Below are 229,253 nucleotides of genomic sequence, written 5' to 3' on the forward strand. Positions count from 1 at the left end.
GCTGAGCGCCTGCATCATGCCGAACGCGGCCAGCGGCAGCGCCATGATCGCGCCCTCGGTCCCGCCGGCCAGGACGACGTCCGCGCGGCCGAGCCGGATCTGGTCCAGGCCGAGCGCGATCGCCTCGTTGCCGGAGGCGCACGCCGAGACCGGGGTGTGCACGCCGGCCTTGGCGCCGAACTCGAGGCTCACGTACGCCGCCGAGGAGTTCGGCATCAGCATCGGGATCGCCAGCGGCGACACCCGGCGCGGGTTGTTCTTCAGCGCGTCGTAGTTGGCGAGCGTCGTGTGCAGGCCGCCGATCCCGGACGCACAGGCGACCCCGAGCCGCTCCTTGTCCAGCCCGGAGTCCTCCAGGCCGGCGTCGGCCCAGGCCTCACGGGCCGCGACGACGGCGAGCTGGGCGTTGCGGTCGAGGCGGCGGGCCTTCACCCGCTCGAGCACCTCGGTGGGCTCGACCGCGGCCGGGGCCGCGATCTGGACCGCCAGGTTCTGCACCCACTCGTCGGTCAGCCGACGCGCGCCCGAGCGACCGGCCAGCAACCCTTCCCAGGTGCCGGCCACGTCGCCACCCAGCGGGGTCGTGGCTCCGAGCCCGGTGATGACGACTCGGGTCTTCGACATGGTTACCTCATCCTTTGCGAAATCGGGGGAGACGAGTGAGGGGTCTTTTCAGTGCTCGCCGGACCGGGGTCCGGCGAGCACCGGCAAGCACAGAGCAGGGCCTGGTCAGCCGTTCTGGGCGCGCTCGATGAACGCGACCGCGTCGCCGACGGTCTTCAGGTTCTTCACCTCGTCGTCGGGGATCTTCACGTCGAACTTCTCCTCGGCGGCCACCACGACCTCCACCATGGAGAGCGAGTCGACGTCGAGGTCGTCGGTGAAGGACTTGTCCAACTGGACGTCCTCGACCGGGATGCCGGCGATCTCGTTCACGATCTCGGCGAGGTTGGAACGGATCTCTTCGGTGCTGGCCATCTGTGGTTTCCCTTTCGGATTCTCTTGCTTGCAACAGCCGGGGCCGGCCACCTGAGCCGCCCCGGACAACTATGGAGGACGGCTACGGCAGCCGGATGACCTGGGCGGCGTACACCAGGCCGGCGCCGAAGCCGATGATGAGCGCGAGGTCGCCGCTCTTGGCCTCGCCCGCCTCGCGCATCGCGGTGATGGCGAGCGGGATCGAGGCGGCCGACGTGTTGCCCTGCCGCTCGATGTCGCGGGCCACCTTGACGTGGTCGGGCAGCTTCAGCGTCCGCCGCATGGCGTCGGTGATCCGCATGTTCGCCTGGTGCGGCACGAACAGGTCGAGCTCCTCGGCCTTCACCCCGGCCACGTCGAGCGCCTGCTGCGCGGTTTTCGCCATCTCGAACGACGCCCACCGGAAGACCGGGTTGCCGTCCATCCGCAGGTGCGGCCAGTTGTAGCTGCCGGCCGCCTCCTGCCAGGACTCCTTCTGGCTGATCACCTCGTGCTGCGTCCCGTCGGAGCCCCACACGACCGGGCCGATACCGGGCTCGTCCGCCGGACCGATCACCGCGGCGCCGGCGCCGTCGGCGAAGATGAACGCCGTACTGCGGTCGGAGCGGTCGGTCAGGTCGCTGAGCCGCTCGACGCCGATCGCGAGCACGTACTTCGCGCTGCCGCCGCGGACCATGTCGTTGCCCAGCGCGATGCCGTAGCAGAAGCCCGCGCAGGCGGCGGAGACGTCGAACGCGGCCGCGGTCGGGGCGCCCACCTCGACCGCGATCCGGGTCGCGATCGCCGGGGTCTGGTACAGGTGCGTGACGGTGGAGACGATGACGCAGCCGATCTGCGCCGGGTCGACACCGGAGTCCGCGAGCGCGTCCTTGGCGGCGTTCACCGACATCATCAGGACGGTCTCGTCCTCGCTCGCCCAGCGCCGTTCCTTGATCCCGGACCGGGTCTGGATCCACTCGTCACTGGAGTCGATGTGCTCCAGGATCTCCGCGTTCGGTACGACGCGGCGCGGCCGGTACGACCCGATGCCGAGCACGGCGGCGTACTGCGAACCTGTCTGCGCGGTGATCGCGGTCATGACTGGGCTCCGTTCGGGTGGAGGCGGACCAGGGGCTGACCGGGGGCGACCGGGTCGCCCTCCTCGACCAGCCACTCGACCACGATGCCGCCGTGCGGGGCCTGGACGTCGAGCTCGTCGCGCAGGCTCTGCACCTTCGCCACCACCTCGCCGGCCTCGACGGCGTCACCGGCCTCGCGGCGGGTCAGGTCGGCGCGGGTGAACGTGCCCTTCATCGGCGCCACCAGCAGCCGCCAGGTCGGCGACGCGTCGATCTCGGACGGGCTGCCGTGCTTGTCCACGAACGCGCGGGCGTCGTCGAGCTGGTCCGGTGTCTTCAGCGCGAACGTCTCGACGCCCTTGAGTGCGCGCTTGGCGATCCCGGTCAGGGTGCCGGCCGGCGGCAGCTCGAGGATGCCGGTCACCTGCAGGTCGGCCATCGTCTGCATGCACAGGTCCCAGCGGACCGGCGAGTTGACCTGCGAGACCAGCCGGTCCAGCACGTCGCGGCCGTCGTGCACGACCTGGCCGTCCCGGTTCGAGATCAGGCGGGTGCGCGGGTCGTGCGTACTGATCGCGGTCGCGTACTTCGCCAGCGTCTGCACGGCCGGCTCCATGTGCTTGGTGTGGAACGCGCCGGCCACGGACAGCGGGATCAGCCGGGTCTTCGCGGGCGGGTCCGCGGCCAGCGCGGCCAGCTCCTCGACCGTGCCGGCAGCGACGATCTGGCCGGGGCCGTTGTCGTTCGCGGCGGTGACGCCATGCTCGGCGAGCTTGGCGAGCACCTCGTCCCGGTCGCCGCCCAGGACGGCGGTCATCGAGGTCGGGGTCAGCGCCGAGGCGGCCGCCATCGCCTTGCCGCGCTCACGGACCAGCACCATGGCCTGCTCGGCGGACAGCACGCCGGTGCCGGCCGCGGCCGCGATCTCACCGACACTGTGCCCGGAGACCGCGCCGACCTTGGTGAACGCGTCCGACGGGTGCGGGAACACCGCCAGCGCGGCCAGCATGCTGGACGCGACCAGCAGCGGCTGCGCGATCGCGGTGTCCCGGATCGTGTCCGCGTCCGCCTGCGTGCCGTAGTGGGCGAGATCGAGACCGGCCACCGCGGAGAGCCAGTGCAGCCGGCTCTCGAACGCGGGATCCGCCAGCCACGGCTCGAGGAATCCTGGGGTCTGGGCACCCTGACCGGGCGCGACGATGACGAGCACGTGACAACTCTCCCTGAGCCGGGCCGTCCGTGGGCCGGAAGGCAGCACGAATTCTACCGGGCCGACTTTGTGGGAAACCTACAAAACGGTGCTGCCCGGCTCGGGGTTGAGCAGGCGGCCCAACGCCAGTGCGACACGCAATGTGAAAGCGTCGCGCGGGTTGAGCGGCGAGTAGCCCGTGATCTCGCCCACACGCTTCAACCGGTACCGGACGGTATTGGCGTGGATGAACATCGACCGCGCCGTCGCCTCGATCGAACCACCCGAGTCGAGGTACGCCGACACCGTGTCGAGCAGCACGCCATCGCCTATGGTGAGCGGGCCGTAGACGTCGGAGGCGAGTTGCCGGCGGGCGTGGCCGTCTCCGGAGAGTGACCGCTCGGGGAGGAGTTCGTCGGCGTGCACCGGCCTCGGTGCCTCCGGCCAGGCGGGGGCCGCGCGCAGCCCCGCGACGGCCGCCCGGGCCGACGTCACGGCGGCCATCAGGTCCTTGACGACCGGTCCGACGACGATCGGACCCGGTCCAAACCACTGGGCGAGATTTTGTACGATCTCGACAGGTTTACTCGTACCACCGAGTACCACCACGAGGCGATCGCCCTGCATCGCGCACAGAGCGTCAGCACCGGCCTGCTGGGCGGCGTGCCTGACCACGTCGGCGACGTTCGCGCTGCCGGGCTCGGACTCCGGCGCTCGCCCGACGACCACGGCCACCTCCGCGGATCCCGACGTACCGGCGCCGGTCCAGCCGAGGGCGGAGGCGCGGGAGCGGACGGACTCGTCGGTCTCGCCGCGGATCACCGAGTCGACGACGAGCGCCTCGAGCCGCGCGTCCCAGGCGCCGCGCATCTCGGCGGCCTTCGCGTACACGGTGGCCGCGGCGAACGCGACCTCGCGGGCATAGCGCTGCATCGCCTCGCGGACCACCGGCACGTCCTCGGGCGGCAGCAGGTCGCCGATGGTGGTCTCGATCATCTCGATCGTGGTCCGGAGCAGGTCGACGGTCTGGTGCAGCGAGATCACGCGGGTGAACTCGCGCGGCGCCGAGCCGAACATCCGGGTCGGCATCGCCTGGTGGGCCTCGGGGTCGCGGAACCAGTCGACGAACGCGGTGATCCCCGACTGCGCGACCAGCCCGATCCAGGACCGGTCCTGCGCGGACAGCTTGCCGAACCAGGGCAGCTTCTCGTCCATCGCGGCCATCGCGGCGGTCGCCAGCGCACCGGTCGCGCCCTGCAGCCGCTCGGCCCGCGCCAGATGCCCCTTGGTCACCACGCCTCGACCATATCCGGCGGACCGCCACGCCATCACAATCGCAGCCACTACGCGTGGCCCCGCCTGAGCGGCCCGCGCGCGGTGGATTGTGATGGGCTGGGCGTCCGCCATCATGGGGTGATGACGGACAAGCAGGGTGTGGCGGACGCGGTCGCGGCGCTGCGGGCGATCGGGTACTACCTGGAGCGCGACCGGCAGCCGACGCACCGGGTGAAGGCGTACCGCCGGGCCGCGGACACGATCGCGGCGCTGCCGGCGGCCGAGGTACGCGCCCGCCGCCGGGCCGGCACGCTGACCGAGCTGCCCGGGATCGGGCCGAAGACCGAGGCCGTGATCGTCGAGGCGATGGACGGTACGACGCCGGCGTACCTGGTCAGGCTGGAGGAGTCGGCCGGTGCCCTGACCACGGCCGGTACGGCGATGCGCGCGGAGCTGAAGGCGGACCTGCACCTGCACTCGGAGTGGTCCGACGGCGGCAGCCCGATCGAGGAGATGGCGCGGACGGCGCACAGCCTGGGACACAAGTACATGGCGTTGACCGACCACTCGGGTCGGCTGACGGTCGCGAACGGACTGTCCCGCGAACGCCGGCTGCAACAGCTCGAGGTGGTCGCCGAGCTGAACAAGAAGCTCGCCGACGAGCTGGACGGGTTCACCATCCTCAACGGCATCGAGGTCGACATCCTCGAGGACGGCTCGCTCGACTGCGACTCCGAGATCCTGGCCCGGCTCGACCTGGTCGTCGCCAGCGTGCACTCGAAGCTGCGGATGGCCGCCGAGCCGATGACCGAGCGGATGGTCCGGGCGATCGCCAACCCGCACGTCGACATCCTCGGCCACTGCACCGGCCGCCTGATCACCGGCGGCCGCGGGACCCGGCCGGAGTCCGAGTTCGACGCCGAGGTGGTGTTCGAGGCCTGCCGCCAGTTCGGTACGGCGGTCGAGATCAACTCCCGCCCCGAGCGCCTGGACCCGCCCAAGCGGCTGCTGTCGCTCGCGGTCGAAACGGGCTGCCACTTCTCCATCGACACCGACGCGCACGCGCCCGGCCAGCTCGACTGGCAGGTCTACGGCTGCGAGCGGGCCGAGGACTGCGGGGTCACGCCGGACCGGGTGATCAACACCTGGGACCAGGACGAGCTGCGCGACTGGGTCAGCTGACCCGGCACCGCTCCCGCGGCGTATCGTCGAAGGGTGAGCGACCTGGAGAAGGACCCGGCGGAGATCGTGTCCGTCGGCAGCGGTGGCGGCCCGGTGCTGGAGTTCCTGGAGCCGCGTGAGGTGATTCTCGGCCGGACGACCAAGGTCCGCCGGCTCCTGCCGAACAAGAACCGCCGGATGGTCGGTGCCTGGTGCTTCGTCGACCACTACGGTCCGGACGACCTCACCAGCCGGGTGGACTCGTACGACGTACCGGGGGATCGCGGGATGCAGGTCCCGCCGCATCCGCACACGAGCCTGCAGACCGTGAGTTGGCTGTTCGAAGGCGAGATCGAGCACCGTGACAGCGTCGGCTCGCACGCGATGGTCCGGCCGGGTGAGCTCAACATCATGACCGCCGGCAACGGGATCGCGCACTCCGAGGTGTCCACGCCGACCGCGCCGCCGACCCTGCACGGCGCGCAACTGTGGGTCGCCCTGCCGGACTCCGTGCGGACGACCACCCCGCCCGCTTTCAACGCGTACGCCGACCTGCCGACGATCGACTTCGACGGCGCCCGGGCGACGGTCATGATCGGCACCGTCGCCGGCGTCACGTCACCCGCCCCGGCGTACACCCCGCTCGTCGGCGCCGACGTCACCATCGAGCCCGGCCGCACGGTGACCGTCCCGCTGACCCCGTCCAACGAGTACGCCGTCCTGGTCGTGGACGGCTCGGTGACGGTCGGCGACCTGAGCCCGTCGTTCGGCGAGATGGTCTACGTCGGCGACGGCCGGGAGTCGGTCGACCTGGTTGCTTCCGGCAACGGCGCGCGGCTGCTGCTGCTCGGCGGCGAGCCGTTCGAGGAGCAGTTGGTGATGTGGTGGAACTTCATCGGCCGCAGCCACGAGGAGGTCGTCGCCGCCCGGGACGCCTGGCAGGAGGCGATCGCGGCCGGCGGCACCGGCCGGTTCCCGATGGTGCCGGGCTACGACGGCGACCCGCTGCCGGCGCCCGCGCTGCCCGCTACCGCACTGAAAGCAAGGCCGCGGGCGCGCTGACGCGGCGGCGGTAGTACGCCCAGGTGAGCACCAGCAGGGCCGGGCCCCAGAGCTGGAGCGGGGCGTAGCAGGCGATCATCAGGGCGGCCCAGCCAGTGCTCTCGAAGGGCAGGAAGTCGGCGGTGAACACGTCGCGGAAGCCGTAGGTCCAGATCGCGATCAGCGCGAGCGCCCCCAGGATCGCGGGCACGATCGCGGCCCACGGGTTCACCGGGCGGCCGCCGATGATCGGGATCCAGCGAGGGGCGACCTCGCCCCAGCGTTTGACCAGGCCGAACGCGATCAACGCGACCGCCTCGGCGAACACCGTCAGGAAGACGATGTAGACCTTCTCGCCGGTGCTCGTGACGTACATCGGACGGCCGGCGTCGTCGAGCATGCCCATCGAGGAGCCCGCGATCAGGCCGAGCCGCCACAGACCGGACGGCAGGGTCATCAACGGAATGGCGTGGGCCAGCCAGTGGGCCCACCTGGGGACGGGGAGCTCGGTCGTCTGCACACTGACGAGCATTCATCAGAGCACCCGCCCGGACCTCACCCGTGAGAGTGAGCCGGCTCCCTCCCGAGAGCGTTTCAGAGCAGGTCGTGGTCGCGGGCGAAGGCGGCGGCCGCGGTCCGGGAGGGGACCTCGAGCTTGGTGAAGATGTTCGTCAGGTGCCGGGCGACCGTCTTGTCGCTGAGCACGAGCCGGTGCGCGATCTCGGTGTTGCTGTTGCCGGACGCAACCAGCCGGAGCACTTCGAGCTCGCGCGCCGTGAGCCCGCCGGCGGTGTCGCGGTGCAGCAGTTTCTCGGTCTCCTGCCGGGCCGGCCCGGCGCCGAGGTCCGCGAAGGTCTTCGCGGCCGCCGTCAACTCCGACTCCGCCGAGTCCTCGTCACCGAGCAGCCGGAAGGCCCGTCCGACCAGCACCTTCGACCGCGCGACCTCGTACGGCGCCTCCAGCCCACTCCACACCTGCGTGGCCGCACGAGCGTGGGGCAACGCCTGTCCGGGATCGCCTCGCTCCAGCGCGACCAGGGCCGAGCAGTACGCCGCGGTCGCCCGGAGACCGGCACAGCCGAACCCGGTCGCGATCTCGGTCAGTTCGACCGCGGCCGCTTCCGCGTCGTCGACGTACCCACCGGCGAGCAGGACCTCCACCGTCCCGCCGAGCAGCCGGGACCGATGCACCGGATCGCCGGTCTCCGCGAGCAGCCGGCGTACGGCGGCGACGGCGGCCGACGTGCGGCCACGCGCCAGCTGCAGTAGCGCGCGACCCGGCTGAGCCTCGTAGCCGTAACCCGCCGCCTCGCCGTACGACGCCTCGGCGGCCGTGTAGTCACCACGGACCCGCAGGACGTCGCCGCACTCGCTCAACGCGAGTCCGGCGGCCGCCGGCGCACCGGACTCCGCGTACCGGCGGCACGCGTCGGTGAACTCCGCCAAGGCTTCCCCGTAGGCACCGTGCAACCGCAGGATCTGACCCCGGTGTACGGCGCACTGCCCGGTGTACGGCACCAGGTCCGGCTGACTGTCGCACCATCGGGTCAGTGCGGTCGTCCACGCGGACGCGCGGGCGAAGTCCAGCACCTCCTGGCAGCCCTCGATCATCGCGCAGTACGTGTTGCCCGCGAAGATCGGTGACACCTCACCCGCCGCGACTCCGACCATCGCCTCGTCCAGCAGGGCCAGGCCTTCCGGGACGTGGCCGGAGTACATCAGCAGCCGGCCCTGGCAGACCAGGCCCTGGGCCAGCAGGTCGGGGTCGTGGAAGGTGCGGGCGACGTCGGCGATCTCGGCGCCGATGCGCAGCGCCCCGGGGAAGTCGCCCTGCCCCAGGGACCGGTAGAACTCGTGGATGCGCAGGTAGGTGCGCTCGACGACCGCGTCCGGCCGGTCCGCCAGCAACCGCTCGCCCCGGGCGGCCCAGCCGCCGGCCACCGCCGCCTCGCCGCGGACGTTGTGCACGAGGCCGAGCCAGAAGGCGAACCGGACGGCGCCCAGGACTTCGCCGTCGTCGACCTGTAACCGGTAGCCGCGCTGCAGGGCGCGGATGCAGGCGTCGTTGTCACCGAGCAGGTAGGCCGCGGTGGCGAGCGAGAGCAGGTCGCCGGCCCGCAGGTCGCCGCCGGCCGACAGCCGTTCGTACGCCGTCGCCCAGTCCCGCCGTTCGTAGGCCGCCCGAGCTCGCTCGAGATCGTCGACAATCCCCATCACACGCCCCTCACTCGCGAGCATGCGCGCTCGATCAGGCGGCGGCAAGACTCCGGACGGGCCGGGCCGCGATCCGCTTGGCGACGTACGCCGCGTCCCGGCCGACTCCCGGCAGCACCATCGAGCTGAAGGCGAACTGGAACGACAGCCCGCAGAAGAACAGGCCCGGCGCCGCGGTGACCACGCCCCGCTCCTCGAGCGGCCAGCCGTCCGCACCGAACACCGGCAACCGGATCCAGTCGAAGACCTGCCGGAACCCGGTCGCCCAGACGACGTTCGCCACGTCCAGGACCCGGTCCTCGCCCAGCACCGGCCGCCCGTCGCGGACCCCGGTGACCCGGTCGTGGACCCGCTCGACCCCTCGCGCGAGCAGGTCCGACCGCTTCACCCGGAGCATCGGTCCGCCGTGGAACCGGATCTCCTCCTTGGCCTTCCGGCCGATCGGGGTCCGCCGGGTGACCACGTGCTTGCCGACGAAGAGGAACACCGGGAAGAACAGGTGCGCGCCGAAACTGTCCAGCCGGACCGGGATCTGGCCCGGGTCCCGGCCGGACAGCACGGTCGGGTGCGTGCCGGCGGCCTCGTAGGCGATGTCGGTGCCCGAGTGCGAGCCGCCGACCACGAGCACGGGCCCGTCCTTCAGCTGCTCCGGCCGGCGGTACTCGCTCGAGTGCAGCTGGCGGATCGCCGGGTCCAGGTCGACGGCGAACTCCGGCAGGTACGGCGTCCTGCCGAAGGTGCCGGTGGCAACCACCACGTTGTCCGCGTGGATCGTCCCGGTGCCCGTCGTCACGACGTACCGTCCGTCCTGCGCCTCGAGCCGCTCGACCCGGGTCGCGCTCCGCACCGGCAGGTCGAAGCGTTCCGCGTACGCCGCCATGTAGTCGGCGACCTCGTCCTTCGTCGGGTACGACCAGGGGTCACCGGGGAACGGCATCCCGGTCAGGCCGTCGTACTTCTTCGGCGTGTACAGCCGCAGCGTGTCCCACTGCGCCCGCCACTGGTCGCCGATCCGGGCGTTGCCGTCCAGGATCACGAACGGCCGGCCGCGCCGGCGCAGGTGGTAGCCGGTCGACAGCCCGGCCTGGCCGGCACCGATGATGACGGTCTCGATACTTTCGGTGGTCATGCGAGTCTCCGCTCCTCACGGACGACGCCGCGCGGACCGGAGTGGTACCGCCCCCCGGTGTGGTACCGCAGCCACCACAGCAGCATCAGCGCGGACGTCACGACGTAGAAGCCGTGCAGGGCCCAGATCGGTCCTGGCGGCAGGTGCACCACGTAGATGCAGTGGATGGCGTTGCCGACGTTCGCGAGCACCAGGTTCGCCGGGCTGTACGACCTCAGGTCGCGGGTCCGGATCGCCTTGACCACCATCGGCAGCGCGCTCGACGCGAAGAGGATCGTGGACATCGTCCCCGCGAGAAGAGCAACGCTTGCGCCAGTCATGCCACCGACGGTAGGGAGCGGGGGACACCCGGCGCGTCGGACGGAATGCGCAACCTGCGCACGCGGCCGGCTACGAGGTTTGTCGTAGGTCCGTGTGCCGGCGGATCCAGGGCGACAACGTGTAGAGGATCAGCGCGAACACGATCGTGACCACGGCCAGGCCGCCGAAGTACGCGGTGTCCGAGGCGTCCTCGGTCGCCTGCACGAGTTGCGCGGTGATCGCCTGGCCGGCGGCCGGGGCGAGGAACCACAGCGCCATCATCTGGCTGAGGAACGCCCGCGGCGCGAGCACCGTGGTCGCGGCCAGGCCGACGGGGGAGAGGAACAACTCGCCCAGGGTCTGGATCACGTAGACCGCGACCAGCCACAGCGGCGACGCCAGGTTGTCCCCGGCGACCTGGGACGCCAGCGCCATCACCGCGAACGAGATCCCGGCCAGCAGCAACCCGGTGGCGAACTTCTGCCCGATCCCCGGACCGCGATCGCCCAGCCGGATCCAGACCAGCGCGAACACCGGGGCCAGCACGATGATCGAGAACGGGTTCACTGACTGGAAGAACTCCGGCGAGATCTCCGCCCCGAACAGGTTCAGGTCGGTCCGGTCGGCGGCGAACGTGGTCAGCGTGGTCGCGGCCTGCTCGAACAGCATGAAGAACAACATCGCCGCGACGAACAGCGGGATGTACGCGCGCACCCGCTGCTTCTCCGGCGGGGTCACCAGCGGACTGCGCAGCAGCATGGTGAAGTAGGCGATCGGGGCCAGGAAGCACAGGTACGAGATCGCGTCGACGACCGGCTTCGGCCCGATCCCGCCGGACAGCCACGCGGACACCGCGAACACGACCGCGAGCAGGGCCAGGACGGCGACGGAGATCTTCACCATCGTCGGCCGGTCCTCGGCGGTCAGCGGGTTCGGCGGGGTGTCACCGCGGCCGTGCAGCGTCCGCCGGCCGAGCAGGTACGCGATCAGCGCCAGGGTCATCCCGACCGCGGCGGCCGCGAACGCGACGTGGAAGCCGAACTCCCGGCGCAGGAACCCGACCACGAACGGCGCCGTGAACGAGCCGATGTTGATGCCCATGTAGAAGATCGGGAACGCCGAGTCCCGGCGGGTGTCGCCCTCGTCGTACAGCGTGCCCACCATCGTCGACACGTTCGGCTTGAGCAGGCCGGTGCCCAGGGCAACCAGCGCGATCCCGAGGTACGCCGTCGCGTTCGTCGGCAGCGCGAGCGCCAGGTGCCCGGAGACGATCACGACCCCGCCGTACAGGACCGTGCGGCGGGCGCCGAAGACCCGGTCGGCGAACCAGCCGCCGAGGACGCTCAGCAGGTAGACCGACGCGCCGTAGATCGACACCACGGCCTGCCCGAGCGACTCGCCGAGGCCCAGACCGTGCGCCTGGTCGGTCAGGTACAGCAGCAGGATCGCGCGCATCCCGTAGTAGCTGAACCGCTCCCACAACTCGGTGGTGAACAGCGTCATCAGCCCACGCGGATGCCCGAAGAAGGTCTTCTCCTGGACTGTCTTCGGCTGCGGTGCGGACACCCTCGGCTACTCCCCGTCAACTTGGTTGCACAACTCATCGACCGTAACAGGGCCTGGACGCGGGGAAGCCGCCCACCCTCACGGTGAGCGGCTTCCCGATGCTCCGGCAGTCAGCGTCCTTCGACGCCGGTGGTCAGGCGCCGGCACCCTCCTGCTTCACGCCGGCGACCGCGGTCGGGTCGTCGATCCGGTACTTGCGGGCCGCCTCGGCGGCGACCTCCGGCTTGACGTCGCCGCGCTTGGCCAGGATCTCCAGCGTGGCCACCACGATCGACTCGGCGTCCACGTGGAAGTGCCGCCGGGCCGCGGCCCGGGTGTCGGCCAGACCCCAGCCGTCGGTCCCGAGCGAGGTGTAGTCGTTCGGCACCCAGCGGGAGATCTGGTCCTGGACCTGGCGCATGAAGTCGCTGACCGCGACCACCGGGCCCTTGGTGTCCTTCAGTTGCTCGGTCACGAACGGCACCTGCTCCGGCTCGTCCGGGTGCAGCAGGTTGTGCTCCTCGGCCGCGATCGCGTCCCGGCGCAGCTCGTTCCACGAGGTCACCGACCAGATGTCGGCGGCCACGGAGTACTCCTCGGCGAGGATCTGCTGGGCCTTGCGGACCCACGGCAGCGCGACCCCGGAGCCGAGCAGCTGCACCCGCGGTACGTCGTCGCCCTCGGCCGTCTCGTACTCGCTGAAGCGGTACATGCCCTTCAGCAGGCCGTCGACGTCGAGGTTCTCCGGCTCGGCCGGCTGCGGGACGGGCTCGTTGTACACGGTCAGGTAGTAGAAGACGTCCTCGCCGTACGGCGCGTCCTGCTCCTGACCGTAGCCGTACATCCGGCGCAGGCCCTCCTTCACGATGTACGCCACCTCGTAGGCGAAGCCCGGGTCGTAGTGCACCGCGGCCGGGTTGCTCGACGCGAGCAGCGGCGAGTGCCCGTCGGCGTGCTGCAGGCCCTCACCGGTCAGTGTCGTCCGGCCGGCGGTGGCGCCGATCAGGAAGCCGCGGCCGAGCTGGTCGCCGAACGCCCAGAGCGAGTCACCGGTCCGCTGGAACCCGAACATCGAGTAGAAGATGTAGAACGGGATCATCGGCTCGCCGTGGGTCGCGTAGGCCGTCCCGGCGGCGATCATCGAGCCCATCGCGCCGGCCTCGCTGATGCCCTCGTGCAGCAGCTGACCCTGCTCGGACTCCTTGTACGACAGCAGCAGGTTGCGGTCGACCGCTTCGTACTGCTGGCCGTGCGGCGAGTAGATCTTCGCCGTCGGGAACATCGAGTCCATGCCGAACGTGCGGTACTCGTCCGGGGCGATCGGGACGATGCGCGGACCGATCTCCGGGTCCTTCATCAGGTCGCGGAACAGCCGGACCAGCGCCATCGTGGTCGCCACCGGCGCGTTGCTGCCCTTGCCGAGCGGCTTGTAGACGTCGTCACCGGGCAGCTTCAGCGAGGTCTTCGGCTTCACCCGGCGCTCCGGCAGCGAACCGCCGAGCTGCTGGCGCCGCTCCATCATGTACTGGTACTCCGGCGAGTCGGTGCCGGGGTGGAAGTACGGCGGGTTGTAGGCGTCCTCGAGGTCCTTGTCCTCGATCGGCAGGTAGAGCCGGTCGCGGAAGGCCTTCAGGTCGTCCGAGGTCAGCTTCTTCATCTGGTGGGTCGCGTTCCGGCCCTCCAGCGCCTCGATCGTCCAGCCCTTGATGGTCTGGGCCAGGATCACCGTCGGCTGGCCGACGTGCTCGGTCGCGCTCTTGAACGCGGCGTACACCTTGCGGTAGTCGTGACCGCCGCGCGGCAGCTTGCGCAGGTCCTCGTCGGACAGGTTGCGGACCATCGCCTGGAGGCGCTGGTCACCGCCGAAGAAGTTGTTCCGGATGTACTCGCCGGTCTCGACCGAGTACGTCTGGAACTGGCCGTCCGGGGTGGTGTTCATCTTGTTCACCAGCACGCCGTCGTGGTCCTGCGCCAGCAGGCTGTCCCACTCCCGGCCCCAGATCACCTTGATCACGTTCCAGCCGGCGCCGCGGAAGTACGCCTCCAGCTCCTGGATCACCTTGCCGTTGCCGCGGACCGGGCCGTCCAGCTGCTGCAGGTTGCAGTTGATCACGAAGGTGAGGTTGTCCAGCTCCTCGCGGGCAGCCAGGCCGATCGCGCCGAGCGACTCCGGCTCGCCCATCTCACCGTCGCCGAGGAACGCCCAGACGTGCTGCTGGCTGGTGTCCTTGATGCCGCGGTGGTGCAGGTACCGGTTGAAGCGGGCCTGGTAGATCGAGTTCAGCGCGGCCAGCCCCATCGAGACGGTCGGGAACTCCCAGAAGTCCGGCATCAGCCGGGGATGCGGGTACGACGAGAGGCCGTTGTGCGGACCGCGGGAGACCTCCTGGCGGAAGCCGTCCAGCTGGTCGGCGGACAGCCGGCCCTCGAGGAAGGCACGCGCGTACATACCGGGGGAGGCATGGCCCTGGATGAAGACCTGGTCACCGCCGCCCGGGTGGTCCTTGCCGCGGAAGAAGTGGTTGAAACCGACCTCGTACAGGCTGGCCGCGGACTGGTAGGTGGCGATGTGGCCGCCGACCTCGAGCCCCTTGCGGTTGGCCTTGCTGACCATCACCGCGGCGTTCCACCGGATGAAGGCGCGGATCCGCCGCTCGATGTGCTCGTCGCCGGGGAACCACGGCTCGCGCTCGGGCGGGATCGAGTTGATGTAGTCGGTGCTCCGCAGCGCGGGCACCCCCACCTGTCGCTCCCGGGCCCGCTCGATCAGCTTGAGCATCAGGTAGCGCGCTCGCGCCTTGCCCCGTTCGTCCAGGACCGCGTCGAGCGACTCGACCCACTCCCGTGTCTCGTCGGGGTCGATGTCGGGGAGCTGGGTGGGCATCCCCTCGGTGATGATGGCTGGTGGTTCGTGTCCGGAAGCCACGGTGTCCTGCCGTTCTCTCTGGTTGCTCTTCACCGCAATCCTGTCACCTGTTCGGAATGCGTTCTACTTCGCCTTCCACAGGGGCCCGAATCCGGTCGCCTGAGCGTGCTCCCACCGGACACGCACCGGACCCGGCACGCGGATACCGGACACGTCACGGAACCCTCGTGCATACTTGCGCGACGCGATAGGCCACGATGGACTATCGCTACTGACGCCTACCCCCGGGCTAGCGGGGACCACGGAGGAGGACACGTGAGCGCGACCGCGGACCACGCGGACGGTAAGGGAGGCAGTGTGCCGAGCGGTGCTCCGGGCGCTGCGACCCGGCTCGGCCTGGAGGCCGGCTGGATCGTGCAGGAGATCGGGTACGACGACGACTGCGACGACGATCTCCGCGACGCGATCCGGGAGGTCACCGGCGAGGAGTTCGTCGACGAGGACACCGACGAGGTCGTGGACGTCGTCCTGCTCTGGTTCCGGGAGGACGACGGCGACCTGGTCGACGCCTTCTTCGACATCCTGACCGACCTGAAGGCCGGCGGCGTGGTGTGGCTGCTGACCCCGAAGGTCGGCCGCGACGGGTACGTCGACGCCAGCGACATCGCCGAGGCCGCGCCGACGGCCGGACTCGCGACGACGAGCAGCCTGACCGTGTCCGAGGACTGGTCGGCCACCAAGCTGGTGGTGCCCAAGTCGGCGGGTGGTCGGCGCTGACCGCCCCGTGATCCCCGCCGTCGGCAGCCGGGCACCGGACTTCACCGCCCGGAACCAGCACGGCGAACCGGTCCGGCCGGCTGACTTCCGCGGCCGCCGGGACGTCGTCCTGGTGTTCTACCCGTACGCCTTCAGCGGGGTCTGCACGAGTGAGCTGACCGCGCTGCGGGACCGGCCCGACCTGCTCGCGGCGGCCGAGTTCCTGGCGATCTCGTGCGACCCGATGTTCACCCTGCGCGCGTACGCCGACGCGCAGAAACTGGAGTTCGGCCTGCTCAGCGACTTCTGGCCGCACGGGGCGATCGCCTCGTCGTACGGCGTGTTCGACGCCGAGCGCGGCTGCGCGCTCCGGGGGACCTTCGTGATCGACCGGGACAGCCTGATCCGGTGGTCGGTCGTGAACCCGGTCCCGGAGGCCCGTGACCCGGACGAGTACGCCGCCGCCCTGGCCGGCCTCGGCCACGATCTCGGGTAGACTGCGCCGGTCGCTGGATCCGGGCGAATAGCTCAGCGGTAGAGCGCTTCCCTTACAAGGAAGATGTCGGGGGTTCGATCCCCTCTTCGCCCACCTTCTCCGCGTCTGTCCGTGGGCCGTGTTGCGGTCGGGTCACAGCCGCGTACCGGAATCTCTTCCCGCTCGTTGTGCTGGGTGCGGGCGGGCGTGGAATTCTTAACCGTCGGCTGCCGGGATCGGACTCCTCCAGGGTGGGTCCCGGCTGGTAGGGTTCACGGCTGTCGGTCGGCACGATGACGCACCGGGAACACCTGGTCACGGCATCGTTCCGGCAGGCGGAAAACGGGGCTTCTGTCGGTGAGAGCGAGACGGGTCTGCCCTGAGCCCGGCTCCGTCCAGTTGGGGAGGCGCGTGTCCGTGGGTCGCCAGCTCGCCGGCGCCACCGTCGTTCCGGTGACGTCCAGGCCCGCTTCCCCGCGTGACGCCGTACCCGCGCTCCCGGACGACGCCGTACCGGCCCTGCCGTGCGACGCCGCATCCGCCTTCCCGCGTGACGCCGTGCCCGGTCTTCCGCCGGTGGTGGCATCGGCGTGGTGAGGAGCAGCGTGGACCGGCCGGCGATCAGCACCGGACCGGCCCTGATGATCCCGGCCGGGTACCCCCGCGACCTGCCGAGCGCGTTGCTGCGGGCCGCCCGCGACTTCGTCGGCGCCGGCGTGGTCGAGATCGGGCCCGACGGCCGCGAGACCAAGCTCGACTTCCCGACCCTGCTCGAGCTGGCCGCCCGGATCCTGGCCGGCCTGCGGGCGAACGGCGTACGCCCGGGAGACCCCGCGGTCGTCCACGTCACCGAGCCGGTCGGGTTCTTCGCCTCGTTCTGGGCCTGCACGCTCGGCGGCATCCGCCCGCTGCTGATGGCGCCGAGCCCCGGCGGCGACCGGACCGAGGAGGGCCGCGAGCGGCTCCGCAAGGTCACCGACCTGCTCGGCTGGACCGTGCTCATCGGCCGCCCGTCCGACCTCCCGAACGACCTCGGCCTGCCGGTCCTCGACCCGGACGCGCTCGCCGGACACGAGCCGGCCGCGGAGTTCCACCGCCCGGCCGCGGACGACGTCGCCGTCCTGATGATGTCGTCGGGGACCAGCACCGGTACGCCGAAGATCGTCCAGCTGACCCACCGCGGCCTGGTCGAGTTCGCCGCCGGTACGCCGGCCATGCTGCCGGTCCGGCCGGGACAGACCACGCTGAACTGGCTGCCGCTGGACCAGAGCGGCGCGTTCCTGCTGTACCACCTGCTGCCCGTGTTCACCGGCTGCACGAACATCCACGTGAACACCCGCTGGGTGCTGGAGAACCCGCTGCGCTGGCTCGACCTGATGGACCAGCACCGGGTCAACCACTCCTGGTCGCCGAACTTCGGCTACCGGCTCGCCACCCAGGCCATCGCGGGCGAGCCGGACCGCCACTGGGACCTGTCCGCTCTGCGCAGCCTGGTCAGCGGTGGCGAGCAGATCACCGTGCCGGTGATGTCGGAGTTCCTCCGGCTGACGAACCGCTTCGGCGTCGTACCCGAGACCTTCGTCGCGGCCTGGGGGATGACCGAGACCGTCACCGGGATCACGTTCGCGCGGCCCGGCCTGACGCCGAACGTGCACCGCGTCCGCATCCCACCGACCGGGACCGTCGAGTGGGTCGACCAACGACCGTCGACCGGCAAGGTCGCGGTCGCGCGCCCGGGCAAGCCGCGGGCCGAGGCGCCCGGCGTGCTCAGCCTGGTGTCCGTCGGCGCGCCGGCGCCGGGGACGACCGTACGGATCGTCGCGCCCAACGGCGCGGTCCTGCCGGAGGGCCGGGTCGGGCAACTGCAGGTCGCGTCCGCCCGGGTGACGCCGGGCTACCTGGGCAACCTCGAGGCCGACCGGGACGCCTTCCCGATCGGCAACTGGCCCGCCCGTAAGTGGCTCGCGACCGGCGACCAGGGCTTCATCACCGGCGGGCAGGTCGTCGTCACCGGCCGGGACAGCGAACGCATCATCATGTCCGGCAACCTGTACTACGCCCACGACATCGAGACCGTCGCCTCGTCGGTCGTCGGCCTGGAGCACGGCCTGATCGCGGCCTGCGGCGTGGCGGACCCCGAGACCGGGACCGACCGACTCGTCGTCTTCTACGCGCTCACGCCCGAGTCGATCCCAGGCACGGACCAGGCGATCCGCAGCCTCATCCAGGGCCGCCTCGGGCTCGCGGCCGAGGTGGTCGGCGTACCGCGGCGCGACTTCCCGACCACCCCCGGCGGCAAGATCCTCCGCCCACTGCTGCGGCAACGCTGGCTCGACGGCACCCTCGAAACCCCGCCCCACCCGTACGTCGAACCCGCCGGCGCCAACGCCCACTCCGGCCCCGCCGGCGAAGGCCCGCACGCCACCACGTCCGACACCCTCGTCACCCTCGACGAGGACCCGGCCGAACGCACCACCGAACTCCCGGTCGTCCGCCTGGCCTGGAAACGAACCCTGCAGAACTCCATCCCCAGCCCACCCGAACGCCCCACCCTGGGCACCCCCGAGCCCGACGAGTCCCCCGGGTCTCCCGAGGCTCCCGAGGCTCCCGAGGCTCCCGAGGCGGAGGACGAGTCCGACGCGTACTTCGACAGCACAGCCTTCACCGGCAAACCCACCGAAGACCCGGACGCCACCACCCAACTCCCAAGAATCAAGCCCCCCAACCACCCCGGCCCCACACCCGAACCCGAGCTGACCCCCGCGACGGCATATCAACCCGCCGACCCGCCCCCCTCCGACCAGCTCGACGCAGCCCCCGAGGCGCACACCGCAGCAGCACCGAACCAAACCAAAGCCGCCGAGCCGGCCCCCGCCGACCAGTTCGACGCAGCCCCGGAGGCGCACACCGCACCAGCGCCGAACCCAACCGGAACCGCCGACCCGCGCACGGCAGAAGCAGCGCCGAAGCCAGCTGAAGCCGCCGAGCCACGCACGACAGAAGCAGCGCCCGAGCCAACCGATTCAGGCGAAGCCCCCGAGCCTCCCACGCAAACTGCTGACGCGCCGATCCACGCAGACGACTCGCCTTCCGAGACGACGCACGAAACTGTCGCAGCAACCGAGCCCGAGGCCACCGAGCACACGGACGACGCGGCGCCCGAGCAGACTGCCGCCGAGCCGACGGAGAGCGCGGCCGCCGCCACCGAGTCCACGGACGACGCGGCGCCCGAGCCGACTGCTGCCGAGCCGACGGAGAGCGCGGCCGCCGCCACCGAGCTCGACGCCACCAAGTCCACGGACGACGCGGCGCCCGAGCCCACTGCTGCCGAGCCGACGGAGAGCGCGACCGCCGCCACCGAGCCGGACGCCGCGGCGGGCGTCCCCTCCGCGCCTGAGATCGACGCTCAGTCTGCCGCGGCTGTAGACGCCCAGCCCGCCGAGGCAGGAGCCGGCGCGGAGGCGGCTGGCCCGGCGGTTAGCGCTGAAGGTGCCGGCGCGGATCCGGGGACCAGCGCGCAGGTGGCTGCCACGGAGACGGCGAGCGCGGATCCGGAGACCAGCGCGCAGGTGGCTGGCACGGCGACGGCCAGCGCAGTGGCGGCTGGTCCGGAGGTGGCTGGCGCGCAGGAGGCTGGTCCGGATGCGGCGGCTGACGCAGGGGCGGCTAGCGCAGAGGTGGCCGCCGCCGAGCCAGAGGCCGGCGCCGGGGCGGCTAGCCCGTCGGCAGGCCGGGAGGATGCTGGCGCGGAGACGGCTGGCCCGGAGCCGGAGACCAGCGCGGTGGTGGCTGGCCCGGAGACGGCAAGCGTGGCCGGTCCGGAGGCGGCGGCTGACGCAGGGACGGCTGGCACGGAGTCGGAGACCAGCGCGGTGGCTGGCACGAGGACGGCTAGTGCAGGGGCGGCTGGTGCGGAGGTGGCTGGCACGGAGACGGCTGGTCCGGATGCGGCCGCTGACGCAGCGGCGGCTAGCGCAGAGGTTGCCACCGCGGAGCCAGAGGCCGGCGCTGGCGCGGCTGGACCGGAGGCCGGCGGGGAGGATGCTGGCGCGGAGGCGGCTGGTCGGGAGGCGGCGGCTGACGCGGGGGCGGCTAGCGCAGAGGTGGTCGGTCCGGAGCCGGGGGCCGGTGCTGGCGCGGCTGGCATGGCGGCGGCTGGCGCGGACGTGGAAGGTGCGGCGGAGCTGCAGTCGGCTGAGTCCGAGGTCAGCGCTGAGGCTCAAACCACTGCTGGGCAGGTGAGAGAGCCTGTCGCGAAGGCTGCTCAGGCGAGCCGGCGTGAGGGTGATGGTGGCGCCGAGGCGGCGGGCGTGCCCGCGTCTGAGCATGCGGAGGACGGTGGCGCTGCTGGGGGTCTGAGCGGTGAGGTTGTCGAGGCTGGTGCGGCGGACGCGGTCGCGCGTGCTGGTCAAGTGGACGAGTCTCGTTTGCCCGACTCTGCCGAGTCCGACGGTGGCGTTGAGGCTGCACACGCCGGTGAGCAGGTGGCTGCGGCGGACGCGGGCGCGCGGGCTGGAGAGGTGGACGAGTCTCGTTTGCCGGAGTCCGCCGAGTCCGACGGTGACGTTGAGGCTGCACCCGCTGGTGAGCAGGTGGCTGCGGCGGACGGTGCGGAACCGGAGGAAGACGGAGCCGCCGGGGAGGGTGCAGCCACGGCTGGCGAGGTGGATGGTGCGGGGGGTGCGCCGGCTGGTGGGAGTGGATCCGCTGACGGCGGCGGGATTGCCGCCGAGGACGCGGAGGCTGGGGCTGTCGGCGCGATTGGGGTTGCTGCCGAGGAGGTGAGCGGTGCGGCTGCTGAGGGTGTGACCCGTGCCGCTGCCGAGGGTGTGAGGGGTGAGGTCGTCGAAGCTGCTGCGGCGGCTGGTGCGGCGGCTGCCGTCGAGGGGGACGAGTCTCAGGCGCCGGACTCCGCCGAGCCCGAAGCTGACTTTGGCGAGCCCGAGGCTGGCTCTGGGGTGGACGGCTCCGAGGGTGGTGGGCGTCGCGAGGATGTTGGTGGTGACGCCGAGGTCGTGGGCGAGGAGAACGCCGCGTGGCGGGCGGGTGGTGGGCAGGCTGTTGTTGAGGGTGTGGGGTCTGAGGTCGGTCCGGAGGTTGACGAAGCGCCCGCGGTGAGTGCGGCGCAGACGGAGAAGGGTCCGGGTCGAGCTGGGGTTGTCGAGCCGGTGGCTGTGGTGGGGGTGGCTGGGCGGTTCCCTGGGGCTGAGACGTTGGAGCAGTTCTGGGACAACCTGGTGGGTGGGGTGGAGAGCATCCGCCGGTTCACGCCCGATGAAGTGAGTCAGGCGGGTGGGCGGCCGGACGACGAGCTCGTGGCGGTGAGTGGCGCGCTCGAGCATGTGGAGTCGTTCGACGCGCGGTTCTTCGGGCTCGGGGACCGCGAGGCCGAGCTGATGGATCCGGCGCAGCGGTTGTTCCTCGAGGTTTGCTACCAGGCACTCGAGCACGGCGGGTACGCCGGCACGACCGCCCGCGTCGGCGTCTTCGCCGGCTCCGGCATGAACCTGTACACGCAGCACAACCAGCCCCGCGACTCCCTCGCCACCCGGGTCGCGTACCGGCTCGGCCTGACCGGCCCGGCGATCGGCGTACAGTCCGCGTGGTCGTCGTCGCTGGTCGCCGTACATCTGGCCTGTCAGGCGCTCAGGTCCGGTGACGCGGACCTCGCGCTCGCCGGCGCCGCCGCCGTACAGGTGCCGCAGGCAACGGGTTACCACCCGTCGCCGGAGTCGATCCTGTCGCCGTCCGGTCAGGTACGGGCGTTCGACGCCGAGGCCGACGGGACGGTCGGCGGCAACGGCGTCGCCGCCGTACTGCTCAAGCGGCTCGACCAGGCGGTGGCCGACGGCGACACCGTGTACGCCGTCATCCGCGGCACCGCGGTCAGCAACGAGGACGCGCCCGCGGGCAACCAGGTCGAGCTGATCGAGCGGGCGCTCGAGCGTGCCGGGTTCGCGGCCGACTCGCTCAGCTACATCGAGGCGAACGCGATCGGCAGCGCGACCGCCGACGCGGCCGAGGTGAAGTCGCTAACCACCGCGCTGCGCCGGCACACGGACAAGGTCGGCTTCTGCACGATCGGCTCGGTGAAGCCGAACATCGGCCATCTCGACAGCGCCGCCGGGATGGCCGGCCTGATCAAGACGATCCTGATGCTGCAGCACCGGACGCTTGTCCCGACGATCAACTACTCCGCGCCGAACCTTGAGCTCGCGCTCGACGACAGCCCGTTCGTGATCGGCACCGAGGTCCGCGACTGGACGGCGGACGGTACGACGTTGCGCGCCGGCGTCAGCGCACTCGATGCCGGCGGCACCAACGCGCACGTGATCCTGGAAGAGGCGCCGCGCCAGATCCGCCGTGGCGACGACGGTCCGGTGGTGCTGCCGCTGTCCGCACCCGACCTGGACGCACTGGCCGACCTGGTCGAGCTCTACCGCACCGACCTCGGCCATGGCACCGGTCACCGCCTCATCGACCTCGCTGGTACGGCGGCACTCGGCCGACCGGCGTACCGCCACCGCATCGCCGTCACCGGGTCGTCAGAGGCCGAGCTGGTCGATGCACTCGCTTCAGCCCAGGCAGCTGAGGTGCCACGCGGCGGGCCGGGCCCACTGGGCTATGCGTTCACCGGACAAGGTGCTGCCCGTCGTGGGATGGCTGCGGGGCTGGCTGCTCGTTTCCCCGTGTTCCGCTCGGTGCTGGACGAGTGCGACCGGGTGTACGCCGAGGAGACCGGTGGCAGCCTGCTGGAGCTGTTGCTGACCCCGGCTGGTTCGTCCGAGGGCGTGTGGCCGACCGAGACCGCGCAGCCCGCGCTGTTCGCGTTCGAGTTGGCGTTGGCGCGGTTGTGGCAGTCGTTCGGCGTACAGCCCGCGTTGGTGGTCGGCCACAGCGTCGGTGAGTACGCCGCCTTGTGCGTGGCCGGTGCGTTGTCGCTCGCGGACGGCGTACGGCTGACGGCCAAGCGGGGCGAGCTCATGCAGCGGGGCACGGTCCCCGGCGCGATGGTCGCCGTACGCGCGGATGCCGACCGGGTGCGTGAGCTGGCGCAGACGCCAGGCGTGGAGATTGCCGCGGGCAACGGTCCGCAGTCGTTCGTGCTGACCGGGTCCGAGGTGATCGTCGGGCAGTTGGCCGCGCAGCTGGACCGGTTGGAGGTCGCCTGGCAGCGGCTGGACGTGGACCGGGCGTTCCACAGCTCGCTGGTGGATCCGATCCTTGCGGACTTCGCGGCGATCGTTCACGAGATCACGCTGACGCCCTTGCGGACGCCGATGGTGTCGAGCTGGTCCGGTGAGCTGCTCGAGTCAGGGACGGTGCTGGACGCCGACTACCTGGTCGGGCAGTTGCGGCAGCCGGTGCTGTTCGGGGACGCGGTCGAGGCGGTGACCGCCGCCGGGTGCCGGCGGTTCCTGGAGCTCGGGCCGGACGCCGTACTGAGCCCCGCGGGTCGCCGGATCGCGCCGAACAGCACCTGGATCCCGGCGCAGCGGCTCGGGCAGGACCCGGTGCTCGCGACGATGAACGGGCTGGCCGAGCTGTACGAGCAGGGGACCGAGATCGCCTGGTCGAAGGTGTACGCCGACGGCGGGCGCGTACCGCTGCCGACGTACCCGTTCCGGCGGGTGCATCACCCGATCGACCCGTCCGCCGCGGGAGTCGTCCGAGGTGATGAGGACGCGCGGGCGCGCGGGCAGGTGAACGCGTTCGAGCGGGCTGCCCGGGCGCAGGCGGCGGCGTTCGAGCCGGTGAGTGGGACCGGGCCCGCGGTGAAGCGGATCCCGCTGGATCCGCCGACCGAGCCGGAGACGGCCGAGGTTGTCGAGGACAACGAGGCGGGGGAGCGGTCGCCGTTCGCGCTGCCGGCGGAGACGCATGCGGTGGACGCGGACTACCTCGCGCAGGCCGGGTCGTTGCCGGGCGACGAGGTGTCGGCCGAGCGGTACCGCGAGTCGCTGGATGCGGTGCTGGATCTGACGTGCGAGACGTTGGCGCTCGATCCGTACGATCTGACGGTCGATCACACGTTTGCGGAGCTCGGGGCGAAGGCCGAGTCGATGGGGCCGGTGGTCGAGCAGATCAACTCGCGGTTTGCGGTGGAGCTGACTGCGGAGGACTTGTTCACCGCCTACACGACGCCGCACAAGCTGGCGACCGCGGTGGCGGTGCAGACGGTGTCAGAGGATGTTGCTGAGGGCGACCAGGCTGACGAGGAAGTTGCCGACAGCACTGAGTCTATGTCCACGGCTGCTGTAGTTGAGGATGCCGCGGTTGCCGACGAGGTCTCGGCTGCGGACGTCGCCGAGCAGGCTGCTCCGGCCGACGTCGCCGAAGCCCGGGAAGCTGCCGCGGACGCTGCCGAACGTGTGCCGGCGGACAGTTCTGGGGATGCTGCCGAGACGCTTCAGGCGGACGGTGCTGAGGAGGCTGCCGAGGCTGATCCGGCGATTGGCGGTGCTCGGGACTCTGCCGGGGGGCAGGATCCGCGGGCTGCGTTGGCGGTGCTGGGGTCGGGGTTGGCTGAGCTTGCGGCGAAGGTCGACGAGGCGGCCGCGGCGACGAGTGAGGCTGAGCTGCCGGGGTCCGGGATGGCCGCACTCATGTCCCAGCAACTCCGGGTCGCCGGTCAACTGGTGGACGGCGTCACCAAGCTCATGCGCGAACAACTCGCCCTCCTAGAACCCACCACCCCGGCCGAACCTGTGGATCAGGTGCCGCCTGGTGGTCGGGCTGATGCACAGGCGTCCGTGGGTACGCCGTCAGCCGAGCAGGCTCCCGCCCGGGACGGGGATCGTGTCGACGTGGAGGCGCGCGCGGCGGGGGCTGTGGATCGTGCCGACGTGGACGCCGCCGCGGTGGGAGTTGCGGAAGGTGCTGAGCCTCAGGAAGGTGCGGCTTGGTCGGACGGCGCGCAGGGCAGCTCCGGTTCGGGTGAGGACGTGGCTGCGGTGCACGCGTCTGTGGAGGCGGAGGGCGCGGCCGGGCTGGACGGAGCGCACGGCGGGGAGCAGGGCAGCTCCGGTTCGGGTTTGGGCGTCGCTGCGGTGGGTGCGGACGACGTTGAGGCTCGGCGGCGGGGGTTTGTTTTCTGGCAGGGGGTTTTGGCGGGGAGTGAGCCTTTGGTGTTGGTGGGGGATCGGGCGGGGGGTGAGGTGCGGGTCGGGTCGGTGAAGGAGGAGCTGGACGCCGAGCTGGGGGACGCGGTGTTCGCGTTCAGCCGGGAGCTCAAGGTGGGGCCGTTGATGGTGATGCTCGCCGCGGTCGGCACCGTGCTCGGGCGGTTCGCGGCGCAGGACGACGTGACCATCGGGACCGCGCTGATGCGGCCGAAGGGCGACACCTCGACGACGGCTCAGCGAGCCCTGCCGATCCGGATCGACCTGTCCGGCGAGCCTGACCTCGGTGAGCTTGCGCACCGGGTGCGCGACGTGACGGCCGGCGCGTTCGATCACGCCGACACCGATCCCGCCGTATTCGAGCGCGACCCGCTCTTCCAGGTGCTCGTGGAGTTCGAGGACGGCGACGCGGATCTGCCGAAGCACCTTGACCTGCGGCTGCGGCTGACGCATCACGGCGCCGGCATCACGTGTACGGCGGACTATCGCGCCGACCTGTTCGAGCAGAGCACCATCGACCGCCTGCTCGCCTATCTCGAGGCAGTACTGCGCCGCGCGACCAACCAACCGCGCCTGCGCCTCCCCGACCTCATGCTGCCGATCGAGGCGGACGTCGAGAAGCTGCGCGAGCTGGAGGGTGACGTCGACCCTGCCGGTCTGATCGGCCGGGTACGGCGGGACGCGGTCGTGGCCGGTGAGCTCAGCGGACTGCACACCCTGTTCGAGCAGCAGGTCGCACGGACCCCGGACGCGACCACCCTCATCCAAGGCGAGCGCGAGCTGACGTACGCCGAGCTGGACCGCCGGTCCAACGCGGTCGCCTGGCAACTGGTCGACCTCGGCGTGAAGCCCGGGCAGCTCGTCGCCGTACGCGTTGCCCGCGGCACCGAACTCGTGGTCGCGGTGCTCGCGGTGCTGAAGTCCGGCGCGGCGTACCTCCCGCTCGACCCCGGCGTCCCCGAGTCGCGCTGGGCGTTCATGGTCCAGGACGCGTCCGCGGTCGCGCTGGTCGGCGACGACGCGGCGTTGGCCGATCGCCTTGGGCTGCGACTCGTGCCGGTCGCCGCGGTGGACGGCGACCCGCGGTCGCAGCAGGGGCCGCCGGTCCGGTCGGCCGCCGATGATGTTGCCTACTGCATCTACACCTCAGGCTCCACCGGCAACCCGAAGGGTGTCCTGGTCCCGCACCGTGGGCCGGTGAACCTGGTCCGGCACTACCTGCGCACCCGGCGCTCGCTGCGGACGCTGCAATGGACGTCGTTCGGCTTCGACGTCCATGTGCAGGAGATGTTCACCGCGCTCGCGTCCGGTGCGCCGCTGGTGCTGATCGGCGAGGACGACCGGTACGACCCGGACGCGGTGGTCGCGGCGCTGCGGGACCACCGGGTCGAGCGGCTGTTCATGGCCTTCAGCCCGTTGACCGCGCTGCTGGCGACGATGCGCCGGCTGCCGGAGCTGCCCGCGTTGCGGGAGATCGTCGCCGGCGGCGAGGCGATGGTGCTGACCCACAAGGTCCGCGACTTCCTCGAGGCGCACCCGGACTGCCGGCTGTTCAACGAGTACGGGCCGGCCGAGGCGTCGATCGTGACCACGATCCACGAGGTCGACCCGGCCGAGGAGAGGCCGTCGATCGGGCGGCCGGTCGACGGCGTCGTCGTACGGCTGCTGGACGAGGCGCTCCGGCCGGTGCCGGTCGGCGCGGTCGGGGAGATCCACCTCGGCGGCGCGGCCGTTGCCCAGGGCTACATCGGGCGGCCGGAGGAGACCGAGCGGGCGTTCGTGGCGGACCCGGGTCACCCGGGCGGCCGGCTGTACCGCAGCCGTGACCTCGGGCGCTGGCGGGTGGACGGGACGCTGGAGTACCTCGGGCGTGCGGACGACCAGGTGAAGATCCGCGGGCACCGGGTCGAGCCGGGGGAGACCGAGCACGTGCTGGCGGATCAGCCCGGCGTGATCGACGCGGTGGTGGTCGCGTGCCAGGACCCGGGTGGTGACACCTGCCTGCTCGGGTACGTCGTCCTGGAGGACAGCGATCCCGCGGTGCTGGCCCGGTTGATGCTCGACCTGGGCAAGGAGCTGCCGATCTACCTGGTGCCGGCCGACCTGATCCCGATCGAGGAGCTCCCGCTCGACGACAACGGCCGCCTGGACCGCACCCGTCTCCCCGAACCCGAGTGGCTCAGGCCCTGAGTTCGATGGTTCTGCACCGGGGGCGGGGGTTGTGTCGGCGACCGCCCTCCCGCAGTCCCCGGCCCACCGTCCACGGTGCAGAACCCGCGTCGATCCTCATCCCTCCCGAGGATCGATCGCACTCCCGGCTACCTCGGCACGTGCCGGCCGGCCACGGAACAGCGATGAGGCGCTGATCAGGCAGACGAGCAGGGAGTAGATCGCGAACGCGGGCCCGGCCGTCGCTTCGACGGCAGCCGGCCCTGTCCCGTTGCCACCGGAGACGGACCCCAGCGCGACGACGGCGGTGACCACGACCAGCGCGATCAACGGCCCGACCCAGCCGAGCACGCCCATCCGGAGCGCGTGCCCGTCGTCGGTCTGCCCACCGGAACCCGAGCCGGAGCCCGGCACTGCGTCCGGGCGGGAACCGTTGCCGGGTCCCGGTGAGCAGGCCGCGGCCGCGCCGGCGACGGTCGCGGCGGTCGCCGAGCCGGCGAGGGCTCGTCCGCGCAGGCAACCGTGCAGGGCGGCGACGCCGCACGCGGCGGCGATGTTCAGCAGCAGGAGGCGGTCGGCGACGTCGACGAGACGTCCCGGGCCGGCCGTGCCGTACACGACGGCGTACAGGTCGACCGGGACGGTGGCCGCGGCGACGCCCAGGACCGTGAGTTGGAAGAGTCGCGGCCGCCGGAGCGACGCCCGCAGCACGTCGGTCCGCGTCCCGGCCACGGCCAGCGCGGTGAAGAAGACGGCGAAGAGCAGGAACACCGCGACGTCCATCTCAACCGATCTCTCTGGTCGAGCGTTGCCGCGGGCAACGCTGGCGGACGGTGCAACCTCACCTGACGGTCCTGCGACGCGATAGCGGCGGAGAGTCCCCTCCCCGCCGCGCTCGCGTTCTGGTCGGTCCGAGCCCCCCTCGACCGGCCGTTCGGTCGGTCCGAGCCCCCCTCGACCGACCTTGGATGACGTGCCCCCACCCCATCCATCCGTTGCATCGGGGACGGCAGGCCGGTCGTTACACAGTTCTGGGCAATTCGGTAAAAACTGCGCAAAGGTGTTCAGGAGTACCTGTTCCGCACGCGACTACTGTGCGTGCGGGCAGGAACGATCACCCGACGGCGGTCCAGGCCTGGTGGGCGGCGCCGAGCAGGCCGGCGTTGTCGAGTTGGGCCGGCTCGACCGTGAGGTCGGTGACGAAGGGGAGTTGGGCCAGGCGCTTCACCCAGGCCTGGACGGGGTCGAACAGCACCGAGCCGGCCTTCGACACGCCGCCGCCGATGACGACCGTGGTGAGGTCGACGGTGACCGCGGTCGCGACGATCCCAGCAGCGAGCGCCTGCGCCCCGTCGTCGAAGGTGGCCAGCGCGAGCTCGTCGCCGGCGGCCGCGTCGGCGGCCAGTACGGCGGCGTCCACGTCCTCACCTGATCGCCAGCCGCGCCGCTGCGCCCGGGCGACCATCCGCGGGCCGCTGGCGTACGCCTCGACGCAGCCGAACGACCCGCACGCGCACGCCTCGCCGTCCAGGTCGACCACCACGTGACCGATGTGCGCCGCGTTCCCCGACTGGCCGATGACCGGCTTGCCGTCGACGACCAGGCCGCCGCCGACGCCGGTCGACACCACGATCCCGAGCAGCGTGTCGGCCGCCCGGCCGGCCCCGGTCCAGAACTCGCCGAGCGCGAAGCAGTGGCCGTCCACTCCCAGCGTCACCGGTACGTCGCCGACGAGCGCCCGTACCCGGTCGACCAGGGGGAAGTTCCGCCAGCCGGGGATGTTCACCGGTGACACCAACCCGTGCTCCTGGTCCAGCGGGCCGGCCGAACCGATCCCGACCGCGAGCGGCGTGGCGTCGCCGCGGACCTGCGAGATGAGCTCGCCCAGCGCGGCGAACACCTGGTCGGCGTCACCGGGCGGAGTGAGGATCCGGTCGCCGGACAGCGTCCGGCCGTCCGCGGACACGAGAGCGGCGGCCATTTTCGTGCCGCCGATGTCGATTCCGAGAACCGTGTCCTGTTCGCTCAGCGCAACGTCACTCATCGTCCCCCCGTCAGTGGCCGGATCAGGTTGGTCGCTGTCAGCAGGGGATCGGAGCCTCCGGACCGGCCGGCCGAGGTCGTCCCGGCCGGCACCTGTCGACGCGCGCGCAGCGGCCGGCGGCGAAGGTCGCCGCCGAACTGCTCGGGCGAGCAGGCGTGCGTCGGCTGTGCGGTCACGGTGTGGACTCCGTCGAGAGCGGTCTGGGGTCGAGAGACAACGTTATCCGTAGTCGGGCCGGACAGCGAGGGGTCAATTTCAGGAATCCGTCCGATACCTGCGGGAGTACGCTCAGAATTCCCACTGCCGACACCTGACAACGATCGCCCTGAGTGGTCCTGGCGACGCGAATCATGAGCTGTCGGTGACGACTCGACTGCGGCTTTCCGGCGGCGGCACGGAGCCGGGTGGCGGCCGGACCCGCGGCGCGAGAGGGTGTGGGGATGAGTGATCACCTGGATCGTGATGCCGCCGGCGCGCTGATCGTCGGCTTCGACGGGACCACCGCCCCGGACGACCTGCGCCGCGCGGTCGCGGCCGGTCTCGGTGCGGTCATCCTGTTCACCCGGAACGTCGCCGACGCCGAACAGGTCGCGGCCCTGACCGCCGCGTTGCGGGCCGAGCGGTCCGACCTGGTGATCGCGATCGATCACGAGGGCGGCGAGTTCAGTCACCTCGCGCCGGCCAACCCGTGGCCGCTGGCGTCACCGCGGATCCTCGGCGACCTCGACGACGTCGAGCTGACCCGCGCGTCCGCCCGGGACGCGGCCGCCACCCTGGCGAGCCTCGGGATCGACCTGATGCTCGCGCCGTCGGTCGACGTGAACAGCAACCCGGCGAACCCGATCATCTCGACCCGTTCGTTCGGCACCACCGCGGACGTCGTCTCACGCCACGGTGTCGCCTTCGTCGAGGGCGTCCACGAGGCCGGGATCGCGGCCTGCCCGAAGCACTTCCCCGGGCACGGCGACGTCAGCGTCGACTCCCACCTCGACCTGCCACGGGTCGACCGCTCGATCGAGGAGGTGGCCGACGTCGAGCTCGCGCCGTTCAAGGCGACGATCGCGGCCGGCGCCGACGTGGTGATGAGCGCCCACGTCGTCTTCTCGGCGTACGACGACCAACCTGCCACCCTCTCGCAGCGCCTGCTGACCGGACTGCTCCGCGAGGAGCTCGGCTTCCAGGGCGTGATCACCACCGACGCGCTCGAGATGCAGGCGATCACCAAGACGCGGTCGATCGAGGACGCCGCGGTCGCCTCGATCCGTGCCGGGGCCGACCTGGCCATGATCGCGATCGGTGCCGCGGACCCGCGGGCGCTGACCGCCCACGTGGTCGAGGCCGTCACCAACGGGACGCTCGACGCCGAGCGGGTCGGCGACGCCGCCGGCCGGGTCCGTGCGCTGGCCGCGAGCCTGCGGCAGCGCACCCGTCAGCCGGGCCTCGACGGAGCCCCGATCCGCGAGGTCGCCACCCGCGTGGTCGCGAGCCAGACGCTCCCGGCCCTCGGCGGTACGCCGTACGTCGTCGACCTCACGCAGGGACTCCACCCGGCCTGGAACCCGTACTTCAGCGGATTGCCAGAGATCTTCAGCCGGATCGCGCCCGGCTCGGACGGGGTGGTCCTGCGCGGCGAGCACCGGATGCTCGACGGCGCCGGCACGCAGTCCGAAGGCGCGATCGCCCGGGCGGCATCGGCAGCCGCCGGTCGTCCGTTGGTGATCGCCGTGCAGGACGCCGTACGCACGCCGTGGATGCGGGAGGCGCTGACGACGCTCCTGCAGGACCGCGGCGAGGACACGGTGGTCCTGTGCACCGGCATCCCCGAGGACCGCGAGCTGGTGCCCGAGGGAGTGGCGGCAGGTACGACGTCCGGCCGCAACCTGATCGTGCTCGAAGCAGTCGCCCGGGCCCTTACCCGGGACGGCAGCTGAGAGTCAGGTCGAGAGCGTTCTGCTCGACGTAGTTGAGGGCGTGCCGGACCGCGCCGACGGACACGATCGCATCGCCGAGAGACGAGACGGCGACGCGTGGAGGCGTACTGGTGAAGCCGGCCAGCTGCTCCTCGATCTCGGGGAGCAGCGACTTGGCCGCCTCGGCGACCGCTCCGCCGAGCACGACCAGCTCGGGGTTGAACAGGATGCCGAGAGTGGCGACCACCCGGGCGGTCCGGCCGGCGACGTGCTGAAGGATGCCTAGGGCAACCTCATCGCCGGCGTCCGCGGCGGTGAACACCAGCTCCGCGGTCACCGGCCGGTCGGCGGACAACGCCCGCAGCGTCGTGTCGACGGCCGGATCGGCGACGGCCGCGGCGCCCTGATCACGGGCGATCCGGGCGATGCCGTGAGTGTCGCCGACCCCTTCGACGAGCTTGAGGTAGACCATCTCGCCGGCGCCGCCGCGACTGCCGTGCAGCAGCCGGCCGGAGTCCATCAGCCCGGAGCCGAACCGCTCGCTGGCCAGGAGTACGGCGAGGTCGTCGACGTTCCGGCCTTCGCCGCGCCAGTGCTCACCGAGGGCGGCGAGGTTCGCGTCGTTCTCCAGCAGGACCGGCCAGCCGTGCAGCTCGGTCAGCCGCCGGGACAGGCCGGCGTCGAACCGCCGCCAGAACTCGTCGTCGACCAGGATGTTGCCGTCCCGGTCGACCGGCGCGGCCACGCCGGCGCCGGCCGCGAGCACCTGGGCGTCCGTCACCTGGGCGGTCTCGAGGGCCTCGACGACGGTCTCGTGGACGATCTCGGTCCGCTCGGCGGCGGTCGGGTCGCCGGACACCGAGCGCACCACCTTGGCGATCGTCTCGCCGCGCAGGTCGGCGACCAGCACGGTGGTCTTGCCGGCGCCGATGTCGATGCCCAGCACGCTGCCGGCGGCGCTGTTGTACTCGAACCGGCGCGACGGCCGGCCGACCGAGGTGTCGTCGCGGCCCGGGTCGTGCTCGACGACCCACCCCATCGAGATCAGGTCGTTGCAGACCGCGTGCACGGTGGCCCGGGTCAGTCCGGTCGCCTCGATCAGGCCGGTTCCGGTCATCACCCCGGTCTTGGCCAGGACGCCGAGTAGCTTGCCCGCGTTGACCCGGCGCAGCATCGGCGGCGTCGCCGTGGGCGGAGTGGCCGCTGGTCTCGCCATGGAAGCCCCTTGACCTGTTGTTGAACGGAAGCGCAGAATACTGCAGAATCTAAATTTAGAGTCTATATAAACAAGCGGGCACCGTCGCCGCAACCGCCTGGAATCCCCTGGACCCGCGCCTTCCGACCCAAGTGAGGCTTTCTTGACCAGCACGCAGCCGACGACAGACCGAGACTGGTGGCGTCAGGCCGTCGTCTACCAGATCTACCCGCGCAGCTTCGCCGACTCCAACGGCGACGGCGTGGGTGACCTGCCGGGCATCATCAGCCGTGTTCCGTACCTCGCGTCCCTAGGTATCGACGCGGTCTGGTTGAGCCCGTTCTACCCCTCCGCCCTGGCCGACGGCGGGTACGACGTCGACGACTACCGCAACGTGGACCCGCGGCTCGGCACCCTGGACGACTTCGACCGGCTGGTGGCCGCGCTGCACGACGCGGGCATCAAGCTGATCGTCGACATCGTCCCGAACCACACCTCCGACCGGCACGAGTGGTTCGTCGAGGCGGTGGACGCCGGGAAGGGCTCGCCGGCCCGGGAGCGGTACGTCTTCCGCGAGGGCCAGGGCGACCAGCCGCCGTCGGACTGGGACTCGGTCTTCGGCGGCTCCGCCTGGGCGCAGGTCGAGGACGGGGAGTGGTACCTGCACATGTTCGCGGCCGAGCAGCCGGACCTGAACTGGGAGCACCCGGAGGTCCGGGCCGACTTCCTGCAGACGCTGAGGTTCTGGTCGGACCGCGGTGTCGACGGTTTCCGCGTCGACGTCGCGCACGCCCTGGTGAAGAACCTGAGCGAGCCGTTCCCGTCGAAGACCACGCTGCCCCGGCAGTCGGAGTCGAACGGCGCACACCCGCTCTGGGACCAGGACGGCGTCCACGAGATCTACCGCGAGTGGCGGCAGGTCCTGAACGAGTACGACCCGCCCCGGTCGGCGGTGGCCGAGGCCTTCGTGCCGGCCGCCCGCCGGGCCCGGTACGCGAGTGCCGACGGTCTCGGGCAGGCGTTCAACTTCGACCTGCTGCAGGCGGACTGGGAGTACGCGAGGTTCCGGCAGGTGATCGAGGACAACCTCGCGCTGGCCGAGCTGAACGGATCGTCCTCGACCTGGGTGTTCTCGAACCACGACGTCGTCCGGCACGCGACCCGGTACGGGTTGCCGAAGGACCCGTCCGGTCTCTGGCAGGACGGCAAGGCCTGGCTGCTGAGCAACGGCACCGAGCCGACGGTCGACGTCGAGCTGGGGCTACGGCGGGCCCGGGCGGCGGTGCTGCTGATGCTGGCGCTGCCGGGATCGGCGTACCTGTACCAGGGTGAGGAGCTCGGGCTGCAGGAGGTCGGTGAGCTGCCGGCGGCGAACCTGCAGGACCCGGCGTACTTCCGGTCGAAGGGTGCGGAGAAGGGCCGGGACGGCTGCCGGGTGCCGATCCCGTGGACGGTCGGCGGCCTGTCGTTCGGCTTCGGCTCGGGCGGTTCGCACCTGGTCCAGCCGAAGTGGTTCGGCGGGTACTCGGTCGAGGCCCAGGAGGGAGATCCGGAGTCGACCCTCAGCCTGTACCGCAAGGCGCTCGCCGTCCGGCGGGGGCTGCAGACCGGCAACTCGCTGACCTGGGTCGAGGGCGGTGACGAGGCCCTGCACTTCGTGCGGCCCGGCGGCTGGCAGTCGATCACCAACTTCGGTGCCGCGCCGATCGAGCTCCCCGAGGCCGCGGTCGTGCTGTCCAGCGGACCGCTCGAGGGCGACAAGCTCCCCGGCGACACCACCGCCTGGCTGATCTGAGCCCACACGCTCCGTGGATCCTGCCTACCCAGGATCCACGGACCCCCGTGCGGCAGGATGGGGCTGTGAATCCGACGGTGGGTGATGTGGTTGCCGTGCTCGACCGGCTGTACGACCCGGCCTGGGCGGAGAGCTGGGACGCGGTCGGGCTGGTGACCGGGGACCCGGAGCAACCGGTCCGGCGGATCCTGTTCGCGGTCGACCCGATGCGGGCGGTCGTGGACGAAGCCGTCGCCGGTGACTTCGACCTCTTGATCACCCACCATCCCCTCCTGCTGCGCGGGGTCAACAGTGTCGCGGCGACGACGCCCAAGGGCCGCGTGATCCACGACCTGATCCGGAGCAACACCGCCCTGCACGTGTGCCACACCAACGCGGACAACGCGAACCCCGGCGTCAGCGACGCGCTCGCGGCGGCGCTCGGGCTGCAGGACACCCGCCCGCTCAAGGCGATGCCCGCGGACCCGATGGACAAGCTCGTGGTCTTCGTCCCGGTCGAGGAGGCGCAGGCGATGCTCGACGCGCTGTCGAAGGCCGGCGCGGGCCGCATCGGCGACTACGAGCGGGCCGCTTGGAGCGGGACCGGCGAAGGAACGTTCCGGCCGCTCGAAGGCGCCAACCCGACGATCGGTCAGGTCGGCGACATCGAGGTGGTCGCCGAGAACCGGCTCGAAATGCTCGTGCCGCGCCGCAACCGCCGGGCCGTCGTCGAGGCGTTGAAGGCGGCCCACTCCTACGAGGAGCCGGCGTACGACGTCTACGAGTTGGCCGCGTTGCCGAGTGAGCGAGGTGGTGGGCGGGTCGGCGTACTCCCCGAGCCGATGCCGTTGGCGGAGTTCGCCCGGCTCGTCGGCGACAACCTGCCGCGGACGGAGCACGGCGTACGGGTGTCGGGGGACCCTGAGCGGACCGTCTCGACGGTCGCTGTGGTCGGGGGAGCGGGTGACTCGGAGTTCGACCGGGTTCGTGCGGCCGGCGTGGACGCGTACGTCACCGCGGACCTGCGGCACCATCCCGCCACCGAGGCCCGCGCGTACGACGACGGGCCCGCGCTCGTGGACGTCGCGCACTGGGCCAGCGAGTGGCCGTGGTTGCGGGACGCGCAGCGGCTCCTGCTCGAGGGGTTGGCAGCCCAAGGCAGTACCGTGGACACTCACATCTCGACGCTCCGCACGGACGCGTGGAACCTGCGGCTCTGAACGCCCGCGGTACGGAAAACTGAACGATCGAAGGAGCCGACCCTGAACGCCGAGCCCGCCGTCCAACGCCGGTTGCTGGACCTGCAGGATCTCGACCTGCAGCTGGATCAGGTCGCCCACAGACGCCGGTCGCTGCCGGAGCACCAGGCGCTGACCGAGCTGACCGCCGAGAAGTCGGTCGTCGACCGCGACCTGGTGACCGCCGACACCGAAGTCAGCGACCTGCAGCGCGAGCAGAAGAAGGCTGACACCGACGTCGAGCAGGTGCGCCAGCGCAAGGCACGCAACCAGCAGCGGCTCGACTCCGGTCAGGTCACCTCGCCGCGCGACCTGGAGAACCTGCAGCACGAGATCGGCTCGCTGGACCGGCGGATCTCCGACCTGGAGGACGCCGAGCTCGAGGTGATGGAGAAGCTGGAGGCGGCCGAGGCGGTGCAGGCCGACCTGCGGACTCGCGCCGAGTCGTTCGCGGGCCGGCAGGCTGAGCTGGAGAGCTCCCGGGACGCCGCGCTCAAGGAGCTCGACGAGCAGCGCGCGCAGGTCGGTGACCAGCGGGCCACGATCGCCGCCGAGCTGCCGGACGACCTGGTCGCGCAGTACGAGAAGCTCCGTGAGCGCAACGGCGGGATCGGCGCCGCGCCGCTGGTCGGCAAGCGTTGCATGGGTTGCCGGATGGAGCTCACGCCGTCCGACCTCAACCGGATCAAGGCCGCCGCGCCGGACGCCGTACTGCGCTGTGAGGAGTGCGGCCGCATCCTGGTCCGCACTTCGGAGAGCGCCGCATGACCTACGACCACGTGATCGTGGAGGCGGACGGTGGTTCGCGCGGCAATCCCGGACCGGCGGCGTACGGCGCGCTCGTGCGCGACCCGGCGACCGGCGAGGTGATCGCGCAGGCCGGGAAGACGCTCGGGATCGCCACCAACAACGTCGCCGAGTACTCCGGCCTGGTCGCCGGGCTGGAGCTGGCCGCGGAGTACGCGCCGAACGCCTCGATCGAGGTGCGGATGGACTCCAAGCTGGTGATCGAGCAGATGGCCGGCCGGTGGAAGATCAAGCACCCCGACCTGCAGCCGCTCGCGGTCAAGGCACAGGGGCTCGCGCCGTTCGGGACCGAGTGGACGTGGGTGCCGCGCGCGCAGAACGCCGCCGCGGACGCGCTCGCGAACATGGCGCTCGACGGCGTACCGATCCCGCTCACGCCCGAGGCCGTCGCGCCTGGTCCGGCGGTGGCGAAGGAGCCGTCGGACCTGCAGAAGGCCTTGCAGGGCTGGGGACCGCAGGCCGAGCCGCCGACCCAGCTGATCTTCCTGCGGCACGGCGAGACCCCGCACACCGTGGAGAAGCGGTTCTCCGGATCGGGTGGCGACAACCCGGGGCTGAGCGACACCGGCCGCGCGCAGGCGCACGCGGCCGCGGAGTACCTGGCCCGCATCGGCGGTGTGGACGCGCTCGTGGTGTCGCCGATGCGGCGGACCCGGGAGACCGCCGAGATCGTCGGCGCCGGACTCGGGCTGGAACCGATCGTCGACGAGGGCTGGGTCGAGGTCGCGTTCGGCGACTGGGACGGGCACACGTTCGCGGAGGTCCAGCAGAAGTGGCCGGACGCGCTGAACGCGTGGCTCGAGTCGACCGCGGTCGCACCGCCCGGCGGTGAGTCGTTCGACGCGAGCGCCCGGCGGGCCCGGTCGGCGCGGGACAAGCTGCTGGCGAAATATCCGGGGAAGACCGTCGTCGTGGTCACCCACGTGACGCCGATCAAGCTGATGGTCCGGTCGGTGCTGCAGGCCCCGATGGCGTCGCTGTTCCGGATGGAGTTGCGCCCGGCAACCGTGACCGAGATCCACTGGTACGCCGACGGCCTCGCGTCACTCCGCTCGTTCAACGTCCAACCCTCGCTAGGCTGAGGCCCGGACGGACGACCGACCAGGACGGAGCGCACCGGTGCCGCTGCAGAGGGTTCATTTCGCCGACGAGGTTCCCGAGGTCTTCCGCGCGTCCTTGCAGGACATCCGGCGCGAGCTCGAGGTGCCGGCCGAGTTCCCGCCCGACGTGGTCGCGGCGGCGATCCAGGCGGCGAAGAACCCGCGGCTGCCCGAGCTCGACCGGACGAGCATCGAGTTCGTCACCATCGACCCGCCGGACTCGATGGACCTGGACCAGGCGCTGCACATCGAGCGCGCGGGCGATGGTTACACGGTCCACTACGCGATCGCGGACGTCGCCGCCTTCGTCCAGGCCGGAGACCCGGTCGACGTCGAGGCGCGCCGCCGCGGCGTGACCCTGTACGCGCCGGACAAGCGCACACCGCTGCATCCGCCGGAGCTGTCCGAGGGGGCGGCCTCGCTGCTGCCCGACCAGGTTCGTCCGGCCGTGCTGTGGACGATCTCGCTCGACGCCGACGGCGAGACGACCGAGGTCACCTGCGAGCGCGCGCTGGTGAAGTCCCGCGCGAAGCTCAACTACGCCGGCGTCCAGCACGACCTCGACGCCGGCGGCGCCTCGGAGTCGCTGCAGTTGCTGCGCGAGGTCGGCCGGCTCCGCGAGCAGCGCGAACTCGACCGCGGCGGCGTGAACCTGCCGATCCCGGACCAGGAGGTCGTCACCTCCGACCACGGCTGGGGCCTGGAGTTCCGGGCGCCGCTCCCGGTCGAGGGCTGGAACGCGCAGATCTCGCTGCTGACCGGGATGGCCGCGGCGGACCTGATGACCGGCGGCGGGATCGGCATCCTGCGGACGCTGCCGGAGTCGCACGAAGACCTCCGGCGCAAGCTGGGCAGCACGGCGAAGGCGCTCGGGATCGCCTGGCCGGAAGGGATGTCGTACGCCGCGTTCATCCACGGCCTCGACCCGAAGGTGCCGGCGCACGCGGCGATGCTGGCGGCGTGCACGGTGCTGTTCCGCGGGGCTGGGTACGTCGCGTTCGCGGGGGCCGTGCCGGAGCAACCGCAGCACGCCGCGATGAAGGCGGAGTACGCGCACGTCACCGCGCCGTTGCGGCGGCTGGTCGACCGCTGGACCAGCGAGATCTGCGTGGCGCTGTCCGCGGGCACCGAGGTTCCCGGGTGGGTGCGCGAGTCGATGGACGAGATCCCGAAGATCATGGACGACGCCGACCGCCGGGCGAACGCGTACGAGCGGTCGATCGTCGGCATGGTCGAGGCCGGCCTGGTCGCCGAGCAGGTCGGGTCCGAGTTCGACGGCGTCATCACCGAGGTCGACCAGCGCGAGAACACCCGCGGAACCGTCGTGCTGTCGACGCTGGCGATCGAGGGCCGGGTCTCCGGTGCGACGCCGCTGCCGCTGGGCCAGTCGGTCCGCGTGAAGCTGGTCGAGGCCGACATCGCCAAGCGCGTGGTGGCGTTCGAGCTAGTCAGCTAGGTAGTCCTCGACGGCCCTGGTCGTCCGGTCGAGGTCGCCGGTCGCCAGCAGGTCGAGCAGCGCGCCGCGCAGCATCGCCAGTACGGCGGTACGTCGTGCCTCGGCCCCGGAGGTCCCGGGGTCCGGCTGACTCGCCTTGAGCAGCTCAAGCCAGTCGTGCACGGTCGAGCGGCCGTAGTCCGCCCACGGGCCGTCCGGTGCGACCAGCGAACGCCCGTACGCCTCCACCCAGAACTTCATCAACGGCCGCCGTTCGGGGGCGGCCAGCCAGGTCCACAGCTCCCGGGCGACCACGGTCAGTCCGGGCGGTTCGTCGTACCGGCCGTCGAGCTGTCGCAGCAGCTCGAGCTCGTCGGCGCGGGCGCGGGCGAGCAGGGCGCGGATCAGGCCGTCCTTGCTGTCGAACAGGAACAGCAGCACCCGCGGGCTGGAGCCGATCGCGGTGGCGAGTGGACGCAGCGAGAGGTCGGCCAGACCGTGCGTGAGCGAGTACGCGTACGCGCGCTCGAGCAGCTCCTGCTGGCGCGCGGAAGGGGCTGGCTTCGTGGACGGCATGGGGCTAGTATCTCGTACTGAAACAGTCGTGTCAGTAGATTGGGGCCGATGGATGACGTCGATCAGGAAACTGGGGGAGCCGGGGGACCTCGGGTGGGTGGTGCAGGCGCATGCGGAGATCTACGCGGCGGAGTACGGCTGGGGGGCGTCGTACGAGACGCTGATCGCCCAGATCGTGACCGCGTACGCGACCGAGCACGATGACAGTCGCGAGGCCGCGTGGATCGCCGAGGTCGACGGGAAGCGGGCCGGCAGCATCTTCTGCGTCCGCGGCCCGGACGAGGCGACCGCTCAGCTGCGGCTCCTCCTGGTCACGCCGGACGCGCGTGGACTGGGCCTGGGCGCTGAGCTGGTCGACACCTGCCTCGCCTTCGCGAGGTCAGCCGGCTACAAGCGGATGGTGCTGTGGACCAACGATCCGCTTGTCGCCGCCCGGCACATCTACCTCGCCCGCGGCTTCCGGCTGACCGCGTCCGAGCCGCATGAGTCGTGGGGGACCGAATTGGTCGGGCAGACGTACGAACTCGACCTCGGTTAGCTGCTGCACGCCGGCGCGCCCGGGGCTGGGGCGCGGTGGATCGCGTGCGCGAGGAACGTGCTGACGTAGCCGTTCTGGACGCGGAGCGCATGCCGCGGACCGGCGCTGCCGAGCGGAAGATACTGCCGTAGCGGGGCGGCCAGGTAGTACGCGCCGTAGTCGGTGAAGTTGTAGTGGCTCGTCCCCGGGATCGTCGCGCACCACGACGTACCCTTGCTTGCTTCGAGCAACGACAGCGTGCGGTCGCGGTCGTCGTCGCCACGGGCGTCCGGGCCGCACACGCCGGTGATGCAGGAGTCGTCGGCGCCGAGCAGCAGGATCGGCGCCTGGACGCCCTTGCGCACGACCTCGCCGTACGGAACCCCGTCCAGGTCGACCGCCGCCGCACAGCGCGTGTCGGTCCGGCACGCCTCCAGGGCAGCGGCTCCGCCGAACGAGTGGCCGACGTACGACGTACCGACGCCCAGCACGCTGTTCGGCAGCTGCTTGGCGACCATCGAACCGGCGAACCGCGCGTCCGCGGCCCAGATCCCGGCCAGGTGGTCGCCCTGCTGCTCGAGATCGTCCGGCTTGGCCGCCTCCTTGCTCTCCACCTTCTGTCCACCGAGCACGGTGAGATCCGCGCTGTACGTCGGTGTGACGCCGGCGACCAGGTAGCCGTGACTCGCGAGATCCTCGGCGAGACTGGCGTACATCGGCGCCGAGAGCCCGAGCCCCGGCATCAGCACGACGACCGGGAACCGGCCCGGCGCGACCGCGACGCGATCGAACGCGGGATCTCTGACCGTGTCGAAGGATCCTTGGAAGACCGAGGCCGGCGGCTTCAGTTGGAGGTCCGTCCACAGGCCCGGTGCGTACTGCACCTTGCGGCCGGTCGTCTCCTTCGCCACCGGATACCAGAGCCAGACGGAAAGCTTCCGCTGACCATCGCCGAACGGGTCCTTGCGAGCGGCGTCGGTCCACTCGAACGTCCTGCGCCCGACCTGATGGTTGCCCGTCGGATCAGGCAAAGCCACCGGCTCCGACCGCTGCACCGCCACCCAGCCGACATACCCACTACCCGCGAGCAGCACCAGCAGCACAAGGATCACCGTCCCCGTCCGCAACCGCCGCGCCCTTCGCCACACCACCCCCTAAGCCTGCCACCTGGTCGGCCCACGCGTGCTGCGGAAGCAGCCCACGCGTGCTGCGCGCGCTCCCACCCGGCCCCCGGCAGCGCCGGTGCAGGATTTGCCGGCTACCGCCGGCGGTTTTGCGGTGCTGCCGCCCCGGCTTGGCGACGGGCTTATCGCCCGTTGTGCGCGGGTGCCGCCGCGGGTGGGTGCTGGTCGGCGTCCGTCAGGCAGACGACTGTGGTGACAAAGCACGTGGAGGAACTGAGGGGCGATGTGCGGACTGACTGTGGCGACCACAACCGCAATCAGCTCGACCCACCGCACGCGTCTCACACCACAGTCACCGCGATCCGGGTCCGCTCGTGTGCTGGCGTGCACCTAGCCGTCACTCGTGCGCGACAGCGCACTCGATGGGCGATAAGCCCGTGCACGCGGGCGATAGCCCCGCCGTCCGCCGGCGGTACCGGCAGCAGGATGCACGGCGACGAAGCCGGGGGAGGGCGGGAGCGCGCGGAGTTGCCGTGCCGAGGAGCGACGCGACGAGGACCGGCTGCGCAGCACGCGTGGGTCGGCTGTTGAAGGAACGGGTCGGTCTGTAAGCCGGATTCTGTGGTGGCGATCATCCATCTACGGTGACCGTTGCCGGGCACCTCCAGCGGCCTACCCGCGAGCTCGGGCGGGCAGCCCTCGGACGCTCGCGCGGACGGTGGTTGCCCATCGTCCTTCTTGGCCTTGCTCCACGTGGGGTTTACCGAGCCTCCGCAGTCACCTGCGGAGCTGGTGGTCTCTTACACCACCCTTTCACCCTCACCCGCACTCCGATGAACCACGGGGTTCACCGGAGCCGCTGGCGGTCTGCTCTCTGTGGCACTGTCCCGCGGGTTGCCCCGGGTGGGTGTTACCCACCACGCTGCCCTGTGGAGTCCGGACTTTCCTCGGCGCCCACCGGTGGGTGGACGACGCGATCGCCCGACCGACCCGTTCCACTGTCAGGATACGGCCTCGGCGGTGACTTCCGGCCAACGGCCGTCGGCGCCGCGTTCGTACGGGCGTACGTCGACCACGGCGTCCAGGTTGAGCGGCCCGTAGATGTGCGGGAAGTTGATGCCGATCCCGTCGAGGTCCTCGTCGCAGAGCGCGGACACGAGCCGCTCGGTGTCGATCACCAGCAGGCACAGCGGTTGTACGACGTCGGCGTACACGAAGTTCGCGACCATGGCCACCTGCTCGGGGCGCGAGGCGTGGATGAACGTCGCGCCGTCGTCGAGGCTCTTGCCGCGCGTCGACCACCGGTAGCAGCCGGCCTGCTTGGCGGCTTCCCACTGGTCCGGGAACGCGATGTGCAGAATCGTCGCCATGGGCCGAGGCTATCCAGGTCGCCGGTCCGGGCCGCTGTTGCGACACTCGCTGGTTGTTTCGATGTCACCGACCGCCGCTAACGTGCCGGGCATGACACCGCCCAGAGCAGAGCTCGATCGTCGCAGGTTCCTCGGTGCCGTCGGAGGTGTCGCCGGGCTGGCGGCGCTGTCGCAGTTGCCGGTGGGTCCGGCGAACGCGACCCCGCGGCCGGCCGGCGGAAACTACCCGTTCGCACTCGGTGTGGCCAGTGGCGACCCGACCCCGACCGGCGTCGTGTTGTGGACCCGGCTCGTGCCGGACAAGTTCGTGCCGGGCGGTGGGATGCCGGCTACCAAGGTGCCGGTGCAGTGGCAGATCGCGCTCGACCCGCACTTCCGCCGAGTCGTGCGGACCGGTACGACGTGGGCGCTGCCCGAGCTCGCCCACTCGGTGCACGTCGAGGTGGAGGGCCTGGCGCCCGACCGCGAGTGGTTCTACCGGTTCCGGTACCGCGCCGACGTGTCGCCCACCGGCCGTACGCGGACCGCGCCGGTGCGCACCGGACGGCACGCCGAGGTGAAGTTCGCGTTCGCGTCCTGCCAGGAGTGGTCGAGCGGCTACTACTCAGCCCTGCGGCACATGGCCGACGAGGACCTCGACCTGGTCCTGCACCTCGGCGACTACGTCTACGAAGGTGGTATTCCGGCGGACGGCGGCTACCGGAAGACCCCGGTGCCGGCGGTGCTCGGGACCGCTCCGCGCGACGTGGAGCGCTGGCGCATGCAGTACGCGCTGTACAAGAGCGACCCGGATCTCCAGGCGGCGCACGCCCGCTTCCCGTGGATGGTGACCTGGGACGACCACGAGGTCCAGAACGACTACGCCAACTCGCAGTCGCAGTACGAGGGCGACATCTCGGCGTTGCGCGCGGCGGCGTACCAGGCCTGGTACGAGCACCAGCCGGTACGGCGTCCTGCCCGGCCGGCCGGTGAGGGTCCGCGGATCTACCGGCGGCTGCAGTGGGGCGATCTCGCGCAGTTCGACGTGATCGACGGTCGGCAGTACCGCAGCGTCCCGCCGTGCGGGTGGGGCGAGGCCGACGCCTGCGATGGCGGCTACGACCCGTCGATCACGATGCTCGGCCGGACGCAGGAGAAGTGGCTGTACGACGGCCTGAAGCGGTCGCGGGCGCGATGGGACGTGCTGGCGAGCAACGTGATGCTCGGCCGGCTCGACCACGACGGCGCGGCCGGCGACCTGCTCTGGCACGACGCGTGGGACGGGTTCCCGGGCGCACGGCAACGGCTGATCGAAGCGTGGGACCGAGCGGACACCCGCAACCCGGTGGTCGTCACCGGCGACTGGCACTCCACCTTCGTCAACGACATCCACGCGAACTTCGACCGCGAGGGCACACCGGTGGTGGCGACCGAGTTCGTCGGTACGTCGCTGACCAGTAACGGCGACGGTGAGGTGTACGGGCCGTACTACGGGCCGATGATCAAGTACAACCCGCACATCAAGTTCTTCGACGGTGACCGGCGAGGATACGTCCGCTGCACGATCGACCGCGAGCAGTTCCGCACGGACCTGCGGATGGTCACCACGGTGAGCCGGTCCGACGCGCCGAAGTACACGTACGCGTCGTTCGTCGTGGAGGACGGGCGTCCGGGAGCCGTGAAACTCTGATCGGTGCCTGCGCGGGTCGATTAGGGTGCTCGGCATGGCGAAGGATGAGAACACCGAGGCGACCTCCGAGGTGGCGGCCGAGCAGACGAAGCCGGCCACACCCACCGACGACCTGGTGTCGACGCAGCACGTGTTGCCGGTCGGCCGGCGGAAGCTGAAGTACACCGCGACCACCGGCCGGATCGTGCTGCGGCAGGAGGTACTGACCGAGGGTAAGTTCGACGGGTTGCGCCCGAAGGCGGAGGTGTTCCTGACCGCCTACACGCTGGACGACGCGGATCCGGCCGACCGGCCGGTCACGTTCGCGTTCAACGGCGGTCCCGGCTCGTCGAGCATCTGGTTGCACCTCGGGCTGCTCGGTCCGCGCCGGGTCGTGTCCGGTGACGCGGGTGAGCTCGCGCCCCCGCCGTACGGACTCGTGGACAACGAGGAGTCGTTGCTGCAGCACAGCGACGTCGTCTTCATCGACCCGGTGTCGACGGGCTACTCGCGGACCGTCGAGGGCGAGAAGCCGGGCGACTACCACGGCTTCACCCGCGACCTGGAGTCAGTCGGTGAGGTGATCCGGCTGTGGACGTCGCGCAACGGGCGGTGGATGTCGCCCAAGTTCCTCGCCGGTGAGTCGTACGGTACGACGCGCGCCGCGGGACTGGCCGCGCACCTGCAGGAGCGGTACGGCATGTACCTGAACGGCGTGATGCTGATCTCCGCCGTGCTCGAGTTCGGCACGCTCGACTTCACCCCGGGCAACGACCTGCCGTACACACTGTTCCTGCCGTCGTACGCCGCGATCGCGCACTACCACGGTCTCGTGCCGGACCGGACGCTCGACGAGGTGCTCGCGGACGCCGAGCGGTTCGCGGCCGGGCGGTACCCGAACGCGCTTGCTCAGGGCAACCGGATCCCGGACGACTACCGGGCCGAGGTGGTCAGCCGGCTGGCGGCGCTGACCGGGCTGTCCGAGGACTACCTCGACCGGGTGAACCTGCGGATCGAACACATGCGGTTCTTCGCCGAGCTGCTGCGCTCGCGCCGTCAGGTGATCGGCCGGCTGGACGGCCGGTTCACCGGCTGGGACGCGGACTACGCCGGCGAGACACCGGGCAAGGACCCGTCGTTCAGCGCGATCATCGGTCCGTACACGGCCGCGCTGAACCACTACGTCCGGGTGGAGCTCGAGTACCAGAACGACCTGCCGTACGAGATTCTCAACATGGACGCGGCGAAGAACTGGTCGTTCAAGGAGTTCGAGGGCCAGCAGATCACGGTCGCGGAGAAGCTCGCCGAGGCGATGCGCGTCAACCCGCACCTCAAGGTCCACGTCGCCTCCGGTCACTACGACGGCGCGACGCCGTACTTCGCCACCGAGCACACCCTCGCCCGCCTGCAGATCCCCGCCGAACTCACCACCAACATCGAGACGAAGTACTACCCCGCGGGCCACATGATGTACATCCACGAAGAGTCCCGGCTCCAGCAATCCGAGGACCTGGCGGCGTTCATCCGCTCAGCGTCGAACCGATGACCGAGGCGGCGGACGCGCAGGCCATAACAATCGTGGCCGCGCGCGATCCGCACGCCTGAGCTCGTCGCCTCACCGTCATTGTGATGGCGTGGAGGTCCGCAGTCTCAGGGGAGGGTGAGGACCTCGGCGCCGGTGTCGGTCACGACGAGGGTGTGCTCGAACTGGGCGGTGATCGACTTGTCCTTGGTGGTCGCCGTCCAGCCGTCGTCCCACAGGTCGTACTCGTACGTGCCGAGCGTGAGCATCGGCTCGATCGTGAACGTCATCCCGGGCTCGATCACGTCGTCGAACCGCTCGTCGTCGTAGTGCGGGATGATCAGGCCGGAGTGGAACGACGTCGCGATGCCGTGACCGGTGAAGTCGCGGACGACGCCGTACCCGAACCGCTTCGCGTAGGACTCGATCACCCGGCCGATGATGCTGACCTGACGCCCCGGCCGGACGGCCTTGATGCCACGGTTGAGCGCCTCGTGCGTCCGCTCGACCAGCAGCCGGACCTCGTCGTCCACGTCGCCGACCAGGAAGGTCGCGTTGGTGTCGCCGTGCACCCCGTCGAGGAACGCGGTGATGTCGACGTTCACGATGTCGCCGTCCTCGAGCGGACGGTCGTCCGGGATGCCGTGGCAGATCACCTCGTTGACCGACGTGCACAGCGACTTGGGGTAGCCGCGGTAGCCCAGCGTCGACGGGTACGCCCCGCGTTCGACCAGGTACTCGTGGCCGATCGCGTCGAGCTCGTCGGTGGTCACCCCGGGCTTCGCGGCCGCACCGACGGCCTGCAGCGCCTGCGCCGCCAGCTTGCTCGCCACCCGCATCCGGTCGACGACCTCCGGCGCCGTGACGTAGGAACCGTCGTACGGCGTCGGGCCCGGCTTCCCGACGTATTCGGGGCGCGGGATGGACGCGGGGACTTCGCGGCGCGGCGAGATGATGCCGGGAGTGAGAGGCGACATGGTGGGAACATTGTAGTGAGCTGCGACAAGACTCCCGGGAGGCGGTCATCCAGATGAGCGACGATCACAGCAACGAGTGGTACTACAACGTCAAGACCGGCAAGGTCGAGCCGTACCAGGGAGAGAAGTCCGCCGACCGGCTCGGACCGTACAACTCGCCGGAAGAGGCGGCCCGCGCACTCGAGAAGGTCCAGGAGCGCAACGAGGCCTGGGACAACGACCCCAAGTGGAACGACGACTGATCACACCCCGCGGTTCGACCGCGGCCCGAACGCACCTGAGGGGCACCACCGTCGTCGGTGGTGCCCCTCGGTTTTTGTCGGTCGGCGTCCCGTGCGAACGGACGCCCGGCTCAGCGCGCGACCCGTCGGGCCGCGGTCTTGCGGGCCGGAGCCTTGCGAGCCGGAGCCTTCTTCGCCGCGACCTTGCGCGCGGGCGCCTTCTTCGCGGCCGTCCGCTTCGCCGGGGCCTTCTTGGCAGCCGTCCTCTTGGCGGCGGTCTTGGCCGGGGCCTTCTTCGCCGCGGTCTTCTTGGCGGTCGTCTTCTTCGCGACCGTCTTCTTCGCCGGGGCCTTCTTGGCCACCGACTTCGTGGCCGTCGCCCGCTTCGCCGGCGCCTTCTTCGCGACGGTCTTCCGCGCGGTCGTCTTCTTGGCCGGGGCCTTCTTCGCGGTCGTCTTCTTCGCCGTCGTCTTCTTGGCGGCGGTCTTCTTCGCAGCAGTTGTCTTCTTGGCGGCGGTCTTCTTGGCAGGCGCCTTGGAGACTGCCTTCTTTGCCGCACTCACCTTCTTCGTCACTGTCTTCTTCGCTGCGCTGACCTTGCGCGCGGACGTCGTCCTCGTCGCGCTGGCCTTCTTGGCGACAGTCTTCTTGGCGGGAGAAGCCTTTTTGGCTGTCGCCTTCCCTGCGGCTGCCTTCTTGGCTGGCACTCTGCCTCCTTGGTGCGGCTGAGGAAAACCACGGTGGATTCCTCGTCGTCATGATGATGACAACACTTGGTGGCTACGTAAAGCACCCGAAACGTCTTCAGGTTAAGGCGTCCTGGCGGCCAACCTGCGCGCAAATGCCGAAAATCCTTGTGCAGAAGGGATTCCGTCGCGCTAAGAGCATGCCCGAAGGGTGTAAGAATTTCTTGACGACACGCGCACGAAGTTCGTGTCGAACGGCCCGATCGGCGAGTGTTGTCGTCGGCAACGGCCTGTGCGAAGTGAGGTGACGGACATGTCGGAGAGCGGGTACGACGACCGTGGAGGCACGCGATGAGAGAGTTCACCGACGACCTCGGCAACGTCGTCGTACTGCCGTCGGAGGTACGTCGCGTGGTCAGCATCGTGCCGTCGTTGACCGAGTCGATCGCGGCGACGCACGAGCACTTGCTGGTCGGTGCGACGGACTGGTGCACACATCCCACGCACCTCGACGTAACGCGTGTCCGCGGCACCAAGAATCCCGATCTCGACGTCATCGAAACGCTCGCGCCGGACGTCGTGATCGCCAACGCCGAAGAGAATCGCGTCGTCGATCTCGACGCGTTGCGTGCGAGTGGATTCGCGGTCTGGACCACCTCACCCACCACTCTCGACGAATCACTCGACTCACTCGAACGCATGCTGTCCGCGATCACCGGCGCGTTGCCGGAGTGGTTGCGACAAGCACGCGACGTGTGGAGTACGCCGTACGCCGGGAAGCGTCGGCGGGCCGTCGTACCGATCTGGCGTCGACCGTGGATGGCATTGGGACGGGACACATTCGCCGGTGATCTGTTGTCGCGGATCGGCGTCGACAACGTGTTCGCCGAATCCGGTGAACGTTATCCGCGGATCGATCCGGACGCGTTGCCTGCTTACGACCTCGTGGTGTTGCCGGACGAGCCTTATGCGTTTTCTCCGGACGACGGTCCGGAGGCATTCACGCAGCCGGCGAAGTGTGTGTCGGGCCGGCATCTGACCTGGTACGGACCGTCACTTGTCGAAGCGCGGGACCTGCTCACCCGGCAGCTCGCCTGATGGTTGCTGCGCTCACCGGACGGCGGTCGTGACGTGCGACACGGTAGCTGCGGAGTCAGCTAGCGCGTTAGGTATGCCACACCTACACTCGCTGCGTGCGACCGATGACCGCGAAGAAGAAGTGCTGCAAGGACAAGCCGAGGTGCAAGAAGTGCCCGGTCGTCCTCAAGCGGCTGGCCGACGCCGGCTGTGCCGAGCGGCTCGATCGCGTCCACTACCTGGTCGACAAGAAGGTCAAGAAGAAGGTCCTCAAAGAGGCCCGCAGCCGCTGACCGCCTTCCTCTCCACTAGCTCCCGAGTCGGTTCAGGAGGCGCGGCGGAGGGTGATGGCGTCGGCTGCCTGCCGCAGCAGACCGGGGATGGTGACGTGGGCGGCCTGACCGGTCGCTTCGAGGTCGTCGCCGTACCACCAGCCGTGCGCGCTGATCGTCTCCAGTTCGAGCTGCTCCTGGTTGGCGAACGTCACGTCCACCCCGTCCACCGCGACCGCGAAGACCGTCTGGTGCTGGATGATCGGGCAGCCGCCCCACTCGTACTCGACCGTGTTCGTCGCCAGCGGCGTACCGAGTGACTCCATCGGCAGGTGGATGCCGACCTCCTCACGCAACTCCCGGCTCGCCGCCTCCGCGACCGTCTCGCCCGCCTCGACACCTCCGCCGATCGTGAACCAGTACGGCGTCTGCGGTTTCAGCGGATCCCAGCCGTGCAACAGCAACACCCGGCCGTCCGGGCGGACCGGCAGCACGCGCGCCGTCGTACGTCGCACGACGGTGCCAGGAGGTGGCAGACGAGATTCGCTCACACAACAAAACGCTAGACGACGCAGGCCGTCCGGCGTCGAGTGATGCGGCGCGTCTCACAATCGTTGCCACGGACACCGGGTGGGACGATCGACGCATGACGGCAACGATCGGGTTGGGACTGGCAGCACTCGGGCGACCCGGGTACATCAACCTCGGACACGACGAGGACCTGCCGCCGGGCCGCGCGGTGGACGACCTGCGGACGCGAACCCATGAGCTGCTCGAGCAGGCGTGGCAAGCCGGCGTTCGCTACTTCGACGCCGCGCGTTCGTACGGTCTTGCCGAAATCTTCCTCGGCGAGTGGCTCACCTCCGAACGCCGCGACCACCTCACCATCGGGTCGAAATGGGGCTACACGTACGTCGCCGACTGGCGGCCGGACGCGGACACGCACGAGGTGAAGGACCACTCGCTGGCAACGTTCGAACGGCAATGGCCCGAGACGCTTCAAGCGCTTGGTGGACCACCCGATTTCTACCTGGTCCACAGCCTCACCTCCGACAGCCCGGCCCTCGACGACTCCGCGCTGCTCGACCGACTCGGTCAGCTCGCGGCCGACGGCGTACGCGTAGGATTGTCGACAAGCGGACCACGCCAGGCCGAGACGTTGCGCAAGGCACTTGCGCTCAACGGCCCGTTCACCGCCGTGCAGTCGACTTGGAACGTCCTCGAGCCCTCGGCCGGACCGGCGCTCGCGGAAGCGCACGACGCAGGCTGGTTCGTCGTCGTCAAGGAAGCCGTCGCCAACGGTCGCCTGACCGCCAAGGCCGGCGACACCTCCTTCAACGAGTTCGCCCGCCGGCGCGGCATCAGACCCGACGCTCTCGCGATCGGCGCCGCAGTCGCCCAACCGTGGGCCGACGTCGTACTCAGCGGCGCCGGCACGACAGACCAACTCGCAAGCAACCTCGAGTACGCCGCGCCCGACGTACTCCCCGACGTCGCCCAACCCCCCGACGACTACTGGACCCAACGCGCCGCCCTACCGTGGATCTGATCGCCAGCGGCTGACCACGCATGCACGAGCTGCCGGACGCGTGCACGAGCTGCGCCACGCGCTCCGCCGGTGCTCATACCTCGCCAGGCTCCGCGCGCTTCCGCGCGCCCTCTCGTTCTGCGGGCTTTCACCTGCGGGCGCGTGGGATGAGGCTGTTGGTGTCAGAAGGTGTGGTCGTCGGTGGGGAAGGTTCCGGAGGCTACTTCGGCGGCGTAGGTGGTGGCGGCCGCGGTGAGGATGCCTCTCAGGTCGGCGTACTGCTTCACGAAGCGGGGCATGGTGCCGGAGCGCATGCCCGCCATGTCTTGCCAGACGAGGACCTGGGCGTCGGTGTCGCGGCCGGCGCCGATGCCGATGGTCGGGATGCTGACCCGCTTGGTGATCTCGGCGGCGACGTCACCCGGGACCATCTCGAGCACGACGGAGAACGCGCCGGCCTCAGCGAGCGCGATCGCGTCGTCGATCAGGCCGGCCGCCTGATCACCACGACCCTGGACGCGGTAGCCGCCGATGCTGTGTTCGCTCTGCGGCGTGAAACCGATGTGCGCCATCACCGGGATCCCGGACTGGGTCAGCTTCTCGACCATCGGTACGACGGTGCGGCCGCCCTCGAGCTTGACCGCGTGGACACCGGCTTCCTTCATGAAGCGGACGGCGGTGTGGAACGCCTGCTCGGGGGACGCCTGGTACGAGCCGAACGGCAGGTCGGCGACGACGAGCGCACGATCGACCGCACCGGCGACTGCACGGGCCAGCGGGATCAGTTCGTCCACGGTGACGCGGAGGGTCGTCTCGTAGCCGAACACGTTGTTCGCGGCGGAGTCACCGACCAGGAGCACGGGGATGCCCGCCTGGTCGAAGATCTCGGCGGTGTACTGGTCGTACGCCGTCAGCATCGCCCACTTCTCGCCACGGTTCTTCATGTCGCGGAGGTGATGGACGCGGTACCTGCGCGGTCGCTTGCTGCCGTCGCCCGGTGCTGTGGTGGACGAGGCGTCACCCGGCGAGGCGGCGCTGTTCTGAGGAGACGTCTGTGCGGGCGTCTCGCCGACGGACGCGGTCGGCTGAGCAACCGTTCGACCCGACTGAGCGTGAGCTCCACTCGCTCCAGCTGAAGCTCCACTCGCCCCGGCGAGAGCACCACTCGGCTGAGCGGAGGCTCCCGCTGGCTGAGCGGACGATCCGATCGCCTGTGTCGAGGATCCGGTCGGCTGCGCGGAGGATCCGGCCGACCGACTGGAGGATTCGGTCGGCTGAGTGGAGGATCCGGTTGGCTGAGTGGAGGATCCGGTCGGCTGCTCAGGAGAGCCGGTCGGCTGCGGGGAGCCGGTTTGCTCACCGAGCGGACCGGGTTGCTGGGCGAGCGGTCCAGTTTGCTGGGCGAGATGGCCGGTTGGCTGGGCAGTTCCGGTCGGTTGGGAGGCCGCGAGGGACTGCTGGGCGCGGCGGGCGCGGTGGGAGCCGGTGTGCTCCGCGACCTGGCTCGGCGCGTCCTGCTGGACGTCCGCACGTCGCCGGGCGCCGACTGGCTTGGGTTGCTCGCTCACCGGTGTATTGCTCTCGTACTCCGCACTCGGGTCCGACAGGTAGCCGTTGTCCGACCGCCCTCCGGAATCCTGACCGTACTTTCCTCCCAGCATCTCCGGCAGGTACGCCGTGATGGTCGGAGCGTCCAGGTTGCTGCCACGCCCAGAGTCCCCAGACTCCAGCCCAGGCCGAGGACTCGCCTGCCCGTGCCCCTGCTGCTGACCCAGCGACCCCCGCTCGTGCCCCTGCTGATGACCCAGCGACCCTCGCTCGTGCCCCTCCTGCTGACCCAGCGACCTCTGCTCGTGCAGCTGCTGCTCACGCAGCGGCCCGTCCTCGTGCCCTTGCTGCCTACCGAGGGGCCCGTGCTCGTGCCGCTGCTGTTGGCCATGCGACGGTCCCTGCTGCTCACCAAGCGGCCCCTGCTCCTGACCGTGCGACTGCCCGGGCTGACCGTGCGACTGGCCGGCTTGGGCATGCGGCTGGCCTGCCTGGCCGTGCTGCTGAGGCTGCGCTTGGCCGTGCTGTGGGTGCTCTGGCAGGTGCTGCCCGTTCTCTGGGCCGTTCGGCTGGGCCTGCGGTTGGCCGGGCTCCTGACCCTGTCGTTGGCCCTGTTCGGGTCGAGGCTGCGGGGTCGGAGCCGCGGAAGGTGATTGGGGTGGAGTGTTCGACGACGCCTGAGGCTGAGCGTGCGGTGGTTGGTGCAGCGAGGGCGGAGGCGGCGGTGAGGTCACGCCGTTGTTGTGAGCTCCGGGCGCTGGGGTCGGAGCAGGACCGCTCCAGTTGCTGGTGCCGTTGGAGCCGTTGGAGCCGTGTGGTGCCGGCGGGTGCGGCGTTACACCGTTGCTGCCGAAGTGTGGGGGAGCGGGCGGGCGCTGGGGCTGCTGCAGTGCTCCCGGGGGTGGCGTCTGCCTGGTCGGCGGCACTCCGTTGCTGCCCGGACCGAACGGGCTCGGCCGGCCCTGCTGCGGCGGCGGACCAGCCGGCGCCTGCTGGGGCTGCTGCGGCCGGAACGGATTCTGTTCCTGGTACTGCCCGAACGGCGACTCGTCCCGGCCCGGCCCAGCCTCACGACCAGCCTCACCCCGACCGAACTCACCCCGCCCAGCCTCGCCACGACCAACCTCACGACCAGGCTCACCGCGGCCGAACTCACCTCGCCCGGCCTCACCGCGCGCGGCCTCACGACCAGGCTCACCGCGACCGAACTCACTCCGCCCGAGCTCGCCACGACCGAACTCACCACGGCCAGCTTCGCGACCGGGCTCGTGGCCGAACTCGCCACGTGCAGGCTCACCACGGCCGGGTTCGCGACCGGGTTCGCGGCCGGGTTCGCGGCCGAACTCACCACGCGCAGGCTCACCACGGCCGGGCTCGCGACCGGGTTCGCGGCCGAACTCGCCACGTGCAGGCTCACCACGGCCAGCTTCGCGACCGGGCTCGCGGCCGAACTCACCACGTGCAGGCTCACCACGGCCGAGCTCGCGACCAGGTTCGCGGCCGAACTCACCGCGCGCAGGCTCGCCGCGGCCGGGCTCGCGGCCGAACTCACCACGGGCGGGCTCGCGGCCGAGTTCACCTCGGGGCGTGTCGCGGGGTGGGTCTGGGCGGGTGGGGTCGCTGCTGTAGTAGTCGGGGCGCTGTGGTGGTTGGTCGCCGTACGGGCGCTGTTGCGGCTGGTCGGCGTACCGCTGCTGGGGTTGCTGCGTGGGGGGTGGTGGAGGCCCTGGGAGGTAGGGCGGCTTGGGGACGTACGGCTGCTGGGGCACCGGGCCTCGTTCGTACGACCTGGGGGCGCTCGGCAACGACGGGGAGGGGTCGAGGCCGAGGGCGTTGCCGCGGTCCCGCCAGGTGTCGTCGCCGTAGTCCGAGCGGCGGTGCTCCTCGGTTGTCCGGTTCTTCGGTCCGGTCCCGTACGGCGAGGGCAGTTCGTCGTCGTCCTGGGTACCGGCCGACAGGAAGTTGTCAACCATGCCTTCATCGTCCCACCGTTGCGGAGGGTGAGCGCTACCGGCTGCGCGTGAGCGGTCGCTCACATCGTCCGCGGGCAGGCCGGAGGAGTCCGCGGGGTCCTCGAGGGAACCCCACGGGGTGTCGGAGGTCCGGCGGTACCGCCAGGAATCACTCAGTGCTCTCCGCCACCTTCCGTGCCTCCTCACCACTGGCCTCACCAACAGCCTGCCCACCGGCCGCCGACGAACCAGCCGTTGACGAACCAGGCGCGGCCTTCGACGAACCAACCGCGGCCTCCGACGAACCGGCTGCGGCTGGACCGGCTGCGGCTGAATCAGCGACGGGCGGGTCGGCCGGCGCGGCGGTGGGCGGTGTGCCTGGGTCGGTGTCGTCGGTCGTGTGTGCTGCCTTGCGGGCGTCCTCGCGCCAGGCGTTCGTGATGGGCAGGCGGCGGTCGCGGCCGAAGGCCTTGTGGGTGATCTTCGGACCGGGAGGGAACTGGCGCCGCTTGTACTCCGCCTTGTCGACGAGCTGGATCACCTGGCTCACCAGCTCCGCCTCGAACCCGGCCGCGACCAGCTCCGCACTGCCGCGGTCCTGCTCGACGTAGTCGTCCAGCATGTCGTCGAGCAGGTCGTACGGCGGCAGCGAGTCGGTGTCCTGCTGACCCGGCCGGAGCTCCGCCGACGGCGGTTTGGCGATCGAGTTCTCCGGGATCGGCGGCTGCTGGCCGCGCGCCTTCGCGTCGGCGTTGCGCCACTTCGCCAGCCGCCAGACCACCGTCTTCGGGACATCCTTGAGCGGCGCGTACCCGCCGACGGCGTCACCGTAGATGGTCGAGTAGCCGACGGACAGCTCGGACTTGTTGCCGCAGGCAAGGACCAGATGGCCGTCGGCGTTCGACAGGCCCATCCAGATGACCGCGCGGACGCGGGCCTGCAGGTTCTCCTCGGCCAGCCCGGTGAGCCCGAGGGTGTCGATGAACGGTTGCACCATCGGCTGGATCGGGATGACCCGGTAGTTCAGGCCGGTGCGCGCGGCCAGCTCGGCGGCGTCGTCGCGCGAGTGGTCGCTGGAGTACACGCTCGGGTTCGAGATCCCGACCACGTGCTCGGGCCCGACCGCGTCACACGCGATCGCGGCGACTAGCGACGAGTCGATGCCGCCGGACAGCCCGAGCAGCACCGACTTGAACCCGTTCTTCTGCACGTAGTCGCGCAGTCCGGTGACGATCGCGCCGTACATCTCGGCCTCGTCCGTCAGCCGCGGCGCGACCGCGGCGCCGACCGCTTCGTACGCCGGGAGCGGGTCGTCGTGGATCACCGTGTGCACGATTTCGATGCCCTCGTGGGTGCCTTCGGGCGTCCCGGTTGGGGCGGGCAGGTCGAGGTCGACCACCATGCTGCCCTGCTCGAACTGGGGAGCCCGGGCGAAGACCTTGCCCTCGGCATCGGCGATCAGCGAGTCGCCGTCGAAGACCAGCTCGTCCTGGCCGCCGACCAGGTTGACGTACGCCAGCGGGCAGCCGGCCTCACGGGCCCGGCGGCTGACCAGCTCGCCGCGGACGTCGTCCTTGTTGGCCTCGTACGGCGAACTGTTGACCACGAGCAGGAGGCCGGCGCCGGCGGCTCTGGTCACCGCCACCGGCCCACCGTCCTGCCAGAGGTCCTCGCAGATGACCAGGGCGACGTCGATGCCGTGGATCCGGACGACCTGCAGGGTGCTGCCGGGAACGAAGTGCCGGAACTCGTCGAAGACGCCATAGTTCGGCAGGTGGTGCTTGACCGCGCTCGTGACCACGCGGCCCTGGTGGATGACCGCGGCGGAGTTGGTCGGGGAGCCTTTCGGACGACCGAGCCGGTCGACGCCCATCGCCGTACCGGTGGCGCGGTCGAGGTAGCCGCAGACCACAACGATGTCGCCGAGACCTTCGTCCGCCAGCCGGGTCGCCAGGTCCTGGATCCGGGCCTGGGAGGCGTCCACGAACGAGGCCCGCAGGGCCAGGTCTTCCACCGGGTAGCCGGTCAGCGCGAGCTCCGGGAAGGCGACTACGTGGGCGCCGCGCTCGACGGCGTTGCGGGTCCACGCGACGATCTTCTCCGCGTTCCCGTCGATGTCACCGACGGTCACGTTGAGCTGAGCGAGAGCAACCCGAAGCTGAGGCACGGGAGCACATTACTGGTTCCCTGGCTCGAACCCACCCCCGATGTAGGAGTTGATCAAACGCAGGTTCCGGTCCATCGAATCCATCGCGTCGACGGTGAGGTGCTCGCGGGTCAGCGGCGGGTACTCCGTCCGCATCCGCTCGACGTGGTCCCACCCCACCTCGTGCCATCCGGGAATGGCTCGGTCCCGGCGTCCCAGCCTTCTCCGATGTTCGGTCTCGTCGCTACAGACACACTCAACGACGAACAGTCGGGATCCGAAGCGCGCCGCCATCCTGCCCCACCGATCGGCAACCTCGTCGTCGAGCAAGCAGTCGACGATCGCGGATTGACCGAACATGAGTTGCCGCCGGATCAGCGTCCCGAGCAGGTCGTAGTACAGCGCCAGGAACGCCGGTCTGCTGAGTCCGTCGAGTACTCCGTGCGGCTTCAGCGCTCCGAGCAGCCAGTCGCCGGCGAAGACCGGGACGCCGGTGCGTTTGCCTACGCCCTCGGCGACGCTGGACTTGCCGGTGCCCGGTAGGCCGGTGATGGCGAGGACGGTCACGGGGTGGTGGTGATGAGGTCGAAGTGGTTGTTTTCGGGGTCGGTGAGGGTGGTGCGGTTCGGGGTGGGCTGGTCGATGATTCGGCCGCCGGCGGTGAGAGTGGCGTCGATGCGGGACTGGGCGTGGTCGGGGGCGACGTACAGCTCGAGGCGGAGGCGGTTGCGCTGCCGGCGCCGGTCCTCGTCGGTCGCCTCCATCTGCTGGAAGAACAGCACCGGGTTGAGCCGGCGCGGGTCGGTGATGTCGGTGACGTGCGGACGCCCATCGGGCTCGTACCCGAGAAGGTTCTGCCAAAAGCTCCGGATCGCCGGTACGTCGACCGCGTCCAGACCGAACTGCACGAACCGCAACCGCGCCGGATCCGCGGTCAGTCCCAGTCCGTGCGCGGCGGCCTGGACGCGGACGGCCAGGTCCGCGAACCGCTCGTCCTCCTCCCACAGGTCCTTGCCGGTGTCGATGATGACGCCGTCCGGTCGCAGGTCGACCAGCAACGGCATCCCCGACTCGTCCACCAGACCGGCCACGGCCGTGGCGAGCTCGACCGCCTGCGCGGGCGACGTGGTCGGGTAGAACGTCATCCCGCCGAAGAGCAGCTGCCAGTCGGACGCGGTCTCGGCGACGTCGCCGCCGACCACGTCGACCTCGTTGCCCTCCACATCGGCGATCCTGCAGTGGTAGTCGCTGGCGAGCTCTTCCCGCCCACCCGCCGCCGCGGCGGTCTCGCGAGCGGCCGCCAGCGTCGATGGACGGACGACGTCGACGTGGATCCGGTTGCGCAGCGGTCGTGGCTCGTCCAGCGGACCGAAGGAGAACGTCGGATCCCGGCGCAGCGGATCCACCAAGGAGTCAGCGTTCCGGTCGTAGCCGAGTACGCCGTGCCAGAGCTTGGACACCGCCGTCCGGTCGACCGCCTCGATCCCGAGGTGCAGCTCCTGCAGCGCGGACGGGTCGGCCGTCAGACCAAGCTCCCGGGCCGCCGTCGAGATCCCCTCCGCCCGCTCCGGGTCGGCGACGCGTACACGGACCCCGCGATCGCGCAGCTCGATCAACGGCAGGCCGTCACGAGACAGCTCGGCGATCCGGCCGACCAGCGCCGCACCGGCCGTCTGCGACGAGGCGTCGTACCAAGCACTCAGCTGAGAACCGAGAACCCGCCAGTCTTCGCTCATGCGCCACAGACTAGCGACGAAGGTTCCCCCGGCTGCTGACTTTCGATGGATGGCGAGCGATCAAGCGGCCGATTCACTGGAGGTATGACAGCACAGGGTGGACCGACCGGACTGACCGAGCGCGCGCTGGGCCCGGACCTGGCACGCGGGTTCATGCTGCTGTTCATCGCGCTGGCGAACTCGCACTACTTCGTTTACGGCGCGACGATCTTCGGCGGCTTCCCGACGGACGGCTCGGCCGTGGACCGGGTGGTCGCCTTCCTGCTCTCGACCTTCGTCGACGGCCGCGCGTTCCCGATGTTCGGCCTGCTCTTCGGGTACGGCGTCGCGCAGATCGTCCGCCGGCAGCGTGCGGCCGGGCAGGAGTGGCGGCCGATCCGGAAGCTGTTGAGGCGGCGCAGCCTGGTGCTGATCGTGCTCGGCTTCCTGCACGCGATGTTGCTCTACATCGGCGACATCCTCGCGGCGTACGGCGTACTGCTCTTCCTCGGCCTCTGGGCGATCCGCTGGAAGGACGTCTGGCTGTTCGTGGTGGCCGCGTTCGTGCTGGTGCTCACCGCGCTTCCGAGCGACGACTCGCTCTCGATCGCGACCGATACCGCGGATCCGTCGATGCTGCCGTCTACCCTGCTCGACCAGTTCGCCGAGCGGATCGTCGTTCAGCCGCTCATCGCGCTGCTCGGCCCGATCGGTTTCGTCACGCCGTTCCTGATCGGGCTGTGGGCCGGCCGCCGGCGCATCCTCGAACGACCGGCCGAGCACCTCACCCTGCTCCGCACGACCGCGGTCGCCGGGATCACCGTCGCGATCGTCGGCGCGCTGCCGGTGTCGCTCGTCGTCGGCGGGGTGATCGACCGGCCGAGCCACGACACGCTGTCGATCATCGGCCCGTTGCACGACACGGTCGGGGTCTTCGGCGGATTCGGGTACGCCGCTCTGATCGTGCTGATCGCGCTGCGTCTCGGCGACCGCCGGGGCCGGTTCACGCAGGCGATCGTCGCGGTCGGGCAGCGGTCGCTGACGTGTTACCTCGCCCAGTCGGTCGTGTGGGCGGTCGTGTTCACGCCGTTCCTGCTCGACCTCTCGCGGACTCTCAGTACGACCACGACAGCGCTCCTCGCCGTCGCGACCTGGCTGGCGACCGTCGTGCTGGCCGACCGGATGCGGCGGCGGAACTACCGCGGTCCGTTCGAGATCCTGATCCGCCGGTTCACCTACCGGTCGTCGAAACCGGCGGCCGCCCCAGCCAGGGGTGGTGTGTAATAACGGCGTGACGAGTGGGCAGGAGCCGGCGGGGGACGTCCGGCTGGGACGGATCGGCAAGGGGCTGCGGATCCTCGTGGCCGTGGCCGGTGTCGGGCTGCTGATCAACGGGTCGGTCCGGGCCACCGACGACGCGTGGCCGTTCGGTCCGATGTCGCAGTACGCCATGTCGGTCCCGGACGACGCCTCGATCACCTACACCCGGATCAGTGCGCAGACCGACGCCGGGACGACGGTCGACGTACCGCTGAACATCGAGGGCGCCGGGGTCGCCCGGGCCGAGATCGAGGCCCGGACCGGGGAGATCGTCAAGGATCCGTCGCTGCTCCAGCAGGTCGCGGACGGGTGGGCGAAGAAGCACCCGGACGAGCCGGAGTACGTCAAGCTCGAGCTGATCCGCGACACCACCCAACTCGTGAACGGCCGGGTCGAGGGACCGCCGACGCCTGAGGTGCTGGCCACCTGGGAGGTCCGCCGATGACCGCGGTCGACGCGCCCGCCGGGCTGCCAACGAGGATCGCGGGCTGGTTCACGCCGTACGTCGCCCTCGGCCGGATCGCCTGGTTGCGGACCGTTCTCTACCTCTTCGTCATCCTCGACATGCACGCGTTCGTCCGCGACACCCGGCTCAAGGGCGAGCACCCTGGCCTCTACCAGCCGTTGCTGCTGGCCCGGATCTTCGACCTGCCCAGGCCGTCGGTCGTGATCACGACCACTCTGTACGTCGTCCTGATCGTGGCCTGCCTGGTCGGTGCGACGAACTACTTCCCGCGGCTCGCCGGCTGGATCGTGGCTCCGGCGTTCACCTGGTGGGTGCTGATCGGGATGAGCGACGGCAAGGTCGACCACGACCACCTCGCCCTGGTAATCGCGCTCTGGGTGCTGCCGACGGTCAGGTCCGGCCGGCGCGGCCTGGCGGCGTACGGCGACCAGACCAGGTCGGAGGCGGCCGGGTGGGCGGTCCGGTGCGTGCAGATCTGCGTGGTCGCGACGTACTTCCTGTCCGCGGTCGCCAAGTTGCGGAGTGCCGGCTGGGCGCTGACGTGGCCGGGCAGCGCGATCCTGACCTGGGCGATCGTACGGCGGCCGCACCCGGTCGGGGAGTGGTTGCTGCACCACCCGTGGCTGCTGCACGTGATGCAGTGGGTCGGCATCGTCGCGGAGTTCCTGTCGCCGGTGATCCTCTGGCTCAAGGGCCGGTGGCAGTTGCTCGGGGCGTTGTTCTTCCTCGGGTTCCACCTGGCGAACACGGCGATCCTGCTGATCCACTTCCTGCCGACGGTGGTCTGCTGGCTGGCGTTCGCGCCGCTGGAGCGGATCGTGCCGTGGTTCAGGGGGCGCCGGTCAGACCGCGACGCCGGAGAGGCCGAAGACGAGGCCGAAAAGGGCCGGGAGGCCAAGGAGCAGACCGGCGCGTAGCCGGAAGCGGCGGCCGCCCGGGCCGGGGGTCCGGACCACGCGGGACAGCACGGCACCGGCGTACCCGAAGACCAGGGCGGCGAGCAGGATCTGCTTCGTCGGCAGGTCGTCGGCCTGGTGATGGGTCAGGCCGAGCGTGACCAGCCCGGTGCAGCAGAACGCGCACATGCCGAAGCCGAGCTCCGGCACCGGCAACCAGCGGCGGCCCAGCACGTCCCGCTCGGCCGGGCGCTTGCCGCGGATCGACTGGACGAACCGGGTGGTGCTGAGCAGCAGGTCGCTGGCGCAGAGGATCGCGGCCACGATCAGCGCGGCGCGAAAGACTGTCTGCACGCAGGACACGGTAGGCCCTGATCGGCGCGATGTCCGCACCAGCACGTAACGTCTGCTTAACAGAGCAGAGGCAGACTGTGTGAGGGCCCCGGGACGCTGACGGGCCGTTGACGAGCGAGAGGTGGACTGGCCGATGGACAAGCAGCAGGAGTTCGTACTGCGCGCGCTCGAGGAGCGCGACGTACGGTTCGTGCGGCTCTGGTTCACCGACGTGCTCGGGTTCCTGAAGTCGGTCGCGGTCGCGCCGGCGGAGCTGGAGGGCGCCTTCGCCGAGGGGATCGGGTTCGACGGCTCCGCGATCGAGGGGTTCGCCCGGGTGACCGAGGCCGACATGCTGGCCAAGCCGGACCCGTCGACCTTCCAGATCCTGCCCTGGCGGGGCGAGACGATGGGCACCGCGCGGATGTTCTGCGACATCAACATGCCGGACGGGTCCGCGTCGTTCGCCGACCCGCGGTACGTGCTGAAGCGGACGCTGTCGCGCGCGGCCGACCTGGGGTTCACCTTCTACACTCACCCCGAGATCGAGTTCTACCTGTTCAAGTCGCTCACCGGCGAGCCGGGATCCAAGCTCGAGCCGGTCGACCAGTCCGGGTACTTCGACCACACCCCGCAGGGCATCGGGAACGACTTCCGCCGTGAGGCGATCACGATGCTGGAGTCGATGGGCATCTCGGTCGAGTTCAGCCACCACGAGGGCGGCCCGGGTCAGCAGGAGATCGACCTGCGGTACGCCGACGCGCTCACCACCGCGGACAACATCATGACCTTCCGGGTGGTGGTGAAGGAGGTCGCGCTCAGCCAGGGCATCTACGCGTCGTTCATGCCGAAGCCGCTGAGCGACCAGCCCGGGTCCGGGATGCACACCCACATGTCGTTGTTCGAGGGTGACCGGAACGCGTTCTTCGAGGGCGGCGCTCAGTACCAGCTGTCGAAGACCGGGCGGGCGTTCATCGCCGGCCTGCTGCACCACGCCGCCGAGATCACCGCGGTGACGAACCAGTGGGTGAACTCCTACAAGCGGCTCGCGGTCGGTGACGAGGCGCCGTCGTTCATCTCCTGGGGTCACAACAACCGATCCGCGCTGGTCCGGGTGCCGATGTACAAGCCGCACAAGGGGCAGTCCTCGCGGGTCGAGTTCCGCTCGCTGGACTCGGCGGCGAACCCGTACCTCGCGTTCGCGCTGATGCTCGCGGCCGGGCTGAAGGGGATCGAGGACGGCTACGAACTGCCGCGCGAGGTCGAGGACGACATCTGGTCGCTGACGTCCCGCGAACGCAAGGCGCTCGGCATCAAGCCGCTGCCGAACAGCCTCGCCGAGGCGATCAGCGCGATGGAGGACAGCGAACTCGTCGCCGAGACGCTCGGCGAGCACGTCTTCGACTTCTTCCTCCGCAACAAGCGCGCCGAGTGGCAGGACTACCGCCGCCAGGTAACCCCCTTCGAACTCAACAAACTCCTCCCGGTCCTGTAACTGAAAACGCGAGTGTGTTCAGAGGTTGGCGAGCTGATCGTCCGAGGCGTGCTTGGACGCCCACCGCGAGGCCGCGGTCGAGTGCCGGTAGGGCGGGTCGGTCGTAGTCGCAACCTCGGCCGGCGGTACGTCGACCGCTGCGGGCACGACCCGCGATCCGTCCGGGGCGAGGGCGTGCACCTCTTCGACGGTGAGGAGGCCGACCGGTCGCGTGCCTTCGGTGATCACCACGATGCACCCGGGGATCACCTGCTGAGCCCGGTGTCCCTTGGCCGGCACGAGGATCCCCTCGGCCGGGGTGCGCCAGGCGCCGGGCGCGAACTCGCGTAACGCGATCCCGGCCTGGCCGTCGTCGGCCGTCCGCGGTGGGAGGTACGCCGTGGCTGTGTAGTCGTAGTCGTAGTCCGGCTCAGGCGGACCCGACACTCGCCCGCCCTGCTGGGGCGTCAACCAGACCACCGTGCCCCGAACAGCGAGCGACCCCGTCATCATGACCATGAACAGCCATCATGCCGATTACTGAGCGAATCCGCTACACGACACCGTGTATTCGCCGCAACGGGTTCGCGATCCAGTCGAGACACTGTGTGCACGGCCTGAGCATAGAGCGCGCCTTGGCCTCAACCGGTTGTTGCACATGATTTGTGTGATGACTGGAGGTTGTGGTGCCGGGTAGGCGGTTGGATGAGCGGGAGCGTCAGGTGATTGAGAGGTCGCTGGCGGCTGGGTTGTCGGTGGAGCAGATCGGGGCGGTGCTGGGGCGTCATCGCACGACGATTGCGCGGGAGATCGAGCGCAACGGTGTTGGTCGGTTTGGGTCGCTGCCGCCGCGGCGGGCGGCCGGTGGTGGGATGTGGGGCCGGCCGCGGGTGTATCGGGCGGTGCGGGCGCAACGTCATGCGGTCCGGCGGGCGCGTCGTCCGAAGCCGTTCAAGCTGACCGGGCCGTTGGCGCTGGCGGTTGGGGAGTTGTTGTTGCAGGACTGGTCCCCGCAGCAGATCGCGGCGAGCTTGCCAGGGTTGTTCCCCGGCGACGACGGTATGCGGGTGAGCCACGAGACGATCTACCAGTCGTTGTTCGTGCAGACCCGCGGCGAGTTGCGGCGGGAACTGACCGAGCACCTGCGCACCAAACGGATGAGCCGCAGGCCCCGCAGCGGCGTTGTGCGGCGGGGCCTGATCGGGATCGTGCCGATCAGCCAGCGGCCGGCCGAGGTCTGCGATCGGGCCGTGCCCGGGCACTGGGAAGGCGACCTGCTGCTGGGCGGGGTCGGCAAGGGCGCGGTGATCACCCTGGTCGAACGCAAGAGCCGGTTCGTGCTGCTGGCCCCGCTGCCGGACCGGCATACCGGGCTGGATCTGAAGGCCGCGCTGACGCCGCTGATCGGCTCGCTGCCCCAAGCGCTGCGCGGCTCGCTGACCTGGGACCGCGGCAGCGAGATGAGCGAGCACGCCGCCATCGCTGTCGACGCCGGGATCGACATCTACTTCGCCGACCCCCACTCACCTTGGCAGCGGGGCAGCAACGAGAACACCAACGGACTGCTGCGCCAGTACTGGCCCAAAGGCGCCGACCTCCGAACCCTCACCCAGGCCCGCACCGACGAAGTCGCCCACCTGCTGAACACCCGCCCCCGACAGACCCTGGGATGGAAGACTCCGGCCCAAGCCCTCAACGAGGCCCTCAGTGCAACAACCAGTTGAAACCGCCCGCGACGGCGTACTCACAGGGTGCACAAAGTCGGCCCGACAACGGGTGCGCGCGGTGTGGGCGGGCGGGGGCCGGTAGCCTGCGGGGGTGGCTGAGGTGCGGCGCGGGTCTTGGGAAGGACGGCTGGTCCGGCTGGGGTTCGCGGATCCGCGGCGGGCCGTGGCAGCTCTGGAGCAGTTGGACCGGCTGGACTCGCACAGTCCGATCGCGACCGAGCAGCTGATCACCGCGCTGTCCGAGGCGGCGGATCCCGACCTCGCGCTGCAGGGCCTGTGCGGCCTGGCCGAGGGCTTGCACCGCAACGAGTACGACGTCGCCGCGTTCGCGCGCACGCTCGAGGTGGACGAGGACTTCCGCCGCCGGCTGGTGGCGGTCCTCGGTGCGAGCGAGGCGCTCGGCCGGCACCTCGGCGTCCACCCGCGGCATTGGTACGACCTGGCCGACCCGGCGCTGACCGGCGTACACCCGTCCGTCGACGACGTCCGGGCCCGACTCGCCACGGCCGTGGATGCTCCGAACCCGGTGGACGCCCTGCGGGTCGAGTACCGGCGGCTCCTGCTCAGACTTGCGGCGCGTGACCTGGCCGAGGGGCTGCTCGTCGACGAGGTGGCCGCTGTCCTGGCGGACCTGGCCGGGGGAGCGCTCGAGACCGCCCTGCACATCGCCCGGAACGAGTACTTCGCCGCGCACCCGTCGGCCGCCGACTGCCGGCTCGCGATCATTGCCATGGGCAAGTGTGGTGGCCGGGAGCTCAACTATGTCAGCGATGTCGACGTCCTGTTCGTCGCCGAGCCGCTCGACGGCGACCCGGAGGCGCCCGCGCTGAAGACCGCGACCCAGCTCGCGGCCGCCGCGATGCGGATCTGCTCGGCGCACACCGCCGAAGGCACGCTCTGGCCGGTCGACGCGGCGCTCCGTCCCGAGGGCAGGTCGGGCCCGCTCGTCCGCACGCTCGAGAGCCACCTCGCGTACTACCAGCGCTGGGCCAAGACCTGGGAGTTCCAGGCCCTGCTGAAGGCCCGCCCGGTCGCCGGCGACGCGGAGCTCGGGCAGCGGTACGCCGAGAAGACGTCCGAGCTGGTGTGGTCGGCGGCGGACCGGCCGGGGTTCGTCGACGACGTCCAGGCGATGCGCCGGCGGGTGATCGATCACATCCCGGCGGCCGACGTGGATCGCCAGCTCAAGCTCGGTCCGGGCGGGCTGCGGGACGTCGAGTTCGCCGTACAACTCCTGCAGCTCGTGCACGGTCGCAATGACGAGGCGGTCCACAGCGGGACGACGCTGGTCGCGCTCGAGTCGCTGACCGCCAACGGGTACGTCGGTCGCAGCGACGGCGCCGTCCTGGCTGACGCGTACCGGTTCCTGCGGTCGATGGAGCACCGCATCCAGCTGTACCGGTTGCGGCGTACTCATCAGGTCCCGGAGGACGACGCCGACCTCCGCCGGCTCGGCCGGTCGCTCGGGTTCACGAAGAACCCGGTCGCCGACCTGACCGCGGCCTGGAAGAAGCACGCGCTCGAGGTACGGCGCCTGCACGAGAAGCTGTTCTACCGGCCGCTGCTCGCGGCCGTCGCGCGAATCCCCGGCGGCGAGGTGCGGCTGACCCCCGAGGCGGCCAAGCAACGGCTCACCGCCCTCGGGTACGCCGATCCGTCGTCGGCGCTCCGGCACATCGAGGCCCTGTCGGAAGGGGTGTCACGCCGGTCGTCGATCCAGAAGGCATTGTTGCCGGCGATGCTCGGCTGGTTCGCCGAGTCACCTGATCCCGACGCCGGACTGCTCGCGTTCCGGACGATCTCGGACACGCTCGGGTCCACCCCGTGGTACCTGCGCCAACTCCGCGACGAAGGCGCCTCCGCCGAGCGCCTCGCGCACCTGCTCGCCAGCGGCCGGTACGCCGTCGACCTGCTGCAGCGGGCACCCGAAGCGACCGCGATGCTGGCCGACGAACGCGAGCTCGTGCCGCGGTCGCAGGAGAGCCTGCTGTCGGAGATGTCCGCGGCGGCGAGCCGGCAGGACGAGCCCGAGGCCGCCGTGGCCGCGATCCGGGCGGTCCGGCGGCGCGAGCTCTTCCGGGTGGCCGCGGCCGATCTGTCCCGGCTGCTCGACGTCGAGACCGTGGGCGAGGCGCTGACCGCGATCTCGGTCGGCACGCTGACGACCGCGCTCGAGGTCGCCCGGCGCGCGGTCGCGAAGGGGGAGCCCGAGCCGACCCGGATGTCGATCGTCGCGATGGGTCGGTTCGGCGGGCACGAGCTCGGGTACGGCAGCGACGCGGACGTGATGTTCGTGCACGATCCGGTGCCGGGCGCGGACGAGAAGGCGGCGACCGACTTCGCCACCCAGACGGCGACCGAGTTGCGCCGGCTGCTCGCGCTGCCGGGCGCCGATCCGGCGGTCCAGGTGGACGCGGACCTGCGTCCCGAGGGTCGCCAGGGGCCGTTGGTCCGGACGTTGGCGTCGTACGCGTCCTACTACGCCCGCTGGTCCGCGGTGTGGGAGGCGCAGGCGCTGCTGCGGGCGGACCCGCTGTGCGGCGACGCCGAGCTGTGCAACGCCTTCCGCGCGCTGATCGACCCGCTGCGCTACCCGGAGAACGGCGTCAGCGACCGGGACGTGATGGAGATCCGGCGGATCAAGGCGCGCGTGGACGCCGAACGCCTGCCGCGCGGCGCCAACCGCAGCACGCACACCAAGCTCGGCCGGGGCGGCCTGGCCGACATCGAGTGGACCGTGCAACTCCTGCAGTTGCGCGAGGCCCGCCGAGTACATGGTCTGCGGACGACCCGGACCCTCGCGGCGCTCGAGGCCGCGGTCGAGGCCGGGCTGGTCGAGGCGACGGATGCGGACACGTTGCGGGTCGCATGGGAGCTGGCCACCCGCGTCCGGAACGCGATCATGCTGGTCCGCGCCCGCCCGGGCGACTCGCTGCCGAACGATCCCCGCGACCTCGCCGCAGTCGCCCACATCTGTGGCTACCCACCGGGTGAGTCGGGCCGCTTCTCCGACGACTACCTGCGCATCACCCGCCGGGCGCACAACACCGTCGCGCACCTCTTCTGGGACGACTAATAGGATCGTAGTGGTGGAGACGGTGGATCAGGTCAGGCAGGCGGGGGTTTTCAGCACCGTCCGGCGCAGCGTCCGGATGACGGTCGGGCAGAAGCGCGTGTGGGCGACCGACTGGCCGGCCCTCGGGCGGACGCAGGAGGACCTGCCGCCGGGCGAGGTGGACCTGGCCGAGTGGTTCGGCCGGGAAGCGCCGACCGTGCTGGAGATCGGGTCGGGGATGGGCGAGGCGACCGCGCAGCTCGCGGTGGCCGCGCCGGAGGTGAACCATCTGGCCGCCGAGGTGTACCCGGCGGGTCTGGGCCAGCTGATGCTCTGGGTGGAGAAGTACGACCTGGACAACGTCCGCCTGCTGCAGGGCGACGCGCTCGACTTCCTCCGCGACCGCGTCGCGCCCGGCACACTGGCCGGCGTACGGATCTACTTCCCGGATCCGTGGCCGAAGAAGCGACACCACAAGCGGCGGCTCGTCACGCCGCCGTTCGTCGCGCTGGTCGCGTCCCGGCTGCAGCCCGGCGGCACGTTGCACCTGGCAACCGATTGGGCCGACTACGCGGACCGGATGCTGGAAATCTGCGAGGCCGAGCCGCTCCTGCGCAACCAGTACGACGGCTGGGCCCCACGGCCCGAGTGGCGGCCGGTGACCAAGTTCGAGGCGCGCGCCCAGGCCGAGGGCCGGGTCTGCCGCGACCTGATCTACACCAAGGTCACGCCGACCGGCTCGTGAAGCTCCACAGCCCGGCCGGCACCGTGTAGACGGTGTACCCGTCCTGGTACGACGCCTCACCCGCGTACGGACCCGGTACGGCGCTGACGTCCGAAGCCGCCGCGGACGGGACGTGGACCTCGGCCGTCGTACCCACCGGGACCTCGACGTCGAGCGACAGCACCCGGCTGACCTGCTTCCAGCTCACCGTGACCCGGCCGCGAATCGTCTCGGTCCGGATCGACGCCGAGCTGACGTCGGTGCGCGCCTCCGGGCGGACCAGGATCCGTTGCCAGCCCGCATCGAGGTTCCGCAGTCCGGCGACGTTCTCGTACACCCATTGCACGACGGTGCCCTGGAAGTAGTGGTCGCGCGAGCGGGAGTCCTCCTCCCACATCTCCCACATCGTGTCCGCGCCGAGGTCGAACCAGTACAGCCAGCTCGGGTACGAGCGCTGCAACGCGACCTTCGTGGCCGCGTCGCCGTACCCGTGAGCGGTCAGCACCGGCAGCAGGACGCCGACGCCGAGGCACCCGGTGTTGAGGTGGAAACCACGAGCCTCCACGTCCGCGGCCAGGTTGGCGGCGACCCGCGGGACCAGCTCCTCCGGCACCATCCCGAACGCGAGCGGTACGGCGTTCGACGTCTGCCGGTAGTCCGGGTCGTCACCGGACCGGTACACGCCGGCCTCGCGATCCAGGAACGCGCGGTTGAGGCCGTCGGACAGCTCGGCCGCCGCCTTCCGGTACTCGTGCGGCCGGCCGATCAGGTCGCCGATCTCGGCTGCCGCGACGAGCGCGCGATAGAGGTACGCCGTACCCGTGAGCCGTCGGTCTTCGGGCGCCGGGCCGTTGCCGTAACCGGGTGGAAGCCAGTCGCCGAGCACGCTGACGGACAGACCGTCCTCGACCCGGTCGAGCTCCCAGGCGAGGTAGCGGGTCAGCGAGTCCCAGTGCTCGTGCAGCAGCCGCTCGTCGCCGTACGCGCGATGCATCTCCCGCAGCAGGAACGGGTAGACCGTCGGCCACTCGGTCGCGGGGGAGAGGTCGGTGAAACCCCAACCGCTCGACGGGACGATCACCGGCAACTGCCCAGATTCAGCCTGGCTGTCGCGGATGTCGCCGAGCCACTTGGTGAAGAACCGGGCCAGGTCGAGGGTCGCCAGCATCGTCGGCCCGCCGACCTGCGCGTCCCCGGTCCACCCGTTCTTCTCCATGAAGGGCGTGTCCGTCGGGATGCCGTGCAGGTTGTTCAGGATCGTCCGGCGCATCGCCTGGTCGAACTGCTCGTACGCCGGCTGCGTCGAGGCGAACCGCGTCACCGTCCGCACGTCCGAATGAACCACGCGCAACTGCACCTGCGGCCGCTCGGTGACGCCGTCGACCTGGACGTACCGGAAACCCTTGTAGGAGAAGCGTGGCTCCCACTCCTCGGCACCGTTGCCGGCGGCAATGTACTCGTCGCGCTGGATCCGGTCGCCCTCGACGTGCGCGTTCACCGCCACCACGTTGCCGTCAGCAACTGTCTCGCCGTGGGTCAGACTGATCACGGTGCCGGCGTCGGCGGTCACGGTCAGCTTGGTCCAGCCGGCCGTGGTCCGGCCGAAGTCGACGATCCACACCCCGGGCCGGACCTCCGTGACCTCTGTGGGCTCGACGGCCTCGACCACCCGGATCGGCTCGTGCGCCTGGGCCTGCAGCGGACCCTTCGGGCCGTCCACGATCGACGCGGTCGCCCAGCCGGAGTCGTCGAACGCGGCTGTGTCCCACCCGGGGAGGGCACGGCGGGCGTCGTACGTCTCGCCGGTGTACAGGTCGTCCGACACGGTCGGGCCGCCGGTGATCTGCCAACTGTCGTCGGTGACCACCTCCACCGTGCGGCCGTCGTCGTACTCGATCACGAGGCGGGCGATCAGGCGTGGCTCGGCGGTCCAGGGGGTCTGGTGCCAGCGCCAGACGTTGGGGGTGGAGAGCCCGAAGAAGCCGCGGCCGAGCTCGGCGCCGACCACGTTGTTGCCCGACCGCAGCAGGTCGGTCACGTCGTGCGTGACGTAGAGAACCGTGTGGTCGTAGTCGGTGAAGCCGGGATCGAGGACGGCGTCGCCGACCCGCTGACCGTTGAGCCGCACGTCGGCGTACCCGAGACCGCAGGCGTACAGCCGTGCCCGCTGCACCGTCCCGCCGACCGCGAACACCCGGCGGAGCAGGGGAGCGCTGTCCGTCTCGCCGCCGATCCACTGGGCGCCCGCGAACCCTTCGTCGAGAAGCGCGGTCTCGAACCACTCCGGCTCCGCCCAGCCGCCGTCACGGTCCAGTCCGTCCCACAGTCGGACGGTCCAGTGGTACCGGGTGCGAGCCGTCAACGGCCTGCCGTCGTACTCGATACCGAAGGTCCGCGGCGAGGTCACCTTGCCCGAGTCCCAGAGGTCCGCGTCCTCCGGCGTCAGCAGCTCCGGCGACGAGGCGACGAGCACCTGGTACGCCGCCTGGGTCGCGCCGTGTCCTGGAGCGGAGGCGACCCACCCGAACCGCGGTCGGCGGACGTCGGTGCCCAGCGGGCGCTCGGCGTACTCGGTCTTCAGCGTTCCTGCGGTCAGCGGACCACCAGGTGACCAACCGTCCGGCAGTACGTGCATCAGGCGGCTCCTCAGGCTCGTCGGCACCCCGAGGACCGTAGGCAGGCGGCCGCCGGGCTTTCAACCGTCTGACCAGATCCGGCCGGGCGTCTCACCCACCAATTAGTTGTCTCGGATCGTGAAACCTGAGCAAATCGCTCGACTTTGTCCGGTTTCATGGAGGCATGCAGGTCACGACGAACGCACCCGGCGACGCGCTCACGCGTCGTCGGCATGTCGACCTGCTGCGGGTGAATTCCGCCTGCTGTTGACCTTCGGCGCAGTACTTCGGTCCGTCCACCCCAGTCCTCGCCCGAAGGATCACTCCTGTGCGTCGTCTCATCCTCATCGCCCTGCTCGGAGCCGTGGCCCAACTCGTCGACGGCACGCTCGGCATGGCCTACGGCGTCACCGCCACCACGGCCCTGCTGATCACCGGCATCACCCCGGCCGTCGCCTCCGCCTCCGTCCACCTCGCCGAAGTGGGCACCACGCTCGCCTCCGGCCTCTCGCACTGGCGCTTCGGCAACGTCGACTGGCGCGTGGTCGCGCTGATCGGCGTCCCGGGCGGCGTCGGCGCGTTCGCCGGCGCGACCTTCCTGTCCGGTCTGTCGACCGAGGCGGCCTCGCTCTGGGTCGCCGGACTGCTGCTGCTGATCGGCGTGTACATCCTGGTGCGGTTCGCCACCGGCAAGGTGCGGGCCGTGCTGGAGGGACGCCCGGCCGGCAAGTTCCTCGGCCCGCTCGGCCTGGTGGCCGGCTTCGTCGACGCGACCGGCGGTGGCGGCTGGGGGCCGGTCGCGACCTCGACGCTACTCAGCAGCGGCAAGCTCGAGCCGCGCCGGACGGTCGGTTCGGTGAGCGCGGCCGAGTTCATCGTCTCGGTCGCCGCCAGCATCGGGTTCCTGCTCGGGCTCGGCAAGGAGAACCTGCCGTTCGGGATCGTCGCCGCCCTGCTCGTCGGCGGCGTGCTGGCGGCGCCGCTGGCCGCCTGGCTGGTGTCGCGGCTGGCGACCCGCTGGCTCGGTGTCGGCGTCGGCCTGGTCCTGATCCTGACCAACGCCCGCACGCTGCTGAAGGGTCTCGGGGTCGCCGAAGGCCCACGCTTCCTGGTGTACGGCGTCCTGGTCGCCGCATGGGCCGCGGTCGTCGCCTACAGCGTGCGCACGACCGGACGCCGCGCGGACGCCGATGCCCGCCGCGAGCTCGAGACCGTCTGACCCCGGTCCTGCAGTTCCTGGCAGTGGCCGGCCCGGATTACGGGTTGGCCACTGGCGCGCCCGGACGTTCGGTCCGTTCGGAAGCGCGCCGTACTGTGGGAACGTGGTTCGATTCCTGCCGTTCCTGATCAGCCTGGCGCTCAGCGTGTACGCGCTGTTCTCCTGCATCCAGACGCCCGAGGAGGACGTGCCGCACCTGCCGAAGCTGGTGTGGATCGTCCTGATCGTGTTCGTCCCGTTCGTCGGGCCGATCGTCTGGCTGCTCATGCTGCGCCTGCAGCACGGCCGCCGCGAGCGCGCGGTCCGGCCGCCGGCGCCGGGCGGCCGGCCGGCCGCGCCGGACGACGATCCGGACTTCCTCAAGTCGCTGGACCGCTACCGCGATCCGCGCACGACGGTGAAGCCACCCGAACCGCCCAAGGAACCCGAGGCAGAGCAGGACGACCAGCCCAAGCCGAAGCCCCAGGACGAGAACACCTCGTCGGAGCCCGACGACGGCAAGACCTGAGCCTCCGCGCAGGTCCCTGCCGTTCCGTCAGGTAGTCAGTGGTGCGGTGGCAGCTCCGTCACGCCGACTTGCGGTGCTCAGGGAGGAGAGTCGTGTCGCGCTCGGACTCCGTGGTGCCGCCCCAGACGCCGTACGGCTCTCCGACCGAGAGCGCGTGCTGACGGCACTCGGGCTGGACCGGGCAGGTCCCGCAGAGCGACTTCGCCACCATCTCGCGGGCCCTTTTGCGGACGCCACGCTCCGACTCGGGCGAGAAGAACAACTCCGGGTTGACGTCGCGGCACGCGGCTTGCGACTGCCAGTCCCACAGATCCATGAGCGGGCGGGGCAGGCGAGGCATCCCTCTCGACATGGCAACCTCCTTGACTCACCGTGAGCGCGGACGGGCGCTCGGTGAAAACTATGCTCAACTCCCAGCGAGTTCAACCCTTGTTGTCTCGAAGTTCGGTCCTTTCGTTATCGGCACGTGGCGTCGCAGGCCGTGATCGGGCCCGGTTCACGCGGTGACGGTGTTCACGTCATCACTGCATGTGACATGAGTCACTCGGTTGCTTCAGACGAGCAGAGCACCCAGAACGGCGGCGACCAGGCCGGCGCCGAGGTTGAGGACGACGTTCAGCACCGCCTTCCCGCGGCGGCCCGCGGCAGCCAGTGCGGTCGTCTCGGCGGCGAACGTGCTGTACGTCGTGAACGCGCCGCAGAACCCGACGCCGACGAGCACGGTCGTGGTCCGATCGGTCACTCCGGTGAGCAGTCCGAGGACGAAACTGCCCAGGATGTTGACAGTGAAGGTTCCCCAGGGCAACGGAGTACTTGCGTTGCTGGTCGGCAACCATCGGCCGACCAGGTGCTTGTCCACCAGGAAGCGCAGGGGAGCGCCGACCGCCGCGCCGAGGGCGACGAGCAGGACGTTCATCGCGGCCGCCCGGCCCACTCGCCGAGGGTTGCCGCCAGCAACGCCGCGACCACCGTGCCGAAGAAGTAGACCAGGGCAACGACCACGTGGTCCGGCAGCAGCTTCTCGGTGTCCACGGCGAACGTCGAGAAGGTCGTGAACCCGCCGAGGATGCCGGTGCCGAGGAACGGCCGGAGCAGTGGGTGCGACCGGGGCGTCATCCGCGCGAGCAGGACGCCGATGGCGAAACAGCCGAGCACGTTCGTCGCGAACGTCGCCCAGGGGAAGTCGCCCGGTCCGTGCGGGAAGACCTCAGCGAGCCCGTACCGGGCCAACGAGCCGACGACCCCGCCGAGCGCCACGACGCCGAGGACACGCGGCAGTCCGGGCTGTGCCATGGCCGACTCCGCTCGCTCAGGTGCCGCTCTCCGCCGGGTCGTAACGGTAGTACTCGTGCGCGCCGTGCGCCGTTCCGGTCTCGCCGGTCAGCGCCCGGATCACCATCCGGTGGGTGACGGCCAGCACCGGACCGTCCGTGTTTGCGGTGTGCCGGGCCAGTGCGGCCCGAGCGCGCTCGCGGACCTGGGACAGCGGCTCCCACGGGCGTTGGATGCCCTGCGGCCACTCCCCGTCGTACGCCTCGAGCTCAGCCTGAGCAGCCTGTACCTCGGCCAGACCGCGCCAGGAGCCGGTGTGATCCGGCAGCCAGTCCCGCAGGTCGTAGTCGACCCGTACGCCGAGGGCCAGCCGGTGACCGATGATCGCGGCGCTGTGGAGCGCCCGGGTGAACGGTGAGCTCACCAGGTAAGTCGCCCCGATGCCGCTGAGCAGGTCCGCGACCTCCTGGGCCTGCTTCGCGCCGACCGGCGTCAGCGGGGCGCTGTCGGCCGCCAGGCCCGGCAGGCCGCGGGCGTCGACCGGTCCGTAGTCCGGCTCGCCGTGCCGGACCAGGTAGATCTGCGTCACGGCCATGTTCTACCTGAGATGGCGGGCGCCCGCCCAGCCCCGGGAGTGACTGTTCGGAAGGGGATCGGCGATGCTGGTCGGCGGGCGCACCTGGTGGAGCTCGTCGAAGAGACTCGACCGGGCCGGTGGCTCGATCCAGCGCACCTCGGTCGCTCCCTGGTGGCCGTGGACGGCGAGCACGGAGTCGATGTCCGGCCAGACCGCCGTGGCCGGGTTGCTTCCGCGCCACCGCAACGCGACCGACCCGTCGCTGAACTCGCACCCCTCAGCCACCACACCGGTCCCGGACACACCACTGGGATCCCGGTAGCGCACCAACTCGAAGGTCCGCGGCCTCACCCTGTGCACCCCTCACCATCGAACGTCGTTGCAGCCCTCAACGACGCCGACCCGTCCGCGGTTACTGGTACAGGGCCGGCAAGAGGCTGGCAAGCGGATGGTAGGGTCGATCTCGTGAAGCGCAGCTATTGGCGATTTTTTGAGTGGCCGGCCTTGGTGCCGGGCGACTCAGCCGCCTGCTGACGCCCAACCGAAGACACCAGAGCCGGCCCGAAGGCAAGGACATGCGTCCTTGCCTTTTCTCGTTCCCGCCGGCGCTGCTCAGGGTCCTCCTGGCCGGGCCGGCCAGACCCCGAAGGATCCCAGCAGATGAACACCCTCCCGCAGCGAACCAGCCAGGCGGCCGTCGTCGACCGGCGGATCGAGAAGACCGTCCCGCTGATCACGCCGCTCGCCCTGCACGACGAACTGCCGCTGAGTGACGCACTCGCCGAGCGCGTCGTCACCGGCCGGCAGGCGGTCGCCGACGTACTGAACGGCGTGGACGACCGCCTCCTGGTCGTCGTCGGCCCGTGCTCGGTGCACGACGCCCAGGCCGCCCTCGAGTACGCCGAGCGCCTCCGGCCGGTGGCCGAGCGACTCTCCGACGGCCTGCTCGTGGTCATGCGGGTGTACTTCGAGAAGCCGCGGTCGACCCTGGGCTGGAAGGGCCTGATCAACGACCCGGGCCTCGACGGCTCCGGCGACGTGAACCGCGGTCTGCGGACGGCCCGGCAGCTGCTCCTGCAGGTCCTCGAGCTCGGCCTCCCGGTCGGCTGCGAGTTCCTCGACCCGATCACGCCGCAGTACATCGCCGACACCGTCGGTTGGGGCGCCATCGGCGCGCGGACGGTCGAGAGCCAGGTCCACCGGCAGTTGTCGTCCGGTCTGTCGATGCCGATCGGCATGAAGAACCGTCCCGACGGCAGCATCGGTACGGCGGTCGACGCGATCAAGGCCGCCTCCGTGCCGCACGTCTTCACCGGTATCGACCACGACGGCGCCCCGGCGATCCTGCACACCCGCGGCAACCCGGACTGCCACCTCGTCCTGCGCGGCTCCGACAGCGGACCGAACTACGACGCGGACTCGGTCGCCGGCGCGATGGAACTGCTCCGCAAGGCCGGTCTGCAGGAGCGTGCGGTCGTGGACGCGAGCCATGGCAACAGCCGCAAGGACCACCGCCGTCAGCCCGTGGTCGCGGCGGAGATCGGCCGTCAGGTGGCGGCCGGCGACCGCGCGATCGTCGGGGTGATGCTGGAGTCCTTCCTGGCCGAGGGACGCCAGGAGCTCGACCCGACCCGCGAGCTCACCTACGGCCAGTCGATCACCGACGCCTGCATGGGCTGGGAGACGACCGAGTCGGTGCTCGAGAACCTGCGGGACGCGGCGGTCGCCCGGCGCGGATAGCTGTTCACCCCGTGGCCAAATGGCGGCTACAGGGCGGGCCTACTGTCCCGGGCATGACTGAGATTTCTCGGCGTCTGGTGCTGGGGTCGGCGGCGGGGGGAGTGGCGGCATCGCTGCTTCCCCCGTCGCTGCACACGGCGATGGCGCAACCGGTGAGGCGCGGTGGTCTGCGCGCGGTCGAGCACGTGATCGTGCTGATGCAGGAGAACCGTTCGTTCGACCACTACTACGGGACGCTGCGCGGGGTCCGCGGCTTCGGCGACCGGCAGCCGCTGCGGCTGCGGAACGGCCGGAGCGTGTTCCACCAGCCGAAGGCAGGCGGTGGCGAGGTGCTGCCGTTCTCGATCCGCAAGGCGGCCGCGGACGCCGGCCGGGACGCGGACGACATCCAGTACCTCGGTGACCTGCCGCACGGGTTCAAGGACGCCACCCAGGCCTGGGGCAACGGCTGGAACGACGACTGGGTCCAGGCCAAGACGGCCGCCACCATGACCCACTACGACCGCCGCGACATCCCGCTGCAGTACGAGCTCGCCGAGACCTTCACGATCTGCGACGCCTACCACTGCTCCGTCAACGGTTCCACCAACCCGAACCGCAACTACCTGTGGTCCGGGACGACGGGGTACGAGCCCGGGACGACGCAGCGTGCGGTGACGAACGCGGCGTACTCCTACGACCACCAGGGCTACGACTGGACGTCGTACCCGGAACGGCTCGAGCGGGCCGGGGTGTCGTGGCAGATCTACCAGGAGTGGGACAACTTCACCGACAACGCGGTCGAGTACTTCAAGACCTTCAAGGATCTCGGCCGCCGGATCCTGGCGTCGGTCCCGGGCGGCTACCGAACCACCGAGGAGTTCTACGACAAGCTGTTCGCGAAGACGCCGGCCGAGCGGGCCGAGGCGCTGAAGCAACTGGCGGCGGCGGTCGCCAAGCAGCCGGCCAAGGACCGGAAGCTGTTCCACCAGGCGATGTACCGGTCGGAGCCGGAGTCGCTGATCCCGCGGCTACGGGCCGACATCAAGGCCGGGAAGCTGCCGCAGGTCAGCTGGCTGGTGCCGTCCGCGGTCGACTCCGAGCACCCCGGCGCGTCCACGCCGGTCGGCAGCGCGAACCTCGTCTACGACCTGCTCGACGCGATCGCGTCCGACCCGGAGACCTGGTCGAAGACCGTGCTGTTCATCAACTTCGACGAGAACGACGGGTACTTCGACCACGTCCCGCCGCCGGTCGCGCCCCGGCCCGCCACGGGCGAGAGCGACGACTGGTACGCCGGTCAGCCGATCGGCCTGGGTCCGCGGGTGCCGATGACGGTCGTCTCGCCGTGGTCGATCGGCGGCCACGTGAACTCGCAGGTGTTCGACCACACCTCGGTGGTCCGGTTCCTCGAACGCTGGACCGGTGTCCGCGAGCCGAACATCAGCAACTGGCGGCGGACCGCCTGCGGTGACCTGACCTCGGCGTTCGACTTCGACCGCGGGTACCGGCAGCCGTCGGTGGACGCGCCCGGCCCGGTGCCGGCGCCGATCGCCCGCTGGAAGCCGGAGCCGCCGGCCGACCAGGCCGTGCCGCGGCAGGAGCCCGGCTACCGCCCAGCCCGTCCATTGCCCTACCAGCCGTCGGCTTCCGGCTTCGTTGCCAATGGCAAGCTGACGTTGACCCTGGGCAACAAGGGCGAAGAGGCGGCGCACTTCGCGATCTACTCGTACGGCGGTGAGCTGCCGGTGCCCGAGCACCTCGACGTACGCCGGGAAGCGGTGAAGGAGATCCCGGTCGCCGGGCCGTACGAGGTCGCCGTCCAGGGACCGAACCGGTTCTGGGTCGAGCTGGCCGGTACGGCGGACGGCGAGGCGGCCGGCCTGGACGTCCGCGCCCGCCGGGACGGGCACTCGCTCGAGCTCGCCCTGGTCAACACGTCACGCAAGCCGCTGACGCTGAAGGTCAAGTCGCGCGGCTACGCCGGCCGGACGCTGACGGTCGAGCTCCGCGGCCGGCAGACCCGCGAGCTGGACTGGCCGACCGCCCATGGCTGGTACGACGTCGAGGTGACGACCGCCGAGGACTCGTCGTACCGTCGCCGGCTGACCGGCCACCTGGAGACCGGCAAGCCGAGCATCACCGGCTGAGGCCTTCTGTCCCCGGCCGAGTGTCGGCCGGGGCAGGGGTCAGCGGGCGAGGCGGGTCAGCGGGCGATGGGGGCGGTCCGCGCTTTGGTGATGGTGATCAGGTCGGCCGGCGCGAGCCCGAGGTCGAGGCCGCGCCGGCCGCCGGACACGTAGACGGTGTCGTGGCCGGTGGCGGTGGCGTCCACGACGGTCGGGAGCGCGCGCTTCTGGCCGATCGGGCTGATGCCGCCGACCACGTACCCGGTCGTCCGTTCGGCGGCCGCCGGGTCGGCCATCACCGCCTTCTTCCCGCCGGCCGCGGCCGCGATCGCCTTCAGGTCGAGCTGCTTGTCCACCGGTACGACGCCGACGGTGAGCTTTCCGTCGACCTCCACGAGCAGGGTTTTGAACACCTGCTCCGGTGCGAGTCCGAGCGCCTCAGCGGCCTCCAGCCCGTACGATTTCGCCCCTGGGTCGTGGTCGTAGGTGTGCGCGGTGAACTCGACCTTCGCCTTCGTCAGCGCGACCGTCGCCGGCGTGCCCTGACTCTGTTTGTTCTTGGGCTTGCTCTCAGGCTTGCTCTTGGCCACCCGCCGAGCTTAGACCGGCGGGGACCAGGCGGACGCAGCAGTTCCCGGGGGTCGGCTCGAGCCGGGCCTCGTACGGCAGCTCGAGGGTGCTGATCAGCCCGGCGAGCAGGTGCAGGTTCATCCCGCAGACCAGCTGCGGCTGGTCCTTGGCGATCCGCTGGAACGGGCAGTTCGCGAGCGCGATGCCGTCCTTGTCGGGGCGCGGCTCGAAGCCGTGGGCGGCCAGGATCCGGGTCAGCGAGCTGCCGCTCGCCGTCCGTCCGAGCGACTCGCCGTAGTCCCGGGCCCGGCGGTTCACCGCCTCGCGCGGGGAACCGCCGCTCGCCTCGGCGTCCGTGACCGCGGCGGCCAGCAGACGGCCGGCGACGGCGTACTGACGCTCGGGCAGGGTGAGGTCGATCTCACGGTCCGACCGGTGGTAGAGCTTGGCCGGCCGGCCCGCGCCCGGGCCGGAGCGGCCGGTGCGGCGCTCGAAGCACGTCGCCAGCAGGCCTTCCTCGGTCAGCCTCTCCAGGTGGAACGCGGCGGTGTTCCGCGGGATGCCGAGGGCGGTCGCGGCCTCGTCGCGGCCCACGGGCGCGGGCTGGGCGACGACGTACTCGTAGAGGCGGCGCCGGGTCGGTTCCTCGAGGACGGCGACCGCCTGGACCTGCGCGTCCCAGGAGGTGTCCACGGAATGATTCTATCGCCAACATCAGTTGATGAAACAGTTATGATGAGACCTCGTTGAGGAATCAGGGAGTGTAGATGGCGATTTCGGCTGACCTCGAGTCCGTGCTGCATGGGCCCCTTCGCATCGTCGCCGGCCGGTCGGAGATCGACCTGCCCGCCGCCCAGCGGGCCGTCGCCGACCTGCTGACCGCGCTCGGCCGGGACCCGCACACCCCGCATCTGGCCGAGACCCCGCGCCGGGTCGCGAACGCGTACGCCGAGATGCTGACGCCGCGCGAGTTCGAGCTGACCACGTTCCCGAACGACGAGGGGTACGACGAGCTCGTCCTGGCCAAGGACATCCCGGTGCAGTCGCTGTGCGAGCACCACCTGCTCCCGTTCCACGGCGTCGCGCACGTCGGCTACCTGCCGGGTGAGCGGATCCTCGGGCTGTCGAAGCTGGCCCGCGTGGTCGAGCTGTTCGCCCGCGACCTCCAGGTGCAGGAGCGGCTGACCAAGCAGGTCGCCGACTGGCTCCAGGACCACCTCGCGCCGAAGGGCGTCGGCGTGGTGATCGAGGCCGAGCACCAGTGCATGTCGCTGCGCGGCGTCCGCGCCACCGGCTCCCGCACGGTGACCTCGTCCCTGCACGGGATCCTCCGCGAGAACCCAGGCTCCCGGCAGGAGTTCTTCGCCCTGACCGGCCTGACGCCGTAGCTCAGGCCTGGGATCAGGCCGTCGCCACCGCCGACGGGTGGTGATGGGTATTCCGTCCGGTGGCGAGGATGTGCGCGACCTCGCCGGGCAGCAGGTCCGTACCGGGGACCGGCTCCATCTCGGAGACGTCCAGCCAGCGGACGACGGTCGCGCCGCAGTGGCCGTGGACGGCGAGGATGGAGTCGAGGTCCGGCCAGACGGCCGTCGACGGGTTCGCTCCGTGCCAGCGCAGCGCGACCGAGCCGTCGGTGAAGACGCACCCCTCCGCGACGACGCCCGTCCCGGAGACTCCGCTGATGTCGGTGTAGCGCACGAGTTCGAAGGTCTGCGGTTTCACCGGCGGACCTCGCCGGGACGGCCTTCGGTGCTCGAGGGGCTTGCGGAGGGACTGGTCGAGGGACTGGTGGAACTGGGTTGGCCTGAGGGTGCCATGGTCCTTTCCCCGTGGTTCGGCGTGGGTGGGCGCTCGCCACAAACCGGGGACAAATACCGACTGTCAGCGGGGAAGGACGGTCTGTAGCGACACATCTTCTCGGAAACAAGCTAGGACCATTCCGGGCAACACGCCAGACCCTTGTCAGCGTGTCTCGTTCCTCGGCCGTCCGGCCGCCGGCAACTCCTGACAAAGCGGGTGCTTTATTCGATGTCCGGTGGCCGCCGGTCGTGATCGAATACGGAAGTGTTCCTGACGCTTGCCACCGACCTTGCCGGAATCGACGGACCCGCCAGCGACTTCGGGTTCCTGTTGCACAAGAATCCGGCGCGACCGCAGGGCATCGAGATCACCGGTGGCAGTGCGTACGTCTTCTACCCGGAGGCGACCGACGAGCGGTGTACGGCGGCCGTGCTGCTCGAGATCGACCCGATCGCCCTCGTCCGGTCCGGCCGGGGAAAGGCCACGGAAGGGTTCACGCTCGGGCAGTACGTCAACGACCGCCCGTACGCCGCGTCCAGCCTGCTCGCGGTCGCTCTGGGCAAGCTGTTCCGGACGGCGATGAACGGCCGCTGCGACGCCCGCCCCGACCTGGCCGCGCGTCCGATCCCGCTCGAGATCCACGTCCCGGCGCTGCCGTGCCACGGCGGTGCGGAGCTGGCCGAGCGGATGTTCGGTCCGCTCGGGTGGACCGTCGACGCGCGTCCGGTGCCGCTCGATCCGGAGATCCCGGCATGGGGTGACTCGCGGTACGTCGACCTGCGGCTGAGCGGCGTACTCCGGCTCGCGGAGGCGCTCAACCACCTCTACGTGATGCTGCCGGTGCTGGACGACGCGAAGCACTACTGGGTCGGGTCCGACGAGGTCGACAAGCTCGTGCGCGCCGGCTCGGGGTGGCTCGGTGCGCACCCGGAGAAGGAGCTGATCTCCCGGCGGTACCTGGCGCACCGGCGCTACCTGGCCGACACCGCGCTCGAACGGCTCGCCGAAGCCGACGGCCTGACGGAGCCGGAGGCCGTCCCGGACGACGCCGAGGGACCGGTGTCGCTGGCGGTCGAGCGTCGTACGACGGTCGCCGCCGTACTGAAGGAGCTCGGGGCGCGGCGGATCGCGGACCTCGGGTGCGGTGAGGGCGCGCTGGTCGGGGAGCTGCTGAAGGACCCGATGATCGCGGAGCTGTTCGCGACGGACGTGTCCGCGCGGGCGCTGGTCGGCGCGAAACGACGGCTGCGGTACGACGACCTGCCGGACCGTCAGCGTGAGCGGCTGCGGTTCCTGCAGTCGTCCGTGACGTACGCCGACCACCGCCTGGCCGGCCTGGACGCCGCCGTCCTGATGGAGGTGATCGAGCACGTCGACCCGCCCCGCCTGCCCGCCTTGGCGAAGGCCGTGTTCCAGGCCGCCCGCCCGGCTGCCGTCGTCGTGACCACCCCCAACAGCGAGTACAACGTGCGTTTCGACTCGCTACCCGCCGGGGCGTTCCGCCACCCTGACCACCGCTTCGAGTGGACCCGCCAGGAGTTCACCACCTGGGCGACGGAGGTAGCTGATCTCTACGAGTACTCGGTGGAGCTCCGTCCCGTCGGGCCAGTGGATCGGGATGTCGGCCCGCCCACTCAGCTCGCGCTCTTCAAGCTCCGGGAGAAGGTGACCGGCTGATGACCGAGCTGCAGATTCCGGCACTGTGCCTGGTGGTCCTCGTGGGCGTCAGCGGGTCCGGGAAGTCGACGTTCGCGCTGAAGCACTTCAAGAGGACCGAGGTGATCTCCAGCGACTTCTGCCGGGGGTTGGTCTCGGACGACGAGAACGATCAGGCGGCGTCGAAGGACGCGTTCGAGCTGTTGCACTTCATCGCGGGCAAGCGGCTCGCGGCCGGACGGCTGACGGTGGTCGACGCGACCAACGTGCAGCCGGAGGCCCGCAAGGAGCTGGTCGCACTCGCCCGCGAGTGCGACGTCCTGCCGGTCGCGATCGTCCTGGATCCGCCGGAGCGCGTGTGTGTCGAGCGGAACGAGCAGCGGCCGGACCGGCAGTTCGGCGCGAAGGTGATCACCCGCCAGCGGTCGCAGCTGAAGCGTGGTCTCCGCAGTCTCAAACGCGAAGGTTTCCGCACCGTCCACGTGTTGGAGAGCGTCGAGGAGATCGATGCCATCAGCATCGAGCGGACCAGGCTGTTCAACGACCTGACCGACCAGACCGGTCCGTTCGATATCGTCGGCGACGTCCACGGTTGCCGGGCCGAGCTGGAGCAGCTGCTCACCGAGCTCGGCTATGCGATCACCCGCGACCCGGCCGGCCGTGCGATCGACGCCGTACACCCGGACCGGCGGGCCGTGTTCGTCGGTGACCTGGTCGACCGCGGTCCGGACACTCCCGGCGTACTGCGGCTCGTCATGGGAATGGTTGCCAACGGCTACGCGTACTGCGTTCCCGGCAACCACGAGGACAAGTTGCTCAGGGCCCTCAGAGGTCGCAACGTCAAGATCAGCCACGGCCTCGAGACCACCCTCGAGCAGCTGGCCGACGAGCCGCCGGAGTTCCGCGAGGCGGTGGAGTCGTTCGTCGACGGCCTGATCTCGCACTACGTCTTCGACCGCGGCCGGCTGGTGGTCTCGCACGCCGGCCTGGTCGAGCGGATGCACGGCCGCACCTCCGGCCGGGTCCGTTCGTTCTGCCTGTACGGCGAGACGACCGGGGAGACCGACGAGTTCGGCCTCCCGGTCCGCTACCCGTGGGCGAACGAGTATCGCGGTCGCGCGATGGTCGTCTACGGCCACACCCCGACGCCCGAGCCGGAGTGGATCAACAACACGATCTGCCTCGACACCGGCTGCGTCTTCGGCGGATCGCTGACCGCCCTGCGCTACCCGGAACGCGAGCTGGTGTCAGTGCAGGCGGCCGAGGAGTACTACGCCCCGGCGAAACCGTTGCACGTGGCAACCGCTCCGACCCGCGAGCCCGACGTACTCGAGCTGACCGACGTCACCGGCCGCCGGGTGATCGAGACCACCACGCACGGACGGCTGAGCATCCGCGCCGAGCAGGCCGGTGCCGCGCTCGAGGTGATGAGCCGGTTCGCGATCGACCCACGCTTCCTGCTGTACCTTCCGCCGACGATGAGCCCGGTAGCGACCTCCTCGGAGCCGGGCCTGCTGGAGCATCCGCGCCAGGCCTTCGAGACGTACCACGGGCAGGGTGTGACCGAGCTCGTGTGCGAGGAGAAGCACATGGGTTCGCGCGCCGTCGTCTTGCTGACGCGCGACGACGACGTCGCGGAGAAACGCTTCGGCCTCGCCGGGCGCGGCGCGATCCACACCCGCACCGGGCGGTCGTTCTTCGATGGACCGCTGACCGACGAGCTCCTGGTCCGGCTGCGGGCCGTTGTGACGGAGGCGGGGATCTTTGAGGAGCTCGACACCTCGTGGCTCGTGCTCGACGCCGAGTTGCTGCCGTGGAGCGCGAAGGCCGAGGACCTGCTCCGGAACCAGTACGCCGCCGTCGGCGCGGCCGCCCGTACGTCGTTGCCCGCGGCCACCACCGCCCTGGAGTCGGCGCTCGCGGCCGGCCTGGACGTCGGCGATCAGCTGGCCCGGATCCAGCGCCGTACGACGAACGCGGAGCGCTTCACCGCGGCGTACCGGCGGTATTGCTGGCCGACCGCTGGGCTCGACGGAGTCCGGCTGGCTCCGTTCCAGGTGCTCGCATCCGAAGGGGCGACGTACCAGGATCGACCCCACGCCTGGCACCTGGGGATCGCGGACCGACTCGTTGCCGCCGGCCCGGAGCTGATTACGCCGACGCGGCGCCTGTTCGTTGACTCCGGCAACTGGGACGCGGGGATCGCCTGGTGGGAGGAGCTCACCGGCGCCGGCGGGGAGGGGATGGTCGTGAAGCCGGCCGCCAACCTGACCCGGACCGGGAAGGGACTGGCTCAGCCGGGGCTGAAGGTGCGCGGGCAGGAGTACCTGCGGCTCATCTACGGTCCTGACTACACCGAGCCGGCCAACTTCGAGCGGCTGCGTGACCGCAACCTCGGACACAAGCGCTCGCTCGCTCTGCGCGAGTACGCCCTCGGTCTCGAAGCCCTCGACCGGGCCGCCCGCGGCGAACCCCTCTGGCGCATCCACGAATGCGTCTTCGCCGTCCTCGCCCTCGAGTCCGAACCCGTCGACCCGCGGCTCTAGGAGACGTGATGATCAGTTACACCATTCCGGGGATGTTTGTTCGGGAGCACGAGGTCGAGGTGCCGCTGGATTGGGCGGATCCCGGTGCGACGATCACTGTTTTCGCGCGTGAGCTCGTCGACCCCGTGCGGCGGGACGAGGACTTGCCGTTGCTGTTGTACCTGCAGGGTGGGCCGGGTGGGAAAGGGCCGCGGCCGACCGAGCGGTCCGGGTGGATCGGGGAGGCGTTGAAGACCTACCGGGTGATCCTGCTCGACCAGCGCGGCACCGGGCGCAGTACGCCGATCACCGGCCGGCGGATGGCGTCGTTCGCGACCGCCGAGGAGGGTGCCGACTACCTGGCCAGCTTCCGGGCGGACTCGATCGTGCGGGATGCGGAGCACCTGCGGACGAGGGTGTTCGGCGGTGCGAAGTGGTCGACGCTGGGCCAGAGCTACGGCGGCTTCCTCACGCTGACCTATCTCTCGCAGGCTCCCGAAGGCCTGACCGCGTGCTACGTGACCGGTGGGCTGGCGTCGATCGACCCGTCGGCGGCCGAGGTGTACCGCCGGACGTATCCCCGGGTCGCCGCGAAGACCCGGGAGTTCTACCGGCGCTACCCGCACGACGTCGAGCGGGTCGGCGCGATCGCGGACCGGCTCGCGGCGGACGACGTACGGCTGCCGGACGGCGACCGGCTGACTGTGCGGCGGTTTCAGACACTCGGGATCGACTTCGGGATGAAGCCGGGGTACGAGCGCATGCACTGGCTGGTGGACGAGGCGTTCGACGGGGACGAGTTGTCGGACACGTTCCTGGGTCAGGTGCTCGATCGGTCATCGTACGCCGGTGGTCCGTTGTTCGCGGCGTTGCAGGAGAGCATCTACGGATCCGGCGCCGGGGCGACCGGCTGGGCGGCCGAGGCCGAGCGAGCGCTGCACCCGGAGTTCGCCGAGGACGCCCGCCCGCTGCTGTTCACCGGCGAGATGATGTACCCCTGGATGTTCTCCGAGATCCGCATCCTGCGTCCGTTCCAGGGCGCGGTCGAGGTGCTCGCGTCCCGGCCGCAGTGGTCGTCGCTGTACGACCTGGACCGGCTGGCCGCGAACGACGTACCAGTGGCCGCGGCGGTCTATTACGACGACATGTTCGTCGACTCCGGCCTGCAACTGGACACCGCCGCCCGCGTCGGGAACCTGCAGGCCTGGGTGACGAACGAGTACGAACACGACGGTCTGTCGGCGGAACGCGTCTTCAACCGGCTGACCGAACTCGTCCGATCCGTGGGCGGCGGCGTCCGGGCAGGATGACGTCAGCTCAGCTTGAGAGCGGTCGCCGCGGCGGCCGCGGCCGGGGTGCCGTAGGCGGCGGCGAGGCGCTCGAGGAAGGACGGGCGGTCGAGGGTGTACTCCTGGGTGCCGACGGTCTCGAGGACCGTGGTGGCCAGGGTGCAGCCGACCTGAGCGGCGGCCTCGTGGTCGAGCCCCGCGGCGCGGCCGGTCAGGTAGCCGGCCCGGAAGGCGTCACCGCCACCGGTGGGGTCGACCAGGTTGGGCGCCGGCACGGCCGGGACCTTGGCCAGGATGCCGCCGGTGTTCTCGATCACCACGCCGTCGCCGCCGTGGGTGGTCACGCGGACGCCGACGCGCTGCAGGATCTCGTCGTGGCTCCAGCCGGTCTTCTGCACCATCAGGCCGGCCTCGTACTCGTTGCTGAACAGGTACTCCGCGCCGTCGACGAGCCGCTTGATGTCCTCGCCCTCCATCCGGGCCAGCTGCTGCGACGGGTCCGCCGCCACCGCGATGCCGTGCGCCTTCGCCAGCTCGGTGTGCTTCAGCATGCCCTCGGGGTCGTCCGCGCCGATCAGCACGAGGTCGATCCCGCCGGACGCGGCGTGGATCGCGCCGAGGTCGAGCTCCCGCGCCTCGGCCATCGCCCCGGTGTAGAACGAGGCGATCTGGTTCGCGTCCAGGTCCGTCGTACAGGTGAACCGGGCGGTGTGGACGTTCTCGCAGACGCGGACGTGGGAGACGTCCACGCCGGCCTCGGTGAGCGCGGCGCCGTACTCGGCGAAGTCCGCCCCTACCGACCCGACCAGCAGCGACGGCCGGCCGAGCTGGGCCATCCCGTAGCAGATGTTCGCGCCGACGCCGCCGCGGTGCACGACCAGCTCGTCGACCAGGAACGACAGCGAGACCTTGTGCATCTGTTCCTCGAGGAACTGGTCCTTGAACCGGCCCGGGAACGTCATCAGGATGTCGGTCGCGATCGAACCGGCGACGGCGATGCGCATACGGGTGCTCCTCGGTGGGGTGGGTGCGCGGCTTCTCGGCAACCCATAGAGACTACAGGCGACCGATCTAATACACAGAAGGCGGGAATTCGATGGGGAATCAGGTACTCGTCACCGACGAGCTGCACGACTACATGGTCGGGCACGGGATGCCGCTGGACGAGATCGCCACCGACCTGGTGGCCGAGACCTGGCAGCTCGGCGACGTCTCCCGGATGCTGACCACGGCCGACCAGGCGGCGCTGCTGACCACGCTGACCCGGCTGATCTCGGCCCGCCGGGCGGTCGAGATCGGCACCTTCACCGGGTTCTCCGCGCTCGCGATCGCCCGCGGGCTGCCGGACGACGGCCGGCTGATCTGCCTGGACGCGAGCGAGGAGTGGACCGCGATCGGCCGCCGGTACTGGGACCGGGCCGGGGTCGCGGCGAAGATCGAGCTGCGGATCGGCGACGGGCACGAGCTGGCGGCCGCGCTGGACGGCTCGTTCGACCTCGCCTTCGTGGACGCCGACAAGCCGGGGTACGTCGACTACTTCGAGCGGCTGGTGGAGGTGATCCGGCCGAACGGACTGATGCTGTTCGACAACACCCTGGCCGGCGGACGCGTCGCGGACGCGGACGGTCCGGCGGACCGCAAGGAGTTCAACGCGCACATCGCCAAGGACGACCGCGTCGACGTCGTCATGCTCGGGATCGGCGACGGGCTCACCCTGGTCCGCAAGAAGTGAGCGCGCCGCGGCTTGCGGTGGAGGAGCTGCAGCACAAGTACGGCGACCGACCGGTGATCGAAGGCCTGACCTTCACGCTGGCCGCCGGTGAGGCGATCGCGCTGGTCGGGCCGAACGGCGCCGGCAAGACGACCGTGCTCAAGTGCATCGTCGGCTCGGCCGATCCCGCGGCCGGCACGATCCTGCTCGACGGCGTCCCGATCGACGAGCGCGCGGACGCAGTACGGCGGGACGTCGCCACGCTGCTCGACGACCTCGACTTCTTCCCCGACCTGACCGCGGCCGAACACCTCGACCTGCTCGCCCGGGCCCACGGCAACGCCTCGCCGGAGGACCTGGTCGACACCACGCTGGACGACATCGGGCTGCTGCCGGCCGCCGACCAGTTGCCGGGATCGCTGTCCTCGGGTCAGCGCCGTCGCCTCTCGCTGGCGACGGCGCTGGTCCGGCCGCGAACGCTGATGGTCCTCGACGAGCCCGAGGCCAGACTGGACACCGATGGCGTGCAGTGGCTGTCGGACCGCCTGATCGCGGAGAAGGAATCCGGCACGTCGATCCTCTTCGCCAGCCACGACCCCGCCCTGGTCGAAGCCGTCGCCGACTCCGTCGTGCGGTTGACCCCAGCCCCATGACCGCTGATGGAGGGCCGGTCGTCTTCGATCCGGCCGACTTCGGCGCGATCCCGTCGTCCCGCGCCCTGCGCCGCTGGATGCGCACCACCCGCCGCCGGCACGCGGACCGCTCGTTCTGGCAGATCTTCGAGGACGTCTACCTGATCCTCTTCACGCTCGCCATGGCCGCGGCGTCCGGTGGCAACGTCATTCGCCATCTGAACACGACCGCCGCCCACTGCACGTCACCGGCCTGCGCCGAGCTGACGCAATGGATGCCGTGGATCTTGCTGCCATTGCTGGTGGCAACAACCCTGCGGCTGCTGCTGGCCATCGGGCCGGTGTCCGCGTCCCGGGCTGCCGGATTCTGGCTGCTCGCCACTCCGGTGAGCCGGTCCGGTTTGCTACGTCCGTCGTACTGGACCCTGATGGCCGTGGTCAGTGTGGTCGGCTTCCTGACGTCGGCGATCGTCTGGGCGTTGCTGGGGTCGATGTGGTCCGAGGTGGCCTTGGCGGCGGGCATCGTCGGCGCCCTCCTGGTCTGCACGGCCTGCGTGACGGTGTGGGCTCAGCAGTCGGCCGGGCGTACGCGGTGGGCGCTGCGGATCGCGGACCTGCTGTTGGTCGCGGCTGCGATCCCCGCGTTGGTGCTTGCATTCCAACAACCTGAGCGCCTGACCCTGACTCCCGCCTACGCGACGGTTGAGTCGGGCTTCGTGGGCGACGTTGAGAGCTCGATAGCGCTGTACAACCTCGCGGTGTTGCTCGTGCTCGCAGGCGCCGTGGTGCTTGCTGTGGTGCTGGTAGTGATGACCGCCCGCACGCTCGACCGGCTCACCCGGACCACAGTGATTGCCGGCGGTGATCTGCTGGCTGGCCTTGCGGGTGCGGCGAGCAGTCTGGATGTCAGCATGCTCGCCGACGTCGTTGCCAGCAGACACTGGCGGCTGCAGGGGCGAGTCCGGTCGCGGCGTGGGCGAGGGTCTCGAGGTGCGGCGCTGGTACACCGGGAGTTCCGGCGGATCCTGCGGTGGCCTCGGCGGCTCGTGATCGGATTCGGGTTGCTGATCGTTCCGTACGCCGTCGCGGGCACCGGGCTTCAGGTGCTCGTGCCGGTCGCGGCCGGCGTTGCCGGGTTCATCGCCGTACGGCCGTTGCTGGACGGGCTGCGGTCGGTGTGCCGGTCGACCGGGCTCGTGCGCGCCCTCGGGATGGAGCTGCGCGAGCTCCGGATCGTCATGGCGGTCGTGCCGGCCGGATTCACCACGGTCTGGTGTTTGCTGGCTCTGCCCGCGTTGGCCGACGGGGCGAGCACCTTCGCCGTTGCCGCCGGCATCCTCTCCGGCACCGTCCGCCAGGCCTCCGCACGACCCCCGTCGTACGCGGGCCCCCTGATCGCCTCCCCGATGGGCGCCATCCCGCCGGGCCTCTTCTCCCAACCCCTCCGAGGCTTCGACCTCCTGCTCCTCTGCCTGGCCCCCGTCCTCCTCGGCCTCCCCCCACTCTGGGCGGTAGCGATCCCCACCACAGTCCTCACCCTCATGTTCTCGATCCGCCCCAAGACGGACTAGACCTCGCGGGCGAGCCACTTGCGGTCGATTTCGCGCGGCAGGTCGACGTCGTGCTGCCGGGCGAGGAGTAGGAGCTGGCAGAAGACGTCGGCGAACTCCTGGTGGAACGTGTCGCGGATCTGCTCCGCGCTGAGTCCCTTGGTCCGCGCGCGGCCGGTGTGCTGGAGGTAGGCCTGGGTCAGCTCGCCCATCTCCTCCTGCAACTTCAGCAGGAACCAGTCCGCATCCCGCTCGAACCCCAGCACCTCGCCGTACCGCACCGACAACTTCTCCAACCGCTCGGACAGCTCCGCAATCTCCACGCGCCTACCCAACCACCCAGCGCCGACACAGAATGGGCGGATGGATGTGGTGGGGTGGTTGCTGGAGTCCGAGGAGCCGGCCGTGCGGGGGATGGCTCGGCGGGATCTGCTGGGGGAGGAGCATCGCGAGGATGTGTTGAGTGGGCCGTGGATGCAGTCGTTGCTGACGGGGGCGTGCGCGGACAAGCGGGCCTACCGGAAGTGGACCGGGGCGCACTGGCGGATCGTGGCGTTGGTGGAGCTGGAGGTGCCGACGGGGGAGCCGCGGGCGGTTGAGGCGGCGGAGTACGACCTCGACGAGGTGATGCGGTCGCTCAAGTACGGCGTGAGCGTGGTCGACGGCCTGGTACGGCGGTGCGCGTCGATCGAGGGGAACACGCTCGCTGCGTGCAGTCGACTGGGGATGGCCGACGACGCCCGGGTGCAGCAGTTGGCCGAAGGGCTGGTGGAGTGGCAGTGGCCCGATGGTGGCTGGAACTGCGACCGCACTGCGTCCGGTCGGCGTTCGTCGTTCCACGAGACGCATCCGGCTGCGTGGGGGCTGCACGAGTATTACCTGGCGACTGGTGACACGGCCGCGCGTGATGCCGCCGTACGGGCTGGGGAGTTGTTTCTGGAGCACCGGGTGTTCCGGAGCCTCTCGACGGGTGAGCCGATCAACAAGAGGTGGTTGCGGCCGAGCTATCCGCCGTACTGGCACTACGACATCCTGCAGGGGCTGCTCGTGCTGGCGCGGCTCGGCCTCGCGCGGGACGAACGGGCCGGGGACGCGCTGGACGAGTTGGAGCGCCGGCGCCGGCCGGACGGTCGCTGGTACGCCGGGCAGCAGTGGTGGAACCTGCCGGGCAGCAACCGTACGCCGGAAGTCGTGGACTGGGGGCGGAGCGGGCCGAACGAGATGATCACCCTCAACGCCCTGCGGGTGCTCGAGGCCGCAGGGCGTTGACGGGCGACGACGACTACTGCTGCGGGTACGGCGTCGGATTCGGCTCTGGGTCTGCGCCGGACTCGGTGGGTGCGCCGGTTTCGCCTGAGGCTGTGGGAGCGGTGCCGTCGCCGTCGGCCGCGACCGGCGGAGCGCTGCCGTCGCCGTTGACAGGAGTTGGGTCCGGAGCGGGATCCGGGGTGGTGTCCACGGTCGGCATCGGGTCGGGGTCGGGCAGGAGGAGGTAGGGCTCGGCCGCCGGGTCGGGCTCGCCCTCGGGGTCCGGGGTGGGCTTCGGCTCGAAGTTGTCGGGCGCCGACGCCCACACGGCCGCGGCCGCCCGCTGGGCGTCGGCGGCGTCGGTCTGGCGTTCGTAGTTCTTGATGTCGAGCGCGTACGCCTTCACCACCGCCGACAGGTCCTTGCGCAGCTGCCGGTGCACCCAGAGCGCGTAGGCCTGGCTGCGGGCCTCGATGAAGTTCTTCAGTTCCTGCATCTGCGCGGGCGTCATGTCGTCCTCCGACGAAGTGGGGGTGAAGTCGCCGCGAGCGATCGCGGCCCGGGCGGCGGGGCCGGGACAGTCGGTGCCGTCCGGCCGGACCGCGGAGTGCGGCCGGATCGCCGTACCCCGGGGGAAGATCCTGCGGAAGTCGGCGATCACCCCGCGGGTGGTCGCCTTCATGGCGGCGGTCGGCTGCTCGCCGGTGACGAGCACCAGCAGGATCGCGCCGTACCGCTCGTTCAGATCGGCGTTGCCGTTGGCGCCGGACTGGACCCGTAGACCGCGCAGCGTCCAGGCGCGGCCGGCCTGGTCGACGGCGATCTGGTACGCGATGTCCGACCAGCCGCGGTCGTCCATGTGGAAGTTCTGCCAGCCGCGCAGCGCGGACGCCACCGCCGCCTGGCTGTGGATACCGGTCGTCGTCCCGGTCCCGGGCCAGTGGATGACCGCGCCCTGCACCCGGGAGGTGGTCAGGTTGCCCGGACCGCCGTTCGGCGGCCGCGCCCTCCAGGCGGATCGCGGCAGATAAGTGACCATTACGTGCTCCTCACGTGCCTCACGAGCACCGCATACCCATCGTTGGCACTCGGTAATCAACCGATCACACTCGGCACGCGGCCGTCAAGCAGTGGGAGCCCATTCGGCGAGCAAGTTCATCCCCAGGACAGGCACCCTATCGACGGCGGACACCGGCCCGCATCACGTAGGTCGGCCACGCGCCCGAGCTCCTCCGGATGGCAGGCCATTGACATCGTTGTCGGAGGCGGCAACGATACTCCAGCGAGTCAATGAAACGTTTCCAACCTCGGGGACCATCCCGCCCGAAGCACTCGAGGAGATCCGATCATGGTGATGAGTCGTCCGCGCGTCCTGACCGCGCTGCTGGCCGGCGTGGCCACGCTGGCCGCCGGTCTGGTGTCGCTGCCGTCCGCCACAGCCCAGCCGGGAGGAGGCGACGACGGCCCGACCGCGACGGCGCGGGCCCGGGTCGCTGCCGACGTACTGATGAGCTCGTACGACCCGGTGAAGGCCTGGTTCCCGTCCAGCTGGTGGAACTCCGCCGTCGCCCTGCAGACGATCGGCGACTACATGGAGCGCACCGGCGACCGTCGCTACCTGCCGCAGCTGGACAAGACGTTCGAGCAGAACAAGGGCGAGTTCCCGGCCGGCTACCTGTCCGGCGACCCGCTGCTCGGCAACTTCACCAGCCGCGCCATCGACGACTCCGAGTGGTGGGCGCTGAACTGGATCCAGGCCTACGACCTGACCAGGAACCGCAAGTACCTCGACATGGCGGTCACGATCGCGGAGTACGTCGAGGACTACTGGGACGACACGTGCGGTGGCGGGGTCTGGTGGGACGCCGAGCGTACGTACAAGAACGCAGTGACCAACGGTCTCTGGATCCGGCTCACCGCCGAACTGCACAACCGGATCCCGGGGGACCGGCACTGGCTCGGCCGGGCGAAGGAGGGCTGGAGCTGGTTCACCGGCAGCGGGATGATCAACGCCGACGGTCTGGTGAACGACGGCCTGAACACCGGCACGTGCCAGAGCAACAACGACACGGTGTGGACCTACAACCAGGGGCTCGCGATCGGAGCCGGTCTCGAGCTGTGGCGGGCGACCCGCGATCCGCGTCTGCTGACCACCGTACGGCGGTTGGCCGACTCGGCGATCGCAACCGGTGGACTGGTGTCGAACGGCGTACTGACCGAGTGGTGTGAGGCGCCGGGCCGGTCGTGCGACGACAACCAGAAGCAGTTCAAGGGCATCTTCATGCGCTACTGGATGGACCTCACCGACACCACGCACAACGCCCGCTACCGCGCGTTCCAAGCGCAGCAGGCCGCAACCATCTGGGAGCACGATCGCGACGCGGCCGGACGCCTCGGCCTGCGGTGGGCCGGATCCCCGAGTCCCGATCGTCCGAACGTCTTCGATTGGCGGACCCAGGCGAGTGCGCTCAGCGCGCTGATCGCCGTCGTACCAGCGCGACCGCCGGTGCGGTCGTTGTCGGCGACAATCACTCCGGCCCAGCCGGTCGTGATGCCCGCGAGCGGTGCCGCGACCACCGTCACGATGGTGGCCGGGCTACAGGCCACCGCGCCGAGGGGTCAGCGGATCAAGGCCGACGTACGCGCGACCGCCCCGGCAGGCTGGAGCGTGACCCCGAGCCGGGCCACCGCGACGCTCCGCCCGACCGGGAACGCCGTACCCGCGAAGGCGAGCGTGGAACTCGACGTCGCGATCCCCGCCGGTACGCCGGACGGCCGCTACCTGGTGACCGTGACCGCGACGTCCGGCCCGCAACTGTCCTTCACCACACAGGCCGAGATCCTGGTCGCGCACGAGGCCGACTTCGACACCGGTACGCCGGCCGAGAGTCCGTGGCTGTGGGACGCAGGCGGCTCGGCGAGCAACGGCGTCCAGAACCGCTTCGCCGACGGCAACGCGTACTTCGTCTACCGCTTCCCGTTCCCGACCACCACGACCGCGGCCTCGGTGTCGCTGACGATCGACAACGAGTACGTCGTCCAGGTGAGCGGCGACGGCGAGCAGTGGACCACCGTGGCCGAGGAGACCGACCACATCCACAACGGCGAGAACAAGGCCACGCTCACGTTCGACCTCACCCCTCACCTGGGTCCGGACAAGACCGCCTTCGTCCGCATCGCCGACTCCCACCCCGAAGAAGGCTGGGGCGGCCGCCTCTACCACGCCACCGCGACGTACACCGGCTGAGCACCAGACAGCGGTCGGCCCGGACTTCACATGCCGGGCCGGTCGCTGGACGGGTTCAGGCGCGGGTGCTCGGGGCCACCTCGCGCACCATCACACAGTTGCCGAGGCCCTTGGGCCGGTCGTAGGTGAAGCCCTCGCGCTCGTACATCGTGCGGGTGCCGTTGTAGAGGAACGACGAGTTCTTCTTCCGGACCCCGCCGGTGTCGTGCGGGTAGCCCTCGACCACGCCGCCGCCGGCCCGCGCGATCAGCTCGACGGCTCCGCGCAGGGCGATCGCCGCCAGGCCCTGACCGCGATGGTCGCGCTCGACGAGGATGCAGGTGACCCGGTAGTCGGGCAGTCGCTCGGCGGTGGCGACGTACTCCTTGCGGTGCTGGATGTTGGGCAGCTCCTCGGGCGTTCCGTACTCCGCCCACGCGACGGCCCGGTCGCCGTCGTACACCAGCGCCGCGTGCGCGATCCCCTCGACCACCAGTCGTTGTTTGAGCACCCGGTTCCCCTCGGCGGTCTGCCCCTTCTCCGCGCACTCGGGATGGAAATGCGTGCACCAGCAGCTGGCGAACATCCCCTTGTTCCGCTCGACCAGAGCGGCAAAGTCATCGAACGTCTCCGGCGTAAGCGCCCCGATCCTGAACTCGGCCATGCCGGCAACGTACCCCCCATTCCGGACGATCTACGTCCGGTAGCCCCACCGCCGGCAACGTGAAACGGCGGCAGACCGTGGGAGGAGGGGTCTCCCAGGTCTGCCGCCGTTTGCGCTGTTGCCCGCGGGTGCGGGATCAGACGTCGTAGTAGAGCTCGAACTCGTGGGGGTGGGGGCGGAGCTGGATGGGGGCGATCTCGTTCTCGCGCTTGAGGTCGATCCAGGTTTCGATCAGGTCGGCGGTGAAGACGTCGCCCTCGAGCAGGAAGTCGTGGTCGGCCTCGAGGGAGTCGATCACGGCCGGCAGCGAGGTCGGGACCTGCGGGATGCCCGCGTGCTCCTCCGGCGGCAGCTCGTAGAGGTCCTTGTCGACCGGGTCGACCGGCTCGATCTTGTTGCGGATGCCGTCCAGGCCGGCCAGCAGTTGGGCCGCGAAGGCCAGGTATGGGTTCGCCGACGGGTCGGGGCAGCGGAACTCGATCCGCTTGGCCTTCGGGTTCGACCCGGTGATCGGGATCCGGATGCAGGCCGAGCGGTTGCGCTGCGAGTACACCAGGTTGACCGGCGCCTCGAAGCCCGGCACCAGGCGGTGGTACGAGTTCACCGTCGGGTTGGTGAAGGCGAGCAGCGACGGCGCGTGCTTGAGCAGGCCGCCGATGTACCAGCGGGCGGTGTCGGACAGGCCGCCGTACCCGGACTCGTCGTAGAACAGCGGGTCGCCGCCGGACCACAGCGACTGGTGGCAGTGCATGCCCGAGCCGTTGTCACCGAAGATCGGCTTCGGCATGAAGGTCGCGGTCTTGCCGGCCGCCCATGCGGTGTTCTTGACGATGTACTTGAACTTCATCACGTTGTCGGCCGACTTCAGCAGCTCGTCGAAGCGGAAGTTGATCTCCGCCTGACCCGCCGTACCGACCTCGTGGTGGGCGCGCTCGACGACCAGCCCGGAGCGCTCCAGCGCCAGCGTGATGTTGTCGCGCAGGTCGCCGAAGTGGTCGGTCGGCGCGACCGGGAAGTAGCCACCCTTGTAGCGGACCTTGTAGCCGCGGTTGCCGCCGTCCTCGACCCGGCCGGTGTTCCAGGCGCCGGCGATCGAGTCGATCGAGTAGTAGCCGGTGTTCTGCTTGGTCTCGAACCGGACGTCGTCGAACATGTAGAACTCGGCCTCGGGCGCGAAGAACGCGGTGTCCGCGATGCCGGTCGACTTCAGGTACTCCTGGGCCTTGCGGGCGATGTTGCGCGGGTCCCGCGAGTACGCCTCACCGGTCAGCGGGTCGTGCACGAAGAAGTTGATCGCCAGCGTCTTGGTCCCGCGGAACTCGTCGATGAACGCGCTGGTCGGGTCGGGCAGCAGCATCATGTCGGACTCGTGGATCTGCTGGAAACCGCGGACCGACGACCCGTCGAACGCCAGGCCCTCTTCGAAGACCTCCGGTCCGAACGACGACACCGGGACGGTGAAGTGCTGCATGATGCCCGGCAGGTCGCAGAACCGGACGTCGACGATCTCGACGCCCTCGTCCTTGACGTAGGCGAGCAGCTCCTCAGCGCTGGAAAACATTCGTACTCCTCGGGGTGGCTCAGAGATTACGTCCGAACGTAGGGCCCGACGATTACTCCGTCGTGACCCTGATGTTTCGCGGATGTTACGCCCAGCGTGTCCGCGCTGACCCACTGGTGTACGACGGTGACGCCCTGAGATCTCGCCGGTCCGCTGTGACCGGCCCACGGGCGTGTCCGTAGGCTAGCCATCATGGCATCAACCCCGCAGCCGGGCACAGGACCCACCGAAGAATTCCGGTTTCCGGGCAACCGGCTCGGCCTGCCGGAGGACGGCCCGGGGTCGGTGGCGGGCTGGGTCCGCCGGGTGCTCGCACTGTTCCTCGACTGGTTGATCGCCGGCCTGGTCGCGTCCGCGATCACGTCCAAGCCGATGTGGGCGGGCGGCAACGACTACAACACCGCGCAGCTGGTCACGTTCTTCGTGATGACCGCGATCCTGGCCGGCCTGGCCGGGTCGACGATCGGCCACCGGGTCTGCGGCCTGCGCGTCATCCCGGTCCGTGGCGGCGTCGGCTACACCACCCAGCCCGGCCTGCTCGCCGGCGTGATCCGGACCTTCCTGATCTGCCTGGTCATCCCCGCCGTCGTCTTCGACCGCGACTACCGCGGCCTGCACGACCGCGCCGCCGGCACAGTCGTCGTCCGCCGCTAGCAGTTCGTACGCCGCACGCGCCTGGTCGGCCGCGATCCGCCAGCACCCGCGGTACGCCGTCAGCGTCTCGTGAGCCGCAGTTGGACGTCGTCCAGGTAGCGCGTGCGGAAGCCGGCCTCGGAGTACGCGAGGTAGAACTCCCACATCCGCCGGAAGGTGGCGTCGAAGCCGAGCGCCTCGATCGCCGGCCACTGCTCGATGAAGCGGTTCCGCCAGATCCGCAGCGTGCGGGCGTAGTCGGCGCCGAGGTGCCGGACGACCTCGGTCCGCAGGCCGGTGTGCTGGGCGGTGACGTCCTCGATCACCTTGATCGACGGGATCAGGCCGCCGGGGAAGATGTACTTCTGCACCCAGGTGAAGGTGTTCCGGGTGGCCAGCATCCGCTCGTGCGGCATCACGATCGCCTGGACGACGCCGACCCCGCCGGGCGCCAGCCGCCGCTCGATCGCGTCGAAGTACACCGGCCAGTACTTCTCGCCGACCGCCTCGATCATCTCCACGCTGAGGACCGCGTCGAACTCGCCGATCTGGTCGCGGTAGTCACGCAGCGCGACCTGCACCCGGTCGCTCACCCCGGCCTCGGCGATCTTGCGCTGCGCCAGCAACGCCTGCTGGGAAGCGATCGTGATCGCGGTCACCCAGGCGCCCCGCTGAGCGGCCCGGATCGCCAGACTGGCCCACCCGCACCCGATGTCGAGCACGCGCGACCCGGACACCACGCCGGCCGCGTCGAGGATCGAGTCCAGCTTGTTCAGCTGCGCCTGGGTCAGCTCGTCGTACGACGCCGTCGCGAGATCGGCCGTGGCCGTGCCCGGTCCCGGGTCCCCGAAGTACGCCGCCGAGTAGGTCAGCGTCGGGTCGAGGAACGTCGAGAACATCGCGTTGCTCAGGTCGTAGTGCCGGCTGACGTTCTCCCGGGCACCGGCGCGATCGTTCTCCTGGTCACCCGGCTGCGACCGGGTCACCAGCCAGCGCAGCGACTGGGCCCACTTCGGCAGCAGGTGCCGGGTCTCCTCGTTGCTGAACCGCTCGGCGAACGGGACGAGCAGGTCGGCCAGGTCGGTGCCCGGCTCGGGATCCCAGTCACCGGCCAGGTAGGCCTCGCCGAACCCCGAGCCGGCGTCGTGGCCGAGCCGGTCCAGGAAGTCGGACGTGCGGTGCACCCGCATGGCCGGGCCGCCGAGCCCGTACGAGCGGTTGCTGTCCAGATGGATCGTCGCCGGGAGGTCCTTGGCGATCATCCGGATCGCGGCCGCGGCGCCGGCCCGGCGGACCGGGTTCGACCGCGGCCGGGCCAGCGTCGGCCAGGTCTCGGCCATCGGCCGATGCACCGCCGGCATGAGATCCGTCATCACCCTCTACCTCGTGTCTCGATCGTCCTGGTCGCACCCTAAGGCCCAACCCCCGCCCCACAGCGCGACACGAAGGCACTCTCGTGCCACGTCACGACAGATCAACTACTCAGCGGTCGCCGAGTTACCCCACCCGCTGATCATTCGTCGCCTTTTCACCCTCGGTGACGGCCGCATTCGACCTGCCACCCGCAGGTGGGTGAAGAGGCGACGAATGATCAGTCGGGTGGGGTGGTCCGCTGGCCGAGGATCAGCTGGTTGCCGTCCGGGTCCTCGGCCCGGGCGATCCGTTCGCCCCACGGCTGGTCGGCCGGCTCCTCGACGATCCGGCCGCCGGCCGCCCGGATCCGCTCCACGCTCGCGTCGCAGTCGTCGACGTACAGCCAGAGCGCGATCGGCGGCGTACCCCCGTCGGGTCGCTTGTGGCCGGGATCGTGCCCGAGCCCGAAGGACGCGCTCCCGAACCGCAGGCCGACGTACGCCGGTGGGCCCTCGGGCGGGAACTGGTAGTGCACCTCACCACCGAGCACGTCCCGGTAGAACGGCAGCATCCGGTCCAGGTCGGCACTGGTCACGATCGGAAAGACGTCGTCGACGGTCATGCGTGGCCTCCTCGTTCGCCAGGGATGATCTCACTCCTGGATGACGAACGGGGAGACCCCGGATCGACCGGTCTCAGCGGCCCTTCATCGCCTGGCGGGCGCCCTTGAGGCTGGTCGGGACCGGCCCCTTCGGCATCGGCACCTGCGGGCGGACGGCGTCCAGCGCCTTCAGCCGCTGCAGCAGGTCGGTGATCTCGGACGGCTGGAGCGCGGCCGGCAGCTTCATCACGTGCTTGGTCAGCTTGCGGATGTCGACCTCGTCCTCGCCCTGACCGGCGACGATCTGGATCACCGGCGCGCCGCCGGCCACCCGGGAGTGCTTCTTGCCCTCGGCCTGCAGCAGGTTCTTCACCCGGCTCGGCTGGCCCTCGCCGACCAGGACGATGCCCGGCCGGCCGACGACGCGGTGCACGATGTCGGCGTTCTTGGTGACCGCGACCGCGGGCGTCACGTTCCAGCCGCGGCGGAGCGTCTGCAGCGCGGACGCGGCCGCGCCGGCCTGGCCCTCGATCTGGCTGTACGCCGCCTTCTCCACCCGCCGGCCGAAGACGATCGTGGTGAGGAGGAACGCGATCGCCACGCCCAGCGGCAGCCACACCAGCAGCGGCCCCACCAGGAACGCGAGCGCCACGAACACGGCGACGATGCCGAGGAAGATCCCGGCGAGCACCAGACCGATCCTGGGGTCGGACTTCTTGGTCAGCTGGTACGCCGACCGGATCTGCTTGAGCCGGCTGGTCTTCTCGGCGGGCGCGTCGTTCTTGGCCATCTCTCCCGGATCCCTGTTATGCGTTCTGCGCCGCGGCGTTCATCCGCGACTCCACAGCCTGACGGTACAGCCGACCGGCCCGGTACGACGAACGCACGAGCGGCCCCGACATCACGCCGGCGAACCCGATGGCCTCTGCCTCGGCCTGCAGCTCGACGAACTCCTCCGGCTTCACCCACCGCTCGACCGGGTGGTGCCGCACCGAGGGTCGCAGGTACTGCGTGATCGTGATGATCTCGCAGCCCGCGTCGTGCAGGTCGTGCAGCGCCTGGCTGACCTCGTCGCGGTGCTCGCCCATGCCGAGGATGAGGTTCGACTTGGTGACCAGGCCGTAGTCGCGGGCCTGGGTGATCACGTCCAGGGAGCGCTCGTACCGGAAGCCGGGGCGGATCCGGCGGAAGATCCGCGGCACCGTCTCCACGTTGTGCGCGAACACCTCCGGCCGGGACGAGAACACCTCGGCCAGCTGCTCGGGGACCGCGTTGAAGTCGGGCGCGAGCATCTCCACGCCGGTGCCGGGGTTGAGCTCGTGGATCTGCCGGATCGTCTCGGCGTACAGCCAGGCGCCGCCGTCCTCGAGGTCGTCGCGGGCCACGCCGGTCACGGTGGCGTAGCGCAGGCCCATCGTCCGGACCGACTCCGCCACCCGGCGCGGCTCGTCGCGGTCCAGCGCCTCCGGCTTGCCGGTGTCGATCTGGCAGAAGTCACAGCGCCGGGTGCATTGGTCGCCGCCGATGAGGAAGGTGGCCTCGCGGTCCTCCCAGCACTCGAAGATGTTCGGGCAGCCCGCCTCCTGGCAGACCGTGTGCAGCTGTTCGGACTTCACCAGCTTCTGCAACGCCTGGTATTCCGGGCCCATCTTCGCCCGGGTCTTGATCCACTCGGGTTTGCGCTCGATCGGGGTCTCCGCGTTGCGCACCTCGAGCCTGAGCAGTTTCCGTCCTTCTGGGGCGATCGTCACGTCCTCCAGAGTACGCGTCCCACTGACAGCACCGACCACGCCGTAGGCTGATGGACTATGGCAACCACGGCTGAGTCGCCGGCCGAGCGCCGTACCGGGGGAGAGGTGCGGTCCGAGCCGGGCACACCGCCCGCGACCGGTACGACGGTGCGCGGCTGGCTCCGGCCTGGGCCGACGGACAAGCAGCAGCGGTACGACCTCCTGCTCGGGCTCGGCATGGCGGTGGCGGGGGTGATCGGGACCGAGCTGGCCCGCGGCGTGGCGTCGGACCGGGTGGACCTCGGCATCGGCGGCATCGAGGCGTACGTGCTGAGCGCCGCGGTCGCGCTCCCGCTGTGCTTCCGGCGCCGCTGGCCGGTCCCGGTGCTGCTCCTGGTGTCGGTGCTGTTCGTCGTCAACGGCGAGCGGGCGACGTTCGCCTTCGCCCAGAACCTGGTCACCCAGGCGACCCAGTTCATGGCGATCTACGCGGCGGTCGCGTGGGCGCGGGACCGGCGGTTGATGAAGGCGGCGGTGGGCGTCGTCTTCGTCGGGATGTTCGGCTGGCTGGTGATCAACTTCGTCCGGGCGCTGCGGAACGACGACATCGAAGGCCCGAACGACGGCGTGCTCTCGCCGTATCTGTCCGGCGTCGTGCTCACCCTCGCGCTCAACGTGCTCTACTTCTTCGGCGCCTACTTCTGGGGACGTACGGCGTGGGGCACGGCCCGTCAGCGCTACGAGCTGGAGCAGCAGGCGGCCGAGCTGGCCGCGCAGCAGCAGGCCAACGCCCGGCGCGCAGTGATCGACGAGCGGCTGCGGATCTCCCGCGAGCTGCACGACGTGGTCGCCCACCACATCAGCAGCATCGGTGTCCAGGCCGGTGGTGCCCGCCGGGTGATGGAGCGCGACCCGGACGCCGCGAAGAACGCACTCAGCGTGATCGAGAACTCCAGCCGGACCGCGGTCAACGAGATGCGCCAGCTCCTCGGCATGCTCCGCGCGGCCGACCCGGATCTCGACGTCGCCTCCCCGGCCGCGAAGGAACCGCAGGCCGGCGCCGACCGCCTGCCCGCACTGATCGCCGAGGTCAACGGCGAGGGCCTGTCGGTCGGCTTCCACCAGATCGGCCGGCCGGTCAAGCTGCCCGAGACGGTGTCGGTCTCGGTCTACCGGATCGCCCAGGAGGCGCTGACCAACGTCCGCCGCCATTCGACCGCCCGGAGCGCGCACATCACCCTGCGTTACCTGGGCGACTCGGTCGAGCTCGAGGTGATCGACGACGGCCGGCCGAAGCACGCGCCGGTCGGCAGCCGGCTCGGCCATGTCGGGATCCGTGAGAGGGTCGGGCTGCTCGGCGGCGAGACCGAGATCGGCCCCCGGCCGGTCGGCGGTTTCCGCGTCCGGGTCCGGATCCCGCTCGACCCGCAGAACCGCCCGCTGACCGGAGGCATCGATGAGTGAGACCGAGCAGGCACCGATGCGGGTGCTGCTGGTCGACGACCAGGACCTGGTCCGCGCCGGGTTCCGGATGATCCTGTCGGTCGAGCCGGACATCGAGGTGGTCGGCGAGGCGTCCGACGGCGAGAAGGCGATCGAGCTCGCCGTCGCGCTCCGGCCGGACGTCGTCCTGATGGACGTGCAGATGCCCGGCATGGACGGCATCACCGCGACCCAGCGGATCGTCGCCGCGGACGCGGGCAAGGTCGTCATCCTGACCACGTTCGACCGGGACGACTACCTGTTCGAGTCGCTCGGCGCCGGGGCCAGCGGGTTCCTGCTGAAGAACACCGCGCCGGAGGACCTGGTCGACGCCATCCAGGTGGTCCACTCCGGCCACGCCCTGCTCGCACCGGAGGTGACCCGCCGGGTCATCAAGCGGTTCACCGGCGGCGGCGAACGGGTCTACCGCCCGGACCTGCTCGAGGAGCTGACCGACCGCGAGCGTGAGGTCCTCGGCCTGATCGCCCGCGGCCTCACCAACACCGAGATCGCCAGTCAGCTGTACGTCGGCGAGGCCACCGTCAAGACGCACGTCTCCCGGGTCCTGCTCAAGCTCGGCCTCCGCGACCGCGTCCAGGCCGTCGTCTTCGCCTACGAGTGCGGCCTGGTGACCCCGGGCGACGATCCGGCCGGCTGACTCGTCCGGATGATCACCAGGGCCGCGAGCAGTACGGCGACCCCCGCGACCGCGACCACCACGGCCACTGCCGGGAGGACGAGCGGTAGCAGCAGGACGAGGGCGACGCTGCCGAGGATCAGGGCGGGTGTGGTCACCGGCGGGCTGATCACCGGCGCATGCACCAGCCAGAGCGTGAGCAGGTACACCGCGACCGGGACGGCGACGGCGTACCCGGCGGTCGTGGACGAGGAGTGGTTTGCGGCCTCCTCGACGGCGACCTCGAGTCCGGCGCCGACGGCGGCCAGTGCGGCGAACACGAAGAAGTGGCCGTACCCCCAGCGGTAGGAGGCGGTCCGTCGCTCGCTCAGCCCGTGGCCGGCCGGGTGCAGGAAGTACAGCCACCACAGCGCGAACAGCAGGACCAGGCCGGCGCCCGCGACCAGCAGGAACGAACTGTTGAGGTCACCGGCCCCGAGCGCCTTCTGGACGCCGCGACTGGCCGCGAGCACGCTCTCGCCGAGCAGGATGATCACGAACAGCCCGTAGCGCTCGGCGATGTGGTGCGGGTGCCAGTTGGTCGCCCGCGGCCGCTCGGCCCACAGCGGTACGGCGAGCTCCAGCACGACCAGTACGACGAACAGCCACAACGCCATGTGGGTGAGCACCAGCGCGCCGATCCAGCACACGTTGAGTGTCAGGATCCCACCGGCGTACCGGAACGCCGTACGCCGGCGCTCGGGGTCCTCGTAGCCCGCCCGCAGCCAGAGAGCGGCCAGGCCGATCCGCATGATCAGGTACCCGAACGGTACGGCGCTGTAGTCCGACTCGGCGGTCGCGGCCGGTACACCCGCGGCCAGCACGAGCACACCGGCCATCTGCAGCATCGTCAGCAGCCGGTACACGACGTCGTCGGTGTCGTAGGAAGAGGCGAACCAGGTGAAGTTCATCCAGGCCCACCAGATGCAGAAGAACACCATCAGGAACTCGACCACCGCGGCGTGGCCGTCGGCGATGCTGTGCGCGAACTCGGCGGTCACCGCGGCGACCGCGACCACGAAGGTGAGGTCGAACAGCAGTTCCAGCGGGGTGGCGCCCCGGTGCGGTTCGTCGATCGGCCGGGCGATCATCCGGGTCCGGAAGGGCTTGGATGCAGCGGGCAACGTTGTCGTCCTCTCCGTCTGCAGCCAAGACAGGGCAGTCCGGGTGTTTGTGACGGTCACAGGTGGGCGGGCTGCGCTGTCTTAGCTGTCGACGGGAAACCACTGGGGTGCCCGGGGACAGGAGAGCGGCTGTGAAGATCGTGGTGATCGGTGGCACGGGGCTGATCGGTTCGAAGCTGGTACGGCGATTCGAGGCGCACGGACACGAGGCGGTCGCGGCGTCCCCGAACACCGGGGTCAACACCCTCACCGGCGAGGGTCTGAGCGAGGCGTTCGCGGGTGCCTCGGTGGTGGTCGACGTGTCCAACTCGCCGTCGTTCGAGGCGCAGGCGGTGATGGACTTCTTCACCACCTCGACCGCGAACCAGCTCGCCGCGGAGAAGGAGGCCGGGGTCGGCCACCACGTGGCGGTGTCGATCGTCGGCACCGAGCGGATGCCGGAGAACGACTACTTCGCCGCCAAGCTGGCGCAGGAGAAGTTGATCAAGGAGTCCGGGATTCCCTACTCGCTGGTCCATGCGACCCAGTTCTTCGAGTTCGTCAAGGGGATCGCGGACACCTCGGCGCAGGAGGACGGCGTACACATCGCACCGGTGGGCTGGCAGCCCATCGCCGGTGACGACGTCGCCGACCAGGTCGCCAAGACCGCCGTCGGCGAGCCGCTGAACGGCCGCCGGGACATCGCCGGTCCGGACCGGTACCGGATGGACGAGTTCTTCCAGAAGGCGCTCGCCGAGCTCGGCGACCCGCGCGAGGTGATCACCGACCCGAAGGCGACCTACTTCGGTTCGCAGGTGGTCGAGGACTCCCTCGTCCCGATCGGCGAGGTCACGCTGGGCCGGATCCACTACGGCGAGTGGGCCAAGTCATGAGTGGTGACTTCCTGCACGAGCTGGAGACCGAGGTGGAGGCCGACCTGACCATGGTCGAGGCCAGCCACCCGGTGGAGGCGGCGGCACTGCCGGTCACCGAGTGGACCGAGGATCCGGCCGACGTCGAGCGCGAGGAGATCGGTCTGCGCAGCCTGCTCGGCGCCGTCGAGGCGATGGAGGACCACTCCGACAGCTGAGTCACTGACCCGGGACTCAGCTGCCCGGCCGGCCCCCAGATGACACCAGGTCCGCCGTACGGATGACCTGCGTGATCACCCTGGGGGCCGACGTCTGTGGGGGCACCCGTTCACTAACTTGGAGTTACTTCCGAGTGGAAGCGGTCGGGCCTGGGCCCGGCCGGACGGCCGAGGTGAATGGGAACGGTGACGGATGCTGAGCGTGGCTGGGCTGACCCGGCGATTCGGGGAGCAGCTGGCGCTGGACGACGTGACGTTCGACGTCGTACCGGGACGGATGACAGGGTTCGTCGGGGCCAACGGTGCCGGGAAGACGACCGCGATGCGGATCATTCTCGGCGTCCTCGGCGCGACCGCGGGCGAGGTGCACTGGAAGGGTGGTCCGCTGACGGCGGAGATCCGGCGTGACTTCGGGTACATGCCGGAGGAGCGCGGGCTGTACCCGAAGATGAAGATCCGCGACCAGTTGGTGTTCTTCGGCCGGCTGCACGGGCTGGACCCGGTCCGCGCGGCCGAGCGGACCGACAAGCTGCTCGAGCGGCTCGGGCTCGCCGAGCGCGCGACCGACGTCCTGGAGACGCTGTCGCTGGGCAACCAGCAGCGCGTGCAGATCGCTGCCGCGCTGGTGCACGAGCCGATCGCGCTGGTGCTGGACGAGCCGTTCAGCGGTCTCGACCCGCTCGCGGTCGACGCGATGGTGGACCTTCTCCGCGAGGAGGTGACACCGGAGGTCCCGGTGCTGTTCTCCAGCCACCAGCTCGACCTGGTCGAGCGGCTGTGCGACGACCTCATCGTGCTCGCCCGTGGCAAGGTCGTTGCCGCCGGCCCCGTTGCCGAGCTGGCCGCCGGCCCCTCGCTGACCTACAAGCTGGTGGTCGACGGCGATGCCGGCTGGCTGCGCGACGTCGAGGGCGTCCGCGTCCGTGACGTCGCCGGCGGTACGGCGCTCTTCGACGTCGAGCACGACGGCGTGGCGCAGCAACTCCTTCAGCAGGCGATCACCCGCGGACCGGTGCTCCAGTTCGGGCCCGAGCGGGTGGCCCTGAGCGACGTCTTCCGGGAGGCGACCCGATGAACGACCGAACCCTGGACCGCCCGTGGGTGCTGATCGCCGAGCGCGAGATCGTCACCAAGCTGCGGGACAAGACCTTCATCGGCTCGACGCTGGTGATGCTGGTCCTCGTCATCGCGGCGGTGATCGTCCCGGCCCTGCTCGCCGGCAGCGGCGGGCCCGACAAGATCGCCGTCGTCGACGACGCCGGCACGAAGGTCGTCCAGCAGGCGTCCGTCCTGGCGGGCGAGGACGGCTACGAGATCACCCGGGCGGCGGACCGGCCGGCCGCCGAGCAGCTGGTGACCGACGGTGAGGTCGAAGCCGCGCTGCTGCCCGGCACCGACGGGTACGTCGTCGTCGGCAAGGACCGGGTGTCCTCCGAGCTGGAGAACCGGCTTCGGGAAGCCGCCGTCAACGTCGGCATGGAGCAGAACGCGGCCGAGGCCGGCCTGACACCCACCGAGCTGCGCGCCGGCACGCAGGTCGAGCTCGAGCTGCTGAAACCGGCACCGCTGCCCGACGTGGTGGCGACGTTCGTCAACATCGGCCTCGCGCTGGTGTTCTACATGACCGCGCTCGGCTTCGGCATGATGATCGCGCAGAGCGTCGTCCAGGAGAAGGAGAGCCGGGTCGTCGAGATCCTGGCGGCCGCCGTACCGATCCGGTCGCTGCTGTGGGGGAAGGTGCTCGGCAACACCGCGCTCGCACTCTCGCAGATTGTGGTGATCGCGGGCGCGTCGGTGGTCGGCCTGGTCGCCACCGACCAGCTCGACATCCTCAAGGTCGTCGCCCCGGTGGCCGGCTGGTTCGTGGTGTTCTTCGTGCTCGGCTTCGTGGCCCTGGCCGGGCTCTGGGCGGTCGCCGGATCGCTGGCCACCCGGCAGGAGGACCTCGGCTCGACCACGCTGCCGGGACAGATGATCCTGATGATCCCGTTCTTCTTCGCGGTGTTCGCCGGGTCGTCGGCCAAGACGATCGCCTCGTTCGTGCCGATCGCGTCGTCGATGGCGATGCCCGGCCGGATGCTGACCGAGGAGGTGCCGCTCTGGCAGCCGCTGCTGGCGATCGTGTTCCTGCTCGTCGCCACCGTGCTGATCGTCCGGCTCGGCGCCCGCCTCTACGAGCGCACGCTGCTCCAGACCGGCCGTCGACTCGGCTACCGAGAGGCACTGTCGCTCGAAGCGTCATGACCTATCGTCACAGCCGGGCCCGGCGTTACACGGTCGGGCTCGGCTGTGACAAAACCGCAACACTCGGAAACTGTGTGCTGTGCGCCGACCTGGACTACGGTCTCAACGCATGAACGTCGAGCTGCGCCACCTGCGGGTGGTGGTCCTGGTGGCAGAAGCGGGGTCCGTCGGACGGGCCGCCCGCTGGCTCAAGGTCAGCCAGCCGAGCCTGACCGCGCAGCTCAAACGCATCGAGGCCGCGTTCGGCGGCGAACTCTTCGAGCGCTCGCGCACCGGCGTCACCCCGACCGCACTGGGCCGGTACGCCGTGGACCGCGCCCGCGCCATCCTGGTCGACGTCGACCACCTCTCCGCGACCGTGTCCGCGATGACGGCGGTCGACTCCAGCGCCGTACGGCTCGGCGGCTTCCCGACCGCACCGATGTCCGGGATCGCGTCCCGGCTCCGGGACCACGGCGAGATCGAGCAGGTCAGCATCGAGGTCGAGTGGTCGTCCAGCGTGCTCCTGCAGCAGCTGGAGAGCGGCCGGCTCGACTTCGCGCTGCTGCGGGAGTTCCCCGGGTTCGAGCTGCGGCTGCCGAGTGGCGTCGAGGCGTGCACGGTCGTCGACTCCGAGTCGGCGTACGTCGTGATGGCCGCCGACCACCCGCTCGCGGTGGCGTCGCGGCACCGCGGTGAGATCGACCTCGCGGCGCTGTCCGCCGAGGAGTGGATCGGGGAGCCGCCGGACGACAGCGGATTCCACGTGCTCTTCCGGGCGGCGTGCGAGCAGGCCGGGTTCCAGCCGAAGGTGGAGCACCACTCGGTGGACACGTCGGTGCTGATGGGCTTCGTGACGAGCGGTCAGGGCGTCGCGCTGATCTCGCCGACGTCGTACCGGATGCTCTCCAGCGACGTCACCACGCGGACCCTGGTGGGCGACCCGATCCACCGGCGGCTGCTGCTGGCGTGGAGCACGGAGTCACCCCGGGCGCAGATGGCGCCGGACGTGCTGCAGATGGCGACGGCCGCGTACGACGAAGCCTTCGCAGAACACGCCCGCCGCGACCAGGTCCAAAGAATGCACGTGGCCTGACCCCGGCGTTTTCGCGGCGCGGACCCTCAGGCCATCACAAATCACAGTTCGTGTGGCCGGCTGAGCCTACGTCTGCGCGAACCCGGCGAATGTGATGGCCTGGCGATCCGCGCCCCGGTCTGACGGCCCGGTGATCCGCGCCCCCGGTGTGATGGCGTGGCGAGCCGCGCCTCACGTGTGATGGGCGCGGGGATCCCCGCCTCAGGTGTGATGGGCCCGGCGATCCGCGTTTCAGGCGCCGGCTGGGCGGATGCTCACCTGCGCCGGGCTCTCGAACGCGTTGAAGTGGAACTCCCCGGTGTCCTCCGGGTCCTCCATCCGCTCCCGATACTGCTGCCCCACCTGCTCGTCACCGACCGGCACAGCCCGAGCCTCAACCTTCTTCCCACCGTGCACAGGCTCCTCACCACCGCCCTTCGGCCCCGGCGAGTCCTCCACCGCCGGCGTCCTCGGCTCCACCGGCTTCTCCGCCGAGCCCTGAGCCGCCTTCGGCTGCTCGGTCTGCGGGCTCTCCGCCGACGGCGCCCCGGGCTCCACCGGATTTGCCTCAGGAGCGTCCGCGTTCGTCCCGCGCCCTGCAACCGGCGCCGTGACCGTCGGCTCATCTGCCACAGCAGGTGCTACCGCAGTCGGCCGCTCGGGCTCCCGCCTCGGCGCCTCAGCCACCGGCTTCTGCTTGGGTGCGTCCGCGACCGGCTCCTGGTGCGGCGCGTCAGTCACGGGCTCCTGCTTGGGTGCTTCAGCGACCGGCTCTTGCTGCGGCGCCTCAGCCACCCGCTCCTGTTTTGGGGCTTCGGCGACCGGCTCCTGCCTCGGCGCCTCGGCGACCGGTTCCTGCTGCGGCGCCTCGGCGACAGGCTCTTGGGTCGGCGCCTTGGCGACGGGCTCTTGGGTTGGCGCCTCGGCGACGGGCTCCTGTCCTGGCGCCTCGGCGACGGGCTGTTGGGTCGGTGGCTCGGTGACAGGGACCTGGGTGGTTTCGTCGCGGTCGGTCGGGACGAGGACCGTGTCGTCGCCGGACTCGTTGCTTCGGGCATCCGTAGTCGGGTACTGCGCGGTCTGGTCCGGCGCGGAGACCGGGTACTGCGCGGTCTGCTCGTCCGCCTGACTCCGCGGCCGCACCGGCTCCGGGTCCTCGTCGAACAGGTCGTCGTACCGCGTGCCGCTCCCGTACGCACCGGCGTACCCGCCACCCTCGGCCGGATAGGTGCTCCCGGCAACCGGATGGAGCGCCGCCGCGTCCGCCTCCTGCTGCGCCTGCGCGACTTCCTGCTCGCGCTGCAACCGCTCCGCCTCGGCCCGCTCCCGCCGCCGGCGCTGCACGCTGCGGACGATCAGCTGGATCGCGTACACCAGCGATATCACCGTCAGGATCGGTACGACGCCGTTCAGGGTGTACTGCCTCGACCCCTCGATCATCCCCGTGGTCACGCCCGGCACGTCGTTGAGGAAGTTGGTGGTCCGGTTCGGGATCCACAGCCAGCAGTACACCAGCGTGCCGAACGCGGTTAACGCACCGAGCGCCGCGGCGCCGGAGAAGTACGACACCACCGCCCAGAAGATCAGCGCGCCGATGCCGTAGGCAAGCGCCATCTCCTTCGTGTTCAGCTCGATCCCGCCGGGCGCCGCGAGGACCCCGAACACCGCCGGCCCGGCCAGCGCGACCGCCACCCCGAGCAAGAACCCAAGAAATTTGGTCACACCACCAAGGTAGCGACGTTTTGCCGTCACACCCCGCAGACACTTCGCAACCGCGCGAGCGGGCAATCGCTTGCCTAGGGTAGACCCCGTGAACCGTCCGAACATCCTGGTCATCCTGTCCGACGAGCACACCGGTTCCGCTGCGGGCTGGGCCGGTCACCCGCAGGTACGAACGCCGAACCTCGACCGCCTCGCCGCGCACGGCGTGTCCTTCGACCGCGCGTACACCAACAGCCCGATGTGCGTGCCGTCGCGACTGTCGCTGATGACGGGGCAGTACGTGCACCAGATCGGGGCTTGGGACAACGGAGTGGTCCCCGGCCCGGACTTCCGCTCCTGGGGACATCATCTGACCGACTATCAGACGGTGATCGCCGGGCGGACCCACTTCAACGGCCCGGACCGGACGCTCGGCTTCGACCGCCGGCTCACCGACGACCTGGACTTCTGGATCGACCACAGCGGCCGCCCGCCCCGTCGTACGCCGGACTGGCAGCGCCCCACCAACTCCCACGTCACCGAGCACGGCACCGGCGACCATGTGCACACGCAGCACGACGTGGACGCCACCGACGCCGCGCTGCAGTTCCTGAACGATCCCGGCGACGAGCCGTTCCTGCTGTACGTCGGCTACATGCATCCGCACTTCCCGCTGGTGGCACCGCCGGAGTTCCGGGCCCTCTACGATCCGGCCGAGGTGGAACTGCCGCCGACGTGGAACGAGCCGGTGTCGTCACAGCATCCGGTGATTTCGCTGCTGCGGCACGGATTCCGCAACGACGAGCCGATTACCGAGGAGCAGATGCGGGAGGCAACGGTCTGCTACTGGGCGCTGATCAGTCACCTCGACCACCAGATCGGCCGGCTGCTGTCGGCGGTCCCGGACGACACCGTCGTCATCTACACCAGCGACCACGGCGAGCTCGCCGGGCACCACGGCATCTGGCAGAAGCAGTGCTTCTACGAACCGGCCGTCCACATCCCGCTGCTCCTCCGCCATCCCGCCCTGGCTCCGGCGCGAGTGACGTCCCACGTCAGTCTGGTCGACGTACTCCCGACACTGCGGGACATCGCCGGCCTGCCCGCTGATCCGGCACTGCCCGGTCACACACTGCTCGACCCCGTCGACCGGCCGGTGCTGTCGGAGTACCACGCCCAAGGGATGGTGGACGGCGGGTACATGCTGAAGTCGGGGCCGTGGAAGTACTGCTACTACGGCGCTGCTCATCAACCGCAGGTCTTCAACCTGGAGGCGGATCCGCTCGAGGTCCACGACCTGTCGTCCGATCGTTGGATTGTCGACAAACTCGACGCCGAACTCAGAGCCATCCTCGACCCAGACGCGACCGACCACCGGGCGAAGTCGGACCAGGCGACCCGCCGCGCGAGCGCGGCTGATTGAGAAGAGGAATCCACCGTGACCGCGCCGAACATCCTGCTGATCGTGTCCGACGACCACGGCTACGCCGACCGCAGCGCTCTCGGGGTGCATCCGGACGTGCGCACGCCTGCGTTGGATCAGCTCGCCGCCGAGGGAGTGACCTGCATGGACGCGTACGTGACCGCGCCGATCTGCAGTCCTTCACGCGCGGCGATCATCTCCGGGCGGTATCAGCAGCGGTGGGGCGGACAGTGGTTCGACTCGGCCGCTTTCCCGCCGGACGACGTACCGACACTGGCGGAGCTGCTGCGCGACCAGGGCTATCGGACCGGATACTTCGGGAAGGTGCACTACGGCCCTGAGTCGGTCGGCGATCGGGCCTGCCCGCCGCACCACGGGTTCGACGAGACCTTGTACGGGCTGGCGGGTCAGTCCTACGGGCGGCTCAACTACCTGCACCACTCGGAGGCGGCGATGTCGTCGTACGGTCCGGAGGCGGCGCACCGGATGGCGGTCCAGCCGCTGCTGAGCGGCGACGAGCCGGTCGAGCACGAAGGGTTCCTCACCGCCGAGCTGGGCCGGCGGGCGGGGGAGTTCATCACGTCCGCGGACGACCGGCCGTACTTCTGCATGCTGGCGTTCAATGCGGTGCACAACTTCTGCTGGCAACTGCCCGAGGACGAGCTCGCCGCCCGCGGCCTGCCGGCGTTCGGCGACTGGACGCCGGAGGCCGGCGAATTCACCGAGTGGTACGACGACGCGATCGTGCCGAACCTGCCCCACGGCCGGGAGTACTACCTCGCACAACTCGAACTGATGGACGCCGAGATCGGGCGGTTGCTGCAGCTCGTCGACGACAACACGATCGTCGTGTATCTCACCGACAACGGCGGCTCCACCTGCAACTTCGGCGACAACACTCCGCTGCGCGGGACGAAGTACACGCTGTGGGACGGCGGCATCCGGGTCCCGATGATCTGGCGCTGGCCGGGGGACTTGCCGGCCGGCCGTCGTACGGACGCAGTGGTGAGCTCGCTCGATCTCGTGCCGACGTTGCTGTCCGCGGCCGGTGCCGCGGTCCCGGACGCGGACGGCATCAACCTCCTGCCGGTGTTGTCAGGGGCGGAGGGCGCCGCCGCGCACGAGGCCTTGCACTGGGACTGCGAGTTCCAGTGGGCCGTGAGGGCAGGCGACTGGAAGCTGTCGTGGGTCGGTGAGACTCCTCAAGTCCAGCATCTGCGGGAGTACGAACACGCGCCGATGGGCGACGGCTGGTTCCTTGCGAACCTCGCCGACGACCTGGGCGAGCAGCGTAATCGCCTCGCCGAGGAACCGTCAGTCGTTGGGCGGCTGCACGAGCTCCACACCAACTGGCGCGCGACGGTCGGTCTGCCGCCGCTGCCTCAGACGGTCAGCCCGTAGGTGATCGCCGTCGGCTCTTCCTGGTGACCGATGTCGGGTGTCCGCTCGTACTCGTCCCAGGCGAGCATCCGGTTGAGCTGACGCCGGACCGGCTCGAGCACTTCGGTCACAGTCACGTCCCGGCCGAGCTCCTTGGACAGCGTGGTCACGTCGGCGTCGGAGATCCCGCACGGCACGATCCGGTCGAACCAGCCCAGGTCGTTGTCGCAGTTCAGCGCGAACCCGTGCATCGTCACGCCCTGCGAGACCCGGATCCCGATCGCCGCGATCTTCCGCTCCCGGCCGCGCTCGTCCGCCGCGACCCACACGCCACTGCGGCCCTTGACCCGACCGGTGGTCACGCCGAGCTCGGCGCAGACCGCGATCAGCGCTTCCTCCAGCCGCCGGACGTAGTCGACGACGTACACGTGTGAGGCCAGCTTCACGATCGGGTAGCCCACCAGCTGCCCCGGACCGTGCCAGGTGATCTTCCCGCCCCGGTCGACGTCCACCACCGGCGTCCCGTCCAGCGGACGCTCGTGCGGCTCGGTCCGCTTGCCCGCCGTGTACACCGGTGGGTGCTCCAGCAGGATGACCGTGTCCGCACCGGTGCCCTCGGCAACTTCCGCGTGCAGGCGCCGCTGCTCGGCCCACGCGGTCTCGTAGTCCACCGCGTCGGCACCGAACCCGGCCTCGACGTACCTGATCTTCCTCACGCCCTTGAGTGTATGCCGCCCCGCCAGCGGCCGTTCGCCGCCGTCCACAGGGCCGAGCCTGTGGATAACTTCCGGGGTGGTGGTCGCGATTCGTGCACTCTCTAGGGCATGGCACTCGAAGACATCGCCGGCTACAGCCTGCGCCGGAAGCTCGGGTCCGGATCGGCCGGCACTGTCTGGCTGGTTCGCGACCGGGCTTCTGGCCGCAACGCCGTGCTCAAACGCATCCCGACCACCGCGATCGCCCACCCGGAGGAACTCCGTGAAGACCTCGCCGTCCTGCAGCGCATCACCCACCCGCACCTCGCGCGCCTCCAGGAGGTCCGCGAGACCGGCACCGAGTGGCTCCTCTTCAGTCAGTACGTCGTCGCCGGCTCGCTGAGCGCCCTGCTCGGCCGCCGCGGACCGCTGACCGACGGCGAGCTCGTCACCCTGCTCAGCCCGCTCACCGAAGCCCTCGACCACCTCCACCGATCAGGCCTCACCCACGGCCGCGTCACCCCCGCCAACATCATGTTCGACGCCGACGGCCGCCCCCTCCTAACAGACCCCGCCCTCCACCCCCACCTCTCCACCCCACGCACCCCAACCAACCCCTCCACACCACCCGCCGAGCCAACCACCCTGCCCCCGCCCTCCGCACCGACCACCCCGCCCTCGCCCTCCACGTCAACCGCCCCGCCCCCGCGCTCCGCACCAACTGCCCAGCCCCCGCACCCCACGCCGCCTGACGACTGGCCCACCCGGGCGCAGCGCTACACACTGGCCGACGATTTCGCCGCCTTGGCCGCCGTGGCCCACCACTCCGGCGGCGATCCCACCACCTTTACTCCCAACCTCTTAACCCCCGCCGCCCGCCAGAGTCTCCTGTCCCTCGCCACCCCCGTCCCCATCAACCTCGCCTTCACCGACGACAAGGAGCCCACCACACCACCGCGCCCGCGCCCCACCACCAAGCCCCCAACCCCGCCCGACCCACCCCATCGCGCCCGCACGCCGCTAGCCCCACTTCCACCCGTCACGCCGCCACCCACTACACCCCAACCCGTCCTCCACCAACCGCCCCCACCCAAACCCCTCCGCCCAACCGTCAAGCCGACCCGCGTCCAATCCCGCACAAAGCTCGGCCGAGCCCGAACCCCACCCCCCAACCCCCTATCCCGCCTCACCCCTCCACCAGCAGCCCACGCTGACCCGACCGCCACCACCCCAAGCGAGGTCGACCGTCATGACGCAGACCACGCAGAGCTTGCGGAAATGACCTCCGGCCTGAGCTCATCTGGCAACTGGTCCGCAAGCGTGGCGCATGCCCCAGATGCCCCGACCGCCGTCCGTTCACAGCGCGGTGTCCGACGCCCGAGCCGCCGACGCACCTGGCGCCGCAGACGCATCACCCGTATCGCACCAGTCGCAGCCCTCAGCCGCGTCAGCTTCCGCCACCCGGCGTACGGCGTACTCGCGGCCGTCGGCCTGGGAGCAGCCGTCGTCCTGATCCTCGGCCTGATCACCGTCGGCGTGCTCGACAACCCAACCCACACAGCAGCAACCACCAACCAACCGACGTCACCCACGAACAGCAGCGCGTCGTCCACCACGCCGTCCACAAACCCGTCCACCTCGACGTCGCCCGCCGCCGCGGCCTCGCCGTCCAGCAAGCAGTTGCCGTCCACCACGACCTCGCCAACCCAACCACCCAAGGCGTCCCGCGCTGACGCCGCCAAGTGGACCCAGACCCTCCAAGCGCTCGACACCCAACGCGCCCAAGCCTTCTGGACCCTCGACCCGCGCCTCCTGGACCGCGTCTACGTCCCCGGCAGCGCACCCTGGTCAGCCGACCGAGCCCTCCTCGCCACCTACCGGAAACACGAGCTCCGAATCCGCGACCTCCAGATCCGCATCACCAGCACAACCGTCGAAAGCCGAACCCCCACAACCGTCGTCCTCCGCACCACCGACCACCTCACCGCCGGCCAAGCCGTCACCCGAACCGGCACCGCCACCCAACTCCCACCCGCGCCGCCCACGACCCGACTGATCACCCTGACCACACACCCAACCACCACCGCGCCCACGCGCCCACCCACCGGCCCGTCCACGCCAACCACCAGCAGGGCCGACGCGGCCACGACCTGGCGGATCTCAGCCATCACCGCCGCTTGAGCAACCTCGGTCGCACTCGAACTCGCGTGCTCAGTCAAGAGCTCCGGGGTCAGCGGTTGAGGGCGGAGGTCAGGGCTGATTGGGCGGTGGGGTGGTGGAAGGTGAAGCCTTCGGACTGGAGGCGGGTGGGGATGGCTCGGTTGCTGCCGATGAGCTCCCAGGCGAACTCGCCGAGGACGGCCTTGAGGACGAAGGCCGGGACCGGCACCAGGGCCGGGCGGTGGAGGGCGGTGGCCAGCGCTTCGGTGAACTCGCGGTTGGTCGCCGGGTGCGGGAGGACGACGTTGACCGGGCCGGAGAGGGTCTCGTGGTCGGCGACGAAGCGGATCGCGCGGAGCCAGTCGGTGAGGGAGACGATCGGAAAGTACTGGTCGCCTGACCCCAGGCGACCGCCGAGACCGACGCGGAACGGGAGGCTGATCAACTGGAACGCTGGAGCTTTGCGATCAAGGACCACGCCGGTGCGGACAGCGGCGACTCGGCAGCCGGCCGCACGGGCCGGCTCGAGGGCGCCTTCCCACATGCGGACCACGTCCGCGAGGAAGCCGTCACCGAGCTCGGACTCCTCGGTGAGTACGCGGTCGCCGCAGTCGAGGCCGTAACCGCCGATGCCGCTCTGCGTGATCACGGCCGGCCGCCGGTCGAGTTGCGCGGCCGCGTTCGCCAGCGTGCTCGTCGTACTCACGCGGCTCTCCCGGAGCACGGCGCGGTACGTCGGCGTCCACGGGCGACCGATGTTCGCGCCGGCCAGGTTCACGAGTACGTCGGGTTCGTCGAGGCTGGCCGGGTCCAGGTCACCACGGGCCGGGTCCCAGCGGATCTCGTCCGGTTCGGTGGGCGGACGACGTACCAGCCGGGTCACCTGGTGGCCGTCGGCAACCAGGTCGCGGGTGAGCGCCGTACCGAGGAAGCCGGAGGCGCCGGCCAGCACGTACTTCATCCTGCTCGCTCCTTGGGTCGTCCTGCTCCGGCAGTACCCGGTCGGAAACCGCCACCGGCCTCAGACAGTAACCAGCCGGACATCCACCAACCCAACCGGCTCTCCGGAGGGGTTCACCGTCGCCTGCTCCCGGAGCCCGCGGAGCCGGCCTGAGATGGGGCTGGGCCTGTCTCGGGGAGACAGGCCCAGCGGTGGTGTTCGGAGGTGGTGCCGGGGGCACGCAGCTCGGGGTGGATCAGACGTCGAACTGGGCCTCTTCGAGGCGCTGCTTGACGGCGGTGAGGTAGCGGGCGGCGTCGGCGCCGTCGACCAGGCGGTGGTCGTAGGTGAGCGCCAGGTAGACCATCTGCCGGATCGCGATCGTCTCGCCGAGTTCCGGGTGGGTGATGACCACCGGGCGCTTGACGACGGCGCCGGTCCCGAGCATGCCGACCTGCGGCTGGTTCAGGATCGGGGTGTCGAACAGCGCGCCGCGGCTGCCGGTGTTGGTGATGGTGAAGGTCCCGCCGGCCATCTCGTCCGGCAGCACCTTGTTGTTGCGGGTGCGGTCGGCCAGGTCGGCGATCTTCTTCGCCAGGCCGGCGATGTTCAGGTCGCCGGCGTTGTGGACGACCGGGACCATCAGGCCCTTCTCCACGTCCACCGCGATGCCGAGGTGCTCGGCGGCGTGGTACGTGATCTCGCCCTTTTCGTCGTCGATCGAGGCGTTGAGCTTCGGGTACTGCTTCAGCGCGTCGACCGCGGCCAGTGCGAAGAACGGCAGGAAGGACAGCTTGACGCCCTCGCGGGCCTCGAACTCGGCCTTCTTCGCGTTCCGCAGCCGGGCGATCTCGGTGACGTCGACCTCGACCACCGTGGTCAGCTGGGCCGAGACCTTCAGCGAGTTGACCATGTGGCTGGCGATCGCCTTGCGGATCCGGCTCATCTTCTCGGTCGTACCGCGCAGCGGGCTGACCGTGGCCGGCTTCGCCGCCGGTGCGGAGGCAGCAGCCGGAGCGGCGGCCGGGGCCGACGCGGCAGCCTTCTTCGCCTCGGCGGCGGCGATGACGTCCTGCTTGCGGATGCGGCCGCCGACGCCGGTGCCCTGTACGGCGTTGAGGTCGACCTCGTGCTCGGCGGCGAGCTTGCGGACGAGCGGGGTCACGTAGTTCGGGCCGTCGGAGGAGGAGCCGTTCGGCGAGGCCTGAGCCGCGCCGGCCGGAGCCTGTGCCGGGGCCTGAGCCGGTGCGGCCTGCGGAGCCGGGGCAGCGGCCGGAGCCTGCGCGGACTGCGGAGCCGGCGCCTGCGCGGACGGAGCCTGTGCGGCGGCCGGCGCGGGTGCCTGAGCCGGGGCCTGGGCAGCGGGTGCCTGCGCCGGAGCCTGGCTCGGCGCCTCGGCCTGAGCAGGTGCCTCCGCCTGAGCCGGTGCCTCGTCCTGGGCAGGCGCCTGGTCCTGGGCGGGGGCCTCGGTCTGCTGGGGCTGCTCGGTCTGGGCCGGGGCCTCGGAGGCGGCAGCGGAGGAGGACGGCGCGGCGTCGCCGGAGCCGACGACGGCCAGCTCGGCGCCGACCTCGACGGTCTCGTCCTCGGCGACCTTGATCTCGAGGAGCTTGCCGGCGACCGGTGACGGGATCTCGGTGTCGACCTTGTCGGTGGAGACCTCGAGGAGCGGCTCGTCGACCGCGACGTCGTCGCCGACCTGCTTGAGCCAGCGGGTGACCGTGCCCTCGGTGACGCTCTCGCCCAGCGCGGGCAGCGTCACCGGCGTACCGCCGGCAGCACCGCCCGAGTCACCGGACGACTGGGCCGCCGGAGCCTCCTGGGCCTGCGCGGGCTGCTCGGCCGGAGCCTGCTGAGCCGGCGCCTCCTGGGCCGGGGCCTGAGCCTGAGCCGGGGCCTGAGCCTGAGCCTGAGCCGGAGCCTCCTGGGCCGGAGCCGCAGCTTCCTGAGCCGGAGCCTCCTGAGCGGGTGCATCCTGAGCAGGCGCCTCCTGAGCCGGGGCGTCCTGCGCCGGGGCCTGGTCGGAGGTGCCGGACGACTCGCCGGCGTCGCCGATGACGGCCAGTTCCGCGCCGACCTCGACGGTCTCGTCCTCGGCGGCCTTGATCTCGAGCAGGGTGCCCGCCACCGGCGAGGGGATCTCGGTGTCGACCTTGTCGGTCGAGACCTCCAGCAGGGGTTCGTCGACGGCCACCGTGTCGCCGACCTGCTTGAGCCAGCGGGTGACGGTTCCTTCGGTGACGCTCTCCCCGAGGGCCGGCAGGGATACAGAGGTCGGCATGACGGTCGTTGCTCCTTCGTCTGTTCGGTCGAGGTCAGCCTACGGTGCCGCCGGCGCGGGCGGGATCCGGGTCAGCGGACACGCACGCCCCGACAGCCTCAAACCTACTCGGGCGGGCCAGTGGCCCGCCCGAGTGCGTCAGTCGTGGAAGTGCAGGGGCTTCCCGGCAAGCGCGAGGTGGGCTTCGCCGAGGGCCTCGTTCTGGGTCGGGTGGGCGTGCACGAGCGGTGCGACGTCGGCCGGGTACGCCTCCCAGTTGTAGATCAGCTGGGCCTCGCCGATGAGTTCGCCGACGCGGGAGCCGACCATGTGCAGCCCGACCACGGCGCCGTCTTTGGCCCGGACCAGCTTCACGAACCCGGCGGTTTTGAGGATCTGGCTCTTGCCGTTGCCGCCGAGGTTGTAGTTGAGGATGTCGACGTCGCCATACTTCGCCCGCGCCTGCTCCTCGGTCAGGCCGACGGAGGCGACCTCGGGCTCGGAGTAGGTGACGCGCGGGATGCCGGCCTCGTCGATCGGGGTCGGCTTGAGCCCGGCGAGATGCTCGGCGACGAAGATGCCCTGCTGGAACCCTCGGTGTGCGAGCTGCAACCCGGGCACGATGTCGCCGACCGCGTATACTCCGGGCACGCTGGTCTGCAGCGTCGCGTCGACGGTGACGAAACCGCGGTCGAGCGCGACGCCGACTTCCTCGTAGCCGAGTCCACTCGTGTTGGGTCCACGACCGACCGCGACCAGCAGCACCTCGGCCTCGATCACCTCGCCGCCGGCGACAGTCACGCGGACGCCGTTGTCGACGACCTCGACCGACTCGAACGGCGTACCGGTCTTGAACGCGATCTTCCGCTTCCGGAACGCCCGCTCCAGCGTCTTCGAGCAGTCGGCGTCCTCGGCCGGGACGAGCCGCGGCAGCGCCTCGACGATCGTCACCTTGGTGCCGAACGAGGTCCACGCGGAGGCGAACTCGACGCCGATCACGCCGCCGCCGAGTACGACCGCGGACTCCGGCACCCGGTCCATCGTCAGCGCGTGCTCGGAGGCGATCACCCGGTGACCGTCCAGCTCGAGCCCCGGCAGCGAGCGCGAGTACGAGCCGGAGGCAAGGATCACGTGACGGCCGGTGTACGTCGTCCCGCCGACCTCGACCGTGGTCGCCGACGTGAGCCGGCCCTCGCCCTCGATCACCGTGATGCCGCGGGCCTTCAGCTGGCCCTGCAGGCCCTTGAAGAGCCGGTCGACGACGCCGTCCTTGTACTTGTTGACCCCGCCCATGTCCACGCCCTCGAGCGTGGTCCGGACGCCGAACTGCTCACCCTCGCGGGCCGAGTCGGCGACCTCGGCGGCGTGCAGCAGCGCCTTGGTCGGGATGCAGCCGCGGTGCAGACAGGTCCCGCCGACCTTGTCCTTCTCCACCAACGCCACGGACATCCCGAGCGTCGCGGCCCGCAGCGCGGCGGCGTAGCCACCGCTGCCACCGCCAAGAATCACCAGGTCGTACGTCGTACCACTGTCGGTCACAGGTTCCTCCGTGGGTCTGGAGCGTCGGCAGGCGGCCCCGGATCGCGGTGCCGGCCCGGCGTCATCCTTTCACCGATACCGCCGGGCGCCACCCCCGGGCCGCCCGCGAACCGTTACCGGAGATTTCGTGCGGGGAGTTGGTGAGATAGGGGACACTTGCCCCATGAAGTGGTTCGGTCGCCGGCAGAAGCCGGGCACGATGCGCCGGTCGGACAACCCCGACCAGGCGCACCTGCGGGAGTTCGCCCAAACCCGCCAGGGCGTCGAGGGCTTCGTCGAGCCCCGGACGGCGGTGACGGAGTACACGCTGCTACTGGTCGCCATCGACGGCGAGTGGACCCGTCGCCGGGTCCCGTCGGTCGAGTGGGCGCACAACTTCGCCAACAAGCTGGGCATCCCGTCGTACGACGCCGCCGTCGTCGGGTATCCGCCCCGCATGCGCGAGTACAACGCCCGCATGAAGAAGAACGGCTTGTCCTAGAGGATCGGCACGCGTTGCCGCACCGCCGCGACCACCTCCGTGTCGACCACGCCGTGCAGTACGCCGGCCGCCGCGCCCAGTCGCGCGGACGTCTGACCCAGGGGAGTGGTCAGGCTGCTCCGCCCGACACCGAGCGGATCGGTGCCCACCGGCGGCACGTAGGCCTGGTCACACGCCAGCAACCACGCCTGCGCGTCCGCGGCCCGCGCCCGCGTCAGCAGGTGCCACTGCTCCTCCTTGCCCGGCCCCGCACCCCACGACGCGGGTACGACGACCAGCTCCGCGCCGGCCCGCCCGAGCGCGGTGAACTGGTCCGCGAACCGCAGGTCGTAGCAGGTGGCCAGCCCGATCGTCACGTCCCGGTAGGAGAACGTCACCAGCTCATTGCCGGGAGCAACGGTGTCCGACTCGCGCGACCCGAAGGCGTCGTACAGGTGGATCTTCCGGTACGCCGTCTCGACGCCCGGACCCGTGACCAGCAAGGTGTTGTGGACCCGTCCGTCCGTGGCCGGCTCGAACAGGCCGGCCACGACGACCACCTCGAGCTCGGCCGCGACCTTGCGCAGACCGGTCGCGAACGGGCCGTCGAGCGGCTCGGCGACCGCGCGCAGGTCGGTGCCGAACCTGGCCAGCACCGCCTCAGGCAGAACGATCAACGAGGCTCCGTCGGCGGCGGCCGCGCGGACCGCGTCGGTGGCGGTGCTCAGGTTGGCGGCCGGATCGGGACCGGCCGTGACCTGGGCGGCGGCGACTCGCAGAAGTGTCATCGAACCCTCCAAGGCTGTATACATTGAGTATGCGATTGAGTGGGGACTCCGGCCGGGATCGTGCGTACCAGTACCTGCGAGGGACCGTGCTGAGCGACCCCGCGGTGTCGGGGACGTTCATCAACGAGCAGGCGGTGGCGACCGAGGTCGGCATCTCGCGCACCCCCGTGCGCGAGGCACTGCTGATGCTCGCAGCCGAGGACCTCGTCCAGTTGGTGCCGCACCGCGGCGCGTTCGTGGCGCCCGTGCCGGGCCGCGAGATCGCCGAGATGATGCAGGCCCGCGGTGTGATCGAGACCTGGGCCGCGACCACCTCGCTGGCCGCCGGCGACGCCCCGGTCGCGGCGATGTCCGCCGTCCTCGAGCAGCAGCGGGCGATCGTCGGCGACGGCGACGCGAAGGAGTTCATCGAGCTGGACAGCCAGTTCCACGCGCTCCTGGTCGCGGCCGCCGGCAACTCGGTCCTCGGCCGGCTGTACGACAACCTCCGGGCCAAGCACGTGCTGCTCGGCGTCGTCGCCCTGCAGCGCAGCGCGACCCGCCGGCAGGAGGTGCTCGCGGAGCACCAGGCGATCGTCGACGGCCTCGCGGCGGGCAAGCCGGAGGCTGCCGAGACGGCGATCCTCAGCCACCTCGACAGCACCGGCTCGCTGCTCATGCAGGGCTGACCACCGCGACCTCGTCCCGGACGGCGCGGCCCAGCCGCAGCCCGACCAGGGTGACCGCGCACGCGACCACGATGTACGCCGCGATGACGTACCCGGTCCCGGCCTTCGCCAGGAAGTACGTGAACGCCAACGGCGCCAGCGCTCCGCCGATCACACCGGCGAAGGTGTACGCCAGCGACGACCCGGTGTACCGCAGCCGCGCGGTGAACTGCTCCGACACGAAGGCGGCCTGCGGTCCGTACATCAGCGAGTGGAACACCAGCCCGATCACGACCCCCGGCAGCACGGTCGCGAACGACGACGCCATGGCGAAGAACACCACCGACCACAACGCTCCGCCGACGGCTCCGATCGCATAGACGGTCCGACGCCCGTACCGGTCGGAAAGCCAACCGGACAAGGGGATCGGCGGTTTCAACTGGTTGTTGCACTGAGGGCCTCGTTGAGGGCTTGGGCCGGAGTCTTCCATCCCAGGGTCTGTCGGGGGCGGGTGTTCAGCAGGTGGGCGACTTCGTCGGTGCGGGCCTGGGTGAGGGTTCGGAGGTCGGCGCCTTTGGGCCAGTACTGGCGCAGCAGTCCGTTGGTGTTCTCGTTGCTGCCCCGCTGCCAAGGTGAGTGGGGGTCGGCGAAGTAGATGTCGATCCCGGCGTCGACAGCGATGGCGGCGTGCTCGCTCATCTCGCTGCCGCGGTCCCAGGTCAGCGAGCCGCGCAGCGCTTGGGGCAGCGAGCCGATCAGCGGCGTCAGCGCGGCCTTCAGATCCAGCCCGGTATGCCGGTCCGGCAGCGGGGCCAGCAGCACGAACCGGCTCTTGCGTTCGACCAGGGTGATCACCGCGCCCTTGCCGACCCCGCCCAGCAGCAGGTCGCCTTCCCAGTGCCCGGGCACGGCCCGATCGCAGACCTCGGCCGGCCGCTGGCTGATCGGCACGATCCCGATCAGGCCCCGCCGCACAACGCCGCTGCGGGGCCTGCGGCTCATCCGTTTGGTGCGCAGGTGCTCGGTCAGTTCCCGCCGCAACTCGCCGCGGGTCTGCACGAACAACGACTGGTAGATCGTCTCGTGGCTCACCCGCATACCGTCGTCGCCGGGGAACAACCCTGGCAAGCTCGCCGCGATCTGCTGCGGGGACCAGTCCTGCAACAACAACTCCCCGACCGCCAGCGCCAACGGCCCGGTCAGCTTGAACGGCTTCGGACGACGCGCCCGCCGGACCGCATGACGTTGCGCCCGCACCGCCCGATACACCCGCGGCCGGCCCCACATCCCACCACCGGCCGCCCGCCGCGGCGGCAGCGACCCAAACCGACCAACACCGTTGCGCTCGATCTCCCGCGCAATCGTCGTGCGATGACGCCCCAGCACCGCCCCGATCTGCTCCACCGACAACCCAGCCGCCAGCGACCTCTCAATCACCTGACGCTCCCGCTCATCCAACCGCCTACCCGGCACCACAACCTCCAGTCATCACACAAATCATGTGCAACAACCGGTTGAGGCCAAGATCAGCCCGACCTGGAACGCGGAGCCGATCAGCACGGCGGTCACCGCCGCGCCACGACTCATGCCCAGTTCCTTGGTCGCGTACGTGAGCACGAACACCGCGAACATCGCGTACAGCACGTCCGGCCCGACCCGCGCCAGGATGGCCGCGACCAGGGGCCGCGCCTGCGTCCGCAGTACCTCGGACACCGGTGCCGTCGGCCGGTCGCCGCGGGCCTCCAACTCGCGGAAGACCGGAGTCTCCTCGAGCTTCGTCCGGATCAGCAGGCCGAAGGCAACCAGTACGGCGGACAGCAGGAACGCGACCCGCCATCCCCAGCTCAGGAACGCCTCTTCGGACAACGCGCCCGCGAGCACAGCCAGCACGCCGTTCGCCATCAGTGTGCCGAGCGGCGGCCCGACCTGCGCCGCGGACGCCCAGAACCCGCGCTCGCCTTCCTTGCTGAACTCGCTGCTCAGCAGGACCGCGCCACCCCACTCACCGCCGACGCCGACGCCCTGGGCGAACCGGAGCGCGACCAGGAGGGTCGGTGCGATAGCCCCGGCCTGCGCGTGCGTCGGCAGCAGGCCGATGAAGAATGTGGCCACACCGATCAGCAGCAGCGTGGCGACCAGGACGCGCTTGCGGCCGATCACGTCACCGAGCCGGCCGAAGAAGATACCGCCGAGCGGGCGGGCGACGTACCCGACCGCGTACGTCGCGAAGGCCTGCAACGTGCCGGTGAGCGGATCACTGCCCGGGAAGAACAGGTCGCCGAAGACGAGGGCCGCCGCGGAGCTGTAGACGGCGAAGTCGTACCACTCCAGCGACGTGCCGGACAGGCTCGCGGCGAACGCCTTGTAGAGCCCGCGGCGTTCTGGGGGAGAGCTGGACATCGGGTGGACCTCCTTGGGGGGATGCTCCATACTCGTTGTATACGACGTGTTCACGCAAGCGTTGAGACGAGAAGATCGGAGGAATCGCCCAGATGGGCCAGACCCTGCGCTTCACCCTGCCCGACGGCAGTGAGCGGGAGATCACCGTCCGCTACGCCCTGAACGCCGGATATGCCGGCCGCGACACCGATCAGGTCCAGCACCACGTGGACGAGTTGGCCGAGCTCGGCGTACCCGCTCCTGGCCGGATCCCGACGCTGTACCCGCTGTCCGCGTCGCTGGTCGGGCGCCCGGACGTCGTCCAGGTCGCGCACGCCAAGACGTCAGGCGAGGCGGAGTGGGCCCTCGTCGTCGGCGAGAACGACGTCCTGGTGACCGTCGCGTGCGATCACACCGACCGGGCGCTCGAGGTCCACGGCGTTGCCTGGAGCAAGCAGTCCGCGCCGGACGTCCTCGGTGACGTCGCCTGGCCGCTTGGTGAGATCGAGCACGAGCTGGACCGGTTCACCTTGAAGGCGTGGGTCCGGCACGGCGACACCGAGCAGCTGATCCAGGACGGCACGCTCGCGCAGTTGCTGCCGCCGTCGTACTGGCTGAAGGAGCTGGGTGACCGGATCGTGCCGGGCACCGTCCTGCTGAGCGGGACGATCCCGATGATCGCCGGCGTCGACCAGTTCGCCGACGCCTGGCGGGTCGAGCTGACCGACCCCCGCGGCCTCACCAGCCGCATCACCTACACCGTCGAGCAACTTGCCCCGGCCTGGGACTGAGATGAAGACCGAGCGCGAGTTCTTCGCCACCGGCGACCTGCCCTGGACGGAAGCGGGTGACGGCATCACCCAACGGATCCTGAGCAAGGACGCCGCCGACGGCACACTGACGCGGATCGCTCGCTGGGCGCCCGGGACCAGGTCCGGGGACGAGGTCATTCGGCACGAGTACGTCGAGGAGGTCTACCTGCTCGAGGGTGAGCTCACCGATCTCACCCTCGAGCGGACGTTCGGCCCCGGCGACTACGCGTGCCGGCCACCGGGGATGCCGCACGGTCCGTACGTCACCACCGGCGGCTGCACGATGCTGGAGATCCGCTGCTCAGCTCGCTGACGCGGCGAGCTCGACCAGCGTGCGTACGGCGTAACCGGTGCCGCCGGTCGGGGTGTAGCCGGAGGCTCCGCCGTCGTTGAAGGCCGGGCCGGCCACGTCGAGGTGGACCCAGTCGATGCCGTCAGCAACGAAGTCGCCGAGGAACGCGGCGGCGGCCAGCGCGCCGCCCCAGGGCTCGCCGGTGATGTTCGCCAGGTCGGCGACCTTCGAGTGCGAGCGCAGCTTGTCCAGCATCTCGGCCGGGACCGGCAGCGGCCACATCGACTCGCCGGCCGCGACCGCGGCGTCCACCACCCGGTCCCGGGCGGTATCGGTGTTCGCGAACGCACCGGCCACCTTGGTGCCCAGGGCAACGACACAGGCACCGGTCAGGGTGGCCACGTCGACGATCAGGTCCGGCTGGTCCTCGGACGCCCGGACCAGGGCGTCGCCGAGGACGAGCCGCCCCTCGGCGTCGGTGTTCAGCACCTCGACGGTCTTGCCGCCGTACATGGTGAGGACGTCGGACGGGCGGGCCGCCGAGCCGGACGGCATGTTCTCGGCCATCGCGGCGTACGTGGTCACCTGGACCGGCAGGCCGAGCCGGGCGATCGCGAGCGTGGCACCGATCACCGCGGCCGCGCCGGCCATGTCGGCCTTCATGCTGACCATCCCGTTGGCCGTCTTCAGCGACAGGCCGCCGGAGTCGAAGGTGATGCCCTTGCCGACGAACGCGAGGTGGGTGACCGGCTTCTTCGGCGCGTAGCTGATCCGGATCAGCCGCGGCGGGTTCGCCGACCCCTGGCCGACGCCGAGGATGCCGCCGTACCCGCCCTTGGCCAGGGCCTTCTCGTCCATCACCTCGACCTTGACGCCGTACTCCTTGCCGAGCTTGAGCGCCTGCGCGGCGAAGTCGGCCGGGTTCAGGTCCGACGGCGGCGTGTTCACCCAGTCGCGCACCTGGCGGACCGCGCCGGCGGTCACCTGGGCGCGCTCGAGCGCGGCCTTGGCCTCCTTGGTCCGGGCCAGGTCGGTCAGCACGGTCAGGTCGCCCGGCTCGTCGGCGGTGTCCGCGGACTTGTACGCCGTGAACGAGTAGCGACCGAGCAGCGCGCCCTCGGCGACCGCGCGGACGCAGTCGGCGTCCGGCGTCGGCAGCGCGAACGCGACCGACTGCGAGGTCTTGGCGGCGCGCACCCCGGTCCCGGCCGCGGTCCGCAGGTCCTCGGTCTTCAGCGCACCGTCGGGCGCCTCGCCGAGACCGACCGCGATCAGGGTGGCGGACCTGCCCGGCTTCGGCCCGGGGACCAAGGTGGCCTCACCGGTCTTGCCGGTGGCGCCGAGACCCGACAGCACCTCCACCAGCTTCCCGCCGTGCGCGGCGTTCAGCGACTCGGTGCCGGCCGGCAGGGCGACACCGCCGCCGACCTTGACCACGCCGATGACCACGGCGTCGGTCTTGACACCGGCCGCATCGGACTTGCTCAGGGTGATGGTGCTCACGAAAATCTCAGTCCTCCTTGACCGGCGGGCAGACGGCCGGTCGTGACGGTACGTGCATGCTGCCTCCGCATGCTACGCGTCGGGTAAGTTCCGCTCCATGACCCCGTCTCTGTCGCCCGACCTGAAGAAGTCCCCGCTGCACGAGCGCCACGTCGCCCTCGGCGCGAAGTTCGCCGAGTTCGGCGGCTGGGAGATGCCGCTGGAGTACTCCGGTGTCGTCGCCGAGCACACCGCGGTCCGCACGTCCGTCGGTGTCTTCGACGTCAGCCACCTGGGCAAGGCCACCGTGAAGGGCCCGGGCGCGGCCGCCTATGTGAACTCCTGTCTGACCAACGACCTCGGCAAGATCGCGCCGGGCCAGGCGCAGTACACGCTGTGCTGCAACGAGCGCGGGGGAGTGGTCGACGACCTGATCGCCTACCTGCACGCCGACGACGACGTATTCCTGATCCCGAACGCGGCCAACACCGCCGAGGTTGTCCGGCTGCTGCAGGCGGACGCGCCGGACGGCGTGGTGGTGACGAACACCCATGACGACTACGCGATCCTCGCGGTCCAGGGCACCAGGAGCGACGACGTACTGACCGCGATCGGGCTGCCGACGGGGCACGACTACATGTCGTTCACCACCGCCGAGTTCGCCGGTACGCCGGTCGTCGTCTGCCGGACCGGGTACACGGGCGAGCGCGGGTACGAGCTCGTCGTACCGAACGCGGCCGCGGTCGGCGTGTTCGACGCGTTGCTCGACGCCGGCGCGCAGCACGCGATCGTGCCCGCCGGTCTGGGCGCGCGGGACACGCTGCGGACCGAGATGGGCTATCCGCTGCACGGCCAGGACATCTCCCCGGACATCACGCCGGTGCAGGCGCGGTCCGGGTGGGCGGTCGGGTGGAAGAAGGAACGCTTCTGGGGTCACGAGGCGCTGCGCGCGGAGAAGGAGCGCGGGGCGGCCCGGATCCTGCGCGGACTGCTGGCGGCCGGCCGCGGCATCCCCCGGCCGCACATGACGGTGCTCGACCCGGCCGGGACCGCGCTCGGTGAGGTTACCTCGGGGACCTTCTCGCCGACGCTGAAGAAGGGCATCGCGCTGGCGCTGCTGGACGCCACGATCAAGGAGGGGGACCAGGTGACCGTCGACATCCGCGGCCGCCAGGAGACCTTCGACGTGGTCAAGCCCCCGTTCGTCACCGTGCACGTGCGCGAGAGCTGACCATTTCGGCAGGGTCGAATCCCTGAATGCGCTACGGAGCGTAGCGACTACCAATTGCAAACGCCGATTACTTTCCGTCAGATCGTGGCACAAAAAGGCCACTGTCGGTGCTGTGCCGACGCGTTTAGCGCATATCCGGATGCACAGAGTGACGATTTGGGGCAAATGTTCCAGAGCGGTACCCGTTCCGGTAACGATTTGTGCACCACTGGCTGGCACCGCTGGTTTGGTGTCACGGCGTCGGGCAGGCTAGCGCGCGGTTGTCAGGGACCGCGGTGTCAAGGGGATTTGACGCAGGCCGTCCACACAACGAAGGTTCGGCAGGATCCACCCGATCACTGCCGGATCACTCGAACCGAATCCGGCTGACAGAGCTGACGGAGCGCGAATGACAATTGGTCCCCCGGACACCACCGTCGGTGTCGAGGAACACCCGTCGTCGGCGGAGCCGGCGCGGGCTGCCTCGGTGGCGCACGGGAAGTCCCCGACCCGGATCGCGATGGACCGGCTCCGCAAGGACAAGGTCGCCGTCACCTGCGCGATCATCGTGCTGCTGTTCATTCTCGTCGCCGTGTTCGCACCGCTGCTGGCCAAGCTCGAGGGCCAGGACTACAGCACCTTCCACACCGACCTGGTCGACGAGTTCGGCTTCCCGCTGCAGGGACCGACCGGCACGCACTGGTTCGGCGTCGAGCCGAAGACCGGCCGGGACAACTTCGCCCGCTGGGTGTACGGCGCCCGTCCGTCGCTGATCGTCGCCTTCACCGCGACCCTGTTCGGCACCGTCGTCGGGGTCACGATGGGCCTGCTGGCCGGCTTCCTCGGCGGCTGGGTCGACCGGGTGATCTCCTGGGTCATCGACTTCGTCCTCAGCCTGCCGTACCTGCTGTTCGCGATCGCGATGGTCCCGATCGTCGAGTCCTGGCGGGGCGGTTCGTTCAACCTCTCGCCGGAGGAACAGGCGTCGACCAGGTTCTACGTCCTGATCTTCGTGCTCTCGTTCTTCGGCTGGGCCGGACTGGCGCGCATCATCCGCGGCGAGGTGCTCTCGCTGCGCGAGCGCGAGTTCGTCCTGGCCGCGAAGGCGATCGGCGTGCCGACGCGGCAGGTGCTGTTCAAGGAACTGCTGCCGAACCTGGTGGCCCCGATCGTGATCTCGGCCTCGCTGTCGCTGCCGGCGTACGTGACCGCCGAGGCCGGTCTGTCCTTCCTCGGGGTCGGTCTGGTTGAGCCGATCCCGTCCTGGGGCCAGACGATCGCGGTGGCGACGAACTGGTTCAAGGCCTACCCCTTGTTCCTGTGGCTGCCGGTGATCGGGATCACCCTGCTGGTGCTCGCACTGGCCCTCCTCGGCGACGCGGTCCGCGACGCCTTCGACCCCAAGACTCGCCGGTAGTGCGGCGATTGCCCCAGCGGCAGAAAAGGAGAAACACGACCATGCAGTGGAAACGGATCACCGCAGTCGCGGCGACGGTCATGCTGGCCGCCGTGGCATGTGGCAGCCCGTCGTCGAACAATGACTCCGGCGGTGGTGGCAACACCGGCAACGAGACCGCCCAGGAGAAGGCCACTGACCCGACTGCCAAGGGGCCGGCCAAGGAGGTCGAGGGGGCGAAGAAGGGCGGCACGATCACCGTGCTGTCCGACGTCACCCCGGACACGTTCGACCCGACGAACATCTACTACACCGACGGCAACCAGATCGGGAAGCTGATCTACCGGGCGCTGACCCAGTACAAGCTGGACGACGAGACCGGCAAGCCGACGCTGGTCCCGGACCTCGCCGAGGACCTGGGCACCAAGTCCGCCGACGGCCTGACCTGGACGTTCAAGCTGAAGCAGGGCATCAAGTACGCCGACGGCACGACGGTCAAGGCCGCCGACTACGCGTACGCGATCAAGCGCTCCTTCGCGCACGACCTGTACGACGCCGGACCGACGTACCAGCTGCAGTTCTTCAAGGACGGCGACAAGTACAAGGGCCCGTACGGCCCGAACGGTGCGAACTACGCCGGGGTCGAGACGCCGGACGAGTCCACCCTGGTCATCAAGCTGGCGAAGAAGTTCGACGACCTGCCGTTCTACGCGGCGTTCCCGATGTTCACGCCGATCCCGCAGGCGAAGGACACCCAGAAGAACTACGAGCAGCGTCCGATGACGACCGGCCCGTACAAGGTCGACTCGTACACCCCGGGCACGCAGCTCAAGCTGTCGAAGAACGAGAACTGGGACCCGAACACCGACCCGGTGCGGCACCAGTACGTCGACGGCTGGGACTTCAAGTTCGCCCAGGACACCATCAAGGCGCAGCGCCAGGTGCTGGCCAGCTCCGGCCCGGACGCGAACGCGCTGAACTACAGCAACCTCGACGTCTCGCTGCTGCCTGAGGTCAAGGACCAGGCCCAGCTCGTCAAGGGCCCGGGCCCGTGCACCATCACCTACCCGATGGACACCCGGAAGATCCCGCTCGAGGTGCGCAAGCTGATCGCCAAGGCGCACCCGTACGACTCGTGGCGCAAGGTCGCGGGTCTGAACCCGAACGACGCCCCGCCGGCGTCGACCATCCTGCCGCCGGCCGTCCCGGGCTTCGAGAAGTACGAGCTCCCGGGCCTGACCGGAACCGGCAAGGGCGCCGAGGACGACGCCGTCGCCGCCGAGATCAAGTCGGAGCTGGCCAAGCTCGGCAAGGCCAACTTCGAGCTCAGCTGGTACTACTCGATCGACGACAAGATCTCGACCCAGACGACCCAGCTGCGCAAGCAGGTCTACGAGAAGGCCGGCTTCAAGGTCCGGGCCATCGGTGTGCCGAAGGCCAAGATCCGTACCTTCACCGGTGACCAGGACGCGCCGGTCAACATCGGCAAGACCCCGACCGGCTGGTGCTCCGACTGGCCGAGCGGCACCAGTTGGTTCCCGGTGCTGTTCCGGTCCGACGCGATCGCCCTGGGCAACAGCGTCGGTCAGCTGCAGGACAAGGCCCTGGACGCGGAGATCGACAAGATCTCGGCGATGGAGCCGGACCAGCAGCTGAAGGAGTGGTCGAAGATCGACAAGAAGATCCTGGAGACGCACCTCCCGGCTCTGCCGCTGTACTACAGCGCGACCAACTCGCCGGTGGGCAAGAACATCGGTCACGCGGTCAACGACATGACCCAGGGCCTGCCCGAGTTCACGTCGATGTACCTGAAGCAGCCCTGATCAGGTCCTCGCAACTGAGGACGCAGTACTGATCTGAACGGTGGAGTGGTGCCCGGACGACCTCCGGGCACCACTCCGATCGGTGAGGAGACAAACCCCCGTGATCTATTTCGTGGCGCGCCGGCTGGTCAGCGCGCTCAGCGTCGTGCTGGTCACCCTCGTCGTGACCTTCGCGCTCTTCTTCATCGCGCCGACGGACCCGGCCGGTGCGATCTGTGGTGAGCGGAACTGCACCGAGCAGCGCTACAACGAGATCAAGGAGAACCTGCACCTCGACCGGCCGAAGGCGCAGCAGTTCGCGGAGTACACCGCGGGCATCTTCGCCGGCCGGGACTTCACCACCTCCGGGGTGACCCGGCACTGCGCGGCGCCGTGCCTGGGCTACTCGTTCAAGAACGACCGGCCGGTGCTCGACATGCTCAAGGACAGGTTCCCGGTGACCCTGTCCCTCGTGCTCGGGTACGCCGTCCTCGTCCTCACCATCGGCGTGACCGTCGGGTCGCTGGCCGCGAAGAGACGCGGAACCGTCGGCGACCGGGCGCTGATGTCGAGCACGCTGGTGATCAGCTCGGTGCCCTACTACATCGTGGCGCTGATGATCTCGCTCTACCTGACGGTGCTGTACCCGATCCTGCCGCGCGGCGGCTGGACCCCACCGACGGACAACCTCGCGAAGTGGGCCGCCGGCCTGCTGACACCGTGGCTCGTCCTCGGCATCTACTTCTGTACGTCGTACGCTCGCTACTCCCGTGGATCCATGGTCGAGACGCTGAGCGAGGACTACATCCGGACCGCCCGGGCCAAGGGCCTGTCGGACCGGAAGGTGACCTACAAGCACGCCCTGCGGTCCGGGCTGATCCCGGTGATCACGATCTTCGGCCTCGACGTGGCCGGGAGCCTCGGCGGCGCGATCTTCACCGAGCGGATCTTCGACCTGCCCGGGCTCGGCGTCCTGGTCCTGGACAGCCTGAACAGCTACGACCTGCCGGTGATCATGGGGACCGTTCTGGTCGCCTCGGTCATCGTGGTCACGATGAACTTCCTGGTGGACATCGGTTACAGCCTGATCGACCCGCGGGTGAGGCTTTCGTGACCACTCCCGCCCCCCAAGACCGGAAGGACAGCATGGTCGAGAGCGCAGCCGGCCAGTCCCAGCAGGCTCCGGCCGAGTCCCAGGCGCAGACGCCGGCCGACGCCAAGCGCGGCCCGGCGGTCGCCACCCGTGAGCGCCGGCAGGGCGCGACCAACCCGAGCGGCGAGACGCCGTACCTGGTGGTCGAGGACCTGACGGTGAAGTTCCCGACCGCCGACGGCCTGGTCAGCGCGGTGAACGGGCTGAGCTACTCGGTCCCGCTCGGCCGGACGCTGGCGATCGTCGGCGAGTCCGGCTCCGGCAAGTCGGTGTCCAGCATGGCCGTGATGGGTCTGCACGACCCGAAGCGGACGAAGATCAGCGGTTCGATCCGGCTCGGCGGCGACGAGATCGTCGGCCTGCCCGAGAACGAGCTGATGAAGGTCCGCGGCGACGCGGTGGCGATGGTGTTCCAGGACCCGCAGTCCTCGCTGCACCCGCTCTACACGGTCGGCAACCAGATCGTCGAGGCCTACCGGGTGCACCACCAGGTGTCGAAGGAGGTCGCCAAGAAGCGCGCCCTGGAGATGCTCGACCTGGTCGGCATCCCGAACCCGCAGCGCCGGTTCGCGCAGTACCCGCACGAGTTCTCCGGCGGTATGCGGCAGCGCGCGATGATCGCGATGGGCCTGGTCAACGACCCGAAGCTGGTGATCGCGGACGAGCCGACGACCGCGCTCGACGTCACCGTGCAGGCGCAGATCCTGGACCTGCTGAACAACCTGCAGAAGGAGTTCGGCTCCGCGATCGTGCTGATCACCCACGACCTGGGTGTGGTCGCCGAGATGGCCGACGACGTGCTGGTGATGTACGCCGGCCGCTGCGTCGAGTACGGCACCGCCGAGGACGTGCTCGCCCGGCCGCGGATGCCGTACACCTGGGGCCTGCTCGAGTCGATCCCGACCGTGTCGGCCGCGAACGAGCGGCTCCGCCCGATCAAGGGTCTGCCGCCGAGCCTGCTGAGCCTGCCCACCGGCTGCTCCTTCAACCCGCGCTGCCCGTACAAGGACCGGGTGAAGGGCGAGCGCTGCACCACCGACCTGCCGGAGCTGCTGCCGGTCGACGGTGCCGGTGCCCACACGTCCCGTTGTCACCTGCACGACAAGGCCTCGATCTACGAGGCCGAGGTCGCGCCGAGACTGGGCTGACGGGGACTGAGGAGAGAGATGAGCGAGACAGTACGTCCGATCGACCAGCCGGCCCCGTCCTCCGTGGGCACGCCGCTGCTGCAGGTCCGGGACCTGAAGATGCACTTCCCGATCAAGGAGGCGGCCGGGCTGGGCCGGACCAAGAAGGTGGTCCAGGCCGTCGACGGTGTCAGCTTCGACCTGAAGGCCGGCGAGAGCCTCGGCCTGGTCGGCGAGTCCGGCTGCGGCAAGTCGACCACCGGCCGGATGATCACCCGGCTGCTGACCCCGACCGCGGGCCAGATCCTGTTCAAGGGCAAGGACATCGCGCAGCTGAAGGAGCGCGAGCTGCGCCCGTTCCGCCGTGAGCTGCAGATCGTCTTCCAGGACCCGTACAGCTCGCTGAACCCGCGGCAGACGGTCAGCAACATCATCAGTACGCCGCTGCGGGTGCACAACCTGGTCAAGAAGGGCAAGGAGCTCGACCGGGTCCAGGAGCTGCTGGAGCGGGTCGGCCTGAACCCCGAGCACCACAACCGGTACCCGAACGAGTTCTCCGGCGGTCAGCGGCAGCGCATCGGCATCGCCCGGGCGCTCGCGGTGGAGCCCGAGGTGATCATCGCCGACGAGCCGGTGTCCGCGCTCGACGTGTCGATCCAGGCGCAGGTGATGAACCTGCTCGAGGACCTGCGCCGCGACCTGGGGATCGCGTTCGTCTTCATCGCGCACGACCTCGGCGTGGTCCGGCACTTCTGCGACAACGTCGCGGTGATGTACCTGGGCAAGATCGTCGAGCAGGGTCCGCGGGAGCAGATCTACGGCGCTCCGCAGCACCCGTACACCCAGGCGCTGCTGTCCGCGGCGCCCGACCTGGGGACGATCCGTGGGGTTCCGCCGAAGGAGCGGATCCGGCTGGTCGGCGACGTACCCTCGCCGATCGACCCGCCGAGCGGCTGCCGGTTCCGCACCCGCTGCTGGAAGGCCGAGGAGATCTGCGCGACGCACGAGCCTCCGCTCGAGCCGAAGCCCCAGTCCACCTCCGGCCACAGCGCCGCCTGCCACTTCGCCGAACCCAAGGTAGACCTCACCGCAGCCTCCGCCTAACGCAAGGGAGGGGCCACCCGGCCCCTCCCACCCACCGGAGTTCTTGTTAGGTGTGGTGTTCGCCGTGTTTCAGCTGGTCCCGCTCCTGGGCGAAGCGGACCGACTCGAAGGCGACCAGGCCGAGGAGGAGGGCGGTGAGGACGCCGAGCTGACCCAGCGCCGGCACCTTCGTCACCAGGGGTACGGCGGCCAGCGCGAGCCCAGCCGTGACGAGCCGGGACACGCTGACCCGGTGCATCGTCCGCCACTTGAAGCCGACGTGGCCGAGCAGGTACAGGATCACCCCGGCGAACAACGCGTACAGCCCGATCCCCTTCAGCGGGTCGTCGAGGTGGTGGTGCTCGGTGTCCCCGACGTACTCGAGCACCTTCTTCAGGCCGAGGGCGAGCAGGATGATTCCCGCCATCATCGGGAAGTGCAGGAAGGTGTAGGCGTCCCGGGCGAGCGCCGCCCGGGTGTCCGCCGGTTCGGAGGCCAGCGCCTGCTCGCCGTAGTGCTGGGCCGCGTCGAAGTAGATCCACCACAGCGCCGACGCGACGGTCAGGCCGAGCACCGACGCGGCCAGGATCGGCCAGGAGATCGGCAACTCGGTGACCCCGACGCCGATGGCGACGATCGACTCGCCGAGGGCGACGATGATGATCAGCCCGTGCCGTTCGGCGAAGTGCACGGCGGAGTGGAACCGCCAGCCGTGCGCGTCGATCAGGTACGTACCGCCGTAGTCCACCGCCAGCGCGGCCGCCCACAGCAGCGTCTGCGTCCGGCCGTCGTACTGCGAGGCGACGACGAGCAGCGCGCTCGCGCCGAGCATCGACAGGGAGAAGCGCAGGAGGGTACGGCGAAGCTGCTGGTCACCCTCGGCGATCAGCCAGAAGAGCACCAGGTGCAGCGCGCGGAAGGCGAAGTACGCACCGGCGATGACCACCGGACCGGGCAGGCCGCCCGGCAGGTCGTCGAACGCCTCCGGGATCGCGAGCGCGATCAGGAACATCGCGCCCATCGCGGCCAGCATGACGTGCCGGACCGCGCCCTCGTCGGCCTTCACCAGGTTGCACAGCCAGGAGAAGCCGATCCAGCTCCACCACAGTAGCCCGATCAGCAGCACCCCACGCAGTACGCCGTGCCAGGTGAGGTCCTCCGCCATCAGTGCGGTCACCTGGGTCAGGGCGAAGACGAAGACCAGGTCGAAGAACAGCTCGAGCGTGGTGACCGAGTGGTTCTCCTGCGTGTGTGACGCTTTGATCGGCTTCATCGGCCTCATGCGGCACATCCTGCCATCAGACGGTGGAAACGGTGGGCTTTCCACTGGTCAGGGTCAGCGGAGAGCCCACCGTGCTCTAGGCCCGCCCGTGGGCCTGGCGGCTGCGGCGGCTGAGGGAGTCGATCGTGACGGCGATCAGCAGGACGCCGGCGGTCACCATGTAGCGGACGCTGGAGTCGAGGCTGAGCAACGCGAGGCCGTTGGAGATCGACATGATCACCAGCGCTCCGAGCAGTGCGGAGTACGCCGACCCGCGGCCGCCGAACAGGCTGGTGCCACCAATGACGGCGGCGGCGATCGCGTTCAGGTTGGTGTCCGCGCCGCCGCTGCTCTGGTTCACCGCGACCAGCCGGGCGGCGGCCAGCAGCCCGCCGACGGCGGCGAAGGTGGAGCAGGCCGCGAACACCGACAGGTAGATCATCCGGACGTTGATACCGGCCCGGCGGGCGGCCTCGACGTTGCCGCCGACCGCGACCACCGAGCGCCCCCAGCGCGTCCGGCGGATGGCGAGGTCGGTGGCCACCACCAGCCCGAGGAAGAGCAGGAACATCGACGACACCCCGCGGTCGCCGTTCAGGATGACGACCGGGACCAGCAGGACGACGGCGAGCGCGCCGGCCTTGATCGCGATGACCGAGTTCGGTGCCGCCGACAGCCCGGCCGCGACGCGGGCGCCTCTGCCGCGCAGCCGGGTCAGCACGTACACCGCCACGACCACCGCGACCAGCCCGTAGGCCAGCGCGGGGGAGAGGAAGCTGCGGGTGGCGAATCCGACGAGCGCGGAGTCGAAGGGCAGGTTCAGCGAGCCCTCCTTGCCGAGCACCAGCAGCTGGAGACCGAGGAAGCCGAGCAGTCCGGCGAGCGTGATCACGAAGCTCGGTACGCCGAACCTGGTGTAGAGCGCGCCGTAGAACAAGCCGATCACCAGGCCGAGCGCGACCCCGGCCAGCAACGACAGCACGAGCGGCCAGCCCTGGTTGACGAAGGTGACGCCGAGGACGGCGGCCGACAGCCCGCTGACCGAGCCGACGGACAGGTCGATCTCGCCCAGCAGCAGGACCAGGACGATGCCGATGGCAATCACCCCGACCGAGGTGGTCTGCAGGGTCAGGTTGACCAGGTTGCGGCTGGACAGGAACGAGCTGTTCGCGATCTGGAAGACCGCCCAGATGATGACCAGGCCGACCACCACCGGCACCGAGCCGAGGTCGCCGGAGCGCAGCCGGGCGGTGAACGCCGAGACCGCGCCGCTGATGCCGTGGCTGGCGATCAGCCGCTCGTCCTGCAGGTCGGCGGGGAGCTCGGCGGTGGCGCCGTTCCCGTTCGCCGCCGGGCGCGGGGTGTCCTGGGGCCGCGTCTCGGATCCGTGCAGCGTCATGATGCGGTCCCCTCCTCACGGGTCCGGCGCGCTGCGCGCTCGGAGACCGCGTTGTCCGTCGCGCCGGTGATGGCGGCGATGATGTCCTGCGTCTTGGTCTCGCTGACCGTGAAGACGCCGTTGTTGCGGCCCAGCCGCAGGACGGCGACCCGGTCGGCGACCGCCATCACGTCGGCCATGTTGTGGCTGATCAGGATGACCGCGAGACCGCGCTCGCGCAGCCGCTCGACCAGGTTGAGCACCTCGGCGGTCTGGGCGACGCCGAGCGCAGCGGTCGGCTCGTCCAGCATCACGACCTTGGGCTGACCGAGCAGGGAGCGGGCGATCGCGACCGTCTGCCGCTGGCCGCCGGACAGGCTGGCGACCGGGATCCGGACCGACGGGATCTTCGCCGACAGCTGGCGGAGCAGCTCCCAGGAGGACCGCTCCATCTCCACCTCGTCGAGCACCTTGCCCTTGCGCAGCTCGCGGCCGAGGTAGAGGTTCGCGACCACGTCGAGGTTGTCGCACAGCGCCAGGTCCTGGAACACCGTGGCGATCCCGAGCTGCTGCGCCTCGGCCGGACTGCCGACCCGCACCTCCTTGCCGTCGAAGACCATCGTGCCGTCGTCGGCGGTGTAGACGCCGGCGATGGTCTTCACCAGCGTCGACTTGCCGGCGCCGTTGTCGCCGACCAGGGCCAGGACCTCACCGGCCCGGACGTCCAGCTCGATGTTCTTCAGAGCCTGGACCGCGCCGAAGCGCTTGGAGATGCCCCGCAGGGCCAGCACCGTACTGGTGCCGACCGGGGCCGGTGTGGGGGTGACAGTCACTCGATCAGCCTCCTGGGCTTGTCTTCAGGCCATGATCCCGCGCTGCCCCCGCTCCTCACAGCGGGGGCAGCGCCGGGGGGCGGGTCAGCTGAGGCCGGCGGCGGCGCAGGCGCCGGCGAACGACGCGGTGCAGATGTCGGTCACCTTGTAGATGTTGTCCTTCACCACGGTGTCCTTGATGTTGGCCTTGGTGACCGCGACCGGGTCGAGGATCGTCGACGGTACGCCGTTCTTGTCGGTGGTCGACTCGGGCTTGTCGCCGTTCGCGAGCGCCACCGCGCCCTTGGCGGCCGCCTCGGCCTGCGGCTTCACGGCCTTGTAGATGGTCATCGCCTGGTCGCCGGCGACGATCCGCTGGATCGCGGCCAGCTCGGAGTCCTGACCGGTGACCGGCGGCAGCGGGGTCACGCCACCACCCTTGAGGGCGGCGATCGCGCCACCGGCGGTGCCGTCGTTGGCGGCGTACACCCCGACCAGGCCGTTCTTGATCGCGCTCAGCTGGCCTTCCATCCAGGCCTGCGCCTTGTCCGGGCTCCAGTCCGGGGTGTCGAACTCGGCGGCGATCTTGAAGCCGCTGGAGTCGAGCACGCTGTGCGCGCCCTTCTTGAAGTCGGCCGCGTTCGGGTCGGTCGGCGAACCGTTGATCATGGCCAGGTTGCCGGAGGTCTTGCCGGCCGCCTTCAGGGTGTCGACCAGGGTCTGCGCCTGGAGCTTGCCGACGGCCTCGTTCTCGAACGAGACGTAGTAGTCGGCGTTCTCGATGAACCGGTCGTAGGCGATCACCGGGACGCTCTGGCCCTTGGCGGCGGCGACCACGGCGGCCGCGGCCTTGCCGTCGACCGGGTCGAGGACGAGCACGTTCGCGCCCTGGGTGAGGGCGGCCTCGGCCTGCTGTTGCTGCTTGGCCGCGTCCTGGTCGGCGTTGCTGTAGATCAGCTCGCAGTTGGCACAGGCCGCCTTCAGCGCCTCCGTGAACAGCGGCCGGTCGAGCGCCTCGTAGCGGGTCGTCTTCGACTCGGGCAGCAGCAGCGCGATCTTCTTGGCCTCGCCGCCGGAGCTTCCGGCCGCGGGTTCGTCGGAGCCGCAGGCCACCAGGGACAGGGCGAGGGCCGAGACGGTCAGGCCGAGGCCGACGAGACGGGATGGAGAGACGAACATGTGGCGACTCCTTGACGTGATGGCCCGAGTAGGCCTGACGGAAGTCAAGCCGTCCGTCTCCTTGACGTCAAGACTTGAATTCAAGAAATAGACATATCCGTGACACAAACCCGAAACCCGACCCGCGCGCCGACCCACCCCCGTTTCGCTGGCTGACCTTCCGAATGAGGGGTTCTGCACCCTGGATCAGGGTGGAGAACCCCCAACCGCGTGGGTCCACCAGCGAAACGGTCAGGTGGTGGTGAGGGCCTTGGCGGCTTGGGAGTGGCTGAGGACCGAGGCGGTGTGGATGGCGCCTTGGATGTCGGCATCGTCGCCGAGCTCGGCGGGGCGGAGCTCGACGGTGGCGGCGGCGCTGGGGATGGCGCAGCGGTCGAGCGCCTCGCGGAGCGGGGTCATGATCAGGTCGCCGGCCTCCGCCATCAGGCCGCCGACGACGATCACCTCGGGGTTGAACAGGTTCACCAGCCCGGCGACCGCGACCCCGACCCGGCGGCCGGCGTCCTCGATCACCCGGCGGCAGCCGAGGTCGTCCTGCAGTGCGCGGTGCACGATGTCCTTGAGCCGGAGCGGCCCGTGCGACGCGGCCAGGCTCTGGATCAGCGCCCGGGATCCGACGAACGTGTCCAGGCAGCCCCGGTTCCCGCACCGGCAGATCGGCCCGTTCTCGTCGATGGTGACGTGCCCGATCTCGCCCGCCGTACCGGCCGAGCCGCGGAACACCTCGCCGTCCAGGACGATCCCGGCGCCCACGCCGTACGAGAACTTCAGGTAGCAGCCGTGCCGGACGCCCCGCAGCGCGCCGTTGCGGAGCTCGCCGAGCGCGGCCAGGTTGGCGGTGTTGTCGAGCGCGACCGGCGCCCGCAGGTAGCCGGCCATCGCCTCGGCGACGTTGACCCCGCGCCAGCCCGGGAGTACGGCGTCCGACCCGGCCTCACCGCTGACCGAGTCGACCGGCGCGGGCAGGCCGAACCCGATCGCGGCGATGTCCTCGACGCCGGAGCTGACCGTCTCGGCCAGGTCGGCGAGCAGCCGGGCGGCGCGCTCCATCCCGTCGTCGGCGACGTGGTCGGCCTGCAGCGGCATCAGCTGCTGGGCGAGGATCTCGCGGGACTCGTCGGCGATCGCGACCCGGACGTCCCGTTCGCCGAAGGCGACGCCGGCGAGCAGCCCGCCGCCGGACGCGAGCGAGACGAGGACGGCGCGACGGCCGTTGCGGATGCTGCGGGACAGGCCGACCATGCCGGCCTGGTCGAGCTCGCGGACCATGTTCGACACGGTCGCGGCGGACAGGCCGGACGCGGCGGCGATCTCGACCTGGGTCAGCGGGCCGTGCCGCCGGACGACTCCTAGAACGCGCTCACGGTTGGCTTCGCGCAACGAAGCCTGCGACCCAGGCGCGGGGCGGATTGCGTTCATTACATAAACATAACGGATCGCGAGGCCTTCGCCGCCCAACTCCGCAGATCAACCCTGACCATCGCCATCCGACCTCGCCAACGACTACCCCACATCAACGTCCCCGGTGACAGTAATGCACGGCCGCCGTACGACGGGTGCGGGCACGCCACGGGCCGACCGGCGGTCTCAGGCAGTGAGCGCGAGCGTGAGAAGGGTGACGAGTACGGCGAGCTCGATGGCGGCTCCGAGGACGTCCCCGGTGACACCGCCGATCGCCGCCCGGGCGCGCCGGGTGACCAGGAGGCTGACCACGACAGTCAGCAGCACAGCGCCCGCGACGCCGGCCAACTGCTCGCGATCGACGCCGGCCAACTGCTCGCGGCCGGAGCCGGTCAGCGGCTCGCGGTCGGTCAGCCAGGTGAGGCCGACCACGACGGCCAGCACAGCGGTCGTCGCGACAGCGGCAGCGATCGGCCGGACCGTCGCCGCGACCATCGCGCCCAGACCGTCCGGTCGCGCCGAAGGAACCGTCGTCCGGCACGTCCAGGCCAACGTCAGCCGACTGGTGATCCCGGCGACGAGAACCGCCTGCCAGCCGAAGCCCGCCTGCACGCATGCTGCGAGCGCCGCGACGTCCAGCAGCAGCACGGCGACGATCGCGACGACGCCGAACGGGCCGATATCGCTCTGTTTCATGATCCGCAGCATGGTCTCGCGGTCCCGCCGACTCCCGAGCGCGTCCGAGAAGTCAGCCAGCCCGTCCAGGTGCAGCGCGCCGGAGAGTACGACGAGCGCGAGCACGCCCAGCACGGCCGCCAGCAGGCCAGCATCTGGGCGAACCAGCTCGACGACCGCCACCACCCCGGCCGCGACGCCACCGAGCACCGCACCGACGAGCGGCGCCAGCACCATTGCCCGCCCACCGACAACCCGGTCCACCCGCGAAGGCATCCGGCTCGGCAACACGCTCAGCGTCCCGAGCGCCAACCACAGCCCGTCCACCCAGGCCCCGCGCCGCGACTCGGTCATGTCAGCGGGAGGGTTCGGCCGGCGATGGTCCACAGGGCTTGGTCGGAGCGGAGGGAGATGGTGGTGTTGAGGCGGCCCATGAGGTCGCGGAAGAGGCGGGTGCCGGCGTCGGCGGGGACGACTCCGGATCCGACATCGTTGCTCACGGCAACAACTATCCGGGTCGTGCGGCTCCAGGCTTCGCCCAGGCGGCTGATCGCCTGCTCGACCGACTCCGCCCGGCCCAGGTCCGACCAGATCTCGAGCGCGTCCATCGTCCGCGACAACCACAGCGTCAGGCAGTCGATCAGCATCGGCGGGCCGGGCGAGTCGAGCAGGGGCACCAGGTCGATCGTCTCCGCCAGCCCCCACGACGCCGGTCGCCGGGCGCGGTGCCTGGCGATCCGCTCGGCCCACTCCGGGTCGGACGAGCCGTCCCCGCCGGTCGCGACGTACAGGACGTCGGGCTCGGACGCGAGCAGTCGCTCGGCGGCGATCGACTTGCCGGACCGCGCTCCGCCCAGGATCAACGTCCGCTGCTCAGCCATCGTCCCTCCTCGTCTCGAACACCACCGGTACCTCGAACGCCGCCTTCCGCGCCGTACGACGGAAGGCCGTCAGCACCGGCCGCCCCAGCACCAGCACGAGGACGGCGCACAGCACCCCCCGTGGGATGTCCCACCCGAGCGACGTCGCCACCACGAACAGGAAGTACCGGTGCAGATTGTCGGCCAGCGAGTCACCCGGGATGAAGGAGAAGTCGCTGCCGAACGTCGCGTACGGCCAGAACCACAGGTTCATCACCACGCCGTACAGCACGCCCGACACGAGCGAGTACGCCGCCAGCACCAGCAACTCCACCCGTCCGGAGGCCCGGGGGAGCAGGCCGGCCAGGCACCCGACCCACGCGCACGCGAACATCTGGAACGGCATCCACGGCCCGACCCCGCCACTGATCAACGCCCCACCGAGCAGCGACACCGCCCCCAGCACGAACCCGAACCCGGCCCCGAACGCCCGCCCGGCCAGCACCAGCAGGAAGAACCCCGGCTCGAGCCCGGCAGTGCCCGGACCCAGCGCCCGCAGCGCGGCCCCGACCGCCGCCAGCATGCCGAGCAAGGAGATCACCTTCGCGTCGATCCCGGACTCCGACAGCTCGGCCAGGACGACGGCCACGAGCAACGGCAGCAGCAGCACGAACAGCCACGGCGCGTCGGTGGTGTGCCCGATCGCCGACTGTCCCGCCTGCTCGGTCACGTACAACAGCGGCCACCCGAACGCGAGCAGGCCGACCAACGAGGCGACCACCATCGCCGCCGTACTCCGGGGCTTCAGCCGGACCAGGTTGAAGGACGTCGTACTGCGAGACCGGAGCAAGCTCACGACGCACGTTCCAGCGCGGTCGCGACCTCGCCGACGGTCAGGAACGGCAGCGGCGCGAGCACCTTCGCCACCTGCGGGGCGAACGCGGGCGACCCGGCGATGACGGTCGCGGTCTCGCCGTCGCTGACCAACTCGCCCTCGGCCAGCACGAGCACCCGCGTGGCCACCTCGGCGACCATCTCCACGTCGTGCGTCGACAGCACGACCGCGTGACCCGCGGCGGCCAACTCCCGCAGGATCTCGACCAGCCGCCGCTTGGCGCCGTAGTCCAGCCCACGCGTGGGCTCGTCCAGCAGCAACAGCGGCGGAGCACCACACAGTACGACGGCCAGCGCGAGACACAGCCGTTGTCCCTCGGACAGATCCCGCGGATGCATGGCGTCGTCGACGTCCGGAGCCAACCGGTCCAGTAGCGCTCGGCAACTACCGGCCGGCACCTGGAAGTCGTCGTCGGCGCCGGCGCACTCGTCGGCGACCGTGGCCGCGTACAGCAGGTCGGCCGGCTCCTGCGGCACCAGTCCGACCGCCTTCACCAGCTTGGACGGCCGGGTACGCCGTGGGTCCGCCCCGGCCGCCGCGACGGTTCCGGACCGCGGTGCGACGATGCCGACCAACGTGTTCAACAGCGTGGACTTGCCCGCACCGTTGCGACCCATCAGTGCGGCGATCTCGCCGGCCCGGAGACTCATCGACACCCCGCGCAACGCGGTGACGTTGCCGTAGCCGACCACAAGGTCGCGGCAACGCGCCAGCTCGTCACCAACAGCCGCAGCCGGTCGTAGGGGCGCAACCGAGCCCAGCTGACCGCGCAGCGCGACCGCAGCCCGCCGAGCGTCCCGCACAGACAAGGGGAGTGGAGACCACCCGGCCAGCCGGCCGAGCTCGACCACGGGCGGCGCGACCGGCGCGGTGACCATCCGATCGGCCGGGAGCCCGGCGGCGACAGCAGCCGACCCACCCGGTACTTCGATCACGCGGTCGGCGTACTGAATCACTCGCTCGAGTCGGTGCTCGGCCATTACCACGGTGACGCCCAGGTCGTGGACGAGCCGCTGCAGTGCGGCCAGCACCTCCTCGGCAGCCTGCGGGTCCAGCGCCGACGTCGGCTCGTCCAGCACGAGTACTGCCGGGTGTGACGTGAGTGCGGCACCGATAGCGGTCCGCTGCCGTTGCCCACCCGACAGTGACGTCAACGCCCGATCCCGTACGTCGGCCAGCCCGAGCAGATCCAGTGTCTCCTCGACCCGCCGGCGCATCACGTCCGGCGCCACCCCGAGCGACTCCATGCTGTAGGCGAGCTCGTCCTCCACGGTGTCGGTGACGAACCCGGCCATCGGGTCCTGGCCCACCATGCCGACCACGTCTGCCAGGTCACGCGGCCGGTACTCCCGGGTGTCCCGTCCGTTGACGAGCACGCGCCCCCGGAGCGTGCCACCGGTGAAGTGCGGCACCAGACCGTTGATCGCCCGCAGCAGCGTGGACTTCCCGGAACCGGTCCGGCCGATCACGAGCGCCAGCTCACCTTCCGGGACCGTCAGGCTCACCTCCCGCAGTGCGGGCTCCGCGGCGCCGTCGTACGTGACCGTCACCCGGTCGAACTCGATCATGCGGTCACCAGCTCACGGCGAGGAGCCTGCAGTGGCGGAGCAACCACCGCGGGTGCGAGACCGATCAGGATGCCGGTCACTGGCAGGAGTGGAACGGGTGGAACGACCAGAGGACCCGGCAGCACCAGACCCTCGACGCCGCGCGCCGCCGCGGTGATCATGGCCGCTGCAGCCAGCGCGCCCGAGCACACGACCAGCCACTCGGGCAGCGCCCACGGATCGGGCCGGTACTGCGTTCGCGTCACCCGCTGGCGGCCGATCGCCATCGCACTCACCGCCAGCAGCAGTCCGATTGCCAAGGCCGACGCGGCGAAGGGCACCTCCATCGCGTCGGTCAGCAACGCGTAGACGCCCAGCAGGATGCCCAGCAGCCCCAGCAGGACGCACAGTCCGGTGATCCGGCGCTGGCTCTTCGGGACCTGCGCCGTACGCCCGTAGCCGCGGGAGTCCATCGCCGCGGCCAGCTCCACCGACCGGTCCAGGGCGCCCTCCAGCACCGGCATGGCCGTCGTCCGGAAGGAGCCGCGGGTGCGGCCGCGCAAGCGGCGGGCGGCCCGGATACGCCGGGCGTCGGTGACCAACTGGGGTGCGAACGTCAGCGCGACCACACAGGCGACGCCCATCTCGTAAAGGGCCCCGGGCAACGACTTGAGCAGCCGCCGGGGACTGGCCAGCGCGTTGGCCGCGCCGATGCAGCACAGCATGACGGCCAACTGACCACCGTCGTACAGCGCGGTCAGCAGCGCCTCGAGCGTGACCTCACCACCGAGCTTGACCCCGTTCGCCCAGTCGGGCAAGGGGATCTGTGGCAGCGTGAACAGCACGGTGTTGCCCTGTGAGCGGGTGGACAGCAACGCCTGCAGCACCACGCGGACCCCGATGACCACCAGACCGAGCTTCAAGAACGCCGTGTAGCTGTTCGCCCAAGGCGCGTCGCTCCGCCGGGCCGCGACCACGAAGCCGGTCACGGCGAGGATCAGGATGAGCAGCACGGGGTTGCGCGTCCTGCTGGCCGCAACCGCCATGCCCAGGGCCCACAACCACCAGGCCCCCGGGTGGAGTGCCCGGGGGAGTGTGAGGTGGTGGACAGTACGCACTCAGCTCTGCTGACTCGCGCGCCGACGGCTCAGCACCAGACCGCCAGTGCCGAGTACGGCGACGGCGGCCACGGCGGCGATGATCGCCGCCCACGGAGCACCCTCGTCGGAGTCGGACTCCGAGGAGGACTCCGAAGCGGCCGGCGCGGCCGTCGACCCGACCGCGGCCTCGACCTGCAGGGTGACCGGCGCATCGGTGGCCGGAACGCTGATGTTCTTCACCTGGTCGCCGCAGCCCTTGGACGGGTAGCCCTCGATGCCGCAGGTCAGGCCCTTCTCGATCCGGACCGGCGCGACCGCGGCCAGGATCTTCGCACCGGTCGCGTTCACGTCCGTGACCACGCAGGTGCCGGTCGCGGGCCCCGGTGTCTCCCCGCTGAGCGCGTCCTCCGGCGTCCCCGGGTCGACGACGAGCGCCACCCGCTTCTTCCCGGTCTCGGCCGGGGTCTTGCCGCAGACGGCCTCAAAGTCGCCCGCGGCGCGCGGGACGCGGGGCTTGGCGCCGCCGACGGCGTACCGCCAGCCCTCCACGGAGCCGTCGGCCGGGACGACGGCGTCGGCGCCCTTCTGGGAGAACGCCCACTGGCCGCCGCTCCACTGGTAGTAACCCCAGAAGCGGTAGCCGTCCTCGGCGTGTGCGGTGGTGGCGACGGTCCCGGCCAGCAGGAGACCCGCCAGCAGGCCGAGGACCACTCGAACGGCCCGGTATGCAGTCATGTCGTGTCCTCGATCGGGCCGCGGCCCGGTGGAGGAGGTCCCGCCTGCACCGGCAGGGTGGGGCTCCACCCGCGGACCACGGCGGGTAGGTGAGCCTGTCTGCCCGGGCGACAGCGTTCCGGCTCGCCACCAGAGGTGGCCTACGGTTGCGGGTCAGCGCCGGACTTCGACCGGCTTCCCCGTCGTCCAGGAGTGGTTCGGCGGCAGCTTAACAAGCAGGAACCCGGACGCCGCCGCGCAGGCGTCGTCCGGGCTCCGGGGGGACTGCTTATTCGGGGGCGGCCAGGCTCATCGGGCCGTAGACCTCGCGGCCGTCCTCCAGCAGGTAGACCTGTCCGACCCCGCGGTCGGCCAGCTCACGCCAGGTCTCGCCCAGCCAGCTCTCCGCGTCACCCTGGGCGGAGAAGTCGGCGCCGCCGACCTCGCCCGGGTCGACGGCGGCACCGGAGGCGGTCTCGAACCGCCAGCTCCAGCTCACGAGCCCGGCCGGGTCTGCGGCGCGTTCTGCGCGGTCTTCGCCGGGTCCCGCTCGACGATGCCGCCCAGGACCTCGTCGATCCGCTTCAGCAGGCTCTCCTCCAGCCGTACGCCGGAGGCCTTCACGTTCTCGGTGACCTGCTCGGGCCGGGAGGCGCCGATGATCGCCGAGGACACGTTGGCGTTCTGCAGCACCCAGGCGATCGCCAGCTGGGACAGCGACAGGTCCACCTCGTCGGCGAGCGGCTTCAGCTCCTGGACGCGGGTGAGCACGTCGTCGGTGAGGAACCGCTTGATGAAGTTCGAGCCGTTCGCGTCGGTGGCCCGCGAGCCCTCCGGCGGCTGCTGACCGGGCAGGTACTTGCCGGTGAGCACGCCCTGCGCGATCGGGGAGAACACCACCTGGCCGATGCCGAGCTCCTCCGACGCCGGCACCACCTCGGCCTCGATCACCCGCCAGAGCATGCTGTACTGCGGCTGGTTGGAGACGAACGGGATGCGCAGCTCACGGGCCAGCCGGTGGCCTTCCTGCAGCTGCTCCGCGGTCCACTCGGACACGCCGATGTAGAGCGCCTTGCCGGACCGGACGACGTCGGCGAAGGCCTCCATCGTCTCCTCCAGCGGCGTCTCGGTGTCGTACCGGTGCGCCTGGTAGAGGTCGACGTAGTCGGTGCCGAGCCGCCGCAGCGAGCCGTTGATCGACTCGTGGATGTGCTTGCGGGACAGCCCGGTGTCGTTCGGCCCGCCGGGACCGGTCGGCCAGTAGACCTTGGTGAAGATCTCCAGTGACTCGCGCCGTTCACCCGCCAGCGCCTCGCCGAGGACCGACTCGGCCTTGGTGTTGGCGTAGACGTCGGCCGTGTCGAACGTGGTGATACCGGCGTCCAGCGCCGCCCGCACACACGCCTTGGCCTGGTCGTTCTCCACCTGGGACCCGTGCGTGAGCCAGTTCCCGTACGAGATCTCGCTGACCTTCAAACCACTGTTGCCGAGATAGCGGAAGTCCATACCCCGACCCTACTGTGCACGCCGGGGACGCTCACGGCGAGTCTCAGGTCGGCTTCTCGCCGCGCTTCACCATCGGCTTGGGCAGCCGCCAGCGGCGCATCTGCATGGTCCGGCGGACGGCGTAGAAGCCGACGCCCTTGGCCGACTCGTTCGGGAACTTCGCCGCGACCGCCTTCTTCAGCCCGCCGGTGAGCAGGAACCAGTCACCCGCGATCAGCAGGATCATCGCCAGGAAGAGCAGGTTGACCGTGCCGGCCAGCCAGGGGAAGGCCGGCGAGAACACCACGCCGAGCAGCGACACCACCAGCAGGACCGGCAGCGCGAACTCCATCACCGAGTAGCGGGCGTCCACGTAGTCCCGGGCGAACCGCCGGACCGGGCCCTTGTCGGCGGCCGGCAGGTACCGGTCGTCGCCGGTGCGCATGGCGTCCTGCATCTTGGCCCGCTCGGCCCGGACCTTCTCCCGCCGGTAGGACGCCGCCTCCTTGCGGTTGCGCGGCTTCTTCAGCGCGGCCTTCCGGGCGGCCTCGGCCTCGCGGCGGGTCGGCGTCGGCCGTCCCTTGCCGCCCGGCTTGCCCTGGGGCTCGGCAGGTACGGTGGTATCTGTCTCAGACTTGGTACGACGGAACACGGGGTCAGAACCTCATTCGCAGGGCAGGTCGCGACTCGGGGTGGTCCCCGGACCTCACCACCACTTTATCGGGGCCGGTCCCGATGGTGTGGTGACCCGTGGGGACATAGGGTGGTTCGCACGCACGCCGGGTCGACTCTCTCGCCGGCACAGAAGGGGTACGGATATCGATGAGCATCTTCAAGCGGATGTCGACGATCTTCAAGGCCAAGGCGAACACCGCCCTGGACAAGGCCGAGGATCCTCGCGAAACCCTTGACTACTCGTACCAGAAGCAGCTCGAGCTGCTGCAGAAGGTGCGCCGGGGTGTGGCCGACGTGGCCACCAGCCGGAAGCGGGTGGAGCTGCAGGCCTCCCAGTTGCAGTCCCAGTCGCAGAAGCTGCAGGACCAGGCCCAGAAGGCGCTCTCGATGGGCCGCGAGGACCTGGCCCGGGAGGCCCTGACCCGCAAGTCCGGGCTGCAGGGCCAGATCGACGACCTGCAGACCCAGCACGCCCAGCTGCAGGGCGAGGAGGAGAAGCTGACGCTGGCCTCCCAGCGGCTGCAGGCCAAGGTCGAGTCCTTCCGGACCCGCAAGGAGACCATCAAGGCGACCTACACCGCGGCCGAGGCGCAGACCCGGATCAACGAGGCCTTCTCCGGCATCTCCGAGGAGATGAGCGACGTCGGCCTGGCGGTCCAGCGGGCCGAGGACAAGACCCAGCAGATGCAGGCCCGGGCCGGCGCGATCGACGAGCTGCTCGCCTCCGGCGCGCTCGACGACGCCACCGGCACCAGCAAGGACAGCATCACCCTGGAGCTGGAGCGGATGTCGTCGAACTCCGACGTGGAGAGCGAGCTGGCCGCGATGAAGGCCCAGCTGTCCGGCGGCAGCGCTCCGAAGGAGCTCTCCGGCGACAGCACGCCGGGCAGCGCGCAGGCGCAGCAGCCCACGCAGCAGCCGGCCGCCGAGCCGGTGCGGCCGCAGGACGGAGACGCCCGATGATCGTCCGGATCATGAGTGAAGGTCAGTGGCGACTGGCCGACGAGAAGCTCGACGAGCTGAACAAGGTCGACGGCGAGCTCGAGCAGGCCGTCTCGGCCGGCGACGAGGAGGCCTTCCGGACCGCGTTCGCCGCGCTGCTCGAGTTCGTCCGCTCCGGCGACAAGCTGCCGGACGACGAGCTGCACGACTCCGACGCGATCCTGCCGCCGAGCGACAGCTCGCTGGCCGAGATGCGTGAGCTGATCAGCGGCGACGGGCTGATCGCCGGCTGATCCCCCGATCGGCGCCCCGACCCGGCGGCCGATCACCGCACGTAGTCATTTCGAGACCCCCGGAACCCGCTCAAGGGCTCCGGGGGTCTCGTGTCACCCGGGACATGACGCACGGGTAAACACTCGCGTTTGCTACTGTCCGACACCGCCGTCACGTAGTACTCTCTGGATCACGCTGCTGTGGGGGCGGCGTTGTTCGAAGTCCGTGACGGGGTGTGGGTTGGTCACGGGTTTCGCTGTTCACCTGTGGGGGGTGACTGTGCGTGACTGAATTTGTCATGTCCGAGGGGTTGGCCGAACCGGCTGACCTCCGGCCGGCGCCGTCGGGGGAACGACGTCGGCCGGTCTGGGTGGTTCCGGACGAGGTTCCGGCGATCGTGCCGCAGGGAGCCCGGCAGACCGAGGCGCGCTGGGTCGCGAAGTACCGGTGGGCCGCGCTCGCCGGTGACCTGGCCGCCGCCGTGATCGGCGGCTCGCTGGCGCTGGTCGCCCGGTTCGGTGCCCAGATCGACCTCGGCTACATTCTGCTCGGCGCCGTACTGCCGATCGCGTGGCTGGCCTGTGTGGCGCTGGAGCGGGGTTATGAGACGCGCTACTTCGGCACCGGGCCGGAAGAGTTCCGGTCGATCATCCGGGCGGCGGTCGCACTGACCGCGCTGGTCGCGATCACGTCGTACGCGATCAAGCTCGAGGTCGCCCGTGGTTTCGTCGTGCTGGCGGTGCCGATGACCTGCCTGGCGGCGATGTTCGCCCGCTGGGTGCTGCATCGCAGCATCTCCCGGCGGCGCTTCGACGGCCGGTGCATGCGTCAGGTACTCGTTGTCGGACGCAACGACCAGGTGACCACGCTGCGGCGGCACCTGGAGGAGCGCAAGGCCGACGGGTACGTCGTGGTGGCGAGCTGCCTGCCCCGCGGCGACGCGTTCGCGGAGCCGGAGGCCGAGCAACTCGGCCGGACCGAGATGGACATCCTGGCCGCGGTCGACCGGTTCGAGGTCGACGTGGTGGCGGTAGCCGCCGACCCGGAGCTGGCCGGGCACTCGCTGCGCAAGCTGTCCTGGGCGCTCGAACAGCGCGGGGTCGAGCTGATCGTCTCGCCCGGCATCGTCGAGGTCGCCGGACCGCGGATCTCGATCCGCCCGGTCGCCGGCCTCTCGCTGCTGCACCTGGAGCGGCCGTCGGTGAGCGGCGGGCCGCACCTGCTGAAGAGCATCTTCGACCGGGTCGTCGGCTTCCTGCTGCTGGTCGGGATCGCGCCGCTCCTGCTGGTGACCGCGACGCTGGTGAAGCTCACCAGCCGCGGTCCGGTGCTGTTCCGGCAGACCCGGGTCGGTCGCGGCGGCGAGCGGTTCCAGATGCTGAAGTTCCGCACGATGGTGGTCGACGCCGAGGCACGCAAGGCGGAGCTGCAGGCGCTGAACGAGGGCAACGGGGTGCTGTTCAAGCTCCGGGACGACCCGCGGGTGACCAGGGTCGGCAAGTATCTGCGCCGGTTCTCGATCGACGAGCTGCCGCAACTGGTGAACGTGCTCCGGGGGGACATGTCACTGGTCGGGCCGCGGCCGCCGCTGCCGGCCGAGGTCGCGCGGTACGCGATCGAGGACGAGCGCCGGATGCTCGTGAAGCCCGGTCTGACCGGCCTGTGGCAGGTCAGCGGGCGCAGCGACCTCACCTGGGAAGAGTCGATGCGGCTCGACCTGCGGTACGCCGACAACTGGTCGATCGCACTCGACCTGCTGATCTTGTGGAAGACCGCTCGCGCCGTCCTCGGTCGCGACGGCGCCTACTGAGACCCGCCCGGCCATCTGCCGGCCGGGCGGTGCCAGCACACCGGTAGTAGCACCAGCACCACAGCTGTGTGGACGAACGACAGCGGTGCGTTCCCGAGGGGGGAATCCAATGTTGCAGCACCTCGGTGCCGACGTCGGCACTGACGAATCTATGACCGACGGACCGGTCCGGTCCGAAGCCGCGACCCTGGTGATCCAGGCCGCGTCCGGTGACCAGGGGGCCTGGAGCCGCCTGGTCGACCACTACGCCCGGCTCGTCTGGGCCGTGACCCGCAGCTTCCGGCTCAGCGACAGCGACGCCGCCGACGTCTCCCAGATGGTCTGGCTGCGGTTGCTCGAGCACATCCACCGGGTCGACCCCGAGCGGGTCGGCGCCTGGCTGGTGGTCACCACCCGCCGCGAGTGCCTGCGGGTGCTGGCGTTCCGCAAGCGGGTGCTGCTGACCTACGAGTCGGCCGCGTTCGAAGGGGTTCCGGGCGACCAGCCGGAGCTGGACGCCGACCTGCTCGCCGACGAGCGGGCGGTCGACGTACGGCGGGCGCTCGAGAGCCTGCCGGATCGGTGGCAGCAGCTGATGGGCATGCTGATGGCCGACCCGCCGGCGCCGTACGCCGAGATCTCCGCGACGATCGGTATCCCGATCGGCAGCATCGGCCCGATCCGCGGCCGCTGCCTGGAGAAACTCAGACTGCTGCTTGCCTCCTGAAGCAGCAGGGCCGCGTCCGGCAACTCCCTGGATTGCCGGACGCGGCCTTTGTGCGGGCCGGTCTCAGAGCATGATCCACGCGGTCCGGACCGGCCGCTGTGTCGTGCCCGGCCACCGGAGCAGGAAGCTGACCAGCCGGGCCGCCGTCGGCCCGTCGTCCGAACCGCGCGACTCGACCACCACCGGACCGGTGGGGGAGACCCGCAGCTCGACGGTCAGGTCGCCCCGGCCGCGGACGTCGACGTCGAGGGTGACACCGTGCCCGGCGAACCGCAGCGTCCGCACGTCGTCGCGGCAGCTCTCCGGAGCGTCGACCAGGCTGTCGAAGACCAGGTCGAGGACCTCGAGGTCGCGCTCGTGCCGCCCGAACGCGGCGTAGCCGACCGAGCGGAGCAGCGCGAGCTGCTCGCCCGCGGCGCGCTCAGGGGGCCCGATCATCGTGCTCACCGCTCCCCGGCCACCTTGATCACGCTGTCCCGGTCCTGCCCGTACGGCGCGCCCTGCCAGGACGCCCACGGCACCCGGTTGCCCTGCTCGTGCACGATGAAGTTCCACGGCCCGCGGTAGGTGTTGTGGAAGAACCTGTTGCCCTGCTTGTAGGTGATCGCGTCCTGTACGGCAGCCTTCTGGTACGGCGACCAGGTCGGGAACGTGCCCCAGTTCGAGAACAGGCCGTTGTAACCGCAGCCGCTCCGGGACGCGCACGTCGTACCGATCTTTTCCGGGTCGAGGGAGAACACGTTGTCGTGCACACGCACGTTCTGGGTCTTCCACCGGCAGTCGCTCAGGTACGGCTGGTTCTTGATGTTGGCCGCGTTGCAGGTCTCCGCGGTGACCACGGACGGGTTGACGAGGGTGCCCGCACCGGTGCTGGTGTTGGCCGCCGAGCCGGAGAACCGGTCCGAGTTCTCCCAGAGGATCACGCCGGCCCAGTTGTCGGTGAACACGTTGCCGCTGATCTCGAAGGTCTCGTTGAACACGCCGGGCACGCGCTTGTCGCTGCCGGACTCGGAGATGTACAGCGCCGAGGTCGGGAAGCCCTTGTTCTCCGGGCCTTTGCCGAGGCCGTTGCGGGCGAAGGTGTTGCCCCGGATGCCGGCGTTGTAGCTGGTCTCGTAGACGATCCCCTCGGCCAGGTTGTTCGAGATGTAGTTGCCCTCGATCACGAACCCGGTGTTGTTGGTGTCCGCCCACAGCCCCGCGCTGTGGTTGTCGTGCACCCAGTTGCCCCGGACGATCGCGCCGGTGACCTCCCAGAACTTCCCGCCGCCGGTGCAGCCGCAGCCGACCTTGAGGGCCTCCCAGTCGTCGGTGTTGTTGCCGGCGATCTCGTTGCCCTCGATGGTGATGCCGTTGACCTTGCCCGGGTTGTAGGCGTTGAAGCCGTACTGGCCGTTGTCCTTCAGGCAGTTGCCGCGGACGACGTTGTGGTCGCCGACCATGATGCCGGCGCCGGCGTTCAGCCGGATCGTGTTCGCCTCGATCGTCCAGCGCGCGGCCGCGTCGTGGTTGACCACACCCTCGTCGTTGTTCGTCCTGGGCGCACCGAAGTTCTGGATGGTCAGGTTCTTCACCGTGACGCCGGCGGCGTAGCCGGTGAACGCGTACCGGTTCTGCTTGCGGCCGTCCATTACCGCGCCGGGTGCGCCGACGTAGGTGTTGCCCTCCTTGGGGATCACCTGGGCGTACGGCCCGGTGCCGAGCAGGTGCGTGCCGGCGGTCAGGTAGAACGTCGTACCTGCCGGGCTCTCCTCGGTGAGCTGGTTGACGTTCTGGCCCGGGTTGACCACGACCGCGCCGGCCGGCGGCTGGGCCGGCCCGGACAGGGCGGAGGCGGTGTCGCAGATCTTGGCCGGTGGTGTCGTCGGCGCGGTCGGGGCCGGCGACTGCTGGGCCGCGGTCGGCGTCGTCGCCGGACCGGCCTGGGCCGGGCCCGGGGACGGATCGTCGCCGGTGACGGCCAGGCCGATCGCCACCAGGGCGGCGACGACGATCAGGGCGGCGGCGCCGACGATCCGTGCGTCGCGGTACCACGCGGAGCTCCGGCCGGTGGCCGGAGGGGGCGGGTCGCGATGTTCCATGACACTTCCTTCGGGGGGCTGCTTCGGGTCTCAGCGGTGGGCGGAGGCCGGGTGGCGGACGGCGAACCGGTAGATCTCGAGCAGTTGCTCGACGTTGTGTGCCGGCTGGTGCTTCTCCTCGTACGTCTTGCGGGCCTGCCGGCCGAGTTCGTCGTACCGGTCGGGTGCGGTGTCGGCGTCGAGCAGCAACTTGGCCAGCGAGTCCGGCCGGCCGGGCTCGAACAGCATGCTGTCGACGCCGTCCTCGATCAGGTCCGGGAACGAGCCGTGGCCGGACGCGAGCAGCGGTACGCCGACCGCCATCGCCTCCACCACGACCAGCCCGAACGTCTCCTCCCACTCCGACGGCAGGACGACGGCCCGGGAGCGGCCGATCAGCTCGAAGACCTCGTCCTTGGTCATCAGGCCGCGGAGGTCGACCGACGGCCGCTCGGCCGCCCAGGCAGTCACCTCGTCGAGCATCGGGCCGCCGCCGGCGATCACCAGCCGGAGCGCGTCGTCCCCCGCGATCGCCCGGTAGGCGTCCCAGCCCTTCATCAGCAGCGGTGCGCCCTTGGCCGCGTCCAGCCGGCCGACGTAGGCCACCTGCCGGTCCCGCGGTCCGCCGAGCGGGCCGTCGTACGGGACCAGGTTGTGCTTGACGAAGGTGCGGTGCGGGTCGAAGTCCATCCCGGCCATCAAACTGCGGTGGGACTCGGAGATGAAGATGTACGCCGAGACGAGATTGCGCCACGTCCGCCGGTGCCCCCGGGTGTTCAGGACCGTCGTCGCGGTGGCCAGCGTGGATCCGCGGTAGCACCCGTGCTGCACGCCCGGCAGCGGATTGCCGCCGGCGCAGTCGTGGCAGACCGAGCCGTCGCGGAAGAAGTCGCCGCTGGCGCACAGCAGTTTGTAGTTGTGCAGCGTGATCACGACCGGTACGCCGGCGTCGCGGCACGCGTAGAGCACCGCCGGGCTGAGCAGCGGGAACGTGTTGTGCACGTGCACGACGTCCGGCCGGAAGTCCTCCAGTTCGGCGGCCAGGTCGCGCTTGCTGGCCGGGTTCCACACCACCCGGGCCGGCAGGGTGGCCTTCTTCCAGGCCGGCCAGCCCTCGATCTCGTCGCTGAACCGCTCGAAGTGGCGGACCTCGTGGCCCTGCTCGGCCAGCGCCGCGCTCTCCTGGTCGACCACCCGGTTCTCGCCGCTCGGAGCGGTCGACCGGTACCTGTTGTGCACCAGCAGGATCTTCATCGCGCTCCCTCCCGGGGGTTCAGGTTGTAGACCAGCGACGCCGCCAGGGTGAGTTCCAGCAGGTACGGCGACGCCTCGCTCAGACCGCTCTCGGTGAACGACGCGACCACGCAGTACGCCACCAGGAAGAGCGCGAGCGCACGCTGTGGACCCTGCGGCCGGAACCACGCGGCGGCCAGGACGAAGAGCACGAGCATGATCGTGATCGCGACGCCGACGAGGCCGACGTCGTAGTACGTGCCGAGCCAGTTGCTGTCGATCGGCAGGCCGTTGAACGACTTGTTCGACAGCCCGAAACCGAAGAGGTGCTCGAAGGTGGACCGCGGCGCGGCCAGGATCGACTCCCAGACCGCCCGGCGGCCGGTCAGCTCGGTCACCTCGTCGGAGTCCTGCCCGCGCGCCAGCCAGGTGGTCACCACCGAGCCGAGGGTGAGCGCCCCGACTGTGAACATCGCGGCACCGATGGCGAGGAACCGCCGCGCCCGGGTCCGCGCGGTGAACAGGCTCAACCCCGCGATCACCAGGCCGGCCAGCAACGCGACCAGAGCGGTCCGGGTGTGGGTCAGCAGCAGCACCGGGACGGACACCAGCACACTGACCACCGCGACGCTCCGCCGGAGCAGGCCCGACAGCCACAGTACGCCGGTCAGCCCCGTCGCCACGGCCGCGTAGTGCCCGACCTGTGTTGGCGGGATCGGCCAGATGACCCCGTGCAGCCGGTCCTCGAACATCGCGGTGCCCGGCGCGACCAGCAGACCCAGGACGGCCGAGCCGAGGATGAACCACAGCACGGTCAGGTGCGTCCGGACGAGCAGCAGGTCCCGCCGGGTCCACCACGGCGTCAGCAGCCACAGCACCACCACGAACGTGAGCAGGCGGGTGGCCCGGAACAGCGACCCGCCGAGGAACTCCGCCCGGATGCTGGCCAGCAACGCCTCCGACGCCAGCAGGAACAGCAGGAACACGAAGACACTGGGCCGGACCCGGACCGGCCGGTTGACGGTCAGGACCAGCATCAGCGCACCCACCAGCGCGCCCTGCGCGATCAGCTTGCCGACCATGCCCGGGATCGGCAGCAGGTACGGCGCCCCGGCGAAGAACGTCATCACGTTCAGCACCAGCAGGCCCCAGACCAGCTGGACCCGGCGGCGCCGGCGGACCTCGGGCGCGACCACCCGCCGGGTCGGCCGCAGACCGATCCGGTGCGTCAGCCGCTCACTCAGTCCGATGCTCATCTCATCGGCCGAACATCTCGACGTCCACGGACCGGGCCGGACCGGCCTCGGTCTCGGCGACGCCGACGCTCTCGTCGGTGCGGTCCGGACGGAGGACGACGGCGGTGTCGACGTCGAGGCCGGCCAGCCGCAGCATCTCGCCGGTGGCGTGGATCTTGGTGGTGGTCGACCTGCCCGCGGTCACCACGACCGCGGCGCGCGACGCCCAGGTGCCGAGGTGGTCGGCACCCAGTTCCGGAGTGAGCGTGGCCAGCGTCAGCACCAGGTCCGCGACCTCCCAGGCCGCGTCCAGGGCGAGGTCTCCGGAGCTCGACGGCCGGCTGGTCTCGCTCAGCAGCAGGTAGCTGCCCTGGGCCGGCGCGCCCTCCGGGTCGGGGAAGTGGACGTCGATTCGCCGGCGCGGCTCGCTGAAGCGGGACTCGTGTGTGCCCGGGACGTTCACCCCGAGCATGCCGGCGAGCACGCCGGTGCCGGTCAGGTCGGCGACCAGGACGTGCCTGCCCTCCTCGGCCACCGAGACCGCCAGCGACGCGACCACGAGCGCGGAGGTCCGGACGTCGTCGACGCTGACCACCGCGATGGCCGGCGTCGGCCGCTCACCCCAGAAGATCCGCTGGCCGAGGTGCTGCACCATCAGCCGGATCTCCGGCAGCCGGCGCTGGGACGCGCGCAGGTAGCGCGGGTACGGCAGCAGCCGCCAGCGCGGCGGCCGCTCGGCGCTCAGCCGGACCCGGGCGCCCAGCGCGCGGGCGATGTCCTGGCGCTTCCACAGCCGGTCGGAGATCAGCGCCCGGACGATCACGAAGGCGAGCCCGACGAACAGGCCGGCGATCAGGCCGGTGCCGGCGTTGATCGCCAGCGTCCGCTTCGCCGAGACCGGGACCGGCGCGGCCACGTCGAGGATCCGGCTGCTGTTCATCCGGGAGGCCTGCACCTCCTGGTCCAGCATCTGCTGCCGGACGTACTGCAGCCGGTCGCGGGCGACCCCGAGGCGGATCATCTGCTGGCTGTTCGGCCGGGCCGGCTCGTCCGGGTTGTCACCGGCCGCGACGACGGCCGCCTCGGCGACGTCGACCGCGGTCTCGGCGGCGGTCAGGTCCCGCTGCAGCGGGACGTCCTGCAGGGCGATCTGCTCCTTGCGGAAGACCAGGAACACCTGGGCCACCACGGTCGCCTGCTTCGTGGCCACGTCGGAGGTCTCGGCCTGCACCTTGAGCTCGAGGACCCGGTCGGTCATCGCGGTCGCGGTGTACCGCTTCATCAGGTCGTCCGGCGTCTCGGGCAGCTTGAGCAGGTCGATCACCCGCTGCGCGACCGTGTGCGTGGTCGCCAGGCTCACGTCCGTCGCCATCGCCTTGGCCGGGTCGTCGCCGTCCTTGTGCGTCAGCAGCAACCGGGTCGAGGAGAAGTGCGGCTGCGGCAGGACGTACGTCGATCCCAGTCCGCCCAGCAGACCGACGGCGGCCAGGATCAGCCAGATGCGCAGGTGCCGGCGGATCGCGTCGCGGAGGAACCGGAAGGTGACCAAGCTGTCCGGCGGGAACGCGTTGGTCGGCTCGTTGACGAAGAGGCCGTCGTCGTCGGCCCAGCCGGGGTCGGTGGCCAGCGGCTCGTTGTACGGCTGGTTGCTCATTTCGTCCTCCTCGCGGTGGTCCCGGTGAGGAGGGTCGGCAGCCGCGAGCCGGAGCGGCGGGCGGACTGCGAGACGCGGCCGATGGTGCGGTCGGTCGGATCGGGATCGGTGACCACGAGTCCGTCGATGGTGCGGTCGTCGGCCGCGGCCGCCACCGCCAGCCGGGCGAGCTCCTCGGCCGTCACCGTGCCCGCGGACAGCGCGACGATCGTGTTGGTGGTGCGGGTGGTGCCGGCCAGATGCGGCGCGTCCCGGTCGACCACGACCAGGTGGATGTCCAGGGCGACCTGTCCGGCCGGCTCCTGGTGCGTGTCCACCACGATCGAGGTCGAGATGCCGATCGAGGTCGCCAGCGCGGCCAGCTGCGGACCGAGCGGCAGCGCCTTGTCGTCACCGGCGAACGAGATGACCGTCAGCGAGAGCTGCGGTCCGCCCTTCACGTCCAGGCCGAGGTGGTGCAGCGTCTTGCGCAGGCTCCACGCCTCGACCGCGGTCGGCTGGTAGTGCTCCAGCAGGTACTCCCAGTCGGACACGTCGGTCGCCCGGTACGACGAGACCGACGCGAGCACCGGCAGGCCGACCGCGTCGGCGATCTCGTCGCGCAACCGCAGTCGCCGGTCGCCCCGGGCCTTGGCGAGCACGCCGATCGACCCCGCGACGGCGCCGGCCAGCGCGCCGAGCAGCCCCCAGATCCCCAGATGGACCGCCAGGTTCCCGCCCCGTGCGGTCGTCGCCTGCTCCAGCACGCGTGCCCCCGTCTTCTTCCCCAGGTCGCCGGGCAGCACCTGGTCGGTGGTGATGAAGACCAGGTAGACCTCGGCGACCGCGTTCGCCAGCCGCGTCGACTGCGCCGCCGACGTGCCCTTGGCGTCGATCTTGATGACGTCGTCCGTCAGCGCCGTCACCTTGACCCGGTCCCGGACCGCCTTCGTGGACAGCGCCGGGCTCAGGTTCTGGCCGGCGCTCTTCAGCACCGGCTCGCTGCCGGCGATGAAGACCTGGGTCTCGATGCTCTGCGACCCCTCGGCCTTCTCCGCGTCGGCCGCCGGAGGCGGCGGCAGCACGACGAGCGAGGTGGCCGTGTGCATCGGCGGGACCAGCAGGCCGTAGCCCAGACCACCGAGCAGGCCGACCAGCGCGACGGCGGCGACGATGAGACGGTGCCGCCGGATGGCCCGCCAGGACTTCTTGACGTCGAGCTGCTGCGCACTCACAGACCCCTCCAGTCGAACGTCACGATCGGTTCGGACTAATAGAGGGCTGGAAGCGCGGGGTGATACAGCGGTCTCCGGTCAAGACCGGAATCGGAAGGTGCTGGTCGCGACCGAGTCCGGCCCGAGCGCGCCCGTGCCGATCAACGTGGTGATCGGCACCTTCCGCCCGAATCGCGGTGAGTACCAGCCCAGCAACGGATCGTCGCAACCTGAGTGCGCGGTCCAACTCAGTCCAGCAGGCAGTTCCACGACCGCCGACCCGCTCGGCCACTCCAGCCGCCCGGTCGCGCCGTCGAGTGCGACCGTCACGTCCGGCCCCAGATGCCACGCCATCCGTACGTCGGCCGACCCGTCCAGCCGGTCCTCGACCCGCAGCACGCCCTCCTCCAATACGGCGGTCCGCCGATGGGTGACCGGGGTCTCGCCGACTCGGTAGCCGTCGTGCTCGGCGTCCCAGGTGACCACGTCGCCGTCGACGTCGAAGCGCCGTACCTGCCCGTTGGCGCCGCGCAGCCAGAGGAAGGGGCCGCCTTGGAGGGACTGCTCGGCACCGGCGACCTCGACGGTGTTGTGCGCGATCGTCGAGCGGAAGTAGTTCCGCCACTCCTCCTCGCCGTGGTAGCAGTACGTCCCCGGATCGGCGAGCACGTCGACGCCGCCGACGCGGACCTCGAGTGAGAGCGCGTCGCAGTGCGCGTGGGCCGCGATCGACAGGAAGCCGTGCGGTCCGGCGTCGGCGCGGCACCAGATCTCCGGGCCCGCATCGACCCTGGTACGACTGCGCAGAATCGTGACGCCCGCGTCGGCGAAGTGGTCCGGGCGCTCGACCGGCCGATCCGGCTGCGTCCCGCTGACCAGACTTCCGGCGAGTACGGCGACCGTCGTCAGCGTGGTCGCCGGCCACCACTGCGCGGGACCGACCACCGCGGCGCCAAGAGCCAGGTAGGCATTCCAATTGTCGACAATCGGAGGATCGACAACCAGGACCATGCCTTCGTCGTCGTCGCCCTGGCGCGGTGGCCGCAGGGTCTCGTCGACGACCGCCGCGGCGACGTCGAACGTCCGGGTGAGCAGCGACCAGGTCCGCTGGCTCAGCGGATGACCGGCCAGGTCCGCCTCCAGGGCGGCGTACAGGCCGAGCTCGGAGACGAAGCGGTGGTAGTCGGACGCGAGCTCGCGGTTGACGCCGGACGGGAACGTGTTGGCGTCCAGCTCCCTTTCCAGCAGGGCGGCGGCGTCCGCACGCCACCTGTCGCTCTGGGCGAACCAGGGGAACGCGCAGGCGCCGGCCAGCTGGCCCGCGGCCTCGGCGATCACGTGGTTGTTCGCCGACGATCCATGGCTCTGGAACGCCGCCAGGTAGCGCTGGTGCCAGTAGAGCTGGCGCAGCGCGAGCTCGTTGTGCTCGAACAGGTCGGTGACCTCGGGCCAGTCGTCGAGCAGCCGCCGGATCCAGGTCCAGCTGATCAGCCGGAGGCCGATCTCGATCCCGCTGGCCCAGTGGACCCCGGACAGGAACGGGTTCGACCGCCACCAGTCGTTCAGGTGGTCGGCGACGCGTTCGGCGTACGTGTCGTCATGGGTCAGGTACCAGGCCGCGGCCAGCTGGGTCAGGTGGTGGTGCCGGGACAACTCCCAGACCTGCTTGATGTTCCCGACCAGCTCCTCGTTGCGGTGGTTCAGCTTGAAGGTGTACGCCGACGGGTCGGACCGACGGCCCGTGGTCGGGTCGCGGAACCAGTCCGGCGACTTCAGGTCGGACCGGTCGACGCCGAGTACCTCGAACCGCCCGGCCAGGATCGCGTCCGCGGTCGCGATCACCGCCTTGCGTGCTTCCTCCGGTACGGCGTCGGCCGCGTGCGGCGGCAGCGTCGCCGGGAAGGTCAGCTCCTTGCGGACCGGGACCTGGATGCCGGCGTCCTGCCCGGGCCGGACCTGCTGGTAGGCCCAGGCAGTACGCCGTCCGTGGTCGCGGGTGCGCCAGACCAGCTCGGTGGGGGACATCCGCCGCACGCGGCGGACGTACCAGCCCAAGGGCTGGCGGCTCACACTGTCTCCGGCTTGCCGCTGGCGAGGCTCTTGTCGACGGCGATGGTCGCGCGCGTGGTCGCGATCAGCGCGTCGAACGGGATCGGCATCGGACCGCCCGACTTCACCGCCGCGACGAACCGCTCGAGCTCGACCCGCTGACCCTTGTCGGTGCCACGCGCCTTGCGGGTCGACGGCTTCCGGCCGCTCCACACCGAGGCGCTCTGGAAGTTGTCCAGCCGGCCGTTGCGGCCGCCGCCGGTGATGTCCAGGGTCTCCTTCGGGAACCGGGAGTTGCCGCCGCCGACATAGCTGATGGTGCCGACCGAGCCGTTCGCGAACCGCAGCGTGACGACGACGTCGCCGGCGTCCGGGCCGGGGACGGCGTACACCTCGGTCGGTGGGCTGTCGAGCCACCAGCTCAGGGTGTCGATGAAGTGGCCGCCCTCGCCGGCGAAGCGGCTGCCCTCCTTGTCCTGGTCGAGGTACCAGCTGGACGGATCCAGCCGGCCCGCGTTCACCAGGTACCGCAGGGACGAGCCGCCGCCGGGGTGGCCGAAGCGCCCCCGCAGGTCGGTCAGCAACGGTGCGAACCGCCGGTTGAACCCGACCATCAGGCGGTCGTTGCCGGTGGCATCCGCGGTCGCGACGATCCGGTCCAGGTCCTCGTCGGTCAGCGCCAGCGGCTTCTCGACGAAGACGGCCTTTCCGGTCTCCAGTGCGCGGCAGGCGAGCTCGGCGTGCGTGCTGTGCCGGGTCACCACGAAGATCGCGTCCAGGCTGTCGTCGGACAGTACGTCGTTCGCGTCGGTCGAGATCACCTCGAAGCCGAACCTGCGCTGGGCGTTGGCGGCCGACAAGGATTTGTTGGTCGCGACGTGTGCCAGCACAACGTCCTCGTTCTTCTGCAGGTGCGGCAGGAGCATGCTGGAGGCGTAGTTCCCCGCCCCGACGAACCCGAACCGGGCAGCGCCGGCGGAAGCCGGCCCCCCGGCCGGCTCCCGCCGGCGCGCTGTGGTCGAAGCCGAGCCCACCCCGCCGGGCGTGCCCGCGCCCTGCGCCCCGCCGGGCGTGCCCGCGCCGTCCGCCGCGTCTGCGGCGGCGGTCGCGCCTGCGCCTTGCGCCGTGCCTGTGGGGCTCTTCGCCTCGTCTCCGGGGTGATCGGTGTGGTTCGGGTATTCGAAGAGGAAGCCGACTCCGGGGAGGGTGTTGGTGGAGAGTTGCTGGTAGACCTCGGTGGCGTCGGCGATGGGGAAGACGCGGGCTACCAGGGAGCCGACGTCGATCTGTTCGCGGGCGATCAGGTCGATGAAGCACTCGAGGTTGCGGCGTTCGGTCCAGCGGACGTAACCGGCCGGGTAGTCGATGCCTTCGAGCTCGTAGCGGTCGTCGTACCGGCCGGGACCGTACGACCGGGAGAACCGGAGGTCCAGTTCCTTGTCGTAGTAGGCGTTCCACGGCAGGTCGAGCTTGGTCTTGCCGATGTCGACCACCCGGGCGCGGTCGCGCGCCAGCCGGGCGGCGGTCTCGACCGGACCGTTCGAGTGACCGCCGGCCGCGAGCAGGATGTGGTCCGCGCCGAGCCCGTTCGAGGCCTCCAGCAACGACCGCTCGAGCACGGCGATCCCCGCCTCGTCGGCGGACGAGCAGTGCAGCGCGCCCGCCTTCTCCGCCATCCGGCACCGGTCCTCGACGGTGTCGATCCCGAACACGCGGACGCCGGCCGCGACCAGCAGCCGGACCACGAGCTGTCCGACCAGGCCGAGCCCGATGACGACCGCGGTGTCGCCGAGCTGCACCTCCGACTGCCGTACGCCGTGCATCGCGATCGCCCCGACGGTCGAGAACGCGGCCTGCTCCGGCGGTACGCCGTCCGGCACCGGGACGCACAGGTTCACCGGCACCCAGTTGTACTCCGCGTGCAGCGCGAACTCGTTGCCCGCGGCAGCGACCAGCTGACCGACGCTGAACTCCTCGGCCCCGGCGCCCACCTCGACCACGACGCCGCACAGCGAGTAGCCCAGCGGCGTGTAGGAGTCGAGCTTGTTCATCACCTTCTTGTAGGTGTTCAGCGCTCCCTGCTGGGCGACCGAGTCCAGGACCTTCTTCACCTGGTCGGGCCGGGCCCGCGCCTTGCCGAGCATCGACAGCTTGGCCTCGCCGACCTTCATCAGCTCGGTCCCGGTCGAGATCAGCGAGTAGAGCGACCGGACCAGGACCCCACCGGGCGCGCAGCTCGGCGCCGGGACGTCGAGAACCGCGAGCTCACCGGACTTGTAGTTCTGAGCAACCTGTTTCATAGCAGTCCTTCAGAGAGTCGTCACAAGGAGGTGATGGTCACGCCGAGGGAGCGCATGTGCCGGCTCCAGGTCTCCAGGGTCAGCAGCTGCCAGATCTGCTTCGAGTAGTCCTCGCGCCCGGCCCGTTCGTCGTCCACCAGCCGCTGGACGGCGGCCTGCTGCAGGAAACCGCTGCCGACGAGCTCACCGCGCAGCAGCACGTCGTCGACGAGCTCACGCAGGTCGTTGCGGACCCAGGCCCGCAGCGGCGCGCTGAACGACGCCTTCGGCCGGTAGATGATCTCCCGCGGCAACCACGCCTCGGCCGCCTTCTTCAGCGCGAGCTTGCCCTGCCGGCGGTGGATCTTCTCGCTGCCGGGGATCGAGAACGCCGCCCGGGCGACGACCGGGTCCACGAACGGCGTCCGGACCTCGGTCGACGCGGCCATGCTGGACCGGTCGGTGTAGGCCAGGTTGAGGCCGGGCAGGAACATCCGCGCGTCCGCCAGGCACATCCGGTTCACGTGGTCGTCGAGCGTGGTGTCGTGGTAGATGTCGCTGTGCTCGGCGATCAGCTTGCCGACGTACGGCTCGAGGTCGGGGCTGAGCAGGCCGGCCAGCTGGTCGGCGTCGTACATCGTGTAGCTGCGCCGGAACGCCGTCTCCTCGGGCAGGTCGGCGAAGGTGAGGAACCGCTTCGCCCAGCGCGCGTACCGCAGGCCGCGGCCGTTCGCGGTCACCGGCAGCCGCCGGACGGCGGGCCCGACCAGACCGTTGCGCAGTACGCCGGGAAGCCGTTGGTACTGCGCTCCCATCACACAGGCGAGGTGTTTGCGGTAGCCGCCGAACAACTCGTCCGCGCCCATCCCGGACAGCAGCACCTTCACGCCGGCGTCGCGGGCAGCGTCGCACATCAGCAGCGTGTTGATCGCGGCCGGGTCGCCGATCGGCTCGTCCAGGACGTCGACGATCCGGGGGAGCAGGTCCACCACGTCGGGGGCGATCTCGATCTCGTGCAGGTCGATGCCGAACTGCTGGGCCACCTTGCGGGCGTAGATCGCGTCGTCCGGCATCGCCTCGAGCCGCTGGTCCTGCGCCCGGAAGGTGATCGTGTACGAGTCGATCCCCGGGTCGAGACGCTTGGCCAGCACCGTCACCAGGCTGGAGTCGAGCCCGCCGCTGAGGAACGTCGACACCCCGACGTCGGCGACCAGGTGGGCGGCGACCGACTCCTCGATCACCGACCGCAGGTCGGCCGGCGGGCCGGCGGCGGCCTCGGTGGCGACCTCCGTCACCCGCCAGTACGTCTCGTGCCGGCTGGTGCCGTCCGGGCGGAACTCGGCCCATGACCCGGGCGGCAGCTTCTCCACGCCCTCGATCGCGCACCGCTGCTCGGGCAGCCAGTAGTAGAGCATCGACGCGATCAGCGCGCCGGGGTCGGTCCGCAGCTCGGGGCCGATCGCGGCGACCAGCGCCTTCAGCTCGGACGCGAAGATCACGCCGCCGTGCCGGCGGTGGAAGTACAGCGGCTTGATGCCGAGCGGGTCACGGGCTAGGAACAGGCTGCCGCTGTCCTCGTCCAGCATCGCGAACGCGAACATGCCGCGGAACCGCGACAGCGCCGCCGGTCCCCAGCGGCGCCAGGCCTCCAGCACCACCTCGGTGTCGGAGTGGGTCCGGAACGCGACCCCGGAGCGGGCCAGCTCGGCCCGAAGTTCCTTGTAGTTGTAGAGCTCGCCGTTGTAGCTGATCGTCAGCCCGCGTTTGCTGAACGGCTGGTCGGCCCCGGACGACAGGTCGATGATCGACAACCGGCGGTGCGCGAGGTAGGCCCGAACGTCACCGTCCTCGAACCGGTACACCCCGTCGGCGTCCGGGCCGCGGTGCGCGATCCGGTCGTTCATCGTGGTGGCCAGCGCGAGCCCGTCGGGTTGCTGGTAGCAACCGGCGATTCCGCACACGTCAGGACCCCGCAGCCTGGCGGAAGTCGCCGAGCACGCTGGAGTGGCCGGTCAAGGCGTCGTACACCTCGAGGTAGGCCTTCTGCTGGTGCTTCCAGGCGAGCACCTGCTCGACCCGCTCGCGGCCCAGCCGGGCCATCCGCCGGCGCCGGACCTCGTCGTCCAGCAGGTCGACGATGGCCTGGCCGTACTTCTCCACGTCGTTCGGCTCGACGTACACCGCGGCGTCGGCGGCCGACACCTTGGTCTCGACCAGGTCGAAGGCGACCACGGGTAGCTCGAACGCCATGTACTCCATCGTCTTGTTCATCGTGGAGACGTCGTTGAGCGGATTCTTCGGGTCCGGCGAGACGCCCAGGTCCGCGGTCGACATCAGCGTGCGGACGGTCTCGTCCGGCACCCGGCCGGTGAACTCCACGTGCTCCTGCAGCCCCAGCCGGTCGCGCAGCGCGACCACGTCGTCGAACGCGTCGCCGCCGCCCATCAGCGTGAACGCCACGTCCGTGCGGCCGAGCTTGTTGACCACCACGTCGGCCGCGCGGACGACGATGTCGACCCCGTCCTGCGGGCCCATCACGCCGATGTAGGTGACCAGGTAGCGGTGACCACGGCGGACCGCGTCGTCGGCCGGACCACGGCGGAGCTTGTCCGGGTCGGGGCCGGTACGGACGACGGTGACGTCGTGGTTCGCCTTGCCGCTGCGGGTGATCGCGATGTGCCGGTACGAGTCGTTCGTCGAGATCACGTGGTCGGCGGTGCGGTGCGTCCGCCGCTCGAGCCACCGCAGTCCCTTGTACGCCGGACTCGTCGTACCGCCGAACCTGGACTGGAACAGCTCCGGGCACAGGTCGTGGTGGTCGAACACGAACCTGGTCCGGTCGAGCCGGCGCAGCAGCAGCGCGATCGGCCAGAAGATGTCCGGCGGGTTGCACGCCTGCATCACCAGGAACTTGCCCGCCTTCCGGGCCCGCAGCACCAGCCGGAGCGTCATCAGGAACGAGTAGGCGTACTCGGCGACGAAGCTCAGCTTGCTGCCACCGGGTGCGTACGCCTTGTACTTGTGCACGGTCACGCCGTCCAGCACCTGGTACGACGGATCGCCCGGACCCTTCGGGCAGACGACGGTCACGTCGTACCCGGACCGCGCCAGGGCCTGGCACTCCAGCCAGACCCGGCGGTCGAACGGGACCCAGAGGTTCTGGATGATGATCAGGACGCGCGGACCGCTCACCAGCCCACTCCTTCGTATCCGGGCAGCGCCTCGACCTCCGCGCCGAGCCGGCCGCTCAGATCGATGGTGCGGGCCGGCGGCGTGGCCAGCAGGGCGCCGACCGCCGCGGAGTCGGTCGCCGAGACCAGCGCCAGGTCGGCGCCGCGCAGCGCCTCGGCCGGGTCCGCGGTCAGCACCCGCTGGAGGTGCGGCAGCTTCGAGGTGACGTGCCGCAGGTTCGCGCCGACCAGGCGGCTCGGGTTCACGATCGCGTCGTAGATCCGCAGGTTGTAGCCCTTGCCGATCAGCCGCTCGGCGAGCTCGACGCTCGGGCTCTCGCGCAGGTCGTCGGTCGCGGTCTTGAAGCTCAGGCCGAGCAGCGCGATCTCGCGGCCGGGCCCGGCCACCACCCGGTCGACGACGTCGCGGACGGTCAGCTCGTTGGTCGACAGCGTCCCGGCCAGCAGCGGCAGGTCGGTGTCGTGCACCCGGGCCAGCTGGAGCACCGAGCGCAGGTCCTTCGGCAGGCAGGAGCCGCCGAACGCGAAGCCCGGGCGCAGGTAGTACGGCGAGATGTTGAGGCTGGTGTCCTGGACGAAGATCCGCATGACCTCGCGCGAGTCCACGCCGACGTGCCGAAAGATCCGCCCCATCTCGTTGGCGAACGAGACCTTGGTGGCGTGGAACGCGTTGCAGGCGTACTTGAGCGCCTCCGCGGTCCGGATGTCGACGACCTGCACGTCCACCGGCAGCCCGCGGTTGGCGAAGATGAAGCCGAAGAGGTCGGTCAGAGCGGTACCGACCCGCGGGTTCCGGGTGCCCACGACCACGAACGGCGGGTCGTAGAAGTCGGCCAGTCCGGACCCCTCCCGCAGGAACTCCGGGCACATCGCCGTACCGAAGGTGAAGTCGCCCGAGGCCGGTACCTCGGCCAGCACCTGCTCGACGACCTCGTCGACGGTGCCCGGCGGGACCGTGCTGCGGACCACGATGCTGTGGAAACCCGACGCCGGCGGTGCGACCACACCGGCTGCTTCCGCGATGTCACGGACCGCACGCCGGATGTAGGTGAGGTCGGTACTGCCGCTGGCGGTGGACGGTGTGCCCACACAGATGAGCGAGACGTCCGCCCCGTCCAGTGCCAGTCGCGGGTCGGTGGTCGCGTGCAGTCTGCCCGCGGTGACACCTTCCGCCACCAGCTCGTCCAGGCCGGGTTCGACCACGGGGCTGTGCCCCTCGGTGATCGGACCGACCTTGGCGAGATCGACGTCGACCCCCCAGACGTCGTGGCCGTTGGCGGCCAGGCACGCCGCCGTCACCGACCCCACGTAGCCCAAGCCGAATACGGCAACCTTCATAACGCCCCCCAATTGAGCGTGCCTCTTGCGAGTGAACATGGCCCCAGGTGCTCTCAGCCCTCTATGGAGCAGCGACCCGAGGGCGCTGATACACCCGATTCCCCGAACCGGATCCGCGGCCGATGTATCACCGCGCCCGCTCGCTGATCTGTTCTAGCGACGAGCAGCCGAGCGGAGGAGCGGGCGGATGAGAGTTCTGGTCACCGGGGATCGCGGGTACATCGGTGCGGTGATGGTGCCGTTCCTGCGGGACGCCGGGCACCAGGTGGACGGCCTGGACACCGGGCTGTACGAGGGCTGCGACCTGCTCGGCGGGCCGGACCCGATCGGCTCCCGGACGCCGCGGGACATGCGCGACGTCACCGCGGCCGAGCTGACCGGGTACGACGCCGTCGTCTGCCTGGCCGCGCTGTCGAACGACCCGCTCGGCCACCTGAACAAGGAGGCGACCTACTCGGTCAACCTCGAGGGCACGCTGAACGTCGCCCGGGCGGCCAAGGACGCCGGCGTCGAGCGGTTCCTGTTCGCCTCCTCCTGCAGCCTGTACGGCGCGGCCGGCTCCGAGGCGGTCGCCGAGGACGCCGAGATGTTCCCGGTGACGCCGTACGGCGAGACCAAGGCGCTGGCGGAGCAGGAGCTGTCGAAGCTGGCCGACGACAACTTCAGCCCGACGTACCTGCGGAACGCGACCGCGTACGGCGCCTCGACCCGGCTGCGGCTGGACATCGTGGTGAACAATCTGACCGCGATCGCGATGACGAGCGGCCAGGTCCGGCTGGAGAGCGACGGCACGCCGTGGCGGCCGCTGGTGCACATCGAGGACATCAGCCGGGCGTTCCTGACGGTGCTCGAGTCGCCGCGCGAGGTGATCCACGACGAGGCCTTCAACGTCGGCCGGTCCGAGGACGTGGTCCAGGTCCGCGACATCGCCGAGATGGTCCGCGACGCCGTCCCCGGCGCGACCCTCTCGATCGCCGACGGCGCCGGCCCGGATCTGCGCAACTACAAGGTCGACTTCGGCAAGCTGACCGACACCTTCCCGGACCTGCGGCTGCAGTGGACGGTGCGCACCGGTGTCGACGAGCTGGCCGCCGCGTACGCGCGGCACGGCCTCACCCAGGCGGACTTCGATTCCGCCCAGTTCGTCCGGCTCCGCCGGATCCAGCAACTGCTGGCCGCGGGCCTGGTCGACGACCAGCTGCGCCGGCAGACCGACGACCAGTTCCCCGGTCCCGGGGACCAACTCTTCGAGGGGAAGCACTGATGGGGGAGCCAGTCGCCTGCCGCCTCTGCGGCGAGCCGTTGACCCGGACGTTCGTCGACCTGGGGATGTCGCCGCCGTGCGAGAGCTACCTGCGAGCCGACCAGCTCGACAGCGGCGAGACGTTCTACCCGCTGCACGTCCGCATCTGTGACCACTGCCTGCTCGTCCAGCTGCCGGCGTACGTCGCGGCCGACGACGTGTTCAGCGACTACCTGTACTTCTCGTCGTACTCGACCAGCTGGGTCGAGCACGCCCGCCGGTTCGTGGTGGACATGCAGGAGCGGCTCGGCCTCGGGCCGGAGAGCCTGATCGTCGAGGCCGCGAGCAACGACGGCTACCTGCTGCAGCACGCCGTCGCCCTCGGCATCCCGGTGCTCGGCATCGAGCCGGCCGCGAACATCGCCGAGATCGCCAACGAGAAGGGCATCCGGACCGAGAGCTACTTCCTCGGCGAGGAGACCGGCGCCGACGCGGCCGCGCGGCACGGCAGGGCGGACCTTGTCGTCGGCAACAACGTATTCGCGCACGTCCCGGACATCGTCGACTTCGCCAAGGGCCTGCGGGCGCTGGTGAAGGACGACGGCCTGGTGTCGCTGGAGTTCCCGCACCTGCTCCGGCTGATCGAGCGGCGTCAGTACGACACGATCTACCACGAGCACTACCAGTACCTGACCCTGAAGACCGCCGCGCTGGCGCTGGAGAAGGCCGGCCTGAAGGTGGTCGACGTCCAGGAGCTGGCCAGCCACGGCGGTTCGCTGCGGCTGATGTCACAGCCCGCCGAGACGGCGGGGGAGCCGTCGGAGCTGGTGCTGAAGGTCCTCAAGGACGAGGAGGACGCCGGCCTGCACACGGTCGAGGGCCACGCGGGCTTCGCCCGCGAGGTCTTCACGATCAAGGCCGAGCTGGTCGAGTTCCTGATCCAGGCCCAGCGGGACGGCAAGTCGGTCGCGGGGTACGGCGCTCCCGGCAAGGGCAACACGCTGCTGAACCACTGCGGCATCCGCGAGGACCTGCTGCCGTTCACGGTCGACCGCAGCCCGCACAAGCACGGGATGTTCCTGCCCGGCACGCACATCCCGATCCACGCACCCGAGCGGCTCGCGGAGGTCCGCCCGGACTACATCGTGATCCTCCCGTGGAACCTGCGCGAGGAGATCGTCCACCAGTTGGCGTACGCACGGGAGTGGGGCGCGCGGTTCGTCGTACCGATCCCGCGCCTCGAAGTGATCTGAACAGCGTTCGTGGGGGAGGGGAACAGTCAATGAAGGTCGTGATCTTCTGTGGGGGGTTCGGGCTGCGGATGCGCAGCGGGGTGGACTCCGCACCGAAGCCGATGATGACGATCGGCGACCGGCCGGTCCTGTGGCACGTGATGCGGTACTACGCCCACTTCGGGCACACCGAGTTCATTCTCTGCCTGGGGTTCGGCGGCTCCGCGGTGAAGGAGTACTTCCTGCGCTACGAGGAGACGGTCTCGAACGACTTCGTGATGACCAAGGGCGGGCAGCGGATCGAGCTGCTCGACTCCGACATCAGCGAGTGGAAGATCACCTTCGTCGACACCGGGATCGACACCTCGATCGGCGAGCGCCTGCGCCGGGTCCGGCCGTACCTGGAGGACGACGACGCGTTCCTGGCGAACTACGGCGACGTGCTGACCGACGCGCCGATGGACAAGATCGTCGACCACGTGATGACCAGTGACATCACCGCCAGCCTGCTCGCGGTGCCGCCGCAGGCGTCCTTCCACGTGGTCGAGTTCGGCACCGACGCCCGGATCACCGGACTGCGGTCGGCCGCCGACCTGAACGTCTGGATCAACGGCGGGTACTTCGTGCTGAAGAAGGAGGTCTTCGACGTCCTGCACGAGGACGAGGACCTGGTCGGCGACGCGTTCCCGCGGCTGTCGGCGATGCGCCGGCTGGAGGCCATCCCGCACCACGGGTTCTGGGCGCCGATGGACACGCTGAAGGAGCGCAGCCAACTCGAGGAGCTGTACCGCTCGGGCAAGAAGCCGTGGGCGCTGTGGAGTCACGCGACCCGGCAGCAGCGGTCGCAGGTGCTGGAGAAGCCGCTGGACCTGCCGGGTGACGACACCCCCATGGTGGTGGCGATCTGATGCTGCCGTTCCAGCTCGGTCTGATCGAGCGCCCGGTCCATTTGGTTGCCCTGGGCGCTCACCCGGACGACATCGAGATCGGCTGCGGCGGCACGCTGCTCAAGCTGGCCGAGTCGGTCCCGGAGCTGACCGCCGAGTTCGTGATCGCCACCGGCACCGAGCTCCGGCTCGACGAGGCCCGGCGGGCGGCGGAGCTGTTCCTGCCGGACTGCGAGGTGACGGTCACCTCGGCCGGACTGCCGGACGGCCGGCTGCCGTCGTACTGGAACGAGACCAAGGAGTTGCTCGAGGCAACGGCCCGGGGCGTGCAGGCGCCCGGCGGCCGGCGGCCCGACCTGGTGCTGGCACCGAGCCGCACCGACGCCCACCAGGACCACCGGCTGATCGCCGAGCTGGCGCCGACGGTGTGGCGGGACCACCTGGTGCTGCACTACGAGATCCCCAAGTGGGACGGCGACTTCAGCCGGCCGTGGCTGTACGTCGACCTGACCGAGGAGCAGCTGCGGGAGAAGATCACCCGGCTGCACAAGGCCTACCCGTCCCAGGTTCCGCACGACTGGTTCGACGAAGAGGTCTTCGCCGGCCTGGCCCGGCTCCGCGGGATGGAGTGCCGGGCGCAGTACGCGGAGGCGTTCACCACGGCCAAGGCAAAGCTGACATGGTGACCGGAGGCGATGGCGAAGTGACCTTCAAGTGTCGTGGGTGCGCGGGGGAGAACGTCGTACCGGTGGTGGACATCGGCGCGCAGCCGTGTGCCGACTACTTCCCGTCCGCGGACACACCCGGCCCGGATCCGCGCTGGCCGCTCGAGCTCTGGCTGTGCCGGGACTGCACGCTCGTCCAGCTCGGCCCGGTCGAGCCGCAGCTGCCCGAGGAGCCGCTGGCGGTCGAGTCGGCCACCAGCATCGCGCACGCGGAGACCTCGGTGAAGGAGATCCTGGCCGACTACCCGGAGCTGACCGGTGGCCTGGTGTTCGAGTTCGCCAGCCACCACGGCGGCTCCTGGCTGCAGCACCTGTACGCCGCGGGCTGCCGGCTGGCCGGAGACGGCGAGCAGGCCAAGCTGGTGGTGGACGTGCACGGCATCGTGCACGAGCCGTCGTTCGGGCAGATGCTGAAGCTGCGGGCGGACCGGCTCGCACCGGGCGGTCTGCTGGTGATGGAGTTCCACCACCTGCTGCCGCTGTTCATCGGCAACCAGTTCGACACGATCCGGCACGGGCACTGGTCGTACATCTCCCTGCGGGCGTTGCGGAACGTCGCCGCCCTGCACGGGCTGACCGTCGAGTCGGTGAAGCACGTCGAGATGTTCGGCGGCAGCCTGATGGTGATGCTGCGGCACGCCGCCGACGCCGATCCGGATCCGTCGGTGGACGTGGTCCTCGAGGACGAGGACGCCGCCGGCATCGCCGACGAGGTCCAGCTGGGCAGTCTGCAGGACGCCGCCTGGCACGCGGCCGGCGTACTGCACGACGAGCTCGTCCGGCACCGCGCGGCCGGCCGGACCGTGCTCGGGTACGGCGCGCCGTCGAAGGCGCCCGTACTCCTCGACCTGAGCCGGATCACCACGGACCTCCTGCCGTTCACGGTCGACCTGGCGCCGGGCAAGCACGGCCGCCGGATCCCCGGTGGCTGTGGCATCCCGATCCGGCCGATCGAGGAGCTGCGCGCCGCGAAGCCGGACATCGTCCTGGTGCTCACCTGGGACATCGCCGACGAGGTGATCGCCCAGCTCGAAGCCGGTGGCGGTTGGGGCGCCACGTACCTGGTCCCGCTGCCCGAGCCGCACGAAGTCGTGGGCTGACCGATGCGAGGGGTGCTGCGCCGCGTCACCTGGGGACTCGCTGACCAGGCTGTCACCAGCCTGGTCAGCTTCGTGGTCGGCATCGTCGTCGCACGGTCGCTGGGCGCCGTCGAGTTCGGCGCGTTCAGCCTGGCCTGGGTTACGTACGGCGTGGCGGTCAACATCTCGCGCGGGATGGCGACCGATCCGCTGGCGGTCCGGTTCAGCGGCGTACCGCACACCGTCTGGAAGAAGGCGGTGGCGAGCTCGTCCGGGACGGCGATCGCGGTCGGTCTGGTGACCGGCGCGATCTGCGTCGCGGTGGGCATCGCCCTGGGGGGCCGGCCCGGCGCGGCGTTCGTGGCCTTGGGCCTGGTGCTGCCGGGGTTGATGCTGCAGGACAGCTGGCGGTTCGCGTTCTTCGCCTCGGGGCAGGGTGGGAAGGCGTTTCTCAGCGACATCACCTGGGCGGCGGCGCTGGTGCCGCTGCTCTACCTGGCCAAGCACGACGGCCCGAGCGTGACCAAGTTCGTGCTGGCTTGGGGCGCCGCCGGCATCTTCGCCGCGCTGGTCAGCGGTCTGCAGGCGGGCGTCGTACCGCGGTTGTTCCGGACCCGGCTGTGGCTGCGCGACCATCGCGACCTCGCCTACCGCTACCTGGCCGAGAACGTGACGATCAGCGGGGCGTACCAGCTGAAGATGTACGGCCTCGGCGCGTTCGCCGGGATCGCGGCGGTGGGGACCGTCCGCGGGGCCGAGATGATGCTCGGCCCGTTCTTCATCGTGCTGTCCGGTATCGGTCTGGTGGCGGTGCCGGAGGCGGCGCGGATGCTGCGCCGTTCGTTGCGCGCGCTGCGGGCGTTCTGCCTGCTGCTCGGGAGCGCCCAGGCCCTGGCCGCGCTGGCCTGGGGACTGGGACTGATCCTGCTGCTGCCGCATGCGTGGGGGCATGTGGTGCTCGGCGCGGTCTGGGACAACACCGAACCGTTGTTGCTACCAGCAACTTTGTCGGTGGTGTTCGCGAGCTTCTACACCGGAGCGTCGGCCGGCCTGCGGGCGCTCGGCGTGGCCCGGCGGAGTCTGAAGGCACAGCTGTGGGCGTCGGCCGCGTACCTGGTCGGCGGGGTCGGCGGTGGGGTGCTGGGGGGTGCCCTCGGATCGGCGTGGGGAGCGGCGGGCGCGACGTTCGTCGGCGCGATCGTCTGGTGGTGCAGTCTCGGGATGGGGATCCGCGAACGGCGGCATGAGGCGGAACCGGAGCCGGTGGGTGCGGCCGGCCGGGAGGAGATGCCAGAAATGAGGAGCACATGAACGCGGTACCAAGGCTGAGTATCGGTCTGCCGGTCTACAACGGGGAGAAGTACCTGGCGGAGTCCCTGGACGCCCTGCTCGGACAGAGCTACGGCGACTTCGAGCTGGTCGTCTCGGACAACGCGTCCACCGACGGCACGGAGGAGATCTGCCGCGACTACCTGGCCCGGGACTCCCGGATCAGCTACTACCGGCAGCCGGTGAACATCGGCGCGACGCCGAACCACAACTGGACCTTCGAGCACTCCGGCGGCGAGCTGTTCAAGTGGGCGTCGTACGACGACCTGTACGGCCGGGACCTGCTGCTGCGCTGCGTCGAGGCGCTCGACGACGACCCGGCGCTGGTGCTGGCGCACGCCCACCAGGCGATCATCGACGGCAACGGGGACGTCGTCCTGAAGGTCGACTACCCGCTGGCGACCGACGACCCGCGGGCGCCGGAGCGGTTCAAGAGCCTGCTGTTCGGCGTCGGCGGCGACGACTTCTACGGCGTGATGCGCTCGGACATCCTCCGCCGTACGCCGCTCAACGGCAGCTACCACCACTCCGACCGCACGATCATGGCCGAGCTGGCGCTGTACGGCCGGTTCCACCAGGTGCCCGAGCTGCTGTTCTTCCGCCGGGACCACCCGGACCGGGCCGAGCGGGCCAAGCCGACGATCCGGTCCCGGTCGGCGAACATGGAGCCGCGGCGGGCCAGCCGGCTGAAGCACCCGACCGTCCGGCTGCTGGCCGAGTACGTCGGCGGCTTCGTCGGTGGGATCCGCCGGGCGCCGCTGTCGTCGTCGGACCGGCTCAGGTGCTACGGGCACCTGGCCCACTGGCTGGCCGACCGCGCCCTGCCCGGCTCGCGGTCGGGCCGGATCGAGGACAGCGCGGCGCCCGGCGCACCGACCGCGATCCCGGAGAGTTCCGGGGTCGTCAGCGGGCGGAGGGCCTCCTAGGAATGGGCACAGTGGGGAGGGGCAGGCCGCCTCGGATCGCCATCTTCGGCCTGCTGGGATCGGGCAACCTGGGAAACCACGGGTCGCTCGACGCGATGCTGCGGTTCCTCCGGGCCAGTCACCCGGACGCCGAGATCAGCTGTGTGTGCTCCGGCCCTGAGGAGCTCACACGGCAGTACGGCATCCCGTCGACGGCGATCACCTGGTACCAGGAGCACGGCCCGGGCCGGACCCGGCTGACCACGGTGGTCCGCAAGCTGTACGGCAAGCTGGCCGACCTGTTCCGGATGCCGCGGCTGTTCCGCCGGTACGACGTGGTGATCGTGCCCGGCATGGGCGTGCTCGAGACGACCCTGGAGCTGAACCCGTGGGGCTGGCCGTACGCGCTGTTCCTGATGTGCGTCTCGGCCCGGATGGCGGGTGCGAAGGTCGCGTTCGTCAGCGTCGGTGCGAGCGTCGCCCGCGAGCGGTCGGTCCGGTGGCTGTACACCGGCGCGGCCCGGCTGGCGACGTACCGCTCGTTCCGCGACGAGCTGTCCCGCGACTCGATGCGGGTGATGGGTCTCGACGTCAGCCAGGACGAGGTCTATCCGGATCTCGCGTTCGCGCTGCCCGACCCGGAGCCGCCCGAGCCGTCGCAGCGGTCGCGGAGGACGGTGGCGCTGGGGTTGATGGAGTACCACGGGACGAGTGCGGACCGTGGGCGGTCGACCGAGATCTACGCCGAGTACGAGGCCAAGATCGTCGAGTTCGCCCGCTGGCTGGTCGACGAGGGCTACCGGATCCGGCTCGTCACCGGTGACCCGGCCGACGAGGTCGTGGTGAACGCCGTACTCGACGACCTCCGCCGGACGCGGCCCGCGCTGGTCGACTCCCGGGTGGTCCGGGAACCGGCGGCGTCACTCGGCGAGCTGATGGGTCAGCTGGCCGGCGCCGACCTGGTCGTCGCCTCGCGCTACCACAACGTGCAGTCCGCGCTGCGGCTGTCGAAGCCGACCATCTCGATCAGCTACGCGACCAAGAACGACATCCTGATGGAGGGGATGCGGCTGGCCGAGTTCCGCCAGTCGATCCGCACCCTCAGCGTCCCCCGGCTGATCGAGCAGTTCCGTGCCCTGGAGGCGCGGGCCGGCCGGATCGAGCCGGCGATGCGGGAGAAGAACACCGAGTACACCGCCCGGCTCGAGCAGCAGTTCGCCGTGCTGTCGAAGACCCTGATCGACGCGGGCCCGGCGGTCCGTGCGGGCAGGCCCTAGGAGGATCGATGGACGTCATCCAGGTACCGAGGATCGCGGGCGCGCTGATGTTCCTGCCCACGCCGCACGTGGACGAGCGCGGGTTCTTCAGCCGCACGTTCGACCGTGACGTGGTCGCGGCGGCCGGGCTCGACCCGGACGCGTTCGTGCAGGACAGCATCTCCCGGTCGCGCAAGGGTGTCGTCCGCGGCATGCACGTCCGTGCCGGCGCCGGCGAGGCCAAGCTGGTGCGCTGCTCGTACGGCGAGGTGCTCGACGTCGTCGTCGACCTGCGCGCCGACTCGCCGACGTACCGCAACGTCGAGTACTTCGAGCTGACCGGTGACAACCAGGTGTCGGTGTACGTGCCGGCCGGGTGCGCACACGGTTTCCAGGCGCTCACCGACCCGGCCGACGTGTCGTACCGGATCGACCGGGCGCACGACCCGAGCGAGGACGTGTCGATCGCCTTCGACGATCCCGGACTCGCGATCGAGTGGCCGCTGCCGGTCACGCTGATGTCCGACCGGGACAAGGCCGCGCCCTCCCTCGCCGACGCCACCAGGAGGCTGTCATGACCAAGTCGTTCGGCAAGTCCGTGGTCGCCAACGCCCGGCTGCACGAGCTCGTCCCCGGTGGCGCGCACACCTACGCCAAGGGCGAGGACCAGTACCCGGAGGACATGGCGCCGGTGATCTCGCACGGTCTCGGCGCGCACGTCTGGGATGTCGACGGCAACGAGTACGTCGAGTACGGCTCCGGCCTGCGCGCGGTCAGTCTCGGGCACGCCCACCCGCGGGTGCTGGAGGCGGTCCGGCGCGAGCTCGGCCGTGGCAGCAACTTCGTCCGCCCGAGCATCCTGGAGCTCGAGGCGGCCGAGCGCTTCCTCGCTTCGGTGCCGACCGCGGAGATGGTGAAGTTCGCGAAGAACGGCTCGGACGCGACCACCGCCGCGGTGAAGCTGGCCCGCGCGGTCACCGGCCGGCCGCTGGTGGCGCTCTGCTCCGACCACGCGTTCTTCTCCATCGACGACTGGTTCATCGCCCGCACCCCGATGTCGGCGGGGATCCCGGACGAGATCGGCGAGCTGACTGTGGCCTTCCCGTACGGCGACCTGGCCGCGACCGAGGAGCTGCTGATCCGCCACGAAGGGCAGATCGCCTGTCTGATCCTGGAGGCGGCCACCCAGCACGACCCGCCGGCCGGCTACCTCGAGGCGCTCCGCGACCTCGCCCACCGGTACGGCGCGCTGCTGGTCTTCGACGAGATGATCACAGGCTTCCGCTTCTCCGAGGCCGGCGCGCAAGGCGTGTACGGCGTGACGCCAGACCTGTCCACCTTCGGCAAGGCCCTGGGCAACGGGTTCGCGGTGTCGGCGCTGGCCGGCAAGCGCGAGTTCATGGAACGCGGCGGTCTGCGCGACGACCACGAGCGGGTGTTCCTGCTGTCCACCACGCACGGCGCCGAGACGCACGCGCTCGCGGCCGCCATCGCGGTGATGGACGTCTACGCGGAGGAAGGCATCGCGGCCCGGCTGCACGAGCGGGGCGAGAGGCTGACGGCCGGAGTCCGGGAGGTCGCCGCCGCGGCCGGTGTCGAGGACCACGTGGTCGTCCGCGGCCGGCCGAGCAACCTGGTGTTCGCGACCCTCGACCAGCAGGGGCAGCCGTCCCAGAAGTACCGGACGCTGTTCCTCCGCGAACTGATCCTCGGCGGCGTGATCGGGCCGTCGTTCGTGGTCAGCTCGGCGCTCACCGACGAGGACATCGACCGCACCGTCGACGCCGTCGCCCAGGCCTGCCTGGTCTACCGCAAAGCCCTGGACGCCGACGACCCCGCAGCCTGGATGGGCGGCCGCCCGGTCAAGCCGGTCTTCCGCCGGTACGTGTGAAGCGGTCGACGACGAGGGCGGTCGCACAGGTCGTCAGCAACGCGGCGCCGAACCCGCCGAGGGTGTCGGTGGGGTAGTGCGCGGTCAGATCGATCTGCGCCCAGGCCATCGCGGCGCCGCCGAGCAGGCCACAACAGAGCACCAGCGCCGCGCCGAGCACTGGGCCCGCGGCGAGTACGTCGGCCAGCAGCAGCCCGACGATCAGCGCGGCCGCGGTGGCTGCTGCCGTGTGGCCGCTGGGATAGGACAGGAAGTCGCCGTGGATCCGGCGGTCGACGACGTACTTGAGCAGGGTCGTGAGCACGGTGGTCAGACCCATGCCGAGGAACGCGGTGAGGGCCAGCGCCCGGCGACCCACAATCAGGCAGACCGCCGCGACGGCGAGCACGAGAAGCGTCCGGCCGACCGGTTCGCCCAACCAGTCCAGGAAGACGACGACCCGCCAGATCCTGGCGGACGACGACTCGTCGACGAACTGCTCCACCCGCACGTCCAGCCGGCCCGGAGCCGTCTCGCCGGCGTACACGACGGCCGGCACAGCCACGATCAGCGCACCGAGCAGCGCGATCGCGGCCACCGGCCGACGGACCCATGCCGCCACCGCCGGCCGCGGCGCCACGCCCGCTGCTGTCGCCATCCCCACCCCCGACGCAAATTCTAGTCAAGGGTTGCCGAGTCTCCGTCGCCGAAGGCCCTCGCGCGTAGTACTCTGCGATGTCGCACCGCCAACAGGTGGGTGAATTCTGGGGATTCAGAGGCAAGCAATCGTGCCGTCACCTTGGGTGTCGATCTCCGTTTGACAGTACGAGGGGCAAGCTGCAGACTGCGGCGGGCACATACCGTGACCCGGTGACAGCAGCGTGAGACGAGAGGCCGGAGTGAGCGGAGCTGAGGCGCCTGACGCGGTCGACGGCCGCAGGCCGCTCTGGGTCGTGCCGCACGAGGTGCCCGCGATCGTCCCGCTCCCGTCGCGCTCGACCGAGCCGCGCTGGGTCGGTGTGTACCGCTGGGCCGCTGTCGGCGGCGACCTGCTGGCCGCGATGGTCGGCGTCTCGGTCGCCCTGCTGACCCGGTTCGGCTACCACGTCGGCAGCGGCTACCTGATCGTCAGCAGCATCCTGCCGCTGGCGTGGGTGGGCGCGGTCGCGCTGTCGAAGGGCTACGACCCCCGGTACTTCGGCGCCGGGCCGGACGAGTTCCGGTCGCTGCTGCGGTCGGGTGTCGGGCTCACGGCCGCGGTCGCGATGGCGTCGTACGTGACCAAGACCGAGATCGCCCGCGGCTTCGTCGTCCTGGCGATCCCGGTGATGGTCGGGACGGCGCTGGTGCTGCGGTACGCGCTGCGCAAGGACCTCCACCGGCACCGGGTCCGAGGCCGGTGCATGCATCGGGTTCTCGTGGTCGGGCGCAGCGGTCCGGCCGCGACCTTGTGTGAGCACCTCGAGAGCCGGCCGACCGACGGTTTCCACGTGGTCGCCACCTGCAGGCCGCGCGGCGACGGCCACTCGAGCGGTCCGCTGCAGCCGGAGGAGCTGGACGAGCCGGACATCCTGGCCGCGGCCGACCGGCACGCGGTCGAGGTGGTCGCGATCGCGACCGACCCCGAGCTGGCCGGGCAGTCGCTGCGACGGTTGTCCTGGGCGCTGGAGCAGCGCGGCATCGAGCTGATCGTGTCCCCGGGCATCATCGAGGTCGCCGGCCCGCGGATCTCCGTCCGCCCGGTGGCCGGCCTGTCCCTGCTGCACCTGGAACGGCCGTCGGTCAGCGGCGGGCCGCACCTGATGAAGGCCGTCTTCGACCGCATCCTCGCCCTCGGCCTGATCACCCTGCTGTCACCGCTGCTGCTCGGCCTGGCGATCGCGGTCCGGCTGTCCAGCCCGGGGCCGGTGCTGTTCCGGCAGCAGCGGGTCGGCCGCGCGGGTGTCGAGTTCACCATGCTGAAGTTCCGCAGCATGTACGCCGACGCCGAGCAGCGACTCGGTGACCTGTACGCGCTGAGCGACGGCAACGGCGTCATCTTCAAGATGCGCGACGACCCGCGGATGACCCCGCTCGGCCGCTGGATCCGCCGGTTCTCCCTCGACGAGCTCCCGCAGCTGTTCAACGTGCTGCGCGGCGACATGTCGCTGGTCGGTCCGCGTCCGCCGCTGTCCGAGGAGGTCGCGCTGTACGCCGCCGACGACTCCCGGCGGATGCTGGTCAAGCCCGGCATCACCGGCCTGTGGCAGGTCAGCGGCCGCAGCGACCTGTCCTGGGACGAGTCGGTCCGGCTCGACCTGCGGTACGTCGACAACTGGTCGATGACCCTTGACCTGCTCATCCTCTGGAAGACCGTGCGCGCGGTGATCTACGGCGCAGGAGCGTACTGATGGACCTTCATGCCCCCGTGTACGTGGCCGGCCACCGTGGCCTGGTCGGTTCGGCGATCTGGCGCCGGCTCGAAGGAGCCGGCTACCAGCACCTGATCGGTGCCTCGTCGGCGGAGCTGGACCTGCGCGACCGGGCGGCGACGTTCGCGTTGCTGCGCGAGCACCGGCCGGCCGTGGTGATCGACGCGGCCGCCCGGGTCGGCGGCATCCTGGCGAACCGGGACCACCCGACCGAGTTCCTCAGCGACAACCTACGCATCCAGGTCAACCTGATGGACGCCGCGCTCGAGGTGCGCACGCCGCGGCTGCTGTTCCTCGGGTCGTCCTGCATCTACCCGAAGTACGCCGAGCAGCCGATCCGGGAGTCGAGCCTGCTGACCGGCGCACTGGAGCCGACGAACGACGCGTACGCGATCGCGAAGATCGCGGGCATCATGCAGGTCCAGGCGGTCCGGCGGCAGTACGGTCTGCGCTGGATCTCGGCGATGCCGACCAATCTGTACGGCCCGCACGACAACTTCGATCCGTTGAGCTCACACGTGTTGCCGGCGTTGATCCGGCGGTTCGACGAAGCTCGGAAGGCCGATGCCCCCGAGGTCGTGCTGTGGGGGAGCGGAACGCCGCGGCGCGAGTTCCTGCACGTGGACGACCTGGCCGACGCGTGCCTGCACCTGCTGGAGCACTACGACGAGCCGGAGCCGATCAACGTCGGTGTCGGCACGGACGTGACGATTCGCGAGCTGGCCGAGTTGGTCGCTCGCGTGGTCGGCTACACCGGGGCCATCAGCAACGACCTGTCCAAGCCGGACGGGACGCCGCGCAAGCTGCTCGACGTCAGCCGGCTGCAGGCGCTGGGCTGGAAGCCGTCCATCCCACTCGAGGACGGCGTGGCGAGCACCTACGCCTGGTACCAGGAGCACGTCGCATGAAGAAGGCGTTCGTCACCGGGATCACCGGCCAGGACGGGTCGTACCTGGCCGAGCTGCTGCTGGCCAAGGGCTACGAGGTGCACGGCCTGATCCGCCGCGCGTCGACGTTCAACACCCGCCGGATCGACCACCTGTACGAAGGCCCGCAGGCCGAGGACAAGCGGTTGTTCCTGCACTACGGCGACCTCACCGACGGGTCGCGACTCGTCACCTTGCTGGCGTCGATCCAGCCGGCCGAGGTCTACCACCTGGCCGCCCAGTCCCATGTCCGGGTGAGCTTCGACGAGCCGGAGTACACCGGTGACACCACCGGGATGGGGACGACGCGGTTGCTCGAGGCGATCCGGATGATCGGCCTGGACTGCCGGTTCTACCAGGCGTCGTCCTCGGAGATGTTCGGCGCGACCCCGCCGCCGCAGAACGAGGACACCCCGTTCTACCCGCGGTCGCCGTACGGCGCGGCCAAGCTCTACGGCTACTGGATGACCCGGAACTACCGCGAGGCGTACGACATGTTCGCGGTCAACGGGATCCTGTTCAACCACGAGTCCCCGCGCCGCGGCGAGACGTTCGTGACCCGGAAGATCAGCCGGGCGGTCGCCCGGATCAAGCTCGGCCTGGACCAGCGGCTGTACCTGGGCAACCTGGACGCCTGCCGGGACTGGGGCTACGCGCCGGAGTACGTCGAGGCGATGTGGCGGATGCTGCAGCACGACACCCCGGCCGACTACGTGATCGCCACGGGGACGTCGTACTCGGTGCGCGATTTCGTCAGCCTGGCCTTCGAGCACGCCGGGATGGACTGGGAGGAGTACGTCGACTACGACGCGCGCTACGAGCGTCCGACCGAGGTGGACTCGCTGATCGGCGACGCCGCCAAAGCCAACACCGAGCTCGGCTGGAAGGCCCAGGTGCACGTGCCCGAGCTGGTCCGGATCATGGTCGACGCGGATCTGGCCGCGCTGACCGCAGAGGACTGACATGCAGACGGCGACGAGTGGTTCGGACCGGGTCGACGTACTCGGCGTGCACGTGAGCGTGACGAACCTGGACGACACGGTGGCGACGTTCGCGCGCTGGATCGACGGCGGTGAACGGCACCTGGTCTGCGTGTCGGACATGAACTCGTTGCTGCACGCCAGCGCCGACGACCAGTTGACCGAGGTGTTCAACACGTCGGGGCTCACAGTGCCGGACGGCATGCCGTTGGTGTGGGCGGGCCGGAAGGCCGGCTTCGAGCGGATGGACCGGGTAGCCGGGCCGGATCTGCTCGAGCGGGTGATGGCCGAGGCGGCCGAGCGCGGCTGGACGCAGTACTTCTACGGTGGTGCCGAGGGGGTCGCGGAGCAGTTGCGGGACACCTTCCAGGAGCGTCACCCGGCGTTGAAGGTCGTCGGCGTGCACTGCCCGCCGTACCGGCCGCTGACCGAGGCCGAGGACGCCGCGGTGGTCGCGGACATGAACCAGGCCAAGCCGGACATCATCTGGGTCGGCCTCGGTGCGCCGAAGCAGGAGCGCTGGATGGCCGAGCACCGGGACCGGCTGGACGCCGCGATCCTGATCGGCGTCGGCGCGGCGTTCGACTTCCACACCGGCCGGCTGGACCGGGCGCCGCGGTGGATGCAGAAGTCCGGGCTCGAGTGGAGCTACCGGCTCTACAAGGAGCCCCGGCGGCTGTGGCGCCGCTACGTTCTCGGCATTCCCCGGTTCGGCCTGGGCATCCTCCGCAATCCACCGAAGCCGGTCTCCTAGAGTGCTGTCGTGAAGTTCCCCCGGCGGCCGAAGCTCCGGCGACTGGCCGGACCGGCCGGCCGGGCGAGTTGGGGACTGGCCGACCAGGCGCTGTCCAGCCTGAGCAACCTCGCGGTCGGTGTCGTGGTCGCGCGCTCGAGCACGGTCGCCGACTTCGGCGTGTACGCGCTGGCCTTCGGCGGCTACACGATCGCTCTGAACGTATCGCGTGCTGTGTCCACCGAACCGCTGGCCGTCAGGTACTCCGGCGATCGCAGCCCGGCGTGGCAGCGGGCAGTGCGCGCGAGTACGGCGACCGCATTGTTGATGGGGTTCGTCGGCCTACTCGTGGGGCTGGCGATCGCGGCCGTGCCTGGAGTGCCGTCTCGCGGGGTGCTGATCGCGTTCGCGGTGACGATGCCGGGGTTGTTGCTGCAGGACGCGTGGCGGTGGGCGTTCTTCGTGGTCGGGGAGGGTCGCCGGGCGTTCGTCAACGACCTGATCTGGTTGCTGGCGATGCTCGCGATCTTCGGCGGGCTCTATCTCACCGGTACGGCATCGGCGTTCACGTTGACGCTCGGGTGGGGACTCGGCGCGGTGGTCGCGGCCGTCGCGGGTCGGTTCCAGGCGGGAGTGTCACCACGGCGGCAGTTGGTCCGCGAGTGGGTACGGACGCATTGGGACCTCACGCCGAAGTACATGGGGGAGATGCTCGCGGTGTCGGGCACGATCCAGGTCTACATGCTCGGGATCACCGCGGCGGCCGGTCTGGCCGCGACCGCGGGGATCCGGGGTGCGCAGGTGCTGCTCGGGCCGGTCAACGTCCTCAACCAGGGCATCCGGATGATCTCGGTGCCCGAGGCTGCGCGGGCCCTGCGGCACTCGTACCGTCGGCTGTGGCTTGTCGGCCTAGCGATCTCGCTGGGGGTTGGCGCTGGGGCGTTGGCGTGGGGAGCGGTCTTCCTCCTGCTGCCGTCGGTCGTCGGGCGGGAGTTGCTCGGGCATGGGGTCTGGAACCAGGCGCACAGTGTGCTGGTCCCGGTCATCCTGCTCCAGGCCTTCGGTGCGTCCAACGCCGGAGCCTTCGCCATCATGCGAGCCCTCGCGGCCGCGACCCGCGGACTCCGCGTCCGCCTGATCTCCTCAGCCGTCCTCATCGTCTGCGGCGTCGGCGGCGCCTACCTCTGGGGCCCCGAGGGAGCCGCCTGGGGCCTGGCCGGCGCCTCCTTCCTCACCCTCCTCCTCTGGTGGAACGAAGCCCACCGAGCCATAACCGCCCACCGCGAGAACCCCACCTGACCAAAGGACACCGCCTCCGGCGGCGCCTGTTCTATTGGCCGCCTCCGGCGGCGCGCAGACTCGCAGGTGGTGCGAGGTGTCGGGCGGAGCGCACGCGAGACCGGTGAGGGTCGCCACCGACCACCAACCACCAACCGCCAGCCAGAAGCCGATAACCCAGCAGCCCAGCAACCACCAGTTATCAGCCGCCAACCCAGCAACCAGCAGCTACCTGGCACCCACTCAACCACCACGACCAGCGACCGACCCGCCTGCCGCGGGTGGTTCAGCGGATGGTGATGGTTGTGTGGCCGCCTCGGACTGGGTTTTGGCCGTCGGTTACTTCTATTCGGTAGCGCTGGGTGGTGCCTCGTGGGGCGGACGGGTCGGTGAGGGTGACGTTGGGGCGGAGCCAGAAGGTGGAGTTGGCGGTGGTGCTGGCAACGACCGTGTTCGTGGGACCGCGGAGCAGGCGGTAGGTCAGGGTGATGTCGTCGTTGTCCAGGGAGGTTTGGACGGTCGCGCGCACCTGGCCGGAGGCTGGGATGGACAGGGTCGGCAGCGCGGGACCCAACGGTTTGGCGCCGGGGCCGAGGTTGGTGAAGCGCGTCAGGCCTTGCTGCCCAACCCCGTTCACCTTGGTGAAGTCCCCACCGACCCACAGGTCCGTCCCACCGGTGGCCGACACGAGTGGGCCGACCTCGGTGGGTGGGCCGGCGTTCGTGTTCGGGAACCACGGGCCGAGTGAGCCGGTCGACGGGTTCTGCAGCAGGAGGAAGTGCCCGCCGGTGCCGTCCTGGAACCCACCGGGGCAACTGTGCGCGTGCGAGCCCTTGAACAGCCAGCCGTTCACATACGTGACGGCCTCGGTCGCACCCAGGCAGTTGTTCTTCCACAGCAGCTTGCCAGTGGCAACGTCCGCGGCCCAGGTCCCGTCGAAGCAGCCGGTGCCGTCTCCGGCGTTCGCGAAGTACACCCGGTTACCGGCCGTCTCGATGTCCTTGACCCGCGACGTGCACCCCGACGGTGGCAGCGGTACGGCGGACGCCGCGGCGAACGGCAGCAGCGCACCGGTCGAGTTGTTGACACTGGCAACCGCCCACCGGTTGACCCCGCCGAGCTTCGCGAACGTCCCGCCGAGGTAGATCTTCGAGTTGTCGTCGGCCGCGTCGATCGCGTACACGTCCGCGTCGGCGTTCGGGTTCCACGGCAACAATCCGCCGGTGACGGTGCTGATCGCAGCCACGCGGTTCCGCGCGACCCCGTTGACGAGTCCGAACGAGCCGCCGAAGTACAGGCTGGCCCCGCCGACCGCCATTGCCTTCACCCGGTACGAGACGCTCGGCTTGATGTTCGCGACCAGGGCGCCGGTGGCGGTGTCGAAGGCGGCGATCCGGTTCCGGACCTGCCCGTCGACGCGGGTGAAGTCGCCGCCGACGTACACCCGGGAGCCGTCCGGCGAGGCCACGATCGACCAGACGACGCCGTTCAGCGTGTGGTTGAAGGTGGTGTCCAGCGCGCCGGTGCTCTGGTGGAACGCGGCCAGGTAGGTCCGGGTCGTCTGACTCGTCCCCGGTGCGGCGCCCGGCGGACGAACCTTGGTGAAGCGACCGCCGACGTACGCCTTGCCCTTGGCGACGGCCAGGCCGAGCACGCTCGCGTCGGTCTGCCAGGCGGAGCTCGCGACCGCCGTCAGTGAAGCGCCGGTGCTCGTCGCGGTCGGCGCCGGGACGACCCCCAGCGCCAGCGCGGCCACCCCCAGAAAAGCCACAGCTCTGTTCATGTTCCCCCCTTTGCACCAATCTACGGCCGGCAGCCCCCCGCCGGAATCGCAGACGAAGGGGGTCTGCCCCAAAAGGCAGACCCCCTTGACGCAGACCCCTGGCGCCCTACGGCACCTTCACACTGACCGACGGGCCCCGCATGATGTTGCGCCCGTCGTGGACCTCGATGTGATACGTGTACGTCGACCCGCGCTTGAGCCCCCGGTCGCCCACGGTGTAGAGCTTCCGCGGCTCCCAGAAGTACGAGACGTACTTGGCGGACCCGACGTTCGTCGACCCGCGGAACACGTTGTACGTCAGCGACAGGTTGTCCAGGTCGTACGAGTCGGCGTACTTCACGTACACCCGGCCGGCCGTCGTGGCCGTCAACACCGGAGCCCTCGGTACGGCGGGCGCCGCGCCACCCGGCGCGTTCGTGAACCGGGTCAACCCGCGCTGCGGCCGGCCGTTGACCTTCAGGAAGTCACCGCCGACCCAGAGGTCCGTGCTGGTCCCGGCCATCGCCAGCGGACCGACCTTGGTGGTGCTCGCCTGGTCGGCGTCGGTGTTCGGGAACCACGGACCGATCTTGCCGTCGATCGCGCTCTCGACCAGCAGGTAGTGCGTGCCGGTGCCGTCCGGGAACGCGCCGCTGTCGCTGCAGTTGTGCGCGTGCGAACCCTTGTAGACCCAGTTGCCGATCGCCTTGATCGCCTCGGTCGCGCCCAGGCAGTTGTTCTTCCACAGCAGTTTGCCGGTGCTCACCTGGGCGGCCAGGACGCCGTCGTAGCAGCCGCCGCCGTCACCGCCGTTGGAGACGAAGACCTTGTCGCCGAGGGTGTCGATGTCCTTGACCCGGGTGGTGCAGGTCGCGGTCGGCTTCGGAATCGCCAGCGCCGCCGGGAACGAGTACGCCGCCCCGGTGGTGTTGTTGGTCATCGCCAGCGAGTAGTGGTCCTTGCCGTTGATCCGGCTGAACGGACCGCCGACGAACACCCGGGTGCCGTTGTCGGCGACGTCGATCGCGTACACGTCGTCGTTCGCGTTCGGGTTCCACGGCAGCAGGTCGCCCTGGATCAGCCGGACCGCGCCGAGGTGGTTGCGGACGGCGCCGTCGATCCGGCCGAACGCGCCGCCGATGAACACGCTGTTGCCGTAGATGGCCAGCGCCTTGACCCGGGCCGACACCACCGGGTCCCAGGCGGACACCATCCGGCCGGTGACGACCGAGAACATCGCGATCTTGCTGCGCTTGACGCCGTTCACGGTCGTGAAGTCGCCGCCGATCACGACCCAGTTGCCGTCGGGGCTGGTGGCAATGCTGTACACCGGGCCGTTCAGCACGGGAGCGAACGCGGTCGGTGCGCCGGTGGTGCGGTTGAACGCGGCGATGTAGGTACGGACGGCCTCCCCCTGGCCGGCCGGCTTACCGGGCTGGCGGATCCTGGTGAAGAGGCCGCCGGCGAACACCGTGTTGCCGCTGATCGCGAGCGCGTTCACGCTGTTGTTGGTCTGCCACGAGGTTTGCTTGATGGCCGAGACGGCCGAGGCGAAGCCCGGAGTCGCCGCCTCCACCGGCGGTCCGGAGGGGATCAGCGCGGCGGCGACGACGGCCGCTGCGGTGACAAGGGCCAGCACATACTTCTTCATCGATGTCCTTTGGACTGGGCGGGGACAGTCGTGGGGCGGAGTGCGCGCCTCACGCACGCACCCAGCGGACATTAGCGGTTGGGTGAGGCCGTTCGTAACCCGGCCTCACCCTCGCGTTATGAGTTTGTGCTGCAGTGCCCGCGCTGACCGATCAGCGAGCCTCGAAGTGCGCCTGCACCTGGGCCGGGCTGAGCGCGTACGGGTACACCGCCGCCTCGTCGATGCCCATCCCGGTCTGGGGTGCTCCGCCCCCCGGCCAGTTGTTGGTGTTGTCGTACCCGACGCGCCACCAGCCGTAGTACAACGAGGCCGCGCCGACGGTCGCGCTGCCGGAGAGTACGCCGTCGACGTAAAGCTTCATGGCGCCGTTGTCGTAGCTGCCGACCACGTGGTGCCACTGGCCGTCGTTCTTGCCCGTCGGACTGGTCAGCGTCCGCTGCGCGCCGTCGTTCACGCCGTACACGATCGAGCCGTTGGTGCGCATGTACAGCATCCGGTCGCCGCCGGTGGCGCTGCTGCCGGTCTTGGAGCTGCCGAAGCCGATGATCCGGCCACCGCGGTTGAACCCGCTCTGCTTGACCCATGCCTCGACGGTGAACTGCTGCGGCATGCTGTACGCCTTCTCGCCGACCATCCGTCCGCTGGTCGTGCTCGTCGTCATCGCGGTGTTGCCCGCGATCGCGCCGGTGCTGCCCAGCGTGACACCGGTGAACGTGCCATTGTTGCTCTGGCCGGAGGAGTCGACCGAGGCCGTCGTCCCGGCCGGCTCACCGAGCCGCCAGTACGCCTGCGGCCCGTCGGCGTTCACGATCTGGTCGTACGCCGTCGACGCCGTACTGGCGACCGTGATCGGGTCGGAGTAGTTGCCGCGGATCGTCGTAGTGCCGTCGGTGACCTCGACCCGGTAGTTCGTCACCTCGCCCGGCGCGGACGTGGTGTCGGTGAAGTGCAGCCAGGGCCGGTCCCACGGGTTCGACTTGGCCGTCCAGGTCGCGATCGTGGTGTTGCTGAACCCCTTCAGCAGCCGGTACGTCAAGGTGCTGTCGTCGTTGTCGACCACAGTCGGGAAGTGGATCTGCACGACTCCCGACTCGACGCTGTAGGGCAGCAGCTTGGCCGGCTTGGCCGGGGCGGCACCCGGAGTCGCGTTGGTGAACCGGGTCAGGCCCTGCTGGCCGACGCCGTTCGTGGTGGTGAAGTCGCCGCCGACCCAGAGGTCGTCGCCGCCGGTCGCCAACGCGAGCGGACCGACCTCGGTGGGCGGGCCGGCGTTCGTGTTCGGGAACCACGGGCCGAGCGAGCCGTCGGTCAGGTTCTCGGTCAGCAGGAAGCGGTAGCCGAAGCCCTGCGGGAAGCCGCCGGCGCCCTGGTTCGCGCAGTCGTGCGCGTGCGAGCCCTTGTACAGCCAGCCGTTGACGACCTTGACCGCCTCAGTGGCACCGAGGCACTGGTTCTTCCACTTCAGCGTGTTGGTCGCGATGTCGACCGCCCAGGTGCCGTCGAAGCAGCCGCCGCCGTCACCGCCGTTGCCGAAGTACACGGTCCCGCCGCTTGCGTCGATCGCCTTCACCCGCGTGGTGCAGGAGCCGTTCGGCGGCGGTACGGCGGACGCCCCGGGGAAGGGGAGTACGCCGCCGGACACCGGGTCCAGACTGGTCACGGTGTTCTGGTTCGTGCCGTTCACGGTGCTGAACTGGCCACCGGCGTACACCTTGGAGCCGTCGTCGGCGACGTCCACGGCGTACACGTCGCCGTTGACGGCCGGGGCGAAGGGCAGCAGCGTGCCCAGGTCCGCGGTGACCGCGGCCAGCCGGAGCCTCTCGATGTTGTTGACCAGGCCGAACGAGCCGCCGAAGTACACCGTGCCGCCGGAGACCGAGATGGTCTTCACCCGGTACGACACCGAGGGCTTCCAGTTGGTGACCAGGGCGCCGGTGGCGGTGTCGAAGGCGGCGATCCGGTTCCGGGTGACGCCGTTGACGTTGGTGAAGTCACCGCCGACGAAGATCCGGGACCCGTCGGCCGACGCGGCCACGGCGTACACCTGGCCGTTCAGGACCGGGGTGAACGACGTGATCAGGTCACCGGTGGTGGCGTCGAACGCGGCCAGGTAGGCCTGGCCGACCTCGCCGGTCCCGGGTGCGGCGCCCGGCGGGCGGACGCTGGTGAACCGGCCACCGACGTACGCCTTGCCGGCCGCCACGGCGATCCCCTGCACGCTCGCGTTGGTCTGCCAGGTCGGGCTGGCGGCCGCCGACAGCGAGGCCTCGATGCTCTGGGCCGGCGGTGTGGCCGCGACCAGCGATCCGGCGATGAGAGCGCCCACGACCCCCAGACGCGTGAACAGCCATCTCTTCTTCATCCTGCGGTGTCCCCCTCGGACAAATGGCGCGCCCCCACGGCGCGCCGTACACGGGTTCGTCAACTGCCCCCGAGAACCCCCGAGAAGAGAGTAGGCCACAGAACCGGATGCTTTGGCCAGTCCGACACCGCGTGGCTATATCCTGGGGCGCTGGCTCGAAGGGAATGAGGTCTGGATGGAACCCGGCACCGTGGTCTGGCGGGAGACCGCTCAGTCACTGCTCCGGCAGAAGTGGCTGATTCTCGGCTGCATCCTGCTCGGGCTCGTCGGCGCCTCGGTGTTCGCGTTCGCCCAGACCGAGCGCTGGACGGCGTCCAGTCAGCTGGTCATCGGGCCCGCCGTGCCGCCTGCGCTGGTCGGCAAGCTGCCCAGCAGCGCGGACAAGACCGGCCCGCTGGGCATGGACCTGCCGGCCGAGACCCAGGCCCGGGTGATGGCCAGCCCGACCCTGCTGCTCAGCGTGGCGAAGTCCCTCGGCCTGCCGACCACCGACCAGACCGTCCAGGATCTGGCCGCGGTGACCCGGGTGAAAGCAGTCACCGACAACGCCTACCTGATCACCACCGACGGCCCGACCTCCTCGGAGGCGGTACGCCGGGCCAACGCGATCGCGGTCATCTACCTCAAGCAGCGCAACGATGAGGCCAAGTCGCTGCTGACCACCCTGGCCAGCCAGGCGCAGGACCGGTCGAAGACGGCCAACCAGCAGTCCAAGAGCCTGGTCAGCCAGATCGACGAAGCGGTCCAGCGAGGCGACTCGCAGACCGCGGCGGCACTGCGTGACCAGCGCGTCGGCCTGGCGACCGAGGCCCGGCAGGCCGCCGACGACGCCGCCGCGATGCTCAAGGCGCTGACCGCGGTCGGCACCGGCAGCGAGCTCGTCACGCCGGCCACGACCGACACCGCGACCTCGTCGCCGATGGTCGCCCGGGATGTCCTCGTCGGCGGCATCCTCGGCCTGGTGCTCGGCTTCGGTCTGGCGCTCCTTCGGTCCCACCTAACGCCGTACATCCTGACCCGCGACCAGGCGGCCCGGGCGGCGAGCTCGCCGGTCATCGCCGCGTCGGAGGGCAACCGCCGCCGCGTGTGGCACCGGGCGGCTCCCGGGCTTCCGCAGTACGAGATCACCGCGCTCGGCGCGGAGGCGAGCGGTGCGCTCGCCCGGCGCGAGCTGAACCCGCGGGCGTTCGCCGGCGGCGGCCCCGGCGCGCTGCTGGTGGTCTCTGCCTCGCCGACGCCCAACTCGGCCGGCATCGCGCTCGCCATGGCCGAGGCGAACGCCCGCGACGGCCGCGAGACCCTGCTGGTCCTCGCCGACGTGGAGGGTACGCCGGTCCTTGAGCACGTCAGCGGGCACGAGGGCCTGACCGACCTGGTGCACGAGCCGGCCGCGACCCGGGCGATCCGGGCCCGCAAGCTGTTCCGTCCCGGTACGGTCGCCGACCTGTACGTGCTGCCGCCCGGCCTGAACCACGAGGAGACCGCCGAGGCCGTCGGCCCGTCGCTGGTCCCGGGCATCGTGGCGGACCTGCCGCCCGGGTACTCCGTGGTCATCCACGGCCCGGCCGCGGTCGGCCGGCACGGGATCTCGCCGCTGGCAGCCGCCGTGGACGCGTCGGTGCTGGTGGTGCAGGTCGGTCACGACAAGGAGATGGACGTCGCCCGGCTGACGGGGGCGCTGCAGTTCGCGGGTGCTCCGGTGCTGGGCGTCGTACTGATCGGTGCCTCGGCGCACGACGAGACGCTGGGCATCCCGCTGAACTTCAAGCCGGCCGAGTCGGCCGCTCCACCGATCCGCTGACCGTGTCGTCGTACCAGCTGGCCCGGCCGGTGCCGGGGACCGTCGAGGAGGTCCAGAAGCCGGCCTGGTTCTGGCTGATGCTGTGGTGCCTGTTCGTGCTCGGCGTACAGCCGTGGTCGTCCCGGGTGGCGGCGCCGCAAGGCACCACCGGGTCGACGAACAGCCTGATGAAAGGCCTGCTGCTCGGCGCGATCTTCCTGGTCGCGCTGGCCGCGACCAAGCCCGGCTTCCGCACCCGCGCCAACCCGACGGCCAGCCTGTACGTCCTCTACGTGCTCTTCGCCACCGCGACCGCCTTCCTGCTCGCGGATCCGACCGGACCACTGATGCGGCTGGCCCGGTTCCTGATCGGGCTGGTGATCATCTTCCTGCTCTGGCGGCCGTTGGTGCAGGTGCCGGAGCGGTTGATCCGGGCACATCTGTGGGCGCATCTGCTGCTGGCGCTCACGGTCGTGCTGAGCCTGGCGTACGCACCCAGCCAGGCCTGGCGGCCGCTCAGTTCGCTCGGCACGGGCTACCGGCTGCAAGGTGTCATCATCCCGATGCTGCCGCCCCGGGTCGGCGAGGTCGGCGCGATCCTGCTCGGGCTGGCGTTGATCGGGTTCATCTGCCGGAAGCTGTCCTTCGTACCGGCGGCCGCGCTGATCGGCCTCGGCACGGTCCTGGTCGCTGCGAGCCGGACGCGGACGTCCGCGGCGGCGATCGCCTTCGGCCTGGTGCTCGCGCTGATCCTGACCCGGAAGACCTGGGTCGGGCGGTTGGTGAGTCTGGCGGTGCCGGCGCTGGTCGGGCTCGCGTTCTTGACCATCGGGTCGCTGCACACATGGTTGCTGCGTGGCCAGGGCACCCGGCAGATCAGCTCGCTCAGCGGCCGGACGACCAGCTGGCAGGCCGTGCTCGAGGAGAAGGTGTCACTGCAGACGGCGATCATCGGCCACGGGCTCGGCAACAAACGGGTGCTGTTGCGGCGCGGTGAGGGCGACATCGACGTGATGGCGATCGACAACAGCTGGCTCGGCCTGTACTGGGAGACCGGCCTGCTCGCGGTCACGATCGTCGGCATCGCGCTGATCGTCGCCTGGATCTCCGTGCTGCGCGCGCCGACGCCGTACGTGAAGGCCTGCGGAGCCCTCCTCCTCGGCTACATCACCGCCGCCTCCCTCAACGAGAGCGGCCTCTCCGACCTGAGCTCCATGACCCTCCACCTCCTGGTAGCCGCCGCAGTCTGCGACGCCGACCGAATCCGCCACAAAGCCAGACACCTGACCCAACCCCCACCCACCCCCAACCCCCCGCACCGCCCCCCACCCCCCACCCACCCAGCCCCCGCCCCTACCTTTCCCTGACAGAAGCCGGGGGTATAGACAGCAAGCCGGGGGCTTGGACAGCAGGCCGTGGACTCGGGACAACAACTTGGGGGCCTGGAGAGCAAGCCGGGGACCTGGGCGACGACGCGGGGCCCGGGACAACAACCCGGGGGCTTGAACAGGCAATAACCTGTTCAGGCCCACCGCCGCTTGTGCACACCACCCGGACCTGGCCGGCTGGGATCCGGAGTCCGGACAACCACGTGGAGGCGTGGCGTCCGCGCGGGGCCCGGTGGGGCGGTGTTAGTTGGTGGTGGAGTCTTGGTCGAAGCCGGCTTGTTGCCATTCGGGCCAGGTGAGGGTCTTGCCGCGGTAGGCGAAGCGGTTCTGCGGGTCGCCGGCGATCTGGTAGCTGTTGCGGCGGAAGGTGACGGCGCCGGGCTTCGTCGGGGAGCCCTTGTTCTCGACGACGCCCGTACTCGCGGTGGCGTCGTCCATCACGACCAGGTTGCCCTCGATCACCACGTCTGCCAGCAGGTACGTGCCGCGCGGCCCGTCGCCGCGGGTCCGCGACTGGATCGAGATGCCGTTGCGGTTGCCCTTCACCAGGTTGCCGCGGACCTGCACACCGGCCGAGGTGTTCACGTTGATCCCGCCACCGTCCCACAGGCTCCCACCGGACCCGCGCCGCGTGCCGAACCCGTTGCCCTCGACGACGTTCTGCTCGATCACGGCCTGGTAGCTGATCTCGTACCGGATGCCGTCCGCGGCGTTCTGCCGGATCCGGTTGCCGGTGATCCGCCGGTCGTACTCCGCGATGTCGCTCCACATCCCGATCCCGCGGTTCGCGACGATGTCGTTCCCGGACACCTCACCCGAGGACCGGGTCGACTTGATTCCGCCGGACTCCCAGTCCGCGATCCAGAACCCGTCGGTGTTGTTCCGGGTGACCAGGTTCGCGGTGATCCGTACGTCGGCCGACTTGTACTGCCCGATCCCGAGCTGCCCGTTGTCGGCGACCGTGTTCCGGCTGAGCTCGGCGCGGTCGCCTTCGATGACCATGATCCCGACCGCGTGGTTCCAGCGGACCTCGTTCGCGATCACCTTCCACCCCGGGCCGACCTGGAGCGCACCGCCCTGCGGCCGGCTGGCGAAGTGCTCGATCGTCAGCCCGGTCACCGTGACGCCGTCCGCGGACTTCTCGATCGCGGTCGGCGTCCGGGACATCTCGACCGCGTGCCCGGTCGGGTCGTCGGCGACGTACACCGCGTTGGCCTGGTAGTCGCCGAAGAACGTCCCCGGCTTCAGTTGCCCGAGGCTCATCACCCGGGTCAGATGCTTGCCGTCGACGAACAACTGCTCGCCACGTTGGCACGGCTTGGTCTTGTTGTCCTCACACTGCCCCTTGAGCGCGTACGGCGCCGGCAGCACGCCACGTGCGACCCAGTGGTCACCGTCCCGCGTCCACCCGTCAAGTCGCACGGATCCAGTCAGTACGACGCCCCGACCGCCACCCAACGTGTCACCGGCCCGCGGCCGCACCGGCCTGCTGATCCGATGCAGTCCCTTGGCGAAGCAGAACGTCGTCCCGGCCGGCTGGGCGTCGATCACCTGCTGCGGATCCGTCCCGACCGGGATCGCGACCCCTCGGCACGCGGTCGCCGTACTCGGCCCCGTCGGCCCCAACACCGCCGCAGCTGCCGCCGGGGGAGCGGTCGGCACGGTCACCGTCGTCGTAGCGGCCGGCCGCTCAGCCGAACTCCCTCCGCTCGAGTCCGTGCACCCAGCCAGGAACAGCACCAGCACCGCGCCCGCCGCGACGATCCGCGGGCGCACCCATCTCCCAACCACAGCCGACGACCATTCCTCTCGAGCGGACGGATCTGCCGGAGACTACCCGCCCGAGAGGGTGATCGGTCAGCTGAGGTAGGTGTCCCGGGCGAGGTTGTACGCGAGGTCCTGCGCGACCTGGAACGCGTCGTCCTCGTCGAGGCGGTGCTGGACGACCAGGTTGGCCAGGTAGCCGGCGTCGATCCGCCGGGCGAGGTCGTGCCGCGCCGGGATCGACAGGTACGCGCGGGTGTCGTCGACGAACCCGGAGGTGTTGTAGAACCCGGCCGTCTCCGTGACGAGCTCGCGGAAGCGACGCATCCCGTCAGGGCTGTCGAGGAACCACCACGGTGCACCGAGGCGGACCGCGGAGTACACCCCGGCCAGCGGCGCGAGCTCCCGGGAGTAGACCGTCTCGTCCACGGTGAACAGCACCATCCGGAAACCGTCCGCGTGCCCGAAGCGCTCGAGCAACGGCTGCAGCGACCGGGTGAACTCGGCCGCGACCGGGATGTCGTGCCCCTGGTCCGGCCCGTACGTCGAGTGGATCGCCGGATCGTGGTCCCGCAGTACGCCGGGGTGCAACTGCATCACCAGGCCGTCGTCGGCCGACATCACCGCGGACTGGTAGAGCATGTGCCCGGCGAACGCGCTCGCGTCCACCGCGGACACCTCGCCCGCCAACGCACTCGCATAGATCCGCGCCGCCTCCGCATCGGACAGCGGGATCGCCGCCGCGCTCAGGTGCCCGTGGTCGGTCGCCCGAGCACCCGCCTCGACGAACGCCTGCCGCCGCTGCCGGAGCGCTTGCAGATAACCGTCGTACGTCGAGGTGTCGACGTCGGCCAGCGCGCCGAGCTGCTGGATGAGGTCACGCCAGTCCGGACGGTTCACGTGGACGACGGCGTCCGGCCGGAAGGTCGGGACCACCCGACCGGGGAGATCCGCGGCGACCTTCGCGTGCTGGGCGAGGTCGTCGGTCGCGGCGTCCGTGGTCGAGATGAGCTCGATCTTGAACCGGTCGAGCAGCGCGCGCGGGCGGAAGTCGGGCTCGGCGAGTCGCGCGGTGATCTGGTCGTACAGCTCGTCCGCGGTCTCGGCCGACGGGTGCGTGGTGACCCCGAGGACCTCCGCGAACTCGTGCTCCAGCCAGTATCGGCTCGGGGTGGCCAGGAAGAGATGCCAGTTGGCGCAGAACTCGCGCCAGACGTCCCGCGGGTCGGCGGCCGGGGAACCGTCGCGACGGGGGAGGCCGAGCCGCTCGGGGGAGACGCCCTGCGAGATCAGCATGCGGGTGACGTAGTGGTCCGGAACCACCAGCAGCTCCGCCGGATCCCCGAATGGAGCGTCGGTGGCGAACAGCGAGATGTCCACGTGCCCGTGCAGGCAGAGCAGTGGCAGATCCTTTGTCGACGCGTGGATCCGCCGGGCGACGTCGCGGGCCTCGCCGGCGGGCAGGGCGCGGTCCGGATGAGGCTGCAGGGCCTTCGGCATGGGATCCTCCGGGAGGGGTCGGCTGCAACGGCTGATGAAAAGGATTGCAGCCGTCGCTGCCGGACGCAACTCCTTGTCCACAAGGCGATTTCCTCCGCATGTCACCGACGTGAGCTGTCGCCTTGACACAGAATTGCAACCGATTGCAGACTGCTTCCTGACCGTAGGGAGGTGACGATGCCCGCGACGATCCGTGATGTGGCCCGGCTGGCGGGCGTGTCGCCGTCCACGGTGTCCCGCGCGCTGTCGATGCCGTCGATGGTCAACTCCGCCACCCGCGTCCGGGTCGCGGCCGCGGTCGAGCAGCTCGGCTACCTGCCGAACCGTGCGGCCCGCGGCCTGATCACCGGCCGCACCGGCAACATCGGGCTGGTCGTGCCCGATCTCGCCAACCCGTTCTTCGCCAGTGTCGCCAAGGGCGTCCAGGCCCGCGCCCGCCGGGACGACGTGGCGGTCTTCGTCGCGGACACCGACGAGGACGCGGCCGCCGAGGCCGGCTTGGTACGGGCGCTGGCCAAGCAGGTCGACGGGCTGATCCTGTGCTCATCGCGGGCCAGTGACGCCGAGCTGTCCGCGATCGCCCAGGAGACGCACGTCGTGCTGGTCAATCGCCGGGAAGAAGGCGTTGCCGGTGTCGTCTACGACAACGAGTCCGGGATGCGCCAGGCGGTCGCTCACCTCGTGGCGCTCGGCCACCGCACGATCGCGTGGGTCGGTGGCCCGGACATGTCGTGGTCGACGCGGCACCGCAGCCTCGGCCTCAGCGACGCCGTCCACGCTCACGGAGCCGAGTTGGCCGAGGTCGGCAGCTTCGCCCCGACGTACGAAGGCGGTATGGCGGCCGCGGATCAGGTCGTCGCCACCGGGGCGACCGCGGTGATCACCTACAACGACCTGGTCGCGATCGGGCTGCTGGCCCGGCTGCACGCGCGCGGGATCTCGGTGCCCGGCGAGCTGAGCGTGGTCGGCGTCGACGACATCGCGATGTCCCGGATGGCCAGACCCGCGCTGACCACGGTCAGGCTGCCGAAGCAGCAGGCCGGCCGGATCGCGGTGGAGTTGCTGCTGACCGTCCTCCGCGACCCGGAACCGGACAATGCCATCCGCGCCTTCGCCACGCTGCACGGCGAGCTGATCGTGCGCGAGTCGACCGGCCCCGCACCGCCTCCCTGACCATCCGCAACTCGTTGCCCTCGAACCCTCCGGACGAAAGGCGCCGTCACGTGAGCAGGCTGAGTCTCACCAACCTTCCCGTCGCCCCTGCGGTGGATCCTCGACAGCTGTCGGTCGGCGTCGTCCACCTCGGGCTGGGTGCGTTCCACCGAGCCCACCAGGCCGTCGTCACCGAGCGGGCCGCCGTGGCCACCGGAGACACACGGTGGGGGATCGCCGGGGTGAGTCAGCGTTCGGCGACCGTCCGCGGCCAACTCGCCCCACAGGACGCTCTGTACTCCGTTCTCGAGCGCGGGCTCGGGGATCCGTCGATCCAGGTGATCGGCAGCATCCGCGACGTACTGACCGCTCCTGAGGACCCGGAGGCCGTGGTCGCGCGGATCGCCGATCCGGCGGTGTCGGTGGTCACGCTGACGGTGACCGAGAAGGGCTACCGCGCCAGGGGTGACGGGCTCGACCTCGACGACGCGGAGATCCAGGCTGACCTGACCGGCCGACCGCCGCGGACCGTTGTCGGCCAGTTGGCCGCCGCGATCGCGCGCCGGGTCGAGCCGCTGACGATCGTGTCGTGCGACAACCTGGTGGCCAACGGCCCCTTCCTGCGCACTCTGGTCGCAGAGTACTTCGATGCGCTCGGCAAGGTGCCGGACGTGTTCGACGCGACCCGCTTCCCGGCCAGCATGGTCGACCGGATCGTGCCGGCGACCACGGACGCGGACCGGGAGGAGGCCGCCCGGCTGCTCGGCGTACGGGACGAGGCGGTAGTGGTCGCGGAGCCGTTCCTGCAGTGGGTGATCGAGGACGACTTCGCCGGCGACCGCCCGGCGTGGGAGCAGGGTGGCGCCGTCCTCACTCCGGACGTCGCGCCGTGGGAGCAGGCGAAACTCCGGATGCTGAACGCAACGCACTCGATGCTCGCGTACCTCGGGGCACTGCGTGGCTACGAAACGATCGCCGAAGCGGTCCGCGACGAGGAGCTCTCGTCGCTCGCTCGCGCGCTGATGGCCGACGACGTGGTTCCCACCCTGAGCCCGCCGGACGGTCTGGATCTGACCGAGTACGGCGCCACCGTGCTCGAGCGGTTCGCGAACCCGGCGTTGAAGCACCGGACGACCCAGGTCGCCATGGACGGCTCCGTCAAACTGCCGGTGCGGATGCTCGGCACCGTCCGCGACCGCCTGGCCGCCGGCGCCGAGCCGCGGATCATCTCGTTGGCGGTCGCGGCCTGGATGACCTACGTGCTGAAGACCCCGAACGTCGACGACCCCCAGGCGGACCGCCTCACGTCAGCCGTAGCCGGCGCCTCGACCCCAACCGCCGTCGTCGACGCACTCCTCGCGGTCGAGTCCATCTTCACCCCGGACCTCCGCGACTCACAGGTCTTCCGAGATCTCCTGATCGATCACGTCAGCCGGTTGAGCGGCGAGTGGTGAAGGTGCTGCCGGTGTCTTGGCCGGCTTGGCGCCACTCGGTGGCGGTGTACCACTCGCCGGTCTTCTGGAAGCGTTCCGCGGTCAGGCTGTCCAGGATGTAGGAGTTGCCCTTCAGCGTCACCTCGCCGACCGGGATGACGGCGCCGGAGTTCTGCACCATGCCGGTCGCGGTGGTGCCGCCCTTCATGGTCACCTGGTTGCCGGAGACAACGACGTCGCGGAGCACGTTCAGCCCCCACGGACCGGAACCACGGGTCCGGGACTGGATCGAGATGCCGTTCACGTTGTCGGCGACCACATTGTCGCGGACCTGGACGTTCGACGACGTGTTCACGTTGATCCCGCCGCCGTCCCACAGCGACGTACCGGAGCCGCGGCCGGTGCCGAGGCCGTTGCCGGTGATCACGTTGTCCGCGATCGTGCCGTTGCGGCCGATCTCGTAGCGGATCCCGTCGGCCGCGTTGTCGACGATCTGGTTGGCGTTGAACGTGCGGCCGTCGTCGTACGCGTCACTCCACAGCCCGACGCCGCGGTTCGCCTTGATCAGGTTGCCGGTGACCCAGCCGCCGTTGGACCACGTGGTCTTGATGCCGCCGGACTCCCAGTCGGCGATCCAGAACCCGTCGGTGTTGTTGTGGCTCACCTCGTTGGCCGCGATGGTGCCGTTCAACGTGCTGTACTGCCCGACGCCGAGCTGACCGTTGTGGTGGATCAGGTTCTTCTCGAGTACGGCGCCGTCGGCGTTCACCAGCATCGCGCCGACCGCGTGGTTCCAACGGATGTCGTTGGCGAACACCTTCCAGCCCAGCCCGAGCTGGATCGCCCCACCCTGCGGTGCGGTGGCGAAGTGCTCGATCGTCAGTCCTCGCACGGTGACGTTGTTCGCGCTCGACTGGATGGCCTGCTGGGTCTTCGACATCTCCACCGCCCGGCCGGCCGGGTTGTCCCCGAGGTAGACGGCGTTCGCGGTGTAGTCGGCGTAGAAGGTGCCGGGAGCAACCTTGTCGCGGTGGGCCACCCGGGTCAGGTGCTTCCCGTCCAGGAAGACCTGCTCCCGCAGGTAGCAGATATTCGCGACGTTGTCCTCGCACTGCCCGGTTTGCCCGTACGGCGGCGGCAGCACGCCGGTCGTGACCCAGTCGCCGTTCGTCGCGGACCACTTGGTCAACCTGATCGATCCGGTCAGTACGGCGCCCCGGTCGCTGGCCAGCACCTGGTTCGGCTTCGGGCGGATGGTTTCGCCGATCCGGTGCAGACCGGCACCGAAGCAGAACGTCGTACCGTTCGGGGCGTCCTCGACGAGCTTCGCGGCGTCCTGACCCGGCGAGATCGTGGTGCCCGAGCAGGCCGGTGCGTAGGTGGGACCGGCCTGCAAGTCGCCAGTCGGTACGGCGGGTGGCGTGGGCGTCGGCGGCGCGTCGTCCGGGAACAGCTCGGCGATCAGGCCGGGCTGATCCCCGGGCTCGTCCAGGACGGGTGAGCCGTGTGCGGGCAGGATGTTCGTGGCGACCGTGAAGGTGCCTGCTGCAACGATCGCGACAGTGGCGGTGAATGCCTTCATGTGCGGAGCCTCCGGGGGCACAGGTGGGTCCTGAGCGCACCCCCCATGGCGCGGCTTCGCACAGCAGATTACTACTTCAGGTAGCTAATGCAACACTTTCAGCGGCACTTTCTGTTGCATCCGGCAATCGATTGTGCCGCGACCGGGCAAAGGGCCGAGGGCATGTCTGAATTCCCAGACAGGCCTAGTTCGCGAGGAACTTGCCCAGGGCGTCGAGTCCGGCCTGCTGCCAGCCGGCCGCGGTCAGCTTGGTGCCGAAGCGGGAGAACCGCTGCGCGCCGAGCGCGTCCAGCACGTACTTGTTGCCGCTGAACACGACCTCGCCGGCCGGCACCTCGGCGCCGGAGTTCTTCACCATGCCGGTGGCCTGGCTGCCGCCGGTCATCTCGATGGTGTTCCCGGTGACCTGGACGTCGCGCAGCAGGTAGGTGCCCCACGGCCCCGAACCGCGAGTCCGCGACTGGATGGTGACCCCGTTCACGTTGCCGGCGACAACGTTGTTCCGGACGGTCACGTTGGTCGAGGTGTTGATGTTGACGCCGCCGCCGTCCCACAGCGACGTACCCGAGCCGCGGCCGGTGCCGAGGCCGTTGCCGGTGATGGTGTTGTTCTCGATCGTGCCGTTGCGGCTGATCTCGTACCGGATCCCGTCCGCGGCGTTGCCGATGATCCGGTTCGAGCTGATCACCCGGCCGTCGTCGGCGACGTCGGCCCACATGCCGACACCCAAGTTGTTCTGGATCAGGTTGCCGCTGACCGTGCCGGACGACCGGGTCGACTTGATGCCGCCGGACTCCCAGTCGGCGATCCAGAAGCCGTCGGTGTTGTTGCCGGTGATCACGTTGCGGCTCACCGTGGCCGCGGCCGACGCGTACTGGCCGAGGCCGAGCTGGCCGTTGTTGCGGATCAGGTTCTTCTCGACCCGGGTGTTGTTCGCCTTCACCAGCATCACGCCGACCGCGTGGTTCCAGCGGACGTCGTTGGCGGTGACCTTCCAGCCCGGGCCGGAGACCAGCGCGCCGGCCTGCGGGGCGCTGGCGAAGTGCTCGATGGTGAGGCCGCGGACGACCACGCCGGTGGAGCCGGACTCGATCGCGGTCCGCGTCTTCGACATCTCGACCTGACGGCCGGTGGGGTTCGAGCCGAGGTAGATCGCGTTGGCCCCGTAGTCGGCGTAGAAGGTGCCGGCCTTGACCGCCGACAGGCTCGCGACCCTGGTCAGGTGGTCGCCGTCGACGAAGACCTGCTCCCGCAGGTGGCAGATGTTCGCCTGGTTGTCCTCACACTGCCCGCTCGCGCCGTACGCCGCCGGGAGCGCGCCACGCACCACCCAGGCCGAGCCGGACCTGGCCCAGCCGGTCAGCGGAACGGAGCCGGTCAGTACGGCGCGCTCGTCGCTGGCCAGCGTGGTGTCCGCCTTCGGCCGGATCGTCTCGGAGATCCGGTGCAGACCGGCCGCGAAGCAGAACGTCGTTCCGGCCGGCTTGGAGTTCACGATCGACTGCGCGTCCTGGCCGGGCTTGATGACCACACCGCTGCAGGGGCCGGCGAAGGCGGGGCCCGCGTCGGCCTCGTCCGCCGTGGGGACGGTCGGGGCCTTCGTGGTGGTCGTCGGCGCGGTGGTCGGCTTCGGCTTGGGGGAGGGCGTCGAGGCCGGCTTCTTCGAGGGCGCGGAGGTGGCGGGGGCCGACGGTGGAACGGTGGCCGCGGGCGCCTTGGAGGTCGTGCGGTGGGACGGGAGGACACCCGAGGTCGCCGGGTCACCGACGTCGCGTGACTTCGCGGCGTCTGTCGCGTTTGTCTGGTTGGCGATGACCGGAAGCGCGACTGTAACAACGGCGAGCGCAGCCGCGATAAGCGCTGCGAACCACAACTTCCTCAATGCACCCTCCGGGGTGAGCGGCGCGCACCACGTGGCCCGGGAAGTCCTCGGAACCAGGTGTAGCCACCGCGAGACTTAAGGTAGTGCCATGCGGGTCGCCATGTTGCACAACCGTTACCGGACGGGTCAACCCAGTGGCGAGAACACGGTTGTCGCGCAAACGGTTGATTTGCTGGGTAACTCAGGACATGAGATCGACCTCTACGTGCGAAACAGCGACGATATCGCCGGGATGAGCCGGAAAGATCGCGCACTGTTACCGGTCCGCTCCGTCTGGTCATTTTCGGCCGAACGCGATTTAACACATCTATTGCAGGAGCAGCGGCCGGACGTGGTGCACGTCCACAACACTTTCCCGCTGTTCAGTGCGTCGGTGCTGCGAGCGGCGTACCGGCTGGACCTTCCGGTGGTGGCGACCCTGCACAACTTCCGGCTGATGTGTGCCAACGCGGTGCTGCAGCGCGACGGGCGCCCGTGCGAGTCCTGCGTCGGCCGGCTTCCGTTGGCCGGCGTACGGCACGGTTGCTATCGCGGGTCGCGGGTGCAGACGTTGCCGTTGGCGACGAGCATCGGCGTACACCACACGCTCGGCACGTGGCAGAAGTACGTGACCACGTTCGTCGTGCCGTCGGAGTTCGTCGCCGGGCGGTACGCCGCCCACGGCTTCGACCCGGACCGGATCGTGGTGAAGCCGCACGCGGTGCCGCACTCCGGCGCGGTCCGTCAGGGGCCTGGCGATGCGGTGGTGTTCCTCGGCCGGCTCGAGGAGGACAAGGGGTTCGCGGACCTGCTCCGGGCCTGGGACTCGTCCCTCGGCAGGCTGGTCGTGGTGGGCGACGGTCCGCTGCGGGCCGAGGCGGAGAGGCGGGCGGCGTCCGATCCGTCGATCCAGGTGAAAGGTCAACTACCGTGGGCCGAGGGCATGGAGGTACTGCGGTCCGCGCGCGTCGCCGTCGTACCGGCGCGTTCGTATGAGACCTTCGGACTCGTGGTGGTGGAGGCGTTCGCGCACGGGGTCCCCGTGGTCGCGTCCCGGCTGGGTGCGCTGGCGGAGCTGGTCGACGACGGCGAGACCGGCGCGCTGACCGAGCCAGGCGATCCGGAAGGGCTGCGGAAGGCGCTCGGGTTGGTCGGCGATCCCGTCACTTCGATAGCCTTCGGCGAACGAGCCCGACAGGTTTACCTCGACCGCTTCACCCCGGAGCGCGACCTCGCGGCCACGGAGAGGATCTACACCGATGCGATCGCCCGGCACGCGGACGGCGGGCGGACCCGCCGGGGACGCCGGGCGGGCCGTGGCGCATGACGGTGGAGCTGAGGTGAGCGCCCAGGAGAGCGGCCCCGACCGCCGCGAGGGCAGCGGCGCGGGCAGTGGCCTGGACAGCGGCCAGGTAAGCGGTCGGGAAACTGCCCGGGAACGCGCGCTGAACGGCCGACGGTATAAGGTCGGCGAGGGCGTGCGGGGTCACGTGGGGAACGATCGTTTGCTGGGGGATGGCGGTTTGTCGCGTACAGGATTTCTGGCCGGGGTCTTCGACCTGTTCCACGTCGGGCATCTCGACGTGCTCGGACAGGCCCGGCAGGCCTGCGACCGGCTGGTGGTGGGGGTGCTGACCGACGACTGGGCGTACGACGCCTGGGGTGCGCGGCCGTTCGTGCCGCTGGTCGAGCGGGCGCAGATCCTCGAGCACCTGCGCTGTGTCGACGAGGTGGTCGTGGTGGACGGCGTGCGGCCTGAGTGGCTGACCGGCGTACTGGGGGTACAGACCGTGTTCGCTGCCGGTGGGACCGACGGTGTGCTGGGCGTGGACGAGCTCGACGGGATTCCGCGCGAGCTGGTCAGTGTCCTGCCGGCCGGTCGCGGTTCCCGCAGCCCGATCCTGCGCGCCGCGATCGACCAGCGGCAGTCACGCAGCTCGGTGGCATGAGCGCGGTGTCACTGCGAGACGTCGTCGGCGAGTTGTCGCGTGCGCAGAAGCCGTCCGCGGGGACACCGGCGTATTCGCGCTTCGTGAACCGCCGGATCGGCCGGGTGTTCGCGGCCGCGGCCTTTCTCGGACGCCGTACGCCGAACCAGGTGAGCCTCGCGTCCGGCTTCTGCTCGCTGGCCGGGATCGTGCTGGTCGCGACCGTGCGGCCGTCGTTGTCGCTCGCGCTCGCGGTGACCGCGCTGCTCGTGCTCGGCTACGGGCTCGACTCCGCGGACGGTCAGCTGGCCCGGCTGCGCGGTGGCGGCTCGCCGCTCGGGGAGTGGCTCGACCACATGATCGACGCGGTCAAGATCGTCCTGCTGCACAGCGCCGTACTGATCTCGTTCTACCGGTTCGATGCCTTCAGCAACGAGGCGCTCCTGCTGATCCCGCTCGGCTACGTGTGCATGTCGTCGGTGCTGTTCTTCGGGCTGATCCTGATCGACCAGCTCCGCCGGCGGCACGGCGCGGCCCAGAAGCCCAACGAACGCGGCGATTCCGTGGTGAAGTCGTTGCTGATCGCACCGACCGACTACGGCGTCCTGTGCCTGGCCTTCCTGACCTTCGGCACCCCGTCGCTGTTCATCGTCCTGTACGGCGCCTTGCTCGCGGCCAACCTGTTGTTCCTTACGGCGGCGATCGCGAAGTGGTACCGGGAGATGGCCACGCTGGTGCCGGCGGTGCGCGGCTGATGGGGACCGTCGGGTACGCGCCGGGCGTGTACGACATGTTCCACATCGGGCACCTGAACATCCTGCGCCGCGCCCGCGAGCACTGCGACCACCTGATCGCCGGCGTGGTCGAGGACGACGTGGTCGCCCGGATCAAGGGCCGCCCACCGGTCGTCCCGCACGACGAGCGGATGGAGGTCGTCCGGGCCCTCGGCCTGGTCGACGAGGTGGTCAGCGACTGGTCCAGCGACAAGTTCGAGATGTGGAAGCAGCTCCGGTACGACGTCCTGTTCAAAGGTGACGACTGGAAGGGCACCGAGAAGGGGACGAGACTGGAGAGACTGCTCGGGGAGGTCGGCGCGAGCGTGCACTACTTCCCGTACACCGCCTCCACCTCGAGCACCGACCTGCGCAGGCTGCTGGAGGGGATGGGCTGATGTCGACCCGGCCGAAGGTCCTGCTCAGCGCGTACGCGTGCCGGCCGAAGGGCGGATCGGAGCCGGGTGCGGGCTGGGCCTGGGCGAAGGCGGCCGCGCGCGACCACGACGTCTGGCTGCTGACGCGTGGCAAGTTCGCGCACGAGATCGCCGAGGAGCTGGCGATCCGGCCGGTTCCGTCGCTGACCGTCGTACCGCTGGAGCTGCCGGCGTGGGTGCTGAGGCTGCGGCGACGGCCGGCGGACGTGTACTGGTACTACCCGCTGTGGCAGCGGCTGGCCGGACGGACGGCCCGGCGGCTGCACGCGGAGCACTCGTTCGACGTGATCCATCACCTGACGTTCGCGGTCGACTGGATGTCGGCGGGCGTGGTGGAGGAGTCGTCCGCGAAGGTGATCTGGGGCCCGGTCGGCGGGTCGACCACCGCGCCGCTGTCGATGACGCACTGGCTGGGTCCGCGGGGCCTGGTCGCCGAGTTGGTGCGGCGCGCGTACACCGGCGTACGGCGGCAGCTTACCGGACGGAAGCTGGCCCAGCGGGCCGACCTGATGGTTGCCCAGAACAACGATGTGGCCGAGGCGTTCCGCCCGTACGCCCGGGAGATCGTGGTGCAGCCGAACGTGGCGATCCGCCGGTTCACCGCGTCGGGACCGTACGAGCCGTTCGGTGCCCCGGGCATCAAGACCGCGCTGTTCGTCGGGCGGTTGATCCCGTGGAAGGGCGTGCTGCTCGGGATCAGCGCGCTGGCCCGGCCGGAGGCGTCGAACTGGGAGCTCCGGATCATCGGCGACGGCCCGGACTGGGGACGCGCCGAGCGGCTCGCCGAGGAGCTCGGGGTGCGCGATCGGGTCGAGTTCATGGGGCAGTTGCCGCGGGAGGACGTGCTGGCGGCGATGTTCCGCGCCGACGCGCTGCTGGCTCCGGCGTTGCGGGAGGCCGCCGGGTGGGCGGTCACCGAGGCACTCGCCTCCGGATGTCCGGTGGTGTGCGTCGGGCGGGGTGGTCCGGCCGTCATCGTCGGTCCGGAGGAAGGCGTGGTCGTGTCGTGGCGAGGTGACGTGGCGGGTGAGCTCGCGCGCGGGCTCGCGTCCCTGCGGGGCCGGATCACGCCGGTGGACCGCTGGGGCCCCGACCGCCTCCCCGACCTCCTCGCCACCTGGTACGCCCCGGCCCGCGTCTCCTCCTGATCGACTGATCGACTGACCGACCCCCATTTCGCTGGTTAACCCATGAGTTTGTGGGTTCTCCACCCGTGTTCACGGTGGATAACCCCGCATTTGATGGGTTGACCAGCGGGGCGGTGGGTCGCATTTGACGGGTTAACCAGCGGTTAGTCGCGGGCGGTTTTGCCGGGGAGGGCGAGCATGCGGTCGAGGGCGAGCTTGGCGTACTTCTCGGTGTCGGCGTCGACCTTGATCGGGTTGACGACGTGGCCGGCGACCAGGTTCTCCAGCGCCCAGACGAAGTGCGGCAGGTCGATCCGGTTCATGGTGGCGCAGTAGCAGACCGCCTTGTCCAGGAAGACGATGCTCTTGTCGGGGTGCTGCTTGGCCAGCCGCTGGACCAGGTTCAGCTCGGTGCCGACCGCCCACGACGTACCGGGCTCGGCGCTCGCGAGGGTGTCGATGATGTACTCCGTCGACCCGACCAGATCCGCCTTCGTGACGACGTCGTGCCGGCACTCGGGGTGCACGATCACGTTGACGTCAGGGATGCGCGCCCGTACGTCGTCGACCGACGCGGCGGTGAACCGGCCGTGTACCGAGCAGTGCCCACGCCACAGAATCATCTTCGCGGCCGCGAGCTGCTCGCGGGTCAGCCCACCGCCCGGCTTGTGCGGGTCGTACACCACGCAGTCGTCGAGGCTCATGCCCATCTTCAGTACGGCGGTGTTCCGGCCGAGGTGCTGGTCGGGCAGGAACAGCACCTTCTCGCCCTGCTCGAACGCCCACTCGAGCGCGGTGTCGGCGTTGCTCGACGTACAGACGGCACCGCCGTTGCGGCCGCAGAAGGCCTTGATGTCGGCGCTCGAGTTCATGTACGTCACCGGCACGGTCACGTCGGCGACACCCGCGTCGGCGAGCGCGTCCCAGGCCGCCTCGACCTGCTGGATCCGGGCCATGTCGGCCATCGAGCACCCGGCGGCCAGGTCGGGCAGGATCACCGTCTGCCCGTCGTTGGTCAGGATGTCGGCGGACTCGGCCATGAAGTGCACACCGCAGAAGACGATGTACGGCGCGTCCGGCCGGGCCGCCGCGTCCCGGGCGAGCTTGAACGAGTCACCGGTGACGTCGGCGAACTGGATCACCTCGTCGCGCTGGTAGTGGTGACCGAGCACGAACACCTGGTCGCCGAGCGCCGCCTTCGCCTTGAGCGCCCGCTCGACCAGGTCCGGGTCGGACGCCGGCGGCAGCGCTCCCGGGCACTCGACGCCCCGCTCCGAGTGAGGGTCGGTGTTCTGTCCCAGGAACAGCAGAGGAAGAGCCTTCGGGCCGTCCGCAGTAGTCGTCACGTCAAACATCGTGCCACGTCGCGCGCCCACGACCGCGTGGTACACCTCACTGCCCAGACTGTGAAATCGATACTCTCCGAGAGTGAAGATCGCAGGCCTGCTCCTGGCCGCCGGCGCCGGCCGCCGCCTGGGCACCCCGAAGGCCCTGGTCCGCGACGCGGCCGGCGTTCCGTGGGTCGTGCTGGCCGGCCGCTTGCTCCGGTCCGCCGGCTGCTCGCCTCTGGTCGTCGTAGTCGGAGCATCCGCTGATCGGGTCCGGGCGGAACTCGCGGCGGAGCCTGTCGAGGTAGTCGAGGCAACCGACTGGGCGGAGGGCATGGGCGCCTCCCTCCGAGCCGGTCTGCACGCCCTCGCCTCTGAGCACGACGTGCCGCTGCCTTCTCCCGATCACGGCGCCGGCATCGCCGTCGCTCTAGTCGTGCCTGTCGATGTCCCGGGTCTCACGCCGGACGTGCTGCGTCGGGTGGCTGCTCGGGCAGACCGGTCGGCCTTGGTGCGGGCGACGTACGGCGGGCGGCCTGGGCATCCCGTCGTACTCGGGCGTGATCACTGGGACGGAGTGATCGCGGCGGCGGTGGGGGATCAGGGCGCGCGAGCGTACTTCGCGGAGCATCCGCCGGTGGAGGTCGAGTGTGGGGATCTCGCGGACGGGCGGGACGTGGACACGGTGGACGACCTGCCGGACGGGCATCGGATCGGCTGAGCCTTGGCAACCCGGGCGCACCGGGTGATCCTGGGCAGATGAACGCCGTCGGCTCCGCGGCAGAGCTCGCCGGGCGTCTGCGCGGAACCGGGTACCTCGCCGACGACGGCCTGGCCACGGTCGGCTACCTCGCGCTCGCGCTCCACCGCCCGCTGCTCCTCGAAGGCGAACCCGGCACCGGCAAGACCAGCCTCGCCGCAGCCATCGCCGAGGCCCTCGGCCTCCAGTTGATCCGCCTCCAGTGCTACGAAGGCATCGATGCGACCCAGGCGCTCTACGACTGGGACTTCCCCCGCCAGATCCTCCACCTCCGAACCATCGAAGCCACCCGACCGGTCTCGCCCGACTCCGGCGCTCCTGACCCAGGGGCTGCAGGTTTGCTCGAGGAGGTCGAAAGGTCTCTGTTCGACGAGCGGTTCCTGTTGGCCCGGCCGGTGTTGCGGGCGCTTCGGGAGAGTCCGGCCGTGCTGCTCGTGGACGAGATCGACCGGGCGGACGACGAGTTCGAGGCGTTCCTGCTCGAAGTGCTGTCGACGTACGAGGTGACGATCCCGGAGTTCGGCACCATCACCGCGAAGGAGCCGCCGGTCGTCGTACTCACGTCCAACCGCACCCGCGAGGTCCACGACGCGTTGAAGCGCCGCTGCCTCTACCACTGGATCGACCACCCCGGTCTGGCGCGCGAGGTCGAGATCGTCCGCACCCGACTGCCGGAGGTGTCGCAGCGCCTGGCTGAGCAGGTAGCGCGTTCGGTGCAGCGCATGCGCGACCTGGACCTGCTCAAGCCGCCAGGTGTCGCCGAGACGCTCGACTGGGCCCGGGCGCTTGATGCACTCGGCACCGACACGCTCAACGTCGAGACGGCAGCTGCGACGCTGGGAGCGGTGCTGAAGTACCGCGAAGACACGGACCGGGTCCGTGAGTCGCTGGACCGGCTACTGGCGAGCTGAGACTCCTATGACCGCACCAGACCTCGCCTTGGCCGGTTTCGCATCTGCACTCCGGCACGCTGGTCTGGCTGTCACCGCCGACCGCGTCCACCTCTTCCTCCGGGCGGTCGCCGCGCTGGACGCCTCTGCCACGGCTGACGTCTACTGGGCCGGTCGCGCCGCTTTGTGCAGCGGTCCGGACGACACTGCGCGCTACGACGAGGTATTCGAGGCGTGGTTCGCCGGTCAGCGGTCCGGTCGCGCTATCCGCCGTACGACGTCGACGAGTGTGCAGGCCGCGCTGGGCGACAGCGGGACCGGCGACGAGAGCGACCGCGCGGTGAACGTCTCCGCGAGTACGACGGAAGTGCTGCGCCACCGTGACGTCGCCGAGCTGTCCGCTCGGGACCGGGCCGAGCTGGCCAGGCTGTTCGGCACACTCCGGCCCCGTGTCCCGGTACGTCGTACGTCGCGCCGCCGCCCGTCGCACCGAGGCGACATCGACCCGTGGCGGACGCTCCGAGCCCAGCTACGGCAGGTGGGCGAGCCGGCGCGGGTGCTGTACCGCCGCCACGGCACTCGGCCGCGTCGCGTCGTACTGCTCGTGGATGTGTCCGGCTCGATGCGTCCGTACGCCGACAGCCTGCTGCGACTCGCGCACACGCTGGTCCGGGCCGCACCACGGTCGGTGGAGGTCTTCACGATCGGCACTCGGCTCACGCGGGTGACTCCGGCGATGCGGCACCGCGATGCCGAGTTCGCGTTGCGGTTGGCGGGCGACGTCGTACCCGACTGGTCTGGCGGTACGCGTCTGGGTGAAGTGCTCAAGGTGTTTCTGGATCGGTGGGGTCAGCGCGGCACTGCGCGGCGAGCGGTCGTGGTGGTGTGCAGTGACGGGTGGGAGCGCGGGGACGCGTCGCTGCTCGGCGCACAGCTGGAGCGGCTGGCCGGACTGGCACATCGGGTCGTCTGGCTGAACCCACATCGCGGCAAGCCCGGATACCTGCCGGTGCAGGCGGGGATCGTCGCCGTACTGCCCCACGTCGACAACCTCGTCGCAGGCCACAGCCTGGCCAGCTTCGCGGACCTCCTGGAGGTGGTGGCCGATGCGTGATGTGCTCGAGCGGCTGGTGGAGTGGTGGAGCGCGGGGGAGTCGGTTGCCGTGGGCACCGTCGTGGCGACGTTCGAGTCGGCGCCGCGTCCACCCGGCGCAGTGATGCTCGTCGGACCCGGTGGCGAGGCGGTCGGCAGCGTATCCGGCGGGTGCGTCGAGGGCGCCGTCTACCAACTCGGCGAGGAGATCCTGGACTCCGGCGAGCCGACCCTCCAGCGGTACGGCGTCAGCGACGAGTCGGCGTTCGCAGTCGGCCTCACGTGCGGCGGCATCATCGACATCTTCGTCGAGCGCGTCGACCGTACGTCGTACCCGTGGCTCGGCGAGGTCGCCGCCGACATCACCGCCGGCCGCCCGGTCGCCGTAGCCACGGTCGTCGCCCACCCCGACCCGACACGCATGGGCCGCCGCCTCGTGGTCCGCCCCCTCCCGAACGGCCAGCCGGAAGGCCAGGCGTCCGTGGACAGCGCCGGACCGGCGCTGTCCCCGGATGGTGGGGCTTCGGTCGGAGCTGTGGGGAGTCTGGGGTCGGCGCGGGCGGATGATGCGGTGGCGGACGATGCGCGTGGATTGTTGGCGGCCGGCCGGACGGAGACGTTGGAGTACGGGCCGGACGGGCAGCGGCAGGGCGAAGGGATGCGGGTGTTCGTGTCGTCGTACGCGCCGGTGCCGCGGATGCTGGTGTTCGGCGCGATCGACTTCGCGGCCGCGGTGGCGAAGCTCGGCGGGTTCCTCGGCTACCGGGTCACGGTGTGCGACGCACGGGGTGTCTTCGCGACGGCCTCGCGGTTCCCGTCCGCGGACGAGGTGATCGTCGACTGGCCGCACCGGTACCTCGCGGCAGAGGCGGCGGCCGGGCGCATCGACGGTAGGACGGTCATCTGCGTGCTCACGCACGACCCGAAGTTCGACGTACCGCTCCTCGAGGTCGCACTCCGGCTGCCTGAGCTCGCCTACATCGGTGCGATGGGTTCGCGCCGTACGCACGACGACCGGGTCAAACGCCTCCGCGAAGCCGGCCTCACCGACGCGGAGATCGGCCGCCTCGCCAGCCCGATCGGCCTGGACCTCGGCGCCCGCACTCCCGAGGAGACCGCGGTCAGCATCGCCGCCGAGATCATCGCCCTCCACTGGGGCGGCGCCGGCACCCGCCTCACCACCCAACCCGGCCCCATCCACCACTGACCCCGCCACCACCGACCCAAGCAACACCAGCCGCGCCGACCACGGACCGGGCCCACCATCCGCCCACCCACCACGACCTGCCACCACCAACTGCACCCGCCACAGATTCGCCCAGCACGGACCACCGGACCCCCGACCGCGGGCGCCGCCCGATCGCCGTACCCACCCACCCCCGACTCCGCCAACTCGTCGTCGCCCCGCCAGCGCGGCTGGTTGAAAGTGGTTCGATGTCTTGTGGTGAAGATCACACGGGAGCAGGATCGGGGCAGGTGGGTGTTTACCTCTGGAGGCGGGGCGATGAGCCGTATCACGGTGCAAGTCGACGGAAGCAGCTACACGGACGACGTGGAGCCGCGCACGCTGCTCGTGCACTACCTGCGCGAGCAACTGGGGAAGACGGGGACAGTGATCGGCTGCGACACCGGCAACTGCGGGTCGTGCACGGTCCACCTCGACGGGAAGAGCGTGAAGTCGTGCTCGCTGCTCGCGGTCCAGGCCGACGGGCACGAGATCACCACGATCGAGGGCCTCGCGACCAACGGGCAACTGCATCCGATGCAGCAGGCGTTCCACGAGAACCACGCCCTGCAGTGCGGTTACTGCACGCCGGGGATGATTCTGCAATCGCTCGATCTGATTGCCGACAATCCGAATCCGAGCGAGGACGAGATCCGGCACGGTCTCGAGGGCAACCTGTGCCGCTGCACCGGCTACCAGAACATCGTCCGCGCCGTACAGGCCGCCGCCGCCGGAGGTGACCGATGACCGCGACCGAAGAACGCCCGGCCGCCGAGATCGGCAACCCGCGCCGGCGCAAGGAGGACGCCCGGCTGATCACCGGCCGCACCAAGTGGACCGACAACGTCGTCCTGCCCGGCATGCTGCACCTCGCGATGGTCCGCAGCCCGTTCGCGCACGCGCGGATCACCGGTGTTGACACCGAGGCAGCACGGGCGTCGTCCGGCGTGGTCGCCGTACTGACCGGGGCCGACCTGGCCGAAGAACAAGGCGGACTGCCGTTCGCGTGGACGGCGACGCCGGAGCAGAAGCAGCCTAACCACCCCTCGGTCGCCGTCGACACGGTGAACTTCGCCGGCGAGATCGTCGCCGTGGTGGTCGCCCGGTCCGCGGCCGAGGCGCACGACGGCGCCGACCTGGTCGACGTGGACTACGAGGAGCTCCCGGCCGCGCTCGACCTGAAGGCGGCCGCGGCCGACGAGGTGCTCGCGCATCCCGACCTCGGCACCAACGTGTCGGCGACGTTCGTGTACGACTCGGCCGAAGCCGGCCACGGCGGTGACGTCGAGGCCGCGATCGCGGCGGCCCGCGACGGCGGCATCGTGATCGAACGCGAGTTCCGCCAGCAGCGACTGATCCCGTCGTTCATGGAGCCGCGGTCGATTGTCGTCGATCCGACCAGCGAACAATTGACCGTGTGGGACTCGACCCAGGTGCCGCACTTCGTCAAGATCTTCACCTCCCTGGTCCTCGGCATCCCCGAGCACAAGATCCGCGTGATCGCGCCCGACGTCGGCGGTGGCTTCGGCGGCAAGCTGCAGTTCACCCCGGAGGAGGTGCTGACGGTCATCGCGGCCCGTCGTACCGGAAAGCCCTGTAAGTACACGGAATCGCGGTCGGAGTCGCTGATGGCGGCGCACCACGGCCGCGACCAGTGGCAGAAGGTCACGTTGTCCGCGGACCGCGACGGCAACGTCACCGGGCTGAAGGTCGACCTGCTCGCCGACATGGGCGCGTACCTCGGGCTGGTCTCGGCGGGCGTGCCGATCCTCGGCGCCCTGATGTACAACGGCATCTACAAGTTCCCGTCGTACCGGCTGAGTTGCACGAACGTCTTCACCAACAAGGCCTGGACCGACGCGTACCGCGGCGCCGGCCGGCCGGAGGCGACGTTCGCGATCGAGCGGATGATGGACGAGCTCGCCGCGCACCTCGGCGTCGACCCACTCGAGATCCGCGAGCGGAACTGGATCAAGCACGAGGAGTTCCCGTTTCCGACGGTCTCCGGGCTGCGCTACGACTCCGGCAACTACGAGGCCGCGACGTCGAAGGCCAAGGAGCTCTTCGGGTACGACGACCTGCGCGCCGAGCAACGCAAGCGCCGGGAGTCCGGCGACTCGGTCCAGCTCGGCATCGGCGTCTCGACGTACACCGAGATGTGCGGGCTGGCGCCGTCGCGCTGGCTCGGCTCGATGGGGTACGTCGGTGGCGGCTGGGAGCACGCGACGGTCCGGATGCTGCCGACCGGGAAGGTCGAGGTGATCACCGGGACGAGTCCGCACGGGCAGGGGCACGAGACGGCGTGGAGTCAGCTGGTCGCCGATCGACTGGGGGTCGCGTTCGAGGACGTCGAGGTGCTGCACGGTGACACGCAGGTCGCCGGCCGCGGACTCGACACGTACGGCTCGCGGTCACTCGCCGTCGGCGGGATGGCGGTGCTCGCCGCGGCCGACAAGGTGATCGAGAAGGCGAAGCCGATCGCGGCGCACCTGCTCGAGGCGAACGCGGACGATCTCGAGTTCTCCGCCGGCCGGTTCGGTGTCCGTGGCACCGAGTCCGGGATGTCGATGGGCGAGTTGGCGTTCGCGGTCTTCCAGGGGCACAAGCTGGACGGCGGCGCGGAGCGGTCGCTGGACGCGGACGCGACGCTCGAGCCGGACGACTTCTCGTTCCCGCACGGCACGCACCTGTGTGCGGTCGAGGTCGACACCGAGACGGGCGCGACGAAGATCCGGTCCTACGTGAGCGTTGACGACATTGGGATTGTCGTCAATCCACTCATCGTCGAGGGTCAGGTCCACGGCGGCCTGGCACAGGGGATCGCCCAGGCGTTGTACGAGGAAGCCGTCTACGACGAGGCCGGCACCTTGGTGACCGGCTCCTTCGACCAGTACCTGGTCCCGTCGCCGCCCGACCTGCCGCGGTTCGTCACCGAGCGGACCGAGACGCCGGCGACGACGAACCAGCTAGGGGTGAAGGGTGTCGGCGAGGCGGGCACGATCGCCTCGACGCCGGCCGTGGTGAACGCGGTTATCGACGCGGTCCGCCACCTCGGGGTGTCTGAGGTGCCGATGCCGTGTACGCCGTACCGAGTCTGGAAGGCACTGCAGGGGAGGGCGGACTCATGATTCCCGCGGCTTTCGAGTACTTCGCGCCGACGTCGGTGGACGAGGCGGTGTCGTTACTGCGTGAGCACACCGACGCCAAGGTGCTGGCCGGCGGCCAGAGCCTCCTGCCGGTACTGCGGCTGCGGCTGGCGGCACCTGAGTCGATTGTCGACATTGGGAAGATCGACGAACTGCGCGGCGTCCGCGACGACGGCGACGCGCTGGTGATCGGTGCGCTGACCGCGCACACCACGGTTCAGACCGATCCGCTGATCGGCGAGCACACCCGGCTGATCTCGTTGGCGGCGGCAACGATCGCGGATCCGCAGGTACGCCACCGCGGGACGTTCGGCGGCTCGCTCGCGCACGCCGATCCGGCCGGCGACCTGCCCGCGGTCGCGGTCGCGCTCGACGCGTCGATGGAGATCGCCGGCCCGGACGGTCGCCGTACCGTCGGCGCACGCGATTTCTTCCAGGGCGTGTTCAGTACGGCGCTCGCCGACGACGAACTGCTGGTCGAGATCCGGGTGCCGAAGTACACCGGCTGGGGCGCGCACTACGAGAAGTTCACCATGGTCGCGCAGGGGTGGCCGATCGTCTCGGTCGCCGCCGCGGTCCGGCTGGACGGCGACTCGATCGCGGAAGCGCGGGTCGCGTTCAGCAACATGGGTTCGACGCCGATCCGCGCGCACGCCGTGGAGGATTCGCTCATCGGCCGGCCGGCGACCGCCGAGGCCGTCCGCGAAGCCGCCGCCCGCGCGGCCGACGGGACATCCCCGGTGACCGACCTCAACGGTGACGCCGAGTACCGCCGGCACCTGGCGTCGGTGCTGACCCGGCGGGCGGTGCTGGCCGCGGCAGGTACCGGATGAGGCTCGAGCACAAGTTCGTCGTACCGGCACCGGTCGAGCAGGCCTGGGCCGCGTTCAACGACCTCGAACGGGTGGTGCCGTGTTTCCCCGGCGCCACCCTGACGTCGTACGACGGCGACGACTTCGCCGGGACGTGCAAGGTGAAGCTCGGGCCGGTGTCGCTGCAGTACGCCGGCACCGGCACCTTCGTCGAACGCGACCCGGCGGACCACCACGCCTTGGTCGAGGCCAAAGGCAAGGACCGTCGCGGAAACAGCACGGCGTCCGTCCGGGTCACCGCGCGGCTGGAGTCCGCCGGGGCCGACTCCACCGCGGTCAGTGTCGACACCGACCTCACCGTCACCGGCCGTCCCGCGACGTTCGGCCGCGGGCTGATCCAGGACGTCTCCGACCAACTCCTCGCCCAGTTCATCACCTGCCTTACCACGACCCTGACCACGCCAGCCGCGGCCGAACCGTCAGCCGAATCCACAGCATCAACCGCCCCGTCCGCCGCTGCATCGGGGACATCGGGCGCGTCACCCACCTCCGGCAGCGCTCCATCCGCACCCAGCGCCCGCACCCAACCTGCCTCTGGTAGCGCGCCCACCACGCCGGTCCCGGACACGGCACTCACCTCGGGCAGCGCATCCGCAGCGGCGGCCTCGGGCTCAGCGCCCACCGCCGGGAACACACCCGGGCCGCCCACCGCGGCCACCGCACCTACCGCATCCACGACGCCCACCGCATCCGCGTCGAGCACTGCGCCTACCGGGCCGACCTCAAGCGCCACGCCCACCGCCCCCGCGGCGAGCACTGCGCCTACTGGGCAGAACTCGAGCACCGCTTCCGATCCGCCGGTGACGTCATCCCTCGACCTCGGCTCCGCGCTCATCCCGGCCTTGGCCCGCCGCGCCCGCCCCTACCTCATCGGCGCAGCACTCGCACTCGTCCTCCGCCGCCTGCTCCGCCGCTGACACTCCCGCACCGTCGCACCCGACATACTCCGCCGCTCACAACCCCTGCACCGCCGCAGCCGACGTACTCCACCATCGACCCATCAGCCGCCGCGCCGGGCTCGACGGTACTTCGCGGCCCGCGCCCGGTTCTGACACTGCACCGAGCAGAACCGCCGCCGCCCCGCCGGCGACCCGTCGACATAGATGTCCGCACACCCACCGTCGACACAGATCCCCAACCGTCCCGGCTCCTCATCCGCCAACTGCCCCCGCAGCGCCAGCAACGCCGCGGCCAGCAGCGCGTCGTCCCGATCCGTCCACCACGTCCGCCGTACGACGCCGTCCGCCATCGCGACATCCGGCCGTACGTCGATTGTCGACAACAGCCCGGACACCGCGGCGACCCGACCCGCCGTACCGTCCGCGGCGAAGATCCCGAAGACCGTGTCGGCGAACCGGGCCACGTCCTCGTCCGTCAGCGAGTCGGCCACCGCAGCCGGGAGGCCGGCCCGGCCGACGTGGTCCGCGAGCGGCGGCACGTACGACCTCGCTCCCGCGCGCCGCGGCTCGGCACCCCAGCCGTTGACCAACTCGACCAGAGCTCCCAGCGGCATCGGCTCCACCTGGACTCGCACGCGCCAAACATAACGCGTTGAACCGGGTTATCGCGTTGCGCAGTCCACCTCGGCACCGTAACGTGATGAACCGAAGAATCCCGTGACGCCCCAGGAGGACCGATGACGGCGCGCATGCGGGACGTCGCCCGGCGGGCCGGCGTCTCGGTCAAGACCGTCTCCAACGTCATCAACCACTACCCGCACGTCACCCCGCAGACGCGCGCCAAGGTGCTGGCCGCGATCGCCGACCTGGACTACCGTCCCAACCTCGGCGCCCGCTCCTTGCGCAAGGGTCGCTGCGGCGTCATCGCCCTGGTCGTCCCCGACCTCACCTCGCCGTACTTCGCCGCCTTGGCCGGAGCCGTCGCCCGCGCCGCCAAGAAGACCGGCGTAGCCGTCCTGATCGACCAGACCGACGGCGACCCCACCGCGGAAGCCCAAGCCCTCGACGGCCTCCGCGACCGCCTGGTCGACGGCATCCTCCTGTGGCCGGAGACCTCGGCCGGGCCGGTTCCAGCCCCGACGCGTCCGCTGGTCCTCCTCGGTCCCGGTCGTCCCGACCTCATCCACGACGACCGCGTGCCGCTCGGGACGTCGTCGCGACCTGACGCCAAGACAGTCGCCGACACAGCGGTAGCCCTCCTACTCGACCGCGTGTCTCGCGCCGCCCAGCCGCGCCCCGCCAGTACGTGCTGATCGGACCAAGCCGCTCGCTCCTCCCGCCAGGTCGTCCGCTGCCCCCGCCAGGCCGCTTGCTGCTCCTGCCACGCCGCTTGCTGCTCCTGCCACGCCGCTTGCTGCTCCTGCCAGGCCGTTCGCTGCTTCCGCTAGGCCGTTCGCTGCTCCCGCGAGCCTGTTACGACTCCTCGAACTCGGGCGGTCCGCCGGCGGGCCACTCGACCAGCTCGATGCGGTAGCCGTCGGGGTCGATCAGCCAGGAGGTCTTCGGCCCGTCAGGACCGGCCGGATGCTCCTCCGCCCCCGGTTCGAGCCCGGCCTCGGTGAGCCGCTTGATGGTTTCGCTCAGCGACTCGACCTCGATCGCGAGGTGCTCGAAGCCACCGATCTCCACCTTCCCGTCGGCAGGCCGGTGCACCAGTTCGAGCGACACCGACTTCTCGTCGGAAAGCTTCAGCCACACCAGGCTGCCCCCGTCGCCGAGGGGCACGGTGCCGAGCTCGGTGTAGCCCACGGTCCGGTAGAAGGCGAGCGATCGTTCGAGGTCGGTCACGCGGTAGGCGAAGAGGATTGTCTTCATGCCGACGATCCAACGATGCTTCGTGCCGACGAGTCAACGGACTAGACCGGAGCGGGTGTCCGCGACCTGGCTGCCCAGCGGCGTGTGCGCAGCGAGGTGGGAGAGGATGTCGGCATGCGAGTGCTTATTGCGCCGGACAAGTTCGCGGGGACGTTGACAGCGGTCGAGGCTGCGGCGGCGATCGAGGAAGGCTGGCGGCGGCGGGATCCCGGCGCGGAGGTACTGGTCGCGCCGATGGCGGACGGTGGCCCCGGATTCATCGACGTACTCTCGTCCGTCGTCGACGGCACTCTGCTCTCGGTGACGGTCCGCGGCCCGCTCGGCGAGGACACCCCGGCCACGGTCCTGCTCGCGGGCGAGACGGCGTACGTCGAGACCGCGCAGGCCTGCGGCCTTCACCTGGTTGAGCCGAAGCAGCGCCGGCCCGAGGACGCGACGACGTACGGCGTCGGTCAGCTGCTCGCCGCCGCGGTCGACGCCGGCGCCAAGCGGATCATCCTCGGACTCGGTGGATCCGGGACGAACGACGCCGGGGCCGGTCTGCTCGCCGCGCTCGGAGCGACCGCCGTCGGTGGCAGCCTGGACGCCGGCGCGGCCGGGCTCGCATCGCTGACCGAGGTCGACCTGGAGCCGGCGCGGGAGCGGATGGCCGGGATCGAGTTCGTCGCCGCGAGTGACGTGGAGAACCCGATGCTCGGGCTGCGCGGCGCGACCAACGTCTTCGGCAGCCAGAAGGGGATTGTCGACAATCGGAAACCTGAGGTCGACGGCTGGCTGACGCACTTCGCCGAACTCGCCGACCGCAAGACCGCGGACAAGAAGGGTGCGGGCGCGGCCGGTGGACTCGGGTACGCCTTGCTCCTCCTCGGCGCCGAACGCGTGTCGGGCATCGACCTGGTCGCGGACCTGACCGGTTTGAAGGAGAAGGCGTCGCGGGTCGATCTCGTGCTCAGCGGTGAAGGTGCCTTCGATTTCCAGTCGCGTGACGGCAAGGTGGTCGCCGGTGTCGCGAAGGTGGCGAACGACGCGATGCGACCGTGCGTCGTACTGGCCGGCAAGGTCCTGATCGGCGGACGGGAGATGCGCACGATGGGCGTCGAGTCGGCGTACTCGCTGGTCGACGCGGTGGGGGAGGCCCAGGCCTTCGCCGACCCCCACGGCTCCCTGGCCGCCGTCGCCGAGCGCGTCGCCAAAACCTGGGCCCGATAACCCCGTTGGTACGCCGCAACGCGACCGGCGGTCGCCGCCCGCCCCCGAGCCGCCGCCGAGTCGCCCGCCTGCCCCGAGTCGCCGGCGAGTTGCCCCGCCTGCCCCGAGCTGTCGCCAACCTGCTCGGAGTCACCGGCGAGTCGCTCGCCTGCCCCAAGCCGCGCCAACCTGCCCGAGCCGCGCCGACCTGCCGGCAGTCGTCCGCCTCCCCCCGAGCCGTCGCCGCCTGCCCCCGAGCCGCCGGCGAGTCGCCTGAGGGGCCGGATCCGTACAGGTCGCGGGCTGGCTCGTGGGCTTGGGGCGTGTCCGGTCAGCGAGGTAGGTAGTTGATCCGGGAAATTGGTGTGCGACCATGGGAATGGTTCCGGATCGGCGGTTGTTGGCCCGGAATGACAGCGGACTTTCCGCGCGCGGCTGCCTGCCCACCAGCAGCCGGGCGCTCACGAGATGACTGGAGTCAGGAATGACTGAAGCGCAGACCGAGCAGGCCGTCGCCACTGGTGTGATCCTCACCGACGGGGCCGCCGCCAAGGTGAAGGCGCTGCTCGAGCAGGAAGGCCGCGACGACCTCGCGCTGCGGGTCGCCGTACAGCCGGGTGGTTGCTCCGGGCTGCGGTACCAGCTGTTCTTCGACGAGCGCCAGCTCGACGGTGACGTGGTGGCCGACTTCAACGGCGTCAACGTCGTGACCGACCGGATGAGCGCGCCGTACCTGAAGGGCGCCTCGATCGACTTCGTCGACACCATCGAGAAGCAGGGCTTCACGATCGACAACCCGAACGCCACCGGCTCCTGCGCCTGCGGCGACTCGTTCAACTGATCCACCGAAAGCCCCGCTCCTCACCCCATCCGGGCCCGAGGAGCGGGGCTTTCGCATGCCCGCACACAGCCCTCGCACTCGCCCAGCCGCACCAGAGGCGGCACGGCTCGCGTGCCGGTGGGCGCTGGTCCGATCCCCAGTCCAGGCCCGAGCCGCAGCCCGACCCCAGCCCCAAGCCCCAGCCTCAGCCTCAACGTCCCAGGGCCGGGCCTCACGGCGATTGTGACCAACGGTTGTGGGGGGCTTACCGGCGGTGGGTGCTTGCTGTTCACGAATGCACATGGTTAACCTTCGGATTGTCAACAAAACTACGACCGGCGGTCCGGGTGCGTCTCGCGCTGTGAGGCGGGCACGTTCGCAGAACGCGTAGGCGAGTGCTCGAAGCGACTTCCGGGCACCCGGGTGCAGGTCGTGTGACGACAGGAGGACCCCGTGGACGCCGAGAGTCAGCCGCCGGTTAGCAGGAAGCCGTCGGTCGAGAACGAACCGCCCCCCGGGGTGCTGAAGAAGGCGATCTCCGCCTCGGCCATCGGCAACGCGACCGAGTGGTTCGACTACGGCATCTACGCCTACGGCGTGACCTACATCTCGGCCGCGATCTTCCCGGGCGACACCGAAGAGGCGACCCTGCTCGCGCTGATGACGTTCGCCGTGTCGTTCCTGGTCCGGCCGCTCGGCGGGCTGATCTGGGGTCCGCTCGGCGACCGCCTCGGGCGCAAGCACGTCCTGGCGATCACGATCCTGTTGATGTCCGGCGCGACCCTGTGCGTCGGCCTCGTCCCGACGTACGACGCGATCGGGTTGTGGGCGCCGATCCTGCTGGTGCTGCTCCGGATGATCCAGGGCTTCTCGACCGGCGGGGAGTACGGCGGTGCCGCGACGTTCATGGCGGAGTACGCGCCGAGTCGCCGGCGTGGATTCCTCGGCAGCTTCCTGGAGTTCGGCACGCTGGCCGGCTTCTCGCTCGGTGCGCTGCTGATGCTCGGCTTCTCGCTCGTGCTCGGCGACGACGCGATGCACTCGTGGGGCTGGCGGCTGCCGTTCCTGGTCGCCGCGCCGCTCGGCCTGGTCGGCGTCTACCTCCGGTCCCGGCTCGAGGACACCCCGGTGTTCCGTGAGCTCGAGGAGAAGGGTCAGAAGGAAGAGGAGACGAAGACCCAGTTCAAGGATCTGCTGGCCGGCTACTGGAAGCCGATCCTGCAGCTCGGCGGTCTGGTCGTCGCGCTGAACGTCGTCAACTACACCCTGCTCACGTACATGCCGACGTACCTGGAGAGCGAGATCGGCCTCAGCTCCGACGAGTCGCTGATCGTGCCGATCATCGGAATGTTGACAATGATGGTGTTCCTGCCGTTCGCCGGCCGGATCTCGGACCGCGTCGGCCGCAAGCCACTGTGGTGGTTCTCGCTGGCCGGACTGTTCGTGTTCGGCGCGCCGATGTTCCTCCTGATGGGGACGAACCTGGTCGGCGCGATCGTCGGGTTCGCCGTACTCGGCCTGCTGTACGTGCCGCAGCTGGCGACGATCTCGGCCACCTTCCCGGCGATGTTCCCGACCCACGTCCGGTACGCCGGTTTCGCGATCGCCTACAACGTGTCGACCTCGTTGTTCGGCGGTACGGCGCCCGCGGTCAACGACTGGCTCACGGCCGAGACCGGCAACGCGCTGATGCCGGCGTACTACATGATGGCCGCCTGCGTCATCGGCGCGATCGCTCTCTTCAAGGTCCCGGAAACGACACGCTGTCCGCTCAACGGCACCGCGATCCCAGGCACCGACGAGGCCTTGCCGCCAGTGGCATTGGAGCCGGCCAAGGCCTGAACGCCGTCGCCCGGCATCCACTGGAGGAGCTCAGCGGATCAGGAGCCCGTCGCGATCAAGCGATGGGCTCCTGCAATTCGGTCACCCAATGGCCTGGGTCGTCCGGGCAGTCGAGGTAGAGCTCCCGCGCAGGTTCGCCGGACCGATAGTTGTTGTCGTCGATCCAGCGAGCGAGCGCCTGCCACGCGGGGAGCACCTGGTCGATCGGCCCGCGGTGTACGAGCGTTGCGGCTCGCACGGCGGGCAGGTCGATCACCTCGAGGCCGTTGAGGTTGCCCTCGGCATCGATCGATGCCGGAACGGTCGCGTGGACGACGGCTTCGTCCTCGGACCGCTCCGATCGCTCGTACAGACAGGTCAGTCGGCCGGCTGGATATACAGCGGCCCCGGGAAGCCGCCGACCGAGCTCGGCGCACAGGGGACGGACGACGGGACCGATGTCCTCGGGCGTGGAGCTCGCGGCGGTGCCGGTCAGCCCTACCAGGCGTGCGGCGGGGAGCTGTTTGATCACGACGTCGACAGTCGGTGGCTCACCCTCGATGCCGCGGAGACGTGCCTCGACCTGGGCCAGCCGGGCAACGCTCTCGGCGACGGTAGACTCGAGTTCCGCGCGGCGGATTGTCAACAATGCGCGCAGCTCTACCGGGCTGACCTCGTCGGCGATCATCGTCCGCACCTGCTCGAGCGAGAACCCGAGATCCTTCAGCGCAACGATCCGGTTGAGCTCCGCGAACTGCCCCGCGTCGTAACTGCGGTACCCGGTCGCCGGATCCACGTGGGCCGGCCGCAACAATCCGATCGCGTCGTAGTGCCGCAACATCCGCACCGACACCCGCCCGTGCCTGGCAAAGTCCCCGATCGCGAACAATCCCGACCTCCCATCCACCTCGAGTCAACCACCAGACCTGGCCTTGGCGCGCGCCAACGCGAGATCACCCTGCACCTCCAGCACGCCGACCGTGTCGGCGCCGTCGGCGGCGGCGCGGCTGGCTCCGGCGAGTCGATCGCCATCCCATCACCGCTCGGCTACACCGTCTCCGGTCCAGATCATCGCCACTGCGTGGGTGGTGGGTGAGGGCTGCCGTCTTTGAATCGGTCGCCGGCGCCGGTGATGGTGAACGTGCCGCGCTCGTCCAGGACAACTACCCGGGCGCCAAGGGGCGGCCGATCCCCGTTGACGGGCTTCATCTCAGTTCTGATGCGAGAAGCTCCGCAAAGGTTATCGGGGTGTCGTCCTCGTGCCAGGGGCCGATCACCTGGGCGCCCACGGGGAGACCGGCGGGTGTCGACCCGATCGGCATGCTGAGTGCGGGAAGTCCGGTGAGTGACGCGTGAGCGATCCAGAAGACCTGCGCATCGTAGTGTTGCTCGCCGTACGACGTCGTAATCCTCCGATCGCCGAACGGCCGGTCATCGTGCGGAAACGCAGTCGTGAAGCTCGTCGGACAGAGGAAGACGTCGACATCCTCGAAGTACCGCTGCCAGATCATCCGCTGAGCCATCCGCCGCCGTTCCTGCGCGACCACCTCCCCGAGACTCGCGAAGTCCGCATTCTCACCTTGCAGCGCGAAGAACAACCCGATCTGGAACCCGAAGGCCTCAGCCTGTTCCGAAGGGTCGACACCCGCCGGCCATCCTTCGACGATCTTCGCCCCACTCCGACCGAGACGGTCGACCGTCTCCGACAACGCCGTACCCACCTCGCTCGACACCGCCGCGTCAGAGTGATCCAGTACGACGCCCACCCGGAAGTCGGCCAACCGGTCATGCCGCGGCTGGTGCAATCGCCATGAGTACGGCGGCGCCGCTGGACCACCGGTGACCGTTAACGCGGTCCGCAGATCCGCAGCCGACCGGGCAAGTGGTCCGATTGTCGACAACATCGGCAGCTCGGTCGGCGGTACGGGCGGTCCCGGCAGCTGGAAGCCGTGCAGCGGCACCAGCCCGTTGGTGGGCTTCAGCCCGTACACACCGCAGTACGCCGCCGGCAGCCTGATCGACCCGACCAGGTCCGACCCGTACTCCAGGTAGGTGAGACCAGCGGCCAGCGCGGCCGCCCCGCCTCCGCTCGAGCCTCCCGGGGTGCGCGTGAGGTCTGCGGGATTGTTCGTCCGGCCGTGGAGCTCGTTCGCGGTCTGTCCGAAGTCCGCGAGCATCGTGTGGACATTGCTCTTGCCGACGATGATCGCGCCGGCGCGGCTCAGGCGTTCGACCACGGTCGCGTTCCAGTCGGCGACGTACTCCGCGAACGCCGGATCGCCCCACGCCGTGTGCATGCCGGCGACGGCGAAGGACTCCTTCACTGTCATCGGTACGCCGTGTAGCGGCCCGAGTTCGCGGCCCGTCGCGACTGCTTGGTCGGCGTCGGCCGCCATCCGCAGGGCGAACTCCGGTCGGGTCTCGACCACCGCGTTCACGTCGGCGTCTGCCGCGATTCGCGCGAGCATCTGCTCGGTCACCTCGCGAGATGACACCTTTCCCGCGCGGATGCCGGCGGCAATCTCCGTTGCTGTCTCTGTCATGCCGCCGGTCTACGACCTGACACAGTGTCAGAGTCAACGCCCGCCGTGACGCCACGCCCGAACCGCAGGAAAGCGCGGGTGCCGACGGTCTGAAGTCGCTCGTCCGGGCGGCCGACGGACGTGCATGTCCGGACGTCTCCGGAATGGGTCAGGACGTGATCGCGGTGACGGCGTCCGACCAGATGGAGGCGGCCTCGTCGATCTCGTCCGGGCTCACCACCAGCGCCGGGATGAAGCGGACGACCTGACTCCACGCGCCGCACGTCAACAGCAGAAGACCCCTCCTCGCTGCCTCCTGCTGTACGGCGGCCGCGGTGATCGGGTCGGGCTTGCCGTCGGCGTCGCGGAACTCGTTGCCGATCATCAACCCGAGCCCACGGACGTCGGTGATTTGCTCGTGCTTGTCCGCGACGAGTTGGAGCGCCTGCTTGAGTTGCGCTCCGCGTTCCGCCGAGTTCTGCACCAGCCCTTCGTCCTCGATCACGTCCAGCGTCGCCAGCGCCGCCGCACAAGCGACCGCGTTGGCGCCGTACGTCCCGCCCTGCGAGCCCGGCCACGCCTTCTCCATCAGCGCCGACGACGCGGCGATCCCCGACAACGGGAACCCGGACGCGAGCCCCTTCGCCGTGATCAGGATGTCCGGACGCGAACCGAAGTGGTCGCCGCCCCAGAACTTCCCGGTCCGGCCGAAGCCGGTCTGTACTTCGTCGACAACCAGCAGGATCCCGCACTCGTCGGCGCGTTCCCGGAGCCCGGCGAAGAATCGCTCGTTCGCCGGCACGTACCCGCCCTCGCCCAGCACCGGCTCGACCACGAACGCCGCGGTCTCGGCCGGCGTGCTCAAGGTCTGCAACACGTAGTCCAGCTGACTCAACGCGAAGTCGGTCGCCTGCTCGACCGGCCAGCCGAAGTGCCCGGGGTCGGGGAACGGCGACACGTGGACGCCGGCCATCAGCGGACTGAACCCGGACCGGAACTTGGTGCCCGAGGTCGTCATCGAGGCCGCCGCCACCGTCCGGCCGTGGAACCCGCCGTGGAACACGATCACGTTCGGCCGCCCGGTCGCCTGCCGGCTGAGGCGAAGCGCGGCCTCGACCGCCTCGCTGCCGGAGTTCGCGAAGAACATCCGGTCGAGCTGCTGCGGGAGTACGTCGCCCAGCCGGTCCACCAGGTCGAGCAGCGGCCGGTGCATCACCGTCGTGTACTGCGCGTGGATGATCTTGCCGACCTGTTCCTGAGCCGCCGCGACCACCCGCGGATGGCAGTGCCCGGTGGACGTGACCCCGATGCCGGCCGTGAAGTCCAGGTACCGCCGATCGTTCTCGTCGAACAGTTGGACACCCTCACCGCGGGCGGCGACAACTCCGGTTGCCTGCTTCAGGATCTGCGACAGCTCGGCCACGGCGGTCCCCTTTGTCAACTGGTAGATTGTCGACAATCAGCGTATCTCAGGCACCCGGACTGTCAATGGAGGCCGCTCATGACCGCAGACCGAGGGCCCGGCGCCGATCAGACGAGGGCGCGCGGAGAGCGTGCGGCGCTCAACGCGGCCGAGAACACCAGGGCGGGCGCCGAGCGGTCGCCGTCCAGCGCGGCCGAGAACACGAGGCCGAGCGCCGAGCGGTCGCCGTCCGGCGCGGCCGAGAACATGGTCGTCGACGCCGTCGAAACCAACGTGGTCGACGCCGTCGAAACCAAGGTGGTCGAGGCGGTCGAGGCCGAGGTTGTTGACGCCGTTGAGGCCAAGGTGGTCGGCGCGGTCGAGAAGCGGTTGTACGTCGGGGGTCGGTGGGTCGACGCATCGGGTGGCAGGACGTTCGACGTACTGGATCCGGCGACGGGTGCGAAGCTCTGCTCTGTCGCTGATGCTTCGCCCGCCGACGGCCGGGCGGCCCTGGACGCTGCGGTTGCTGCCCAGCCCGCCTTCGCGAAGACGTCGCCGCGGGAACGGGCCGACATGCTGACTGCGGCGTACGAGCTGCTGCTCGAGCGGGTCGACGATCTCGCGCTGCTGATGACGCTCGAGATGGGCAAGCCGCTGGCTGAGGCGCGCGGCGAGATCGCGTACGCGGCCGAGTTCTTCCGGCACTTCGCGGGTGAGGCGGTCCGGATCGATGGCGGGTACCAGACCGCGCCGGCCGGGAACGCGCGCTTCCTGATCGCGAAGCAGCCGGTCGGTCCCTGCCTCCTGATCACGCCGTGGAACTTCCCGATGGCGATGGGCACCCGCAAGCTGGGCCCCGCGATCGCGGCCGGCTGCACGAGCGTGATCAAACCCGCTCACCAGACACCGCTGTCGATGCTCGCGCTGATGGACATCCTCGCGGAGGCCGGCGTACCCGCGGGCGCGGTCAACTGCGTCACCGCGATGGACGCGGGCGGGGTGATGGAGCCGCTGATCCGCTCCGGGCTGGCCCGCAAGCTGTCGTTCACCGGCTCCACTCGCGTCGGCCGGATCCTGCTCGAGCAGTGCGCGGAGAAGGTACTGCGGACGTCGCTCGAGCTCGGTGGGAACGCGCCGTTCATCGTGTTCGAGGACGCCGACCTGGACGAGGCGGTCGACGGCGCGATCGCGGCCAAGATGCGCAACATGGGCGAGGCATGTACGGCGGCCAACCGTCTGTTCGTCCATTCGTCGACAATCGACGAGTTCGGCCGGCGGTTGGCGGC

The 229,253-nt window shown here is 70.2% G+C and carries 199 protein-coding genes, 1 tRNA gene and 1 other RNA gene (2 of these 201 running past the window's edge); 106 read left to right on the top strand and 95 right to left on the bottom strand.

The genetic code is table 11. The features are described 5' to 3' along the window. The 5 genes from fabF to ACQPYZ_RS12395 form a co-directional block, all read right to left on the bottom strand. Nucleotides 1–624, bottom strand: the 5' portion of a protein-coding gene (gene fabF / locus ACQPYZ_RS12375; protein WP_433167632.1) for a beta-ketoacyl-ACP synthase II. The gene continues 612 nt to the left of window position 1, outside the view; 624 of the gene's 1,236 nt are visible here — the first part of the coding sequence; its start codon is at nucleotides 622–624; the stop codon falls past the left edge of the window. A gap of 105 nt (nucleotides 625–729) precedes the next feature. Continuing rightward, nucleotides 730–978 (bottom strand): acyl carrier protein, encoded by a 249-nt coding sequence (locus tag ACQPYZ_RS12380; RefSeq protein ID WP_130446978.1) that lies wholly within the window; start codon nucleotides 976–978, stop codon nucleotides 730–732. 82 nt (nucleotides 979–1,060) lie between these two features. Next, nucleotides 1,061–2,056 (bottom strand): beta-ketoacyl-ACP synthase III, encoded by a 996-nt coding sequence (locus ACQPYZ_RS12385; protein WP_433167633.1) that lies wholly within the window; start codon nucleotides 2,054–2,056, stop codon nucleotides 1,061–1,063. Continuing rightward, nucleotides 2,053–3,246, bottom strand: coding sequence for an acyltransferase domain-containing protein (locus ACQPYZ_RS12390; protein WP_433167634.1), 1,194 nt, complete (start codon nucleotides 3,244–3,246; stop codon nucleotides 2,053–2,055). Before ACQPYZ_RS12390 ends, ACQPYZ_RS12385 begins: the two co-directional genes overlap by 4 nt. A 78-nt stretch (nucleotides 3,247–3,324) precedes the next feature. Continuing rightward, on the bottom strand, nucleotides 3,325–4,554 hold the full coding sequence (locus tag ACQPYZ_RS12395) for a PucR family transcriptional regulator (protein WP_433167635.1): 1,230 nt from the start codon (nucleotides 4,552–4,554) through the stop codon (nucleotides 3,325–3,327). 87 nt (nucleotides 4,555–4,641) lie between these two features. On the opposite strand from ACQPYZ_RS12395, the gene ACQPYZ_RS12400 reads away from it, so the two are divergent. Beyond that, the gene (locus ACQPYZ_RS12400) at nucleotides 4,642–5,682 is read left to right on the top strand and encodes a PHP domain-containing protein (protein WP_433167636.1); all 1,041 of its coding nucleotides are present in this window, start codon (nucleotides 4,642–4,644) and stop codon (nucleotides 5,680–5,682) included. A 33-nt stretch (nucleotides 5,683–5,715) separates the two neighbouring features. Beyond that, on the top strand, nucleotides 5,716–6,723 hold the full coding sequence (locus tag ACQPYZ_RS12405) for a pirin family protein (protein ID WP_433167637.1): 1,008 nt from the start codon (nucleotides 5,716–5,718) through the stop codon (nucleotides 6,721–6,723). Here ACQPYZ_RS12405 and ACQPYZ_RS12410 read toward each other — a convergent pair. The 6 genes from ACQPYZ_RS12410 to aceE all read right to left on the bottom strand — a co-directional run bounded on the left by ACQPYZ_RS12410 (nucleotide 6,689) and on the right by aceE (nucleotide 14,774). Continuing rightward, the gene (locus tag ACQPYZ_RS12410) at nucleotides 6,689–7,222 is read right to left on the bottom strand and encodes a hypothetical protein (RefSeq protein ID WP_433167638.1); all 534 of its coding nucleotides are present in this window, start codon (nucleotides 7,220–7,222) and stop codon (nucleotides 6,689–6,691) included. The genes ACQPYZ_RS12405 and ACQPYZ_RS12410 overlap by 35 nt on opposite strands. 74 nt (nucleotides 7,223–7,296) lie before the next feature. Then, the gene (locus ACQPYZ_RS12415; protein WP_433167639.1) at nucleotides 7,297–8,916 is read right to left on the bottom strand and encodes a LuxR C-terminal-related transcriptional regulator; all 1,620 of its coding nucleotides are present in this window, start codon (nucleotides 8,914–8,916) and stop codon (nucleotides 7,297–7,299) included. Between the two features lie 34 nt (nucleotides 8,917–8,950). Then, nucleotides 8,951–10,045: a flavin-containing monooxygenase gene (locus ACQPYZ_RS12420; protein ID WP_433167640.1), complete on the bottom strand. Its 1,095-nt coding sequence runs from the start codon at nucleotides 10,043–10,045 to the stop codon at nucleotides 8,951–8,953. Next, nucleotides 10,042–10,365, bottom strand: a complete 324-nt coding sequence (locus ACQPYZ_RS12425) for a hypothetical protein (RefSeq protein ID WP_433167641.1) — start codon at nucleotides 10,363–10,365, stop codon at nucleotides 10,042–10,044. Before ACQPYZ_RS12425 ends, ACQPYZ_RS12420 begins: the two co-directional genes overlap by 4 nt. Before the next feature lie 70 nt (nucleotides 10,366–10,435). Beyond that, nucleotides 10,436–11,911 carry a peptide MFS transporter gene (locus ACQPYZ_RS12430; RefSeq protein ID WP_433167642.1) on the bottom strand — a complete coding sequence of 492 codons (1,476 nt, stop codon included), beginning with the start codon at nucleotides 11,909–11,911 and terminating at the stop codon, nucleotides 10,436–10,438. A gap of 133 nt (nucleotides 11,912–12,044) precedes the next feature. Further along, the gene (aceE, locus tag ACQPYZ_RS12435) at nucleotides 12,045–14,774 is read right to left on the bottom strand and encodes a pyruvate dehydrogenase (acetyl-transferring), homodimeric type (RefSeq protein ID WP_433169674.1); all 2,730 of its coding nucleotides are present in this window, start codon (nucleotides 14,772–14,774) and stop codon (nucleotides 12,045–12,047) included. Nucleotides 14,775–15,071: 297 nt separating this feature from the next. Here aceE and ACQPYZ_RS12440 point away from each other — a divergent pair, with 297 nt between their 5' ends. From ACQPYZ_RS12440 to ACQPYZ_RS12460, 5 genes are all read left to right on the top strand, one after another. After that, entirely contained in the window at nucleotides 15,072–15,533 is a 462-nt protein-coding gene (locus ACQPYZ_RS12440) for a DUF3052 domain-containing protein (protein ID WP_433167643.1), read from the top strand. Further along, a complete protein-coding gene (locus tag ACQPYZ_RS12445; protein WP_433167644.1) occupies nucleotides 15,520–16,008 on the top strand; it encodes a peroxiredoxin in 489 nt (162 codons plus the stop codon). Before ACQPYZ_RS12440 ends, ACQPYZ_RS12445 begins: the two co-directional genes overlap by 14 nt. A gap of 21 nt (nucleotides 16,009–16,029) precedes the next feature. Then, a tRNA-Val gene (locus ACQPYZ_RS12450) sits at nucleotides 16,030–16,101 on the top strand. A 303-nt stretch (nucleotides 16,102–16,404) separates the two neighbouring features. Further along, a complete protein-coding gene (locus ACQPYZ_RS12455; RefSeq protein WP_433167645.1) occupies nucleotides 16,405–16,584 on the top strand; it encodes a hypothetical protein in 180 nt (59 codons plus the stop codon). Beyond that, nucleotides 16,581–27,299 carry an amino acid adenylation domain-containing protein gene (locus tag ACQPYZ_RS12460; RefSeq protein WP_433167646.1) on the top strand — a complete coding sequence of 3,573 codons (10,719 nt, stop codon included), beginning with the start codon at nucleotides 16,581–16,583 and terminating at the stop codon, nucleotides 27,297–27,299. Before ACQPYZ_RS12455 ends, ACQPYZ_RS12460 begins: the two co-directional genes overlap by 4 nt. 96 nt (nucleotides 27,300–27,395) lie before the next feature. Here ACQPYZ_RS12460 and ACQPYZ_RS12465 read toward each other — a convergent pair whose 3' ends face one another. Both ACQPYZ_RS12465 and ACQPYZ_RS12470 read right to left on the bottom strand, forming a co-directional pair. Further along, on the bottom strand, nucleotides 27,396–28,061 hold the full coding sequence (locus ACQPYZ_RS12465; protein WP_433167647.1) for a hypothetical protein: 666 nt from the start codon (nucleotides 28,059–28,061) through the stop codon (nucleotides 27,396–27,398). 331 nt (nucleotides 28,062–28,392) lie between these two features. Further along, nucleotides 28,393–29,322 carry an ROK family protein gene (locus tag ACQPYZ_RS12470; protein WP_433167648.1) on the bottom strand — a complete coding sequence of 310 codons (930 nt, stop codon included), beginning with the start codon at nucleotides 29,320–29,322 and terminating at the stop codon, nucleotides 28,393–28,395. A 440-nt stretch (nucleotides 29,323–29,762) separates the two neighbouring features. Here ACQPYZ_RS12470 and nagZ point away from each other — a divergent pair, with 440 nt between their 5' ends. Next, nucleotides 29,763–31,253, top strand: coding sequence for a beta-N-acetylhexosaminidase (gene nagZ / locus ACQPYZ_RS12475; protein WP_433167649.1), 1,491 nt, complete (start codon nucleotides 29,763–29,765; stop codon nucleotides 31,251–31,253). On the opposite strand, the gene ACQPYZ_RS12480 is transcribed toward nagZ, so the two are convergent. Further along, a complete protein-coding gene (locus tag ACQPYZ_RS12480) occupies nucleotides 31,234–32,448 on the bottom strand; it encodes an ROK family protein (RefSeq protein WP_433167650.1) in 1,215 nt (404 codons plus the stop codon). The two genes, nagZ and ACQPYZ_RS12480, sit on opposite strands and share 20 nt — an antisense overlap. Before the next feature lie 142 nt (nucleotides 32,449–32,590). Here ACQPYZ_RS12480 and ACQPYZ_RS12485 point away from each other — a divergent pair, with 142 nt between their 5' ends. The 5 genes from ACQPYZ_RS12485 (at nucleotide 32,591) to ACQPYZ_RS12505 (ending at nucleotide 38,802) form a co-directional block, all read left to right on the top strand. Continuing rightward, nucleotides 32,591–34,222: a glycoside hydrolase family 13 protein gene (locus ACQPYZ_RS12485; protein WP_433167651.1), complete on the top strand. Its 1,632-nt coding sequence runs from the start codon at nucleotides 32,591–32,593 to the stop codon at nucleotides 34,220–34,222. Nucleotides 34,223–34,287: 65 nt separating this feature from the next. Continuing rightward, nucleotides 34,288–35,421 carry a Nif3-like dinuclear metal center hexameric protein gene (locus ACQPYZ_RS12490; protein WP_433167652.1) on the top strand — a complete coding sequence of 378 codons (1,134 nt, stop codon included), beginning with the start codon at nucleotides 34,288–34,290 and terminating at the stop codon, nucleotides 35,419–35,421. Between the two features lie 72 nt (nucleotides 35,422–35,493). Beyond that, on the top strand, nucleotides 35,494–36,207 hold the full coding sequence (locus tag ACQPYZ_RS12495; RefSeq protein ID WP_433167653.1) for a zinc ribbon domain-containing protein: 714 nt from the start codon (nucleotides 35,494–35,496) through the stop codon (nucleotides 36,205–36,207). Then, entirely contained in the window at nucleotides 36,204–37,328 is a 1,125-nt protein-coding gene (locus tag ACQPYZ_RS12500) for a bifunctional RNase H/acid phosphatase (protein WP_433167654.1), read from the top strand. Before ACQPYZ_RS12495 ends, ACQPYZ_RS12500 begins: the two co-directional genes overlap by 4 nt. A 37-nt stretch (nucleotides 37,329–37,365) precedes the next feature. After that, nucleotides 37,366–38,802 (top strand): RNB domain-containing ribonuclease, encoded by a 1,437-nt coding sequence (locus ACQPYZ_RS12505; protein ID WP_433167655.1) that lies wholly within the window; start codon nucleotides 37,366–37,368, stop codon nucleotides 38,800–38,802. On the opposite strand, the gene ACQPYZ_RS12510 is transcribed toward ACQPYZ_RS12505, so the two are convergent. Beyond that, nucleotides 38,791–39,357, bottom strand: a complete 567-nt coding sequence (locus ACQPYZ_RS12510) for a TetR/AcrR family transcriptional regulator (RefSeq protein WP_433167656.1) — start codon at nucleotides 39,355–39,357, stop codon at nucleotides 38,791–38,793. The two genes, ACQPYZ_RS12505 and ACQPYZ_RS12510, sit on opposite strands and share 12 nt — an antisense overlap. 52 nt (nucleotides 39,358–39,409) lie before the next feature. Between ACQPYZ_RS12510 and ACQPYZ_RS12515 the strand changes: the two genes are divergently transcribed. Further along, a complete protein-coding gene (locus tag ACQPYZ_RS12515) occupies nucleotides 39,410–39,895 on the top strand; it encodes a GNAT family N-acetyltransferase (RefSeq protein ID WP_433167657.1) in 486 nt (161 codons plus the stop codon). On the opposite strand, the gene ACQPYZ_RS12520 is transcribed toward ACQPYZ_RS12515, so the two are convergent. The 3 genes from ACQPYZ_RS12520 to ACQPYZ_RS12530 form a co-directional block, all read right to left on the bottom strand. Next, nucleotides 39,892–41,025, bottom strand: a complete 1,134-nt coding sequence (locus ACQPYZ_RS12520; RefSeq protein ID WP_433167658.1) for a hypothetical protein — start codon at nucleotides 41,023–41,025, stop codon at nucleotides 39,892–39,894. The genes ACQPYZ_RS12515 and ACQPYZ_RS12520 overlap by 4 nt on opposite strands. A 565-nt stretch (nucleotides 41,026–41,590) precedes the next feature. Beyond that, nucleotides 41,591–41,991: RNase P RNA component class A (gene rnpB / locus ACQPYZ_RS12525), an RNA gene on the bottom strand. An 8-nt stretch (nucleotides 41,992–41,999) separates the two neighbouring features. Further along, nucleotides 42,000–42,368 (bottom strand): DUF952 domain-containing protein, encoded by a 369-nt coding sequence (locus ACQPYZ_RS12530; RefSeq protein WP_433167659.1) that lies wholly within the window; start codon nucleotides 42,366–42,368, stop codon nucleotides 42,000–42,002. A 91-nt stretch (nucleotides 42,369–42,459) separates the two neighbouring features. Here ACQPYZ_RS12530 and ACQPYZ_RS12535 point away from each other — a divergent pair, with 91 nt between their 5' ends. Then, nucleotides 42,460–44,037, top strand: coding sequence for an alkaline phosphatase D family protein (locus ACQPYZ_RS12535; RefSeq protein WP_433167660.1), 1,578 nt, complete (start codon nucleotides 42,460–42,462; stop codon nucleotides 44,035–44,037). 34 nt (nucleotides 44,038–44,071) lie between these two features. Next, entirely contained in the window at nucleotides 44,072–45,562 is a 1,491-nt protein-coding gene (locus ACQPYZ_RS12540) for a S10 family peptidase (RefSeq protein WP_433167661.1), read from the top strand. Nucleotides 45,563–45,666: 104 nt separating this feature from the next. Here ACQPYZ_RS12540 and map read toward each other — a convergent pair whose 3' ends face one another. Beyond that, a complete protein-coding gene (gene map / locus ACQPYZ_RS12545) occupies nucleotides 45,667–46,515 on the bottom strand; it encodes a type I methionyl aminopeptidase (protein ID WP_433167662.1) in 849 nt (282 codons plus the stop codon). 53 nt (nucleotides 46,516–46,568) lie between these two features. Between map and ACQPYZ_RS12550 the strand changes: the two genes are divergently transcribed. Then, nucleotides 46,569–46,757, top strand: coding sequence for a hypothetical protein (locus ACQPYZ_RS12550; RefSeq protein WP_433167663.1), 189 nt, complete (start codon nucleotides 46,569–46,571; stop codon nucleotides 46,755–46,757). 110 nt (nucleotides 46,758–46,867) lie between these two features. Here the strand turns inward: ACQPYZ_RS12550 and ACQPYZ_RS12555 are convergent, their stop codons facing one another. Continuing rightward, nucleotides 46,868–47,443 carry a histone H1-like repetitive region-containing protein gene (locus tag ACQPYZ_RS12555; protein WP_433167664.1) on the bottom strand — a complete coding sequence of 192 codons (576 nt, stop codon included), beginning with the start codon at nucleotides 47,441–47,443 and terminating at the stop codon, nucleotides 46,868–46,870. Nucleotides 47,444–47,773: 330 nt separating this feature from the next. On the opposite strand from ACQPYZ_RS12555, the gene ACQPYZ_RS12560 reads away from it, so the two are divergent. Then, nucleotides 47,774–48,520: a helical backbone metal receptor gene (locus ACQPYZ_RS12560; protein WP_433167665.1), complete on the top strand. Its 747-nt coding sequence runs from the start codon at nucleotides 47,774–47,776 to the stop codon at nucleotides 48,518–48,520. 95 nt (nucleotides 48,521–48,615) lie between these two features. Further along, on the top strand, nucleotides 48,616–48,792 hold the full coding sequence (locus ACQPYZ_RS12565) for a hypothetical protein (protein WP_433169845.1): 177 nt from the start codon (nucleotides 48,616–48,618) through the stop codon (nucleotides 48,790–48,792). Between the two features lie 32 nt (nucleotides 48,793–48,824). Here the strand turns inward: ACQPYZ_RS12565 and ACQPYZ_RS12570 are convergent, their stop codons facing one another. After that, entirely contained in the window at nucleotides 48,825–49,322 is a 498-nt protein-coding gene (locus ACQPYZ_RS12570) for an NUDIX hydrolase (RefSeq protein ID WP_433167666.1), read from the bottom strand. 95 nt (nucleotides 49,323–49,417) lie between these two features. Here ACQPYZ_RS12570 and ACQPYZ_RS12575 point away from each other — a divergent pair, with 95 nt between their 5' ends. After that, nucleotides 49,418–50,320, top strand: a complete 903-nt coding sequence (locus ACQPYZ_RS12575; protein WP_433167667.1) for an aldo/keto reductase — start codon at nucleotides 49,418–49,420, stop codon at nucleotides 50,318–50,320. Between the two features lie 161 nt (nucleotides 50,321–50,481). On the opposite strand, the gene panB is transcribed toward ACQPYZ_RS12575, so the two are convergent. Next, entirely contained in the window at nucleotides 50,482–51,243 is a 762-nt protein-coding gene (gene panB, locus ACQPYZ_RS12580) for a 3-methyl-2-oxobutanoate hydroxymethyltransferase (protein WP_433167668.1), read from the bottom strand. A gap of 810 nt (nucleotides 51,244–52,053) precedes the next feature. Here panB and ACQPYZ_RS12585 point away from each other — a divergent pair. Then, the gene (locus tag ACQPYZ_RS12585) at nucleotides 52,054–52,500 is read left to right on the top strand and encodes a hypothetical protein (protein WP_433167669.1); all 447 of its coding nucleotides are present in this window, start codon (nucleotides 52,054–52,056) and stop codon (nucleotides 52,498–52,500) included. Nucleotides 52,501–52,674: 174 nt separating this feature from the next. Beyond that, nucleotides 52,675–53,871 (top strand): hypothetical protein, encoded by a 1,197-nt coding sequence (locus ACQPYZ_RS12590; protein WP_433167670.1) that lies wholly within the window; start codon nucleotides 52,675–52,677, stop codon nucleotides 53,869–53,871. A gap of 97 nt (nucleotides 53,872–53,968) precedes the next feature. Here the strand turns inward: ACQPYZ_RS12590 and ACQPYZ_RS12595 are convergent, their stop codons facing one another. From ACQPYZ_RS12595 to ACQPYZ_RS12605, 3 genes are read right to left on the bottom strand one after another with little or no spacing between them, the layout of a single operon-like run. After that, nucleotides 53,969–55,966: an NAD+ synthase gene (locus tag ACQPYZ_RS12595; protein WP_433167672.1), complete on the bottom strand. Its 1,998-nt coding sequence runs from the start codon at nucleotides 55,964–55,966 to the stop codon at nucleotides 53,969–53,971. A gap of 9 nt (nucleotides 55,967–55,975) precedes the next feature. Further along, complete coding sequence (locus ACQPYZ_RS12600) at nucleotides 55,976–56,512, bottom strand: AAA family ATPase (protein WP_433167673.1); 537 nt, start codon at nucleotides 56,510–56,512, stop codon at nucleotides 55,976–55,978. After that, nucleotides 56,509–57,681 (bottom strand): VOC family protein, encoded by a 1,173-nt coding sequence (locus ACQPYZ_RS12605; RefSeq protein ID WP_433167674.1) that lies wholly within the window; start codon nucleotides 57,679–57,681, stop codon nucleotides 56,509–56,511. The genes ACQPYZ_RS12600 and ACQPYZ_RS12605 overlap by 4 nt, the downstream gene beginning before the upstream one ends. Nucleotides 57,682–57,765: 84 nt before the next feature. On the opposite strand from ACQPYZ_RS12605, the gene ACQPYZ_RS12610 reads away from it, so the two are divergent. From ACQPYZ_RS12610 to ACQPYZ_RS12620, 3 genes are read left to right on the top strand one after another with little or no spacing between them, the layout of a single operon-like run. Then, on the top strand, nucleotides 57,766–58,944 hold the full coding sequence (locus ACQPYZ_RS12610) for a DUF418 domain-containing protein (protein ID WP_433167675.1): 1,179 nt from the start codon (nucleotides 57,766–57,768) through the stop codon (nucleotides 58,942–58,944). 7 nt (nucleotides 58,945–58,951) lie between these two features. Then, nucleotides 58,952–59,425: a hypothetical protein gene (locus tag ACQPYZ_RS12615; RefSeq protein WP_433167676.1), complete on the top strand. Its 474-nt coding sequence runs from the start codon at nucleotides 58,952–58,954 to the stop codon at nucleotides 59,423–59,425. Beyond that, entirely contained in the window at nucleotides 59,422–60,363 is a 942-nt protein-coding gene (locus ACQPYZ_RS12620) for a hypothetical protein (RefSeq protein WP_433167677.1), read from the top strand. Before ACQPYZ_RS12615 ends, ACQPYZ_RS12620 begins: the two co-directional genes overlap by 4 nt. Here ACQPYZ_RS12620 and ACQPYZ_RS12625 read toward each other — a convergent pair. Then, nucleotides 60,289–60,696, bottom strand: coding sequence for a hypothetical protein (locus ACQPYZ_RS12625; RefSeq protein WP_433167678.1), 408 nt, complete (start codon nucleotides 60,694–60,696; stop codon nucleotides 60,289–60,291). The two genes, ACQPYZ_RS12620 and ACQPYZ_RS12625, sit on opposite strands and share 75 nt — an antisense overlap. A gap of 133 nt (nucleotides 60,697–60,829) precedes the next feature. Here ACQPYZ_RS12625 and glnA (ACQPYZ_RS12630) point away from each other — a divergent pair, with 133 nt between their 5' ends. Further along, nucleotides 60,830–62,170: a type I glutamate--ammonia ligase gene (gene glnA / locus ACQPYZ_RS12630; protein ID WP_433169676.1), complete on the top strand. Its 1,341-nt coding sequence runs from the start codon at nucleotides 60,830–60,832 to the stop codon at nucleotides 62,168–62,170. 18 nt (nucleotides 62,171–62,188) lie between these two features. On the opposite strand, the gene ACQPYZ_RS12635 is transcribed toward glnA (ACQPYZ_RS12630), so the two are convergent. Further along, entirely contained in the window at nucleotides 62,189–62,668 is a 480-nt protein-coding gene (locus tag ACQPYZ_RS12635) for a hypothetical protein (protein ID WP_433167679.1), read from the bottom strand. A gap of 167 nt (nucleotides 62,669–62,835) precedes the next feature. Here ACQPYZ_RS12635 and ACQPYZ_RS12640 point away from each other — a divergent pair, with 167 nt between their 5' ends. From ACQPYZ_RS12640 to trmB, 3 genes are all read left to right on the top strand, one after another. Further along, a complete protein-coding gene (locus tag ACQPYZ_RS12640) occupies nucleotides 62,836–63,873 on the top strand; it encodes an IS30 family transposase (RefSeq protein ID WP_433167680.1) in 1,038 nt (345 codons plus the stop codon). Between the two features lie 94 nt (nucleotides 63,874–63,967). Then, nucleotides 63,968–66,952, top strand: coding sequence for a bifunctional [glutamine synthetase] adenylyltransferase/[glutamine synthetase]-adenylyl-L-tyrosine phosphorylase (locus ACQPYZ_RS12645; protein ID WP_433167681.1), 2,985 nt, complete (start codon nucleotides 63,968–63,970; stop codon nucleotides 66,950–66,952). Nucleotides 66,953–66,965: 13 nt separating this feature from the next. Next, nucleotides 66,966–67,676 (top strand): tRNA (guanosine(46)-N7)-methyltransferase TrmB, encoded by a 711-nt coding sequence (gene trmB, locus ACQPYZ_RS12650; protein ID WP_433167682.1) that lies wholly within the window; start codon nucleotides 66,966–66,968, stop codon nucleotides 67,674–67,676. Here the strand turns inward: trmB and ACQPYZ_RS12655 are convergent. Then, nucleotides 67,657–70,290, bottom strand: a complete 2,634-nt coding sequence (locus ACQPYZ_RS12655; RefSeq protein ID WP_433167683.1) for a family 78 glycoside hydrolase catalytic domain — start codon at nucleotides 70,288–70,290, stop codon at nucleotides 67,657–67,659. The two genes, trmB and ACQPYZ_RS12655, sit on opposite strands and share 20 nt — an antisense overlap. 164 nt (nucleotides 70,291–70,454) lie before the next feature. Between ACQPYZ_RS12655 and ACQPYZ_RS12660 the strand changes: the two genes are divergently transcribed. The 3 genes from ACQPYZ_RS12660 to ACQPYZ_RS12670 all read left to right on the top strand — a co-directional run bounded on the left by ACQPYZ_RS12660 (nucleotide 70,455) and on the right by ACQPYZ_RS12670 (nucleotide 71,997). Next, nucleotides 70,455–70,541: a putative leader peptide gene (locus ACQPYZ_RS12660; RefSeq protein WP_360521122.1), complete on the top strand. Its 87-nt coding sequence runs from the start codon at nucleotides 70,455–70,457 to the stop codon at nucleotides 70,539–70,541. 57 nt (nucleotides 70,542–70,598) lie between these two features. Further along, entirely contained in the window at nucleotides 70,599–71,489 is an 891-nt protein-coding gene (locus ACQPYZ_RS12665; RefSeq protein ID WP_433167684.1) for a sulfite exporter TauE/SafE family protein, read from the top strand. A 103-nt stretch (nucleotides 71,490–71,592) separates the two neighbouring features. Then, entirely contained in the window at nucleotides 71,593–71,997 is a 405-nt protein-coding gene (locus ACQPYZ_RS12670; protein ID WP_433167685.1) for a PLD nuclease N-terminal domain-containing protein, read from the top strand. Nucleotides 71,998–72,055: 58 nt separating this feature from the next. Here the strand turns inward: ACQPYZ_RS12670 and ACQPYZ_RS12675 are convergent, their stop codons facing one another. The 5 genes from ACQPYZ_RS12675 to ACQPYZ_RS12695 form a co-directional block, all read right to left on the bottom strand. Then, on the bottom strand, nucleotides 72,056–72,349 hold the full coding sequence (locus ACQPYZ_RS12675) for a WhiB family transcriptional regulator (RefSeq protein ID WP_433167686.1): 294 nt from the start codon (nucleotides 72,347–72,349) through the stop codon (nucleotides 72,056–72,058). A 201-nt stretch (nucleotides 72,350–72,550) separates the two neighbouring features. Then, entirely contained in the window at nucleotides 72,551–72,913 is a 363-nt protein-coding gene (gene crcB / locus ACQPYZ_RS12680; RefSeq protein ID WP_433167687.1) for a fluoride efflux transporter CrcB, read from the bottom strand. Beyond that, nucleotides 72,910–73,290 (bottom strand): fluoride efflux transporter CrcB, encoded by a 381-nt coding sequence (gene crcB, locus ACQPYZ_RS12685; RefSeq protein ID WP_433167689.1) that lies wholly within the window; start codon nucleotides 73,288–73,290, stop codon nucleotides 72,910–72,912. Before crcB (ACQPYZ_RS12685) ends, crcB (ACQPYZ_RS12680) begins: the two co-directional genes overlap by 4 nt. A 16-nt stretch (nucleotides 73,291–73,306) precedes the next feature. Beyond that, a complete protein-coding gene (locus tag ACQPYZ_RS12690; RefSeq protein ID WP_433167690.1) occupies nucleotides 73,307–73,858 on the bottom strand; it encodes a histidine phosphatase family protein in 552 nt (183 codons plus the stop codon). Between the two features lie 9 nt (nucleotides 73,859–73,867). Beyond that, nucleotides 73,868–74,197 carry a hypothetical protein gene (locus ACQPYZ_RS12695; RefSeq protein ID WP_433167691.1) on the bottom strand — a complete coding sequence of 110 codons (330 nt, stop codon included), beginning with the start codon at nucleotides 74,195–74,197 and terminating at the stop codon, nucleotides 73,868–73,870. A 309-nt stretch (nucleotides 74,198–74,506) separates the two neighbouring features. Here ACQPYZ_RS12695 and ACQPYZ_RS12700 point away from each other — a divergent pair, with 309 nt between their 5' ends. Both ACQPYZ_RS12700 and ACQPYZ_RS12705 read left to right on the top strand, forming a co-directional pair. Continuing rightward, entirely contained in the window at nucleotides 74,507–75,586 is a 1,080-nt protein-coding gene (locus tag ACQPYZ_RS12700) for a 3-deoxy-7-phosphoheptulonate synthase (protein WP_433167692.1), read from the top strand. Nucleotides 75,587–75,639: 53 nt separating this feature from the next. Then, nucleotides 75,640–77,715, top strand: coding sequence for a phosphocholine-specific phospholipase C (locus ACQPYZ_RS12705; RefSeq protein ID WP_433167693.1), 2,076 nt, complete (start codon nucleotides 75,640–75,642; stop codon nucleotides 77,713–77,715). 56 nt (nucleotides 77,716–77,771) lie between these two features. Here ACQPYZ_RS12705 and ybaK read toward each other — a convergent pair whose 3' ends face one another. Both ybaK and ACQPYZ_RS12715 read right to left on the bottom strand, forming a co-directional pair. Next, complete coding sequence (ybaK, locus tag ACQPYZ_RS12710) at nucleotides 77,772–78,284, bottom strand: Cys-tRNA(Pro) deacylase (RefSeq protein WP_433167694.1); 513 nt, start codon at nucleotides 78,282–78,284, stop codon at nucleotides 77,772–77,774. Further along, a complete protein-coding gene (locus ACQPYZ_RS12715; protein ID WP_433167695.1) occupies nucleotides 78,265–78,957 on the bottom strand; it encodes a helix-turn-helix transcriptional regulator in 693 nt (230 codons plus the stop codon). Before ACQPYZ_RS12715 ends, ybaK begins: the two co-directional genes overlap by 20 nt. 74 nt (nucleotides 78,958–79,031) lie before the next feature. Between ACQPYZ_RS12715 and folE the strand changes: the two genes are divergently transcribed. Then, nucleotides 79,032–79,652 (top strand): GTP cyclohydrolase I FolE, encoded by a 621-nt coding sequence (gene folE, locus ACQPYZ_RS12720; RefSeq protein ID WP_433167696.1) that lies wholly within the window; start codon nucleotides 79,032–79,034, stop codon nucleotides 79,650–79,652. A 13-nt stretch (nucleotides 79,653–79,665) separates the two neighbouring features. Here the strand turns inward: folE and ACQPYZ_RS12725 are convergent, their stop codons facing one another. After that, nucleotides 79,666–79,989 (bottom strand): hypothetical protein, encoded by a 324-nt coding sequence (locus tag ACQPYZ_RS12725; RefSeq protein WP_433167697.1) that lies wholly within the window; start codon nucleotides 79,987–79,989, stop codon nucleotides 79,666–79,668. Between the two features lie 342 nt (nucleotides 79,990–80,331). Between ACQPYZ_RS12725 and ACQPYZ_RS12730 the strand changes: the two genes are divergently transcribed. The 3 genes from ACQPYZ_RS12730 to ACQPYZ_RS12740 are packed head-to-tail and all read left to right on the top strand — an operon-like array spanning nucleotide 80,332 to nucleotide 85,558. Continuing rightward, a complete protein-coding gene (locus ACQPYZ_RS12730) occupies nucleotides 80,332–81,744 on the top strand; it encodes a 3' terminal RNA ribose 2'-O-methyltransferase Hen1 (RefSeq protein WP_433167698.1) in 1,413 nt (470 codons plus the stop codon). Beyond that, the gene (locus ACQPYZ_RS12735) at nucleotides 81,744–84,269 is read left to right on the top strand and encodes a polynucleotide kinase-phosphatase (protein ID WP_433167699.1); all 2,526 of its coding nucleotides are present in this window, start codon (nucleotides 81,744–81,746) and stop codon (nucleotides 84,267–84,269) included. The genes ACQPYZ_RS12730 and ACQPYZ_RS12735 overlap by 1 nt, the downstream gene beginning before the upstream one ends. 8 nt (nucleotides 84,270–84,277) lie before the next feature. Next, nucleotides 84,278–85,558 carry an alpha/beta fold hydrolase gene (locus tag ACQPYZ_RS12740; RefSeq protein WP_433167700.1) on the top strand — a complete coding sequence of 427 codons (1,281 nt, stop codon included), beginning with the start codon at nucleotides 84,278–84,280 and terminating at the stop codon, nucleotides 85,556–85,558. Between the two features lie 2 nt (nucleotides 85,559–85,560). Here ACQPYZ_RS12740 and ACQPYZ_RS12745 read toward each other — a convergent pair whose 3' ends face one another. Beyond that, nucleotides 85,561–86,541 (bottom strand): carbohydrate kinase family protein, encoded by a 981-nt coding sequence (locus ACQPYZ_RS12745; protein ID WP_433167701.1) that lies wholly within the window; start codon nucleotides 86,539–86,541, stop codon nucleotides 85,561–85,563. 92 nt (nucleotides 86,542–86,633) lie between these two features. On the opposite strand from ACQPYZ_RS12745, the gene ACQPYZ_RS12750 reads away from it, so the two are divergent. Genes ACQPYZ_RS12750 through ACQPYZ_RS12760 form a run of 3 tightly spaced genes read left to right on the top strand, consistent with a single transcriptional unit; the run spans nucleotide 86,634 to nucleotide 89,451 of the window. Then, the gene (locus tag ACQPYZ_RS12750; protein ID WP_433167702.1) at nucleotides 86,634–87,269 is read left to right on the top strand and encodes an O-methyltransferase; all 636 of its coding nucleotides are present in this window, start codon (nucleotides 86,634–86,636) and stop codon (nucleotides 87,267–87,269) included. After that, nucleotides 87,266–87,901 carry a heme ABC exporter ATP-binding protein CcmA gene (gene ccmA / locus ACQPYZ_RS12755; RefSeq protein WP_433167703.1) on the top strand — a complete coding sequence of 212 codons (636 nt, stop codon included), beginning with the start codon at nucleotides 87,266–87,268 and terminating at the stop codon, nucleotides 87,899–87,901. The genes ACQPYZ_RS12750 and ccmA overlap by 4 nt, the downstream gene beginning before the upstream one ends. Continuing rightward, nucleotides 87,898–89,451 (top strand): DUF6297 family protein, encoded by a 1,554-nt coding sequence (locus tag ACQPYZ_RS12760; protein ID WP_433167704.1) that lies wholly within the window; start codon nucleotides 87,898–87,900, stop codon nucleotides 89,449–89,451. Before ccmA ends, ACQPYZ_RS12760 begins: the two co-directional genes overlap by 4 nt. Here ACQPYZ_RS12760 and ACQPYZ_RS12765 read toward each other — a convergent pair. Then, entirely contained in the window at nucleotides 89,448–89,753 is a 306-nt protein-coding gene (locus ACQPYZ_RS12765) for a pyrophosphatase (protein ID WP_433167705.1), read from the bottom strand. The two genes, ACQPYZ_RS12760 and ACQPYZ_RS12765, sit on opposite strands and share 4 nt — an antisense overlap. 40 nt (nucleotides 89,754–89,793) lie before the next feature. On the opposite strand from ACQPYZ_RS12765, the gene ACQPYZ_RS12770 reads away from it, so the two are divergent. Next, nucleotides 89,794–90,699 carry a hypothetical protein gene (locus tag ACQPYZ_RS12770; protein ID WP_433167706.1) on the top strand — a complete coding sequence of 302 codons (906 nt, stop codon included), beginning with the start codon at nucleotides 89,794–89,796 and terminating at the stop codon, nucleotides 90,697–90,699. A gap of 13 nt (nucleotides 90,700–90,712) precedes the next feature. On the opposite strand, the gene ACQPYZ_RS12775 is transcribed toward ACQPYZ_RS12770, so the two are convergent. Next, nucleotides 90,713–91,717, bottom strand: a complete 1,005-nt coding sequence (locus tag ACQPYZ_RS12775) for a hypothetical protein (protein ID WP_433167707.1) — start codon at nucleotides 91,715–91,717, stop codon at nucleotides 90,713–90,715. A 309-nt stretch (nucleotides 91,718–92,026) separates the two neighbouring features. Between ACQPYZ_RS12775 and ACQPYZ_RS12780 the strand changes: the two genes are divergently transcribed. After that, nucleotides 92,027–93,925, top strand: coding sequence for a glycoside hydrolase family 76 protein (locus tag ACQPYZ_RS12780; RefSeq protein ID WP_433167709.1), 1,899 nt, complete (start codon nucleotides 92,027–92,029; stop codon nucleotides 93,923–93,925). A 55-nt stretch (nucleotides 93,926–93,980) separates the two neighbouring features. Here the strand turns inward: ACQPYZ_RS12780 and ACQPYZ_RS12785 are convergent, their stop codons facing one another. Together ACQPYZ_RS12785 and glnA (ACQPYZ_RS12790) are read right to left on the bottom strand one after the other, a co-directional pair. Then, on the bottom strand, nucleotides 93,981–94,568 hold the full coding sequence (locus ACQPYZ_RS12785; RefSeq protein ID WP_433167710.1) for a GNAT family N-acetyltransferase: 588 nt from the start codon (nucleotides 94,566–94,568) through the stop codon (nucleotides 93,981–93,983). A gap of 136 nt (nucleotides 94,569–94,704) precedes the next feature. Further along, nucleotides 94,705–96,129 (bottom strand): type I glutamate--ammonia ligase, encoded by a 1,425-nt coding sequence (glnA, locus tag ACQPYZ_RS12790; RefSeq protein WP_433167711.1) that lies wholly within the window; start codon nucleotides 96,127–96,129, stop codon nucleotides 94,705–94,707. 192 nt (nucleotides 96,130–96,321) lie between these two features. On the opposite strand from glnA (ACQPYZ_RS12790), the gene ACQPYZ_RS12795 reads away from it, so the two are divergent. Continuing rightward, entirely contained in the window at nucleotides 96,322–96,783 is a 462-nt protein-coding gene (locus tag ACQPYZ_RS12795) for an RDD family protein (protein ID WP_433167712.1), read from the top strand. A gap of 59 nt (nucleotides 96,784–96,842) precedes the next feature. Here the strand turns inward: ACQPYZ_RS12795 and ACQPYZ_RS12800 are convergent, their stop codons facing one another. From ACQPYZ_RS12800 to lipA, 4 genes are all read right to left on the bottom strand, one after another. Continuing rightward, complete coding sequence (locus ACQPYZ_RS12800; protein ID WP_433167713.1) at nucleotides 96,843–98,135, bottom strand: class I SAM-dependent methyltransferase; 1,293 nt, start codon at nucleotides 98,133–98,135, stop codon at nucleotides 96,843–96,845. Nucleotides 98,136–98,353: 218 nt separating this feature from the next. Beyond that, nucleotides 98,354–98,737: a VOC family protein gene (locus ACQPYZ_RS12805; protein ID WP_433167714.1), complete on the bottom strand. Its 384-nt coding sequence runs from the start codon at nucleotides 98,735–98,737 to the stop codon at nucleotides 98,354–98,356. 73 nt (nucleotides 98,738–98,810) lie between these two features. Further along, nucleotides 98,811–99,506 carry a DUF4191 domain-containing protein gene (locus ACQPYZ_RS12810; protein WP_433167715.1) on the bottom strand — a complete coding sequence of 232 codons (696 nt, stop codon included), beginning with the start codon at nucleotides 99,504–99,506 and terminating at the stop codon, nucleotides 98,811–98,813. A 16-nt stretch (nucleotides 99,507–99,522) separates the two neighbouring features. Then, nucleotides 99,523–100,467, bottom strand: a complete 945-nt coding sequence (lipA, locus tag ACQPYZ_RS12815; RefSeq protein ID WP_433167716.1) for a lipoyl synthase — start codon at nucleotides 100,465–100,467, stop codon at nucleotides 99,523–99,525. Nucleotides 100,468–100,524: 57 nt separating this feature from the next. On the opposite strand from lipA, the gene ACQPYZ_RS12820 reads away from it, so the two are divergent. Further along, nucleotides 100,525–101,910 carry a sensor histidine kinase gene (locus tag ACQPYZ_RS12820; protein ID WP_433167717.1) on the top strand — a complete coding sequence of 462 codons (1,386 nt, stop codon included), beginning with the start codon at nucleotides 100,525–100,527 and terminating at the stop codon, nucleotides 101,908–101,910. After that, the gene (locus tag ACQPYZ_RS12825) at nucleotides 101,903–102,586 is read left to right on the top strand and encodes a response regulator (RefSeq protein WP_433167718.1); all 684 of its coding nucleotides are present in this window, start codon (nucleotides 101,903–101,905) and stop codon (nucleotides 102,584–102,586) included. Before ACQPYZ_RS12820 ends, ACQPYZ_RS12825 begins: the two co-directional genes overlap by 8 nt. On the opposite strand, the gene ACQPYZ_RS12830 is transcribed toward ACQPYZ_RS12825, so the two are convergent. After that, a complete protein-coding gene (locus ACQPYZ_RS12830; protein ID WP_433167719.1) occupies nucleotides 102,541–103,728 on the bottom strand; it encodes a low temperature requirement protein A in 1,188 nt (395 codons plus the stop codon). The two genes, ACQPYZ_RS12825 and ACQPYZ_RS12830, sit on opposite strands and share 46 nt — an antisense overlap. Before the next feature lie 131 nt (nucleotides 103,729–103,859). Here ACQPYZ_RS12830 and ACQPYZ_RS12835 point away from each other — a divergent pair, with 131 nt between their 5' ends. The 5 genes from ACQPYZ_RS12835 (at nucleotide 103,860) to ACQPYZ_RS12855 (ending at nucleotide 108,116) form a co-directional block, all read left to right on the top strand. Then, nucleotides 103,860–104,600, top strand: a complete 741-nt coding sequence (locus tag ACQPYZ_RS12835) for an SDR family oxidoreductase (protein ID WP_433167721.1) — start codon at nucleotides 103,860–103,862, stop codon at nucleotides 104,598–104,600. Next, entirely contained in the window at nucleotides 104,597–104,797 is a 201-nt protein-coding gene (locus ACQPYZ_RS12840) for a hypothetical protein (RefSeq protein ID WP_433167723.1), read from the top strand. The genes ACQPYZ_RS12835 and ACQPYZ_RS12840 overlap by 4 nt, the downstream gene beginning before the upstream one ends. Before the next feature lie 193 nt (nucleotides 104,798–104,990). Next, nucleotides 104,991–105,872, top strand: a complete 882-nt coding sequence (locus tag ACQPYZ_RS12845; protein ID WP_433167724.1) for an ABC transporter ATP-binding protein — start codon at nucleotides 104,991–104,993, stop codon at nucleotides 105,870–105,872. After that, nucleotides 105,869–107,041, top strand: a complete 1,173-nt coding sequence (locus tag ACQPYZ_RS12850; protein WP_433167726.1) for an ABC transporter permease — start codon at nucleotides 105,869–105,871, stop codon at nucleotides 107,039–107,041. Before ACQPYZ_RS12845 ends, ACQPYZ_RS12850 begins: the two co-directional genes overlap by 4 nt. Nucleotides 107,042–107,150: 109 nt before the next feature. Further along, nucleotides 107,151–108,116: a LysR substrate-binding domain-containing protein gene (locus ACQPYZ_RS12855; RefSeq protein WP_433167728.1), complete on the top strand. Its 966-nt coding sequence runs from the start codon at nucleotides 107,151–107,153 to the stop codon at nucleotides 108,114–108,116. Between the two features lie 231 nt (nucleotides 108,117–108,347). Here ACQPYZ_RS12855 and ACQPYZ_RS12860 read toward each other — a convergent pair whose 3' ends face one another. Continuing rightward, nucleotides 108,348–109,817, bottom strand: a complete 1,470-nt coding sequence (locus tag ACQPYZ_RS12860; protein ID WP_433167730.1) for a hypothetical protein — start codon at nucleotides 109,815–109,817, stop codon at nucleotides 108,348–108,350. A gap of 88 nt (nucleotides 109,818–109,905) precedes the next feature. Between ACQPYZ_RS12860 and ACQPYZ_RS12865 the strand changes: the two genes are divergently transcribed. Beyond that, nucleotides 109,906–111,219, top strand: a complete 1,314-nt coding sequence (locus ACQPYZ_RS12865) for a sulfatase-like hydrolase/transferase (protein ID WP_433167732.1) — start codon at nucleotides 109,906–109,908, stop codon at nucleotides 111,217–111,219. A gap of 15 nt (nucleotides 111,220–111,234) precedes the next feature. Beyond that, the gene (locus ACQPYZ_RS12870) at nucleotides 111,235–112,620 is read left to right on the top strand and encodes a sulfatase family protein (RefSeq protein ID WP_433167734.1); all 1,386 of its coding nucleotides are present in this window, start codon (nucleotides 111,235–111,237) and stop codon (nucleotides 112,618–112,620) included. Here the strand turns inward: ACQPYZ_RS12870 and lipB are convergent. Further along, complete coding sequence (lipB, locus tag ACQPYZ_RS12875; RefSeq protein ID WP_433167736.1) at nucleotides 112,602–113,315, bottom strand: lipoyl(octanoyl) transferase LipB; 714 nt, start codon at nucleotides 113,313–113,315, stop codon at nucleotides 112,602–112,604. The two genes, ACQPYZ_RS12870 and lipB, sit on opposite strands and share 19 nt — an antisense overlap. A 108-nt stretch (nucleotides 113,316–113,423) precedes the next feature. Here lipB and ACQPYZ_RS12880 point away from each other — a divergent pair, with 108 nt between their 5' ends. Continuing rightward, on the top strand, nucleotides 113,424–115,475 hold the full coding sequence (locus ACQPYZ_RS12880; protein ID WP_433167738.1) for a protein kinase domain-containing protein: 2,052 nt from the start codon (nucleotides 113,424–113,426) through the stop codon (nucleotides 115,473–115,475). Between the two features lie 49 nt (nucleotides 115,476–115,524). Here the strand turns inward: ACQPYZ_RS12880 and ACQPYZ_RS12885 are convergent, their stop codons facing one another. The 3 genes from ACQPYZ_RS12885 to lpdA all read right to left on the bottom strand — a co-directional run bounded on the left by ACQPYZ_RS12885 (nucleotide 115,525) and on the right by lpdA (nucleotide 120,193). Then, nucleotides 115,525–116,415 (bottom strand): TIGR01777 family oxidoreductase, encoded by an 891-nt coding sequence (locus ACQPYZ_RS12885; RefSeq protein ID WP_433167740.1) that lies wholly within the window; start codon nucleotides 116,413–116,415, stop codon nucleotides 115,525–115,527. 235 nt (nucleotides 116,416–116,650) lie between these two features. Beyond that, the gene (gene sucB, locus ACQPYZ_RS12890) at nucleotides 116,651–118,675 is read right to left on the bottom strand and encodes a 2-oxoglutarate dehydrogenase, E2 component, dihydrolipoamide succinyltransferase (RefSeq protein WP_433167742.1); all 2,025 of its coding nucleotides are present in this window, start codon (nucleotides 118,673–118,675) and stop codon (nucleotides 116,651–116,653) included. Between the two features lie 138 nt (nucleotides 118,676–118,813). Beyond that, on the bottom strand, nucleotides 118,814–120,193 hold the full coding sequence (lpdA, locus tag ACQPYZ_RS12895) for a dihydrolipoyl dehydrogenase (RefSeq protein ID WP_433167744.1): 1,380 nt from the start codon (nucleotides 120,191–120,193) through the stop codon (nucleotides 118,814–118,816). Between the two features lie 163 nt (nucleotides 120,194–120,356). On the opposite strand from lpdA, the gene ACQPYZ_RS12900 reads away from it, so the two are divergent. Further along, nucleotides 120,357–120,674 carry a hypothetical protein gene (locus ACQPYZ_RS12900; protein ID WP_433167746.1) on the top strand — a complete coding sequence of 106 codons (318 nt, stop codon included), beginning with the start codon at nucleotides 120,357–120,359 and terminating at the stop codon, nucleotides 120,672–120,674. On the opposite strand, the gene ACQPYZ_RS12905 is transcribed toward ACQPYZ_RS12900, so the two are convergent. Continuing rightward, a complete protein-coding gene (locus tag ACQPYZ_RS12905) occupies nucleotides 120,671–121,441 on the bottom strand; it encodes a nitrilase-related carbon-nitrogen hydrolase (RefSeq protein WP_433167748.1) in 771 nt (256 codons plus the stop codon). The two genes, ACQPYZ_RS12900 and ACQPYZ_RS12905, sit on opposite strands and share 4 nt — an antisense overlap. 29 nt (nucleotides 121,442–121,470) lie before the next feature. Here ACQPYZ_RS12905 and ACQPYZ_RS12910 point away from each other — a divergent pair, with 29 nt between their 5' ends. Further along, nucleotides 121,471–122,109 carry a GntR family transcriptional regulator gene (locus ACQPYZ_RS12910; RefSeq protein WP_433167749.1) on the top strand — a complete coding sequence of 213 codons (639 nt, stop codon included), beginning with the start codon at nucleotides 121,471–121,473 and terminating at the stop codon, nucleotides 122,107–122,109. Here the strand turns inward: ACQPYZ_RS12910 and ACQPYZ_RS12915 are convergent. Genes ACQPYZ_RS12915 through ACQPYZ_RS12925 form a run of 3 tightly spaced genes read right to left on the bottom strand, consistent with a single transcriptional unit; the run spans nucleotide 122,096 to nucleotide 124,518 of the window. Further along, nucleotides 122,096–122,578, bottom strand: a complete 483-nt coding sequence (locus tag ACQPYZ_RS12915; protein WP_433167751.1) for an MFS transporter — start codon at nucleotides 122,576–122,578, stop codon at nucleotides 122,096–122,098. The genes ACQPYZ_RS12910 and ACQPYZ_RS12915 overlap by 14 nt on opposite strands. Next, on the bottom strand, nucleotides 122,524–123,561 hold the full coding sequence (locus ACQPYZ_RS12920) for an IS30 family transposase (protein WP_433167680.1): 1,038 nt from the start codon (nucleotides 123,559–123,561) through the stop codon (nucleotides 122,524–122,526). Before ACQPYZ_RS12920 ends, ACQPYZ_RS12915 begins: the two co-directional genes overlap by 55 nt. A gap of 24 nt (nucleotides 123,562–123,585) precedes the next feature. Next, nucleotides 123,586–124,518: an MFS transporter gene (locus ACQPYZ_RS12925; protein WP_433167753.1), complete on the bottom strand. Its 933-nt coding sequence runs from the start codon at nucleotides 124,516–124,518 to the stop codon at nucleotides 123,586–123,588. A 62-nt stretch (nucleotides 124,519–124,580) separates the two neighbouring features. On the opposite strand from ACQPYZ_RS12925, the gene ACQPYZ_RS12930 reads away from it, so the two are divergent. Next, a complete protein-coding gene (locus tag ACQPYZ_RS12930; RefSeq protein ID WP_433167754.1) occupies nucleotides 124,581–125,258 on the top strand; it encodes a DUF2848 domain-containing protein in 678 nt (225 codons plus the stop codon). A gap of 1 nt (nucleotide 125,259) precedes the next feature. Next, entirely contained in the window at nucleotides 125,260–125,592 is a 333-nt protein-coding gene (locus tag ACQPYZ_RS12935) for a cupin domain-containing protein (protein WP_433167756.1), read from the top strand. Here ACQPYZ_RS12935 and ACQPYZ_RS12940 read toward each other — a convergent pair. Further along, on the bottom strand, nucleotides 125,581–127,074 hold the full coding sequence (locus tag ACQPYZ_RS12940; protein WP_433167758.1) for a leucyl aminopeptidase: 1,494 nt from the start codon (nucleotides 127,072–127,074) through the stop codon (nucleotides 125,581–125,583). The two genes, ACQPYZ_RS12935 and ACQPYZ_RS12940, sit on opposite strands and share 12 nt — an antisense overlap. 97 nt (nucleotides 127,075–127,171) lie before the next feature. Between ACQPYZ_RS12940 and gcvT the strand changes: the two genes are divergently transcribed. From gcvT to ACQPYZ_RS12970, 6 genes are all read left to right on the top strand, one after another. After that, nucleotides 127,172–128,284 (top strand): glycine cleavage system aminomethyltransferase GcvT, encoded by a 1,113-nt coding sequence (gene gcvT, locus ACQPYZ_RS12945; protein WP_433167760.1) that lies wholly within the window; start codon nucleotides 127,172–127,174, stop codon nucleotides 128,282–128,284. Between the two features lie 388 nt (nucleotides 128,285–128,672). Next, nucleotides 128,673–129,680, top strand: a complete 1,008-nt coding sequence (locus ACQPYZ_RS12950) for an ABC transporter permease (RefSeq protein ID WP_433167762.1) — start codon at nucleotides 128,673–128,675, stop codon at nucleotides 129,678–129,680. A 41-nt stretch (nucleotides 129,681–129,721) separates the two neighbouring features. Then, the gene (locus tag ACQPYZ_RS12955) at nucleotides 129,722–131,482 is read left to right on the top strand and encodes an ABC transporter substrate-binding protein (protein WP_433167764.1); all 1,761 of its coding nucleotides are present in this window, start codon (nucleotides 129,722–129,724) and stop codon (nucleotides 131,480–131,482) included. A 100-nt stretch (nucleotides 131,483–131,582) separates the two neighbouring features. After that, nucleotides 131,583–132,575: an ABC transporter permease gene (locus ACQPYZ_RS12960; protein WP_433167765.1), complete on the top strand. Its 993-nt coding sequence runs from the start codon at nucleotides 131,583–131,585 to the stop codon at nucleotides 132,573–132,575. 32 nt (nucleotides 132,576–132,607) lie between these two features. Continuing rightward, nucleotides 132,608–133,762: an ABC transporter ATP-binding protein gene (locus tag ACQPYZ_RS12965; protein WP_433167767.1), complete on the top strand. Its 1,155-nt coding sequence runs from the start codon at nucleotides 132,608–132,610 to the stop codon at nucleotides 133,760–133,762. 18 nt (nucleotides 133,763–133,780) lie between these two features. Then, on the top strand, nucleotides 133,781–134,845 hold the full coding sequence (locus ACQPYZ_RS12970) for an ABC transporter ATP-binding protein (protein ID WP_433167769.1): 1,065 nt from the start codon (nucleotides 133,781–133,783) through the stop codon (nucleotides 134,843–134,845). A 46-nt stretch (nucleotides 134,846–134,891) separates the two neighbouring features. Here the strand turns inward: ACQPYZ_RS12970 and ACQPYZ_RS12975 are convergent, their stop codons facing one another. The 14 genes from ACQPYZ_RS12975 to ACQPYZ_RS13040 form a co-directional block, all read right to left on the bottom strand. Further along, nucleotides 134,892–136,106, bottom strand: a complete 1,215-nt coding sequence (locus ACQPYZ_RS12975; RefSeq protein WP_433167771.1) for a low temperature requirement protein A — start codon at nucleotides 136,104–136,106, stop codon at nucleotides 134,892–134,894. Between the two features lie 76 nt (nucleotides 136,107–136,182). Then, entirely contained in the window at nucleotides 136,183–137,484 is a 1,302-nt protein-coding gene (locus tag ACQPYZ_RS12980; protein WP_433167773.1) for a sugar ABC transporter permease, read from the bottom strand. Further along, nucleotides 137,481–138,296, bottom strand: coding sequence for an ATP-binding cassette domain-containing protein (locus tag ACQPYZ_RS12985; protein ID WP_433167775.1), 816 nt, complete (start codon nucleotides 138,294–138,296; stop codon nucleotides 137,481–137,483). The genes ACQPYZ_RS12980 and ACQPYZ_RS12985 overlap by 4 nt, the downstream gene beginning before the upstream one ends. Before the next feature lie 84 nt (nucleotides 138,297–138,380). Then, nucleotides 138,381–139,454, bottom strand: coding sequence for a substrate-binding domain-containing protein (locus ACQPYZ_RS12990; protein WP_433167778.1), 1,074 nt, complete (start codon nucleotides 139,452–139,454; stop codon nucleotides 138,381–138,383). Between the two features lie 231 nt (nucleotides 139,455–139,685). Continuing rightward, complete coding sequence (locus ACQPYZ_RS12995) at nucleotides 139,686–140,873, bottom strand: ROK family transcriptional regulator (protein ID WP_433167780.1); 1,188 nt, start codon at nucleotides 140,871–140,873, stop codon at nucleotides 139,686–139,688. Nucleotides 140,874–141,041: 168 nt separating this feature from the next. Continuing rightward, a complete protein-coding gene (locus ACQPYZ_RS13000; RefSeq protein WP_433167782.1) occupies nucleotides 141,042–141,884 on the bottom strand; it encodes an adenosylcobinamide-GDP ribazoletransferase in 843 nt (280 codons plus the stop codon). Beyond that, the gene (locus tag ACQPYZ_RS13005) at nucleotides 141,881–142,411 is read right to left on the bottom strand and encodes a bifunctional adenosylcobinamide kinase/adenosylcobinamide-phosphate guanylyltransferase (protein WP_433167784.1); all 531 of its coding nucleotides are present in this window, start codon (nucleotides 142,409–142,411) and stop codon (nucleotides 141,881–141,883) included. Before ACQPYZ_RS13005 ends, ACQPYZ_RS13000 begins: the two co-directional genes overlap by 4 nt. After that, nucleotides 142,404–143,246 carry an ECF transporter S component gene (locus tag ACQPYZ_RS13010; RefSeq protein ID WP_433167786.1) on the bottom strand — a complete coding sequence of 281 codons (843 nt, stop codon included), beginning with the start codon at nucleotides 143,244–143,246 and terminating at the stop codon, nucleotides 142,404–142,406. The genes ACQPYZ_RS13005 and ACQPYZ_RS13010 overlap by 8 nt, the downstream gene beginning before the upstream one ends. After that, the gene (locus ACQPYZ_RS13015; protein ID WP_433167788.1) at nucleotides 143,243–144,853 is read right to left on the bottom strand and encodes an ABC transporter ATP-binding protein; all 1,611 of its coding nucleotides are present in this window, start codon (nucleotides 144,851–144,853) and stop codon (nucleotides 143,243–143,245) included. Before ACQPYZ_RS13015 ends, ACQPYZ_RS13010 begins: the two co-directional genes overlap by 4 nt. Continuing rightward, nucleotides 144,850–145,950, bottom strand: coding sequence for an energy-coupling factor transporter transmembrane component T (locus tag ACQPYZ_RS13020; protein ID WP_433167790.1), 1,101 nt, complete (start codon nucleotides 145,948–145,950; stop codon nucleotides 144,850–144,852). Before ACQPYZ_RS13020 ends, ACQPYZ_RS13015 begins: the two co-directional genes overlap by 4 nt. After that, the gene (locus tag ACQPYZ_RS13025) at nucleotides 145,951–146,667 is read right to left on the bottom strand and encodes an SCO2322 family protein (protein WP_433167792.1); all 717 of its coding nucleotides are present in this window, start codon (nucleotides 146,665–146,667) and stop codon (nucleotides 145,951–145,953) included. It abuts the gene before it with no gap. A gap of 268 nt (nucleotides 146,668–146,935) precedes the next feature. Next, nucleotides 146,936–147,145, bottom strand: a complete 210-nt coding sequence (locus tag ACQPYZ_RS13030; RefSeq protein ID WP_433167794.1) for a hypothetical protein — start codon at nucleotides 147,143–147,145, stop codon at nucleotides 146,936–146,938. Next, entirely contained in the window at nucleotides 147,142–148,152 is a 1,011-nt protein-coding gene (locus ACQPYZ_RS13035) for an aldo/keto reductase family protein (protein ID WP_433167797.1), read from the bottom strand. The genes ACQPYZ_RS13030 and ACQPYZ_RS13035 overlap by 4 nt, the downstream gene beginning before the upstream one ends. 43 nt (nucleotides 148,153–148,195) lie before the next feature. Continuing rightward, nucleotides 148,196–148,783, bottom strand: a complete 588-nt coding sequence (locus ACQPYZ_RS13040; protein WP_433167799.1) for a DUF3043 domain-containing protein — start codon at nucleotides 148,781–148,783, stop codon at nucleotides 148,196–148,198. Nucleotides 148,784–148,953: 170 nt separating this feature from the next. On the opposite strand from ACQPYZ_RS13040, the gene ACQPYZ_RS13045 reads away from it, so the two are divergent. From ACQPYZ_RS13045 to ACQPYZ_RS13060, 4 genes are all read left to right on the top strand, one after another. After that, a complete protein-coding gene (locus tag ACQPYZ_RS13045; RefSeq protein WP_433167801.1) occupies nucleotides 148,954–149,769 on the top strand; it encodes a PspA/IM30 family protein in 816 nt (271 codons plus the stop codon). Between the two features lie 11 nt (nucleotides 149,770–149,780). Then, nucleotides 149,781–150,041, top strand: coding sequence for a PspA-associated protein PspAA (pspAA, locus tag ACQPYZ_RS13050; RefSeq protein ID WP_433167803.1), 261 nt, complete (start codon nucleotides 149,781–149,783; stop codon nucleotides 150,039–150,041). 263 nt (nucleotides 150,042–150,304) lie between these two features. Next, nucleotides 150,305–151,831 (top strand): sugar transferase, encoded by a 1,527-nt coding sequence (locus tag ACQPYZ_RS13055; protein WP_433167804.1) that lies wholly within the window; start codon nucleotides 150,305–150,307, stop codon nucleotides 151,829–151,831. 151 nt (nucleotides 151,832–151,982) lie between these two features. Continuing rightward, nucleotides 151,983–152,537, top strand: a complete 555-nt coding sequence (locus ACQPYZ_RS13060; protein WP_433167806.1) for an RNA polymerase sigma factor — start codon at nucleotides 151,983–151,985, stop codon at nucleotides 152,535–152,537. A 63-nt stretch (nucleotides 152,538–152,600) separates the two neighbouring features. Here ACQPYZ_RS13060 and ACQPYZ_RS13065 read toward each other — a convergent pair whose 3' ends face one another. The 11 genes from ACQPYZ_RS13065 to ACQPYZ_RS13115 form a co-directional block, all read right to left on the bottom strand. Further along, the gene (locus tag ACQPYZ_RS13065; protein ID WP_433167808.1) at nucleotides 152,601–152,984 is read right to left on the bottom strand and encodes a hypothetical protein; all 384 of its coding nucleotides are present in this window, start codon (nucleotides 152,982–152,984) and stop codon (nucleotides 152,601–152,603) included. Continuing rightward, on the bottom strand, nucleotides 152,981–154,618 hold the full coding sequence (locus tag ACQPYZ_RS13070) for a right-handed parallel beta-helix repeat-containing protein (protein ID WP_433167810.1): 1,638 nt from the start codon (nucleotides 154,616–154,618) through the stop codon (nucleotides 152,981–152,983). Before ACQPYZ_RS13070 ends, ACQPYZ_RS13065 begins: the two co-directional genes overlap by 4 nt. A gap of 30 nt (nucleotides 154,619–154,648) precedes the next feature. Further along, nucleotides 154,649–155,851 (bottom strand): glycosyltransferase, encoded by a 1,203-nt coding sequence (locus ACQPYZ_RS13075; RefSeq protein ID WP_433167811.1) that lies wholly within the window; start codon nucleotides 155,849–155,851, stop codon nucleotides 154,649–154,651. Beyond that, complete coding sequence (locus ACQPYZ_RS13080) at nucleotides 155,848–157,086, bottom strand: hypothetical protein (RefSeq protein WP_433167814.1); 1,239 nt, start codon at nucleotides 157,084–157,086, stop codon at nucleotides 155,848–155,850. Before ACQPYZ_RS13080 ends, ACQPYZ_RS13075 begins: the two co-directional genes overlap by 4 nt. Nucleotide 157,087: 1 nt before the next feature. Further along, nucleotides 157,088–158,719 (bottom strand): YveK family protein, encoded by a 1,632-nt coding sequence (locus ACQPYZ_RS13085; RefSeq protein WP_433167816.1) that lies wholly within the window; start codon nucleotides 158,717–158,719, stop codon nucleotides 157,088–157,090. Further along, nucleotides 158,716–159,933: a Wzz/FepE/Etk N-terminal domain-containing protein gene (locus tag ACQPYZ_RS13090; RefSeq protein ID WP_433167818.1), complete on the bottom strand. Its 1,218-nt coding sequence runs from the start codon at nucleotides 159,931–159,933 to the stop codon at nucleotides 158,716–158,718. Before ACQPYZ_RS13090 ends, ACQPYZ_RS13085 begins: the two co-directional genes overlap by 4 nt. Before the next feature lie 78 nt (nucleotides 159,934–160,011). After that, on the bottom strand, nucleotides 160,012–161,982 hold the full coding sequence (locus tag ACQPYZ_RS13095; protein WP_433167820.1) for an alginate lyase family protein: 1,971 nt from the start codon (nucleotides 161,980–161,982) through the stop codon (nucleotides 160,012–160,014). Next, entirely contained in the window at nucleotides 161,979–164,261 is a 2,283-nt protein-coding gene (locus tag ACQPYZ_RS13100) for a bi-domain-containing oxidoreductase (protein WP_433167822.1), read from the bottom strand. The genes ACQPYZ_RS13095 and ACQPYZ_RS13100 overlap by 4 nt, the downstream gene beginning before the upstream one ends. Nucleotides 164,262–164,281: 20 nt before the next feature. Then, nucleotides 164,282–166,201, bottom strand: coding sequence for an asparagine synthase (glutamine-hydrolyzing) (asnB, locus tag ACQPYZ_RS13105; RefSeq protein WP_433167824.1), 1,920 nt, complete (start codon nucleotides 166,199–166,201; stop codon nucleotides 164,282–164,284). A gap of 1 nt (nucleotide 166,202) precedes the next feature. Further along, nucleotides 166,203–167,432 (bottom strand): glycosyltransferase family 4 protein, encoded by a 1,230-nt coding sequence (locus ACQPYZ_RS13110; protein WP_433167826.1) that lies wholly within the window; start codon nucleotides 167,430–167,432, stop codon nucleotides 166,203–166,205. Continuing rightward, a complete protein-coding gene (locus ACQPYZ_RS13115; protein WP_433167828.1) occupies nucleotides 167,429–168,769 on the bottom strand; it encodes a UDP-glucose dehydrogenase family protein in 1,341 nt (446 codons plus the stop codon). The genes ACQPYZ_RS13110 and ACQPYZ_RS13115 overlap by 4 nt, the downstream gene beginning before the upstream one ends. 187 nt (nucleotides 168,770–168,956) lie before the next feature. On the opposite strand from ACQPYZ_RS13115, the gene ACQPYZ_RS13120 reads away from it, so the two are divergent. From ACQPYZ_RS13120 to ACQPYZ_RS13165, 10 genes are read left to right on the top strand one after another with little or no spacing between them, the layout of a single operon-like run. Then, nucleotides 168,957–170,033 carry an NAD-dependent epimerase/dehydratase family protein gene (locus ACQPYZ_RS13120; RefSeq protein ID WP_433167830.1) on the top strand — a complete coding sequence of 359 codons (1,077 nt, stop codon included), beginning with the start codon at nucleotides 168,957–168,959 and terminating at the stop codon, nucleotides 170,031–170,033. Continuing rightward, nucleotides 170,033–171,265, top strand: coding sequence for a class I SAM-dependent methyltransferase (locus tag ACQPYZ_RS13125; RefSeq protein ID WP_433167832.1), 1,233 nt, complete (start codon nucleotides 170,033–170,035; stop codon nucleotides 171,263–171,265). The genes ACQPYZ_RS13120 and ACQPYZ_RS13125 overlap by 1 nt, the downstream gene beginning before the upstream one ends. Nucleotides 171,266–171,294: 29 nt before the next feature. Then, entirely contained in the window at nucleotides 171,295–172,152 is an 858-nt protein-coding gene (locus tag ACQPYZ_RS13130; protein ID WP_433167834.1) for a sugar phosphate nucleotidyltransferase, read from the top strand. Next, nucleotides 172,152–172,817 (top strand): PIG-L deacetylase family protein, encoded by a 666-nt coding sequence (locus tag ACQPYZ_RS13135; RefSeq protein ID WP_433167836.1) that lies wholly within the window; start codon nucleotides 172,152–172,154, stop codon nucleotides 172,815–172,817. Before ACQPYZ_RS13130 ends, ACQPYZ_RS13135 begins: the two co-directional genes overlap by 1 nt. Then, entirely contained in the window at nucleotides 172,814–173,956 is a 1,143-nt protein-coding gene (locus ACQPYZ_RS13140) for a class I SAM-dependent methyltransferase (RefSeq protein WP_433167838.1), read from the top strand. Before ACQPYZ_RS13135 ends, ACQPYZ_RS13140 begins: the two co-directional genes overlap by 4 nt. 3 nt (nucleotides 173,957–173,959) lie before the next feature. Beyond that, nucleotides 173,960–175,246 (top strand): hypothetical protein, encoded by a 1,287-nt coding sequence (locus tag ACQPYZ_RS13145; RefSeq protein WP_433167840.1) that lies wholly within the window; start codon nucleotides 173,960–173,962, stop codon nucleotides 175,244–175,246. After that, complete coding sequence (locus ACQPYZ_RS13150) at nucleotides 175,243–176,190, top strand: glycosyltransferase family 2 protein (RefSeq protein WP_433167842.1); 948 nt, start codon at nucleotides 175,243–175,245, stop codon at nucleotides 176,188–176,190. The genes ACQPYZ_RS13145 and ACQPYZ_RS13150 overlap by 4 nt, the downstream gene beginning before the upstream one ends. An 11-nt stretch (nucleotides 176,191–176,201) precedes the next feature. Continuing rightward, a complete protein-coding gene (locus tag ACQPYZ_RS13155; RefSeq protein ID WP_433167844.1) occupies nucleotides 176,202–177,446 on the top strand; it encodes a polysaccharide pyruvyl transferase family protein in 1,245 nt (414 codons plus the stop codon). Between the two features lie 8 nt (nucleotides 177,447–177,454). Further along, nucleotides 177,455–178,003 (top strand): dTDP-4-dehydrorhamnose 3,5-epimerase family protein, encoded by a 549-nt coding sequence (locus ACQPYZ_RS13160; protein WP_433167846.1) that lies wholly within the window; start codon nucleotides 177,455–177,457, stop codon nucleotides 178,001–178,003. Then, on the top strand, nucleotides 178,000–179,316 hold the full coding sequence (locus ACQPYZ_RS13165; RefSeq protein WP_433167848.1) for a glutamate-1-semialdehyde 2,1-aminomutase: 1,317 nt from the start codon (nucleotides 178,000–178,002) through the stop codon (nucleotides 179,314–179,316). The genes ACQPYZ_RS13160 and ACQPYZ_RS13165 overlap by 4 nt, the downstream gene beginning before the upstream one ends. Here the strand turns inward: ACQPYZ_RS13165 and ACQPYZ_RS13170 are convergent. Beyond that, nucleotides 179,288–179,953, bottom strand: coding sequence for a phosphatase PAP2 family protein (locus ACQPYZ_RS13170; protein ID WP_433167850.1), 666 nt, complete (start codon nucleotides 179,951–179,953; stop codon nucleotides 179,288–179,290). The two genes, ACQPYZ_RS13165 and ACQPYZ_RS13170, sit on opposite strands and share 29 nt — an antisense overlap. Before the next feature lie 241 nt (nucleotides 179,954–180,194). Here ACQPYZ_RS13170 and ACQPYZ_RS13175 point away from each other — a divergent pair, with 241 nt between their 5' ends. Genes ACQPYZ_RS13175 through ACQPYZ_RS13195 form a run of 5 tightly spaced genes read left to right on the top strand, consistent with a single transcriptional unit; the run spans nucleotide 180,195 to nucleotide 185,644 of the window. Continuing rightward, complete coding sequence (locus ACQPYZ_RS13175; RefSeq protein ID WP_433167852.1) at nucleotides 180,195–181,685, top strand: sugar transferase; 1,491 nt, start codon at nucleotides 180,195–180,197, stop codon at nucleotides 181,683–181,685. Next, nucleotides 181,685–182,614, top strand: a complete 930-nt coding sequence (locus tag ACQPYZ_RS13180; protein WP_433167854.1) for a GDP-L-fucose synthase family protein — start codon at nucleotides 181,685–181,687, stop codon at nucleotides 182,612–182,614. The genes ACQPYZ_RS13175 and ACQPYZ_RS13180 overlap by 1 nt, the downstream gene beginning before the upstream one ends. Beyond that, nucleotides 182,611–183,594 carry a GDP-mannose 4,6-dehydratase gene (gene gmd / locus ACQPYZ_RS13185; RefSeq protein WP_433167856.1) on the top strand — a complete coding sequence of 328 codons (984 nt, stop codon included), beginning with the start codon at nucleotides 182,611–182,613 and terminating at the stop codon, nucleotides 183,592–183,594. Before ACQPYZ_RS13180 ends, gmd begins: the two co-directional genes overlap by 4 nt. Before the next feature lies 1 nt (nucleotide 183,595). Further along, nucleotides 183,596–184,366, top strand: a complete 771-nt coding sequence (locus ACQPYZ_RS13190) for a WecB/TagA/CpsF family glycosyltransferase (protein ID WP_433167858.1) — start codon at nucleotides 183,596–183,598, stop codon at nucleotides 184,364–184,366. A 9-nt stretch (nucleotides 184,367–184,375) separates the two neighbouring features. Next, entirely contained in the window at nucleotides 184,376–185,644 is a 1,269-nt protein-coding gene (locus ACQPYZ_RS13195) for a hypothetical protein (protein ID WP_433167859.1), read from the top strand. Nucleotides 185,645–185,909: 265 nt separating this feature from the next. On the opposite strand, the gene ACQPYZ_RS13200 is transcribed toward ACQPYZ_RS13195, so the two are convergent. From ACQPYZ_RS13200 to ACQPYZ_RS13210, 3 genes are all read right to left on the bottom strand, one after another. After that, nucleotides 185,910–187,406 (bottom strand): fibronectin type III domain-containing protein, encoded by a 1,497-nt coding sequence (locus ACQPYZ_RS13200; RefSeq protein WP_433167860.1) that lies wholly within the window; start codon nucleotides 187,404–187,406, stop codon nucleotides 185,910–185,912. Between the two features lie 106 nt (nucleotides 187,407–187,512). Then, on the bottom strand, nucleotides 187,513–189,036 hold the full coding sequence (locus tag ACQPYZ_RS13205) for a fibronectin type III domain-containing protein (RefSeq protein ID WP_433167864.1): 1,524 nt from the start codon (nucleotides 189,034–189,036) through the stop codon (nucleotides 187,513–187,515). A 151-nt stretch (nucleotides 189,037–189,187) separates the two neighbouring features. Continuing rightward, nucleotides 189,188–191,398, bottom strand: a complete 2,211-nt coding sequence (locus ACQPYZ_RS13210) for a LamG-like jellyroll fold domain-containing protein (protein ID WP_433167866.1) — start codon at nucleotides 191,396–191,398, stop codon at nucleotides 189,188–189,190. Nucleotides 191,399–191,573: 175 nt separating this feature from the next. Between ACQPYZ_RS13210 and ACQPYZ_RS13215 the strand changes: the two genes are divergently transcribed. Together ACQPYZ_RS13215 and ACQPYZ_RS13220 are read left to right on the top strand one after the other, a co-directional pair. Further along, complete coding sequence (locus tag ACQPYZ_RS13215) at nucleotides 191,574–193,199, top strand: Wzz/FepE/Etk N-terminal domain-containing protein (RefSeq protein ID WP_433167868.1); 1,626 nt, start codon at nucleotides 191,574–191,576, stop codon at nucleotides 193,197–193,199. A gap of 2 nt (nucleotides 193,200–193,201) precedes the next feature. After that, the gene (locus ACQPYZ_RS13220; protein WP_433167870.1) at nucleotides 193,202–194,545 is read left to right on the top strand and encodes an O-antigen ligase family protein; all 1,344 of its coding nucleotides are present in this window, start codon (nucleotides 193,202–193,204) and stop codon (nucleotides 194,543–194,545) included. A 264-nt stretch (nucleotides 194,546–194,809) separates the two neighbouring features. Here the strand turns inward: ACQPYZ_RS13220 and ACQPYZ_RS13225 are convergent, their stop codons facing one another. Both ACQPYZ_RS13225 and uxaC read right to left on the bottom strand, forming a co-directional pair. Continuing rightward, nucleotides 194,810–196,342, bottom strand: coding sequence for a right-handed parallel beta-helix repeat-containing protein (locus tag ACQPYZ_RS13225; protein WP_433167872.1), 1,533 nt, complete (start codon nucleotides 196,340–196,342; stop codon nucleotides 194,810–194,812). A gap of 81 nt (nucleotides 196,343–196,423) precedes the next feature. Beyond that, complete coding sequence (gene uxaC, locus ACQPYZ_RS13230; protein WP_433167874.1) at nucleotides 196,424–197,830, bottom strand: glucuronate isomerase; 1,407 nt, start codon at nucleotides 197,828–197,830, stop codon at nucleotides 196,424–196,426. Between the two features lie 177 nt (nucleotides 197,831–198,007). Between uxaC and ACQPYZ_RS13235 the strand changes: the two genes are divergently transcribed. Together ACQPYZ_RS13235 and ACQPYZ_RS13240 are read left to right on the top strand one after the other, a co-directional pair. Next, nucleotides 198,008–199,003 carry a LacI family DNA-binding transcriptional regulator gene (locus ACQPYZ_RS13235; protein ID WP_433167876.1) on the top strand — a complete coding sequence of 332 codons (996 nt, stop codon included), beginning with the start codon at nucleotides 198,008–198,010 and terminating at the stop codon, nucleotides 199,001–199,003. Between the two features lie 50 nt (nucleotides 199,004–199,053). Further along, a complete protein-coding gene (locus tag ACQPYZ_RS13240; protein WP_433167878.1) occupies nucleotides 199,054–200,436 on the top strand; it encodes a mannitol dehydrogenase family protein in 1,383 nt (460 codons plus the stop codon). Here ACQPYZ_RS13240 and ACQPYZ_RS13245 read toward each other — a convergent pair. Together ACQPYZ_RS13245 and ACQPYZ_RS13250 are read right to left on the bottom strand one after the other, a co-directional pair. After that, nucleotides 200,411–201,997 (bottom strand): right-handed parallel beta-helix repeat-containing protein, encoded by a 1,587-nt coding sequence (locus ACQPYZ_RS13245; protein ID WP_433167880.1) that lies wholly within the window; start codon nucleotides 201,995–201,997, stop codon nucleotides 200,411–200,413. The two genes, ACQPYZ_RS13240 and ACQPYZ_RS13245, sit on opposite strands and share 26 nt — an antisense overlap. Before the next feature lie 184 nt (nucleotides 201,998–202,181). Beyond that, complete coding sequence (locus ACQPYZ_RS13250; RefSeq protein ID WP_433167882.1) at nucleotides 202,182–203,528, bottom strand: right-handed parallel beta-helix repeat-containing protein; 1,347 nt, start codon at nucleotides 203,526–203,528, stop codon at nucleotides 202,182–202,184. Here ACQPYZ_RS13250 and ACQPYZ_RS13255 point away from each other — a divergent pair. The 6 genes from ACQPYZ_RS13255 to ACQPYZ_RS13280 all read left to right on the top strand — a co-directional run bounded on the left by ACQPYZ_RS13255 (nucleotide 203,521) and on the right by ACQPYZ_RS13280 (nucleotide 208,144). Beyond that, the gene (locus tag ACQPYZ_RS13255; RefSeq protein ID WP_433167884.1) at nucleotides 203,521–203,958 is read left to right on the top strand and encodes a hypothetical protein; all 438 of its coding nucleotides are present in this window, start codon (nucleotides 203,521–203,523) and stop codon (nucleotides 203,956–203,958) included. The two genes, ACQPYZ_RS13250 and ACQPYZ_RS13255, sit on opposite strands and share 8 nt — an antisense overlap. 21 nt (nucleotides 203,959–203,979) lie before the next feature. Further along, on the top strand, nucleotides 203,980–205,185 hold the full coding sequence (locus ACQPYZ_RS13260; protein ID WP_433169678.1) for a glycosyltransferase: 1,206 nt from the start codon (nucleotides 203,980–203,982) through the stop codon (nucleotides 205,183–205,185). Between the two features lie 196 nt (nucleotides 205,186–205,381). Further along, nucleotides 205,382–205,807: an adenylyltransferase/cytidyltransferase family protein gene (locus tag ACQPYZ_RS13265; protein WP_433167886.1), complete on the top strand. Its 426-nt coding sequence runs from the start codon at nucleotides 205,382–205,384 to the stop codon at nucleotides 205,805–205,807. 5 nt (nucleotides 205,808–205,812) lie between these two features. Further along, entirely contained in the window at nucleotides 205,813–206,541 is a 729-nt protein-coding gene (locus ACQPYZ_RS13270; RefSeq protein ID WP_433167888.1) for a CDP-alcohol phosphatidyltransferase family protein, read from the top strand. Continuing rightward, entirely contained in the window at nucleotides 206,541–206,957 is a 417-nt protein-coding gene (locus ACQPYZ_RS13275) for an adenylyltransferase/cytidyltransferase family protein (RefSeq protein ID WP_433167890.1), read from the top strand. Before ACQPYZ_RS13270 ends, ACQPYZ_RS13275 begins: the two co-directional genes overlap by 1 nt. Then, on the top strand, nucleotides 206,957–208,144 hold the full coding sequence (locus ACQPYZ_RS13280) for a glycosyltransferase family 4 protein (RefSeq protein ID WP_433167892.1): 1,188 nt from the start codon (nucleotides 206,957–206,959) through the stop codon (nucleotides 208,142–208,144). The genes ACQPYZ_RS13275 and ACQPYZ_RS13280 overlap by 1 nt, the downstream gene beginning before the upstream one ends. 143 nt (nucleotides 208,145–208,287) lie before the next feature. Here ACQPYZ_RS13280 and nadA read toward each other — a convergent pair whose 3' ends face one another. Continuing rightward, nucleotides 208,288–209,469 (bottom strand): quinolinate synthase NadA, encoded by a 1,182-nt coding sequence (gene nadA, locus ACQPYZ_RS13285; RefSeq protein ID WP_433167894.1) that lies wholly within the window; start codon nucleotides 209,467–209,469, stop codon nucleotides 208,288–208,290. A gap of 82 nt (nucleotides 209,470–209,551) precedes the next feature. On the opposite strand from nadA, the gene ACQPYZ_RS13290 reads away from it, so the two are divergent. From ACQPYZ_RS13290 to ACQPYZ_RS13325, 8 genes are all read left to right on the top strand, one after another. Continuing rightward, on the top strand, nucleotides 209,552–210,172 hold the full coding sequence (locus ACQPYZ_RS13290; protein ID WP_433167896.1) for a nucleotidyltransferase family protein: 621 nt from the start codon (nucleotides 209,552–209,554) through the stop codon (nucleotides 210,170–210,172). 38 nt (nucleotides 210,173–210,210) lie between these two features. Further along, nucleotides 210,211–211,122 (top strand): AAA family ATPase, encoded by a 912-nt coding sequence (locus tag ACQPYZ_RS13295; protein WP_433167898.1) that lies wholly within the window; start codon nucleotides 210,211–210,213, stop codon nucleotides 211,120–211,122. 7 nt (nucleotides 211,123–211,129) lie between these two features. Next, the gene (locus tag ACQPYZ_RS13300) at nucleotides 211,130–212,215 is read left to right on the top strand and encodes a vWA domain-containing protein (RefSeq protein ID WP_433167900.1); all 1,086 of its coding nucleotides are present in this window, start codon (nucleotides 211,130–211,132) and stop codon (nucleotides 212,213–212,215) included. Further along, on the top strand, nucleotides 212,208–213,401 hold the full coding sequence (locus ACQPYZ_RS13305; RefSeq protein ID WP_433167902.1) for an XdhC family protein: 1,194 nt from the start codon (nucleotides 212,208–212,210) through the stop codon (nucleotides 213,399–213,401). Before ACQPYZ_RS13300 ends, ACQPYZ_RS13305 begins: the two co-directional genes overlap by 8 nt. Before the next feature lie 297 nt (nucleotides 213,402–213,698). After that, nucleotides 213,699–214,166 carry a (2Fe-2S)-binding protein gene (locus ACQPYZ_RS13310; RefSeq protein WP_433167904.1) on the top strand — a complete coding sequence of 156 codons (468 nt, stop codon included), beginning with the start codon at nucleotides 213,699–213,701 and terminating at the stop codon, nucleotides 214,164–214,166. After that, complete coding sequence (locus ACQPYZ_RS13315; protein ID WP_433167906.1) at nucleotides 214,163–216,547, top strand: xanthine dehydrogenase family protein molybdopterin-binding subunit; 2,385 nt, start codon at nucleotides 214,163–214,165, stop codon at nucleotides 216,545–216,547. The genes ACQPYZ_RS13310 and ACQPYZ_RS13315 overlap by 4 nt, the downstream gene beginning before the upstream one ends. Next, nucleotides 216,544–217,398 carry an FAD binding domain-containing protein gene (locus tag ACQPYZ_RS13320; RefSeq protein WP_433167908.1) on the top strand — a complete coding sequence of 285 codons (855 nt, stop codon included), beginning with the start codon at nucleotides 216,544–216,546 and terminating at the stop codon, nucleotides 217,396–217,398. Before ACQPYZ_RS13315 ends, ACQPYZ_RS13320 begins: the two co-directional genes overlap by 4 nt. Next, complete coding sequence (locus ACQPYZ_RS13325; protein ID WP_433167910.1) at nucleotides 217,395–218,354, top strand: SRPBCC family protein; 960 nt, start codon at nucleotides 217,395–217,397, stop codon at nucleotides 218,352–218,354. Before ACQPYZ_RS13320 ends, ACQPYZ_RS13325 begins: the two co-directional genes overlap by 4 nt. An 83-nt stretch (nucleotides 218,355–218,437) precedes the next feature. On the opposite strand, the gene ACQPYZ_RS13330 is transcribed toward ACQPYZ_RS13325, so the two are convergent. Further along, complete coding sequence (locus ACQPYZ_RS13330) at nucleotides 218,438–218,971, bottom strand: CGNR zinc finger domain-containing protein (protein ID WP_433167912.1); 534 nt, start codon at nucleotides 218,969–218,971, stop codon at nucleotides 218,438–218,440. A gap of 102 nt (nucleotides 218,972–219,073) precedes the next feature. On the opposite strand from ACQPYZ_RS13330, the gene ACQPYZ_RS13335 reads away from it, so the two are divergent. Then, on the top strand, nucleotides 219,074–219,649 hold the full coding sequence (locus ACQPYZ_RS13335; protein WP_433167914.1) for a LacI family DNA-binding transcriptional regulator: 576 nt from the start codon (nucleotides 219,074–219,076) through the stop codon (nucleotides 219,647–219,649). A 160-nt stretch (nucleotides 219,650–219,809) separates the two neighbouring features. On the opposite strand, the gene ACQPYZ_RS13340 is transcribed toward ACQPYZ_RS13335, so the two are convergent. Next, a complete protein-coding gene (locus ACQPYZ_RS13340) occupies nucleotides 219,810–220,211 on the bottom strand; it encodes a VOC family protein (RefSeq protein WP_433167916.1) in 402 nt (133 codons plus the stop codon). Nucleotides 220,212–220,325: 114 nt separating this feature from the next. Here ACQPYZ_RS13340 and ACQPYZ_RS13345 point away from each other — a divergent pair, with 114 nt between their 5' ends. The 3 genes from ACQPYZ_RS13345 (at nucleotide 220,326) to ACQPYZ_RS13355 (ending at nucleotide 224,061) form a co-directional block, all read left to right on the top strand. Beyond that, the gene (locus ACQPYZ_RS13345; RefSeq protein WP_433167918.1) at nucleotides 220,326–221,420 is read left to right on the top strand and encodes a glycerate kinase family protein; all 1,095 of its coding nucleotides are present in this window, start codon (nucleotides 220,326–220,328) and stop codon (nucleotides 221,418–221,420) included. 463 nt (nucleotides 221,421–221,883) lie between these two features. After that, complete coding sequence (erpA, locus tag ACQPYZ_RS13350) at nucleotides 221,884–222,240, top strand: iron-sulfur cluster insertion protein ErpA (protein WP_433167920.1); 357 nt, start codon at nucleotides 221,884–221,886, stop codon at nucleotides 222,238–222,240. 432 nt (nucleotides 222,241–222,672) lie between these two features. Next, a complete protein-coding gene (locus ACQPYZ_RS13355; RefSeq protein ID WP_433167922.1) occupies nucleotides 222,673–224,061 on the top strand; it encodes an MFS transporter in 1,389 nt (462 codons plus the stop codon). A gap of 55 nt (nucleotides 224,062–224,116) precedes the next feature. Here the strand turns inward: ACQPYZ_RS13355 and ACQPYZ_RS13360 are convergent, their stop codons facing one another. From ACQPYZ_RS13360 to ACQPYZ_RS13370, 3 genes are all read right to left on the bottom strand, one after another. Further along, the gene (locus tag ACQPYZ_RS13360; RefSeq protein WP_433167924.1) at nucleotides 224,117–224,947 is read right to left on the bottom strand and encodes a MerR family transcriptional regulator; all 831 of its coding nucleotides are present in this window, start codon (nucleotides 224,945–224,947) and stop codon (nucleotides 224,117–224,119) included. 298 nt (nucleotides 224,948–225,245) lie between these two features. Beyond that, nucleotides 225,246–226,583 (bottom strand): amidase family protein, encoded by a 1,338-nt coding sequence (locus ACQPYZ_RS13365; RefSeq protein ID WP_433167926.1) that lies wholly within the window; start codon nucleotides 226,581–226,583, stop codon nucleotides 225,246–225,248. Nucleotides 226,584–226,731: 148 nt separating this feature from the next. After that, the gene (locus ACQPYZ_RS13370; protein ID WP_433167928.1) at nucleotides 226,732–228,003 is read right to left on the bottom strand and encodes an aspartate aminotransferase family protein; all 1,272 of its coding nucleotides are present in this window, start codon (nucleotides 228,001–228,003) and stop codon (nucleotides 226,732–226,734) included. 60 nt (nucleotides 228,004–228,063) lie between these two features. On the opposite strand from ACQPYZ_RS13370, the gene ACQPYZ_RS13375 reads away from it, so the two are divergent. Continuing rightward, nucleotides 228,064–229,253, top strand: the 5' portion of a protein-coding gene (locus ACQPYZ_RS13375; protein ID WP_433167930.1) for an NAD-dependent succinate-semialdehyde dehydrogenase. It continues 520 nt past the right edge of the window; only the first 1,190 of its 1,710 coding nucleotides appear in the window; the start codon lies at nucleotides 228,064–228,066; its stop codon lies beyond the right edge, outside the window.

The sequence above is a fragment of the Kribbella sp. CA-247076 genome (assembly GCF_050942445.1).
In the GTDB taxonomy this organism is placed as follows: domain Bacteria; phylum Actinomycetota; class Actinomycetes; order Propionibacteriales; family Kribbellaceae; genus Kribbella.

Coding starts and splice junctions, on each gene's coding strand:
- ACQPYZ_RS13190 (WP_433167858.1), top strand. CDS start 183,596: ATGCAGACGGCGACGAGTGGTTCGGACCGGGTCGACGTACTCGGCGTG.
- ACQPYZ_RS12480 (WP_433167650.1), bottom strand. CDS start 32,448: ATGGCGAGACCAGCGGCCACTCCGCCCACGGCGACGCCGCCGATGCTG.
- ACQPYZ_RS12965 (WP_433167767.1), top strand. CDS start 132,608: ATGGTCGAGAGCGCAGCCGGCCAGTCCCAGCAGGCTCCGGCCGAGTCC.
- ACQPYZ_RS13130 (WP_433167834.1), top strand. CDS start 171,295: ATGAAGGTCGTGATCTTCTGTGGGGGGTTCGGGCTGCGGATGCGCAGC.
- ACQPYZ_RS12705 (WP_433167693.1), top strand. CDS start 75,640: ATGACTGAGATTTCTCGGCGTCTGGTGCTGGGGTCGGCGGCGGGGGGA.
- ACQPYZ_RS12840 (WP_433167723.1), top strand. CDS start 104,597: ATGAGTGGTGACTTCCTGCACGAGCTGGAGACCGAGGTGGAGGCCGAC.
- ACQPYZ_RS12510 (WP_433167656.1), bottom strand. CDS start 39,357: ATGCCGTCCACGAAGCCAGCCCCTTCCGCGCGCCAGCAGGAGCTGCTC.
- ACQPYZ_RS13215 (WP_433167868.1), top strand. CDS start 191,574: ATGGAACCCGGCACCGTGGTCTGGCGGGAGACCGCTCAGTCACTGCTC.
- crcB (WP_433167689.1), bottom strand. CDS start 73,290: ATGGCACAGCCCGGACTGCCGCGTGTCCTCGGCGTCGTGGCGCTCGGC.
- ACQPYZ_RS12935 (WP_433167756.1), top strand. CDS start 125,260: ATGAAGACCGAGCGCGAGTTCTTCGCCACCGGCGACCTGCCCTGGACG.
- ACQPYZ_RS13315 (WP_433167906.1), top strand. CDS start 214,163: ATGACCGCGACCGAAGAACGCCCGGCCGCCGAGATCGGCAACCCGCGC.
- ACQPYZ_RS12915 (WP_433167751.1), bottom strand. CDS start 122,578: ATGGAAGACTCCGGCCCAAGCCCTCAACGAGGCCCTCAGTGCAACAAC.
- ACQPYZ_RS12470 (WP_433167648.1), bottom strand. CDS start 29,322: ATGAGTGACGTTGCGCTGAGCGAACAGGACACGGTTCTCGGAATCGAC.
- ACQPYZ_RS12395 (WP_433167635.1), bottom strand. CDS start 4,554: ATGGCGTGGCGGTCCGCCGGATATGGTCGAGGCGTGGTGACCAAGGGG.
- ACQPYZ_RS12500 (WP_433167654.1), top strand. CDS start 36,204: ATGACCTACGACCACGTGATCGTGGAGGCGGACGGTGGTTCGCGCGGC.
- ACQPYZ_RS12550 (WP_433167663.1), top strand. CDS start 46,569: ATGAGCGACGATCACAGCAACGAGTGGTACTACAACGTCAAGACCGGC.
- ACQPYZ_RS12760 (WP_433167704.1), top strand. CDS start 87,898: ATGACCGCTGATGGAGGGCCGGTCGTCTTCGATCCGGCCGACTTCGGC.
- ACQPYZ_RS12750 (WP_433167702.1), top strand. CDS start 86,634: ATGGGGAATCAGGTACTCGTCACCGACGAGCTGCACGACTACATGGTC.
- ACQPYZ_RS12975 (WP_433167771.1), bottom strand. CDS start 136,106: ATGAGGCCGATGAAGCCGATCAAAGCGTCACACACGCAGGAGAACCAC.
- ACQPYZ_RS13150 (WP_433167842.1), top strand. CDS start 175,243: ATGAACGCGGTACCAAGGCTGAGTATCGGTCTGCCGGTCTACAACGGG.
- ACQPYZ_RS13335 (WP_433167914.1), top strand. CDS start 219,074: ATGACGGCGCGCATGCGGGACGTCGCCCGGCGGGCCGGCGTCTCGGTC.
- ACQPYZ_RS13235 (WP_433167876.1), top strand. CDS start 198,008: ATGCCCGCGACGATCCGTGATGTGGCCCGGCTGGCGGGCGTGTCGCCG.
- ACQPYZ_RS12955 (WP_433167764.1), top strand. CDS start 129,722: ATGCAGTGGAAACGGATCACCGCAGTCGCGGCGACGGTCATGCTGGCC.
- ACQPYZ_RS13165 (WP_433167848.1), top strand. CDS start 178,000: ATGACCAAGTCGTTCGGCAAGTCCGTGGTCGCCAACGCCCGGCTGCAC.
- ACQPYZ_RS13075 (WP_433167811.1), bottom strand. CDS start 155,851: ATGAAGATCCTGCTGGTGCACAACAGGTACCGGTCGACCGCTCCGAGC.
- ACQPYZ_RS12745 (WP_433167701.1), bottom strand. CDS start 86,541: ATGCGCATCGCCGTCGCCGGTTCGATCGCGACCGACATCCTGATGACG.
- ACQPYZ_RS13305 (WP_433167902.1), top strand. CDS start 212,208: ATGCGTGATGTGCTCGAGCGGCTGGTGGAGTGGTGGAGCGCGGGGGAG.
- ACQPYZ_RS12970 (WP_433167769.1), top strand. CDS start 133,781: ATGAGCGAGACAGTACGTCCGATCGACCAGCCGGCCCCGTCCTCCGTG.
- ACQPYZ_RS13325 (WP_433167910.1), top strand. CDS start 217,395: ATGAGGCTCGAGCACAAGTTCGTCGTACCGGCACCGGTCGAGCAGGCC.
- ACQPYZ_RS13125 (WP_433167832.1), top strand. CDS start 170,033: ATGGGGGAGCCAGTCGCCTGCCGCCTCTGCGGCGAGCCGTTGACCCGG.
- ACQPYZ_RS12660 (WP_360521122.1), top strand. CDS start 70,455: ATGCAGGTCACGACGAACGCACCCGGCGACGCGCTCACGCGTCGTCGG.
- ACQPYZ_RS12530 (WP_433167659.1), bottom strand. CDS start 42,368: ATGGCGACGATTCTGCACATCGCGTTCCCGGACCAGTGGGAAGCCGCC.
- ACQPYZ_RS12560 (WP_433167665.1), top strand. CDS start 47,774: ATGAGAGAGTTCACCGACGACCTCGGCAACGTCGTCGTACTGCCGTCG.
- folE (WP_433167696.1), top strand. CDS start 79,032: ATGGCGATTTCGGCTGACCTCGAGTCCGTGCTGCATGGGCCCCTTCGC.
- ACQPYZ_RS12880 (WP_433167738.1), top strand. CDS start 113,424: ATGGCACTCGAAGACATCGCCGGCTACAGCCTGCGCCGGAAGCTCGGG.
- ACQPYZ_RS12990 (WP_433167778.1), bottom strand. CDS start 139,454: ATGTTCGTCTCTCCATCCCGTCTCGTCGGCCTCGGCCTGACCGTCTCG.
- ACQPYZ_RS13200 (WP_433167860.1), bottom strand. CDS start 187,406: ATGAACAGAGCTGTGGCTTTTCTGGGGGTGGCCGCGCTGGCGCTGGGG.
- pspAA (WP_433167803.1), top strand. CDS start 149,781: ATGAGTGAAGGTCAGTGGCGACTGGCCGACGAGAAGCTCGACGAGCTG.
- ACQPYZ_RS12380 (WP_130446978.1), bottom strand. CDS start 978: ATGGCCAGCACCGAAGAGATCCGTTCCAACCTCGCCGAGATCGTGAAC.
- ACQPYZ_RS12800 (WP_433167713.1), bottom strand. CDS start 98,135: ATGACGGATCTCATGCCGGCGGTGCATCGGCCGATGGCCGAGACCTGG.
- ACQPYZ_RS12515 (WP_433167657.1), top strand. CDS start 39,410: ATGACGTCGATCAGGAAACTGGGGGAGCCGGGGGACCTCGGGTGGGTG.
- ACQPYZ_RS13205 (WP_433167864.1), bottom strand. CDS start 189,036: ATGAAGAAGTATGTGCTGGCCCTTGTCACCGCAGCGGCCGTCGTCGCC.
- ACQPYZ_RS12785 (WP_433167710.1), bottom strand. CDS start 94,568: ATGGCCGAGTTCAGGATCGGGGCGCTTACGCCGGAGACGTTCGATGAC.
- glnA (WP_433167711.1), bottom strand. CDS start 96,129: ATGTTTTCCAGCGCTGAGGAGCTGCTCGCCTACGTCAAGGACGAGGGC.
- ACQPYZ_RS12850 (WP_433167726.1), top strand. CDS start 105,869: ATGAACGACCGAACCCTGGACCGCCCGTGGGTGCTGATCGCCGAGCGC.
- ACQPYZ_RS12795 (WP_433167712.1), top strand. CDS start 96,322: ATGGCATCAACCCCGCAGCCGGGCACAGGACCCACCGAAGAATTCCGG.
- ACQPYZ_RS12535 (WP_433167660.1), top strand. CDS start 42,460: ATGACACCGCCCAGAGCAGAGCTCGATCGTCGCAGGTTCCTCGGTGCC.
- ACQPYZ_RS13300 (WP_433167900.1), top strand. CDS start 211,130: ATGACCGCACCAGACCTCGCCTTGGCCGGTTTCGCATCTGCACTCCGG.
- ACQPYZ_RS12620 (WP_433167677.1), top strand. CDS start 59,422: ATGACCGCGGTCGACGCGCCCGCCGGGCTGCCAACGAGGATCGCGGGC.
- sucB (WP_433167742.1), bottom strand. CDS start 118,675: ATGCCGACCTCTGTATCCCTGCCGGCCCTCGGGGAGAGCGTCACCGAA.
- ACQPYZ_RS12820 (WP_433167717.1), top strand. CDS start 100,525: ATGGCAACCACGGCTGAGTCGCCGGCCGAGCGCCGTACCGGGGGAGAG.
- erpA (WP_433167920.1), top strand. CDS start 221,884: ATGACTGAAGCGCAGACCGAGCAGGCCGTCGCCACTGGTGTGATCCTC.
- ACQPYZ_RS12420 (WP_433167640.1), bottom strand. CDS start 10,045: ATGACCACCGAAAGTATCGAGACCGTCATCATCGGTGCCGGCCAGGCC.
- ACQPYZ_RS13015 (WP_433167788.1), bottom strand. CDS start 144,853: ATGATCGAGTTCGACCGGGTGACGGTCACGTACGACGGCGCCGCGGAG.
- ACQPYZ_RS12845 (WP_433167724.1), top strand. CDS start 104,991: ATGCTGAGCGTGGCTGGGCTGACCCGGCGATTCGGGGAGCAGCTGGCG.
- ACQPYZ_RS13035 (WP_433167797.1), bottom strand. CDS start 148,152: ATGGACTTCCGCTATCTCGGCAACAGTGGTTTGAAGGTCAGCGAGATC.
- ACQPYZ_RS12780 (WP_433167709.1), top strand. CDS start 92,027: ATGGTGATGAGTCGTCCGCGCGTCCTGACCGCGCTGCTGGCCGGCGTG.
- glnA (WP_433169676.1), top strand. CDS start 60,830: ATGGACAAGCAGCAGGAGTTCGTACTGCGCGCGCTCGAGGAGCGCGAC.
- ACQPYZ_RS12635 (WP_433167679.1), bottom strand. CDS start 62,668: ATGGTCATGATGACGGGGTCGCTCGCTGTTCGGGGCACGGTGGTCTGG.
- ACQPYZ_RS12770 (WP_433167706.1), top strand. CDS start 89,794: ATGGATGTGGTGGGGTGGTTGCTGGAGTCCGAGGAGCCGGCCGTGCGG.
- ACQPYZ_RS12930 (WP_433167754.1), top strand. CDS start 124,581: ATGGGCCAGACCCTGCGCTTCACCCTGCCCGACGGCAGTGAGCGGGAG.
- ACQPYZ_RS12905 (WP_433167748.1), bottom strand. CDS start 121,441: ATGACACTTCTGCGAGTCGCCGCCGCCCAGGTCACGGCCGGTCCCGAT.
- ACQPYZ_RS13100 (WP_433167822.1), bottom strand. CDS start 164,261: ATGAAACAGGTTGCTCAGAACTACAAGTCCGGTGAGCTCGCGGTTCTC.
- ACQPYZ_RS13115 (WP_433167828.1), bottom strand. CDS start 168,769: ATGAAGGTTGCCGTATTCGGCTTGGGCTACGTGGGGTCGGTGACGGCG.
- ACQPYZ_RS13280 (WP_433167892.1), top strand. CDS start 206,957: ATGTCGACCCGGCCGAAGGTCCTGCTCAGCGCGTACGCGTGCCGGCCG.
- uxaC (WP_433167874.1), bottom strand. CDS start 197,830: ATGCCGAAGGCCCTGCAGCCTCATCCGGACCGCGCCCTGCCCGCCGGC.
- ACQPYZ_RS12805 (WP_433167714.1), bottom strand. CDS start 98,737: ATGACCGTCGACGACGTCTTTCCGATCGTGACCAGTGCCGACCTGGAC.
- ACQPYZ_RS13320 (WP_433167908.1), top strand. CDS start 216,544: ATGATTCCCGCGGCTTTCGAGTACTTCGCGCCGACGTCGGTGGACGAG.
- ACQPYZ_RS13160 (WP_433167846.1), top strand. CDS start 177,455: ATGGACGTCATCCAGGTACCGAGGATCGCGGGCGCGCTGATGTTCCTG.
- nagZ (WP_433167649.1), top strand. CDS start 29,763: ATGAGTGATCACCTGGATCGTGATGCCGCCGGCGCGCTGATCGTCGGC.
- ACQPYZ_RS13145 (WP_433167840.1), top strand. CDS start 173,960: ATGCGAGGGGTGCTGCGCCGCGTCACCTGGGGACTCGCTGACCAGGCT.
- ACQPYZ_RS13245 (WP_433167880.1), bottom strand. CDS start 201,997: ATGAAGGCATTCACCGCCACTGTCGCGATCGTTGCAGCAGGCACCTTC.
- ACQPYZ_RS12740 (WP_433167700.1), top strand. CDS start 84,278: ATGATCAGTTACACCATTCCGGGGATGTTTGTTCGGGAGCACGAGGTC.
- aceE (WP_433169674.1), bottom strand. CDS start 14,774: ATGCCCACCCAGCTCCCCGACATCGACCCCGACGAGACACGGGAGTGG.
- ACQPYZ_RS13045 (WP_433167801.1), top strand. CDS start 148,954: ATGAGCATCTTCAAGCGGATGTCGACGATCTTCAAGGCCAAGGCGAAC.
- panB (WP_433167668.1), bottom strand. CDS start 51,243: ATGAAGAACCGTGGCGAGAAGTGGGCGATGCTGACGGCGTACGACCAG.
- ACQPYZ_RS12655 (WP_433167683.1), bottom strand. CDS start 70,290: ATGCACGTACTGCCGGACGGTTGGTCACCTGGTGGTCCGCTGACCGCA.
- ACQPYZ_RS12540 (WP_433167661.1), top strand. CDS start 44,072: ATGGCGAAGGATGAGAACACCGAGGCGACCTCCGAGGTGGCGGCCGAG.
- ACQPYZ_RS12950 (WP_433167762.1), top strand. CDS start 128,673: ATGACAATTGGTCCCCCGGACACCACCGTCGGTGTCGAGGAACACCCG.
- ACQPYZ_RS12825 (WP_433167718.1), top strand. CDS start 101,903: ATGAGTGAGACCGAGCAGGCACCGATGCGGGTGCTGCTGGTCGACGAC.
- ACQPYZ_RS13025 (WP_433167792.1), bottom strand. CDS start 146,667: ATGACTGCATACCGGGCCGTTCGAGTGGTCCTCGGCCTGCTGGCGGGT.
- ACQPYZ_RS12425 (WP_433167641.1), bottom strand. CDS start 10,365: ATGACTGGCGCAAGCGTTGCTCTTCTCGCGGGGACGATGTCCACGATC.
- ACQPYZ_RS12605 (WP_433167674.1), bottom strand. CDS start 57,681: ATGAGCGAAGACTGGCGGGTTCTCGGTTCTCAGCTGAGTGCTTGGTAC.
- crcB (WP_433167687.1), bottom strand. CDS start 72,913: ATGAACGTCCTGCTCGTCGCCCTCGGCGCGGCGGTCGGCGCTCCCCTG.
- ACQPYZ_RS13345 (WP_433167918.1), top strand. CDS start 220,326: ATGCGAGTGCTTATTGCGCCGGACAAGTTCGCGGGGACGTTGACAGCG.
- ACQPYZ_RS13170 (WP_433167850.1), bottom strand. CDS start 179,953: ATGGCGACAGCAGCGGGCGTGGCGCCGCGGCCGGCGGTGGCGGCATGG.
- ACQPYZ_RS13260 (WP_433169678.1), top strand. CDS start 203,980: ATGTTGCACAACCGTTACCGGACGGGTCAACCCAGTGGCGAGAACACG.
- ACQPYZ_RS13085 (WP_433167816.1), bottom strand. CDS start 158,719: ATGAGCAACCAGCCGTACAACGAGCCGCTGGCCACCGACCCCGGCTGG.
- ACQPYZ_RS12900 (WP_433167746.1), top strand. CDS start 120,357: ATGAAGTGGTTCGGTCGCCGGCAGAAGCCGGGCACGATGCGCCGGTCG.
- ACQPYZ_RS13000 (WP_433167782.1), bottom strand. CDS start 141,884: ATGACCGAGTCGCGGCGCGGGGCCTGGGTGGACGGGCTGTGGTTGGCG.
- ACQPYZ_RS12910 (WP_433167749.1), top strand. CDS start 121,471: ATGCGATTGAGTGGGGACTCCGGCCGGGATCGTGCGTACCAGTACCTG.
- gmd (WP_433167856.1), top strand. CDS start 182,611: ATGAAGAAGGCGTTCGTCACCGGGATCACCGGCCAGGACGGGTCGTAC.
- ACQPYZ_RS12400 (WP_433167636.1), top strand. CDS start 4,642: ATGACGGACAAGCAGGGTGTGGCGGACGCGGTCGCGGCGCTGCGGGCG.
- ACQPYZ_RS13340 (WP_433167916.1), bottom strand. CDS start 220,211: ATGAAGACAATCCTCTTCGCCTACCGCGTGACCGACCTCGAACGATCG.
- ACQPYZ_RS12675 (WP_433167686.1), bottom strand. CDS start 72,349: ATGTCGAGAGGGATGCCTCGCCTGCCCCGCCCGCTCATGGATCTGTGG.
- ACQPYZ_RS13180 (WP_433167854.1), top strand. CDS start 181,685: ATGGACCTTCATGCCCCCGTGTACGTGGCCGGCCACCGTGGCCTGGTC.
- ACQPYZ_RS13070 (WP_433167810.1), bottom strand. CDS start 154,618: ATGGAACATCGCGACCCGCCCCCTCCGGCCACCGGCCGGAGCTCCGCG.
- ACQPYZ_RS12885 (WP_433167740.1), bottom strand. CDS start 116,415: ATGAAGTACGTGCTGGCCGGCGCCTCCGGCTTCCTCGGTACGGCGCTC.
- ACQPYZ_RS12855 (WP_433167728.1), top strand. CDS start 107,151: ATGAACGTCGAGCTGCGCCACCTGCGGGTGGTGGTCCTGGTGGCAGAA.
- ACQPYZ_RS12735 (WP_433167699.1), top strand. CDS start 81,744: ATGACCGAGCTGCAGATTCCGGCACTGTGCCTGGTGGTCCTCGTGGGC.
- ACQPYZ_RS12995 (WP_433167780.1), bottom strand. CDS start 140,873: ATGAACGCAATCCGCCCCGCGCCTGGGTCGCAGGCTTCGTTGCGCGAA.
- ACQPYZ_RS12980 (WP_433167773.1), bottom strand. CDS start 137,484: ATGACGCTGCACGGATCCGAGACGCGGCCCCAGGACACCCCGCGCCCG.
- ACQPYZ_RS13135 (WP_433167836.1), top strand. CDS start 172,152: ATGCTGCCGTTCCAGCTCGGTCTGATCGAGCGCCCGGTCCATTTGGTT.
- ACQPYZ_RS12925 (WP_433167753.1), bottom strand. CDS start 124,518: ATGGAGCATCCCCCCAAGGAGGTCCACCCGATGTCCAGCTCTCCCCCA.
- ACQPYZ_RS13275 (WP_433167890.1), top strand. CDS start 206,541: ATGGGGACCGTCGGGTACGCGCCGGGCGTGTACGACATGTTCCACATC.
- map (WP_433167662.1), bottom strand. CDS start 46,515: ATGTCGCCTCTCACTCCCGGCATCATCTCGCCGCGCCGCGAAGTCCCC.
- ACQPYZ_RS12575 (WP_433167667.1), top strand. CDS start 49,418: ATGACGGCAACGATCGGGTTGGGACTGGCAGCACTCGGGCGACCCGGG.
- ACQPYZ_RS13310 (WP_433167904.1), top strand. CDS start 213,699: ATGAGCCGTATCACGGTGCAAGTCGACGGAAGCAGCTACACGGACGAC.
- ACQPYZ_RS13255 (WP_433167884.1), top strand. CDS start 203,521: ATGACCACACCGCTGCAGGGGCCGGCGAAGGCGGGGCCCGCGTCGGCC.
- ACQPYZ_RS13060 (WP_433167806.1), top strand. CDS start 151,983: ATGACCGACGGACCGGTCCGGTCCGAAGCCGCGACCCTGGTGATCCAG.
- ACQPYZ_RS13120 (WP_433167830.1), top strand. CDS start 168,957: ATGAGAGTTCTGGTCACCGGGGATCGCGGGTACATCGGTGCGGTGATG.
- ACQPYZ_RS12385 (WP_433167633.1), bottom strand. CDS start 2,056: ATGACCGCGATCACCGCGCAGACAGGTTCGCAGTACGCCGCCGTGCTC.
- ACQPYZ_RS12810 (WP_433167715.1), bottom strand. CDS start 99,506: ATGGCCAAGAACGACGCGCCCGCCGAGAAGACCAGCCGGCTCAAGCAG.
- ACQPYZ_RS12465 (WP_433167647.1), bottom strand. CDS start 28,061: ATGGACGTCGCGGTGTTCCTGCTCTTCGCCGTCTTCTTCACCGCGCTG.
- ACQPYZ_RS13210 (WP_433167866.1), bottom strand. CDS start 191,398: ATGAAGAAGAGATGGCTGTTCACGCGTCTGGGGGTCGTGGGCGCTCTC.
- ACQPYZ_RS13295 (WP_433167898.1), top strand. CDS start 210,211: ATGAACGCCGTCGGCTCCGCGGCAGAGCTCGCCGGGCGTCTGCGCGGA.
- ACQPYZ_RS13365 (WP_433167926.1), bottom strand. CDS start 226,583: ATGACAGAGACAGCAACGGAGATTGCCGCCGGCATCCGCGCGGGAAAG.
- ACQPYZ_RS13005 (WP_433167784.1), bottom strand. CDS start 142,411: ATGGCTGAGCAGCGGACGTTGATCCTGGGCGGAGCGCGGTCCGGCAAG.
- gcvT (WP_433167760.1), top strand. CDS start 127,172: ATGACCCCGTCTCTGTCGCCCGACCTGAAGAAGTCCCCGCTGCACGAG.
- ACQPYZ_RS12700 (WP_433167692.1), top strand. CDS start 74,507: ATGAACACCCTCCCGCAGCGAACCAGCCAGGCGGCCGTCGTCGACCGG.
- ACQPYZ_RS13080 (WP_433167814.1), bottom strand. CDS start 157,086: ATGAGCATCGGACTGAGTGAGCGGCTGACGCACCGGATCGGTCTGCGG.
- ACQPYZ_RS12415 (WP_433167639.1), bottom strand. CDS start 8,916: ATGGGGATTGTCGACGATCTCGAGCGAGCTCGGGCGGCCTACGAACGG.
- ACQPYZ_RS12775 (WP_433167707.1), bottom strand. CDS start 91,717: ATGGTCACTTATCTGCCGCGATCCGCCTGGAGGGCGCGGCCGCCGAAC.
- ACQPYZ_RS12610 (WP_433167675.1), top strand. CDS start 57,766: ATGACAGCACAGGGTGGACCGACCGGACTGACCGAGCGCGCGCTGGGC.